185 protein-coding genes, 1 tRNA gene and 7 pseudogenes (1 of these 193 only partly in view) are annotated in these 200,489 nt (G+C 68.9%); 121 read left to right on the top strand and 72 right to left on the bottom strand.

Annotation, left to right across the window (positions count from 1 at the left end):
* The 5 genes and pseudogenes from PGN37_RS08395 to PGN37_RS08375 all read left to right on the top strand — a co-directional run.
* Positions 1-1,089: alpha/beta hydrolase (locus PGN37_RS08395; protein WP_335330554.1), on the top strand; the 1,089-nt coding region annotated here is incomplete at its 5' end.
* Between the two features lie 45 nt (positions 1,090-1,134).
* Positions 1,135-2,482: pseudogene (locus PGN37_RS08390) on the top strand (glutamine synthetase family protein).
* A 31-nt stretch (positions 2,483-2,513) separates the two neighbouring features.
* Positions 2,514-5,486: a bifunctional [glutamine synthetase] adenylyltransferase/[glutamine synthetase]-adenylyl-L-tyrosine phosphorylase gene (locus PGN37_RS08385; protein WP_335330553.1), complete on the top strand. Its 2,973-nt coding sequence runs from the start codon at positions 2,514-2,516 to the stop codon at positions 5,484-5,486.
* A 70-nt stretch (positions 5,487-5,556) separates the two neighbouring features.
* Positions 5,557-6,186: a PaaI family thioesterase gene (locus PGN37_RS08380; protein ID WP_335330552.1), complete on the top strand. Its 630-nt coding sequence runs from the start codon at positions 5,557-5,559 to the stop codon at positions 6,184-6,186.
* 7 nt (positions 6,187-6,193) lie between these two features.
* Positions 6,194-7,054, top strand: a complete 861-nt coding sequence (locus tag PGN37_RS08375) for a TIGR03619 family F420-dependent LLM class oxidoreductase (protein ID WP_335330551.1) — start codon at positions 6,194-6,196, stop codon at positions 7,052-7,054.
* Here the strand turns inward: PGN37_RS08375 and PGN37_RS08370 are convergent.
* From PGN37_RS08370 to PGN37_RS08355, 4 genes are all read right to left on the bottom strand, one after another.
* Positions 7,043-9,595 (bottom strand): Ig-like domain-containing protein, encoded by a 2,553-nt coding sequence (locus PGN37_RS08370; RefSeq protein ID WP_335330550.1) that lies wholly within the window; start codon positions 9,593-9,595, stop codon positions 7,043-7,045. The two genes, PGN37_RS08375 and PGN37_RS08370, sit on opposite strands and share 12 nt — an antisense overlap.
* A 161-nt stretch (positions 9,596-9,756) precedes the next feature.
* A complete protein-coding gene (locus PGN37_RS08365; RefSeq protein WP_335330549.1) occupies positions 9,757-10,206 on the bottom strand; it encodes a DoxX family protein in 450 nt (149 codons plus the stop codon).
* A 9-nt stretch (positions 10,207-10,215) separates the two neighbouring features.
* Positions 10,216-12,369, bottom strand: coding sequence for an MDR family MFS transporter (locus tag PGN37_RS08360; RefSeq protein ID WP_335330578.1), 2,154 nt, complete (start codon positions 12,367-12,369; stop codon positions 10,216-10,218).
* Between the two features lie 95 nt (positions 12,370-12,464).
* Entirely contained in the window at positions 12,465-13,448 is a 984-nt protein-coding gene (locus PGN37_RS08355) for an NAD-dependent epimerase/dehydratase family protein (RefSeq protein ID WP_335330548.1), read from the bottom strand.
* A gap of 66 nt (positions 13,449-13,514) precedes the next feature.
* Here PGN37_RS08355 and PGN37_RS08350 point away from each other — a divergent pair, with 66 nt between their 5' ends.
* The gene (locus PGN37_RS08350; protein WP_335330547.1) at positions 13,515-14,366 is read left to right on the top strand and encodes a carbon-nitrogen hydrolase family protein; all 852 of its coding nucleotides are present in this window, start codon (positions 13,515-13,517) and stop codon (positions 14,364-14,366) included.
* A 78-nt stretch (positions 14,367-14,444) separates the two neighbouring features.
* Here PGN37_RS08350 and glnA read toward each other — a convergent pair whose 3' ends face one another.
* Entirely contained in the window at positions 14,445-15,881 is a 1,437-nt protein-coding gene (glnA, locus tag PGN37_RS08345; RefSeq protein WP_335330546.1) for a type I glutamate--ammonia ligase, read from the bottom strand.
* Between the two features lie 136 nt (positions 15,882-16,017).
* On the opposite strand from glnA, the gene PGN37_RS08340 reads away from it, so the two are divergent.
* A complete protein-coding gene (locus tag PGN37_RS08340; RefSeq protein WP_335330545.1) occupies positions 16,018-16,482 on the top strand; it encodes an RDD family protein in 465 nt (154 codons plus the stop codon).
* Here the strand turns inward: PGN37_RS08340 and PGN37_RS08335 are convergent.
* The 6 genes and pseudogenes from PGN37_RS08335 to sucB all read right to left on the bottom strand — a co-directional run bounded on the left by PGN37_RS08335 (position 16,479) and on the right by sucB (position 23,569).
* Entirely contained in the window at positions 16,479-18,335 is a 1,857-nt protein-coding gene (locus tag PGN37_RS08335) for an amidohydrolase (protein ID WP_335330544.1), read from the bottom strand. The two genes, PGN37_RS08340 and PGN37_RS08335, sit on opposite strands and share 4 nt — an antisense overlap.
* An 82-nt stretch (positions 18,336-18,417) precedes the next feature.
* Complete coding sequence (locus PGN37_RS08330; RefSeq protein ID WP_335330543.1) at positions 18,418-19,173, bottom strand: DUF4191 domain-containing protein; 756 nt, start codon at positions 19,171-19,173, stop codon at positions 18,418-18,420.
* A 14-nt stretch (positions 19,174-19,187) separates the two neighbouring features.
* On the bottom strand, positions 19,188-20,132 hold the full coding sequence (gene lipA / locus PGN37_RS08325) for a lipoyl synthase (protein ID WP_335330542.1): 945 nt from the start codon (positions 20,130-20,132) through the stop codon (positions 19,188-19,190).
* Positions 20,129-20,817 (bottom strand): annotated as a pseudogene (lipB, locus tag PGN37_RS08320) (lipoyl(octanoyl) transferase LipB). The gene lipA and the pseudogene lipB overlap by 4 nt, the downstream one beginning before the upstream one ends.
* Before the next feature lie 10 nt (positions 20,818-20,827).
* Positions 20,828-21,745: a TIGR01777 family oxidoreductase gene (locus PGN37_RS08315; RefSeq protein ID WP_335330541.1), complete on the bottom strand. Its 918-nt coding sequence runs from the start codon at positions 21,743-21,745 to the stop codon at positions 20,828-20,830.
* Between the two features lie 6 nt (positions 21,746-21,751).
* Positions 21,752-23,569, bottom strand: a complete 1,818-nt coding sequence (sucB, locus tag PGN37_RS08310) for a 2-oxoglutarate dehydrogenase, E2 component, dihydrolipoamide succinyltransferase (RefSeq protein ID WP_335330540.1) — start codon at positions 23,567-23,569, stop codon at positions 21,752-21,754.
* A 166-nt stretch (positions 23,570-23,735) separates the two neighbouring features.
* On the opposite strand from sucB, the gene PGN37_RS08305 reads away from it, so the two are divergent.
* Together PGN37_RS08305 and PGN37_RS08300 are read left to right on the top strand one after the other, a co-directional pair.
* Positions 23,736-24,086, top strand: a complete 351-nt coding sequence (locus tag PGN37_RS08305; RefSeq protein WP_335330539.1) for an oxidoreductase — start codon at positions 23,736-23,738, stop codon at positions 24,084-24,086.
* A 4-nt stretch (positions 24,087-24,090) separates the two neighbouring features.
* A complete protein-coding gene (locus tag PGN37_RS08300) occupies positions 24,091-25,431 on the top strand; it encodes an SDR family oxidoreductase (RefSeq protein ID WP_335330538.1) in 1,341 nt (446 codons plus the stop codon).
* 40 nt (positions 25,432-25,471) lie between these two features.
* On the opposite strand, the gene PGN37_RS08295 is transcribed toward PGN37_RS08300, so the two are convergent.
* Positions 25,472-26,992 (bottom strand): leucyl aminopeptidase, encoded by a 1,521-nt coding sequence (locus PGN37_RS08295; RefSeq protein ID WP_335330537.1) that lies wholly within the window; start codon positions 26,990-26,992, stop codon positions 25,472-25,474.
* A 28-nt stretch (positions 26,993-27,020) separates the two neighbouring features.
* Here PGN37_RS08295 and gcvT point away from each other — a divergent pair, with 28 nt between their 5' ends.
* Positions 27,021-28,130, top strand: a complete 1,110-nt coding sequence (gcvT, locus tag PGN37_RS08290; RefSeq protein WP_335330536.1) for a glycine cleavage system aminomethyltransferase GcvT — start codon at positions 27,021-27,023, stop codon at positions 28,128-28,130.
* Between the two features lie 32 nt (positions 28,131-28,162).
* Entirely contained in the window at positions 28,163-29,266 is a 1,104-nt protein-coding gene (locus PGN37_RS08285; RefSeq protein WP_335330535.1) for a branched-chain amino acid aminotransferase, read from the top strand.
* On the opposite strand, the gene PGN37_RS08280 is transcribed toward PGN37_RS08285, so the two are convergent.
* Genes PGN37_RS08280 through PGN37_RS08270 form a run of 3 tightly spaced genes read right to left on the bottom strand, consistent with a single transcriptional unit; the run spans position 29,263 to position 31,729 of the window.
* Positions 29,263-29,994: an adenosylcobinamide-GDP ribazoletransferase gene (locus PGN37_RS08280; RefSeq protein WP_335330534.1), complete on the bottom strand. Its 732-nt coding sequence runs from the start codon at positions 29,992-29,994 to the stop codon at positions 29,263-29,265. The two genes, PGN37_RS08285 and PGN37_RS08280, sit on opposite strands and share 4 nt — an antisense overlap.
* 2 nt (positions 29,995-29,996) lie before the next feature.
* Positions 29,997-31,040: a nicotinate-nucleotide--dimethylbenzimidazole phosphoribosyltransferase gene (gene cobT / locus PGN37_RS08275; protein WP_335330533.1), complete on the bottom strand. Its 1,044-nt coding sequence runs from the start codon at positions 31,038-31,040 to the stop codon at positions 29,997-29,999.
* An 8-nt stretch (positions 31,041-31,048) separates the two neighbouring features.
* Complete coding sequence (locus PGN37_RS08270; RefSeq protein ID WP_335330532.1) at positions 31,049-31,729, bottom strand: DUF3043 domain-containing protein; 681 nt, start codon at positions 31,727-31,729, stop codon at positions 31,049-31,051.
* Between the two features lie 79 nt (positions 31,730-31,808).
* Between PGN37_RS08270 and PGN37_RS08265 the strand changes: the two genes are divergently transcribed.
* Positions 31,809-32,882 carry a glycerate kinase family protein gene (locus PGN37_RS08265; protein WP_335330531.1) on the top strand — a complete coding sequence of 358 codons (1,074 nt, stop codon included), beginning with the start codon at positions 31,809-31,811 and terminating at the stop codon, positions 32,880-32,882.
* A 109-nt stretch (positions 32,883-32,991) separates the two neighbouring features.
* Positions 32,992-33,369 carry a HesB/IscA family protein gene (locus tag PGN37_RS08260; RefSeq protein ID WP_335330530.1) on the top strand — a complete coding sequence of 126 codons (378 nt, stop codon included), beginning with the start codon at positions 32,992-32,994 and terminating at the stop codon, positions 33,367-33,369.
* A gap of 1 nt (position 33,370) precedes the next feature.
* Here the strand turns inward: PGN37_RS08260 and PGN37_RS08255 are convergent, their stop codons facing one another.
* Positions 33,371-34,039, bottom strand: a complete 669-nt coding sequence (locus PGN37_RS08255; protein WP_335330529.1) for an Rv0361 family membrane protein — start codon at positions 34,037-34,039, stop codon at positions 33,371-33,373.
* A 178-nt stretch (positions 34,040-34,217) separates the two neighbouring features.
* Here PGN37_RS08255 and PGN37_RS08250 point away from each other — a divergent pair, with 178 nt between their 5' ends.
* Entirely contained in the window at positions 34,218-35,192 is a 975-nt protein-coding gene (locus PGN37_RS08250) for a carbohydrate kinase family protein (RefSeq protein ID WP_335330528.1), read from the top strand.
* Here the strand turns inward: PGN37_RS08250 and asnB are convergent.
* Positions 35,189-37,120, bottom strand: coding sequence for an asparagine synthase (glutamine-hydrolyzing) (gene asnB / locus PGN37_RS08245; protein ID WP_335330527.1), 1,932 nt, complete (start codon positions 37,118-37,120; stop codon positions 35,189-35,191). The genes PGN37_RS08250 and asnB overlap by 4 nt on opposite strands.
* 170 nt (positions 37,121-37,290) lie before the next feature.
* Between asnB and ctaC the strand changes: the two genes are divergently transcribed.
* The 4 genes from ctaC (at position 37,291) to PGN37_RS08225 (ending at position 40,418) form a co-directional block, all read left to right on the top strand.
* Positions 37,291-38,316, top strand: coding sequence for an aa3-type cytochrome oxidase subunit II (gene ctaC, locus PGN37_RS08240; protein WP_335330526.1), 1,026 nt, complete (start codon positions 37,291-37,293; stop codon positions 38,314-38,316).
* Between the two features lie 8 nt (positions 38,317-38,324).
* Entirely contained in the window at positions 38,325-38,744 is a 420-nt protein-coding gene (locus PGN37_RS08235) for a cytochrome c oxidase subunit 4 (RefSeq protein ID WP_335330525.1), read from the top strand.
* A gap of 178 nt (positions 38,745-38,922) precedes the next feature.
* Positions 38,923-39,786 (top strand): MmpS family transport accessory protein, encoded by an 864-nt coding sequence (locus PGN37_RS08230; RefSeq protein WP_335330524.1) that lies wholly within the window; start codon positions 38,923-38,925, stop codon positions 39,784-39,786.
* Positions 39,787-39,791: 5 nt separating this feature from the next.
* Positions 39,792-40,418, top strand: a complete 627-nt coding sequence (locus PGN37_RS08225) for a DUF2561 family protein (protein WP_335330523.1) — start codon at positions 39,792-39,794, stop codon at positions 40,416-40,418.
* Between the two features lie 76 nt (positions 40,419-40,494).
* Here the strand turns inward: PGN37_RS08225 and qcrB are convergent, their stop codons facing one another.
* From qcrB to ctaE, 4 genes are read right to left on the bottom strand one after another with little or no spacing between them, the layout of a single operon-like run.
* Positions 40,495-42,204, bottom strand: a complete 1,710-nt coding sequence (gene qcrB, locus PGN37_RS08220) for a cytochrome bc1 complex cytochrome b subunit (RefSeq protein WP_335330522.1) — start codon at positions 42,202-42,204, stop codon at positions 40,495-40,497.
* Complete coding sequence (qcrA, locus tag PGN37_RS08215; RefSeq protein WP_335330521.1) at positions 42,201-43,421, bottom strand: cytochrome bc1 complex Rieske iron-sulfur subunit; 1,221 nt, start codon at positions 43,419-43,421, stop codon at positions 42,201-42,203. The genes qcrB and qcrA overlap by 4 nt, the downstream gene beginning before the upstream one ends.
* Positions 43,418-44,230 carry a cytochrome bc1 complex diheme cytochrome c subunit gene (qcrC, locus tag PGN37_RS08210; RefSeq protein ID WP_442932883.1) on the bottom strand — a complete coding sequence of 271 codons (813 nt, stop codon included), beginning with the start codon at positions 44,228-44,230 and terminating at the stop codon, positions 43,418-43,420. The genes qcrA and qcrC overlap by 4 nt, the downstream gene beginning before the upstream one ends.
* A gap of 47 nt (positions 44,231-44,277) precedes the next feature.
* Positions 44,278-44,889 carry an aa3-type cytochrome oxidase subunit III gene (gene ctaE / locus PGN37_RS08205; RefSeq protein WP_335330519.1) on the bottom strand — a complete coding sequence of 204 codons (612 nt, stop codon included), beginning with the start codon at positions 44,887-44,889 and terminating at the stop codon, positions 44,278-44,280.
* Positions 44,890-44,957: 68 nt separating this feature from the next.
* On the opposite strand from ctaE, the gene trpD reads away from it, so the two are divergent.
* Positions 44,958-46,040, top strand: a complete 1,083-nt coding sequence (gene trpD, locus PGN37_RS08200; protein ID WP_335330518.1) for an anthranilate phosphoribosyltransferase — start codon at positions 44,958-44,960, stop codon at positions 46,038-46,040.
* Here trpD and PGN37_RS08195 read toward each other — a convergent pair.
* Positions 45,978-47,816 (bottom strand): annotated as a pseudogene (locus PGN37_RS08195) (DEDD exonuclease domain-containing protein); the annotation flags it as partial. The gene trpD and the pseudogene PGN37_RS08195 overlap by 63 nt on opposite strands.
* 152 nt (positions 47,817-47,968) lie before the next feature.
* Here PGN37_RS08195 and PGN37_RS08190 point away from each other — a divergent pair.
* The 4 genes and pseudogenes from PGN37_RS08190 to PGN37_RS08175 all read left to right on the top strand — a co-directional run bounded on the left by PGN37_RS08190 (position 47,969) and on the right by PGN37_RS08175 (position 51,465).
* A complete protein-coding gene (locus tag PGN37_RS08190) occupies positions 47,969-48,238 on the top strand; it encodes a hypothetical protein (RefSeq protein ID WP_335330517.1) in 270 nt (89 codons plus the stop codon).
* A gap of 151 nt (positions 48,239-48,389) precedes the next feature.
* Positions 48,390-49,533, top strand: a pseudogene (gene ripC / locus PGN37_RS08185) (peptidoglycan hydrolase RipC).
* Entirely contained in the window at positions 49,502-50,323 is an 822-nt protein-coding gene (locus PGN37_RS08180; protein ID WP_335330516.1) for a peptidase, read from the top strand. The pseudogene ripC and the gene PGN37_RS08180 overlap by 32 nt, the downstream one beginning before the upstream one ends.
* Positions 50,320-51,465, top strand: coding sequence for a glycosyltransferase family 4 protein (locus PGN37_RS08175; RefSeq protein WP_335330515.1), 1,146 nt, complete (start codon positions 50,320-50,322; stop codon positions 51,463-51,465). Before PGN37_RS08180 ends, PGN37_RS08175 begins: the two co-directional genes overlap by 4 nt.
* Here PGN37_RS08175 and PGN37_RS08170 read toward each other — a convergent pair.
* Entirely contained in the window at positions 51,462-53,252 is a 1,791-nt protein-coding gene (locus tag PGN37_RS08170; RefSeq protein WP_335330577.1) for an AMP-dependent synthetase/ligase, read from the bottom strand. The genes PGN37_RS08175 and PGN37_RS08170 overlap by 4 nt on opposite strands.
* Before the next feature lie 95 nt (positions 53,253-53,347).
* On the opposite strand from PGN37_RS08170, the gene PGN37_RS08165 reads away from it, so the two are divergent.
* The 5 genes from PGN37_RS08165 (at position 53,348) to PGN37_RS08145 (ending at position 56,730) form a co-directional block, all read left to right on the top strand.
* A complete protein-coding gene (locus PGN37_RS08165) occupies positions 53,348-53,737 on the top strand; it encodes a polyketide cyclase / dehydrase and lipid transport (RefSeq protein ID WP_335330514.1) in 390 nt (129 codons plus the stop codon).
* A 99-nt stretch (positions 53,738-53,836) separates the two neighbouring features.
* The gene (locus PGN37_RS08160) at positions 53,837-54,274 is read left to right on the top strand and encodes an SRPBCC family protein (RefSeq protein WP_335330513.1); all 438 of its coding nucleotides are present in this window, start codon (positions 53,837-53,839) and stop codon (positions 54,272-54,274) included.
* A complete protein-coding gene (locus PGN37_RS08155) occupies positions 54,267-55,544 on the top strand; it encodes an ArsA family ATPase (protein WP_335330576.1) in 1,278 nt (425 codons plus the stop codon). Before PGN37_RS08160 ends, PGN37_RS08155 begins: the two co-directional genes overlap by 8 nt.
* Positions 55,541-55,930 carry a hypothetical protein gene (locus PGN37_RS08150; RefSeq protein ID WP_335330512.1) on the top strand — a complete coding sequence of 130 codons (390 nt, stop codon included), beginning with the start codon at positions 55,541-55,543 and terminating at the stop codon, positions 55,928-55,930. The genes PGN37_RS08155 and PGN37_RS08150 overlap by 4 nt, the downstream gene beginning before the upstream one ends.
* A gap of 77 nt (positions 55,931-56,007) precedes the next feature.
* Entirely contained in the window at positions 56,008-56,730 is a 723-nt protein-coding gene (locus PGN37_RS08145; RefSeq protein WP_335330511.1) for a lysophospholipid acyltransferase family protein, read from the top strand.
* A gap of 52 nt (positions 56,731-56,782) precedes the next feature.
* Here the strand turns inward: PGN37_RS08145 and PGN37_RS08140 are convergent, their stop codons facing one another.
* Complete coding sequence (locus tag PGN37_RS08140; protein WP_335330575.1) at positions 56,783-58,051, bottom strand: glycosyltransferase 87 family protein; 1,269 nt, start codon at positions 58,049-58,051, stop codon at positions 56,783-56,785.
* 96 nt (positions 58,052-58,147) lie between these two features.
* Here PGN37_RS08140 and PGN37_RS08135 point away from each other — a divergent pair, with 96 nt between their 5' ends.
* Genes PGN37_RS08135 through PGN37_RS08125 form a run of 3 tightly spaced genes read left to right on the top strand, consistent with a single transcriptional unit; the run spans position 58,148 to position 60,917 of the window.
* Positions 58,148-59,020, top strand: a complete 873-nt coding sequence (locus PGN37_RS08135; RefSeq protein ID WP_335330510.1) for a hypothetical protein — start codon at positions 58,148-58,150, stop codon at positions 59,018-59,020.
* On the top strand, positions 59,020-59,508 hold the full coding sequence (locus PGN37_RS08130; protein ID WP_335330574.1) for a polyadenylate-specific 3'-exoribonuclease AS: 489 nt from the start codon (positions 59,020-59,022) through the stop codon (positions 59,506-59,508). Before PGN37_RS08135 ends, PGN37_RS08130 begins: the two co-directional genes overlap by 1 nt.
* A 20-nt stretch (positions 59,509-59,528) precedes the next feature.
* Positions 59,529-60,917 carry a class II 3-deoxy-7-phosphoheptulonate synthase gene (locus tag PGN37_RS08125; protein ID WP_335330509.1) on the top strand — a complete coding sequence of 463 codons (1,389 nt, stop codon included), beginning with the start codon at positions 59,529-59,531 and terminating at the stop codon, positions 60,915-60,917.
* Here the strand turns inward: PGN37_RS08125 and PGN37_RS08120 are convergent.
* Positions 60,914-62,119, bottom strand: a complete 1,206-nt coding sequence (locus tag PGN37_RS08120) for a protein kinase domain-containing protein (RefSeq protein ID WP_335330508.1) — start codon at positions 62,117-62,119, stop codon at positions 60,914-60,916. The genes PGN37_RS08125 and PGN37_RS08120 overlap by 4 nt on opposite strands.
* An 85-nt stretch (positions 62,120-62,204) precedes the next feature.
* Between PGN37_RS08120 and PGN37_RS08115 the strand changes: the two genes are divergently transcribed.
* Complete coding sequence (locus PGN37_RS08115; protein WP_335330507.1) at positions 62,205-62,609, top strand: Rv2175c family DNA-binding protein; 405 nt, start codon at positions 62,205-62,207, stop codon at positions 62,607-62,609.
* On the opposite strand, the gene PGN37_RS08110 is transcribed toward PGN37_RS08115, so the two are convergent.
* The 4 genes from PGN37_RS08110 to PGN37_RS08095 form a co-directional block, all read right to left on the bottom strand.
* The gene (locus PGN37_RS08110) at positions 62,530-64,086 is read right to left on the bottom strand and encodes an alpha-(1->6)-mannopyranosyltransferase A (RefSeq protein WP_335330506.1); all 1,557 of its coding nucleotides are present in this window, start codon (positions 64,084-64,086) and stop codon (positions 62,530-62,532) included. The two genes, PGN37_RS08115 and PGN37_RS08110, sit on opposite strands and share 80 nt — an antisense overlap.
* Before the next feature lie 2 nt (positions 64,087-64,088).
* Positions 64,089-65,183 carry a bifunctional (2E,6E)-farnesyl/geranyl diphosphate synthase gene (gene idsA2 / locus PGN37_RS08105; protein WP_335330505.1) on the bottom strand — a complete coding sequence of 365 codons (1,095 nt, stop codon included), beginning with the start codon at positions 65,181-65,183 and terminating at the stop codon, positions 64,089-64,091.
* 80 nt (positions 65,184-65,263) lie between these two features.
* On the bottom strand, positions 65,264-65,914 hold the full coding sequence (locus tag PGN37_RS08100; protein WP_335330504.1) for an LppM family (lipo)protein: 651 nt from the start codon (positions 65,912-65,914) through the stop codon (positions 65,264-65,266).
* 75 nt (positions 65,915-65,989) lie between these two features.
* A complete protein-coding gene (locus tag PGN37_RS08095; RefSeq protein ID WP_335330503.1) occupies positions 65,990-66,580 on the bottom strand; it encodes a GNAT family N-acetyltransferase in 591 nt (196 codons plus the stop codon).
* Positions 66,581-66,809: 229 nt separating this feature from the next.
* Between PGN37_RS08095 and PGN37_RS08090 the strand changes: the two genes are divergently transcribed.
* The 21 genes from PGN37_RS08090 (at position 66,810) to PGN37_RS07990 (ending at position 88,727) form a co-directional block, all read left to right on the top strand.
* Positions 66,810-67,217, top strand: coding sequence for a DUF3040 domain-containing protein (locus tag PGN37_RS08090; RefSeq protein WP_335330502.1), 408 nt, complete (start codon positions 66,810-66,812; stop codon positions 67,215-67,217).
* A 294-nt stretch (positions 67,218-67,511) separates the two neighbouring features.
* Positions 67,512-67,946 (top strand): division/cell wall cluster transcriptional repressor MraZ, encoded by a 435-nt coding sequence (locus tag PGN37_RS08085; protein ID WP_335330501.1) that lies wholly within the window; start codon positions 67,512-67,514, stop codon positions 67,944-67,946.
* Positions 67,947-68,076: 130 nt separating this feature from the next.
* A complete protein-coding gene (gene rsmH, locus PGN37_RS08080) occupies positions 68,077-69,021 on the top strand; it encodes a 16S rRNA (cytosine(1402)-N(4))-methyltransferase RsmH (protein WP_335330500.1) in 945 nt (314 codons plus the stop codon).
* A gap of 5 nt (positions 69,022-69,026) precedes the next feature.
* Positions 69,027-70,046, top strand: a complete 1,020-nt coding sequence (locus PGN37_RS08075) for a hypothetical protein (protein ID WP_335330499.1) — start codon at positions 69,027-69,029, stop codon at positions 70,044-70,046.
* Positions 70,043-72,001 carry a peptidoglycan D,D-transpeptidase FtsI family protein gene (locus PGN37_RS08070; protein ID WP_335330498.1) on the top strand — a complete coding sequence of 653 codons (1,959 nt, stop codon included), beginning with the start codon at positions 70,043-70,045 and terminating at the stop codon, positions 71,999-72,001. The genes PGN37_RS08075 and PGN37_RS08070 overlap by 4 nt, the downstream gene beginning before the upstream one ends.
* 52 nt (positions 72,002-72,053) lie before the next feature.
* The gene (locus tag PGN37_RS08065; RefSeq protein ID WP_335330573.1) at positions 72,054-73,589 is read left to right on the top strand and encodes a UDP-N-acetylmuramoyl-L-alanyl-D-glutamate--2,6-diaminopimelate ligase; all 1,536 of its coding nucleotides are present in this window, start codon (positions 72,054-72,056) and stop codon (positions 73,587-73,589) included.
* Complete coding sequence (locus PGN37_RS08060; RefSeq protein ID WP_335330497.1) at positions 73,586-75,070, top strand: UDP-N-acetylmuramoyl-tripeptide--D-alanyl-D-alanine ligase; 1,485 nt, start codon at positions 73,586-73,588, stop codon at positions 75,068-75,070. The genes PGN37_RS08065 and PGN37_RS08060 overlap by 4 nt, the downstream gene beginning before the upstream one ends.
* Entirely contained in the window at positions 75,067-76,146 is a 1,080-nt protein-coding gene (mraY, locus tag PGN37_RS08055; protein WP_335330496.1) for a phospho-N-acetylmuramoyl-pentapeptide-transferase, read from the top strand. Before PGN37_RS08060 ends, mraY begins: the two co-directional genes overlap by 4 nt.
* Positions 76,139-77,590: a UDP-N-acetylmuramoyl-L-alanine--D-glutamate ligase gene (murD, locus tag PGN37_RS08050; RefSeq protein ID WP_335330495.1), complete on the top strand. Its 1,452-nt coding sequence runs from the start codon at positions 76,139-76,141 to the stop codon at positions 77,588-77,590. The genes mraY and murD overlap by 8 nt, the downstream gene beginning before the upstream one ends.
* Positions 77,591-77,600: 10 nt before the next feature.
* Complete coding sequence (gene ftsW / locus PGN37_RS08045) at positions 77,601-79,148, top strand: putative lipid II flippase FtsW (RefSeq protein WP_335330494.1); 1,548 nt, start codon at positions 77,601-77,603, stop codon at positions 79,146-79,148.
* Positions 79,145-80,266, top strand: a complete 1,122-nt coding sequence (gene murG, locus PGN37_RS08040; RefSeq protein ID WP_335330493.1) for an undecaprenyldiphospho-muramoylpentapeptide beta-N-acetylglucosaminyltransferase — start codon at positions 79,145-79,147, stop codon at positions 80,264-80,266. Before ftsW ends, murG begins: the two co-directional genes overlap by 4 nt.
* Positions 80,263-81,681, top strand: a complete 1,419-nt coding sequence (gene murC / locus PGN37_RS08035) for a UDP-N-acetylmuramate--L-alanine ligase (protein WP_335330492.1) — start codon at positions 80,263-80,265, stop codon at positions 81,679-81,681. The genes murG and murC overlap by 4 nt, the downstream gene beginning before the upstream one ends.
* The gene (locus PGN37_RS08030) at positions 81,678-82,604 is read left to right on the top strand and encodes a cell division protein FtsQ/DivIB (RefSeq protein ID WP_335330491.1); all 927 of its coding nucleotides are present in this window, start codon (positions 81,678-81,680) and stop codon (positions 82,602-82,604) included. The genes murC and PGN37_RS08030 overlap by 4 nt, the downstream gene beginning before the upstream one ends.
* A gap of 3 nt (positions 82,605-82,607) precedes the next feature.
* Entirely contained in the window at positions 82,608-83,420 is an 813-nt protein-coding gene (locus PGN37_RS08025) for an alpha/beta fold hydrolase (RefSeq protein WP_335330490.1), read from the top strand.
* Between the two features lie 192 nt (positions 83,421-83,612).
* Positions 83,613-84,779 (top strand): cell division protein FtsZ, encoded by a 1,167-nt coding sequence (gene ftsZ / locus PGN37_RS08020; RefSeq protein WP_335330489.1) that lies wholly within the window; start codon positions 83,613-83,615, stop codon positions 84,777-84,779.
* Between the two features lie 17 nt (positions 84,780-84,796).
* Positions 84,797-85,510 (top strand): peptidoglycan editing factor PgeF, encoded by a 714-nt coding sequence (gene pgeF / locus PGN37_RS08015; protein WP_335330488.1) that lies wholly within the window; start codon positions 84,797-84,799, stop codon positions 85,508-85,510.
* Positions 85,507-86,322, top strand: coding sequence for a YggS family pyridoxal phosphate-dependent enzyme (locus PGN37_RS08010; RefSeq protein ID WP_335330487.1), 816 nt, complete (start codon positions 85,507-85,509; stop codon positions 86,320-86,322). Before pgeF ends, PGN37_RS08010 begins: the two co-directional genes overlap by 4 nt.
* Positions 86,319-86,987 (top strand): cell division protein SepF, encoded by a 669-nt coding sequence (locus PGN37_RS08005; RefSeq protein WP_335330486.1) that lies wholly within the window; start codon positions 86,319-86,321, stop codon positions 86,985-86,987. The genes PGN37_RS08010 and PGN37_RS08005 overlap by 4 nt, the downstream gene beginning before the upstream one ends.
* Before the next feature lie 69 nt (positions 86,988-87,056).
* Positions 87,057-87,347, top strand: coding sequence for a YggT family protein (locus PGN37_RS08000; RefSeq protein ID WP_335330485.1), 291 nt, complete (start codon positions 87,057-87,059; stop codon positions 87,345-87,347).
* A gap of 214 nt (positions 87,348-87,561) precedes the next feature.
* Positions 87,562-88,380 carry a DivIVA-like cell division protein Wag31 gene (gene wag31, locus PGN37_RS07995; RefSeq protein WP_335330484.1) on the top strand — a complete coding sequence of 273 codons (819 nt, stop codon included), beginning with the start codon at positions 87,562-87,564 and terminating at the stop codon, positions 88,378-88,380.
* An 11-nt stretch (positions 88,381-88,391) separates the two neighbouring features.
* Complete coding sequence (locus PGN37_RS07990; RefSeq protein ID WP_335330483.1) at positions 88,392-88,727, top strand: DUF308 domain-containing protein; 336 nt, start codon at positions 88,392-88,394, stop codon at positions 88,725-88,727.
* A 6-nt stretch (positions 88,728-88,733) separates the two neighbouring features.
* On the opposite strand, the gene PGN37_RS07985 is transcribed toward PGN37_RS07990, so the two are convergent.
* Positions 88,734-89,414 (bottom strand): phosphoribosyltransferase, encoded by a 681-nt coding sequence (locus PGN37_RS07985; protein WP_335330482.1) that lies wholly within the window; start codon positions 89,412-89,414, stop codon positions 88,734-88,736.
* A 109-nt stretch (positions 89,415-89,523) separates the two neighbouring features.
* Here PGN37_RS07985 and PGN37_RS07980 point away from each other — a divergent pair, with 109 nt between their 5' ends.
* The gene (locus PGN37_RS07980; protein ID WP_335330481.1) at positions 89,524-90,897 is read left to right on the top strand and encodes a TIGR01777 family oxidoreductase; all 1,374 of its coding nucleotides are present in this window, start codon (positions 89,524-89,526) and stop codon (positions 90,895-90,897) included.
* Here PGN37_RS07980 and PGN37_RS07975 read toward each other — a convergent pair.
* The 3 genes from PGN37_RS07975 to PGN37_RS07965 are packed head-to-tail and all read right to left on the bottom strand — an operon-like array spanning position 90,867 to position 93,853.
* Entirely contained in the window at positions 90,867-91,598 is a 732-nt protein-coding gene (locus PGN37_RS07975) for a type 1 glutamine amidotransferase (RefSeq protein ID WP_335330480.1), read from the bottom strand. The genes PGN37_RS07980 and PGN37_RS07975 overlap by 31 nt on opposite strands.
* Positions 91,599-91,623: 25 nt before the next feature.
* Entirely contained in the window at positions 91,624-92,292 is a 669-nt protein-coding gene (locus tag PGN37_RS07970; protein WP_335330479.1) for a response regulator, read from the bottom strand.
* Positions 92,285-93,853, bottom strand: a complete 1,569-nt coding sequence (locus PGN37_RS07965) for a sensor histidine kinase (protein ID WP_335330572.1) — start codon at positions 93,851-93,853, stop codon at positions 92,285-92,287. The genes PGN37_RS07970 and PGN37_RS07965 overlap by 8 nt, the downstream gene beginning before the upstream one ends.
* A gap of 149 nt (positions 93,854-94,002) precedes the next feature.
* Between PGN37_RS07965 and PGN37_RS07960 the strand changes: the two genes are divergently transcribed.
* The 4 genes from PGN37_RS07960 to PGN37_RS07945 are packed head-to-tail and all read left to right on the top strand — an operon-like array spanning position 94,003 to position 97,450.
* Complete coding sequence (locus PGN37_RS07960; protein ID WP_335330478.1) at positions 94,003-94,992, top strand: Bug family tripartite tricarboxylate transporter substrate binding protein; 990 nt, start codon at positions 94,003-94,005, stop codon at positions 94,990-94,992.
* Positions 94,989-95,516 (top strand): tripartite tricarboxylate transporter TctB family protein, encoded by a 528-nt coding sequence (locus PGN37_RS07955; protein ID WP_335330477.1) that lies wholly within the window; start codon positions 94,989-94,991, stop codon positions 95,514-95,516. The genes PGN37_RS07960 and PGN37_RS07955 overlap by 4 nt, the downstream gene beginning before the upstream one ends.
* The gene (locus PGN37_RS07950) at positions 95,517-97,058 is read left to right on the top strand and encodes a tripartite tricarboxylate transporter permease (RefSeq protein WP_335330476.1); all 1,542 of its coding nucleotides are present in this window, start codon (positions 95,517-95,519) and stop codon (positions 97,056-97,058) included. It begins immediately after the preceding gene.
* Positions 97,055-97,450, top strand: coding sequence for a universal stress protein (locus PGN37_RS07945; protein WP_335330475.1), 396 nt, complete (start codon positions 97,055-97,057; stop codon positions 97,448-97,450). Before PGN37_RS07950 ends, PGN37_RS07945 begins: the two co-directional genes overlap by 4 nt.
* 4 nt (positions 97,451-97,454) lie before the next feature.
* On the opposite strand, the gene PGN37_RS07940 is transcribed toward PGN37_RS07945, so the two are convergent.
* The 4 genes from PGN37_RS07940 to PGN37_RS07925 all read right to left on the bottom strand — a co-directional run bounded on the left by PGN37_RS07940 (position 97,455) and on the right by PGN37_RS07925 (position 102,288).
* Positions 97,455-99,038, bottom strand: a complete 1,584-nt coding sequence (locus tag PGN37_RS07940; RefSeq protein ID WP_335330474.1) for an HNH endonuclease signature motif containing protein — start codon at positions 99,036-99,038, stop codon at positions 97,455-97,457.
* A 125-nt stretch (positions 99,039-99,163) separates the two neighbouring features.
* Positions 99,164-99,469, bottom strand: a complete 306-nt coding sequence (gene nirD / locus PGN37_RS07935; protein ID WP_335330473.1) for a nitrite reductase small subunit NirD — start codon at positions 99,467-99,469, stop codon at positions 99,164-99,166.
* A complete protein-coding gene (gene nirB / locus PGN37_RS07930; protein ID WP_335330472.1) occupies positions 99,466-101,931 on the bottom strand; it encodes a nitrite reductase large subunit NirB in 2,466 nt (821 codons plus the stop codon). The genes nirD and nirB overlap by 4 nt, the downstream gene beginning before the upstream one ends.
* Positions 101,932-101,934: 3 nt before the next feature.
* On the bottom strand, positions 101,935-102,288 hold the full coding sequence (locus PGN37_RS07925; protein WP_335330471.1) for a molybdopterin oxidoreductase: 354 nt from the start codon (positions 102,286-102,288) through the stop codon (positions 101,935-101,937).
* A gap of 172 nt (positions 102,289-102,460) precedes the next feature.
* Between PGN37_RS07925 and PGN37_RS07920 the strand changes: the two genes are divergently transcribed.
* Genes PGN37_RS07920 through PGN37_RS07910 form a run of 3 tightly spaced genes read left to right on the top strand, consistent with a single transcriptional unit; the run spans position 102,461 to position 108,231 of the window.
* Positions 102,461-103,891, top strand: a complete 1,431-nt coding sequence (locus tag PGN37_RS07920; protein WP_335330470.1) for a nitrate/nitrite transporter — start codon at positions 102,461-102,463, stop codon at positions 103,889-103,891.
* Position 103,892: 1 nt separating this feature from the next.
* A complete protein-coding gene (locus tag PGN37_RS07915; protein WP_335330469.1) occupies positions 103,893-107,834 on the top strand; it encodes a bifunctional nitrate reductase/sulfite reductase flavoprotein subunit alpha in 3,942 nt (1,313 codons plus the stop codon).
* Between the two features lie 31 nt (positions 107,835-107,865).
* Positions 107,866-108,231 carry a (2Fe-2S) ferredoxin domain-containing protein gene (locus PGN37_RS07910; RefSeq protein ID WP_335330468.1) on the top strand — a complete coding sequence of 122 codons (366 nt, stop codon included), beginning with the start codon at positions 107,866-107,868 and terminating at the stop codon, positions 108,229-108,231.
* A gap of 88 nt (positions 108,232-108,319) precedes the next feature.
* On the opposite strand, the gene PGN37_RS07905 is transcribed toward PGN37_RS07910, so the two are convergent.
* From PGN37_RS07905 to PGN37_RS07895, 3 genes are all read right to left on the bottom strand, one after another.
* The gene (locus PGN37_RS07905) at positions 108,320-109,546 is read right to left on the bottom strand and encodes a type II toxin-antitoxin system HipA family toxin (protein ID WP_335330467.1); all 1,227 of its coding nucleotides are present in this window, start codon (positions 109,544-109,546) and stop codon (positions 108,320-108,322) included.
* Complete coding sequence (locus tag PGN37_RS07900) at positions 109,543-109,794, bottom strand: helix-turn-helix domain-containing protein (RefSeq protein WP_335330466.1); 252 nt, start codon at positions 109,792-109,794, stop codon at positions 109,543-109,545. Before PGN37_RS07900 ends, PGN37_RS07905 begins: the two co-directional genes overlap by 4 nt.
* Before the next feature lie 215 nt (positions 109,795-110,009).
* A tRNA-Leu gene (locus tag PGN37_RS07895) sits at positions 110,010-110,095 on the bottom strand.
* A 74-nt stretch (positions 110,096-110,169) separates the two neighbouring features.
* On the opposite strand from PGN37_RS07895, the gene PGN37_RS07890 reads away from it, so the two are divergent.
* Together PGN37_RS07890 and PGN37_RS07885 are read left to right on the top strand one after the other, a co-directional pair.
* Positions 110,170-111,504 (top strand): M20/M25/M40 family metallo-hydrolase, encoded by a 1,335-nt coding sequence (locus PGN37_RS07890; RefSeq protein ID WP_335330465.1) that lies wholly within the window; start codon positions 110,170-110,172, stop codon positions 111,502-111,504.
* Between the two features lie 22 nt (positions 111,505-111,526).
* Positions 111,527-112,066, top strand: a complete 540-nt coding sequence (locus PGN37_RS07885) for a YbhB/YbcL family Raf kinase inhibitor-like protein (RefSeq protein WP_335330464.1) — start codon at positions 111,527-111,529, stop codon at positions 112,064-112,066.
* Here the strand turns inward: PGN37_RS07885 and PGN37_RS07880 are convergent.
* From PGN37_RS07880 to PGN37_RS07870, 3 genes are read right to left on the bottom strand one after another with little or no spacing between them, the layout of a single operon-like run.
* The gene (locus PGN37_RS07880; protein WP_335330463.1) at positions 112,063-113,136 is read right to left on the bottom strand and encodes a quinone-dependent dihydroorotate dehydrogenase; all 1,074 of its coding nucleotides are present in this window, start codon (positions 113,134-113,136) and stop codon (positions 112,063-112,065) included. The two genes, PGN37_RS07885 and PGN37_RS07880, sit on opposite strands and share 4 nt — an antisense overlap.
* On the bottom strand, positions 113,136-113,399 hold the full coding sequence (locus tag PGN37_RS07875; protein WP_335330462.1) for a DUF5703 family protein: 264 nt from the start codon (positions 113,397-113,399) through the stop codon (positions 113,136-113,138). The genes PGN37_RS07880 and PGN37_RS07875 overlap by 1 nt, the downstream gene beginning before the upstream one ends.
* Before the next feature lie 28 nt (positions 113,400-113,427).
* The gene (locus PGN37_RS07870) at positions 113,428-114,420 is read right to left on the bottom strand and encodes a hypothetical protein (RefSeq protein ID WP_335330461.1); all 993 of its coding nucleotides are present in this window, start codon (positions 114,418-114,420) and stop codon (positions 113,428-113,430) included.
* 180 nt (positions 114,421-114,600) lie between these two features.
* On the opposite strand from PGN37_RS07870, the gene PGN37_RS07865 reads away from it, so the two are divergent.
* From PGN37_RS07865 to PGN37_RS07825, 9 genes are all read left to right on the top strand, one after another.
* Complete coding sequence (locus tag PGN37_RS07865) at positions 114,601-114,912, top strand: hypothetical protein (RefSeq protein WP_335330460.1); 312 nt, start codon at positions 114,601-114,603, stop codon at positions 114,910-114,912.
* Between the two features lie 44 nt (positions 114,913-114,956).
* Positions 114,957-115,787 carry an undecaprenyl-diphosphate phosphatase gene (locus PGN37_RS07860; protein WP_335330571.1) on the top strand — a complete coding sequence of 277 codons (831 nt, stop codon included), beginning with the start codon at positions 114,957-114,959 and terminating at the stop codon, positions 115,785-115,787.
* The gene (locus PGN37_RS07855) at positions 115,784-116,494 is read left to right on the top strand and encodes a histidine phosphatase family protein (RefSeq protein WP_335330459.1); all 711 of its coding nucleotides are present in this window, start codon (positions 115,784-115,786) and stop codon (positions 116,492-116,494) included. Before PGN37_RS07860 ends, PGN37_RS07855 begins: the two co-directional genes overlap by 4 nt.
* Before the next feature lie 27 nt (positions 116,495-116,521).
* On the top strand, positions 116,522-117,109 hold the full coding sequence (locus PGN37_RS07850; RefSeq protein WP_335330458.1) for a DUF3090 domain-containing protein: 588 nt from the start codon (positions 116,522-116,524) through the stop codon (positions 117,107-117,109).
* Positions 117,093-117,920, top strand: coding sequence for an SCO1664 family protein (locus tag PGN37_RS07845; protein WP_335330457.1), 828 nt, complete (start codon positions 117,093-117,095; stop codon positions 117,918-117,920). The genes PGN37_RS07850 and PGN37_RS07845 overlap by 17 nt, the downstream gene beginning before the upstream one ends.
* A gap of 17 nt (positions 117,921-117,937) precedes the next feature.
* Positions 117,938-118,705, top strand: a complete 768-nt coding sequence (locus tag PGN37_RS07840; RefSeq protein WP_335330456.1) for a 3'(2'),5'-bisphosphate nucleotidase CysQ — start codon at positions 117,938-117,940, stop codon at positions 118,703-118,705.
* Positions 118,706-118,779: 74 nt separating this feature from the next.
* On the top strand, positions 118,780-120,018 hold the full coding sequence (gene mshC, locus PGN37_RS07835; RefSeq protein ID WP_335330455.1) for a cysteine--1-D-myo-inosityl 2-amino-2-deoxy-alpha-D-glucopyranoside ligase: 1,239 nt from the start codon (positions 118,780-118,782) through the stop codon (positions 120,016-120,018).
* Between the two features lie 23 nt (positions 120,019-120,041).
* Entirely contained in the window at positions 120,042-120,908 is an 867-nt protein-coding gene (locus PGN37_RS07830) for an SDR family oxidoreductase (RefSeq protein ID WP_335330454.1), read from the top strand.
* The gene (locus PGN37_RS07825; RefSeq protein ID WP_335330453.1) at positions 120,905-121,888 is read left to right on the top strand and encodes a patatin-like phospholipase family protein; all 984 of its coding nucleotides are present in this window, start codon (positions 120,905-120,907) and stop codon (positions 121,886-121,888) included. The genes PGN37_RS07830 and PGN37_RS07825 overlap by 4 nt, the downstream gene beginning before the upstream one ends.
* A 3-nt stretch (positions 121,889-121,891) precedes the next feature.
* On the opposite strand, the gene PGN37_RS07820 is transcribed toward PGN37_RS07825, so the two are convergent.
* Positions 121,892-122,770: a PAC2 family protein gene (locus tag PGN37_RS07820; RefSeq protein WP_046363272.1), complete on the bottom strand. Its 879-nt coding sequence runs from the start codon at positions 122,768-122,770 to the stop codon at positions 121,892-121,894.
* 247 nt (positions 122,771-123,017) lie between these two features.
* Between PGN37_RS07820 and metH the strand changes: the two genes are divergently transcribed.
* Both metH and PGN37_RS07810 read left to right on the top strand, forming a co-directional pair.
* Positions 123,018-126,779 carry a methionine synthase gene (gene metH, locus PGN37_RS07815; protein ID WP_335330452.1) on the top strand — a complete coding sequence of 1,254 codons (3,762 nt, stop codon included), beginning with the start codon at positions 123,018-123,020 and terminating at the stop codon, positions 126,777-126,779.
* Between the two features lie 4 nt (positions 126,780-126,783).
* On the top strand, positions 126,784-127,359 hold the full coding sequence (locus PGN37_RS07810; RefSeq protein ID WP_335330451.1) for a pyridoxamine 5'-phosphate oxidase family protein: 576 nt from the start codon (positions 126,784-126,786) through the stop codon (positions 127,357-127,359).
* Here the strand turns inward: PGN37_RS07810 and PGN37_RS27275 are convergent.
* A pseudogene (locus tag PGN37_RS27275) lies at positions 127,358-127,516 on the bottom strand (cupin domain-containing protein); the annotation flags it as partial. The gene PGN37_RS07810 and the pseudogene PGN37_RS27275 overlap by 2 nt on opposite strands.
* Positions 127,517-127,692: 176 nt before the next feature.
* Between PGN37_RS27275 and PGN37_RS07805 the strand changes: the two are divergent.
* Positions 127,693-128,370, top strand: a complete 678-nt coding sequence (locus PGN37_RS07805; protein ID WP_335330450.1) for an HAD family hydrolase — start codon at positions 127,693-127,695, stop codon at positions 128,368-128,370.
* 88 nt (positions 128,371-128,458) lie between these two features.
* Positions 128,459-129,931: a sugar porter family MFS transporter gene (locus tag PGN37_RS07800; RefSeq protein WP_335330449.1), complete on the top strand. Its 1,473-nt coding sequence runs from the start codon at positions 128,459-128,461 to the stop codon at positions 129,929-129,931.
* Here PGN37_RS07800 and PGN37_RS07795 read toward each other — a convergent pair.
* The 3 genes from PGN37_RS07795 to PGN37_RS07785 are packed head-to-tail and all read right to left on the bottom strand — an operon-like array spanning position 129,928 to position 131,705.
* Positions 129,928-130,368, bottom strand: a complete 441-nt coding sequence (locus PGN37_RS07795) for a hypothetical protein (RefSeq protein WP_335330448.1) — start codon at positions 130,366-130,368, stop codon at positions 129,928-129,930. The two genes, PGN37_RS07800 and PGN37_RS07795, sit on opposite strands and share 4 nt — an antisense overlap.
* A 21-nt stretch (positions 130,369-130,389) precedes the next feature.
* Positions 130,390-131,421 (bottom strand): hypothetical protein, encoded by a 1,032-nt coding sequence (locus tag PGN37_RS07790; RefSeq protein ID WP_335330447.1) that lies wholly within the window; start codon positions 131,419-131,421, stop codon positions 130,390-130,392.
* 2 nt (positions 131,422-131,423) lie between these two features.
* Positions 131,424-131,705 carry a hypothetical protein gene (locus PGN37_RS07785; RefSeq protein ID WP_335330446.1) on the bottom strand — a complete coding sequence of 94 codons (282 nt, stop codon included), beginning with the start codon at positions 131,703-131,705 and terminating at the stop codon, positions 131,424-131,426.
* A gap of 54 nt (positions 131,706-131,759) precedes the next feature.
* On the opposite strand from PGN37_RS07785, the gene PGN37_RS07780 reads away from it, so the two are divergent.
* From PGN37_RS07780 to PGN37_RS07755, 6 genes are all read left to right on the top strand, one after another.
* Complete coding sequence (locus tag PGN37_RS07780; RefSeq protein WP_335330445.1) at positions 131,760-132,041, top strand: phosphoribosyl-ATP diphosphatase; 282 nt, start codon at positions 131,760-131,762, stop codon at positions 132,039-132,041.
* Positions 132,041-132,886 carry an ATP phosphoribosyltransferase gene (hisG, locus tag PGN37_RS07775; protein ID WP_335330444.1) on the top strand — a complete coding sequence of 282 codons (846 nt, stop codon included), beginning with the start codon at positions 132,041-132,043 and terminating at the stop codon, positions 132,884-132,886. The genes PGN37_RS07780 and hisG overlap by 1 nt, the downstream gene beginning before the upstream one ends.
* Positions 132,887-132,924: 38 nt before the next feature.
* The gene (locus PGN37_RS07770; RefSeq protein ID WP_335330443.1) at positions 132,925-133,413 is read left to right on the top strand and encodes a DUF4126 family protein; all 489 of its coding nucleotides are present in this window, start codon (positions 132,925-132,927) and stop codon (positions 133,411-133,413) included.
* A complete protein-coding gene (locus PGN37_RS07765; RefSeq protein ID WP_335330442.1) occupies positions 133,410-134,789 on the top strand; it encodes an FAD-containing oxidoreductase in 1,380 nt (459 codons plus the stop codon). Before PGN37_RS07770 ends, PGN37_RS07765 begins: the two co-directional genes overlap by 4 nt.
* 66 nt (positions 134,790-134,855) lie before the next feature.
* Positions 134,856-135,554 carry a TetR/AcrR family transcriptional regulator gene (locus tag PGN37_RS07760; RefSeq protein WP_335330441.1) on the top strand — a complete coding sequence of 233 codons (699 nt, stop codon included), beginning with the start codon at positions 134,856-134,858 and terminating at the stop codon, positions 135,552-135,554.
* A complete protein-coding gene (locus PGN37_RS07755) occupies positions 135,551-136,489 on the top strand; it encodes a R2-like ligand-binding oxidase (RefSeq protein ID WP_335330440.1) in 939 nt (312 codons plus the stop codon). The genes PGN37_RS07760 and PGN37_RS07755 overlap by 4 nt, the downstream gene beginning before the upstream one ends.
* Before the next feature lie 9 nt (positions 136,490-136,498).
* On the opposite strand, the gene PGN37_RS07750 is transcribed toward PGN37_RS07755, so the two are convergent.
* The 3 genes from PGN37_RS07750 to PGN37_RS07740 are packed head-to-tail and all read right to left on the bottom strand — an operon-like array spanning position 136,499 to position 138,638.
* Positions 136,499-136,924, bottom strand: a complete 426-nt coding sequence (locus tag PGN37_RS07750) for a pyridoxamine 5'-phosphate oxidase family protein (RefSeq protein ID WP_335330439.1) — start codon at positions 136,922-136,924, stop codon at positions 136,499-136,501.
* A 44-nt stretch (positions 136,925-136,968) separates the two neighbouring features.
* A complete protein-coding gene (locus tag PGN37_RS07745) occupies positions 136,969-137,763 on the bottom strand; it encodes a thioesterase family protein (protein ID WP_335330438.1) in 795 nt (264 codons plus the stop codon).
* On the bottom strand, positions 137,760-138,638 hold the full coding sequence (locus PGN37_RS07740) for a RecB family exonuclease (RefSeq protein ID WP_335330437.1): 879 nt from the start codon (positions 138,636-138,638) through the stop codon (positions 137,760-137,762). Before PGN37_RS07740 ends, PGN37_RS07745 begins: the two co-directional genes overlap by 4 nt.
* Positions 138,639-138,722: 84 nt before the next feature.
* On the opposite strand from PGN37_RS07740, the gene PGN37_RS07735 reads away from it, so the two are divergent.
* On the top strand, positions 138,723-139,553 hold the full coding sequence (locus PGN37_RS07735) for a tRNA (adenine-N1)-methyltransferase (RefSeq protein WP_335330436.1): 831 nt from the start codon (positions 138,723-138,725) through the stop codon (positions 139,551-139,553).
* A 4-nt stretch (positions 139,554-139,557) separates the two neighbouring features.
* Here the strand turns inward: PGN37_RS07735 and PGN37_RS07730 are convergent, their stop codons facing one another.
* From PGN37_RS07730 to PGN37_RS07720, 3 genes are read right to left on the bottom strand one after another with little or no spacing between them, the layout of a single operon-like run.
* On the bottom strand, positions 139,558-139,854 hold the full coding sequence (locus PGN37_RS07730; RefSeq protein ID WP_335330570.1) for a DUF503 domain-containing protein: 297 nt from the start codon (positions 139,852-139,854) through the stop codon (positions 139,558-139,560).
* Between the two features lie 2 nt (positions 139,855-139,856).
* Complete coding sequence (locus tag PGN37_RS07725; protein ID WP_335330435.1) at positions 139,857-140,438, bottom strand: hypothetical protein; 582 nt, start codon at positions 140,436-140,438, stop codon at positions 139,857-139,859.
* Between the two features lie 30 nt (positions 140,439-140,468).
* Positions 140,469-140,957 carry a hypothetical protein gene (locus PGN37_RS07720; protein WP_335330434.1) on the bottom strand — a complete coding sequence of 163 codons (489 nt, stop codon included), beginning with the start codon at positions 140,955-140,957 and terminating at the stop codon, positions 140,469-140,471.
* A gap of 147 nt (positions 140,958-141,104) precedes the next feature.
* On the opposite strand from PGN37_RS07720, the gene arc reads away from it, so the two are divergent.
* Positions 141,105-142,925: a proteasome ATPase gene (gene arc, locus PGN37_RS07715; protein ID WP_335330433.1), complete on the top strand. Its 1,821-nt coding sequence runs from the start codon at positions 141,105-141,107 to the stop codon at positions 142,923-142,925.
* Here the strand turns inward: arc and PGN37_RS07710 are convergent.
* From PGN37_RS07710 to PGN37_RS07700, 3 genes are read right to left on the bottom strand one after another with little or no spacing between them, the layout of a single operon-like run.
* Positions 142,922-143,530: a hypothetical protein gene (locus tag PGN37_RS07710; protein WP_335330432.1), complete on the bottom strand. Its 609-nt coding sequence runs from the start codon at positions 143,528-143,530 to the stop codon at positions 142,922-142,924. The genes arc and PGN37_RS07710 overlap by 4 nt on opposite strands.
* Positions 143,527-144,693, bottom strand: a complete 1,167-nt coding sequence (locus PGN37_RS07705; protein ID WP_335330431.1) for a hypothetical protein — start codon at positions 144,691-144,693, stop codon at positions 143,527-143,529. The genes PGN37_RS07710 and PGN37_RS07705 overlap by 4 nt, the downstream gene beginning before the upstream one ends.
* The gene (locus PGN37_RS07700; RefSeq protein WP_335330430.1) at positions 144,690-145,868 is read right to left on the bottom strand and encodes a hypothetical protein; all 1,179 of its coding nucleotides are present in this window, start codon (positions 145,866-145,868) and stop codon (positions 144,690-144,692) included. The genes PGN37_RS07705 and PGN37_RS07700 overlap by 4 nt, the downstream gene beginning before the upstream one ends.
* Before the next feature lie 83 nt (positions 145,869-145,951).
* Here PGN37_RS07700 and dop point away from each other — a divergent pair, with 83 nt between their 5' ends.
* From dop to PGN37_RS07660, 8 genes and pseudogenes are all read left to right on the top strand, one after another.
* Positions 145,952-147,460 (top strand): depupylase/deamidase Dop, encoded by a 1,509-nt coding sequence (gene dop / locus PGN37_RS07695; protein WP_335330429.1) that lies wholly within the window; start codon positions 145,952-145,954, stop codon positions 147,458-147,460.
* A gap of 105 nt (positions 147,461-147,565) precedes the next feature.
* Positions 147,566-147,760 carry a ubiquitin-like protein Pup gene (locus tag PGN37_RS07690; RefSeq protein ID WP_046365221.1) on the top strand — a complete coding sequence of 65 codons (195 nt, stop codon included), beginning with the start codon at positions 147,566-147,568 and terminating at the stop codon, positions 147,758-147,760.
* Positions 147,757-148,674, top strand: a complete 918-nt coding sequence (prcB, locus tag PGN37_RS07685; protein WP_335330428.1) for a proteasome subunit beta — start codon at positions 147,757-147,759, stop codon at positions 148,672-148,674. Before PGN37_RS07690 ends, prcB begins: the two co-directional genes overlap by 4 nt.
* Positions 148,671-149,417, top strand: a complete 747-nt coding sequence (prcA, locus tag PGN37_RS07680; RefSeq protein ID WP_335330427.1) for a proteasome subunit alpha — start codon at positions 148,671-148,673, stop codon at positions 149,415-149,417. The genes prcB and prcA overlap by 4 nt, the downstream gene beginning before the upstream one ends.
* Positions 149,418-149,559: 142 nt before the next feature.
* Complete coding sequence (locus PGN37_RS07675) at positions 149,560-151,050, top strand: aldehyde dehydrogenase family protein (protein ID WP_335330569.1); 1,491 nt, start codon at positions 149,560-149,562, stop codon at positions 151,048-151,050.
* A gap of 30 nt (positions 151,051-151,080) precedes the next feature.
* Positions 151,081-152,616: an APC family permease gene (locus PGN37_RS07670; protein ID WP_335330426.1), complete on the top strand. Its 1,536-nt coding sequence runs from the start codon at positions 151,081-151,083 to the stop codon at positions 152,614-152,616.
* A pseudogene (locus PGN37_RS07665) lies at positions 152,609-154,134 on the top strand (GMC family oxidoreductase). The gene PGN37_RS07670 and the pseudogene PGN37_RS07665 overlap by 8 nt, the downstream one beginning before the upstream one ends.
* Complete coding sequence (locus PGN37_RS07660) at positions 154,109-155,968, top strand: putative nucleotidyltransferase substrate binding domain-containing protein (RefSeq protein WP_335330425.1); 1,860 nt, start codon at positions 154,109-154,111, stop codon at positions 155,966-155,968. Before PGN37_RS07665 ends, PGN37_RS07660 begins: the two are co-directional and overlap by 26 nt.
* Before the next feature lie 4 nt (positions 155,969-155,972).
* Here PGN37_RS07660 and PGN37_RS07655 read toward each other — a convergent pair whose 3' ends face one another.
* The 3 genes from PGN37_RS07655 to PGN37_RS07645 are packed head-to-tail and all read right to left on the bottom strand — an operon-like array spanning position 155,973 to position 158,959.
* Positions 155,973-157,055 carry a spore photoproduct lyase family protein gene (locus PGN37_RS07655; RefSeq protein ID WP_335330424.1) on the bottom strand — a complete coding sequence of 361 codons (1,083 nt, stop codon included), beginning with the start codon at positions 157,053-157,055 and terminating at the stop codon, positions 155,973-155,975.
* A gap of 45 nt (positions 157,056-157,100) precedes the next feature.
* The gene (locus PGN37_RS07650) at positions 157,101-158,687 is read right to left on the bottom strand and encodes an alpha/beta hydrolase (RefSeq protein ID WP_335330423.1); all 1,587 of its coding nucleotides are present in this window, start codon (positions 158,685-158,687) and stop codon (positions 157,101-157,103) included.
* Positions 158,684-158,959, bottom strand: coding sequence for a DUF7162 family protein (locus PGN37_RS07645; protein ID WP_335330422.1), 276 nt, complete (start codon positions 158,957-158,959; stop codon positions 158,684-158,686). Before PGN37_RS07645 ends, PGN37_RS07650 begins: the two co-directional genes overlap by 4 nt.
* Positions 158,960-159,061: 102 nt before the next feature.
* On the opposite strand from PGN37_RS07645, the gene pafA reads away from it, so the two are divergent.
* Positions 159,062-160,420, top strand: a complete 1,359-nt coding sequence (gene pafA, locus PGN37_RS07640; RefSeq protein ID WP_143820094.1) for a Pup--protein ligase — start codon at positions 159,062-159,064, stop codon at positions 160,418-160,420.
* Here the strand turns inward: pafA and PGN37_RS07635 are convergent.
* Positions 160,413-161,000: a class I SAM-dependent DNA methyltransferase gene (locus PGN37_RS07635; RefSeq protein WP_335330421.1), complete on the bottom strand. Its 588-nt coding sequence runs from the start codon at positions 160,998-161,000 to the stop codon at positions 160,413-160,415. The genes pafA and PGN37_RS07635 overlap by 8 nt on opposite strands.
* 71 nt (positions 161,001-161,071) lie before the next feature.
* On the opposite strand from PGN37_RS07635, the gene PGN37_RS07630 reads away from it, so the two are divergent.
* The 6 genes from PGN37_RS07630 (at position 161,072) to PGN37_RS07605 (ending at position 167,946) form a co-directional block, all read left to right on the top strand.
* Positions 161,072-162,073, top strand: coding sequence for a helix-turn-helix transcriptional regulator (locus PGN37_RS07630; protein ID WP_335330420.1), 1,002 nt, complete (start codon positions 161,072-161,074; stop codon positions 162,071-162,073).
* The gene (locus tag PGN37_RS07625) at positions 162,070-163,044 is read left to right on the top strand and encodes a helix-turn-helix transcriptional regulator (protein ID WP_335330419.1); all 975 of its coding nucleotides are present in this window, start codon (positions 162,070-162,072) and stop codon (positions 163,042-163,044) included. The genes PGN37_RS07630 and PGN37_RS07625 overlap by 4 nt, the downstream gene beginning before the upstream one ends.
* Before the next feature lie 30 nt (positions 163,045-163,074).
* Positions 163,075-163,323, top strand: a complete 249-nt coding sequence (gene tatA, locus PGN37_RS07620; protein WP_335330418.1) for a Sec-independent protein translocase subunit TatA — start codon at positions 163,075-163,077, stop codon at positions 163,321-163,323.
* 75 nt (positions 163,324-163,398) lie between these two features.
* Positions 163,399-164,346: a twin-arginine translocase subunit TatC gene (gene tatC, locus PGN37_RS07615; protein ID WP_335330417.1), complete on the top strand. Its 948-nt coding sequence runs from the start codon at positions 163,399-163,401 to the stop codon at positions 164,344-164,346.
* A complete protein-coding gene (locus tag PGN37_RS07610) occupies positions 164,336-167,107 on the top strand; it encodes a DEAD/DEAH box helicase (protein WP_335330416.1) in 2,772 nt (923 codons plus the stop codon). The genes tatC and PGN37_RS07610 overlap by 11 nt, the downstream gene beginning before the upstream one ends.
* Before the next feature lie 47 nt (positions 167,108-167,154).
* Positions 167,155-167,946 (top strand): DUF4333 domain-containing protein, encoded by a 792-nt coding sequence (locus PGN37_RS07605; protein ID WP_335330415.1) that lies wholly within the window; start codon positions 167,155-167,157, stop codon positions 167,944-167,946.
* A gap of 4 nt (positions 167,947-167,950) precedes the next feature.
* Here PGN37_RS07605 and PGN37_RS07600 read toward each other — a convergent pair whose 3' ends face one another.
* Positions 167,951-168,904 carry a 5'-3' exonuclease gene (locus tag PGN37_RS07600; RefSeq protein ID WP_335330414.1) on the bottom strand — a complete coding sequence of 318 codons (954 nt, stop codon included), beginning with the start codon at positions 168,902-168,904 and terminating at the stop codon, positions 167,951-167,953.
* 66 nt (positions 168,905-168,970) lie between these two features.
* On the opposite strand from PGN37_RS07600, the gene PGN37_RS07595 reads away from it, so the two are divergent.
* Positions 168,971-170,104 (top strand): M24 family metallopeptidase, encoded by a 1,134-nt coding sequence (locus tag PGN37_RS07595; protein WP_335330413.1) that lies wholly within the window; start codon positions 168,971-168,973, stop codon positions 170,102-170,104.
* On the opposite strand, the gene PGN37_RS07590 is transcribed toward PGN37_RS07595, so the two are convergent.
* Positions 170,101-170,514 (bottom strand): F420-dependent biliverdin reductase, encoded by a 414-nt coding sequence (locus PGN37_RS07590; protein WP_335330412.1) that lies wholly within the window; start codon positions 170,512-170,514, stop codon positions 170,101-170,103. The genes PGN37_RS07595 and PGN37_RS07590 overlap by 4 nt on opposite strands.
* 35 nt (positions 170,515-170,549) lie before the next feature.
* Between PGN37_RS07590 and PGN37_RS07585 the strand changes: the two genes are divergently transcribed.
* Together PGN37_RS07585 and cbiE are read left to right on the top strand one after the other, a co-directional pair.
* On the top strand, positions 170,550-171,311 hold the full coding sequence (locus PGN37_RS07585) for an SDR family NAD(P)-dependent oxidoreductase (RefSeq protein WP_335330411.1): 762 nt from the start codon (positions 170,550-170,552) through the stop codon (positions 171,309-171,311).
* A gap of 29 nt (positions 171,312-171,340) precedes the next feature.
* A complete protein-coding gene (cbiE, locus tag PGN37_RS07580) occupies positions 171,341-172,528 on the top strand; it encodes a precorrin-6y C5,15-methyltransferase (decarboxylating) subunit CbiE (protein WP_335330568.1) in 1,188 nt (395 codons plus the stop codon).
* On the opposite strand, the gene PGN37_RS07575 is transcribed toward cbiE, so the two are convergent.
* Genes PGN37_RS07575 through PGN37_RS07555 form a run of 5 tightly spaced genes read right to left on the bottom strand, consistent with a single transcriptional unit; the run spans position 172,491 to position 177,791 of the window.
* Positions 172,491-173,570: a phosphotransferase family protein gene (locus PGN37_RS07575; RefSeq protein ID WP_335330410.1), complete on the bottom strand. Its 1,080-nt coding sequence runs from the start codon at positions 173,568-173,570 to the stop codon at positions 172,491-172,493. The two genes, cbiE and PGN37_RS07575, sit on opposite strands and share 38 nt — an antisense overlap.
* 14 nt (positions 173,571-173,584) lie before the next feature.
* Positions 173,585-175,087, bottom strand: a complete 1,503-nt coding sequence (locus PGN37_RS07570; RefSeq protein ID WP_335330409.1) for a precorrin-2 C(20)-methyltransferase — start codon at positions 175,085-175,087, stop codon at positions 173,585-173,587.
* Entirely contained in the window at positions 175,084-175,710 is a 627-nt protein-coding gene (locus PGN37_RS07565) for a precorrin-8X methylmutase (protein WP_335330408.1), read from the bottom strand. The genes PGN37_RS07570 and PGN37_RS07565 overlap by 4 nt, the downstream gene beginning before the upstream one ends.
* A gap of 9 nt (positions 175,711-175,719) precedes the next feature.
* Positions 175,720-176,841, bottom strand: coding sequence for a precorrin-3B synthase (cobG, locus tag PGN37_RS07560; protein ID WP_335330407.1), 1,122 nt, complete (start codon positions 176,839-176,841; stop codon positions 175,720-175,722).
* 35 nt (positions 176,842-176,876) lie between these two features.
* Entirely contained in the window at positions 176,877-177,791 is a 915-nt protein-coding gene (locus tag PGN37_RS07555; protein ID WP_335330406.1) for a TauD/TfdA dioxygenase family protein, read from the bottom strand.
* A gap of 242 nt (positions 177,792-178,033) precedes the next feature.
* On the opposite strand from PGN37_RS07555, the gene PGN37_RS07550 reads away from it, so the two are divergent.
* The 4 genes from PGN37_RS07550 to PGN37_RS07535 are packed head-to-tail and all read left to right on the top strand — an operon-like array spanning position 178,034 to position 181,573.
* Entirely contained in the window at positions 178,034-178,636 is a 603-nt protein-coding gene (locus tag PGN37_RS07550; RefSeq protein ID WP_335330567.1) for an ABC transporter permease, read from the top strand.
* The gene (locus PGN37_RS07545; protein WP_335330405.1) at positions 178,633-179,820 is read left to right on the top strand and encodes an ABC transporter ATP-binding protein; all 1,188 of its coding nucleotides are present in this window, start codon (positions 178,633-178,635) and stop codon (positions 179,818-179,820) included. Before PGN37_RS07550 ends, PGN37_RS07545 begins: the two co-directional genes overlap by 4 nt.
* Entirely contained in the window at positions 179,817-180,599 is a 783-nt protein-coding gene (locus tag PGN37_RS07540) for an ABC transporter permease (protein ID WP_335330404.1), read from the top strand. The genes PGN37_RS07545 and PGN37_RS07540 overlap by 4 nt, the downstream gene beginning before the upstream one ends.
* Entirely contained in the window at positions 180,596-181,573 is a 978-nt protein-coding gene (locus tag PGN37_RS07535; RefSeq protein WP_335330403.1) for a glycine betaine ABC transporter substrate-binding protein, read from the top strand. Before PGN37_RS07540 ends, PGN37_RS07535 begins: the two co-directional genes overlap by 4 nt.
* 258 nt (positions 181,574-181,831) lie before the next feature.
* Here the strand turns inward: PGN37_RS07535 and PGN37_RS07530 are convergent, their stop codons facing one another.
* Both PGN37_RS07530 and PGN37_RS07525 read right to left on the bottom strand, forming a co-directional pair.
* On the bottom strand, positions 181,832-182,239 hold the full coding sequence (locus tag PGN37_RS07530; RefSeq protein ID WP_335330402.1) for a VOC family protein: 408 nt from the start codon (positions 182,237-182,239) through the stop codon (positions 181,832-181,834).
* Positions 182,236-183,069, bottom strand: a complete 834-nt coding sequence (locus tag PGN37_RS07525; protein WP_335330401.1) for an AraC family transcriptional regulator — start codon at positions 183,067-183,069, stop codon at positions 182,236-182,238. Before PGN37_RS07525 ends, PGN37_RS07530 begins: the two co-directional genes overlap by 4 nt.
* A 31-nt stretch (positions 183,070-183,100) precedes the next feature.
* Between PGN37_RS07525 and cobN the strand changes: the two genes are divergently transcribed.
* Genes cobN through PGN37_RS07490 form a run of 7 tightly spaced genes read left to right on the top strand, consistent with a single transcriptional unit; the run spans position 183,101 to position 192,132 of the window.
* Positions 183,101-186,679, top strand: a complete 3,579-nt coding sequence (cobN, locus tag PGN37_RS07520) for a cobaltochelatase subunit CobN (protein WP_335330400.1) — start codon at positions 183,101-183,103, stop codon at positions 186,677-186,679.
* Positions 186,680-186,697: 18 nt separating this feature from the next.
* On the top strand, positions 186,698-187,078 hold the full coding sequence (locus PGN37_RS07515; protein ID WP_335330399.1) for a PPOX class F420-dependent oxidoreductase: 381 nt from the start codon (positions 186,698-186,700) through the stop codon (positions 187,076-187,078).
* Positions 187,079-187,081: 3 nt separating this feature from the next.
* Positions 187,082-187,477, top strand: coding sequence for a PPOX class F420-dependent oxidoreductase (locus PGN37_RS07510; RefSeq protein ID WP_335330398.1), 396 nt, complete (start codon positions 187,082-187,084; stop codon positions 187,475-187,477).
* Between the two features lie 33 nt (positions 187,478-187,510).
* Positions 187,511-188,050 carry an FxsA family protein gene (locus PGN37_RS07505; RefSeq protein WP_335330397.1) on the top strand — a complete coding sequence of 180 codons (540 nt, stop codon included), beginning with the start codon at positions 187,511-187,513 and terminating at the stop codon, positions 188,048-188,050.
* A gap of 44 nt (positions 188,051-188,094) precedes the next feature.
* Positions 188,095-189,633, top strand: coding sequence for an amidohydrolase (locus PGN37_RS07500; protein WP_335330396.1), 1,539 nt, complete (start codon positions 188,095-188,097; stop codon positions 189,631-189,633).
* Positions 189,626-191,350 carry an apolipoprotein N-acyltransferase gene (gene lnt, locus PGN37_RS07495; RefSeq protein WP_442932878.1) on the top strand — a complete coding sequence of 575 codons (1,725 nt, stop codon included), beginning with the start codon at positions 189,626-189,628 and terminating at the stop codon, positions 191,348-191,350. The genes PGN37_RS07500 and lnt overlap by 8 nt, the downstream gene beginning before the upstream one ends.
* Positions 191,347-192,132, top strand: coding sequence for a polyprenol monophosphomannose synthase (locus PGN37_RS07490; protein ID WP_335330395.1), 786 nt, complete (start codon positions 191,347-191,349; stop codon positions 192,130-192,132). The genes lnt and PGN37_RS07490 overlap by 4 nt, the downstream gene beginning before the upstream one ends.
* A gap of 25 nt (positions 192,133-192,157) precedes the next feature.
* On the opposite strand, the gene rbpA is transcribed toward PGN37_RS07490, so the two are convergent.
* Entirely contained in the window at positions 192,158-192,493 is a 336-nt protein-coding gene (gene rbpA, locus PGN37_RS07485; protein WP_043409883.1) for an RNA polymerase-binding protein RbpA, read from the bottom strand.
* Between the two features lie 177 nt (positions 192,494-192,670).
* Between rbpA and PGN37_RS07480 the strand changes: the two genes are divergently transcribed.
* The 6 genes from PGN37_RS07480 (at position 192,671) to PGN37_RS07455 (ending at position 197,360) form a co-directional block, all read left to right on the top strand.
* Positions 192,671-192,976: a hypothetical protein gene (locus PGN37_RS07480; protein WP_335330565.1), complete on the top strand. Its 306-nt coding sequence runs from the start codon at positions 192,671-192,673 to the stop codon at positions 192,974-192,976.
* A 145-nt stretch (positions 192,977-193,121) separates the two neighbouring features.
* On the top strand, positions 193,122-193,856 hold the full coding sequence (locus PGN37_RS07475) for an ABC transporter permease (RefSeq protein WP_335330564.1): 735 nt from the start codon (positions 193,122-193,124) through the stop codon (positions 193,854-193,856).
* Positions 193,853-194,605, top strand: a complete 753-nt coding sequence (locus PGN37_RS07470; RefSeq protein ID WP_335330394.1) for an ABC transporter ATP-binding protein — start codon at positions 193,853-193,855, stop codon at positions 194,603-194,605. Before PGN37_RS07475 ends, PGN37_RS07470 begins: the two co-directional genes overlap by 4 nt.
* Before the next feature lie 20 nt (positions 194,606-194,625).
* On the top strand, positions 194,626-195,645 hold the full coding sequence (locus tag PGN37_RS07465) for an ABC transporter substrate-binding protein (RefSeq protein WP_335330563.1): 1,020 nt from the start codon (positions 194,626-194,628) through the stop codon (positions 195,643-195,645).
* Between the two features lie 6 nt (positions 195,646-195,651).
* Positions 195,652-196,746, top strand: coding sequence for an LLM class flavin-dependent oxidoreductase (locus tag PGN37_RS07460; RefSeq protein WP_335330393.1), 1,095 nt, complete (start codon positions 195,652-195,654; stop codon positions 196,744-196,746).
* A 38-nt stretch (positions 196,747-196,784) separates the two neighbouring features.
* Positions 196,785-197,360 (top strand): hypothetical protein, encoded by a 576-nt coding sequence (locus tag PGN37_RS07455; protein ID WP_335330392.1) that lies wholly within the window; start codon positions 196,785-196,787, stop codon positions 197,358-197,360.
* A 3-nt stretch (positions 197,361-197,363) separates the two neighbouring features.
* Here the strand turns inward: PGN37_RS07455 and PGN37_RS07450 are convergent, their stop codons facing one another.
* Positions 197,364-198,044, bottom strand: coding sequence for a hypothetical protein (locus tag PGN37_RS07450; RefSeq protein WP_335330391.1), 681 nt, complete (start codon positions 198,042-198,044; stop codon positions 197,364-197,366).
* 73 nt (positions 198,045-198,117) lie between these two features.
* Between PGN37_RS07450 and PGN37_RS07445 the strand changes: the two are divergent.
* Both PGN37_RS07445 and PGN37_RS07440 read left to right on the top strand, forming a co-directional pair.
* Positions 198,118-199,636, top strand: a pseudogene (locus tag PGN37_RS07445) (carboxylesterase/lipase family protein).
* An 18-nt stretch (positions 199,637-199,654) separates the two neighbouring features.
* Positions 199,655-200,489, top strand: the 5' portion of a protein-coding gene (locus PGN37_RS07440; RefSeq protein WP_442932877.1) for a primary-amine oxidase. The gene runs 1,181 nt beyond the window's last position; 835 of the gene's 2,016 nt are visible here — the first part of the coding sequence; it begins with the start codon at positions 199,655-199,657; the stop codon falls past the right edge of the window.

Genomic DNA, 200,489 nt, shown 5'->3' with positions numbered 1-200,489 from the left:
TGCCGCACCGACGCCCAGTTCGACGCCTACCGTGCCCAGCCGATGACCGACTACAGCCCCGGCGGGGTCGCCCAGATCGAAGGCGTACTACGCGATTTCGCCGGCCAGTGCCTGTCGGCCATGGGCGCCGACTACCTGGCCAACATCGGTACCGCCGCCGCGGTCCGCGACATGGACGCCGTCCGCGAAGCTCTCGGCGACGCGCAGATCAACTACCTCGGCTTCTCCTACGGCACCGAACTCGGCGCCCTCTACGCCAGCCGCTACCCCGACCGGGTGCGCGCCATGGTGCTCGACGGCGCGGTGGACCCGAGCCTCGATCCGATCACCGAGAGCGTCAACCAGATGGCCGGCTTCCAACGCGCCTTCGACCGCTACGCCGCCGACTGCATGACCGACGCCGACTGCCCGCTGGGCACCGATCCGGCGCAGGCCGTGGCCCGCTACCACCAGCTGATCGATCCGCTGGCCGCACGGCCGGCAGCCACATCGGATCCGCGCGGGCTGAGCTATCAGGACGCGTTCACCGGCACCGTCTCCGGCCTGTACTCGCCCCGCTACTGGCCCTACATCACCAGCGGCCTGCTCGGCCTCGAGCGCGGCACCGACCCCGTCGACCTGCTCTTGCTCGCCGACGACTACCAGCAGCGGGACCGCAGCGGGCACTACAGCAACAGGCAGGACGCGTTCACGGCGATCCGATGCCTGGACTCCGTGTATCCCACCGACCCGGCCGCCTGGGCCGACGCGGACCGGCGCATCCGCGCCGCCGCCCCGTTCTCGTCCTATGGACAGTTCACCGGGTTCGCGCCGCGCAACACGTGTGCGCTGTGGCCGGTGCCGCCCACGCCGGTCGCCGGCCCGGCCACCTCGCCCGGGCCGGGCAAGGTCGTCGTCGTGTCCACCACGGGTGACCCCGCCACCCCGTATCAGGCCGGGGTCGACCTCGCCCGGCAGATGGGCGCCGCCCTGGTCACCTTCGAGGGCAGCCAGCACACCGTCGTCTTCAACGGCGACCAGTGCGTCGACACGACCGTCGTCGACTTCCTGACGGGGTTGAAGCCACCGGCCGCCGGTTTGCGGTGCTAGCCGCGTCGTAACACGGAATTAACAGGCGGAAATTAGGCTTCGGTCATGGATCGGCAGAAGGAATTCGTGCTGCGCACGCTGGAAGAACGCGATATCCGCTTCGTCCGGCTGTGGTTCACCGACGTGCTCGGATACCTGAAGTCGGTTCGCGATCGCGCCCGCGGAGGTTGGAAGGGCGCCTTCGAGGAGGGCATCGGCTTCGACGGCTCGTCGATCGAAGGCTTCGCCCGCGTCTCCGAGGCCGACATGGTCCGCGCGGCCCGACCCCCTCCACGTTCCAGGTCCTGCCGTGGACCTCCAGCGCCGGAGAACACCACTCGGCGCGCATGTTCTGCGACATCACGATGCCCGACGGATCACCGTCCTGGGCGGACTCCCGGCACGTGCTGCGCCGCCAGCTGTCCAAGGCAAGCGATCTCGGGTTCTCCTGCTACGTGCACCCCGAGATCGAGTTCTTCCTCCTCAAGCCCGGCCCCGACGACGGCACGCCGCCGATTCCCGCGGACAACGGCGGCTACTTCGACCAGGCCGTGCACGACTCGGCGCCGAACTTCCGCCGGCACGCGATCGACGCCCTCGAGCAGATGGGCATCTCAGTCGAGTTCAGCCACCACGAGGGCGCACCCGGCCAGCAGGAGATCGACCTGCGCTACGCCGACGCGCTGTCGATGGCCGACAACGTCATGACGTTCCGCTACGTCGTCAAAGAGGTCGCCCTCGGGGACGGCGTGCGGGCCTCGTTCATGCCCAAGCCGTTCGCCGAACACCCGGGCTCGGCCATGCACACCCACATGAGCCTGTTCGAAGGTGACAACAACGCTTTCCACAGCCCCGACGATCCGCTGCAGCTCTCCGAGGTCGGAAAGTCGTTCATCGCAGGCATTCTCGAGCATGCGCAGGAGATCAGCGCCGTCACCAACCAGTGGGTGAACTCCTACAAGCGGCTGGTGCACGGCGGCGAGGCGCCGACGGCGGCGTCGTGGGGTGCGGCGAACCGCTCGGCACTGGTGCGGGTGCCGATGTACACCCCCGCACAAGGCGTCGTCGCGCCGCGTCGAGGGTGCGCAGCCCCGATTCGGCCTGCAACCCCTACCTGGCGTTCGCCGTGCTGCTGGCCGCCGGCCTGCGCGGCATCGAGAAGAACTACGTGCTGGGCCCGCAGGCCGAGGACAACGTCTGGAGCCTGACGCCCGAGGAACGCCGGGCGATGGGATACAAGGAGCTGCCCGGCAGCCTCGGTGTCGCGCTGACGGAGATGGAGAACTCCGAACTGGTCGCCGAGGCGCTGGGGGAGCACGTGTTCGACTTCTTCCTGCGTAACAAGCGCGCCGAGTGGGAGAACTACCGCAGCACCGTCACGCCGTTCGAGCTGAAGAACTACCTGTCGCTCTAACTGCGAACGGGCCGGACTAGATTCACCGGTTATGGCCAAACCCGCGACGCAGCGTCCCAAGCTGCCCGGAGTCGGCCGTCTCGGGCTCGTCGAGAAGACCGCCCAAGCAGATCTGGATCGGCTCGGCTGGAACACCGACGCCCACGTCGAGCTGCTCTGGTCGCTCTCCCGCGCCCCCGACGCCGACAGCGCGCTGCGCACGGTGATCCGGCTCTGCGAGGCGCTCGGCCAAGACTGGGCCGAACTCGATGCCGCACTCCTGACCGACAAGGCTCTGCGGGGCCGGTTGTTCGCCGTGCTCGGTTCCTCACTGGCCCTGGGCGACCATCTGGTGGCCAACCCGCAGTCCTGGCGCCTGTTGAAGGGGCGGGTGCGCCTGCCGGCCGTTCGCGAGCTGGCGCGAATGTTCGAAGATGTGGCCGAAAAGGTCAGCGGCGCAACGGCTGCCGCGCCCGCGCTGCGCACCCTCTACCGAGACCGGCTGCTCGTCCTGGCTGCCCTCGACGTGGCACCGACCGTGGAGAACGAACCGGTGCTGCCGTTCACCGTCGTCGCCGAACACCTGTCGGACCTCGCCGACGCGGCGCTGCAGGCGGCGCTGACCGTCACGACCCGCTCGGTGTGCGAGAACGATCCGCCCGCGCTCGCGGTGATCGCGATGGGCAAGTGCGGCGCACAGGAATTGAACTACGTCAGCGACGTCGACGTCATCTTCGTCACCGACGACGGCTCGCACAGCCGGTTGGCGCTGGCCACCCGCATCGCCGGAGAGATGATGCGATTGGCATCGGACGCCTTCTTCGAAGTCGACGCGGCGCTGCGTCCCGAAGGTAAACAGGGTCCGCTGGTGCGCACCCTGGATTCCCATGTCGCCTACTACGAGCGGTGGGCCAAGACCTGGGAGTTCCAGGCGCTGCTCAAAGCGCGGCCCGCCGCAGGGGATGCCGAGCTCGGCCGCCGCTACGTCGAGGCCCTGATGCCGATGGTGTGGACCGCCAGCGAGCGTGAGGACTTCGTGCCCGACGTGCAGGCCATGCGTCGACGCGTCGTGGAGCTGGTCCCCGCGGGCGTGCGCTCGCGCGAACTGAAGCTCGGCACCGGCGGTCTGCGCGACGTCGAATTCGCCGTGCAGCTCCTGCAATTGGTGCACGGACGGCATGACGAGTCGCTGCACGTGGCGTCCACGGTGAACGCGTTGGCCGCCCTCGGCGACGGCGGTTACATCGGCAGGGACGACGCAGCCAACATGACGGCGTCCTACGAGTTCCTCCGCCTCCTCGAACACCGTCTGCAGCTGCAACGCCTCAAGCGCACCCATCTGCTGCCCGAGGACGACGACGACGAGGCGATGCGGTGGCTGGCGCGTGCGGCACACGTCCGCCCTGACGGGCGCCATGACGCGCTCGGGGTGCTGCGGGAGGAACTGAAGCGGCAGAGCCACCGGGTGTCTCGGCTGCACGCGAAACTCTTCTACCAGCCACTGCTGGAATCTGTCGGCGAGACAGCGCTCGGAATCTCTGAGGTCATGAGCACCGAGTCGGCCGAAAGGCAGCTCGCCGCACTGGGTTACGAGGGTCCGCAGAGTGCGCTGACGCACCTGGCGGCCTTGACCAGCAGCGGTGGCCGGCGGGGCCGGGTGCAGCAGGTGCTGCTGCCGACCCTGCTGGACTGGCTCTCCGACACCCCCGACCCCGACGCCGGCCTGCTCAACTACCGCCGACTCAGCGACCAGCTGGCCGACCAGCGGTGGTATCTGGCGACGCTGCGCGACGAGGGCGCGGTGGCCAAGCGCTTGATGCATGTCCTCGGCACGTCGGCGTACGTGCCGGAGCTGCTCATGCGTGCACCCGAGGTGATCCAGCTCTACGCCGACGGGCCCGACGGGCCGAAGCTGTGCGACGTCGACACCGACGGTGTGGCCCGCTCCCTGGTCGCCTCGGCCGCGCGGCACAGCGACCCGATCCGCGCGATCGCCGCCGCGCGCTCCCTGCGTCGTCGTGAACTGGCCCGCATCGCGTCGGCCGATCTGCTCGGCATGCTCGACGTCACCGAGGTGTGCGCGCAGCTGACGTCGATGTGGGTGGCGGTGCTGCAGGCCGCCCTCGACGCGGTGATCCGGGCGAACACCCCTGCGCAGGGGGCGCCGGCGCGCATCGCGGTGATCGGCATGGGCCGCCTCGGCGGGCGGGAACTCGGCTACGGCTCGGACGCCGACGTCATGTTCGTGTGCGAACCGCACGCCGGTGTCGAGGAATCGGTCGCGGTGAAGTGGTCGGTGACGGTCGCAGAACAGGTCCGCGCCCGGCTCGGCACCCCGGGAGCCGACCCGCCGCTGGAGGTCGATGCCAACCTGCGTCCCGAGGGCCGGCAGGGGCCGCTGGTGCGCACGCTCGCGTCCTACGAGGCCTACTACTCGCAGTGGGCGCAGGCGTGGGAGATCCAGGCACTGCTGCGGGCGCACCGTGTGGCCGGCGACCTCGAGCTGGGGGAGCGCTTCCTGCTGATGATCGACAAGACCCGGTATCCCGCGGGTGGGGTGTCGATCGAGGCGGTGCAGGAGATCCGCCGCATCAAGGCACGCGTGGACGCCGAGCGGCTGCCCCGCGGCGCGGACCCGAACACCAACACCAAGCTCGGCCGCGGCGGGCTCGCCGACATCGAGTGGACGGTGCAGCTGCTGCAGCTGCGGTTCGCACACAAGATCCCCGCGCTGCACACGACCTCGACGCTGGACACGCTGAACGCGATCGGCGCCGCCGAGCTGATCGCCGAAGGCGACATCGAACTGCTGCGCGATGCGTGGCTGACCGCGACCCGGGCCCGCAACGCATTGGTGCTGGTCCGCGGTAAGCCGACCGATCAGCTGCCGGGGCCGGGCAAGCTCTTGAACGCCGTCGCGGTGGCGGCCGGCTGGCCCGAAGGCGACGGCGGTGAGTTCCTCGACAACTACCTGCGTGTCACCCGGCGCGCGAAAGCCGTGGTGCGCAAAGTGTTCGGGGGTTAGCGCAGCGACGCTTGCCATTCCCGTGCAGCCCGGCCGCTGGACAGCCGTCCAGCAGTGCTAAGAAACATAGATGGACTTCACGTTCGACACGATCAGCGCGGAGGAATACGAAGAGCACCGGCGGCGGTTCGACCCGCTCACCGATGCGCTACGCGCTCTCATCGACGTGGGCATCCACACCGACGTCGACGACTCCACGGTCCTGCTCGCCCTCGAACACCTCGAACAGGCTCACGGCCTGCTCGAGCAACGGCTGCGCACCCGGCGAGCGACGCTGCGCCACGCCGACACCGGACGTGCCGTCGTCTGGGGTAATCCCGCCGTCGGGCTCCGCAACGCCATCGCCCCGCCCATGGAGGTCCACCGCGAAGGCGACGGCAGCTATTGGAGCGAGTTCACGCTGGGGCCCGTCTACGAAGGGCCGCCGGGGTGGGTGCACGGCGGCGTCTGCGCGCTTCTGCTCGACCACCTCCTCGGAGAGGTCGCCAGCCAGGGCCTGAACCTGCCGAAGTACACCGGCACGATCAGCCTCCGGTACCTGCGCGGCACCCCGCTGGGGCCGTTGCGGGCCGAAGGGTTCGTCGAACGCATCGAGGGCGCGAAGACCTTCGCCCGCGGCTACCTCAAAGACGCCGACGGGGCGACCGTCGAGGCCGAGGGCGTGTTCATCCTGCCCGCGTGGGCCCGAGACGCCGGCTGATCCCCGCGTGAAAACCTACGTGTCGATCGCCTTCCAGGACACCCGCGAGGCCATCGAGGTCGCCCGCGCCGCAGACGAACTCGGCTACGACGGCATCGGCATTCCCGATCATGTCGTCAACCTCGAGACCCTGCAGACGCCCTATCCCTACACCGAGGACGGCAGCCGCCGCTGGCAGCCCTTCACCGACTGGCCGGACCCCTGGGTGATGATCGGCGCCATCGCGTTGCAGACCGCCCGCCTGCGCTTCGTCACCACCGTCTACCTGCCCGCGATGCGGGACCCGTACTCGGCGGCCAAAGCGATCGGCACCGCGGCCGTGCTGGCCGACGGCCGACTCGAGCTGGGCATCGGAGTGGGTTGGTGCCGTGAGGAATTCGAGCTGCTCGGCCAGCAGTTCGAACGGCGCGGCAGACGCACCGACGAAATGCTCGCGCTGATGAAGGCGCTCTGGGCACCTGGCTGGACCGAGCACTCCGGTGAGTTCTACACCGCGCCGCGCATGGAGATGGAACCCACGCCGCCGCCGATTCCGATCTACGTCGGCGGACTGTCCGACATCGCGCTGCGCCGGGCAGCCCGTCACGACGGCTGGATCGGCGATCTGATCACCACCGACCACGCCCTCGAACGGATAGCCACCCTGCGCCGCATACGGGCCGAAAGTGGCTCGGACATGGCCGGTTTCGAGGTCATCACCCCGCTCAGTGACGCCTACCTGCCCGAGCACTACGCGCGGGCCGAGGCGGGCGGCGTCACCGGCATCATCACGATGCCGTGGATGTTCTACAGCGGTCCGGACGCCACGCTCGAGCAGAAGATCGACGGTATGCGCCGCTTCCGCGCGGACATGGGGCTACAGGACTGACACCGTCGTCGTCGGAACGATCGTGACCCGCACCGTGATGTCCGACGTGCCCCCGTGCCCGTCGTTGACAGTGACGACGAACGCGTCCCGCTTGTCCGACAACGGCGCTTTCGGTGCACCGGCCGCCGCGCGTGCCGCGTCAGTTGGCACATATGTGAATCCGCCGGCGCTGGTGACGACCACGCTTCCCTTGTCGGTCACGGTGGTGCCCCCGTAGGTCAGCAGATCGCCGTCGGCATCCTTGGCGGTGACCTGCCCGCTCACCAGTCCCGTCGCCGCGTCGGTGTCGGCGGTGTAGGACAGCTGCGACGGCGCCCTGTTGGCGGACGGCTTGATCGAGACCGTCACCGGGACCGCCAACGTGCCTCCGAATCCGTCAGATGCCGTGACGACGAACGTGTCCACCTTGTCCTGCTCGGTGGCGTTGTCCGCACCGGCCTGGTGGCGCGCCGCATCATTGGGGGTGTAGGTGAACGTGCCGTCGGCATTGACGACGACGCTGCCCTTGGACGTCAGCCCGGTTCCGCTGTAGGACAACGGATCCTGATCTGGGTCGGTCGCTGTCACGGTCCCGGTGACCTTGCCGGAGAACACATTCGGAGTGCCCGCGGTGAACGTACCGTCGACGGGAGCCTGATTGTCCCCGCCCAGCGGGGCGATCCCGACCCGAACGGTCAGTGTGGTGGTGCCGCCGTGGCCGTCGTCGATGGTGACCCGGAAGCTGTCGATCTTGGCGCCCCTCGGCGCGAACGGCCGACTCGCAGCAGCGCGTGCGGCGTCGGAGGGGGTGTAGACGAACGTGCCGTCTTCGGCGATCGAGACCGTGCCCTTGCGGGTCTTGGACACCGCCTTGTAGGTCAACGGGTCCCCGTCGGCGTCCACGGCGGTGACCGCGCCGGTGACCACACCGGTGTTCGGGTTGGTGAAGACGTCCTTGACCGACGCCGATGTCGGCGCCACGTTGGCGGGCTTGACCGTCACGGTCACAAGGGTTTTGGTGATGCCGCCGTGCTCATCGGTGACCGTGACGACGAAGCTGTCCTGCTTGTCGAGCTGTGAGGCGTTGTCTGCGGAAGCCGCGTGGCGGGCCGCCGCCGACGGTGTGTAGGTGAAGCGGCCGCGCTCGTCGATCACCACGGTGCCGCCCTTGTTGGTGTCGCCGACCTCGTAGGTCAGCGGGTCACCGTTGGGGTCTTTCGCGATGACCACGCCGGTCACTTTGTCGCTGAACGGCGATGTCCTGGTGCGCACCTTGACGTCGGGGTCGACGTTGTCGGGTTTGATCGGCACCGCGAGCGTCACCATGGTCACGCCGCCGTAGCCATCGGTCACCGTCACGTCGAACGTGTCGGTCTTGTCCGCCTCGGTCGCGTCGGCAGCTGCAGCGGCATGCCGTGCCGCGGCGGTCGGCAGGTACGAGATGTGGCCGACCTCGTCGATGGTGAGGGTGCCTCCCTTGGCCGTCGGCGACAGCGAGTACGTGTAGGCGTCCCCGTCGAAGTCGCGCACCCGGACCGATACCCGGACCTCGCCGTCGCCGAACGGCGACAGGCGCGGCCTCGACACCGAGACGACGGGGGCGGCGTTCGCCGGCGCGACGTCGACGGTGATCGGCACGGTGGTGACCTCGCCGGCCCCGTCGGTGACCGTGAGCACCAAGCTGTCGGACTTGAGTGCGGGGTCCGCGCCCACCGCGGCGGCAGCGTGGCGGGCCTGCTTGGTGGGGTTGTAGGTGAACGACACCGTGTCGCCGCTGACCGAGACGACGACCGTGCCCTTGCCGGGCCCGCTGGCCACCGCCGTCTTGGCGTCGGGCACGACGACCGTCCCGTCGACCTCGCCGGTCTCGTCGGGCGGGTTGACGACCGGCTGCTCCGCGACGATGTCGGACCGCAGGGCGGCCATGGTGACGTGCTCGGTCTGTCCGAGTTGACGCCGCGCGGCCGCGGCGAGCAGCCACATCGCCGGCGACGCCACCGGCGCCACGGGGGCGTCCTTCGGTGTCAGGACCGAGGACAGCAGGTCGCTGAGTCGGACTCGGGTGGTCGCGGTGGCCCGCTCTGCGGTGTCGGGTGCCGGGGCGACGACGTCGACGGGTACGACGTGCACCTCCGCCGCCGGGGCGACGACCTTCGCCGGCGCAGACGCCACCGCTGGCGCGGACTCGGACGCGTCGTCGGCGTCGGGCGTGCGTACGCGTGTGCGCTCGACCTTCGGGATCTTGACGGGTGCGTCCTCGCGGACGGTGCGCAGCGGACGGTGCCGAGACGGCTTGTCGGCTGTTTCTGTGTCGCTCTTGGTGTCGCCCTCGGTGTCGTCTTTCCCGGCCCTCTGGGCTTTACGACTGTTCCGAGTGGGCTTGTCTGCGCTCGTGCTGCCGGTGCCAGATGCCGCCGTGGAGTCGGTGCTCGCGCTCACCGACGGCGTGCTGTCACTCGATTCGTCGGCCCAGGCAACGCCCGGGGTTGCGCCGATGCCGATACCGATTCCGAGCGCGAACGCCAGCGCGCCGATCCTGCCGATGTACCTCGAAGACCCCACAGTGAATTCCCCCCGACAATTGCCAACGTGGTCAATATCGGGTCATCCTAAGGACCTCAGCAACGAAATAACCTAGCGTTCAGCGAATCTTTTCTGCGTGTCTGCAAACCCGGACGCCACTAGCGTTCGCTAGCAGCACCTGGCCGGGAGCAAAGCCGACGTCAGCGCCGCGCGGCCAGTGTGCCCCGTCGTCGCCCGTCGATCGACCAGGCGCCGGCGCCGGTCGTTGCCAACAACAGGAACGCGAAGCACAGAACCACTGCCAGCTCGCCGCCGTTGCCGCCCATCTGGGGATCGAACGGCCAGAAGCTCGCCGGCGCGCCGCTGAAGATCGCCCAGTGCTGCCAGAAGTAGGCCACCGCCATCTCGCCCGAGGCGATGAACGCGGCGATCCGGGTGAGGAAGCCGACGGTGATCAGCGCGCCGAGGACGATCTCGAGGATTCCGGCGAACCAGAACGGCCACGTGCCGGCGGGAACGGCCGTGCCCAGCGGCCAGCCGAACACCTTCATGGTGCCGTGCAGCAGCAGAACCACGCCGATCACGATGCGGAAGATGCTCAGGACGGAGGAGGAGTACGCCGACAGGCGGGCGTCGAGTCGTTGCGTCATACGAGCAGACTAACGGTGCGGACCGCGGTCCGGATAGCGGACCGGGGGATGGCCCTGCATCGAGGCGTGCGAACGGAACGGGCGGGTGGGCGGCTCGACCACCGGCGGCGCCGCCAACGCACGCATCCGCGTGGTCTGCACGTCCGAGACCGGTGGCCGTGGAGGTGAGCCCAATTTGATCGGGCGTGTTTCCGTCCGCGGGGACTGACGCTCGAGCAGCACGCTGCGGGCGAGGCGGTCCAGCGCCCCCTGGACCTGCAGGCGATCAGGACGGCCCTCGAACTCGGGCGACTGGGCCAACATGTCGGTGATCCACGACGCGATCACGTCGCGCGCGTGGTTCACCTCCGCCGCGCCCGCCGCGGTCAGCGAATACGCATCCCCCACGTGGGTCGCGAAACCCTCGGTGACCAGGCGATTGAAGGTCGGCTCGAGGATCTGCGGAGGCACCCGCCGCTCCTCGGCGATGTCCTCCAGGTGCGCCGCGCCCGTGGCGGCGGCGTACCGGTACACCTGCATGGTCGCCCACAGCCGCGGCACGTCCAGGCGGCTGCGCGCGGCCCGGGCTACCGCATCGAGATCCACGCCGTTGCTGCGCTGCAGCAACCGGCCGACCGCCACCTCGAGCAGCTTCTCCGGCGTCGCCGTCGTCGGCATACCGAAGCCCTCGCCCATGTCGGTGCTGCCGGCCGCCGCGGCGTCGCGCAGCGGCACCTGCTTGAGGAACAACGCCAGCACCAGGCCCACCACAGCGAACGGCGCCGCGAACAAGAACACGCGGCTCAGCGAATCCGCGTACGCGTCGATGATCGGTGCTGCGATCTCCTGCGGTAGCCGATGCAACGCCTGCGGAGAGGTCGCTGCCTCCGGGGGCGCCCCGCTACTCGCCATCGCCGCGGGCAGCCGGTCGTCGAGGAAGTTGGCGAACAACGATCCGAAGATCGCCGCGCCGAACGAGCTGCCGATCGTGCGGAAGAACGTGACCCCGGATGTGGCGACGCCGAGGTCGGTGAAGTCGACCGTGTTCTGCACCACCAACACCAGCACCTGCATGCTCAACCCGATGCCCGCGCCCAGCACGAGGAGATACAGCGACTCCACGAGCGTCGACGTGTCGGCGTCCATGCGGGACAGCAGCACGAAGCCCAGCGCCATGATCGCCGTGCCCGCGATCGGGAAGATCTTGTAGCGGCCCGTGCGGCCCACGATCACGCCGCTGCTCAGCGACGTGACCAGCAGGCCCAGCACCATCGGCAGCGTCCGCAGCCCCGACTCCGTCGCCGATACCCCGTCGACGAACTGCATGAACGTCGGCAGGAACGTCAGCGCGCCCAGCATCGCGAATCCCACCACGAACGACAGCACGCAGCACACCGTGAACACCGAATTGCCGAACAGCCGGATCGGCAGTATCGGCTCTGTCGCGCGGCGTTCGACGAAGACGAACGCGACCAGAACCGCCACCGACACCACGAACAACCCGATGATGGTCACCGACCCCCACGGGTAGGTGGTGCCGCCCCAGCTGGTCGCCAGCGTCAGCCCGGCGGCCCCGAGGCCGACCAGCACGATGCCGGCATAGTCGAGCACCGGCCGCGCGGTGCGCGCGAGTTCGGGAATCGCGACCGCCGCGATGCCCAGCACGACCACCGCCACCGGAACGTTGATCCAGAACGCCCAGCGCCAGCTCAGGTGGTCGGTGAACAGCCCACCGAGCAGCGGGCCGATGACCGTCGTGACACCGAAGACCGCACCCAGGGCGCCCTGATAGCGGCCGCGTTCGCGCAGCGGGATGACTTCGCCGATGACGGCGACCGCGGTCACCGTGATCGCACCGCCGCCCAGACCCTGCAGCGCCCGCGAGGCGACGAGCATGCCCATCGACTGTGCCAACCCGCACAGCACCGATCCGACGAGGAACAGCAGCACCGCGACCTGGAAGATCCTCTTGCGTCCGAAGATGTCGCCGAGTTTGCCGACCACCGCGGTGACGATCGTCGAGGCCAGCAGATAGCTGGTGACGACCCAGGCCTGGTGGCCGGCGCCGCCGAGATCGGCGACGACGGTCGGGAGAGCGGTGGCGACGATCGTCTGGTCGAGCGCGGCCAGCAACATGCCGAGGACGACCGCGGTGAACACGAGATTGCGTGCGCGAACGTCCATCTGCTCGGGAGGACTCGCGTTCTCGACTACAGCTGCCACCGCACGTTTCTACCCGCAGCGGCTTCGGTCGACACCAGATCGGGCTGTGAGGATGATCAGTGCAGCGTGCTGGCGAGCGCGTCGAGCGTTTCCTCGGAGGTGTGGCGAGGCCTCCAGCCCAGCGCGGATTTCGCTTTCTCGGTGTCCATCACGACCGAGGTTCGCCCCGCGTGCAGCCACTCCAGCGCTGACGGCACGAACGGCAGTGCAGAGAGCACCTCCGAAGTGACGACCGCCGCCGCCCGGGGCACCTTGATCGGCAACGCCCCGAAAGCGTCGCCGACCTGCGACATCGACACCACGCCGTCGCCGGCGATGTTGTAGGCGCCGGGTGGGGCGGTCTGGGTGGTGACAGCCAGTGCGATCGCGGATGCGACGTCGTCGTGATGGACGAGCTGCAACGGCGTGCCGGGATCGGGGAACGGTCGCAGCACCGGCAGGGCCGCCGAGATGCGTCGCACCGGCCCGGGCAGCTTGTTCCACGGCATCGCGTCGGCCAGGGCGGGCGCCTTCGGTCCGGCGACGATGCACGGCCGCAGCACGTAGACCTCGAGATCAGAGCCCGCTGTGATCTCCGCCAGCGCATCTTCGCAGGCGGCCTTCTGCTCGGAGTAGTAGTGCTCGGCGGACCCGCGCGGCGCGACGTCCTCGGTGATCGGCACCGGGTTGTCGGAGTGATAGCCGTACGCGGCGACCGAGGACGTGTAGACCAGCCGGCGGGGACGGGCGGCGGCGACGGTCGCCTCGAACACGTTGCGGGTGCCGGCCAGATTCACCCGTGCACTCTCGGTGCGGGTGCCCATGATGATGAAGGCGAGGTGGACGACGACGTCCACGTCGGCGACGAGTGCGTCGACCGCGTCGCGGTCGAGGATGTCACCCTGCCGATAGGTCGTCTTCGTCCAGTGCTCGGCCTCGGGATCGAACGGACGACGGGCCATGCCGACGATGGCCTCGACGTCGGGGTCGTCCTCCAGCGCGGCAATCGCCGCCTTGCCGATCTCCCCGGTGGGTCCCGTCACGCCGACGCGCACAGTCATGCCGGGCAGATTGCCGCTGCATCAGGGTTCGAAACCGTATCGGCAGTCATGACGACAATGGATGCCATGTCCCGAGAACTGTCGCTGGCCCTGGTCCAGCACGACGCCGCGAAGACCGTCGACGACTTCGGCCGTGACCTGCGCCTGCTGACGCGCCAGTATCCGGCCACGTCGCTGTTCGTGTTTCCCGAGCAGCATCTGCTCGGTGACTGGGATCCATGGGACCCGGCCAGCACGGAAAGCCACGCCGAACCGCTCGACGGACCGCTGTGCCGCGCGGTCGGCGAGCTCGCCGGCGAGCTCGGTGTGTGGGTGGTCCCCGGAAGCATCCTGGAGCGGTCCGACGACGGCCGCATCCACAACACGATGGTGGTGTTCGCGCCGACCGGCGAGCTGGTGGCGGCCTATCGCAAAGCCTTCCCATGGCGCCCTGTCGAAACCACCGAGCCGGGCCGCGAATTCGTCACCGTGCCGATTGAGCAGTGCACCATCGGGCTGACGGTCTGCTACGACGCGTGGTTTCCCGAAGTGTCGCGCCAACTGGCCTGGATGGGGGCCGAACTACTGCTCAACGTCGTGCTGACCCCGACTGCGGACCGCGCGCAGGAGGTGGTGCTGGTGCAGGCCAACGCGATCGTGAACCAGGTGTTCGTCGGGAGTGTGAACGCGGCGTCCCCGCGCGGGCAGGGGCGCAGCCTGCTGGTCGACCCCCAGGGGCGCATCCTCGCCGCGGCGGTGGGCGCCGAGCCGACCGTGCTCGCCGCGACCATCGACCTCGACGAGGTGGCGCGGACGCGGCAGTTCGGTACGGCAGGGGTGACGCGGCGGCCGTGGTCGCCGTTCACCGAGACCGACCAGCCGATCGAGCTGCCGGTCTACGACGGCAGGATCGACCCGACGACGTGGACGCCGAGATGAGAAACGCCCGCCCGGTGGGTACCGGGCGGGCGTCCTCGTGGAGTCTGCCGACTTAGACGTCGCGTCGGCGGAGCCGACTTACACGTCGTAGTACAGCGAGAACTCGTACGGATGAGGACGGATCTGGATCGGCATGATCTCGTTCTCACGCTTGAACGAGATCCACGTCTCGATCAGGTCCTCGGTGAACACGCCGCCCTCGGTGAGGTACTCGTGGTCCTCCTCGAGCTTGTCGATCACCGCCGCCAGCGACGTGGGCGCCTGCGGGATGTTGGCGGCCTCCTCTGGCGGAAGCTCGTAGAGGTCCTTGTCGACCGGCGACAGCGGCTCGATCTTCTTCTTGATGCCGTCGATACCGGCCATCAGCATCGCCGCGAACGCCAGGTACGGGTTGCCCGAGCTGTCCGGGCAACGGAACTCGAGGCGCTTGGCCTTCGGGTTGTTGCCGGTGATCGGGATACGCACGCACGCCGAGCGGTTGCGCTGGCTGTACACCAGGTTGATCGGCGCCTCGTAGCCCGGCACCAGACGCTTGTAGGAGTTCACCGTCGGGTTGGTGAACGCCAGCAGCGACGGCGCGTGGTGCAGGATGCCGCCGATGTAGTGGCGCGCCATGTCCGACAGCCCGGCGTAGCCCGACTCGTCGTGGAACAGCGGCTTGCCGTCCTTCCACAGCGACTGGTGGGCGTGCATGCCGGAACCGTTGTCACCGAACAGCGGCTTGGGCATGAACGTCACGGTCTTGCCGTTGGCCCACGCGGTGTTCTTGATGATGTATTTGAACAGCAGCACGTCATCGGCCGCGTGCAGCAGCGTGTTGAACTTGTAGTTGATCTCGGCCTGGCCGGCGGTGCCGACCTCGTGGTGACCGCGCTCGAGGGTGAACCCGGCGTTGATCAGGTTGGTCGACATCTCGTCGCGCAGGTCCACGTAGTGGTCGTACGGTGCGACGGGGAAGTAGCCGCCCTTGGGACGGACCTTGTAGCCGCGGTTGGGGGAGCCGTCGGCCTCGAACGGCTCGCCGCTGTTCCACCAGCCCGATTCCGAATCCACCTCGTAGAAGGTGCCGTTCATCTTCGAGTCGAAGCTGACCGAGTCGAAGATGTAGAACTCTGCCTCGGCGCCGAAGTAGCAGGTGTCGGCGATGCCGGTGCTGGCCAGGTAGTTCTCCGCCTTGCGGGCGACGTTGCGCGGATCGCGCGAGTAGGCCTCACGGGTGAACGGATCGTGGACGAAGAAGTTGAGGTTCAGCGTCTTGGCGGCGCGGAACGGGTCGATGCGTGCGGTGGCGGGGTCGGGCAGCAGCATCATGTCCGACTCGTGGATGGACTGGAAGCCGCGCACCGACGAGCCGTCGAACGCGAGACCGTCCTCGAACACGCTCTCGTCGAACGCCGAGGCCGGGATCGAGAAGTGCTGGACGACGCCGGGCAGATCGCAGAACCGAATGTCGACGTACTCGACGTTCTCGTCCTTGATCAGCTTGAAGATGTCGTCTGAGGTCGTTTCTGCCACTGAGTGCTCTCCTTCACTTGGGTAACCCGCTGGTGACGCTATGGACGCGATGTTGCACGGTCGTCAACCGCATGTTGCGTGGACGTTACGCATGCGGCCCGGACTGCCTGTGCCGGGGCGACACTATCCTGGCGGTATGGCACGCACGTCCGGTTCCGGTCTCGGCTCGTGGCTGTCCGGACCGGGTACGCCCGAGCCCGGCACCTACCCCGGCGAGCGGCTGGGCCTGCCCAAAAGCGGACCCGGATCGATCGCCCGCTTCGGCCGCCGCATCGCCGCACTGTTGGTGGACTGGTTGATGGCCCTGGGCCTGGCAGCGCTCGTCGCATCGCTGGACCTGATAAGTCTTCCGATCCAGACCACGCAGTTGATCGTGTGGTTCGTGCTCGGCGTGGCCTCGGTGCGGTTCTTCGGGTTCTCGCCCGGCCAGCTGGCGCTCGGACTGAAGGTGGTGCCGGTCGACGCCCGGCTGCACGTCGGCACGGGACGCGCGCTCAGCCGTGGCGTCCTGATCGCCCTGGTGATCCCGGCGTTGTTCACCGACTCCGACCTACGTGGCCTGCACGATCTGGCGACCAAGACCGCGGTGGTGAAGCGCTAAGCCTGGTGGACGATCGTGCCGTTCATCATCGTCGTCGTCACGGTCGCGGCGTGGATGTCATGGGGATCGATTTCGAAGATGTTGCGATCCAACACGATCAGATCCGCGAGCTTGCCCGTCTCCACTGAACCCACCTTGTCCTCGAGCCGGATCTGGTACGCCGCGCCGAGCGTGTTCGCGTGCACCGCCTCCGCGACCGTGAGTTTCTCCTCGGCAGGGGCGAGCACCGGGGCGCTCGCATCGCCGATCAGCTGCCGGGTGACGCCGATCTGGATGGAATCCAGCGGCTTGTAGGTGGAGAAGTATCCGGCTGCCGGCCAATCGGTGCCCAGCGAGATGCGGCCACCCGACTGCAGCACGGCCTGCGGCCGATAGAGCAGATCCTTGCGGGGCGCGCCGTAGCGGGCGCCCATGTTCTCGATCGTGTCGGGGTCTGCCGACATCCAGTTCGCCGAGAACTGCGCGGTCACCCCGAGCTGCGCGAAACGCGGAGCGTCGCTGTCCTCGACGTAGACCAGGTGAGCGACGGTGTGCCGACGGTCGCGCGGCGGGTTGGCCGCGATCGCACGCTCGATGGCGTCGAGACCGACGCGCGCCGTGCGCTCACCGCAGGCATGGATGTGGACGTCGAACCCGGCCGCGTCGACGTCGCCGACCAGTTTTTGCCACTGCTGTTCGGTGAAGGGCGATGCGCCGGTCGAGTCCGGCTTGTCGGCGTACGGCTCGATCAACCAGGCGGTGTATCCACCCTGAGTGCCGTCACCGATGATCTTCACGACACCCACGGTCACCAGGTCACTGGACACCTCGTCACGAACCGCGGTGAACCGTTCGACCGTGCCGTCGATCGGTAGAGCCCGCACCGAGTACGAGGCGACCACCCGGAACGGCAGCTGGCCGCTTTGCTCGATGTCGGTGTACAGCCGCAGGATCGCGGCCTGGTCGTCGCCTATCGGCGGGACCCCCGCGTCGAAGACCGAGGTGATGCCCGCCGCCGACGCCTTCGGCAACCAGCCCCTCACCAGGGTCCCCATCGTCTCCGGGGAGATCGGCTCCACGGCGTTGACGAGGCCGAGGACGGCGTTGACCTCGAGCACGTATCCGGTGGGCTCGCCGTTCACGTCGCGGGCGTAATAACTGAACCCGGGGACCGGATCCGGGGTGTCACGACTCACGCCGGCCAGCTCGAGAGCCTTGCTGTTTGCCCACAGGCTGTGCCCGTCGATCGCGAAGAAGAAGCCGGGACGATCGGGCAGCACCCGGTCCAGGTCGGCGCGGGTGGGTCCCTCAGATCCGAACATGTCCACCCGCCACCCGAATCCACGGACGGCCCCCTCGGGGTTGGCTTTGGCGTACGCGGCGATCGCGTCGAGGGCATCCTGGCGCGTCGGCACCTGCAGGTCGACGCCCGAGGTCAGGAAGGCCCCGAGGAACGGATGGGTGTGCCCTTCGACGAATCCGGGCATCAGCAGCTTGCCGCCCAGATCGATGACCGTGGTGTCCGGCCCGGCGAGCGCTTTCGCGCCCGCGCTGTCCCCGACGTAGCTGATGGTCGTGCCGGTGACCGCGACCGCCTCGGCCCACGGTCGGGCGGACGCGCCGGTGTACACGCGGCCGGTGTGGAACACGGTGTCGGGCGCGCGCTCGGCGCCCGCGGTCGTGCTGGCCGGCGCCACCGGTGCCTGGGAGCTCGTCCCGCACGCGGTCGCCACCACGCCCGTCGTCACAGCGGCCGTCGTCACCGCGGCAGCGCGTAGAACGGAGCGGCGTGTCAGCTGGACCCTCGGTAGGGACCCCGAGCCGTCCCGGCCGAAAGCCGCGAAATGCGGCGCCCACTCACACGCAGTGCACATGGCCCGTCCCCCCTTGGGCTCGACGGCCCGCAGCAAATGATGTCTGGCCGGAAGGGGTGTGGCAAGTGTGGCGCGCGGGACGTCAGCGCCGGCGCACGGTGCGCTGCACGCCGCGCATCTTGGCCTGCGCCGGAAGCGGCCCCTTCGGCATCGCGGCCGGGCCGATCTTGGAGCCCAGAGCCGCCAGCTTCGACTCCAGCGAGTCCATCTGCTTGACCGTGATGTTGGCCGGCAACCGGGTCAGATGACGCTCGAGCTTCGACAGCGGCACCTCACCCTCGCCGTTGCCGATGATCACGTCGTAGATCGGGACGTCACCCACGAGACGGGCCGTGCGCTTCTTCTCCTGCGCCAGCAGCGGCTTGAGCCGGTTCGGCGATCCCTCGGCCACGAAGATCACGCCGGGCCTGCCGATCACCCGGTGGACGGCGTCGAAATGGCCTGTCGCCGCGACCCCGGGGGTGACCCGCCACTTTCCGCGCAGATTGTCCAACGCCCACGCCGCGGCGCCGGTCTGCCCTTCGGCCTTGCGGTACACCGACTTCTGCGCGCGACGGCCGAAGATGATGAAGGCGACCAGCGCGCCCAGCACGATGCCCAGCGGGATGAGCATGAACATCGTGAAACCGCCGCCCGCAAACAGGCCGGCGGCCACGGACGCCGCCACGATCAGGACGAACGCACCGATCATGTACGGCAGTAGCCGCTTGTCCTCTTTGCGCTGGATCTGGAACGCCTGCCACAGCTGGCCCCGCCGCTGCTTGGACGCGGCCTTGCGGGCGGCCTTCGCCTCGGCCTTCGCCGCTTTGACCTCTGCCGAGTTACGCGATTTCGCCATACGGGCAAGGATATCTATGACGAGGGCGTCGGTTGCGCGGACCGCGACGCGATTGTCTGCGCGTACAGCTTTCCGGCCCGGTACGACGAGCGCACCAGGGGTCCGGCCAGCACCCCGGGGAAGCCGAGCTCGGTCGCGAACTGCTGATGCTCCACGAACTCGTCGGGATGCACCCACCGCTCCACCGGATGGTGGCGAGCCGACGGCCGCAGGTACTGCGTGATCGTGACGATGTCACAGCCCGCGTCGTACAGGTCGCGCAGCGCGGCGCGCACCTCCTCCGGCGTCTCACCCATGCCGAGGATCAGGTTGCTCTTGGTCACCAGGCCGTCCGCGCGGGCCATCGTCAGCACCGACAGACTGCGCTCGTAGCGGAACGCCGGCCGGATCCGCTTGAAGATCCGCGGCACCGTCTCGACGTTGTGCGCCAACACTTCTGGACGCGTCTCGAACACCTGCGCCAGCTGATCGGGGTCGGCGTTGAAGTCGGGGATGAGCAGTTCGACGCCGGTGTTCGGGTTGAGCGCCTTGATCTGGCGGACCGTCTCGGCGTAGAGCCACGCGCCGCCGTCGGGCAGATCGTCGCGCGCCACCCCCGTCACCGTCGAGTAGCGCAGCCCCATCGCCTGCACGCTCTCGGCCACGCGGCGCGGCTCGTCGCGATCCGGCTCGGCGGGCTTGCCGGTGTCGATCTGGCAGAAGTCGCAGCGACGGGTGCACTGCTCGCCGCCGATCAGGAACGTCGCCTCGCGGTCTTCCCAGCATTCGAAGATGTTGGGGCAGCCCGCTTCTTCGCACACCGTGTGCAGACCTTCGCGACGGACCAGCGATTTCAGCTCCGTGTACTCCGGGCCCATCTTTGCGCGGGTCTTGATCCATGGCGGTTTGCGCTCGATCGGCGTCTGCGCGTTGCGCACCTCGAGCCGGAGCAGCTTGCGGTTACCGGGATCGACACTCACTGCATCGATGCTACTGCGTGCCCGGCCACGGGGAGACGACCGTCGAGCACGTCACACACGGCGTCGGCCACGGGGGAGAGGACGTCGTCGACGGTGACGCGACGGCCGAGTTCGGCGGTCAGCGACGTGACACCGGCGTCGGAGATCCCGCACGGCACGATCGAGGCGTACGCGCCCAGGTCGCAGTCGCAGTTCAGCGCGAAACCGTGCTGGGTCACCCCGCGCGCCACCCGGATGCCGATCGCCGCGATCTTGCGTTCCGGACGGTGTCCGTCGGCGGCGAGCCACACGCCGGAGCGGCTGTCGACGCGACCGGCCGACAGTCCGAACCCGGCGCACACGGTGATCAACGCCTCCTCGAGGCGGCGCACGAAATTCACGACGTCCATCGGCTCGGCGAGCCCGACGATCGGATACCCGACGAGCTGACCGGGCCCGTGCCAGGTGATCTTGCCGCCACGGTCGGTTTGTCGATGACGGGCGTGCCGTCGGCCGGGCGTTCCTCGGGCAGCGTGCGGCGGCCCGCCGTGTAGACCGAGGGATGCTGCAGCAGAAGCAGCTCGTCCGGGCTCCCGGCCACGCGCTCCGCCACGATCTCGCGCTGCAGGTCCCACGCCGCCTGGTAGTCCACCGTGCCCAGCCGGCGCACCACGACTCCCGCGCTGCTCGACCGGATCGACGCCATGGCACCGACGTTACTCACGGCTGCCAGCGGTGGCGAACCTCAACGCTTCACCGATCGTGTTGTGGTGGAACCGGAAGCCGGCGTCCTCGAGTGCGGCCGGGATCGCACGCTGGCCGCCCAACACACCCTCGTCGGCGAACTCGCCGAGGACAGTGCGTAACGCGAACCCGGGCACCACGAACGGCGTCGGCCGATTCACGGTGCGGCCCAGCGCGGTGGTGAACTCCGCGTTGGTGACTGGGGCTGGCCCCGTGAAGTTCACCGGCCCCGCCAGCTCGTCGTGGCTGATCGCGAACAGCAGAGCGCGGATCTGGTCCTCCAGGCTGATCCACGACATGTACTGGCGTCCGTTGCCCAGCCGTGCACCCAGGCCGAGTGAGAACAACGGGCGGATGCGGCCGAGCATGCCACCCGAGGGCGACATCACCAGGCCCGTCCGGGGCAGGACGACGCGCACTCCCTCCCGGGCCGCGACCATCGTCGCCGCCTCCCAGTCCACGGTGAGTCGAGCCAGGAACGTCCGACCGGGAGCGGCGGTCTCGTCGACGGGCCGAGAGCCGGTGTCGCCGTAGTAGCCGACCGCGCTGGCGTTGACCAGCACCGGCACCCCGGCCTCCACGACGGCGCGGGAGAGCACCTCGGTGGGGCCGATGCGGCTGTCGCGCAGGCTCTGCTTGAACGCGCCCGACCACCGCTTCTCACCGACGTTGACACCGCACATGTTCACCACGGCAGACACGCCGTCCAGGGCGTTCGCGTCGAACTCCCCGGTGTCGGGGTTCCAGTACACCTCGTCGGCGTTCGACGGCGCGCGTCGCACGATGCGGATCACCCGGTGATCTGCCGAGCGCAGCGCATACACCAGCGCCGTCCCGATCACACCGGATGAACCCGCAATCGCGATGACCGAATCCGGGAGCAGAGACACCGTCGTCTACAACCCCAGGTCGGCCTCGAAAGCACCTTCTTCGAGACGCCGTTTGATCGTGGTGACGAATCGGCCGGCGTCGGCGCCGTCGATGAGGCGGTGATCGTAGGTCAGCGGCAGGTAGCTCACCGAGCGCACACCGATCGACTCGTTGCCGAACTCGTCGACGATCACGCGCGGCCGCTTGACGATCGCGCCCGTGCCCAGCATCGCCGCCTGCGGCGGCACCAGGATCGGGGTGTCGAACAGCGCGCCCTGGCTGCCGATGTTGGTGATCGTGAACGTGCCACCGGAGAGCTCGTCGGGCTTGAGATCGCCCGAGCGGGCCCGCGCGGCGATGTCGGCGATGGCCCGTGCCAGCCCACCCAGCGACAGGTCCCCGGCGTTCTTGATCACCGGCGAGAGCAGGCCCTGATCGGTGTCCACCGCGAAGCCGAGATGCTCGGCGTCGTAGTAGGTGATCTCCTTGGAGTCCTCGTTGTAGCTCGCGTTGACGTTCGGGTGCAGCTTGAGTGCGTCGATGACCGCCCGCGCGATGAACGGCAGGTAGGTCAGGTTGACGCCCTCGCGCTCGCTGAAGCCGGCCTTCGCCTTGGCCCGCAGCGACACGATCTTCGTCATGTCGACTTCGTGCACCTGGGTGAGCTGCGCGGTGGTCTGCAGCGACTCCCGAGTCTTCTTCGCGGTGATCTGCCGGATCCGGTTGGCCTTTTGCTTGGTGCCGCGCAGATGTGCCAGCGCGCCCTCGGGTGCCGGTGCCGGCGCGGACGTCTTGCCCGGGGCCTCGGCTGCCGGGGCCGGCTTCGACTCCTCGGCCGGCTTCTTGGCTGCCTCCGCCGCCGCCAGCACGTCCTGCTTACGGATGCGGCCGCCGACGCCGGTGCCCTTCACCGACGACAGGTCGACGCTGTGCTCGTTGGCCAGCTTGCGCACCAGCGGGGTCACGTAGGGACCCGAATCACCGGACGACGAGTCTGCTGCCGGCTCGGGCTCCTTCTTGGGTTCGGGTTTGGATTCCTTCTTCGGCTCCGGCTTGGGTTCGGGCTTGGATTCCTGCTTCGGCTCTTTCTTGGGCTCCGGTTCGGGCTCGGGCTCCGGCTCCGGTTCGGGCTCGGGCTCCGGTTCGGGCTCCGGCTCGGGCTCGGGCTCCGGCTCGGGCTCAGGCTCGGGTTCGCTGTCGGCCTCGCTGGCGTCGCCGATCTTGGCGAGCTCTCCGCCGACCTCGACGGTGTCGTCTTCCTCAGCCGTGATGGACAGCAGCGTGCCGGCGACCGGAGACGGGATCTCGGTGTCGACCTTGTCGGTGGAGACCTCGACGAGCGGCTCGTCGACCTCCACGCTGTCGCCGACCTCTTTGAGCCAGCGCGTCACGGTGCCCTCGGTCACCGACTCGCCGAGCTCCGGCATCAGCACGGGTGTGGACTTGCCCGATCCGCCCGACGACTTCTTGGGCTCGGGCTTGTCCTCAGGCTCGTCGGCGGGCTCCTCGGCCGGCGCCTCGGCCTCGGGCTCGTCGGCCTCGGGCTCCTCGGCCGGCTCCTCGTCGGAGCTGTCGCTGTCGTCACTACCGCTGTCGTCGGACTCGTCCGCGTCGCCGATCACGGCCAGCTCGCCGCCGACCTCGACGGTGTCGTCCTCCTGGGCGACGATCTTCTTCAACACCCCGGACGCGGGGGACGGGATCTCGGTGTCGACCTTGTCCGTCGACACCTCCAACAGCGGCTCGTCCTCCTCGACCGTGTCACCCTCCTGCTTCAGCCAGCGGGTGACAGTCCCTTCGGTAACGCTCTCTCCGAGTGCGGGCATCTGGACGGAGATGGCCATAGTGTCGTGGCTCCCTTGCACGGTCGTTCGTGGTCGATTTCACGGTCTCGAGGTGTCGTTCCCCATCCTGTCACGTCCGATGCGACGTTTCGCCGCAGACGCGTGCACCGACCGCTCTGGCACTATCGAAAGCGAGGGGTGCGGCCGTGGGAAGGAGCGACCCCAGGTGGGATTGTTCGACGCGCTGAAGAGCCGACGTCGTGGTGCTCGTGCCGGCACCGACCCGGCAGCCGATCTGCGCTACCTGCAGCAATGGGTCGCCGAGCACACCGGCGTCGAGGCGTTCATAGAACCCAAGACAACCGTGACCGACGTGACCGTGGTGCTGGTGGCCGCCGACGGTGAATGGACCCGACGCCGCGCAGGCGGCTACGCGGGCGCGCGCAAGCTGTCCGACCGGTTGAAGATCCCCGTCTACGACGTGCAGAAGGTCGGCTACCCGCAGCGCATGCGCGACTACGACGAGCGTCGCCGCATCGAGCGCAAACGCGCCGCCCGCGAGGAGTTGGACCGCTAGTAGCGTGCGGCTCGTGAACACCGACGAGCCGACCATCGTGGCGGTCCACGCCCACCCCGACTCGCCCCGCCTCTGGGATGGCATGGCAGCGCTGCTGGACGGTGCGCGCGTCCTGCACACCGACACGGCCGGCCTGGCCGCTGCCCTCGCCGCGCAGCGTCCCGTCCACGTCGTCGCGCACGGGCGCGCAGTGGCCGCGGTCTGGGACGCCCTGGCACGACCCGGTGCCGCGGTGGCGTCGGTGACGGTCTCGGAGCGGGGTCGGCGACGGTTCGAACGGCGCCCCACGGGGCCAGCGCGTCGCGTCGACGTCCCCGTCCAACTGATCGCTCCCGCCGGGGGCGCCGACGATCTCACCGCGACGGTGCCGCGCCTGTGGCGGCGTGAGGTCGCCACCGGGCAGCCCGCCCCGGACACCCACCCCGAGCTGTTCGCCCGCGCGGTGCGCCAGTTAGTCGAACACCTCGACGGCGCCCCCGCGGCCCGGGAGTTGAGGCGCGCCGAGGTGCGGCGGTCGCGGCGGCCGTTCGACGACACGCTGGTCTCCGTCACCGGCGCAGGCAGCGGCATCGGCCGCGAGACCGCGCTGGCATTCGCCCGCGACGGTGCCGAGCTGATCATCAGCGACGTGGATGCCGACGGACTGGCCGAAACCGCCCGCCGGCTCACCGAGGCCGGCGCGACCGCGCACCACTACCTCGTCGACGTGGCGGACGCAGCAGCCGTCGAAGCGTTCGCCGACGAGGTCTGCGGCGAGCACGGAGTGCCCGACATCGTGATCAACAACGCCGGCGTCGGGCATGCCGGCTACTTCCTCGACACCCCCGCCGAGGAGTTCGATCGCGTGCTCGACATCAACTTCGGCGGCGTCGTCAACGGCTGTCGCTCCTTCGGACGGCGGCTCGTCGAACGGGGCACCGGCGGACACATCGTCAACATCGCCTCGATGGCGTCCTACACCCCGGTCAACATGATGAACGCCTACTGCACGTCCAAGGCCGCGGTATTCATGTTCTCCGATTGCCTTCGCGCAGAGCTGGATTCAGCCGGCATCGGGGTCACCACCATCTGCCCGGGAGTGATCGGCACCAACATCGTCGACACCACCCGCTTCTCGCTGCCCGACTCACGTCGCGGAGAGACCGAGGCGCTGCGGGCGCGCGCCCGGCGCGGCTTCTCGCTGCGCCGCTACGGGCCCGACAAGGTGGCCCGCGCGATCGTCGCCGCCGTCCGCAAGAACAAGGCCGTCGAGCCGGTCACGCTCGAAGCTCGCGCGGTGTACGCGATCGCCCACGCCGCACCGCCGGCCATGCGCAGCGCCGCCCGCGGCGGCAACTTCGTCTGAGGCTCGCTGCTCAGCCGTTGAGAGCTCAGCCGTTGACCGCTCAGCCGTTTACTGCGATGTCCTCGAGGACCGCGAACATCGTCCGCGTCGGCACACCGGTACCGCCCTTGGGCGTGTAACCCCACGGCCCGCCCGAGTTGTAGGCCGGCACGGCGACGTCGATGTGCGCCCAGGCCACGCCGTCGGCGACGAACTCCCGCAGATACGTGCCGGCCACCAGCATTCCGGCGTTGCGCGACGCGCTCACGTTCGCCAGATCCGCCACCGTCGACTTGAGGTCGTCCTTCAACTCCTCGGGAAGTGGCATCGCCCAACCGTTCTCGCCCACCGACTGAGAGATCTCGGCAACCCGGTCGCGGAACTCGTCGCTACCCATCACCCCGGGCGTGCGTGCACCGAGCGCGACCATCTGCGCCCCGGTCAGCGTCGACGTCTCGATCAGGTAGTCGGGCTCGTCCTCGCAGGCGCGCACGATCGCGTCGGCCAGGATCAGCCGGCCCTCGGCGTCGGTGTTGAGCACCTCGACCGTGATGCCGCCGTACTGGGTCAACACGTCGCCGGGCCGCTGCGCGGTGCCCGACGGCATGTTCTCGGCCATCGGCACCGTCGCGATCACGTCGATCGGCAGGCGCAGGCGGGCAGCCAGCACCACGGTCGCGATCACCGCGGCCGCGCCACCCATGTCGGAGGTCATGTGATGCATATTGGCTGCCGGCTTGATCGAGATACCGCCGGTGTCGAACGTGATGCCCTTGCCGACCAGGGCCACAGTCTTGGCCTTGCGGCCCTTACCGCCGCGATGCGCCAGGCGCACCAGCCGCGGCAGCCGGGATGAGCCCTTGCCCACGCCGATGATGCCGCCGTACCCGCCCTTGGTCAGCGCCTTGTCGTCGAGCACCTCCACCTCGAGACCGGCATCCTCGCCCAAAGCCCTTGCGCGCTTGGCGAATTCGTCAGGGAAAAGGTGGCTCGGGGGAGTGTTGACGAAATCGCGGGCCGTGTTGACGGCCGTCGCGATGGCCTCGCCGCGTGCGGCAGCCTCCTTGGTGGCCGACTTGGTGTCCGCGGCCAGCGCCGTGATCGTGCGCAGGCCGGCGTCTTTCGGCGCGGTCTTGTCGCTGCGGAACTCTGAGAAGCGGTAGGAACCCAGGATCAGACCTTCGACGGCGGCTTCGGTGTCCAGCACCGACAGCGTGGTCAGCACCGACTCCACGCCGGTGAGCGAGCGCGCGGCCGCACCGGCGGCTCGCCGGATCGTCTCGGCCGGGTACTCGTCGCGGCTCTTGCCCAGTCCGACGGCGAGCACACTGCCCACGGGCAACGACGCCACCGGAATGCGGGTCACCTGTTCTGCTCCGCCCTTGGCGCCGAGTGCGGCCAGGCCGGCCTCGATCTCGGCGACTGCGCCGGAGTCCAGGTGCTGGGTGGCGACGAGCTTGGCCACCGGCTCATCCCCGACGCTCACGACCGGCACTATCAGCACCGACGAGGTGACCTTGCGCTTGGGCAGCGCGCTGGCGACGGTGACGGCGGGGGACTGGTAACCGACTGGGGTGCTCACGGGCATTCACCCTAGCCACTGCCTACTAATGTGGTTCGGCGTGAGTGACACACCGTTGACCGGCCCCCTCGAAGACCGGCACCGCGAGCTCGGAGCCACCTTCGCCGAATTCGGGGGCTGGCTCATGCCGGTGTCCTACACAGGCACCGTCGCCGAGCACACCGCCACCCGCACGACGGTCGGCCTGTTCGACGTCAGCCACCTCGGCAAGGCGCTGGTCACCGGCCCGGGCGCGGCCTCCTACGTCAACGCCGCCTTCACCAACGACCTCGGCCGCATCGGCCCGGGCAAGGCGCAGTACACGCTGTGCTGCACCGACGACGGCGGGGTGATCGACGATCTGATCGCCTACTACGTCTCCGACGAAGAGATCTTCCTCGTGCCCAATGCCGCCAACACCGCCGACGTCGTCGCCGCGCTGATCGAGCGCGCACCGGCCGGGGTGACGGTCACCGACGAGCACCGGTCGCGCGCCGTGCTCGCCGTGCAGGGGCCCCGCTCGGGCGACGTGGTCGGCGGCCTCGGGCTGCCGACCGACATGGACTACATGGGGTACGCCGACGCGGTGTTCGACGGCGTCGACGTTCGGGTGTGCCGCACCGGCTACACCGGTGAGCACGGCTACGAGCTGCTGCCGACATGGGATCAGGCCGGGGTGGTCTTCGACGCGCTGGTCGAGAAGGTGCGGGCCGCGGGCGGTGAGCTCGCCGGGCTCGGTGCTCGCGACACGCTACGCACCGAGATGGGTTATCCGCTGCACGGCCACGAACTCTCGCGCGACATCTCGCCGCTGCAGGCGCGCTGCGGGTGGGCGGTCGGCTGGAAGAAAGACGCCTTCTGGGGGCGTGATGCCTTGCTCGCAGAAAAGGACGCGGGGCCGCGGCGCACGCTGCGCGGCCTGCGCGCCGTCGGCCGCGGCGTGCTGCGCGGCGAGCTGACCGTGCTCGACGGCGACACCCCCGTCGGCGTCACCACGTCCGGAACGTTCTCTCCCACACTCAAAGTCGGCATCGCGCTGGCGCTGATCGACACCGCCGCCGGCGTCGCCGACGGCGCCCGGGTGACGGTGGACGTGCGGGGCCGCGCGGTCGAGTGTGAGGTGGTCAAACCCCCGTTCGTGGACACCCGCACGCGATAAATCTCTTTCCAGGCGGTTATACAATCGCCTGCATGACTGAAGGCCTCTCGTTCACCGTCGATCGCACCGCGAATCCGGCGAGTGACGAGGTACGGGCCCAGGTGCTCGCCAACCCCGGCTTCGGGAAGTACTTCACCGATCACATGGTGTCGGTCGACTACACGGCCGACCGCGGTTGGCACGACGCCCGGGTGCTGCCCTACGGGCCCATCGCGATCGACCCCTCGGCGGTCGTCCTGCACTACGCGCAGGAGATCTTCGAAGGGCTCAAGGCCTACCGCTGGAACGACGGCTCCATCGTCTCGTTCCGGCCGGAAGCCAACGCGGCACGGCTGCAGACCTCGGCGCGCCGGCTCGCGATCCCCGAGCTGCCCAGCGAGGTGTTCCTCGAGTCGCTGCGTCAGCTCATCGCGGTGGACGGGCAGTGGGTCCCGCCGGCCGGGGGTGAGGAGTCGCTCTACCTGCGGCCGTTCGTCATCGCGACCGAACCGGGTCTGGGCGTGCGCCCCGCCGACCAGTATCGCTACCTGGTCATCGGTTCACCGGCCGGCGCGTACTTCCCGCGAGGCATCAAGCCCGTCAGCGTGTGGCTGTCCCACGAGTACGTGCGTGCCTCGCCGGGTGGCACCGGCGCGGCGAAGTTCGGCGGCAACTACGCGGCATCGCTGCTCGCGCAGGCCGAGGCCGCCGATCACGGGTGCGACCAGGTGGTGTGGCTCGACGCGATCGAGCGCCGTTACGTCGAGGAGATGGGCGGGATGAACCTGTTCTTCGTCTTCGGCAGCGGGGGCACCGCGCGGCTGGTCACCCCCGAGCTGTCGGGTTCGCTGCTGCCCGGTATCACGCGGGACTCGTTGCTGCAGTTGGCCACTGACGCCGGCTTCGCGGTCGAGGAGCGCAAGATCGATGTCGACGAGTGGCAGAAGAAGGCCGCCGCCGGCGAGATCACCGAGGTGTTCGCCTGCGGTACCGCCGCCGTCATCACCCCGGTCTCCCACGTCAAGCACAGCGACGGCGAATTCACGATCGCCGACGGGGAACCCGGTGAGATCACGATGGCGCTGCGCGACACGCTCACCGGTATCCAGCGCGGCACCTTCGCCGACACCCACGGCTGGATGACGCGACTGGGCTAGCGGATCGCCAGCCCTACCGCGGCGATCGTGGTGGTCACCTCGACGGCGGCGCCCAGCACGTCGCCGGTGATCCCGCCGAAGCGGCGCACGCAGTGCGCCACCAGCCCCGTCGCGGCGGCCACCGCAAGGATCACCACGAGCGGACCCTGCCAGAGGGTGCCGCAGACCGGCGCGGCGGCCGCTGCGGTGCACGCCACCCAGCCCCAGCCCAGCCAGGCCGGCTGCGTCCCCGCGACCGCGCCGCCCAGCATGCTGCCCGGTGCCGCGGGCACGCCGCGCCGGCACGCCAGCACCGCCGCGACGCGTCCCGCCGCGACCGCGATCACCACGGCTGCCCAGCCTGCCTGCGCGAATGCGAGCGCCTGGATCAGGATCGTCGTCGCCACGGCGGCCACCCCGAACGGGCCTGCCGTGCCTTCCCGCATCACGGCGAGCGCGCGGTCAGGCGGGCCGTAGCAGCCCAGCGCGTCGGTGGTGTCGGCGAGGCCGTCGATGTGCAGGCCGCGGGTCGCCAGCAGCAGTGTCGCCACCACCAGAGCACCCGCCAGGGGACTGCCCGCGCCGAACGCCCAGAATCCCGCCGCCAGCACCGCCGCGGCCACCCCGCCCAACGCCGCGCCGGCGACGGGCAGCGCGGTGATGACCCCCCTGCCGACGAGGCCCGTGCGCGCCGCCGGGACCGGCAGGATCGTCGCGAACGCGAAAGCGCCTGCCAGTGAACGGATCACGGTCAGCCCTCGGAGATCCCGGCCTCTTCGAACGTGGCCATCGATGCGAGCGTCGCGACTGCGGCACGCAGCACCGGCAACGCCACCAGAGCGCCCGAGCCCTCGCCGAGGCGCATCCCGAGATCGATGATCGGGGTCAGCCCCAACTCCGTGAGTGCCATACCGTGCGCCGGCTCGGTGGAGCGGTGCCCGGCCTGCCACCACAGCTTGGCGCCGGGCGCCAGCCGCTCGGCCGCCAGGGCCGCCGCGGTCACCACGACACCGTCGAGCAGCACCGGGGTGCGCCGGAGCGCGGCCTGGGCGCAGAAACCCGTCATCGCCGCGAGATCGGCGCCGCCGCAGATGCGCAGCAGCGCAATCGGATCCGCGGACAGCCGTTTGGTGCGGTAGAGCGCGTCGCGGATCGCGGCGGTCTTGCGCGCCCAGCCGGCGTCGTCGACCCCGGTGCCCCGGCCGACCACGGCGACCGGTTCGGCCCCGGTCAGGGCGGCCACCAATGTGGTGGCCGGCGTCGTGTTGCCGATGCCCATGTCGCCTGCGATCAGCAGGTCCGCGCCGGCGTCGACCTCCTCGTCGGCGATGCGACGGCCGGCCTCGATGGCAGCGACGACCTCGTCGGGGCTCAGTGCGTCCTCCACGGCGATGTTGCCGCTCGAGCGGCGCACTTTGTGCGCGCCGACAGCGGGTGACAACGGCTCGTCGGTGTCGACTGCGATGTCGACGACGCGCACGCCCGCGTCGGCGAGGGCGGCGAGTACGTTGACCGCGGCGCCACCCGCGGCGAAGTTCGCCATCATCGCCGCGGTGACCTCGGCCGGATAGGCGGACACCCCCGCCGCGGTGACGCCGTGGTCACCGGCGAACACCACCACCCGGGCCCGCTCGAATTGCTGTGGTGGGCAACTGCTTTGGCACGAGGCGACCCAGACGGAGAGGTCCTCGAGGCGGCCCAGTGCCCCAGTGGGTTTGGTCAATTGCGCCTGCCGGGCCCGCGCGGCGGCAGCCGCGTCGGGATCCGGGGCCGCGATCTCAGGGAAGTAGGACACCGACGGCGTCAGTCGATTTTCGTACCGCGCTCGACCTGCGGGCGCGGCGCGCGCATCCGTCGGAGTTGCGACGCGCGGCTGGCGGCGTAGAAGCCGAGCTTCCATCCGGATTCGGTGTTGCCGGGGAACTTCTGGTCCACCAGCCGGTTCGCCCGGCGGCCCAGGAAGAAGCCGTCGACGACCATGATCAGGACCAGCACCAGCATCGCCGGGGAGATCAGCTGCTGCACCTGCACCGACGGCACCGCCAGCATGACCAGGATGAGTCCCAGCGCCGACGGCATGAAAAGACCGAGGATGTTGCGCCGGGAGTCGACCAGATCGCGCACGTAGCGGCGCACCGGGCCTTTGTCGCGGGGCAGCAGGTAGGCGTCGTCGCCGGCCATCATCTTCTCGCGGCGCTCCGACATGGAGGCGCGGCGCTCGAGCTTCTCGGCTTTGCGCTCCTCGCGTGAGAGCTTCGGGCCGCGCAGCTTCTTGCGGCGCCGGCGAGCCTCGGCGCTGGTCATCGGAGCCGGCGCGACCGGCCCCCGGCGACGGCTCGCGTCGTTGCGTTTCGGTGTGGGCTTGCCTTTGGGCGCCGTCGTCACGCGCCCACTCGGCGCGGCCTGGGCGACTGTGTCGTCGGCGGAGGTCGAACCCGGCCGATCATCCCCGGAGTCGTCGTTCTTACGGCCCAGCAGTTTCACACGTGCCAGGTTACTTCGCGCGGGTCCGAACGACGCAGCCCGCCGTGCAGCACCCTCGGCCGCGACTTAATCTGCCGGGATGAACCGGACGATGACCCGGACCGTCCTGATCGCGCCGGACTCCTTCGGCGACAGCCTGACCGCTGTCGCCGCGGCCCGCGCCATCGCGACCGGATGGGGCAGCGCACGGCCAGACGATCAGCTCATCCAAGCGCCGCAGTCCGACGGCGGGCCCGGCTTCGTCGATGTGCTGGCCAGCCGGCTGGGTGAGCGCCGCACCGCGCGGGTCAGCGGACCACTGGACGTCGACGTCGACGCCGACTGGGTGTTCGACCCGGGCCCGCCGGCCACCGCCTACATCGAATGCGCGCAGGCGTGTGGACTGGCGCTGCTCGGCGGCGCACCCACGGTCCGCACCGCCGTCGACGCCCACACCCGCGGGGTCGGAGCATTGGTCGCCGCCGCGCTGGACGCGGGGGCGCGCCGGATCGTCGTCGGGCTCGGCGGCAGCGGCAGCACCGACGGCGGACGCGGCATGATCGAGGCGCTCGGCGGGCTGACCGCCGCGCGAGACCTGCTGGCCGGGATCGACCTCATCGCCGCCAGTGACGTCGAACACCCGCTGCTCGGAACCCGCGGCGCCGCCGCGGTGTTCGGGCCCCAGAAAGGCGCCGATCCGGCCACGGTCGACGCACTCGAGGAGCGGCTGACGGCGTGGGCACAGCAGCTCGACGAGACCGCCGGCCGAGCGGTCCGCGACGAGCCGGGAGCGGGTGCGGCCGGCGGCCTGGGCGCGGCACTGCTCGCGCTCGGGGCGCGGCGCGAATCCGGGGCGGCGATCATCGCCGAGCACACCGGCCTGGCCGCCGATCTCGACGCCGCGGACCTCGTCATCACCGGTGAGGGTCGCTTCGACGACCAATCGCTGCACGGCAAGGTGGTCAGCGCGCTGGCCGCGGGAGCGGGTCGACGGGGCGTGCCGGTGCTCGTCATCGCAGGTCAGGTCACACTGTCGGAGGAGGAGCGCAGCGCCGCGGGCATCGCGGCAGCCCACTCGATCGCCGAGCACGCCGGCTCGGTGCGCCGAGCCATCGACGAGGCGGCCGAGCAGCTCACCAACCTCGCCGCCGCGGTCGCCGCCGCATGGACATAGGTGGGGAATAGGGTTGGACCGCGGGAATACCGTTCGAACGAGGTACCGTTGAGCACGTGGGGTCACGGCGTTGTTGGCCTCACCCACGAACATCCACACAGGAGTATTCATGACTGTTCAGGACGAGTCGGCAGTGCAGGCAGGACAGGCCACCGACGCCCAACACGGCGTGATCCTGACGGAGGCCGCGGCGAGCAAGGCGAAAGCGCTGCTCGACCAGGAGGGGCGCGACGACCTGGCGCTGCGGATCGCGGTGCAGCCGGGCGGCTGCGCGGGCCTGCGCTACAACCTGTTCTTCGACGACCGCGCCCTCGACGGTGACCTCACCGTCGAGTTCGGCGGGGTCAACCTCACCGTGGACCGGATGAGCGCCCCCTACGTGCAGGGTGCCAGCATCGACTTCGTCGACACGATCGAGAAGCAGGGGTTCACCATCGACAACCCCAACGCCACCGGCTCGTGCGCCTGCGGCGACTCCTTCAACTGAGCTAGTACTGGCCTGCCGTGCGCGGCAGGTAGGAGCACACCAGCACGTCGTTGTCGACCGAGACCAGCTGAGCGATCGCCTGCTCGTCGGCATCGGCGGGCCGGGTGCTCGACGAGCGACTCTCCGGTGTCACCTTCATCGTGAACAGCACCTGGGCCTGCGTCGGCGACGACAGCACCATTTTGTCGATCGACGTCACCTGGGCGCTGCTGTACTGCTTGCGGAACGCGTCGCTGGACAGGCTCGCCAACGCGAGATCCGAGCGGCGTTCCTTCACTGCGTCGAACAACCCGCACAGGCTGTGGCGCGCCACCGTCTCCGCATCGCCGCCCGACAGTGCGTCGAGATAGTTCTGGATCGCTGCGCGCGCCGACGACTCGGTCAGTGCGCCGCCGGGGGAGCTGTCACCGTCACCGCGGGTGAGAGCCACCGCGGTCACGACGCCGGCCACCGCGAGCACCGCGACGACAGCCGCCACGATCGCCACCCAGCGCCGCTTGCGCGGAGGGTAGGGCACCGGCGGCGGCAGCGCGCCCGGATAGGCGGCGGCGAAGCCCGAATCGGGGTAGGGCTGGGGCTGAGCCTGGGGGTGCGGCTGGCCGTAACCTCCGGGGTAGTCCTGCGGTCCTGCTGGTCCGGCTCCGTAGTGGGGCGGGTAGGGACCAGTCATACATGAGCTCCCGGGCAGGTCGGTGGATTGCGTCGGTGGATTGTGTTGCCTCTACAGTGGCCCAGTAGGGGCACTCATAGGCAGGTTAGCGCACGTGCGCAGGCTGCTCCGGTCGGCGAAGACTCCGCCGACGAGACCCAGCTAGGGTGTCTGACGACTTCACGAAGGGTGTAGCTGCGTGACCATTGCCGTGACCGGATCGATCGCCACCGATCATCTGATGCGCTTTCCCGGCCGCTTCTCCGAGCAATTGCTGGCCGATCATCTGCAGAAGGTGTCGCTGAGCTTCCTCGTCGACGATCTGGTGATGCACCGGGGCGGCGTCGCCGGGAACATGGCCTTCGCGATGGGCGTGCTGGGTGGCCGGCCGACGCTGATCGGCGCGGTCGGCGCCGACTTCGACGACTACCGCGAGTGGCTGACCGGGGCGGGCGTCAACTGCGATGCCGTGCTGGTGTCGGAATCCGCGTACACCGCGCGTTTCGTCTGCACCACCGACGAGGACATGGCGCAGATCGCCTCGTTCTATCCCGGCGCCATGTCGGAGTCCCGCAACATCAAGCTCGCTGACGTCGTATCCCGCACCGGCACACCGGATCTGGTGATCATCGGGGCCAACGATCCCGAGGCGATGTTCCTCTACACCGAGGAGTGTCGATCCCTCGGGCTGGCGTTCGCGGCCGATCCGAGCCAGCAGCTGGCGCGCCTGTCCGGCGACGAGATCCGCCGGCTGATCGACGGCGCGACCTATTTGTTCACCAACGACTACGAATGGGATCTGCTGCTGCAGAAGTCCGGCTGGTCGGAGGCCGAGGTGATGCAGCAGATCGAGCTGCGGGTCACCACGCTGGGCGAGAAGGGTGTCGACCTGGTCGGCCGGGACGGCACGTTCGTGCACGTCGACGTCGTGCCGGAGCGCCGCCGCGAGGACCCGACGGGCATCGGCGACGCGTTCCGCGCGGGATTCCTCACCGGCCGCGATGCGGGGTTGTCCCTGGAGCGGGCCGCGCAGCTGGCCTCGCTCGTCGCGACGCTGGTACTCGAGGCGCCCGGCCCGCAGGAGTGGACGTGGGACCGCGAGGACGCGATCGCGCGGCTGACCGATGCCTTCGGCGACGACGCGGGCCGCGAGATCGCCCAGGCGCTCGCCTAGAGCTGGACGGGGTAGGTCGGCTCGCTGATCGTCGGCGTCACGCTGTTCTCGATGAAGATCGCGTGCCACAGCAGGAAGATCAGCACCGTCCACAGCCGGCGGCTGTGATCGGCCCCGCCCGTGCGGTGCTCGTCGAGCATCGCCCGCACCGCCGCCAGGTCGATCAGCTCGCCAGCGCCAGAGGCCGCGATCATCTGGTACGCCCAGTCCAGCAGCTCGCCGGCCCGCAGCCAGTGCCGGATGGGCACCGGGAAGCCCAGCTTCGGGCGGTGCAGCACGTGCGCGGGGATGACCGGCTCCAGCGCCCTGCGCAGCGCGTACTTCGTCGTCGACCGGGTGATCTTCTGCTCGTACGGCAACCGGGACGCGACCGCGAACACCTCCGGGTCCAGGAACGGCACCCGCAGCTCCAGTGAGTTCGCCATCGTCATCTTGTCGGCCTTGACCAGGATGTCGCCCCGCAGCCAGGTGAACAGGTCGATGTGCTGCATCCGCGCGACCGGATCCCAGCCAGCCGACTGCGCGTACACCGGGGCTGTCACGTCGGTGTGCGTCCACTCGGGGCGGAACCGGGCCAGCACTGCCCGCAGCTGCGCGTCGGAGAAGCTGCGCGCATTGCCGTAATAGCGCTCTTCGAGAGTCAGCGACCCGCGGTGCAGCAGACTCTTGCCCCGCATGCCCTCGGGCAGCGGGCCGGCCATCCGACCCACCGACTTGCGCAGGCCGCTCGGCAGGTAGTCGAACGGCTTCAGCGACAACGGTTCCCGATAGATCGTGTAACCGCCGAACAGTTCGTCGGCGCCCTCACCCGAGAGCACCACCTTGACGTGCTTGCGCGCTTCGCGGGCGATGAAGAACAACGGCACCAGGGCGGGGTCGGCAACCGGCTCGTCGAGGTACCAGACGATCTCGGGCAGCGCGTCGACGAACTCGGCCTGGCTCACCACCTTCGTCACGTGCCGGGCGCCGATCGCCTCGGCCGAGGCGACCGCGACATCGACCTCGGAGAAGCCGGCACGCTCGAAGCCCGTGGTGAACGTGATCAGCCGCGGGTTGTGCCGCATCGCCAGCGCCGCGATGGCCGTGGAATCGATGCCACCCGACAGGAACGCCCCGACCGTGACGTCGGCACGCATGTGCTTGGCCACGGAGTCCTCCAGCACCGCGGTGATCTCGTCGTAGCGGGCCTGCTCGGCGCCGGCGGCAAAAGGTACCGGCGCGAACCGCGGGGTGAAGTAGCGCGTCACCTCGGGCGCGGCGCCCGGCCGCACCCGCGCGTAGCTGCCCGACTCGAGCCGGCGGATGCCAAGCTGCAGCGTCTCGGGCTCCGGCACGTACTGAAGCACGGTGTAGTGCTGCACGGCCCGCTCGTCGATGCTCAGATCGATGTCCAGGTCTCCGGCGATGTCGAGCAGGCACTTCTTCTCACTGCCGACGGCGGTGCCGCCCGGCCCGGTGGCCATGTAGAGCGGCTTGATGCCGAACGGATCGCGGGCGCAGAACAGCTCCTCGGTGACGGTGTCCCACAGCGCGAACGCGAACATGCCGCGCAACCGGTTCAGCGCCTCGGCACCCCAGTAGTGGAAGGCAGCGACGATGGCCTCGCCGTCGCCGTCGGTGTGGAAGACCGCGCCGTGCTCGGCGCGCAACGCCTCCCGCAGTTCGAGGTAGTTGTAGATCTCGCCGTTGAACACCAGCGCATAGCGCTGCGGCGCCTCCGGCGGCCCCCAGCGCAACGGCTGGTGGCTGTGGGCGATGTCGATGATCGAGAGACGGTTGAACCCCAGCACCACGCGGTCGTCGTTCCAGGTTCCCGGCTCGTCGGGGCCGCGATGGCGCATCAGGTGGCTGGCGCCGGAGACAGCCTCGACGAGGTGGGGAGAGACCTCATGGGCAGGATCGGTCACCAAAGCCAGCAGTCCGCACACGGCGTCAGTATGTCTGATCTCCCGCGCGCTCTCGGACCGGCGTGTGTGGGCACTTCCTGACATTGGCCCGGTCGCATGGAACTGCTCGGGAAGCGTGGTCTACGCTGCGTAGTATTCAATGCAGCCGTCTGACCGTCCGGCGGTCGATCGACTTGGTAGGAGGCGCCAACGTGCCCGCTCGCGGCCTGAAGTTGGTGGCATTGTCCCTGCTCCTGGGGGGGACGACGGTCCTGCTCAGTGGGTGCAGCTGGTCTGATGCTCTCGCCCTGGGATGGCCCAAGGGCATCACCCCGGAAGCTCACCTGAACCGGGAACTGTGGATCGGTTCCATGATCGCCGCGCTCGTCGTCGGCGCGATCGTCTACGTGATGCTGTTCTGGACCGTCGCGTTCCACCGCAAGAAGAAGGGCGAGCAGGAACTGCCCCGCCAGTTCGGCTACAACATGCCCCTCGAACTGGCGCTGACGGTCACCCCGTTCCTCATCATCTCGGTGCTCTTCTACTTCACCGTCGTCGTGCAGGAGAAGATGCTGCACAAAGACCCCAATCCCGAGGTCGTCGTCGACGTCACCGCGTTCCAGTGGAACTGGAAATTCGGCTACCAGAAGATCGATTTCGGGGACGGCACCTTCACCTATGACGGCGTCGACAACGCCCGCAAAGAGGCGATGACGTCCAAGCCGGAGGGCACCTACGAAAACGGTGAGGAGCGCGTCGGCGCGATCCGCGGCCTCAACCCGGAGGACCGCACCTACCTGAACTTCGACAAGGTCGAGACACTGGGCTCCTCGGAGGAGATCCCGGTGCTGGTGGTGCCGGCCGGCAAGCGCATCGAGTTCCAGATCGCCTCGGCCGACGTGATCCACGGCTTCTGGGTGCCGGAGTTCCTGTTCAAGCGCGACGTGCTGCCGGACCCCAAGGCGAACAACTCCGACAACATCTTCCAGGTCAGCGAGATCACCCAGACGGGTGCCTTCGTGGGCCGCTGCACCGAGATGTGCGGCACCTACCACTCGATGATGAACTTCGAGTTGCGCGTCGTGGAGCCCAACGACTTCAAGGCCTACATGGATCAGCGCATCGCCGGCAAGACCAACGCCGAGGCGCTGCAGGCGATCAACCAGTCGCCGGTCGCGACCACCACCAAGCCGTTCGACACGCGCCGCGGTGAGCAGGCGCCCCAGGCGAGCAGGTAGGACAGCACATGCATATCGAAGCCCGGTTGTTCGAGTTCCTCACGGCGTTCTTCGCGCTGGCGACCGTCGTGTACGCGGTGCTCACCGCCCTGTTCGCCACCGGCGGCGTGGAGTGGGCCGGTACCACGGCACTGGCCCTGACCACGGGCCTGACGCTGATCACGGGCACCTTCTTCCGCTTCGTCGCCCGGCGGCTCGACACCCGCCCCGAGGACTACGAGGACGCCGAAATCGCCGACGGCGCCGGCGAACTGGGCTTCTACAGCCCGCACAGCTGGTGGCCGGTCATGATCGCGCTGTCGGCCTCGGTGACCGCCGTCGGCATGGCTCTGTGGCTGCCGTGGCTCATCGTCGCAGGCGTCTGCTTCGTGCTCACCACGGTGTCCGGGCTGGTCTTCGAGTACCACACCGGGCCTGAGAAGCACTGACCGCCGGCGTCTGTCGGCGGAGCAGTCCTGGGCAAGGTCACAATCCGGCATGAGTTGGCGGCGACGGTCTTCCTGCCCCTCGCCGCGGCGTCGGTCTTGGGTAACGTTGCCGGCGCACCGCGAGTCGCCGTAGGCGTTGACCGGCGTCCGAGAAGCTGGCTGAGAAGGATTGACGCACATGAGCGGGCCTAGAGGCGACGAGCCGGGCGACCGGTCTCCAGCCGACGAACCGACGCAGGAGGTCTCGGGTCTCACCCCGGACAGTGACGGGGGTGCTCCGGGCACCGACGCCACCGACCACTACTCGCGGGCGTACTCTGCGCCGGAGTCCGAACAATTCGTCCCGCCGGCGTACGTTCCCGCGGAATCGTCGCCCTATGACTACGACAGCTACGACGCGTCGGCGGAGGCCGGGGAGACCCCCGATCCGCCCAGGTGGCCCTGGGTCGTCGGCGTCGTCGCGATCATCGCCGCCATCGCGCTGGTGGTGTCGGTGTCGGTCCTGGTGACGCGCACCGACACGGACAACCTCGCGACGCCGGAGACCACCACCAGCGCCCCGCCGCCCGTGCAGGACGAGATCACCACCACGACGCCGCCACCCCCGCCGCCGCCTCCGCCGACCACCGAGGAACCGCCGCCTCCGCCGCCGGAGACCGTGACGGTCACCGAACCGCCGCCGCCACCTCCCAGTACCGAGGCGCCGCCTCCGCCGCCCCCGCCGACCACGACGGAGGCGCCGCCCCCGCCGCCCACGACGACGCGGTCAGGCCCACGCCAGGTCACCTACTCCGTGACGGGCACCAAGGCGCCGGGCGACATCATCACCGTGACCTACACCGATGCCTCCGGCCGCAGCCGCACCCAACGCAACGTCTACATCCCGTGGTCGCTGACCGTCACCCCGATCTCACAGTCCGAGGTGGGCTCTGTGCAAGCGTCCAGCCTGTTCCTGGTCAGCCGGTTGAACTGCTCGATCACCACCAGCGACGGCACGGTGTTGTCCTCGAACACCAACAACACCGCCCAGACCAATTGCTAGCCGGTATGACGACACCCACTGGCTCGTACACCCCGGACCGCACGGACCGCATCCTGCTGGGCGGCTGCGCGGCCGCATGGCTCGCCGCGTTGGGAGCCGGCGTCGCCGCGACGGTGGCGCTGGTCGATCTCGCCAGTGGCCGCACCGCACCGACGGGTGACTCAGGGACACCCTGGTTTCTCTACGTCGTGATCGGCGTGTCCGCCGCGGTGATCCTCGCCGCTGTCCCGCTGCTGCTGCGGGCCCGCCGCGACGCGCGCGGCGACCAGGAAGCCCACGAGCCTCACGGGTCGAAGGCGCGTCCGACAGCCCCGGCCGGCGGGCAGGGGAGTGCACCGCCGCGGGCCACCGAGGCTCCGACGGAGAAGATCCGCGCCGTCGCCCCGGCCGCCCTCGCCCCCAGCACAGCTTCCTCGCCGCTTGCCGAACAGCTCACGCTGCGCTGCGCTGCCTCGATCGGCTGCGCGATGGGCGTCGCCTACGTGCTGATCGGGACCGCGACCTACCTGATGGCCGTGGACAGCGACGTGGCGTCCTGGGTGTTCTACGGCGCCGCCGGCGTCGTCACGGCCGCGATGATCGGTCTCCCGGTGTACTTCCTGCGCGAGCTGCGCAGCCACAGCGACGCCTGACCCCCTGCACAAAACAATCCGCCCCGGCCGGAGCCGGGGCGGATTGTCGTCGCTGTTTGATGTTGTTGCGCTCTGATCAGTGATGACCGTTGTCGGCCGACCCGTTGGAGTGGCCGTTCGACGATCCGTGGCCGTTCGATCCGTGGCCGTTCGAGCCGTGACCGTTCGACCCGTTGTGTCCGACGCGCTCGCGCAGAGCCGTGAGCGCCCGATGTTCGGCCGCGTGGGTTGCCTCGGCGAGCGCTTCGCGCTCGGACGCGGGATCTGCGCTGATGAAGCTGCCCGAGCCGGGAGCACCGGCCGAACCGAGCTTGTTCATCCGCTTCGGCAGTGCCGCGCCCTGGTACTCGAGCGGGATGGCGTGGCCGTGCTCGTCGACCGGACCCAGCGGCTGGTGCAGCTCGATGTAGGCACCGTGCGGCAGCCGCTTGATGATGCCCGTCTCGATACCGTGCTCGAGCACCGCGCGGTCGCTGCGCTGCAAGGCCACCGCCCAGCGGTAGGCGATGTAGTACACGATCGCCGGCAGCACCACCATGCCGATGCGGCCGATCCACGTCGTCGCGTTCAGCGAGATGTGGAACTTCAGCGCGATGATGTCGTTCATGCAGGCAAAGGTCAGCACGATGTACAGCGCGATCGCCGCCGAACCGATCGCTGTACGCGTCGGTGCGTCACGCGGGCGCTGCAACAGGTTGTGGTGGGCGTCGTCGCCGGAGAACTTCTTCTCCAGGAACGGGTAGGCGATCAGCAGCATGAACACCAGGCCCATGCCGACCGCCACCCACACACCCTGCGGGATGGTGTGGCCGAAGGGGTAGAACTCCCAGGCCGGCCAGAGACGGATGAGCCCGTCGGTCCACATCATGTAGAAGTCGGGCTGGCTGCCCGCCGAGACCTGGGACGGCTTGTACGGTCCCAGCACCCAGATCGGGTTGATCTGCAGCAGACCACCCATCAGGCCGAGGATGCCGACGGTGACGGCGAAGAACGCGCCGGACTTCACCGCGAACACCGGCATGACGCGCACGCCGACGACGTTGGTCTCGGTGCGCCCGGGGCCGGGGAACTGGGTGTGCTTCTGGAACCAGACCAGCGCGAGGTGCACACCGATCAGGGCCAGGATGATGCCCGGGATCAGCAGGATGTGCAACGCGTAGAGGCGGGGGATCAGGATCTCACCCGGGAAGTCACCGCCGAACAGCGCCCAGTGCATCCAGGTACCGACAACGGGGATGCCCATCGTGATACCGGACAGTGCGGCGCGGATGCCGGTACCCGAGAGCAGGTCGTCGGGCAGCGAGTAACCGAAGAAGCCCTCGAACATCGCCAGGATCAGCAGCAGCGAGCCGATCACCCAGTTGGCTTCACGCGGCCGGCGGAACGCGCCGGTGAAGAAGATGCGTGCCAGGTGGACCATGATCGAGGCGGCGAAGAGCAGCGCCGCCCAGTGGTGTACCTGCCGGACGAACAGGCCGCCGCGGATCTCGAAGCTGATGTCGAGCGCGGTCTCGTAGGCCCGGGACATCCCGACGCCGCGCAGCGGCTGGTACACGCCGTCGTAGGTGACGTGTGCCATGGACGGATCGAAGAACAGCGTGAGCCACACACCGGTGAGCAGCAGCACGATGAAGCTGTACATCGCGATCTCACCGAGCAGGAACGACCAGTGGGTCGGGAACACTTTGTTGAGCTGGCGGCGCACCGCAGCCGACGGGTGGTATCGCGAGTCGATCGCTTCGCCCTGCTTGGCGGCGATCTCGGCCATGTTGGGTCGTGGGCTCATGACTTGCGCTCCCAGAATGCCGGTCCGACGGGTTCGATGAAATCACCGTTAGCTACAAGGTAGCCCTCTTGATCGATGGTGATCGGAAGCTGCGCCAACGCGCGGGCCGCCGGCCCGAAAATGGGCCGTGCGAAGTGCAGCGCGTCGAACTGCGACTGATGGCACGGGCACAGAATCCGGTAGGTCTGCTGCTCGTACAGCGATGACGGGCAACCCAGGTGCGAGCACACCTTGGTGTAGGCGAACAGCTCGCCGAAGTTGAAGCTCTCCTGGCCCTGCCGCTTGACCACACGCGACATGTCGCCGGGCCGGATACGGATGAGCATGACCGGGTTGCGCACGCCCATCGCGATCTCGAACAGGTGATGCTCGGACTCGACGGTGGTGCCGTCGCCGTCGGATTCGCGCCACGGGAACACGGTCTCCATGCCGCCGGCGTCGATGTCCTCCGGGCGCATCTTGACGAACGGCGACTCACCTGGCTGACCGGTCGCGCGCGCCAGGTAGATGGTCTCGCCGGTGTAGCGGGGCGTCCACCCCGACGTCCACAGGACGGCCTTCATGCCCTCGGCCGTCGGCACGACGGGCTTCCACGGGTTCTTGATCAAACCACCGATGAAGGCCACGGCGGTGCCGAGCCCGAACGCACCGAATCCGATGCCGAGGGAGAGCCCGATCAGCTTGCGCCGCTTGAGCGTCGAGCCGTCCAGCGCGTCCCCGAGGTTCGCGGCGACGGTGCGGCGGTGCAGTTCGGGGGAGGCGCCGTCGTGGCGCTCCTGAATCGAGATCTCCTCGGGGATGAACTTCTTCTGGAAGAGCACCGCGCCGACGCCGATCGAGAGGACCGACAGGCCGAACGTCAGGCCGTACAACGGCGTCGTCAGCGCGTACAGCCACTCGCCCTCGGAACCGAACGGCTTGTACTCCCACGGCCAGAACAAGAAGATCAGCAGCAGCGCAAGACCCGAGAACCCGGCGAACAGAAGCCAGTACGCGACGGTGCGCTCGGCGCGCTTCTCGGCCTTGGTGCCGGGGACAGGCCAGCGCGGCTCCTTGTAGACGATCTCGACGCCGTCGAGCTTGCCGCCGAGTGCGAGCAGCTCCTCCTGGGACATCTCGGCGAGCTGCGCGTCGGTGGGCTGACCCGCTTCGCCCTGCTGGCCGGGCGAATCGGTGCCCTTGCCGATGTTCTCGTGGGTGCCGGTGGCGTCGCTCATGCCCGTGCTCCGATCCAGAGGGCGGCCGCGATGATGGCCACCATGCCGATGATCCACGCGACCATGCCCTCGGAGGTGGGCCCGAAGCCACCCAGCCCGAGACCACCGGGCGTCGGCGTCTCGGCCGCTTCCTTCACGTAGGCGACGATGTCGCGCTTCTCTTCAGGGGACAGCTGACGGTCCGAGAACTTCGGCATGTTCTGCGGGCCGGTCAGCATCGCGGTGTAGACCTGTGCCGGCACCGCGGCGGCCTCACCCAGATCGGGCGCGTACTTGCCCGATGACAGGGCGCCGCCCTTGCCGGTGAAGTTGTGGCAGGAGGCGCAGTTCAACCGGAACAGGTCGCCACCGCGGGCGACGTCGTTGCCGATCAGCGACTGCGAGGCGATCGCGCCGTTCTCGTCGCGCGGGACGACGGGGCCGCCGCCGTTGGCCTGAACGTAGGCGCCCAGCGCGTCGATCTGCGCCTCGTCGAAGGCGGGGTCCTTGCGCATGGCCTGAGCCTCGCCGCGCATCGCGGGCATACGGCCGGTGGACACCTGGAAGTACACGGCGGCCTCGCCGACACCGATGAGGCTCGGGCCGCGGTCGGCCACGCCCTGCAGGTTCGCGCCGTGGCAGGACACGCACGACGTCTCGTAGAGCTGTTGGCCGGTGCGCAGCATCGCCGAGGCCGACTCGTCGGCGACAGCCACCTGCGGCGTCGGCGTGAACGTGGCCGCCAGGCCGCCGGCCACTGCCAGTCCGATCAGCAGCAACAGTGCCGCCGAGACGCGCCGGCGCAACCGGCGCTTGGACTTGCTTGTCATCGAACCCCTTCTTTTCTGCGGGCTGCCCGGCGTGGTCGTCGAATCCGTCATCGGACGAAGTAGATGACGGCGAACAGGGCGATCCAGACGATGTCGACGAAGTGCCAGTAGTACGAGACCACGATCGCGGCGGTGGCCTGCGCCGGAGTGAACTTGCTCATCCGGGTGCGCAGCAGCAGGAGGATGAAGGCCACCAGACCGCCGATGACGTGCAGGCCGTGGAAGCCGGTGGCCAGGTAGAAGACGGTGCCGTAGGCGCTGCCGGGGATGGTCGTGCCCTCGTGCACCAGGTGGTAGTACTCGTAGCCCTGGCCGGCGACGAAGAAGGCGCCCATCGCGAACGTCAGCAGGTACCAGCGGCGGAGGCCGAACACGTCGCCGCGCTCGGCGGCGAAGACGCCCATCTGGCAGGTGAACGACGAGGCGATCAGCACCAGCGTCACCGGCACGGCGAGGTAGAGGTTCAGCTCGGTCGGGTGCGGCGGCCAGTCACCGCCGGCCTGGGCGCGGGCCGTGAAGTACATCGCAAACAGGCCAGCAAAGAACATCAACTCGCTGGAAAGCCACACGATGGTGCCAACACTGACCATGTTCGGACGGTTCAGCGAATGCACACGCGACGTGATGGCGGTTCCCGAAGTACCTACAGCGCTCGTCACAGGTGCAAGTATGACGCTTTGTAGTTGTCTAACTCCACCCGGGTCGAGCAATTCGTCATAATCGCGTCGTGACTCCTGCTCCCGCTCAGCATGACTCGTCTGTGGCCGCTCCGACGTGGTCGGTGATCCTCGGTCGGCTGACCACCGATCAGTCGCTTCTGCCGGGGCAGGCGGCCTGGGCGATGGACGAGATCATGACCGGCGCCGCCACGCCGGCGCAGATCGCCGCCTTCGGCGTGTCGATGAAGATGAAGCGACCCACCTCCGCCGAGGTGGGCGAGCTCGCCGACATCATGCTCAAGCACGCCCACCGCGTGCCGACGGAGACGATCGGCACCGACACCGTCGACGTCGTCGGCACCGGCGGAGACGGCGCGAACACCGTCAACCTGTCGACGATGGCCTCGATTGTGGTGGCCGCCGCCGGAGTCAAGGTGGTCAAGCACGGCAATCGCGCGGCGACATCGCTGTCCGGCGGCGCGGACACGCTCGAGGCCCTCGGGGTGCGGATCGACCTGGGACCCGACGAGGTCGCGCGCTGCGTCGCCGAGGTGGGTATCGGGTTCGCGTTCGCTCCGCAGTTCCACCCGTCCTACCGGCATGCCGGGGTCGCCCGACGCGAGATCGGCGTCCCGACGGTGTTCAACCTGCTGGGACCGCTGACCAACCCGGCCGCGCCGCGCGCCGGGTTGATCGGCTGTGCGTGGGCGGAGCTGGCCGAGGTGATGGCCGAGGTGTTCGCCACCCGCGGCTCCAGCGTGCTGGTGGTGCACGGCGACGACGGTCTCGACGAGCTGACCACGACCACGACGAGCACCATCTGGCGGGTGCAGGCGGGCACCGTGGACCGGCTGCGGTTCGACCCGGCTGCGTTCGGGTTCGCGCGGGCGCACATCTCCGAGCTGGTCGGCGGGGACGCCGAGACCAACGCCGCCGAGGCCCGCGCGGTGCTGGGCGGGGCGAGCGGGCCGGTACGCGACGCCGTGCTGCTCAACGCTGCCGGTGCGCTGGTGTCCCACGCCGGCCTATCCAGCGACGCCAAGTGGGTCCCGGCGTGGGAGTCCGGGCTCGCCCGCGCCAAGGAGGCGATCGACTCCGGGGCGGCCGAACAGCTGCTCGCGCGTTGGGCTCGGTTCACCCAGGAGATCTGAGGCATCGAAAAGCCCGGGGAACTGCGCGGGGAACTGTTCGGCCAGCTGCTCGGCGGCGACCCGGGCCGAGCGTGCCGAGGCCGCCCAGCCGGCCCAGCGTCCGGCGGCGGCGATCGGCGAGCAGTAGCCGGCCTCGGATTCGGAGCTGGATTCGGAGCCGGTACGCACGATCCGCACACCAGGGTGGGCCAGCCAGCGCGCGACGAGCGCGATCTCCTCGACCAGCGCGCCCCCGTGCGGGGCCGCACTGGGCAGCACGGTCTGGGCGGCCGCGCAGAGGGCCTCGACCACCGGCATCGGCGGCACTCCGCGAGGTGCCACGCCGGCGGCAGCCAGCTGCCCGTGCCGGATCACGGCCAGATGCCACCCACGCTCACCGTCGGGTCGTGCCGCGATCAGTTCGCCGATCACCGACAGCGCGCGCAGCCGCTGGCCGCGCCAGAGCACGTCGATGGCCGCTGACGCCCGGTCTCGCATCCGGGCCGCGGTCTCGTAGCGGTGCCTCTGCGCGAGGTCGTCGATGTGGGCCAGCATGTGGCCGAACGCCTCGCCGCTGTGGCCCCCGATCAGCGCGTGGGCTGCGTCGACCGCGGCGGCGTAATCCCCGGCGCTCGCGCCGCGCCCGGCGGGGCAGGGGGAGACCTCGACGTCGGGACACGCGGGCCCGTGTGTGGCGCTGCGGGCGAGCCGCTTGGTGCAGGTCCGGATGCCGGTGAACCGGGCGATCAGTGCGGCGGCGTCGAGGGCGTCGGCGCGGGCACGGAAAGGACCGATCGCGGTGTCCGTGCGGGGGCTGCGTACCGCGGAGAAGCGGGGGAACGCCTCGTCGGTCAGCGCCACCCACCACCAGCGGTGTGGGAACTTCGAGCGGCGGTTGTACGGGGGTGCGTGGGCGGCCAGCAGACGCAGTTCGCGCACGCCGGCTTCGAGATCGTGGGCGCATTCGACGTGGTCGACGCCGGTGGCCAACGACGCCATCTCCTTCATCCGCGTGCGCGGGTCCGCCCCGGTGAAGTACTGATTGACCCGGCGCCGCAGGTCCTTGGCGGTGCCGACGTAGAGCACCTCGTTCGACGGTCCGCGGAACAGGTACACCCCGGGGGCGTGCGGCACCGACGTGGCCAGGCGGCGGTTGCGGCGCTGGGCCGGGGTCACGTCGGGCAGGTAGGACCGCAGCTCGGTGTAGGTCTGGATGCCCTGGTTGCCGACCCGCTCCATCAGGCCGTGCAGCACGTCGACCGTGGCCCGGGCATCGGCGAGCGCGCGGTGGTTGGGTGTGGTGCCGGCTCCGAACAGCTGCGCGAGTGCCGAGAGGCGAACGCTGGGCGCCTCGTCACGGGTCAGGACCCGACGTGCCAGCCGCACCGTGCACAGCACCGGCGGTCTCGGCCACGGGATGTGGTTGCGTTCGGCGGCGGCGCGCAGGAACCCGACGTCGAAGCCGGCGTTGTGGGCGACCAGCACCGCGCCGCGCGCGAACTCCAGGAACGCAGGCAGCACCGCCTCGATGCGCGGCGCGTCGTAGACCATCGCGGTGGTGATGCCGGTCAGCGCGACGATCTGCGGCGGGATGGCCCGGCCCGGGTCGACCAGGGTGGCGAACTCGCCGAGGATCTCGCCACCGCGGACCTTGACCGCGCCGATCTCGGTGATCTGGTCGTGGTGGTCGCCGCTGGACCGCCCCCCTGTGGTCTCGAGGTCGACGACGACGAAGGTGGTCTCGCGCAGCGTCAGGTCGGCCGCCGGATCGACGTCGGCGAAGCTGAGCTGACCCATGCGCTGACCGTAGGACGGCGGGCCGACATGTCGCCGACAGCCACGCGGGAGCCGGTCGCTCTCACTTGTCGGTCGCTCTCACTTGTCGGACGCTCTCACTTGTCGGACGCTGTCGATACCGTGCCCCTGACTGCGACGGAGAGGACAAGGCCATGGGTTACGACCAGCCACGACAGGATGAGGACACCGGCGATTCCGGCGCCGATACTGGCGCCGATTCCACAACGCTGACCATCGATTGCGACGACTGCGCGGTGCGGGGACCGGGGTGCCAAGACTGCGTCGTCAGTGTGTTGCTCGGAATTCCCGAAACTTTGCTGGTGGATGAGCAGCGTGCCCTGGAAGTCCTCGCCGATGTGGGCCTGGCGCCGCGATTGAGGCTCGTTCCGCTGCACCGGCACGGCACACCGGGAGTTGCCTGACGCCGCTTCGCGTCACCGGCGTCCCATCCTTCACAGGAGTAACTGTTAAATTTGCGTCTCCTGTTGGACAAGGCCGATGCCGTTTCGTAACCTGTCTGAGACCTAAGAGAGTTCAAGACGGCTCGTACGCCAGTTGAAGGACGCATAAATCTTGACGCTCGACCGCGCGCATCGGAGCACCAGCCGTTTCTGGCGACCCGCAATCAGTGCCCTGGCCTCGGTGGCGGTCGTGGGCGCCCTCGCTGTGGGTATCGGCCACGCCGACCCGGCGAGTGACGCGCTGACCAAACTCAACGAGTTGTCGCGCCAGGCCGAGCAGACGACGGAGGCCATGCACTCCGCGCAGCTCGATCTGAACAAGAAGCTGGAGATCCAGCAGGCCGCAGAAGTCAAGCACGCCAACGACGTTGCGGCTGTGGACTCGGCCAAGGCGCAGCTGGCCGACTTCCAGCGCAAGGTCGACGATCTGGCCGCCGCCCAGTACATGGGAGGGCGGCCCTCTGGTTTCCAGGCGATGCTCACCGCGTCCTCGCCGCAGGGCCTCATCGACCAGCTCTCGATCCAGCGCGTGATGGCTCACGAGATGTCGGCGCAGATGTCGCGCTACCTCGAGGTGGGCAAGCAGGCCCAGGACGCCGAGAAGGCATCCGCGGTGTCCGCCTCTGAGGCCAAGACCGCCGCCGAACAGGCCGCCGCCGTGCGCGCCGACCTGCAGTCCAAGCAGAGCCAGCTGCAGGTCCAGATCGCCGTCGTCAAGTCTCAGTACGACGTGCTGACCCCGCCTCAGCGCGAGGCGCTCGCCGCCATGCCCCCGGCCCCGCCCGTCCCGCCCGCTGCGGCGCCACCTGCCCCGCCCGCCCCCGGTCAGGACCCGGCGGTGCTCGCCGCTCCGCCCGCGCCGCCGTTGCCAGGAGTGATCCCGCCCGGCGATGTCGCCCCCGCCCGGATCCCCCGAAGCGACCACCGTGATCCAGGCTGCCCTGAGCCGGATCGGCTCGCCGTACTCCTGGGGCGCTGCCGGTCCGAGCGCCTTCGACTGCTCGGGTCTGGTGATGTGGTCCTTCCAGCAGGCGGGCATCTCGCTGCCACACTCCAGCCAGGCGCTGGCGGCAGGCGGCCAGCCCGTGTCGCGCGACCAGATGCAGCCCGGTGATCTCGTCACCTACTACTCCGATGCCTCACACGTCGGCATCTACATCGGTGACGGCATGATGGTGCATGCGTCCACCTACGGCACGCCGGTGCGAGTCGCTCCGGTGGACAATGCGCCGATCTACAACGTCCGCCGCTACTGATCGGGCCCGCTCGCGGCACCGTCTCGCGGCGCTGCTGGGTGCTGAAGCTCTCTGCGCCGTCCTGGTGATCGGCGGCGCCTATCCCACGGCGCCCACACCGCCCGCTCTGGCGGCTCCGTCGGCATCGGTGGCCTCGGGTGAGCCGACAGCGGATTCGCCCGAGTTGCGCACCCTCACCACCCCGGACGGTCGCAGGGCCCAGCTGATCGACCTCGGCGGCGGCGCGGCGCCGCTGCTCGACCGGATCGCTGCCGAGCTTCCTGCGGCCGAAGGGGCCGTCACCGCGTTCTGGGGTCCACAGTGGCCGAAGGACATCCCGATCGTCGTGGCCGGCTCGCCGGAGCAGTTCGCCGCTCTCGCCGGCGCGGGCCCGGACACCGCCGCCACCACCACCGCCGAACGCATCACGTTCTCCCCGGCGGCCACCGCCATGGATGCCGGCGATCTGCGAATCGTGCTGCGCCATGAGCTCTTTCACTACGCTGCGCGCTCCGGCACGGCCGCTGACGCGCCGGTGTGGCTCACCGAGGGGGTCGCTGACTACGTCGGCCGACCGGCGCCGAGCGGCCGCATCGACGCGCCGACGCGGCTACCCACCGACGCGGAGCTGAGCACCCCGGGCCCCGGCCGGTCGCAGGCCTACGACCGGGCCTGGTCGTTCGCCACGTTCGTCGCGCAGACCTACGGACCGCACCGACTGCGCGAGCTCTACGTCGCGGCGTGCGGCCCCGGCCATCCGGACGCCGCCACCGCGGTGCGCACGGTGCTCGGGATCGACCTGCCCTCATGAGCCGGGTCCTGCTCGTCACCAACGACTATCCGCCGCGTCGCGGAGGCATCCAGTCCTACCTGGAGGCGCTCGTCGACCATCTCGTCGGATCGCCCGGCTCCTCGGTGGAGGCCCTGACGGTGTACGCCCCGACGTGGAAGGGTGCCGAGGATTACGACGCGGTGGCCGCCGCGTCGGGATATCAGGTGGTGCGCCATCCGACGACGCTGATGCTGCCCGAGCCCAGCGTCGCGTGGCGCATGCGCCGCCTCATCTCCGAGCACGACATCGACACCGTCTGGTTCGGCGCGGCCGCACCGCTCGCGCTGCTGGCACCGCTGGCGCGCGCCGCCGGTGCGCGCCGCGTCATCGCCAGCACCCACGGGCACGAGGTCGGCTGGTCGATGCTTCCGTTGGCGCGAACAGCCTTGCGGCGCATAGGGAACGACACCGACGTGGTGACCTACATCAGCGCCTACACCCGGCGCAGGTTCGCCTCGGCGTTCGGTCGCGACGCCGCGCTCGAGCACGTGCCGCCCGGTGTCGACATCGACCGGTTCGCTCCCAACGAGGTGGCTCGCGCCGAACTGCGCGCCCGCTACCACCTCGGTGATCGGCCGGTGGTGGTGTGTGTCTCGCGGCTGGTGCCGCGCAAGGGTCAGGACATGCTGATCCGTGCCCTGCCGTCGATCAGGGACCGGGTGGCCGGCGCCGCGCTGGTGGTCGTCGGCGGCGGGCCGTACCGCACGTCGCTGCAACGGTTGGCCCACGGCTTCGGAGTGGCCGAACACGTGGTGTTCACCGGTGGGGTGCCATCAGAGGAACTGCCCGACCACCATGCGATGGCCGACGTGTTCGCGATGCCGTGCCGCACCCGCGGCGCCGGGCTGGACGTCGAGGGCCTGGGCATCGTGTACCTGGAGGCGTCGGCGACCGGCGTGCCGGTGGTGGCAGGCCGCTCGGGTGGCGCGCCGGAGACGGTGGTCGACGGCGAGACCGGGTTGGTCGTCGACGGCTGGGACGTCGGCGCGATCGCGGCGGCGGTCGGTGATCTGCTCGCCGACCGGACCCGTGCGGCGGCAATGGGTGCAGCCGGACGCACGTGGGCCGTCGAGAACTGGCAGTGGCAGATGCAGGCGGCGCGGCTGGCCCGGTTGCTCTAGTAGAGCGCTTCGATTTCCGCGGCGAACTTCTCGGCGACGACCTTGCGCTTTACCTTCAGCGTCGGGGTGAGCTCACCCGTCTCGACGGTGAAGTCCACCGGCAGGATGCGGAACTTGCGGATCGCCTCGGCCTTGGACACCGCCTGGTTGGCCTTCTTCACCGCAGCGTCGATCTCCGCAGTCAGGTCGGGATCGTCGGCCAGCTCGCCCACCGATGCGCCGGCCGGCTTGCCGTGACTCTGCTTCCACCCTTCGAACGCTTCGGGATCGATCGCGATCAGGGCCGCGATGAACGGCTTCGCATCGCCGACGGCCATCGCCTGGCTGATCAGGGGGTGCGCGCGCAGCTGATCCTCGAGCACCGCGGGCGCGACGTTCTTGCCGCCCGCGGTGACGATGATCTCCTTCTTGCGGCCCACGATCGAGAGGAACCCGTCACTGTCGACGCTGCCGAGATCTCCGGTGTGGAACCACCCGTCGACGATCGCCTCGGCCGTCGCAGTCTCGTTGCGCCAGTATCCGTCGAACACCACACCGCCGCGCACGAGCAGCTCGCCGTCGTCGGCGATCGCCATGCTGTTGCCGGGCAACAACTTTCCGACGGTGCCGACCTTGAGCTGGCCGATCCTGTTGGCGGTGATCGCCGCGCTGGTCTCGGTGAGGCCGTAGCCCTCGTAGATGGTCAGGCCGATCCCGCGGTAGAAGTGGCCGAGCCGCGCGCCCAGCGGTGCGCCACCGGAGATCGATGCGGTGCAGTCCCCGCCCATGGCCGCCCGCAGTTTGCCGTAGACCAGACGATCGAACAATGCGTGCTTGGCGCGCAGCAGCAGGCCTGCACCACCGGTGTCCTGCGCCGTGCTCCACTCGATCGCGGTCTCGGCGGCGCGGGTGAAGATGGCCCCCTTGCCGCTCTCGCGGGCATTGAGTTCGGCTGTGTTGTACACCTTTTCGAACACGCGGGGGACCGACACGATGACCGTTGGTTTGAACAGGCCGAACATCGGCACCAGATTCTTGATGTCGCTGGTGTAGCCGACGGTGACGCCGTTGGCGAAGGCGGTCATCGACAGGGCCCGGGCGAGCACGTGTGCCAGCGGCAGGAACACGAGCAGCCGACCGCCCTTGCGCAGCAGGCTTGGGAAGCACGTGGTGGCGCCGCGGCTCTCGAAGAGCAGGTTGGCGTGGGTGAGCTGGCATCCCTTGGGCCGACCGGTGGTCCCCGAGGTGTAGATCAGCGTGGCGGGATCGCTGGAGACGATGGCGTCGCGGCGGCGATCGACCTCCGCGGCATCGGTGGCCGCGCCCGCGTCGCCCAACTGATCGAGAGCGGACGGCGCGGCGTCGATGGTGAAGACCTTGCGGAGGTCGGGAAGGCCGTCCTGCAGCTCTTTGACCGTCTGGGCGTGCGCGTCGGTCTCCACGAAGGCCAGCACCGCGCCGGAATCCTGGAGGACCCACTGCACCTGGTCCGCCGACGACGTCTCGTAGATGGGCACTGTCACCGCGCCGATCGACAGGATCGCGTAGTCGAGGATCACCCACTCGTAGCGGGTGGCCGACAGCACCGCCACCCGATCCCCGGGCTGTACGCCTTCGGCGATCAAACCCCGTGCCGCAGAACGGATCTGCTCCGCCGCCCGTCGGCACGTCACATCCGTCCACCGGCCGTCGACCAGTCGCTGGAAGATCACGTGGTCGGGGTCGGTGGTTTCGTGCTCGTAGACCACAGCCGCCACGTTGTCGTGTTCGCCGACCGTGAACGATGCCGGTTCGGTGTACTCCCGCACGATGAATGCCCTCTCGCTTGACATGCCGCTATGCCGTGTACAGAGTAGTCGGCCCGACTGGGGCGGCACCGGAGCGTGTGTGAAGGTGGACAGTCATGAACAGCATCCAGATCGCGGACGAGACGTTCGTCGCCGCGGATCCCGCGGCGGTGGGTGCCGCTGTCGCCGACCCGGCGAGCTGGTCCCGCTGGTTTCCGGATCTGCGGCTCACCGTGGTCGAGGACCGCGGCGAGCTGGGCCAGCGCTGGACGGTGACGGGCGCCCTGACGGGTTCCATGGAAATCTGGTTGGAGAAGGTGCTCGACGGGGTGGTGCTGCACTACTTCATGCACGCCGAGCCGTCGGGCGCTGCGGCCCACGAGTTGGCGAAGATGAACCTCGCGAAGATGAATCATCAGCGGCGCGTGGCAGGCAAGGCGATGGCGTTCGAAGTGAAACAGACGCTCGAGGCGGGCCGCCCTGTCGGCGTGTCGCGGTTGGCCTGAGCGATACCGGCTATACCAGGCGCCGGGAGGGTAGATTCGCCGCCAACGGCGGGGGATGTGCAGCTCGGCTCAGCACCGGAAGGACTGGAGAAGGCTTCAGTGGCGGACAAGACGGCTCAGACGATCTACATCGACGCCGACCCCTCGACGGTCATGGACGTCATCGCCGACATCGGTTCCTATCCCGACTGGGTGGCCGAGTACAAAGAGGCTGAGGTCCTCGAGGCCGATGACGAGGGTTATCCGCTGGTGGCCCGGTTGGTGCTCGACGCCGCGGTGCTCAAGGACGCGATGGTGCTGGCTTACACGTGGCCGGCCGATCATGCGTCGGTGACGTGGTCGCTGGTGTCGAGCACGCTGCTCAAGTCGCTCGAAGGTGCATACCGGTTGGCGCCGAAGGGATCCGGGACCGACGTCACCTATGAACTGTCCGTCGATCTGATGATCCCGATGATCGGTCTGCTCAAGCGCAAGGCCGAACGCAGGCTGACCGACACCGCGTTGAAAGATCTGAAGAAACGAGTCGAGGCTGACTGAGGGCACGGACGCCACCCCGCCGTCCGGGACGACGCGGATCAGCCTGTTCGTCGGCAAGGGTGGCGTGGGGAAGTCGACGCTCGCGACGGCGACAGCTGTGCGCGCGGCGCGCTCCGGGCTGCGCGTGCTCATCGTGTCGACCGATCAGGCGCATTCCACCGGTGACGTGCTCGGGGTGACGATCACGCCGACGGGCGAGCGTGCTCCGACCCGTGTGCTGGCTGAGCTCGACACCGCGGCCGGCGGCGGAGGGTCGCTGGACGCGCTGGCATTGGACACGCTGGCGCTGCTGGCGGCGCACTGGCGTGAGACGGCGGTGCTCCTCGCCGGGCGTTTCCCCGAATCGGACATCAGTGACCTTGCGCCAGAGGAACTTTCGGCTCTGCCGGGGGTGCAGGAGGTGCTCGGGCTGCACGAGGTCGCCGAGATGGCCGACTCGGGGAGCTGGGATCTGGTCGTCGTCGACTGCGCCTCGACCGCCGATGCGATGCGCATGCTCACCCTGCCCGCCACGTTCGGGCTGTACTTGGAGCGGGCGTGGCCCCGACATCGCCGTCTTTCCACGTTCGACGATCCCCGGTCGGTGGCCGTGGTGGAGCTGCTCGAGCGCATCGGGGGCGGCACCGACAGGCTCGGCACCATGTTGACCGACTCGGCGCGCGTCAGTGCTCACCTCGTGATGACTCCGGAGCGGGTGGTGGCCGCGGAGGCGGCACGCACGCTGGGTTCGCTGGCGCTGATGGGGGTGCAGGTCGCCGAGCTGATCGTCAATCAGGTTCTGGTGCAGGATGATTCGTTCGAGTATCGCAATCTTCCCGAGCATCCCGCCTTCGACTGGTACGCCGAACGGATCGGGGAGCAGCGGGCGGTGCTCGACGACCTGGACCGGGTGATCGGCGACGTCGCGCTGGTGCTGGTGCCGCACCTGGCCGGGGAACCGATCGGACCCAAGGCGCTCGGCGAGTTGCTCGACAATGCCCGCAGGCGCGACGGCTCGCCTCCGCCGGGCCCGTTGCGTCCGATCGTCGACCGGGAGTCCGGCAGCGGTGTGGAGGCGGTGTACCGGCTGCGGGTGGATCTGCCTCAGGTCGACTCGTCGTCGTTGTCGTTGGGTAGGGTCGATGAAGACCTGATCATCGGTGTCGGCGGGATGCGCCGCCGCGTGCGGCTGGCCTCGGTGCTCAGACGATGCATCGTCGTCGACGCCCAACTCCGCGGCACCGAGCTGACGGTGCGTTTCCGACCCAATCCGGAGGTGTGGCCAGCATGAGCGGCACTCACCCTGATCCGGGCCCGGAATTGAGGGCACTCGCCCAGACGATCCTCGACCGGCTGGAGCCCGCGATCCGACTGGCCGCCGCGCGGGCGGCCAGCGCCCCCGACAACCCCGGCCGCTGCCAGCAGGTGTGGTGCCCGGTCTGTGCGCTCGCGGCGCTGGTGTCCGGGGAGCAGCACCCCCTGCTCTCGGTGGTCGCCGAACACAGTGTCTCGCTGCTGACCATGGTCCGCGCGATCGTCAACGATCAGACCGGTCACGCTGCGGGGACAGCGGCGCCTGCCGCCGCGCCCGAGTCCGCGCCGCCGCCGGACGGCGTTCCGCAGGGCCCCCCGCCGCCCGGCCGGTATCAGCACATCCCGGTCACGGTCGAGGAGTAGGCCTGCGCTGTGGTCGCCGGCACATGGCGTGGGTAAAGTTGGCGCAGAGCGTCGCGGTCGGGTGAACTGGAGGGTCCATGTGGTACTGGCTGTTCAAGTTCGTCTTCATGGGGCCGTTGCTGACCATGCTGGGCCGGCCCAAAGTCGAAGGCTTGGAGCATGTTCCGGCCAACGGCGCGGTGATCCTCGCCAGTAACCATCTGGCAGTCGCGGACAGTTTCTATCTGCCGCTGGTGGTGAACCGGCGTATCACGTTCCTGGCCAAGGCCGAGTACTTCACCGGGACCGGGCTCAAGGGCTGGTTCACCCGCTGGTTCTACACCGTGGCCGGGCAGGTGCCGATCGACCGCACCGACGCCGACAGTGCGCAGAGCGCGCTGACCACCGCCCAGCGCATCGTGAGCCAGGGCAAACTCCTGGGCATGTATCCGGAGGGCACGCGCTCGCCGGACGGCAGGCTCTACAAGGGCAAGACGGGTCTGGCCCGCCTCGCGCTCGAGACCCAGGTCCCCGTGATCCCGGTCGCGATGATCGGCACCGACGTCGTCAATCCGCCCGGCAGCAAGATGTGGCGCTTCGGCCGGGTGACGGTCCGGTTCGGCGCCCCGATGGACTTCTCCCGCTTCGAGGGCCTTGCCGGTAATCGCTTCATCGAGCGTGCCGTCATCGATGAGGTCATGTACGAGCTCATGCAGTTGTCCGGCCAGGAGTACGTCGACCTCTACGCGGCCGACATCAAAGAGGGAAAAGGTGAGGCGGCCAAGCCGCCGACCCGCTTCCCGGAGGCCGCCGCCGGCTAGATCGGTGTCTCACCACACCCAGTGAGAAGCCGTGGCTGCGATCGGCGTCAGATCACAGCCCGGAATGCGCTTCCGCGGCCAGTGGGCTGGTGGCCGCCCGGCTGCGCGGCGGCCCGGCCGTGACGGTCCCGGCGACGACGATCGTCGCCAGCGCCCACCACAGATAGGACGAACCGGCGAGCTGGCGCCACAGCGACGCGGTGGTCTCGCGATGCTCGGGCAGCAGCGTGATCGGTGTCCACACCATCAACGCCAACCCCACCACGAACACCGCCGCCAGGCCGACGTGCCGCAACCGGGCTGCGAGCACGGCCGTCGTCACCATCACCGGCAGCGTCCACACCCAGTGGTGCGACCACGACACCGGCGACACCACCAGGCCGAACATCGCCACGCACATCAACGCAAGCACCGGCTGCCCGGCGCGCAATGCCCGTCGCACCGCCCACACCGTCAGCGCCAGCACCGCGAAGCACAGCACCGTCCACACCACGAAGCGCACGTCTTCGCCGAGCCCGAGCCGGGCCAGCGCGCCCGCAATGTTCTGGTTGGTGTTCAGCGTCGCGGTGCCGATCCGGTCGGTGTTGCGCACGGTCTCGGTCCAGTACTCCCACGAGTCACGCCACGCGAACGCGAAGCCCAGCAGCGTCGCCCCCGCGGTCGAGGCCACGGTCACGAGCAGCGCTCGGGTGTCCCGGCGCAGCAGGAAGTACAGCAGGAACACCGCGGGGGTGAGCTTCAGCGCGATCGCCAGGCCCAGTAGCAACCCTCGGGGCCACGGTGTGCGACGCGGCACGCAATCGGCGATCACCAGCGTCATCAGCACGACGTTGATCTGGCCGAAGTCGAAGTTGGCGCGGATGGGCTCCAGGTAGACCACCGCGGGCGCGACGATCGCGGCGGCGAGAAAGCAACGCCGCAGCCACGCCGGCTGACTGGTGATCTGCGTAGTCGGCCACACGTCGAAGCGGGTCAGCACGATCACCGTCGACACCAGCAGCAGGATCAGCGTGGTCACGGTGATCGCGACGCTGGCCGCCTCCAGGCTCAGCATCGCGAACGGCGAGAACACGACCGCGGCCAGCGGCGGATAGGTGAAGGGCAGGTCGATGCCGCCGCGGGTGTGGAACATCGCCCCGTCGGCGTAGAGGGGCGCACCGTCGAGCCAGGCCCGTCCGCCCATGCGGTAGACGTCGATGTCGATCCGGTAGGGGACGTGGCCCAGCAGCCGCCACCCAACCCCGACCAGCGCGATCGCCGCCAGCAGGCAGAACAGCCGCCAGGCCAGCGCCGGCACCCAACCCGCCCGCAACGTCCTCATGTCGCCGACCAGACTATCGGTGCCCACCGCCGCACCGGCGCGACCCCGGGCCGCGACACGCGCAGGTCGACGGGACTTTTGGCGTACGTTCTCCACGTGCATCCGACGCTGGACTTCGACTTCGGGCTACCCGACGGCATTCCGTACTCGCGGTTGCCGCTGGTGTGTTGCCTGGTCGCGTTCATCCTGACGTTCTTCGTGACCCGCACGATCGTGCGGTACATCCGTAGCCACGCCGACAGCGATGCGCCCCGCAAATGGTGGCAGCCGCGCAACATCTCCGGCGGCGGCGGTCTGCACATCCACCACGTGGTGATCGGTGTGATCCTGGTCATGGTCTCCGGCGTCGCAATGGTCACGCTGGCGGTCGACGGGGGAGTACCCGAGTTCACGGCCGCCTCGATCGTCTTCGGGATCGGCGCGGCACTGGTGCTCGACGAGTTCGCGCTGATCCTGCACCTGTCGGACGTCTACTGGTCCGAAGACGGCCGGGCGTCGGTCGACGCGGTGTTCGTCGCCGTCGCGGTGGCGGGCCTGCTGATTCTCGGTTTCAATCCGTTGTCGTTCTTCGACGTGACGATCTGGCGCGACGATCAGACCGTCGCCGCGCGCGCGATCGTGATCGGCTCGGCGGTGGTCACGTTGCTGCTCGCGGTGATCGTGCTGATGAAGGGGAAGGTGTGGACGGGCTTGGTCGGCATGTTCATCACCCCGCTGCTGCTGGTCGGCGCGCTCCGGCTGTCCCGCCCGCACGCGCCGTGGGCGCGGTGGCGCTACACGAACCGGCCACGCAAGATGCACCGCGCGCTCGAGCGGGAACGCTGGCTGCGCCGGCCGGTCATCCAGGCCAAGCTGTGGCTGCAGGATGCGATCTCGGGCATGCCGAAGTTCCCCGACGACGCCAAGGTCGATCAGGAACTCGACCGCGAGATCCACGCCGCACCGGCGCCCAGCAGGGACGTCGCGTGATGCGGTACTTCTACGACACCGAGTTCATCGACAACGGGCGCACGATCGAGCTGATCTCGATCGGCGTCGCCGCCGAGGACGGTCGCGAGTACTACGCGATCTCCACCGAGTTCGACCCCGAGCGCGCCGGCCGGTGGGTGCGCAAGAACGTGCTGCCCAAGCTCCCGTCCCCGGCGTCGAAGCTGTGGCGGTCCCGGCGTCAGATCCGCTCGGAGCTGGAGGACTTCTTCGGCGTCGACGGTGACGAACCGATCGAGCTGTGGGCCTGGGTGGGCGCCTACGACCACGTGGTGCTGTGTCAGCTGTGGGGTCCGATGACGGATCTGCCGCCGGCGATGCCGCGGTTCACCCGCGAGTTGCGTCAGTACTGGGAGGACGCCGGCAGCCCGCGGATGCCGCCGCGGCCGCGCGACGCCCACGACGCACTGGTCGACGCGAAGCACAACCTGGTCCGGTACCGGCTGATCACCGACGAAAAGCGGTTTTGACCCGCCGTTACCATGGGTGGGTGAACTGGACCGTCGACGTACCCATCGACCAGCTGCCTGCGCTGCCTCCGCTGCCCGAGGATCTGCGTGCGCGCCTGGACGCGGCCCTGGCCCGCGAGGCGCTGCAGCAGCCGAGCTGGGACGCCGGGCAGGCCGCCGCGATGCGCAAAGTGCTGGAGAGTGTGCCCCCGGTGACCGTGCCGTCGGAGGTCGAGAAGCTCAAGGCCCAGCTGGCCGACGTGGCGCGCGGCAAGGCGTTCCTGCTGCAGGGCGGCGACTGCGCCGAGACGTTCGTCGACAACACCGAGCCGCACATCCGGGCCAACATCCGCACGCTGCTGCAGATGGCGGTGGTGCTGACCTACGGCGCGAGCATGCCGGTGGTCAAGGTGGCCCGTATCGCCGGCCAGTACGCCAAGCCGCGCTCGTCGGACACCGACGCGCTGGGTCTGCGGTCCTACCGCGGTGACATGGTCAACGGGTTCGCCCCCGATGCCGCGGTCCGCGAACATGATCCGTCGCGGCTGGTGCGGGCGTACGCCAATGCGAGCGCCGCGATGAATCTGGTGCGGGCGCTGACCTCGTCGGGGATGGCCTCCTTGCACCACGTTCACGAGTGGAATCGCGAGTTCGTCCGCACGTCGCCCGCCGGCGCGCGCTACGAGGCGCTGGCCGGTGAGATCGACCGCGGGTTGCGGTTCATGAGTGCCTGCCGGGTGGACGACCGCAACCTCGACACCGCCGAGATCTTCGCCAGCCACGAGGCGCTGGTGCTCGACTACGAGCGCGCGATGCTGCGGATGGACATCGAGTCGGCGACCGGCCCGAAGCTCTACGACCTGTCCGCGCACTACGTGTGGATCGGTGAGCGCACGCGGGCCCTCGACGGCGCCCACATCGCGTTCGCCGAGGTGATCGCGAACCCGATCGGTATCAAGATCGGGCCTTCGACGTCGCCCGAGCTGGCCGTCGAATACGTCGAGCGGCTGGATCCGAACAACGAGCCGGGCCGGTTGACCCTGGTCAGCCGCATGGGCAACCACAAGGTCCGCGACACGCTGCCGGCGATCATCGAGAAGGTGGAGGCGTCGGGGCATCAGGTGATCTGGCAGTGCGACCCGATGCACGGCAACACCCACGAGTCCTCGACCGGATACAAGACCCGCCACTTCGATCGCATCGTCGACGAGGTGCAGGGCTTCTTCGAGGTGCACCACGCGCTGGGCACGCACCCAGGCGGCATCCACGTCGAGATCACCGGAGAGAACGTCACCGAGTGTCTCGGTGGTGCGCAGGACATTTCGGACACTGACTTGGCGGGCCGCTACGAGACGGCGTGCGATCCGCGACTGAACACGCAGCAGTCTCTGGAGCTGGCGTTCTTGGTCGCGGAGATGCTGCGGGACTAGAGCAGGTTGGGCAGGTTGGTGCCGAGCGTCCAGGCGCCGGCGCCGGCCAGCCCCGCCAGCGTGAGCACCGCGATCACCCAGAACAGCAGCACTCGCCGGGCCCGTTGGCGGGCCCAGTAGAACTCCTCGAGGTCGATCCCGGCGAATCGCCCTGTCAGCGGCCGGTATTCGTCGTCGTCCGGTTCCTGTTCCACAGGCTCGACTGCGGGCGCCTCGTCGCGCTCCATGACCCGGGTGTGCCGTGGGCTCGCGAGGTTCGTCGTCGGCGCGTCGTCGACGGATGCCGACTGGTGCATCGCGGAGTTGCGCGGCGCAGGGACCGTGAACCGGGGTAGTCCCAGTTGTGTCGCGATGACGTCGAGTTCCTCGCCCATCTCGGCGGCGTCGGCGAATCGGCCCGCCGGGTCACGTGTCGTGGCGCACGCCACGAGCTCGTCGAATTGCCGTGGCACACCGGCGATTCGGCTGCTCGGCGGTGGGACGTCGTGGTCCAGTCGCTGGTAGGCCACCGCGAGCGGATTGTCCCCGGTGAACGGTGTGCTGCCGGTGAGCAATTCGTAGACGAGCACACCGGCGGCGTACACGTCGCCGCGGGCGTCGGTGTCGCCGGCGGACACCTGTTCGGGCGCGAGATACGCAGCGGTGCCCAGGATCACGCTCGTCGAGGTGATCTTGGCTTCGGCCAGCGCCCGCACGAGGCCGAAGTCGGCGATCTTGACCTCGCCGTCGTCGCTGATGAGCACGTTCTCCGGTTTGACGTCGCGATGCACGAGTCCGGCGCGGTGGGCCGCAGCCAGGCCGGACAGCACAGGGCGCAGCACCGCGGCCACCGCATGTGGCGGCATCGGGCCACGCTCGCGCAGCAGTTCGCGCAGCGTGCCGCCGTCGACGAGTTCCATCGCCAGGTACGGGGGTTCGCCACCCCGGGCGCCGCCGCCCTGGTCGTACACCGCGACCAGGCCGGGGTCCTTCAGCCGCGCCACCGCGCGGGCTTCACGCTGAAACCGGGTGAGGAAGTGTTCGTCGCCGGCGTAGCGGCTGTCCATCACCTTCAACGCGACCGGGCGGTCCAACCGCAGGTCGACTCCGCGATACACCGCGGACATGCCGCCGGTGGCGATCAGCGCGCCGACTCGGTAGCGCCCGTCCAGCACTGCGCCGGTCAGCCCGCCGGTCGGCTGGAAGGTTTCCATCGGACTCATGGTACGAGCCGCGACGCCGCCGACCCGCCAAGCGGGCATCGCCAGGTGCCCCGAACACAGGGACAGTGGGCCTAGACTCTGTGCGATGAGCAGCATTCCGACTGCCGAGGATGTGTTGTCACCCGACGAGGACGTCTACGACCTGCCCACGGTCGCGCGCCTGTTGAAGGTTCCGGTGAGCAAGGTGCACCAGCATCTGCGGGAGGGTCACCTGGTGGCCGTGCGCCGCGGGCGCGACGTGGTGGTCCCGACGGCCTTCTTCGACGACAAGGGTCACGTGGTCAAGCCGTTGCCGGGGTTGCTCTCGGTGCTGCACGACGGCGGCTACCACGCCACCGAGATCGTGCGGTGGCTGTTCACCCCGGACCCGTCACTGACGATCCGGCGTGACGGCGAGACCGAGGGGCTGGCTAATGCGCGCCCGGTGGACGCGCTGCATTCGCATCAGGCTCGAGAGGTGGTTCGCCGGGCGCAGGCGATGGCGTACTGAGCCCTGCCGGTGCGCGGTGCAGCCAGTACCACGCGCCCACCGCGCAGGCCGTCGCGAGCGCGACATGGAACCACGAGTACATGCCGTGGGCCCCGTCGGGCCGCCAGATCACCGTGATCCACGTCGAGAAGCCTGCGATCAGCGCGATCGCCCGCGGCGACTGGGCCAGTGCCGCCATCACCGCGAGCGGCCAGGTGTAGTACCAGGGCAGCGCCGCTGGGACGAACAGCACCACGATCACCATCAGCGTGGCGATACCCATCAGGTTGTCGCGGTCGGTGCGGCGGTAGCGCCACCACAGCACGGGTGCCGAGATGGCGATGATCCCGATCCCGATGATGCGCAAGATGTCCAGCACGGCATAGAAATTGACGGGGATCACGAGACCGACGACAGCGTTGGCGAAGTTCGCGATGGCCGTGGGGATGGTCAGCCAGTTGATGATCTTCACCGAGCCCGCGAGCGCGGTCAGCCAGCCCAGGCCCACGCCGGCGGCCAGCGAGAGCACGGCGAACACGGCCGCGAACACCACCACGGCTGAGGCGGTGGCGACCAGGAAGGCCTTGACGGCCGAGAAACCGCGCCGCTGCTGCAGGGCACGCGCCCACACCCACACCATGAACGGAAGGGCCAGGCCCGCGGTGGCTTTCACCGCGACGGCGACCCCGATGAGCGTCACACCGGCCACGCACCGACCGCCGAAGCACAGCGCGATCCCGGCCATCATCAGGCCGACCATGAGCATCTCGTTGTGCACGCCGCCCATCAATTGGATGATCACCAGCGGGTTGAGCACGCAGATCCACAGTGCGGCTGCCGTGTTGGCGCCGACGTGGCGGGCCACCCGCGGGACCGCCCAGATGAGGAGGGCGAGGCCGGGCAGCATGCACAGCCGCAGCAGCATCGTGCCGGCGACGACGTCGTTGCCCACGAGCAGTGTGACGAACTTGGCGACGAGGATGAAGGCGGGCCCGTACGGTGCCGTCGTCGTGGTCCAGATCGGACTGACGTTGTCCAGCAACGAGTTCGGATTGTCGATCGGACCGACGAGGTAGGGGTCGAACCCGTCGCGCAGCAGCGCGCCCTGCGCGAGGTAGGAGTAGGTGTCGCGGCTGAACAGCGGCACGCTCAGCAGCAGCGGAGCCAACCAGAAGCCGGTGGTGACCACCATTGTGTAGTGCGTTGCGGTCCGGGCGATCACGTCCCGGCCGAGCCACAGCCAGGCCAGGAGCATGAGCGCGACGCCGCTCCACAGCAGCAGTGACGAGAACACCAGGCCGTGGCCGAATCGCAACCAGGACAGGTGCATCGACTCGAGGACGGGGTCGTGCAGCCGGGTGCTGCCGGCGCCGAGACCGCCGGCGGTGACCAGCAGCGCCCCGAGTGCGCCGATCCAGGCGGGCTTGGCTGCCGGCGACGCCGCGAAGTGGCGGAACCGCTGCAGCGGAGGTGCGGGGGAGAGCGTGGGTGTCGTCATGCCTACGCGGTGCGGTTCGCGGCCAATCTGGCGAGCCCGATCAACCCCGCGCGCGCGTGCGCGTCGATGGGTGCGGAGTCGAGAATGCCGATGGCCGTTGCGGTCATGGTCTCGATGCGATTCTCGACGGCGGCCAGCGCGCCGACGGATTCGATCAGGGCGCGCAGTTCGGTGACCGCGTCGTCGGACAGATCGGTGCCGATGGAGGTGCGCAACAGTTTGGCGGCGACCGGGTCCCGCTCCTCGGCCAGCGCGATGGCCTCGGCCAGCAGCACCGTGCGCTTGCCGGAGCGCAGGTCGTCTCCGGACGGTTTCCCGGTGACCGCCGGATCGCCGAACACGCCGAGCACGTCGTCGCGCAGCTGGAACGCGATCCCGAGACCGGTGCCCACCTCGTGGAAGGCGTCCTGGATCTCGGGGCGGTCCGCGGCGGCCGCGGCGCCGAACTGCAGCGGACGCGAGATGGTGTAGGAGGCCGTCTTGTAGGTGTTGACGGTCAATGCCGCGGCCACTGTGTCGGCGCCGCTGGCCTCGTTGACGATGTCGAGGTACTGCCCGCCGAGCACCTCGGTCCTGATCGCGGCCCACACCCGCTGGACCCGGGCTCGTGCGTCGGCCTCGATGGGCGCCGTGGTGACGATGTCGTCGGCCCACACCAGGGACAGGTCGCCGAGCAGGATCGCTGCCGACAGCCCGAACTGCTCGGGGGAGCCGTGCCAGCGTTGGTCGCGGTGCCGGTCGGAGAAGATCCGGTGCACGGTGGGCAGTCCGCGTCGGGTCGCCGACGCGTCGATCACGTCGTCGTGTACCAGTGCGCACGCGTGCAGGAGTTCCAGCGCGGAGAACAGGCGCAGCACGCCGGCGTCGGGTTCGGTGCCGGCGACGGCGCGCCACCCCCAGTACGCGAACGCCGGGCGCAGCCGCTTGCCGCCGCGCAGCACGAATTCTTCGAGGGCCTCGGTCAGGACCGCGTAGTCGGCGCCGATGTAGGCCGCGTCGCGACGCCGCTCCTGCAGGTAGCCGCGAAGCTGTTCGGTGACGGCCGCGGCCAGCTCGACGGCCGACGGTGCCGCAGTGTCGTTGGCATCAGCATGCACGCTCAGCGGGCGCCCCTTTCTCGCGATCGTCTCGAGTGCTCAGCGTAGAGCCTGCGACCGGTCGATGGTCGCCGCGGCGTCTAGCGGGGCTGTTCCTCGGGTTGCCCGGGTCGTGGCGAGCGGTCCCGGCTGTTGTAGGCGAGTGCGCCGATGATTCCGGCGACGATCACCGAGGCGACGCCGAGCCAGATCGCGGCGCCGGTGAACGAGCGCGCGCTGGGATCGGTGTAGCGGGCCTGGGCGTTCATCGTGCTGACGACGCCGGGCCGCAGTTTCCACTCGACGACTTCGGAGGACACCTGGTCGCCGTTGGTGGAGGTGACCTCGCCGGGGAAGGACACCGACAGCGACACGTCGGCTTCCGGGTCGCTGAGCGAGGTCAGGTCCGCGCGGCCTTCGAGGATGACGAGGTCGCCGGCGCGGCGAAGCGAGATGTCGACGCCGGCGGCGTCGCGGTTCATGCCGGCCAGCTGGGGGAGTTCGGCGAACGTCAGGTCGGAGAAGACGGCCTGGGAGCCCACGTAGTCGTCGCGGTCGTAGTCCGACACCGCGACCTTCTGCGCGAACGGCAGGTTGTTGAGCAGTTGCGGACCTCTGTCGCTGTCGTCGCGCGGTTTGGCCGCGGCGACGATCTGACCGGACACCCGGTCGTCGGGGGAGACCGTCAGCGATGTGCGCACCCGGACGCACCCGATCAGCGAGGGTGCCAGCACCAGCAGCACGAGAACCATCGAGAGGACACGCCTGGAGGTCCGGTGGCGGTTACGCACCCGGTCATCGTGCCAGACGGCCGCCGGGATCAGGGCTCAGAGCGGCAGAGCGCGACCGAGGATCGCGAACGCCCTCGGATCTCCCGAGAAGTGGTAGCCACGGATGACGTCGCCGAAGCCGAGCCGGCGGTAGAGCCGCCAGGCCCGGTTCGCCTCGCCGTTGATCTCGGGCGTCGACAGCAGCACGTGGTCCTCGTGGCGTTGTTCCAGCAGTCGGCGGATCAGCGCCTCGCCGAGCCCACGACCCTGGGCCTTCGGCAGGATGTGCAGCTCGGTCAGCTCGAAATAGCTGGTCATCAGCGTCGCGATGCGTGCGGAGTCGGCTCCGCTGCGGCGCAGCCCGGCGACGACCTGCTGTTGCCACCACTGGTCGGGCGCGCCGCAGTAGCCATAGGCCACGCCGAGCATGGGGGCATCTGCCAGACCTGTCTCGCCGCCGGAGTCGTCGCTCGTCTGGACCGCGGCCACCGCCTTCCACCCGTGTCGACGGGTGTGCTCGACCCACATCGAGGCCCGCTGCTCCTCGGTGCCGCGGGGATAGTGCATGGCGTCGACGTAGATGGACAGGGCGTCGCCGAGACGGCGTTGCATATCGGCGGGCGACAGCTCGATCAGATGCGTCGCCAAGTATCTGCCTTTCCCTGCGTGGACCCGGTGGCCGCCACCATTATCGGACGGATCGCAGCGAACCATGACGCGCGTCGTCCGTCGACAGTCCCTCGTCATAGAATCAGGGACCGAAGTAGGTGGTACGGCTCAGATTCTGCTCGTATCATTGACGTTGCGTGCCCGTCCACACGGGCACACCCTGATGTTTGAACGACTGAGACGCCCCCACGGCAAGAGGGAGGGACGAATGCCACTCTCCGATCATGAGCAGCGCATGCTCGATCAGATCGAGAGCGCGCTCTATGCCGAGGACCCCAAGTTCGCATCGAGCGTTCGTGGCGGGACCTTGAGGGCGCCGTCGACGCGGCGCCGCCTGCAGGGCGCCGCACTGTTCGTGGTCGGTCTCGCGATGCTGGTGTCGGGTGTGGCGTTCAAGGCGACGATGATCGGCAGTTTCCCGATCCTGTCGGTGATCGGGTTCATCGTGATGTTCGGCGGTGTCGTGTTCGCGATCACCGGACCACGGGTCGGCGCCGCGGGCGAGCGTCCGGCTGCCGAGGGTGGCCCGGTGAATCGGCAGAAACGGGCCAAGGGTGGTGGCGGCTCGTTCACCAGCCGGATGGAAGACCGCTTCCGCCGCCGTTTCGACGAGTAGCACTCCGCGCATGTAAGGGGCAGCCCGCCAGGGCTGCCCCTCTTTTTTGCCCCACCACCCCCCACTGCGCCCCTTCGCGTCTTTTTCGAGGACACTGAGCTGCGCTTTCGCGTGCCGGCGGGGCGTTCGCCCTGTCGGCCGAATCTCCCGTGAATTCGTCCCGACCTGGTACGAGTGGGGACGCGCGCGACATGTCGGCCGCGGTTCGGCGCAAAGTGGGGGATTGTGGGGTAAAGTGGCGGACAACGGAGCGACCGGGGTTCCGCCAGGGCGAGATCTGAGCGAGGTGGCGAGATGTTCTTCGGCACCTACACGCCCAAGCTCGATGACAAGGGGCGACTGACGTTGCCCGCCAAGTTCCGCGACGCACTGGCAGGAGGGTTGATGGTCACCAAGAGTCAAGATCACAGCCTGGCTGTCTATCCGCGGGCGGAGTTCGAGGAGATGGTCACCGAGATCTCCGGCCGGGCCAAGCGGGGCAATCCGCAGGCACGCGCGTACCTGCGCAACCTGGCCGCCAGCACCGACGAGCAGTATCCGGACGCCCAGGGCCGGATCACGCTCTCCACCGATCACCGCCGCTACGCGAACCTCAGCAAGGAGTGCGTGGTCATCGGCTCGATCGACTTCCTCGAGATCTGGGACGCCCAGGCATGGCAGGACTACCAGGAACTTCACGAAGAGAACTTCTCCGCGGCCAGCGATGAAGCACTCGGCGACATCATTTGACCTGGCCCCGCAGGCCCTTGCGGCGCGGCCTCTGCCCGAACCGGCCCTGACGTACTTCCCCGACGTCAGGTCCGTGCTCTCGGACAGGGACCTCGCCGCAGGGGCCGCCCCGATCGCTGAGGGTGCCGCGATGACCGACGAGCCGCACGTTCCGGTTCTGCTCGACCGCTGCGTCGAGCTCCTCGCGCCGGCGTTGACCCGGCGCGGCGCCGACGGCGCCGGTGCGACGCTCGTCGACGCCACCCTCGGCGCCGGAGGGCACACCGAACGATTCCTGACGGACTTCCCCGCGCTGCATGTGATCGGACTGGATCGCGACCCCCAGGCGCTGCGCATCGCCGGCGAGCGGCTCGCCCCGTTCGGTGACCGGTTCACCGCGGTGCGCACCCGCTACGACGGGTTCGAGCTGACGCAGGTCGATGCATTCCTGTTCGACCTCGGGGTGTCCTCGATGCAGCTCGATCAGCCCGAGCGCGGGTTCTCCTACTCGACCGACGCGCCGCTGGACATGCGGATGGATTCCGAGGCGCCGCTGACGGCCGCCGACATCCTCAACACCTACGAGGAGAAGCAGATCGCGCGGATTCTGCGTGAGTACGGCGAGGAGAAGTTCGCGGGGCGCATCGCCGCTCACATCGTGCGCCGCCGCGCCGTCACCCCGTTCACGACGACCGGTGAACTGGTCGAGCTGCTCTACCAGGCAATCCCGGCACCGGCCCGCCGCACCGGCGGGCACCCCGGCAAGCGAACGTTCCAGGCGCTGCGCATCGCGGTCAACGCGGAGCTCGACGCGCTGCGGTTGGCCATCCCGAAAGCGTTGCGCGCGCTACGGTCCGGCGGACGCATCGCGGTGATGGCCTATCAGTCCCTGGAGGACCGCATCGTCAAGGGTGAGTTCGCCGCGGCGACGGCGTCACGGACACCCGCCGGTCTGCCGGTCGAATTGCCCGGCCACGGACCAGAATTCGTCGCGCTGACCCGCGGCGCGGAACGCGCGAGTGCGCAGGAGATCGATCGCAATCCCAGAAGCGCTCCGGTTCGGCTGCGCGCGTTGGAAAAAGTTGGGGGGCAGTAACACTCATGAAGACCCAGAGAACAGCCAAGGCGGGCCCGAAAACGAGCAAGGCCGACGAGGCCCGTACGTCCTCCCGCGGCGCGGGCACGGCCAAGAAGGCCGGACGCCGCCCGGTCCGCGATGCCGGGCGCGCGCCCGTCGACGCGTCTCCGCGCGCACGTGCCGGGGAGCGGGAGCCGCGGCGACGCGCCGACCGGAGCAGGCCCGCACCGAGCACCACGCCGATCAAGCGGCTGACCGACACTCCGGCGCGTCCGAAGACCGCGAGCCAGGCCAAGGCTCGCGCGAAGGCGCGGAAGGCCAAGGCGCCCAAGGTCGTCCGGCCACCGCTGAAGCAACGGATCCTGGTCCGTCTCGACTCGATCGATCTGAACCCGCGCCGCCTCGTCGCCCGGGTTCCGTTCGTCGTCCTTGTCATCGGCTGCCTGGGATTGGGTCTGGGTGTCACGCTGTGGCTCTCGACCGACGCCGCCGAGCGGTCCTATCAGTTGGGCCATGCGCGCCAGGTCAATCAGGCTCTGCTGCAACAGAAGGAAGCCCTGGAACGCGATGTGCTGCAGGCGCAGGCCGCGCCCGCGCTGGCCGAGGCCGCCCGCAATCTGGGGATGATCCCGTCGCGCGATACCGCCCATCTGGTGCAGGACGCCTCGGGCAACTGGGTCGTCGTCGGCACTCCCAAGCCTGCCGAGGGTGTGCCGCCGCCCCCGCTGAACGCGCCGCTGCCCGAACCCGCTCCGCCCGCGCCGCCTGCCCCGCGCGTCGTAACGCCATCTGAGGTCCCGGTCCGGCTACCGTCGCAGATCATGCCCCTCACTGCGCCGCTACCCGGCCAGGCGCCGCTGCTCCCGGGTCAGGTACCGCCGCTTCCCGCTGCTGCGCCCGGCGCCCCCCAGTCGTCGGAGGTGCCTCATGCGGTCTCCGGTGCGCTGCCCGGGCCGATCCCGGCGCCGGCCGATCCTGCCGTCCCCGCACAGCCCGCCGCGCCCGTCGACCTCACCGCACCGGTGCCGGGCCCGCCGGCATGAGTCGCAAGGCGCAGCCCGCGCGCCGAACGACGCGCGCGGCCGGTGCCGAACGCTCGGCGCGGTCGCGCCGGGTGCGCCAGCCCAGCCAGACTGCCAGCGGGCTGCGTAGCGCGTCCTTCGTCTTCCGGCACCGCACCGGCAACGCGGTGATCTTCCTGCTGCTCGTGCTCGCCGCCGCCCAGCTGTTCACGCTGCAGGTGCCCAAGGCCGACGGGTTGCGCGCCGAGGCCGCGGGCCAGCTCAAGGTCACCGACATCGACGCCGCGCTGCGCGGCTCGATCGTGGACCGCAACAGCGACAAACTGGCTTTCACCATCGAGGCCCGCGCGCTGACGTTCCAGCCGCAGCGGGTGCGCAAGCAGCTGCAGGAGGCCTACGACAAGGCCGCCGAGAACGCCAAAGCCGCGGCCGAGGACGGCGCCACCGACGGTGGGGTGGCCGTGCCGCAACCCGACGCGCGTCTGCGGCAGATCGCCGATGGCGTCGCGAAGCGGTTGGGCAACAAACCCGACAGCGCCACGGTGCTCAAGAAGCTGCGCAGCAACGAGACGTTCGTGTACCTGGCCCGCGCGGTCGATCCCGCGATCGCCGACGCGATCACCACCGACTTCCCCGAGGTCGGTGCCGAGCGGCAGGACCTGCGGCAGTATCCGGGCGGGTCGCTGGCGGCCAACGTCGTCGGCGGCATCGACTGGGACGGCCACGGCCTGCTCGGCCTGGAGGACTCGATGGACTCCGTGCTCGCCGGCACCGACGGCTCGGTCACCTACGACCGCGGTTCCGACGGCGTCATGATCCCGGGCAGCCTGCGCAACCGCCACGACGCGGTGAACGGGTCGACGGTGATGCTCACCCTCGACGACGACATCCAGTTCTACGTCCAGCAGCAGGTCCAGATGGCCAAGGAGGCCTCTGGGGCCAAGAACGTCTCCGCCGTCGTACTCGACGCCAAAACCGGTGAGGTGCTGGCGATGTCGAACGACAACACGTTCAACCCCTCTCAGGACATCAGCAAGCAGTCCACCCGGGAACTGGGCAATCTGTCGGTCTCCTCGCCGTTCGAGCCGGGGTCGGTCAACAAGATCATCACCGCCGCGTCGGTCATCGAGAACCATCTGTCCACTCCGGACGAGGTCCTGCAGGTTCCCGGTTCGATCGACATGGGCGGCGTCACGGTCCGCGACGCGTGGAACCACGGGGTGATGCCGTACACCACCACCGGCGTGTTCGGGAAGTCGTCGAACGTCGGCACGCTCATGCTGGCGCAGCGGGTCGGTCCGCAGAAATACGCCGAGATGCTGCGCAAGTTCGGGCTCGGTCAGCGCACCGGCGTCGGCCTGCCGGGTGAGAGTGCGGGTCTGGTTCCGCCCATCGATCAGTGGTCGGGCAGCACGTTCTCCAATCTTCCGATCGGACAGGGTCTTTCGATGACCCTGTTGCAGATGTCGGGCATCTACCAGACCATCGCCAACGACGGTGTGCGGATTCCGCCGCGGATCCTGAAGGCGACGATCGCCGCGGACGGCACCCGCACCGACGAACCCCAGCCCGAGGGTGTCCGGGTGGTGTCCCCGGAGACGGCGCGCACGGTCCGCAACATGTTCCGCGCGGTGGTGCAGCGCGACCCGATGGGCATCCAGCAGGGCACCGGTCCCGCGGCGGCGGTCGAGGGCTACCAGATCGCGGGCAAGACGGGCACCGCGCAGCAGATCAACCCGGCCTGCGGCTGCTACTACGACGACGTCTACTGGATCACGTTCGCGGGCATGGCCCCCGCCGACGACCCCCGCTACGTGGTGGGCGTGATGATGGATGCGCCGCACCGCGCGGCTGACGGCTCGCCCGGTTCTTCCGCCGCGCCGCTGTTCCACAACATCGCGTCGTGGCTGCTGCAGCGGGAGAACGTGCCGCTGTCCAAGGATCCCGGTGCGCCCCTGACCCTTCAGGCGGGGTGACGCTCGCGGGCGGGCACGGGCCGGATACGGGGCTGGGTACTGTGGCATGGCCATGAATCTGCGCCCCAACCATCCCGCTGGCCTTCCGCTCGGGGAAGTGGCCCGTCTCATCTCCGCGGTGCACGCCGAGGTGGAGCCGCTCCCGCAGGTGCGCCTGACGGGTGTGACGCTGCGGGGCCAGGACGCGCAGCAGGGTGACCTGTTCGCGGCGTTGCCGGGCGCGCGGTCCCACGGGGCTCGGTATGCCGCCGACGCGGTGTCGCGCGGTGCGGTGGCGGTGCTGACCGATCACGACGGGCTCGCGGAGCTGTCTGCCGCCGGCGGTGTCGGGGTGCCGGTGTTGCTGCACGCCGAACCGCGCACCGTGCTGGGTACCGCGGCGGCCGCCGTCTATGGGCATCCGTCGGCGCGTCTGCGGGTCATCGGCGTCACCGGTACCTCGGGCAAGACCACCACCACCTATCTCATCGAGGCCGGGCTGCGTGCGGCCGAGCGGGTGGCCGGGCTGATCGGCACCGTCGGCGTGCGCATCGACGGTCGCGACGAGGCCGGGGGCTTGACCACCCCCGAGGCACCCGACCTGCAGGCGCTGTTCGCGGTCATGCTCGAGCGCGGCGTGGACACCGTGGTGATGGAGGTGTCCAGCCACGCGTTGACGCTGGGCCGGGTGGACGGCACGGAGTTCGCCGTCGGCGGTTTCACCAACCTGTCGCGCGACCACCTCGATTTCCATCCCACGATGGAGGACTACTTCGAGGCGAAGGCAAGGCTTTTCGATCCTGCCTCGCCGACGCACGCCGCCGAGTCGGTGATCTGCGTCGACGACGAGTGGGGCCGCGCGATGGCGCGCCGCGCCGACACCGCGGTCACGGTCGCCGTCGAGGGCACCGCCGATTGGGCGGTCGAGCAGATCCGCTCCGAGGGTGACGGCATCCAGGATTTCGTCGTCGTCGACCCCGCCGGGGTGCACCACGGGATCGAGATCGGCCTGCCCGGCCGCTACAACGTCGCCAATGCCGCGCTGGCGCTCGCGCTGCTCGACGCGGTGGGGGTGTCGCCGGAGCAGGCGGTGCCCGGTCTGCGCGCGGCGACGGTGCCGGGGCGGCTGGAGAAGGTCGACCGCGGACAACCGTTCCTGGCGGTCGTCGACTACGCCCACAAACCGGGCGCTCTCACAGCGGTGCTGAAGACGCTGCGCAGCCAGTGCACCGGCCGGCTCGCCGTCGTGTTCGGTGCGGGCGGCAACCGGGACGCGGGCAAGCGGGGCCCGATGGGGCAGGTCGCCGCCGAGCTGGCCGACCTGGTGGTGGTCACCGACGACAATCCCCGCGACGAGGAGCCCGCAGACATCCGGGCCGCGATCGTGTCCGCGGCGCGGGGTGCCCGTGCTGAGGTCGTGGAGATCGGCGAGCGTCGCGCCGCGATCGACCATGCGGTCGCGTGGGCTCGGGAGGGCGATGTGGTGCTGATCGCCGGCAAGGGTCACGAGAGCGGCCAGACCAGCCGGGGTGTCACCCGGCCGTTCGACGATCGTGTCGAGCTCGGCGCGGCGCTCGACGCGCTGACCGCGGGGACGGAGAGCCGATGATCGAGCTGTCGCTGGCCCAGATCGCCGACATCGTGGGGGGCCGGCTCGCCGATGTCACCGCCGAGGAGGCGGCCGCCCTGCGTGTCACCGGGACCGTCGAGTTCGACTCGCGCGCGATCGGTCCGGGCAGCCTGTTCCTCGCGCTGCCGGGTGCGCGCTCGGACGGTCACGATTTCGCCGCGGCGGCCGTCGACTCCGGCGCGGTGGGTGTGCTCGCCGCCCGGCCGGTCGGCGTGCCTGCGGTCGTGGTGGATCCGGTCGCCGCCGAGGACGGTGCGGCCAGTGTGCTCGAACACGACTCCGACGGCTCGGGTGCGGCGGTGCTGGCCGCGCTGGCGAAACTGGCCGCCGCGGTGGCCGCCGAACTGGCGGCGGGCGGCCTGACGATCATCGGGATCACCGGGTCCTCGGGCAAGACCTCCACCAAGGATCTGATCGCCGCGGTCCTCGCGCCGCTGGGCGAGGTGATCGCGCCGCCGGGATCGTTCAACAACGAGCTGGGACATCCGTGGACGGTGCTGCGGGCGACGCCCGACACCGACTTCCTCGTGCTGGAGATGTCGGCGCGGCATCGCGGCAACATCGCCGCACTCGCCCGGATCGCCCGGCCGTCGATCGCTGTGGTGTTGAACGTCGGCACCGCCCACCTCGGCGAGTTCGGTTCGCGGGAAGCCATTGCCGAGACGAAATCCGAACTGCCGCAATCAGTTCCAGCGTCCGGCGTGGTGATCCTCAACGCCGACGATTCTGTGGTGGCGAAGATGTCCGAGGTGACCGAGGCGCGCGTCGTGCGCGTCGGCCGGTCGGGCTCGGCCACCTCCGGGATGGACGTGTGGGCCGACGACGTGAGCCTCGACGCGTTGGCGCGTCCGCAGTTCACGCTGCACACCGCCGACGGGGAGATCGAGGTCTCGCTGTCGGTGCACGGTGATCATCAGGTGTCCAACGCGCTGTGCGCGGCCGCAGTGGCGCGCGAGTGCGGCGCCTCACTGGCGCAGATCGCCGACGCCCTGGCCGGGGCCGGGCCGGTGTCGCGGCAACGGATGGCCGTCACCACCCGCAGCGACGGCGTGACGATCGTCAACGACGCCTACAACGCCAACCCCGACTCCATGAGCGCCGGCCTGAAGGCACTGGCGTGGATGGGTCGCGAGGGCCGCACCTGGGCGGTGCTCGGCGAGATGGGCGAACTCGGCGAGGACTCGATTACCGAGCACGACCGCATCGGTCGGCTCGCCGTGCGCTTAGATGTCTCTCGACTCGTCGTCGTCGGAACCGGGAGGCCTATGAGCGCCATGCTGAACGGTGCCGTGATGGAGGGCTCCTGGGGATCCGAGGCCACACCGGTCGCCGACGCCGATGCCGCGCTGGATCTGTTGCGCGCGGAGCTGCAGCCCGGTGACGTGGTGCTGGTGAAGGCGTCCAACGCCGCCGGGCTGGGTGCCGTCGCCGACGCTCTGATCGCCGAGGGCGGCGCATGAGGCAGATCCTGATCGCGGTCGGGATCGCCCTGGCGGTGTCGATCCTGCTCACCCCGGTGCTGATCCGGCTGTTCACCCGGCAGGGTTTCGGCCACGAGATCCGTGAGGACGGCCCACCCAGCCACGCCAAGAAGCGGGGCACCCCGTCGATGGGTGGCGTGGCGATCGTCGCCGGCATCTGGGCCAGCTACTTCGGCACGCACCTGGTCGGAGTGGTGATCGACGGCAAGGGCCCGTCGGCCTCAGGTCTGCTCGTGCTGGGCCTGGCCACCGCGCTCGGCGTCGTCGGGTTCACCGACGACCTGATCAAGCTGCGCCGCGCCCGCAACCTCGGGCTGAACAAGACCGCCAAGACGGTCGGCATCCTCGTCGCTGCCGTGCTGTTCGGCGTGCTGGCGCTGCAGTTCCGCAACGCCGACGGGCTCACCCCTGGCAGCGCGGAGCTGTCCTACGTACGCGAGATCGCGACCGTCACGCTGGCGCCGGCGATCTTCGTGCTGTTCTGCGTGGTGGTGGTCAGCGCCTGGTCCAACGCGGTGAACTTCACCGACGGCCTGGACGGGCTCGCCGCCGGCGCGATGGCGATGGTGTGCGCCGCGTATGTGCTGATCACGTTCTGGCAGTTCCGCAACGCGTGCGCCACCAGCCCCGGTCTGGGCTGCTACAACGTGCGCGATCCGCTGGATCTCGCGATCATCGCCGCGGCCACCGCGGGCGCCTGCATCGGCTTCCTGTGGTGGAACGCCGCGCCGGCCAAGATCTTCATGGGTGACACAGGGTCGCTCGCGTTGGGCGGCGTCATCGCTGGCCTGTCGGTGACCAGCCGCACCGAGATGCTCGCCGTGGTGCTGGGTGCGCTGTTCGTCGCCGAGGTCACCTCGGTCGTGGTGCAGATCATGGCGTTCCGCACCACCGGCCGCCGGGTGTTCCGGATGGCGCCGTTCCATCACCATTTCGAGTTGGTGGGCTGGGCGGAGACCACGGTGATCATCCGGTTCTGGCTGCTGACCGCGATCGCGTGCGGGCTCGGGGTGGCGCTGTTCTACAGCGAGTGGCTGACGACCGTCGGTGCGTGATGTGACCGACGTGATCGCACCCGGCGCCGCGGTTCTGGTCGTCGGCGCCGGGATCACCGGTCGGGCGGTGCTGGCGGCGCTGACCCCCTTGGGCGCGCGGGCCACCCTCACCGACGACAGCCCGTCGGCACTGACGGCCTACGCCCAGCAGGGCGGCGCGGTGATCGACCCGGCCGGCGCCGCCGCGACGATCGCCGGATTCGATCTCGTCGTGGTCAGCCCGGGAATCCCTCCCGACGCCGCGGTGCCCACCGCCGCCGCGGCGGCCGGTGTGCCGGTGTGGGGGGATGTGGAGCTGGCCTGGCGGCTGGACCGGGCCGGGCACTACGGGCCGCCGAAGACGTGGCTTGTGGTGACCGGGACCAACGGTAAGACCACGACGACGTCGATGCTGCACGCGATGCTGTGCGCAGACGGCCGGCGCTCGGCGCTGTGCGGCAACATCGGCGAGCCGGTGCTGGCCGTGCTGGATCAGCCGGTCGACGTGCTGGCCGTGGAGCTTTCCAGCTTCCAGCTGCACTGGGCGCCGTCGGTGCGACCGGACGCCGGTGCGGTGCTCAACGTGGCCGAGGATCACCTGGACTGGCACGGCTCGCTGGATGCCTACGCCCACGACAAGGCCCGTGCGCTGACCGGACCGATCGCCGTCGGCGGCGTGGACGATGCGATCGCGGCGTCGCTGCTGGCCGAGTGCGCCGCGGCGACCCGGGTCGGATTCCGGCTCGGCGAGCCGGCGGCGGGTGAGCTGGGCGTGCGTGGCGATCAGCTGGTCGACAACGCCTTCGCCGACGGTCTGGCGCTGGTCGAGACCGCGCGGATTCCGGTCGCCGGTCCCGTGGGTGTGCTCAACGCGCTGGGGGCCGCGGCGCTGGCACGCGCGGTCGGGGTGCCCGCCGCCGCGGTGGCGCAGGCAATCGACACGTTCGCGGTCGGCCGGCATCGCGCCGAGGTGGTCGCGGCGGCCGACGGGGTCACCTACGTCGACGATTCGAAGGCGACCAATCCGCACGCCGCCCGCGCCTCGATCAGTGCCTTCCCTCGCGTGGTGTGGGTGGCCGGCGGGCTGCTCAAAGGTGCCTCGGTCGACGATCTGCTGGTGGCGGTCGCGAATCGCCTGGTCGGAGTGGTTCTGCTGGGCCGCGACCGCGCGGTGGTGGCGCAGGCGCTGGCACGACACGCACCGGATGTCCCCGTTGTCGAGGTGCTGACGGGGGAGGATTCTGGGGTGGTTGAGAAAGCTGTGACAGGTGTGACTCACGCTCGGGCGGGGGACGGTCCGGTGGCCGACGCCGTCATGGCCGCCGTCGTCGACGCCGCACGCGGTCTCGCCGGACCCGGCGACACGGTGCTGCTGGCGCCGGCAGGCGCCTCCTTCGACCAGTTCCGCAGCTACGGCCACCGGGGCGACACGTTCGCCGCGGCCGTGCGCGCCGCGATCCGGTAGCGGGTCACCCATGAGCGCGATCCTCGCCCGGCTGCGCCACCGGCGCGCCAACCCCGCGGCCGATGACGCGGGGACCTCCCTGCCGGCGCTGACCTCGTCGTCGTCCAAGGCGACCCCGCACGACTCAAGCGGCGTCGCGCCGGCGCCGCGCACCCGCGTCGGGGCCTGGCTGGACCGGCCGATGACGTCCTTTCACCTGATCATCGCCGTCACCGCCCTGCTCATCACGATGGGCCTGACCATGGTGCTGTCGGCCTCGGGCGTCTACTCCTACGACATGGACGGCTCGCCGTGGGCGGTCTTCGGCAAGCAGGTGCTGTGGACGGCGATCGGTCTGCTCGCGTTCTACATCGCGATGCGGATGCCGGTGGCGTTGATGCGGCGCTTCGCGTTCAGCAGCTTCGCGTTCACCATCGTGCTGCTGGTGCTGGTCCTCATCCCCGGGATCGGCAAGGAGGCCAACGGTTCGCGCGGCTGGTTCGTGATCGCGGGCTTCTCCATGCAGCCGTCGGAGCTGGCCAAGATCGCGATGGCCGTGTGGGGCGCGCACCTGCTGGCAGCCCGCCGCATGGAGCAGGCCTCTCTCAAGGAGATGCTGGTGCCGCTGGTGCCCGCCGCGGTGATCGCGCTGGCGCTGGTGGTGGCTCAGCCCGACCTCGGTCAGACGGTGTCGATGGGCGTGATCCTGCTCGGCCTGCTCTGGTACGCCGGCCTTCCGCTGCGGGTGTTCCTCACCTCGCTGGGCGCAGTGGTCGTCTCGGGCGCGATCCTCGCCGTGTCGGCCGGCTACCGGTCGGCGCGTGTGCAGGCGTGGCTGAACCCGGGCGCCGACGCACAGGGCATGGGCTATCAGTCCCGGCAGGCTCGCTTCGCGCTGGCCAACGGCGGCGTCTTCGGTGACGGCCTGGGCCAGGGCACCGCGAAGTGGAACTACCTGCCCAACGCCCACAACGACTTCATCTTCGCGATCATCGGCGAGGAACTCGGCTTCATCGGGGCCGCCGGCCTGCTGTGCCTGTTCGGGCTCTTCGCCTACACCGGTATGCGCATCGCCCGGCGCTCAGCCGATCCGTTCCTGCGGCTGCTCACCGCGACGGCCACGCTGTGGGTGCTCTCGCAGGTGTTCATCAATGTCGGCTACGTCGTCGGGCTGCTCCCCGTCACCGGACTGCAGCTGCCGCTGATCTCCGCCGGCGGCACGTCGACGGCCACCACGTTGTTGATGATCGGCATCATGGCCAACGCCGCCCGACACGAACCGCAGGCGGTCGCCGCGCTGAGGGCCGGCCGCGACGACCGGGTCAACCGGCTGCTGCGACTTCCGCTGCCCGCCCCGTACTCGCCGACCCGCGCCGAGGCGGTGCGTGACCGGCTCAAGACCCGTTCGACCCGCGCCGGCAACAAGGCCGCCAAGCCCAGCCCGACGCCCGCGAAAACCGCGCGGTCGCGAACGGCGAAGCGCCCGGTGCGCTCGGCCACCCCGCCCGTCGGTTATGGTGCTGGCCAGCGAAATCAGGGCCGGCGGGCCCGCACACTGGAAGGTCAACGTCACGGGTGAGCGGTATCTCGGTCGTTCTCGCTGGCGGGGGCACGGCCGGTCACGTCGAGCCGGCGATGGCCGTCGCCGATGCGCTCGCCGCCCTCGACGCGACGGTGCGGATCACCGCATTGGGCACGGCCCGTGGCCTCGAGACTCGGCTGGTTCCCGCGCGCGGTTATCGCCTCGAGCTGATCACCCCGGTGCCGCTGCCCCGTAAACCCTCGGCAGACCTGGCACGGCTGCCGCTGCGGGTGCGTCAGGCGGTGCGCCAGACCCGGGCGATCTTCGACGATGTCGCGGCCGACGTCGTCATCGGCTTCGGCGGGTACGTCGCGGTGCCCGCCTATCTCGCGGCCCGCAACATGCGCCCGGGCCGGCGCGTTCCGGTCGTCGTCCACGAGGCCAACGCCAGCGCCGGCTGGGCGAACCGGGTCGGGGTTCGGTCGGCGGCCCGCATCCTCGCCGCGGTGCCCGACCCGGGACTGGGCCCCGTCGAGGTCGTCGGCGTGCCTGTCCGTGATGCCATCACCTCGCTGGACCGCGCCGCGCTACGCGCCGAGGCGCGTGCGTTCTTCGGCTTTTCCGACGACGACACGGTCCTGCTGGTCTTCGGCGGCTCGCAGGGCGCCCAGTCGTTGAACCGCGCGGTCGCCGGGGCCGCGGAAGCCCTTGCCCGGCAAGGCATTGCGGTGCTGCACGCGCACGGCCCGAAGAACACGCTGGATCTGCGCTCTCCGGCGCCCGGCGACCCGCCGTACGTCGCGGTCCCGTACCTGGACCGCATGGATCTCGCCTATGCCGCCGCCGATCTGGCGATCTGCCGCTCCGGGGCGATGACCGTCGCCGAAGTGAGCGCGGTCGGCCTGCCCGCGGTGTACGTGCCGCTGCCGATCGGCAACGGAGAGCAGCGGCTCAACGCGCTACCGGTGGTGACCGCGGGGGGCGGGCTGCTGGTCGAGGATCGTGAGCTCACCCCCGACCTCGTCGCGACGACGGTGGCCGGTCTGCTGACCGATCGGGCCCGGTTGTCGGCGATGACGTCGGCGGCGAAGCTGGCCGGTCATCCGGACGCGGCACGACGCGTGGCCGAGGTGGCTCTCGAGGTGGCCCGGGCACGCAGCGGGCGGCGGCCATGAGCTCCGAGCAGCTACCCCCGGAGTTGGCGCGGGTGCACATGGTCGGCATCGGCGGGGCCGGAATGTCCGGTATCGCAAGGATTCTGATCGATCGCGGAGGTCTGGTGTCCGGATCGGACGCCAAGGAGTCGCGTGCGGTGGTGGCGCTGCGGGCGCGTGGGGCGCAGGTACGCATCGGTCACGACGCGTCGGCGCTGGACATGCTGCCCGGCGGTCCGTCGGCGGTGGTGACCACGCACGCCGCGATCCCGAAGACCAACCCGGAGCTGGTCGAGGCGCGCCGGCGTGGCATTCCGATCATCCTGCGGCCCGCCGTGCTGGCCGAGCTGATGGTCGGGGACACCACGCTGATGGTGACCGGCACGGCCGGTAAGACCACGACGACCTCGATGCTGATCGTGGCGTTGCAGCACTGCGGATTCGACCCGTCGTTCGCCGTCGGCGGGGACCTCGGCGAGCCCGGCACCAACGCCCACCACGGCAGCGGCGCGTTCTTCGTCGCCGAGGCCGACGAGAGCGACGGCTCGCTGGTGCAGTACCGGCCCGACATCGCGGTGGTCACCAACATCGAGGCCGACCATCTCGACTTCTTCGGTTCCGAAGAGGCCTATGTCGCGGTGTTCGACGCCTTCGCCGAGCGGCTGCGCCCCGGCGGGGCGGTGGTGGTCTGTACCGACGATCCCGGTGCGGCAGCGTTCGCCGAACGGACTGCGGCGCTGGGCATTCGGGTGCTGCGCTACGGCACAGGGCCTGCGGCCGGTGACGGCCTGGCCGGCGCGCTGGTGGACTGGCGGCAACGCGGTACGGGCGCGATCGCGACGGTGTCGCTGGCGGGGGAGGGCGAGCCGCGCACCATGCGGTTGGCCGTGCCGGGCCGGCACATGGCGCTCAACGCGCTGGCCGCACTGCTCGCCGCCACCCAGGTGGGTGCCCCGGTGGAGGGCGTCCTCGAGGCACTGGCCGAATTCGAAGGCGTGCGTAGGCGTTTCGAGTTGGTGGGCACGGCAGCCGGGGTGCGTGTCTTCGACGACTACGCCCACCATCCGACCAAGGTCACAGCCGCGCTCACCGCGGTGCGCGCGCTCGTGGACGAGGTGGGGGGCCGTTCGGTGGTGGTGTTCCAGCCCCACTTGTATTCGCGCACAGCCACATTCGCCCGCGAATTCGGCGAGGCACTGAGCCTGGCCGACGAGGTGTTCGTGCTCGACGTGTATGCGGCCAGGGAGCAACCCCTGGCCGGTGTCAGCGGCGCGACGATCGCCGAACACGTCACCGTGCCGGTGCGGTATCTGCCCGATTTCTCCACCGTCGCATCGACGGTGGCGGCGGCCGCCCAGCCCGGCGACGTGGTGGTGACCATGGGCGCGGGCGATGTGACGTTGCTGGGTAACGAGATCCTGGCCGCGCTGCGATGAGCGAGCCGCCTGACCGCGACGCCGACGTGCCCGACGCGACGGCCGCACCGGAACCGACCGACACACCCGAAGCCGCAGACACACCCGACACCCCGGAGGCCGCCGACGTCGAGGGGCCGCGCCGCCGCGCCCGGCGCGAGCGGGAGGAGCGGCGCGCCGCGCAGGCACGGGCCACCGCCATCGAGGAGGCCCGCCGCGAGGCCAAACGGCGCACGCTCGGGGCACCGCCGGCCGATTCGGCGACGTTGGGGCGGGGCACGGTGCGCGGCCTCAAGCTGCTGTTGTGGACCGCGGTCGTCGCCGTCGTCGTGGTCGGCATCGGCCTGCTGCTGTATTTCACGCCGATCATGTCGGCACGCACCATCGTCGTCGTCGGGTTGGGCGCGGTGACGCAGGACGAGGTGGTCGCGGTGGCAGGGGTGCCGCCCGGCACGCCGCTGCTGCAGGTCGACACCGATGCGGTGGCCGAGAAGGTCGCGGAGATCCGCAGGGTCGCCAGCGCCCGGGTCCAGCGGGAGTATCCGTCGACGCTGCGGATCACCGTGGTCGAGCGGGTGCCGGTCGTCGTCCGCGACTATCCCGACGGTGTGCACTTGTTCGACAAGGACGGCGTGGACTTCGCGACCGGCCCGCCGCCGCCGGGCATCCCGTATCTGGACGTCGAGAACCCCGGACCCGACGATCCGGCCACCAAGGCCGCGCTCGAGGTCGTGACCTCGCTGCGGCCGGAGGTCGCCTCGCAGGTGGGCCGGGTGTCGGCGCCGTCGGTCGCGGCCATCACGTTGACGTTGATCGACGGGCGCACCGTCGTGTGGGGGACCACCGATCGCACCGAGGAGAAGGCGCTCAAGCTCGGCGCGCTGCTCACCCAGCCCGGGAAGACCTACGACGTGTCGTCGCCGGACCTGCCGACCGTCAAGTGACGCATGGCGACGATCGATGTCCAGGGCTGCCGACTGCACTACGACAGCTATGGGGCCGGTGCGCCGATCGTGCTGGTGCACGGCACCGGCACCGACACGTCGACGTGGGAGCCGGTGATCGACCTGCTGGCCGACCGGCATCGCGTCGTGACGTACGACCGGCGTGGTTATGGTCGCTCCTTGCATCGTCCGGTGCGCGACCTCCGCGTTCACCGCGATGATCTCCAGGCCGTCCTCGCCCGGGTCTGTGACGAGCCGGCCCACGTGGTCGGTTGGAGCGCCGGGGGGTGCGTGGCGATGGCATTGGCGGCACAGACCCCGATCCGGAGCACGCACATGCGGTCTCTGTGCGTCGTCGAACCGCCGTTCCACAGCGTCAGGCTCATGGACCGTTCGGTGTTCTCGATGACCGTGCGGCTGAAGATGAAGCAACTCGCAGGCGACCGGGTGGGCGCGGGCGAGGTGTTCTTCCGGTCCGTCTACGTGCGGCGCTCGGGCGGGAACGCCTATGACGAGATCGAGGAGCGTGCCCGTGAGCGGATGCGCGCCAACGTCGAACCGGTGCTGGGTGAGTTCGTCCCGTCGTGGTTCGGCGTGTCGGCTGATTTCGTCTCCACGAAAGCTGTGGCGACGTCCGCTGTTCCGATGACCTGGGTGCGTGGCGATCAGAGCCCGCGGTGGCTCGAGCGGACGTACGAACGCTTCGCGCGGCGCCGGCCCGATCTGCGGTCGGTGGTGGTCGCCGGCGCGGGTCATCTCCTCCACGTCGAGAACCCGACGGGTTTCGTGGCGGCGGTCAGCTCTCCGCCCCGCTAGCAGTGCCGACACACCGCGCAATATTTGTCGCGTCGCTTCGGCGCGCCTGCAGGGCACTTGTGCATTGCGGCCCTACCGTTCTGCATGTACGGAACAACTTGACATAACTCTAAGCCTCTAGTTGAGATTGAGGGTTTGTCGCAGCGGTTATCCGTGTCAGGACAGGCAACCAGGGCAGGAAAGGGCGATGCGATGACCCCCCCGCATAACTACCTCGCTGTGATCAAGGTGGTCGGCATCGGCGGTGGCGGCGTCAACGCCGTCAACCGGATGATCGAGCAGGGTCTCAAAGGCGTCGAGTTCATTGCGATCAACACCGACGCGCAGGCGTTGTTGATGAGCGATGCCGACGTCAAACTCGACGTGGGGCGCGATTCGACCCGCGGCCTCGGCGCGGGCGCCGACCCCGAGGTGGGCCGCAAGGCCGCCGAGGACGCCAAGGACGACATCGAGGAGCTGTTGCGCGGCGCCGACATGGTGTTCGTCACCGCCGGCGAGGGCGGCGGCACCGGCACTGGCGGTGCGCCTGTGGTGGCGTCGATCGCCCGCAAGCTGGGCGCGCTGACCGTCGGCGTGGTGACGCGCCCGTTCTCGTTCGAGGGCAAGCGGCGCAGCAACCAGGCCGCCGATGGCATCCAGGCGTTGCGAGAGAGCTGCGACACCCTCATCGTGATCCCCAACGACCGCCTGCTCCAGATGGGTGACGCCGCGGTCTCCCTGATGGACGCCTTCCGTAGTGCCGACGAGGTGCTGCTCAACGGTGTTCAGGGCATCACCGACCTGATCACCACCCCCGGCCTGATCAACGTCGACTTCGCCGACGTCAAGGGCGTCATGAGCTCCGCGGGCACCGCGTTGATGGGCATCGGTTCGGCCCGCGGCGACGGTCGTGCGCTCAAGGCCGCCGAGATCGCGATCAACTCGCCGCTGCTCGAGGCGTCGATGGAAGGTGCTCAGGGCGTGCTGCTCTCGGTCGCCGGCGGTAGTGACCTGGGTCTGTTCGAGATCAACGAGGCCGCCTCGCTGGTGCAGGAGGCTGCCCATCCTGACGCCAACATCATCTTCGGCACCGTCATCGACGACTCGCTGGGCGACGAGGTGCGCGTGACCGTGATCGCTGCCGGCTTCGACGCCGCGGGTCCGGGTCGTAAGCCCGTGACCGGTGAAGCGACGGCCGCGGCCGCTGCGCAGCCGATCGCACCGGGCAAGGCGGGCCGTGTCGGTTCGTCGCTGTTCGAGTCGGCCGATCCGGCAAGTGTGCCCGCCGCCCACACCAACGGCGCCACGGTGCGCATCGGCGGCGGTGATGACGGCATCTCCGACGACGATGTCGACGTGCCGCCGTTCATGCGCCACTGACCCGCCGCACTTCGCACGTGATGTTCCGGGTGCGCCGTGTCACCACGACCCGCGCCGGTGGGGTGTCGAAAGCTCCCTTCGCGACCTTCAACCTCGGTGACCACGTCGGCGACGATCCGGCGGCGGTCGCGGCCAACCGGCGTCGGCTCGCCACGGCCACCGGTCTCGGAACCGATGGCGTGGTGTGGATGAACCAGACCCACAGCACCCGGGTCGCGGTGGTGGATCACGGCGGCGAGACCGTCGACGACGCCGACGGATTGGTGACGACGACGCCGTCGCTCGGTCTTGCGGTGGTGACCGCCGACTGTGTGCCGGTGCTGCTGGCCGACGCCCGGCACGGCGTGATCGGCGCAGTGCATGCCGGCCGGGTTGGCGCCGCCGGCGGGATCGTGCCGCGCGCGGTGGAGGTCATGGTCGACGCCGGCGCGCGGGTCGAGGACATCTCGGTGCTGCTGGGCCCCGCGGTCAGCGGACCCAACTACGAGGTCCCCGCCGAGATGGCCGACGACGTGGAGCGTGCGCTGCCGGGCAGCCGTACCCGCACCCGACGCGGCACGCCCGGGCTGGATCTGCGCGCCGGGATCGCGCGGCAGCTGCACGGCCTCGGTGTCACCGCGATCGACGTGGACCCGCGGTGCACCTATGCCGACCCGAACCTGTTCAGCCATCGCCGCGGCGCGCCGACCGGCCGGTTGGCGTCGCTGATCTGGCTGGAGCCGGCGCCATGACTGCGGATCGCGAGCAGGAGCTGCACGACAACCTCACGCAGCTGCGTGACCGGCTCGCCCGCGCGGCCGAGGCGGCGGGCCGTGAACCCGACGAGATCGAACTGCTCCCGGTCACCAAGTTCTTCCCGGCCTCCGACATCGCCACGCTGTATCGCCTGGGCTGCCGGTCCTTCGGTGAATCACGCGATCAGGAGGCCACCCGCAAGATCGACGAGCTGTCCGAGCTTGCGGGAGACGTCCGCTGGCACATGATCGGCCGCATCCAGCGCAACAAGGCCCGCTCGATCGGCACCTGGGCCTATGCGGCGCATTCCGTCGACAGCCCCAAAGTGGTTGCGGCGCTGGCTCGCTCGGCAGAAGAGGCGCTGCAGAGTGAGGCCCGCAGCGCGCCGCTACGGGTGTTCGTGCAGGTCAGCCTCGACGGAGACGAGAGCCGGGGCGGCGTCGACGTCGACGCGGCGCAGCGGCTCGACGCGCTGTGCGCCGCCGTCGACGAGGCGCCGGCGCTGACACTGGTCGGCCTGATGGCGATCCCGCCGGTCGGCGCGGATGCCGACGCGGCGTTCACGCGGCTCGCGCAGGAACGCGAGCGGGTGCAGCAGTGGTGCGGACGCCCGCTCGAGCTGTCAGCGGGCATGTCCGGTGACCTCGAAGCGGCGGTGCGACACGGATCGACGTGTGTGCGTGTCGGTACCGCGCTCTTGGGCGCCCGACCGCTAACGTCACCACCAGAAGTCACACTAGTCACACCTTCATCACAGACAACACTTTCCGGGCATCGGTCATCACCGCACGAGGGGTCCTCACAATGAGCACACTGCACAAGGTCAAGGCCTACTTCGGTATGGCCCCCATGGACGATTACGAGGACGACTACTACGAGGACGACGAGCGCGGTCCCGCCCGCAGCTACCGCCGCCCCCGTGAGGACCGCTTCGAGGACGAGGGTTACTCGCGCGGCTACGACGACCTGCCCGAGGGTCGGCGCCGCGAGTACGACGAGCCCGCTGCCTACCGGGTTGGTATGCCTGGCGGCGTGCCCGGCGGCTTCGATGACGGCCGGTTCGACCCCCGGATGCGTTCGCCGCGTGAATTCGACCGCACCCCACCGCGTTTCGGCGCGATGCGGGGATCGACTCGAGGTGCGCTGGCCATGGATCCCCGTGGCATGGCCGAATTGTTCGAAGCGGGCAGCCCGCTGGCGAAGATCACCACCCTGCGGCCCAAGGACTACAGCGAGGCGCGCACCATCGGTGAGCGCTTCCGCGACGGCACCCCGGTGATCATGGATCTGGTCTCGATGGACAACGCCGACGCCAAGCGGCTGGTCGACTTCGCCGCGGGCCTGGCCTTCGCGCTGCGCGGCTCGTTCGACAAGGTGGCCACGAAGGTGTTCCTGCTGTCGCCGGCCGACGTGGACGTCACCGCCGAGCAGCGTCGCCGGATCGCCGAGGCCGGTTTCTACGCTTACCAGTAGGCTGGTGGAACCGGTGCGGTCTCGCGCCGGTTTCCCCGTCACATCTGCTGGGAGTGAGGTCACCTTCCGTTGGGGCTCTTCTTCGAGATCCTGGGATTCGCGCTGTTCGTCTTCTGGCTGCTGCTGATCGCGAGGGTCGTGGTCGAGTTCATCCGCTCGTTCAGCCGGGACTGGCACCCGCGCGGCGCGACTGTGGTGGTCCTCGAGGTGATCATGACGTTGACGGACCCGCCGGTGAAGCTGTTGCGGCGCATCATCCCGCAACTGACCATCGGGGCGGTGCGCTTCGACCTGTCCATCATGGTGCTGCTGCTTGCGGCGTTCATCGGCATGCAGCTGGCCTTCGGCGCGGCGGTCTGACACCGGTCCAGAGCAGGGCGTTTGTGGACTCCGGCCCTGGAGCGGGCAGGATGGCGGTGCGGTGGCACCCGGTCGTCCAGGTGGAGATTCGATGTATTTATCGCCCTCGACTGCAACCGCAGGGTCTGGTGTGACAGGATGGACGCCAGTTACCTTCAAGCCAGGCTTTACACTGTGAGATCGTTTTGACGATCCAGACTCAAGGGGGCAGACGATGCCGCTCACTCCTGCCGACGTGCACAACGTTGCCTTCAGCAAGCCACCCATCGGCAAGCGCGGCTACAACGAGGACGAGGTCGATGCGTTCCTCGACCTCGTCGAGAACGAGCTGTCCCGCCTGATCGAAGAGAACACCGACCTGCGCCAACGGGTCGCCGAGCTCGATTCCGAGCTCGCCTCGGCGCACTCCGGTGGCTCAGCCGCCGCCGCTCAGCCGACCCAGACCCTGCCGGTGTACGAGCCGGAGCCCGAGCCCGAGCCGGCACCGCAGCCCGCGTACGAAGCACCCGCGGCGCAGCAGTCCGCGCCTGCCCCCGAGGACCAGCACCTGCGGGCAGCGAAGATCCTCAGCCTGGCCCAGGACACCGCGGATCGCCTGACCAACGGCGCCAAGTCCGAGTCCGAGAAGATGCTCTCCGATGCCCGCGCGCAGGCCGACTCGATGGTGGCCGAGGCGCGGCAGACCGCCGAGACCACGATCACCGAGGCGCGCCAGCGGGCCGACGCGATGCTCGCCGATGCGCAGAGCCGCTCGGAGGCGCAGCTGCGGCAGGCCCAGGAGAAGGCCGACGCATTGCAAGCCGATGCCGAGCGCAAGCACTCCGAGATCATGGGCACGATCAACCAGCAGCGCACCGTGCTCGAGGGCCGGTTGGAGCAGCTCCGCACGTTCGAACGTGAATACCGCACCCGTCTGAAGACCTACCTCGAATCGCAGCTCGAGGAGCTCGGTCAGCGCGGTTCGGCCGCTCCGGTGGACTCCGGCGCCAACAGCGACGGCGGATTCAACCAGTTCAATCGAGGTAACAACTAGCCTCGCAGTCCATGCTCATCGTTGCGCTCGTCCTCGCCGTCATCGGCCTCGCGGCCCTCGTGCTGGCCGTCGTCACCAGCAATGCACTGATCGCTTGGGTCTGCATCGCGGCCAGCCTGATCGGCGTGATCCTGCTCATCGTCGATGCGCTGCGCGATCGTGCGAAGGGGTCGGCCGACGAGGCGGCCGGTGAGGACGACGCCGGTGACGCCGCCGACGAGCCCGTCGAGGACTACCCGGACGAGGCGCCTGTCGCGTCCGAGGACCCCGTCGCCGAGGACGACTATCCCGACGAAGAACACGTCCCTGCCGCCGAGCGGTCCGACGAGGGTCCGACCAGGCCCTGAATTGCGTTAATCCGCAACCTTTTTCGTCGTAGAGGTGGACGGGGAGGTGGCCAGAGCCTCGCGGACTTCGTCGTCGGTCAACTGGTGGAAGTCGGCGTAGCCATGTCCCACCGCGCGGAAGTCGGCAGGCACGATCGAGCACACCACGTCATCGGCCACTGACGCCAGAGCGCGGCACACCGAACGTGGTCCCACGGGGACGCCCACGATCACGCGAGCAGCACCGAGTCCGCGCACGGAGCGGACCGCGGCCGTCATGCTGGCTCCGGTGGCGAGGCCGTCGTCGACCACGATCACGGTGCGGCCGGCGATGTCGAGCGGTGCACGGTCACCCCGGTAGGCGCGTTCGCGCCGGTGCAGTTCGGCGGTCTCGCGCGTCGTGGCGTCGCGTACGTCGGCGTCGCTCAATCCGAGGCTGTCGATCACGTCGTCGTTCAGCACGACGGCGCCGCCGGTGGCGACTGCCCCCATGGCGAGCTCCGGCCACCGCGGTGTGCCGAGCTTGCGTACCAGGCAGACGTCGAACGGCACCCGCAGCGTTGCCGCGACTTCCCGGCCGACAGGCACCCCGCCCCGTGCCAGTCCGAGCACCGTGGTGTCCGGCCGGTCGCGGTAACGGACGAGGTCCCGCGCGAGCACCTCGCCGGCCTCGCGGCGGTCACGGAAGGGGCGCTCGGCACTGGTCATGTCACACCTCGGTGCGTGAAGTATGGCTTCTGGGTACCCCGTCCCGCGGCGAAGTGGGGCAATCCGGCCCCTACGTGGTGACGAATGACTGATCGACGACGGGAGAGTCATGGGCATCGACTACGACAGCGTGGTGGAGCACCCGCTGCGGGACGTGTGGAAGTGGCACACACGACCGGGTGCGATGCGGCGGCTCGTGCCGCCGTGGCAGCCGATGACCGTGATCACCGAAGCGCAGTCTCTGGCCGACGGCGTGGCGATTCTGGGCCTGCCGGGCGGGCTGCGCTGGGTGGCCCGCCATCAACCCGATGCCTACGTCGACGGGCACCGATTCCTCGACGAACTCTCGTCCGACGGTGTGACGTCGTGGCCGCCGCGCCTGGCCGGGCCGTGGCGGCACACCCACACTTTCGACGAGCACGGGTCCGGCACCCGGATCAACGATCACGTCGAGGCGGCGGTGCCCGCAGCGCTGCTACGTCCGACGTTCGCCTACCGGCACCGGCAGCTCATCGGTGATCTCGCGGCTCACCAGCGCGCTGAGATGGCTGGTGCCCGGCCGCTAGTCGTCGCGGTCACCGGTGCTTCGGGTCTCGTGGGCGCTGCGCTGTGCGCGTTCCTCACCACCGGCGGGCACCGCGTCATCCGGCTCGTGCGGCGGGCAGGAGGGAACGACACAGCGAACGCCGACGAGCGGCACTGGGATCCGGCGGCCCCTGCTGCGGATCTCCTGCGCGGTGTGGACGCCGTCGTCCATCTTGCCGGCGAGTCGATCGCCGGCCGCTTCACCGATGCTCATCGAAAAGCCATCCGCGACAGTCGAATCGAGCCCACCCGCCGGCTCGCTGAAGCAGCCGCCGCGACGGAGGACGGCCCCTCGACCTTCGTCTCTGCATCGGCCATCGGCTACTACGGCTATGACCGTGGCGATGTCACGCTGACCGAGGACGGTTCACGTGGCGACGGGTTCCTCGCCGACGTGGTGACCGACTGGGAGGCTGCGACCGCGCCCGCCACCGACGGTGGGCTGCGCGTCGTCCTGGTGCGCACCGGGATCGTGCAGGCCGCTGCGGGCGGCACGCTGAAGCTGCTGCGCCCGCTGTTCGCGGCGGGTCTGGGCGGGCGGGTCGGCGACGGCAAGCAGTGGCTGTCGTGGATCGGGTTGGACGACCTGGTCGACGTCTACCATCGTGCGCTCTACGACACGGAACTCCAGGGTCCCGTCAACGCGGTGGCCCCGGAGCCTGTGCGCAACACGGAGTACACCAAAGAGCTTGCGCGCGTGCTGCATCGGCCTGCGCTGCTTCCGGTGCCGAGTCTCGGCCCCCGTGTGCTGCTCGGCGCGCAGGGTGCCCGTGAACTCGCCGAGGCCAGCCAGCGCGTGCTACCGACCAAGCTGTTGGCGGCCGGGCATCCATTCCGCCACACCCACGTCGCCGAGGCGCTGGCCCATCAGCTGGGGCGGGACGTACCCACCACGTGAGTGACGAACCCGGACACCAGCGTCCGGATTCGCTCCGCGACGTCACCGGCGAGATCGGCTGTGCGGGTGAGTAACTGGTCGTGATCGAGGCCGGCCGCCGCGACGTCGCCGTCGCGATCGTCGGCAAGCCACGCGCTCAGCAGGTCGGTGTCGATCTCCGGGTGGAATTGCAGGCCCAGTGCGCGGCCCAGGAGAAAGGCCTGCGAGGCGTTCGGGGTTCTGGCGAGTTCCGTGGCGCCTGGGGGCAGCGTCCACCGGTCGAAATGCCACTGGAACCACGGCCCGCCGGGCACGATGTCGGGGCGTTCGCTGAGTACGTCGTACCAGCCGATCTCCGGCCGTGGTGAGCGCGCCACCGAGCCTCCGAAGGTCTGGGCGAGCAGTTGTCCGCCGAAGCAGACACCCAGCAGCGCGACCCCGGCGTCGGCGGCCTCGCGCAGCAGCGCCATCTCGGCGCCGACCCAGGTGTCCCGCAGGGCGGGGTCGTACACCGGCCATCGCGCCCCCAGGGGGGCGATGACGTCGTATCGGGTCGGGTCGGGGAACGTCACCTCGACCGCGGGGGAGTCCACCCGGTCGGGCGGCACGACCTCGAAGTGGTCGACGTCGAATCCGTGATCGGCAAAAGCCTCACCGAGCAGTGCCTCGGTGGCCATGTGTTCGTTGCGCAGGAACAGGACCTTGGGTGCCACGCCCGTCATTATCTGCTGCGCTGGGTCCGGGGGCTCACCGGGCCAGTCGATACCGCCGTTCGGGCCGGCCCACGCCGTACTGCAGACGCAGTTCCACCGTGCCGGCGCTCAGGTAGTGCTCCAGGTAGCGGCGCGCGCTGACTCGCGAAATGCCGACCAGGTCAGCACATTCGGCTGCGGAGACCTCGCCCGCGTCGCGCACCGCGGCGAGCACCAGCTCGCCGGTCTCGGCGCCGAGACCTTTGGGCAGCACCTTCGCGGCCGCGGGCACCGCCGGGCCGCCGAACAGCGAATCGATCAACGACTGGTCGACGCCGCCCGCCTTTTCCAGTGCGTCGGCGCGCGCGGCGTAGGCCACCAGCTTGGTCTGCAGCTGGTCGAATTCGAAGGGCTTGATCAGATAGTCGGCGGCGCCGCCATCCAACGCACCGCTGACAGTGTCGAGTTCACGTGCCGCGGTGATCATGATGACCCCCACTCTGTCGCCGTCCGCGCGTAACCGCTGAAGCACCTCGAGTCCGGTCATGTCGGGCAGGTAGACGTCGAGCAGGATCAGGTCGGGGTGGAGTTCTTGCGCGGCGCTCAACGCCTCGCCGCCGGTGCGGGCCACGCCGACGACGCGGAAGCCGTCGACCCGGTCCACGAAGCGGCGGTGGATCTCGGCGACCATGAAATCGTCGTCGACGACCAGCACGTCACGCATCGGTGCGCACCGCCTGCAGGCGCACGGTGAACTCGGCGCCGCCGTCGGGCACGTCAGTCACTCCGACGCTTCCGCCGTGCGCGGCGGTGACCAAACGTACCAAGGCCAAACCGATCCCGCGTCCGCCGGGCACATCCGGCTTGGACGTGACCCCGCGGGCGAAGATCGTCTCCCGAAGGTGTTCGGGCACGCCGGGTCCGGTGTCGCGCACGATGATCTCCAGTCCGTCGCTGTCGTCGATCTCCACCGTCACAACGGGTTCCGGTGCTCCCACCGATACGTCGACGGCATTGTCGATCAGGTTGCCCAACAGGGTGATCACGTCGGTGGCCAAGGCGGGGTCCAGCGGTGCCAGATGAGAATCCGCCGCCAGCGAGAGGGCGACCCCGCTCTCGGCCGCCAGCGATGTCTTGGCGATCAACAGCGCGGCCACCGCGGGGTCGGAAATGCGTTGTGTGACCGCATCGCTGATCTCTGCCCGACGCCGTGTCAGCGTGCCGACCAGGTCGCGCACGGCGTCGTACTCGCCGAGCTGGACCAGCCCGGAGATCGTGTGCAGTTGGTTGGCGAACTCGTGCGTCTGCGCCCGCAGGGTGTCGGTGACACTCTTGTGGGAGGACAGCTGGCCCTGCAGCGCAGCGAGTTCCGTGCTGTCGCGCATCGTGGTGACGGTACCGATCCGCTCGCCGCCGCTGGTGGCGGCACGGCGGCTCAGCGCCAACACCCGGGTCCTGGTCGCGATCACGGTGTCCTGTGTGTCGTTCTCGGCGGATCGGGCTGAGGCGCCCGGGATCAGCAGCGCCACCACCGCGGGGTCGATCCCCACCTCGTCGACCCGCTTGCCGACTGCATCGGCACCCACCCCGAGCAGCTCCTGGGCGCTGTCGTTGAGCACGGTGATCTCGCCGTCGTTGTTGACTGCGATCACGCCCTCTCGAATGCTGTGCAGCAATGCTTCTCGGTGGTCGGCGAGGCTGGCGATCTCCGTCACCTCCAGACCGCGGGTGTGCCGCTTGATCCGGCGGGACAGTAGATAAGACGCGACGAGGCCGAGGGCGGCTCCGAGGCCGAGGTAGATCAACAGCCGCTCGCCCGCGCCGGAGAGCAGCGCCCACACCGACGGATATCCCTCGCTGACCGAGGCGATGGCGAGGACGTCACCGTCGGGGGAGAGTATCGGCACCTGGCCGACCAGGCTGTGCGTGCCGGCGATGTCCGCGTCGCCGTACCAGGCCCTGCCTTCGTCGGCACGGCTCGGTCCGAGGTCCACCCGAGCCCCGATCCGCGACGGATCCGAGGACACCCACACGGTGCCGTCCGGGGCGAGGATCTCGGCCAGGCTGGCCCCTGACAGCGCGACCGCCCGGTCGACCTCCGGGGCCAGGATGCGACCGGCGAAGGGATCGGCGGGCGCGCGTTCGATGCGTTCCCGCACGATGGGCGTCGAGGCCATGTTCTCGGCCACTGCGATCATCCGTGTCCCGCGCGCCTCCCGGAACTCACTGGTCGACTGGGCCACCGAGACCGCCCCGACAGCGATCAGCACGACCGCGACCACCATCAGCTGGAACGCCAGGAACTGGGCGGCCAGGCTGCGGGCGAGCGGGATGTTCTTAATGACCAGAATTTCCTTTGCGTTCTTATGCGTGACCTGAGTCACTGTCGGGGTCCAGTATTGCTGAGCATCACAATCGACTGACGGAGGACGACATGTTCGCATCGGGCCGGCGTACGCCGGTCGCCGGCATCGTCCTCGCCATGATCGCCGCACTGCTGCTCTCAGCGTGCGGTGTGACTCGCGGCGAGGACACCGGGCTGCACCGGTTACGCATGATGGTGCCGAACAGCCCTGGCGGCGGGTACGACCTGACCGCGCGCACCGCGGTCAAGGTGATGGAGGACGACAAGATCACCGGCCGCGTCGAGGTCTTCAACGTGATCGGCGCGGGCGGCACCGTCGCGATGGCCCGGCTGATCAACGAAAAGGGCAACGGCGACCTGATGATGATGATGGGCCTCGGCGTGGTGGGCGCGACGTTCACCAACGGCTCGAAGGCCCGTGCCTCCAACGCGACCGCGCTGGCCAAGATGGTGGAGGAGCAGGAGGGCATCCTGGTTCCGGCGTCCTCGCCGTTCAAGACCGTCGCCGATTTCGTCGCGGCGTGGAAGGCCGACCCGGCCAAGGTCACCGTCGGCGGCGGCTCTAACCCGGGCGGTCCCGACCACCTGTTCCCGATGGAGACCGCCAAGGCGGCGGGTGTTGATCCGACGAAGGTCAACTACGTGTCCTACGACGGTGGTGGTGATCTGCTGACGGCGTTGCTGGGCAACAAGATCGCCGCGGGCACCTCGGGTCTCGGCGAGTACGTCGACCAGATCGAATCCGGCCAGGTGCGGGTGCTCGCCGTGTCGGGTGACGAGCGGGTCGAGGGCGTCGACGCGCCGACGCTCAAGGAGGCGGGTATCGACCTGACCTTCACCAACTGGCGCGGAGTGCTTGCGCCGCCGGGGATTTCCGACGAGGACCGGGACGCGATGATCAAGGTGCTCGAAGAGATGCACGCCACCGACGCCTGGAAAGAGGCGCTGGTGAAGAACGGATGGACCGACGCCTTCATGACGGGGCAACCGTTCGAGGACTTCCTCGAGGAGCAGGACCGACGGGTGGAGACGACGTTGACGGATCTGGGGCTGGTATGAGCGACATCGAGCGGACTGAGCAGCCCACGGACGCGCCGGCCCGGCCGGACTACGCGCAGTACGTCGTCTGCGCAGTGATGGTGGTCGTCGGTGCATTCCTCGTCTTCAACGGCGTGACGATGCCCGGCGGCTACGCCAAGGTCGATCCCGTTGGGCCGCGGCTGTTCCCGATCGCCATCGGTATCGGCCTGCTGGTGATGGCGGTCGTGTTGGCCGTCGCGATTCCCCGCGGGTCCCGCGGTGAGGCCGATGCGGGCGAGGACATCGACCCGGACATGCCCAGCGACTGGCGCACGGTCGGCCTGCTCGTGGGGATGTTCATCCTGCTGATCGTGCTCGTGCAGCCGCTCGGGTGGGCGATCGCCGGGGGACTGTTCTTCGCCGGGTGCGCCACCGTGCTCGGCAGCAAGCATTACGTGCGCAACATCGCGATCGGTGCCGTGCTATCGGTCGCCAGCTTCTACGCGTTCTACTCCGGGCTCGGAATCCCGCTGCCCGCAGGCGTTCTGGATGGGATTCTGTAAATGGGAAACTTCGACTGGCTCCTTCAGGGCTTCGCCGAGGCCGCCACCCCGATGAACCTGCTGTACGCCGTGATCGGCGTGCTGCTGGGCACCGCGGTCGGCGTGCTGCCGGGCATCGGGCCCGCCATGACGGTGGCGCTGTTGCTGCCGATCACCTACAACGTCAGCCCCAGTGCGGCGTTCATCATGTTCGCCGGCATCTTCTACGGAGGCATGTACGGCGGCTCCACCACCTCGATCCTGTTGAACACCCCGGGCGAGTCGTCGTCGGTGATCACCGCGATCGAGGGCAACAAGATGGCGAAAGCGGGGCGGGCGGCGCAAGCCCTTGCCACAGCAGCGATCGGATCGTTCGTCGCGGGGTCGATCGGTACCGCGCTGCTGGCCGCGTTCGCACCGGCGATCTCGCGCTTCGCCGTCACGCTCGGCGCGCCGTCGTACCTCGCGATCATGCTGTTCGCGCTCGTCGCCGTCACCGCGGTGCTCGGATCGTCGAAGATGCGCGGGTTGATCTCGCTGCTGCTGGGCCTGGCGATCGGCATCGTGGGCATCGACTCGCTGACCGGACAGCCGCGCGCCACGTTCGGCATCCCGCTGCTCGCCGACGGCATCGACATCGTCGTGATCGCGGTCGCGGTGTTCGCCCTCGGTGAGGCGCTGTGGGTGGCCGCGCATCTGCGCCGCCGCCCGGCCGATGTCATCCCGGTGGGACGTCCGTGGATGAGCAAGCAGGACTGGGGCCGCTCGTGGAAGCCGTGGCTGCGCGGCACCGCGTTCGGGTTCCCGTTCGGTGCACTGCCCGCCGGTGGTGCCGAGCTGCCGACGTTCCTGAGCTACATCACCGAGAAGAAGCTGTCGAAGCATCCCGAGGAATTCGGCAAGGGCGCCATCGAAGGCGTCGCCGGGCCGGAGGCGGCCAACAACGCCTCGGCTGCAGGCACATTGGTGCCGATGCTGTCTCTCGGTCTGCCCACCAACGCTACCGCCGCGGTCATGCTGACGGCGTTCGTGTCCTACGGCATCCAGCCGGGACCGACGCTGTTCGAGAAGGAACCGCTGCTGATCTGGACGCTGATCGCCAGCCTGTTCATCGGCAACTTTCTGCTGCTGGTCCTGAATCTGCCGTTGGCGCCGCTGTGGGCCAAGCTGCTGCGCACCCCGCGGCCCTACCTGTATGCGGGCATCCTGTTCTTCGCCACGCTCGGCGCGTTCGCGGTCAACCTGCAGCCGTTGGATCTGGTTCTGCTGCTGGTCTTCGGGCTGATGGGTCTGATGATGCGGCGCTTCGGACTTCCCGTGCTACCGCTGATCATCGGGGTGATCCTCGGCCCGCGCATCGAACGGCAACTGCGGCAGAGCCTGCAGCTCGGCGGCGGCGACTGGGGCAACCTGTTCACCGAGCCGGTCGCGATCGTCACCTACATCCTGATGGCCTTGCTGCTGTTGGCACCGCTGGTGCTGCGGTTGATGAACCGCAGTGAGGAGTCGCTGCTGGTGGTCGAGGACGACAAGGATCAGAAGGAAAAGGCGGGCCAGCTGTGACGATCGTCGTGGGGTACACCGCAGACCAGTTCGGCCAGGCCGCGCTCGAGCACGGCATCTCGGAGGCGAAGCTGCGCAACACCGATCTGTTCGTGATCAATGCGACATCCGGTGAGTCGTATGTGGATTCGCGCTTCGCCGGCGAAGCGGAAGTGCACGATGTCGAGGCCCGGCTGCAGGAGTGCGGAGTCGCCTACCAGCTGACCCAGCCCGTCGGTGTCGACGCCGCCGACGAGCTGCTGACCGCGATGGACCGCGACGACGCGCAACTGCTCGTCGTGGGCATCCGGCACCGCAGCCCGGTCGGCAAGCTCCTGCTGGGCAGCGTCGCGCAGAAGTTGATCCTGGAGTGCCCCAAGCCGGTGTTGGCGGTCAAGCCTCCCGAGGCGTGATTCGTTAGAACGCTGGGATCGACTCGCGCAGATAGTGCTCCGCCCAGGGCGCGTTGCGTTTTCGCTCGGCGTCGACGCGTTGTCGGCGCGCGTGCATGCGGGTGATCCGCCGCTTCGACATGGCGAGGCCGGCCCTCTGTTTCGGGGGCGGGGTGCCGCGCGCGAGGACCGGTGCGGTGGGTTCGGACAGTTCGGGGAACAGCAATCGGCTGCCCGGGTAGCTCGTCGAGGTTTGGCCGTCGGGGTCGGTGAACACGATCGTCCCGTCGGGGTGCTGCACGGTCGACCAGCCTGGCCAGAAGGTTTTCAGCAGGTGATGGTGACGGCAGTATCCCGCCAGGTTCGACGCGCACGTCGGTCCCCAGGGATACGGGATCGTGTGATCAAGGTCGTCGATCGGCCGGGTGCAGCCGGGGTGACGGCAGGTCAGGTCTCGTCCTCGCACGAAGTCGGCCAACGCTTGCGAGGGTCGGTAGCGCGGTTCCGCTGCGGCCTGGCCCGGATGGATCAGCGTCATGCTCCTGGCGTGCGTTGCGAGTTGAGCGACGACGGCCCCGGGCAGCACCGGACCGCCGATGACGATGCCGGGCGATGCCGAACTGAACTCGCCGGGGCTTGCGCTCAGCTCGGTGGCGAGCTGTGCGATGGTGTACTCGCGCAACGGTTGTGACAGAAGCGGCGGCCGGTCGCCCGTCAGGGCCCGCCGCTGTGTCGTGAGATCGCCCGTTGGTGGCTCGGCTGTTTCGGCCGCGGGCTCGGGGTCTGCCCGCACCCCGGTGCCCGCGTCGCCGACAGCGTCCTCACGGGCGATGACATGGATGACGACCCCGCCGACGGGAGGTCTGGCGGCCGCGTCGCAATCAGATTCCTCGCACATGCACGGCAACCGGTCCCAGCCGAAGCCCATCGCCCCCAGCGCTGCTGCTCGGCGCTGATCCAGCGTTCGTGGATCCCGCTCGCACACTGTGCGGGCCAGCAGGTCGGCTCGCCGGTCGAACGCCGCACCGTCGGTGGCGTTGACGGTCGCGTCCACATGGGCGACTCCCGTGGCGCCGTCGGTGTGCACGGTAACTCCCGTCGTGCGCACCACATCCTCGGCCCGGCGCACCGCATACGGGTCGTGGCGCAGCACGAGGGCGTCGATGTCGGCGTCGGTCTGACTCAGCGACTTCGCGCCCCAATCGCGCAGCTGCGCAGCCAGTTCGGCGTCGATCGCCCGCAGCGCGGCAGGGTCCTGCACCAGCGCGGTCCGTTGGCAGATGGTGCGCACCAGCAGGTAGGTGATCAACCCCTCGGCGAAGACCGCAGCGACTTCGGGGAGCCGATCCCGCAGGACGACTGCGTTGGTCAGCAGGGCGTTGACCATTCCGCTGGTCAGCGCCTGCGCCGCACCGATCTGTGCACACACCGAGGACCAGTTGTCGCAACGCCACTGCTCCCGTTCGGCCGATCCCGATGCTGCGTGGGCCTGCTCGAGCAGATCGGCCATCGCCGACAGTCGCGCGGCGCAGGCCGCGTTCTCGACCCGCGCATACGCTCGCACCCGCTGACCAGGGGTGGTGGAGCCGCTGACGAATCGGTCGAACATACTGTCGAATCTATTGGCGCACCCTGCACTCCGCCACCGCGTCAGCTGCCACCTGTGGATGACGCCGATCCTGTGGACAAGTCAGTCTCGCAGCGTGATTCGTGTCGGACCCCTGTGGTAGCGCGCTACAGCGTGACCCGGATCGCGCCGTCGGTCACCTGCGCCGGATAGCTGCGGACCGCGAGATCGGCACCGGAGGTCTCCGTACCCGTGGACAAATCGAACGCGTACCCGTGCAGCGGGCACACCACGACGCAGTCGTCGGTCAGCCCGTCGGCGAGCGGACCACCCTTGTGCGGACACACCGCGTCGAGCGCGCGCACGGAATCGTCGCGCAGCCGGAAGACTGCCAGCTGGCGTCCCTCGACCGCGAACGTGCGTCCCTCACCGACGGGTATCTCGTCGACCCTGCCGACCTCGTGAGCGCTCACCTCACCGGCACCTGGGGGAGCGGCAGCAGCGGCAGCGAGGTGCGGAACTGCCCGTTGGTCTGCGGCTCTCGACCGTCGAGCCACGGATCCCGGTACGCGGCAACCGACTTCTGCATCCGCTCGTCCAACCCTGCGGCCGATCCCTCGGCGTCCTCGACCACCACCGCACGAATGTGCTCGATTCCCAGCCGCGGCACCCACTTGTAGGTGCGTTCCAGCCAGTTCGCGCTCTCCCGGTAGTACTGCAGGAACCGGCCCGTCAGCGTCATCACCTCGTCGGCGGAGTCCACCCTCGCCAGCAGGTCGCCCTTGCGGATGTGCGCCCCGGCCGCGCCACCGACGTAGATCTCCCAGCGGCCGCCGTCGACCGCGACGACACCGAGGTCCTTGCACAGCGCCTCCGCGCAGTTGCGTGGGCACCCCGTGACGGCCAGCTTCATCTTCGCCGGGCTGGCCAGCCCCTGGTATCGCTCTTCGATCGCGATACCCAACGCCGTGGAGTCGCCCACCCCGTAGCGGCAGAAGTCGCTACCCACACAGGTTTTCACCGTCCGGAAGCTCTTGCCGTAGGCGTAGCCGGACGGCATGTCCAGATCTGCCCACACCGCGGGAAGGTCCTCTTTGCGGATGCCCAGCAGATCGATCCGCTGACCACCGGTGCACTTGATCATCGGAATGTCGTATTTGTCGGCGACGTCGGCGATCTTGCGCAGCTGGGCCGCGCTGGTCACGCCACCCTTCATCTGCGGCACCACCGAGAACGTGCCGTCCCGCTGGATGTTGGCGTGCACGCGATCGTTGATGAATCGGGCGTCACGTTCGTCGACGAACTCGTCGGCCCACATCATCTCCAGCAGCGACGCGAGCGCCATCTTCGAGCCGGCATCGGGTTTGCCGTCGGGAGCCAGCGCGGCGAACACCGATGAGACCGAATGTAATTGGAGTTCACGGATGTGACGCATCAGCGTCGGCTTGTCGTAGGGGATGGCGGGGACATACCAGGACGCCGACGGGTCCTCGGTGACCGCACCGCCGGCCGCCCACTCCACCACCTGGCAGACCAGCTCCTTGCAGGAACCACACCCCTTACCCGCCTTGGTCTTCGCCATCACGCCCGCCACCGACGTCGTACCGTCCTGCACACATGCCGCCAGCGCGCCCTTGGACACGCCGTTGCAGTTGCACACCTGGGCGTCGTCGGCCAGTTCGGCGATGCCGACGCCGACCTCGGGGGTGCCGATGTCGAACATCAGCGCCACCCGCTCGTCGGGCAGCGGCAGCCCGCTGTCGAACGCCTGGGTCAGGAACGACACCTTGGACACATCGCCGACCAGCGTGGCGCCCACCAGTTTTCCGTCCCGGATCACCACGGTCTTGTACACACCGTGCTTGGGTTCGCTGTACTGCACGAACTCGTCGTCGGGATGCTCGGGCGCCTTGACACCCATCGCGGCGACGTCGACCCCCGCAACCTTGAGCTTCGTCGCCACGCGTGAGCCGTGGTAAGCGGCGGTGACGTCCGCACCGGTGAGGTGATCGGCCAGCACCCGCGCCTGCTCCCACAGGGGCGCGACCAGACCGTAGACCTGGCCGCGATGCTGGGCGCACTCACCGACGACGTAGACGTCGTCGTCGTCGACAGAACGCATGTGGTCGTCGGTGACGATCGCACGTTCCACCGTGAGGCCGGCCCGTTGTGCCAGGCCGACATTCGGCCGGATACCGGCCGCGATCACCAACATGTCGCAGTCCAACTGCGAGCCGTCGGCGAAGCGGATGCCCGTCAGCCGGCCGTCGGTCACCAGGACCTCGCTGGTGCGCTTGTCGGTGTGCACCCCGATGCCCAGCGATTCGACCGACGCGCGCAGGATCGCCCCGGCGGGGTCGTCGAGTTGCGCGTTCATCAGTGTCGGGCCGGCATGCACGACATCCACTGCGAGGCCGCGGTTCTGCAGGCCGCGCGCGGCTTCCAGACCCAGCAGCCCGCCCCCGACGACGACGGCCTTGGTGCGGTGCGCCGCTTCGGCGATCATCGTCGCGGTGTCATCGAGCGTGCGGAAGCCGAACACGCCGTCGGCCAGCGTCTTGTTGTCGGCCCACAGACCGGCCATCGGCGGGAAGAACGAGCGACTCCCGGTCGCGAGAATGAGTTTGTCGTAGTGCAGGGTGGTGCCGTCGTCGGCGTGCACGAGGTGGGCGAACGTGTCCAGCCGGACCACGCGCACCCCGGCGCGCAGCTCGATGTCGTTGTCGGCGTACCAGTCCAGCGCGTTGAGGTAGATGTCGGTCGGATCGTCGGCACCGGCCAGCACGTTCGACAGCAGGATGCGGTTGTAGTTGCCGTACGGCTCGTCGCCGAAGACGGTTATCTGGAGCTGCTCACCGCCGCCGCGGGCGAGGATCTCCTCGAGCGCGCGGATGCCGGCCATCCCGTTGCCGACGACGACGAGGCGCTGCGCCACCGTCTACACCTCGACCAGACCGAGATCGACGATGACGGTTCCCGCCACCCCGTCGGGCGCAGCCACGTACAGCTCCAGCACGGTGTCGGCGAGCAGGTCCTCGACCACCCGCAGCGCAACATGGGTGGCGCCCTTGGCGGCGATCGGGAAGTGCCGCATCGGCGCGCCGTCCCGATAGAGCACGACGCTGATCATCTCGTCGGTCGAATTGCCGCCGCGGAAGTACACGGGCTGCGCGATGGCGCCCGCGGGCACCACGTACCGCAACGAGGCGTCTACGGGCAGGGGCGCGTCATAGCCGCCTCCGGCGAAGGCGAAAGCGCCTTGCAGGAATTGCGGACTGCTTCCGTCGGACATGGAAGTGAAGCTAAGAGCCCCGTGTTTCCGTACGGTTTCGGCGATGCTGCGCCCGTGGATACCCCCGCTCACATCGCCACCGCCTCACGGTGAGCCGGCAGGCGATGTGAGGGTGAGTTTTCATCTGTGTCATCGAGGTGCAACGGGTCGGGAATGACCTGGGCTTTCACTGATGGCCATGGCAACCACGACAGCGGGCAAGCGCGACATCGAGCACTGGGATCCCGAAGACACCGAGGCCTGGGAGGCCGGCGGCAAGGACGTCGCGCGCCGCAATCTGATCTGGTCGGTGATCGCCGAACACGTCGGCTTCTCCGTGTGGTCGATCTGGTCGGTGATGGTGCTGTTCATGCCGCAGAACGTCTACGGCATCGACGCGGCAGGCAAGTTCTACCTCGTCGCGGTGCCGACGCTGGTGGGTGCGTTCATGCGCATCCCCTACACGATCGCCCCGGCCCGGTTCGGCGGACGGAACTGGACGATCGTCAGCGCGCTGCTGCTGCTCATCCCGACCCTGCTGACGCTGTACTTCATGAAGAATCCGGCGTCCTACACCACCTATCTGGTGGTCGCCGCCTTCGCAGGGCTCGGCGGCGGGAACTTCGCCTCCTCGATGACCAACATCAACGCGTTCTACCCGCAGCGGCTCAAAGGCTGGGCGCTCGGGCTCAACGCCGGCGGCGGCAACATCGGCGTGCCGGTCATCCAGCTCATCGGCCTCCTGGTGATCGCGACCGCGGGAAACACGCGGCCCGAGATCGTCTGTGCGGTCTACCTGGTGGCGATCAGCGCTGCCGCGCTGGGTGCGGCGTTGAAGATGGACAATCTGCGCAACCAGAAGTCGAATCTCGGCGCACTGGTGGAGGCCCTGCGCTTCAAGCACTCCTGGGTGATGAGCTTCCTCTACATCGGTACCTTCGGCTCGTTCATCGGCTTCTCGTTCGCCTTCGGCCAGGTGCTGCAGATCAACTACCTCGCCGGCGGCGACAGCCCCGCTCAGGCGTCACTGCACGCCGCCCAGATCGCCTTCCTGGGACCGCTTCTCGGCTCGATCGCCCGTCCGTTCGGGGGCAAGCTCGCCGACCGTATCGGCGGCGGCAAGATCACGCTCTACACCTTCGTGGCGATGATGTTCGCCGCCGGCATCCTGATCGTCGCCGGGACTCTGGACGACGCGCAGGCCGGCGCCGCCACCGGCGGCCAGATGACGGGCTATCTCGCCGGATTCATCCTGCTGTTCGTCCTGTCGGGCATCGGCAACGGTTCGACCTACAAGATGATCCCGTCGATCTTCGAGGCCAAGGCGCAGGGTCGTGACGATCTGGACCGCGAGCAGAAGGCCGCGTGGTCACGGGCGATGTCGGGCGCGCTGATCGGATTCGCCGGTGCCGTCGGCGCATTGGGTGGCGTGTTCATCAACATCGTGCTGCGGGCGTCCTATGTCGGCGACGCGAAGTCGGCGACGAACGCGTTCTGGGTGTTCGGCCTGTTCTACGTGGTCTGCGCCATCGTGACCTGGGTCGTGTTCCTGCGTCTCGGCAACAACCGCGACCGCACCGGCGAGCACCTCGGACGTCCGGCCACACCGGTCGTCGCCGGATAACATGCCGCGCACCGCCTGTTCGTATTGCGGTGTCGGGTGCGGGATCTCGATACAGACCCGCCCCGACGCCGCGACCGGCGCACCCGTCATCGCGACGGTGTCCGGGGACACCCTGCACCCGACGAACGCCGGTCGGTTGTGCACCAAGGGGGCGACGCATGCGGAGATGATGGCCGCCACCGAGGGCCGCCTGACGACGGCGTTGATGCGGCCCGCGCGCGGAGCCGACCCGGTCGCGCTCGACGTCGACGACGCGCTCGCCGAAGCGGGCCGGCGGCTGCGCGCGATCGTCGACGAGCACGGCCCCGATGCGGTGGCGATCTACGTCTCGGGGCAGATGTCGATCGAATCGCAATACCTGGCAACGAAACTCGCCAAGGGTTACCTGCGTACAGTGCACCTGGAATCCAACTCACGCTTGTGCATGGCCAGTGCCGGAGTCGGCTACAAACAGTCGCTGGGTGCCGACGGGCCGCCGGGGTCATATCACGACTTCGATTGCACCGACCTGTTCTTCGTGATCGGGTCCAACATGGCCGACTGCCACCCGATTCTGTTCCTGCGGATGGCCGATCGCCTCAAGGCCGGTGCGAAACTCATCGTCGTCGACCCTCGGCGGACCACCACCGCGGACAAGGCCGACCTGTACCTGCAGATCCGGCCGGGCACGGATCTCGCCCTGCTCAACGGGATTCTGCATCTGCTCGTCGTCGATGGGGCGATCGACGAGCAGTTCATCGCCGAGCACACCGAGGGCTGGGAGGCGATGCCCGCCTTCCTCGCCGACTATCCACCGGATCGCGTCGCCGAGATCACCGGGCTCTCCGAGGCGGACATCCGCACCGCGGCGACGATGATCGCCGATGCGGGGGAGTGGATGACGTGCTGGACGATGGGTCTGAACCAGAGCACCCACGGCACCGCCAACACCACCGCGATCTGCAACCTGCATCTGGCCACCGGCGCGATCTGCCGTTCCGGCAGCGGGCCGATGTCGCTAACCGGGCAGCCCAACGCCATGGGCGGGCGCGAGATGGGCTACATGGGTCCGGGTCTGCCGGGGCAGCGTGCCGTGCTCTCCGCGCGGGATCGCGCGTTCGTCGAGGAGCAGTGGGGCCTGGAGCCGGAGACCATCCGGACCGACGTCGGGCCGGGCACCGTCGAGATGTTCCGCAGGATGGCCGACGGGCAGATCAAGGCCGTCTGGATCATCTGCACCAATCCCGTTGCGAGCGTGGCGAACCGATCGACGGTGCTGGCGGGACTGGAGGCTGCCGAGCTGGTGATCGCGCAGGACGCGTACGCCGAGACGGCCACCACCCGCCACGCCGACATCGTGCTGCCCGCCACCATGTGGGCCGAAGCGGACGCGGTGATGGTCAACTCGGACCGCACGATGACACTGCTGGCGCAGGCGATTCCGCCGCTGGGGGAGGCGCGCCCGGACTGGGAGCTCATCTGCGGGGTCGCCCGCCACCTCGGCTTCGGTGACGATTTCGACTACAAGTCCAGCGAAGAGATCTTCGACGAGATCCGGCGGTTCTCCAACCCGGACACCGGATATGACCTCCGTGGCATCACCTACGAGCGGCTACGCGACGCCCCGGTGCAGTGGCCATGCCCACCGGAGGACAGCGCCGGCGGATCGCCGGACCGCAACCCGGTCCGTTACCTCAATGACGGTGTCTCGCAGACCCTGTTCGTCGACACCGACGGTCACCGCCCACGTCTGGCGTTCCCCACGCCGTCGCGGCGTGCCGTGTTCCATCCGCGGCCGCACGTCGACGCCGCGGAACGTCCCGATGACGACTATCCCGTCGTCTTGAACACCGGTCGCCTGCAACATCAGTGGCACACGATGACCAAAACCGGCAGGGTCGCCAAACTCGCCAAGCTCAACCCCAAGCCGTTCATCGAGATCCACCCCGACGACGCCGAGGTCGCGCAGATCGCGAACGGGAGCGCGGTCGAGGTTGTCTCCCGGCGGGGCCGTGCGGTGCTGCCCGCGGTCGTGACCGATCGCGTCAGGCCGGGGAACACGTGGGTGCCGTTCCACTGGAACGACGAGCACGGTGAGGATCTGACCGTGAACGCGCTGACCAACGACGCGGTCGACCCCGCGTCGCTGCAGCCGGAATTCAAAATCTGTGCGGTGCGGCTGGCGCCTCTGCCGGCGCCCGATATGGCCGAACACGAGAAGTTCTATGTCCAAGGATTTCTCGCCGGCATCGAGCAGGGCCGACCGGGCGTCCCGGTGCTGCCCGCCGACGCTCCGCTGAGCATGCAGACTCGACTGTTCGTCGAGGGCATGCTGGCGGGCCGCTACTCCCGCGCCCCCGAGACAACCGGAGCGCCGGTGCCCGACGGGCCGTTGGTGCTGTGGGCGTCGCAGACCGGTAATGCCGAGGAGTTCGCGGAACAGGTCAGTCGACGGTTGGGCGGCGCGCGGCTGGCGGCGATGGACGACATCGAGGTTGCGGAGCTCGCCGACGCGGGTGAGGTGGTCATCGTCACCAGTACGTTCGGCGACGGCGGTCCACCGGACAACGGAGCCGCCTTCTGGGAACGGTTGGCCGGCGCGGACGCGCCCGCACTCGATGGGCTGCGCTATTCGGTTCTCGGTCTCGGTGATCGCTCCTACGGCAACTTCTGTGGTCACGCCAAATCTCTGGATGCGCGGCTGACAGCGCTGGGCGCCGCCAGGATGCTCGATCGTGCCGACTGCGAGGTTCACGACGCGGCGCCGATGACCCGGTGGGCGGATGCGGTCGTCGAGACGTTGACCGGTGAGGCGCCCACCGGCGTTGTCGCAGCACCCGATCCGGTCGTCTTCACGCGCGCGAATCCGGTCGATGCGCCGCTGTGCCGCAACCTGGCGCTCACACCGTCCGATGCGGCAAAAGAGGTGCGGCAGTTCGGGTTCGACATCAGCGCCCACGACGTCTCCTACGCTGCAGGGGACTCGCTGGGTGTGTACGTGCGGAATTCTGCCGGCACCGTCGAGACGTGGCTGCGGGCAACAGGATTCAGCGGCGACGAAGACACGGTGGTCGACGGCGAGTCGATGCCGTTGAGAGAGGCGCTGACTGCTCACTACGACGTGAGCAAGGTGACTGCCGACCTGGTCTCGTTCGTCGCCGAGCATGCCCGGGACGCGGCATCGTTGCGGCGGCTGCGCAGTGATCGACGCGCGTGGGATCGATGGCTGGGCGGTCGCAACGCACTCGATCTGGTGACGGACTTCGGGGTGCGCGCCGATCTCGAGTTGTGGCAGGAGGTGCTGGTGCGGTTGACCCCGCGGCAGTATTCGATCTCCTCCAGTCCGCTGGTCAGTCCGCACGAGGTGCAGTTGACCGTGTCGGTGGTGCGCTATCGCAACCCTGCTGGGGAGTTGCGCGGCGGGGTCGGGTCGACGTACCTGGCCGAACTGCTCGAGGGCACACCGGTGCCGGTGTTCCTGCAACGATCTCCCCATTTCCGGCCGCCGGCGGACCCGACCACACCGATGATCATGGTCGGCCCGGGTACAGGCGTCGCGCCGTTCCGCGCGTTCCTCCAGGACCGCCGAGCCCGCGGCCACACTGGGCCGAACTGGCTGTTCTTCGGTGATCAGCACCGGGCGCAGAACTTTTACTACCGAGAAGACCTGCAGGACATGGTTTCTGACGGATTTCTCAACCGGCTCGATCTGGCGTTCTCCCGTGATCAGGCTCAGAGGATCTATGTGCAGCACAAGATGCTGGACTACGGCGCCGACGTGTGGCGATGGTTGGAGGACGGCGCGCACGTCTACGTGTGCGGGGATGCGACGCGCATGGCCAAGGACGTCGACGACGCACTCACCGCGATCATCCGTGCTCACGGCGGGATGAACGACGAAGCCGCGCGAGCGTACAAGCGGGAGCTGGTCGCCGACAAGCGCTACGTGCGCGACGTGTACTGAGTGGGGTCAGCCGGCTGGCAGGATCGCGAGCGTGGCGCTCGACCGATCCAAACCCACCGTGACACTGTGCCGTGGGTGCTGCTGCGGTACGTCGAAGAAGCACCCGGACAACGACCACGAGGCACAAGTCAGCTCGCTGCGGGCTCTGCTGCACGACGTCGCCGACCTCAGGCTGTCCGATTGCCTCGGACCGTGTGAGCGTTCGAACGTCCTGGTGGTCACACCGTCGGTGGACGGGCATCGGCGCGGCGGGCGCTCGACCTGGCTCGGATACGTCTTCGACGAGACTGCGGGATCGGCCATCGCGGAGTGGCTTCGCGACGGCGGGCCAGGCGTGACCGAATTCCCGCGGAGCCTCCGGCGGTACCGCTTCACCAGGCCGAGAAAGCGACGCTGAAATCTGTCGGTGGTCGCACGTAGCTCGAATCATGGTTGGGTGGGGGCGGCGGTGCGCCATCCAACGCCCGGAGGTGTGGGCTGTCAGCTCACCTCAAACTGTCGAGCCGGGTGTTCAGCATTTTCGCGAGGCGATCTGTTTGCCGGTCGTCAAAACCTATCTCGCCACATCTACCCGGCCATGCAGTTGCGACGTCGACCATGGCATCGATCATGTTTTTCGTCGCCCGCTCGCGTATTCCAAGTCGTTCGCCCGCCTCGATGAAGTTGGCGCGCGTAAGGCGGTTCGCTCGTCCGTACAGGTTGAGCGCCATAGGGTCGTTCCACCCGGCGTACGGCTGCGTGCAGAGCAGGTCATAGGCGGGAGTCGGCTGCCACAATCCGTCCGGGTTGAAGATCGACATGTTCTTGCCGTGCAGGTCCCCGTTCCCGATCAGCCAGCTGAAGACAACAACTTTCAGCAACTCGATCAGCGCTACCGCTCGCGACCCGCCTCCGCGCCCGCAGGCATCGGCGAGTTTTGTCAACGCGGTCTCCGTCTTGATGCGGTACTTCGACGCCGGATACAGGTTGGCGACTTGGCACGCATCTTCTTGCGGAATTCGTCTAGTCCCAACGCGGTCAAATCGATTCACCAGTAAGGCGCTGCGCCCCTGCGCATCGTGTAGCAACGTCGTCTGAGCGGCTCGCAGTCCGCATGCCGATGCCATCCGCATGAAGAAGTGCTCGTTTTCGACGAGGAGCGGGAAGCCGGTGGGGTTCAGCTTGAGTATTGCGGGGCCTGCGCGAGTGTGAGCCGGAGTCGACATCATGCCAGCACTGACTTTGGGTTGCACTCCTGTCAAACCGACAGGGTCGGCCTCGATAGAACCCGTCAGCTTCACAAAGACTGCATGAAAGTCGTTGTCTCGCTCCGGTTCGAATAGCGGCAGCGGCAGGAGGGGAGCTGCGCCGGCGGGGAACACTCGAATGTTGCCGATGGTGTCGGCGCCGATCGCGAGCAGCAGCGTCAGATGGTCATCCGCCGATGTCTTTGTTGACGAGGTGACGACGCCAAGCCGAACACCCTCCGGCAAGAGTCCGGCGAAAAACGGTGGAACGGCCCCTCCTGCGGTTACTACCGGATACTCGCCAGACCGCAGTAGTGACCAGGAAACCGATTGATCTCGTACACCCCCTTTACCAGGTTCATCCGCTACATAATCGAAGCTGACGGCATCTCCATGTTCGCGGGTCAGGTGGGCGGCTAGTACCTCGCCGATGTACACGTCGGCTTCGGTGACCTCGCGAAGGTCGAGGCCGATCCGGTCGGTCATTCGGGCGCCGAGCTCACATCGAGGCGCAGGCCAAGGACGTTGGCGATCTCCAGGACCGAACCGATCTTGGTTGCACCGGTGCCCGCTTCCAAGGTTTGGACGCTGTAGCGCGATACCCCGGCTAGGTCGGCCAGCGTCTCTTGAGTGAGCTGCAGCGCTAATCTTCGCTCAACGAAGGCTCGGCTTATGCCTGCTAATTCAGGCGTAAGGTCCTCGCGTTGCGGATTTGTCCGTCGTGGGCGTGCCATGACCCTCCTTATGCCTGATAAATCATGCATAACACAGAATCGCCCTTTAGGGTGGCGTCGTCAAGCTGTTATGCCTGATTTTTCACACATAAGCCGCCTCCGCAGCTGAAGGAGGGCTGCGAGGTCGGAGTAAAAGAAGAACAGATGTCAGCGAGCATCGAAAATCCGCTCCAGCCGAGGCCGGAGGGGATTTTGTGGATACCGCCAATAAAGTGTGTCCGAGGGGGGACTTGAACCCCCACGCCCGTTAATAGGGCACTAGCACCTCAAGCTAGCGCGTCTGCCATTCCGCCACTCGGACCGTTCGAAGGCAGCTTAGGTTAACGGATCGGTGGGCTCGGACCCAAACCGGGAGCGGGTGGTAGGAAAGGGGGCGTGAGCGGTCCCCTGACACCTAGCGACGAGGTCGTCGACCTCGTCAGTTCCCTGATCCGCTTCGACACCTCGAACACCGGTGAACTCGCCACCACCAAGGGAGAGGCCGACTGCGCCCGCTGGGTCGCCGCCCAGCTCGAAGAGGTGGGCTACACCTGCGAGTACGTGGAGGCCGGCGCGCCTGGCCGGGCCAATGTGTTCGCCCGCCTCGAAGGCGCGGATCGCTCACGCGGCGCCCTGATGCTGCACGGGCACCTCGACGTCGTGCCCGCCGAGGCGTCCGACTGGAGCGTGCACCCCTTTTCCGGCGCCGTCGAGGACGGATACGTCTGGGGCCGCGGGGCGGTCGACATGAAGGACATGGTCGGCATGATCATCGCGGTCGCCCGGCACTTCAAGCGCGCTGGCATCACCCCGCCCCGCGACCTGGTGTTCGCGTTCGTCTCCGACGAGGAGGCCGGCGGCAACTACGGCTGCAAATGGCTGGTGGAGAATCGCCCCGACCTGTTCGACGGCGTCACCGAGGCCGTCGGGGAGGTCGGCGGTTTCTCGCTGACCGTGCCTCGCCGCGACGGCGGTGACCGGCGCCTCTACCTCGTCGAAACCGCCGAGAAGGCGATGATGTGGATGCGGCTGACCGCCCGCGGCCGCGCCGGGCACGGGTCGATGGTGCACGACGACAACGCCGTCACCGCTGTCGCCGAAGCCGTCGCCAAACTCGGCCGCCACCAGTTCCCGATCGTGCTGACCGAATCGGTGGAGCAGTTCCTCGCCGCGGTCAGTGAGGAGACCGGCTACACCTTCGACGCCACCTCGCCCGACATCGAGGGCGCGGTCGCCAAGCTCGGCGGCATCGCCCGCATCGTCGGCGCCACACTGCGCGACACCGCGAACCCGACGATGCTCAAGGCCGGTTACAAGGCCAATGTCATCCCCGCCACTGCCGAGGCCATGGTCGACTGCCGCGTTTTGCCCGGCCGGCTCGCCGCGTTCGAGAAGGAGATCGACGAGATCATCGGCCCCGACGTCAAGCGCGAATGGGTCACCGAACTTCCCTCGTACGAAACACCTTTCGACGGTGAGCTGTTGGAGGCGATGAACGCTGCCATCCTGGCTGCCGATCCAGAGGCGCGAACCGTGCCCTACATGCTCTCCGGCGGCACTGACGCCAAACACTTCGCCCGCTTGGGTATTCGCTGCTTCGGGTTCGCGCCGCTGCGCCTACCGCCCGAGTTGGACTTCGCCGCGTTGTTCCACGGCGTCGACGAACGGGTACCCGTGGACGCGTTGACCTTCGGCGCGCAGGTGCTCGAACACTTCCTCCTGAACAGCTGACACTCGAAAGGACTCATCCGCCATGGCTTTTGACTACGATCCCTACTCCTTCCTCCCTGATCTGCCCGGCTTCACGCTCACCTCGCAGTCCTTCGAGGACGGCGACACCTGGGGAAACGATCAGGTAAGCGGGATCATGGGCGCCGGCGGTGACGATGTGTCGCCCCAGCTGAGCTGGTCAGGCTTCCCGGAGGAGACCCGCAGCTTCGCGGTCACGGTCTACGACCCCGACGCCCCGACCGGCTCGGGGTTCTGGCACTGGGCGGTGTTCAACCTGCCCGCCACGGTCACCGACCTGCCCGCCGGTGTCGGCGACGGCAGCAGCCAGGGCTTCCCCGGGGATGCGGTCACGCTGTCCAACGACGCCGGACTCAAGCGGTTCGTCGGGGCAGCCCCGCCGCCCGGACACGGACCGCACCGCTACATCGTCGCCGTGCACGCTGTCGACGTCGAAAAGCTCGACGTGCCCGCCGATGCCACGCCGGCCTACCTGGGCTTCAATCTGTTCAGCCACGCGATCGCCCGCGCGCTCATCACAGGGACCTACGAGAACAAGGGCTAAGCCCCCGCACCTCGTGACGCCGAGCCCACGGCCTCGCTGAGGCTGCTGAAACCGTTGCGGCGCAAGTGTTCTGCGATCCCGCGGTTGATCGATGCAGCCCACGAGCCGCCGCCGTAGATGAAGCCGGTGTAGCCCTGCAGCAAGGAGGCGCCGGCGGTGATGCGCTCCCACGCGTCGTCGGCGGTCTCGATCCCGCCGACGCTGATCAGCACCGAGGAATCTCCGACCCGCCGGTACAGCCGTCGCAGCACCTCCAGGGAGCGGCGCGCCACCGGCGGTCCGGAGACGCCTCCGGCGCCGAGTTCCGCCACCCCGGGCGTGCGCAGGCCGTCGCGCGAGATCGTGGTGTTCGTTGCGACGATCCCGGCCAGTCCGCAGGCGACGGCGAGGTCGGCGACGGCGTCGACGTCGTCGTCGGCCAGGTCGGGTGCGATTTTGACGAGCACCGGCGTCGACGTCGCTGCGACGACCGCGTTCAGGATCGGGCGCAGCGACTCGACCGACTGGAGGTCGCGCAGCCCGGGAGTGTTCGGCGAGCTGACGTTGACCACCAGGTAGGCGCACAGCGGCCCGAGCAGACGGGCGCAGTCCGCGTAGTCGTCCACCGCGTCCTCGGGCGCTGTCGTCTTGTTCTTGCCGATGTTCACCCCGATGGGTACGTCGGGGTTGGCCCGCGCCAGCGTGCGCACCAGTGCCGACGCGCCGTGGTTGTTGAAGCCCATGCGGTTGAGCAGCGCGCGGTCTTCCGGCAACCGGAACAGTCGAGGGGCCGGATTGCCGGGCTGCGGTCGCGGTGTCACGGTGCCGACCTCGGCGTGCCCGAAACCCAGCGCTCCCCATGTCTGTGCGCCCAGGCCGTCCTTGTCGAACCCTGCGGCCAACCCGAGCGGGGCGGGGAACTGCACCCCGAACACCGTGCTGGCGACTATGGGATCGTGGTCAGAGTATTTGCGCGCCAACGCATGTCGTGAAAAAGCGGGGGTGGTGGCGCCGCGCAGGGCGGCGAAGGCGACGTGGTGGATCCGTTCGGGCGGAATCAGGAACATCGCGCGCCGCAGCGCTGCGTACATCACAGTGCCGGCAGATCGGGACCCTGCGTGGCGTCGCCACGCTTCTTACGGCGCAACAGCACCCGCCGGCTGCCGTCGGTGTAGAGCCGCACGCGGGTCAGCTCCCATCCGCGGTACTCCGCCTCGATCGACAGGCGCACCGACGCGCTCACCCGGGTCACGTCGGGAGGCAGACGCAACGGAATCCACTCGTACTCGCCCGGATCGTCGGCGACGGCCTGACGCCACGCCGCAGGCATGCGTCCCCGCGAACCAGTGCTCATCGCTGCCCTCGGCTCTTCGCGCAAGCGCTCATCGTGACGCCCCCGGGATCACTTGCACACCACCACGATCACCGGACACCACGTACAGGGTGTCCGACGCATCGTCGAAAGCCAGCGTGTTCGGTTGCTGCACGGTTCGATATCGCACCTTCTCGACAGGGATCCCGGTCGCCAGATCGTATCCAACGACCGTGTTGGTCGCCGTCTGGGCAACCCAGGCGAGTCCGGTTTTCTTCCCGCCTGACGCGGTCAACCCGTAGGGCGCATCCGGTACCGGATAGCGCTGGCGCAGCATCAGCGGATCGACCCCGTAGACCAGGAGTTCGCCGCCGCGGGTGTCGGCCACCAGGACCCGACCGTTGGGGTCGGCGACCATCGTGGTGGCGCCGTCGCCGGCGCGCAGTGCCAGATCGGCGCTCGTGCCTTCGGGGTTCAAGCTGGTCACCGACGTCTGCCCGCGGTCGAGGACCACCGCGGTGTCGCCCTGGGTCACGATGTCGTCCACCCGGGCGAAGATCTTCAGCGACGCGGCGACCTCGTTGTCCAATGACAGGGTGTAGACGGTGCCGCCGGCGTCACCGAGCACCATCCGGCCGTCGCCGCGCCGCGCGATCGCGGTGAACTCCGCGTCCTCATGCCCAGCGATCGGCACCCGGGAAACCGCCCGTGTCCTGATGTCGACCAGCGAGTAGCCCCCGCGCAGGGCCACCGCCACGCGCCCCGGCCCGTCGGCGGACATCGCCGTGGCGCCACCGGGAAGTGGAATCGGGGTCGGCACACCATCTGCGCCGACGACCGTCACCACGGCGCGATCCGGTGCGTCCGCGCTGAGCACGACCAGCGCGCGAGTGGCTGGATCGACGAGCGCCGCGAACGCGCCGGCAGGGGCCGGCAGCACTCTGCCTGCAGGTGCCGCGGTCACCGGCGGCGACTCGGCGGCGCGGGCCGGTGAGATGGTCGGCGGAGGGGCATCCGCCTTGTGCGAGGAACACCCCGCGACCAGCAGGATTGCCAGCGTCACCACACCGCGCCTAAACGGCAGGCGAACTCTGTTTGAACGGCGCTGCAATGGGTAGCTCTCCGTCGTGCGTTCAGATCTTGATCGAACAGCCAGTGTAGGCGCCGGGAAAACCGCGGCCGGAAAGGCCTTTCGGCCCTATCCGGACGGTGCGAGCGGCCGGGCGAGCGTATGGTACAGACCATGACGCTGGCCATGGACCGCGACGCGAGCCTTCACGGCTTCGTGCTCGAGGACATCATCACCGGTGTACATGCGAGCGGCTACGGCCAGGTGGGGGACGGACGCACCTTCTCGTTCCACCTCGAGCGCCTCTGGCTCGTCGTCGAGGTGTACCGGCCGCGCCTGCGCGGCCCGGTCCCGTCGAACGAGGACATCGTCGCCATGGCGACCCGCAAGCTCACCGACATCGACCTGACGGATGAGCGGAGCATGGCCGCGGCGGTGCGCGACGCCGTAGCCGGAGCGCGTCCGGTGGCACGGAACGGACGCTGACGCCGCGCCACGGTACGGTCTTCGACGTGACTGACGTCCCCGCCATGTCGTGGCCTCAGGTCGTGGTTCTCTCCGTTCTCCAAGGCCTCACCGAGTTCCTGCCGGTGTCGTCGTCGGGGCATCTCGCGATCGCCTCGCGCATCTTCTTCGATTACGACGCCGGTGCGTCGTTCACCGCGGTCAGCCAGCTGGGCACCGAGGCGGCCGTGCTCCTGTATTTCGCGAAAGACATCGGGCGGATCATCAAGGCCTGGTTCAACGGCCTCTTCGTTTCCGCCCATCGCAATGCCGACTACTGGCTCGGCTGGTGGGTGATTATTGGCACCCTGCCGATCGGCATCATCGGCCTGCTGTTCAAGGACCAGATCCGCACCGGCGCGCGCAACCTGTGGCTGGTGGCGACCGCACTGATCGTGTTCTCCGCCGTGATCGCCGCGGCCGAGTACTACGGCAGGCAGACCCGCCGGGTGGAACAGCTCACGTGGCGCGACAGCGTCATCGTCGGCTTCGCCCAGTGCCTGGCGCTCGTACCGGGGGTGTCCCGCTCGGGAGCCACGATCAGCGCCGGGTTGTTCCTCGGGATGGATCGTGAGCTCGCGGCCCGCTTCGGCTTTCTGCTCGCGATCCCCGCGGTGTTCGCCTCGGGGCTGTTCTCGCTGCCCGACGCGTTCGCTCCGGTGAGCGAGGGAATGAGCGCTACCGGCCCGCAGTTGCTGGTCTCGGTGCTGATCGCCTTCGTGGTCGGTTTCGCGGCGGTGGCCTGGTTCCTCCGATTCCTCGTGCGCCACAGCATGTATTGGTTCGTCGGCTACCGGGTCGCGCTCGGCACGGTGGTGCTGATCCTCCTCGGCACCGGAGTGGTTGCGGCGACATGACCGTTCTCCTGCTGCGGCACGGACGCTCGACGTCGAACACCGCCCACACGTTGGCCGGCCGCTCCGAGGGGGTGGACCTCGACGACCGCGGTCGCGAGCAGGCCCAGGCGCTCGTCGAGCGGCTCGGCTCGTTGCCGATCCGGGCCATCGTGCGCTCGCCGCTACTGCGCTGCGAACGCACCGTCGAGCCGCTGGCCGCCGCGCTGGGCCTCGAACCGGTCGTCGACGAGCGGATCGTCGAGGTCGACTACGGGTCGTGGACCGGCCGCACGATCGGCGAGCTGGTGAAAGAACCGCTGTGGGCGGTCGTGCAACAGCAGCCCAGTGCCGCGGTTTTTCCCGACGGTGAGGGCCTCGCGACCGTGCAGGCACGCTCGGTGGCCGCTGTCCGCGAACACGATCGCCGACTGGCCGAGCAGCACGGGGCCGACGTCCTGTGGATCGCCTGCACCCACGGCGACGTCATCAAGTCGGTGCTCGCCGACGCGCTCGGCACGCACCTCGACAGCTTTCAGCGCATCAACGCCGACCCTGCGTCGGTCAGCGTCATCCGCTACACACCGATGCGGCCGTTCGTGATCCACGTCAACCACACCGGGTCGGCGCTGAACTCCGCGCTCACGGCCCCGCCGGCACCGGAGAAAACCGACGGGGAGGCAGCCGAGGTCCCCAGTGGTGACGCTGTGGTCGGCGGTTCAACCGGATGAGCTGCGCACGGTATTTTGGACTTAACCATGTCCCGTGAAATCCACGTCTTCCGCACACCCGACCGTTTCGTGGCCGGGACCGTCGGTGAGCCCGGGAACCGGACGTTCTACCTGCAGGCCGTGCACGACACCCGCGTGATCTCGGTGATGTTGGAGAAGCAGCAGGTGGCCGTGTTGGCTGAACGGATCGCGGCGCTGCTGCTGGAGATCAATCGCCGCTTCGGGACACCGATTCCGCCGGACACCGGGGAGGTCGACGATCTGAGCCCGCTCGTGACGCCGGTCGACGCCGAATTCCGGGTGGGGACGATGGGACTGGGCTGGGACTCGGAAGCGCAGACCGTCGTCGTGGAGTTACTCGCCGTCTCCGACACCGAATTCGACGCATCGGTCGTCCTCGACGACGCGGAGGACGGGCCCGATGCGGTGCGGGTCTTCCTGACCCCCGAATCCGCGCGTCAGTTCGCGACCCGGTCCAATCGGGTCATCTCGGCGGGGCGACCTCCCTGCCCCCTGTGCGACGAACCACTGGACCCCGAGGGCCACATCTGCGTCCGCACCAACGGCTACCGGCGCGGCGAGCTCGCCGGGTCCGACGATGACGACGACGCCTGAGGTCCTCGACCGCGGTGAACTGAGTGTCCTCGGACGCATCCGCTCCGCGAGCAACGCGACCTTCCTTTGCGAGGCGACGCTGGCCGACCAGGTCGTCCACTGCGTCTACAAGCCCGTGCGCGGTGAGGCGCCGCTGTGGGACTTCCCCGACGGCACCCTGGCCGGCCGTGAGGCGTCGTCGTATCTGATCTCCGAGGCGTTGGGCTGGAACCTGGTGCCGCACACCATCGTTCGTGACGGTCCGGCAGGCCCGGGCATGGTGCAGCGGTGGGTGGACCAGCCCGGAGACGCTGTTGCGGGCAACGACGAGACCGACGAGACCGCCGAGCCGGCCGGTCCCGATCTGATCGACCTCGTGCCCGCGGGCAAGGTGCCGCCCGGCTTCCTGCCGATCCTGCAGGCCTACGACTACGCCGGCGACGAGGTGACACTGGTGCACGCCGACGACGACCGGCTGCGCCGGCTCGCGGTGTTCGACGTGCTGATCAACAACGCCGACCGCAAGGGCGGCCACGTGCTCAGCGGCGTCGACGGCCGCGTCTACGGAGTCGACCACGGCGTCACGCTGCACACCGAGGACAAGTTGCGCACCGTGCTGTGGGGGTGGGCGGGCAAGCCGGTCGATGATCAGATGCTGACCGACATCGAGGCGCTCGGCGATGCCCTGCGGGCCGACCTCGGAGCGGAGCTGTGCTGCCACATCACCCCGCGGGAGGTCGCTGCGCTGCGCGCCAGAGTGGTTGCGTTGCTTCGTAATCCGGTGATGCCGACACCTGACCGGCGCCGTCCGATCCCGTGGCCGGCGTTCTGACGTGGTCTACTGATCCGGTGGAGCAGACCGACGCAGCGCTGGCCGCGACCGTGGCCGCCGAGGCCGGTGAGCTGCTGCTGTCGATGCGCACGCAGTTCGGGTTCTACGACCCCTACGAACTCGGCGACGCCGGCGACATGCAGGCCAACACGCTCATCCTCGACCGGTTGCGCCGCGCCCGCCCCGGCGACGCGGTGCTCTCCGAAGAGGCCGCCGACGACGTCTCCCGCGTCCACGCCGACCGGGTGTGGATCGTCGACCCCGTCGACGGCACCCACGAGTACTCGATGCCCGGCCGGGCGGACTGGGCCGTCCACATCGCGCTCTGGCAACGCACACACGAGGGCGGGGGAGCGATCACCGATGCCGCGGTCGCCCTCCCCGCCCGCGGCGAGGTGTACCGGACCGACACCGTCGCGCCGCCGCCACCCCGCGCCGACGGCCCCATCCGCATCACCGCCAGCTCCAGCCGGCCCCCGGCAGTGTTGTGGCGCATGCGCGACGAACTCGACATCGCGCTGGTGCGCATCGGCTCGGCGGGCGCCAAGGCGATGGCCGTGGTGCGCGGCGACGTCGACGCCTACATCCACGCCGGCGGGCAGTGGGAATGGGACTCCGCCGCACCCGCCGGCGTGCTGTGGGCCGCGGGCCTGCACGCCACCCGGCTCGACGGCTCCCCGCTCGTCTACAACCGCCGCGATCCGTACCTGCCCGACCTGCTGATGTGCCGTCCCGAAGTGGCCGAACCGCTGCTGAACGTCATTCACTCAGTCCCTCGACGGTGACCCCCGACGGCCGCGGCGCGGGAATGAATCGGCCCGCGGCGTTGTCGCACACCCTGATGTCTAGAGTCGATGCCATGCAATCGTGGTCGGCGCCGAGTGTTCCGGTGCTCGCAGGTCGGGGTCCGCAGCTGCGGCTCTACGACAGCGCCGACCGTCAGGTGCGTCCGGTCAGCGCGGGTGCCACGGCGACCATGTACGTCTGCGGGATCACCCCCTACGACGCCACCCATCTGGGTCATGCCGCCACCTATCTGACATTCGATCTGGTGCACCGCGTATGGCTCGACAGCGGGCACGACGTGCACTACGTGCAGAACATCACCGACGTGGACGACCCGCTGTTCGAGCGCGCCGAGCGTGACGGCATCGGGTGGCGCGAGCTCGCCGACCGCGAAATCGACCTGTTCCGTGAAGACATGGCCGCGATGCGCGTGGTGCCGCCCCGCGAGTACGTCGCCGCCACCGACGCGATCAACGAGGTCGTCGAGGTCACCGAGAAACTCCTGGCTTCCGGCGCGGCCTACATCGTCGACGACGCGCAGTACCCCGACGTCTACTTCCGGGCCGATGCGACCGTCCAGTTCGGCTACGAGTCAGGCTACGACCGCGACACGATGCTGACGCTGTTCGCCGAACGCGGCGGCGACCCAGACCGATCCGGTAAGGCCGACCCGCTCGACGCCCTGCTGTGGCGGGCGGAGCGCCCCGGGGAACCCAGTTGGCCATCGCCGTTCGGGCCGGGGCGGCCGGGCTGGCATGTCGAGTGCGCGGCGATCGCGCTGACCCGGATCGGCACCGGACTCGACATCCAGGGCGGCGGAAGCGATTTGATCTTTCCCCATCACGAGTTCTCCGCCGCTCACGCCGAATGTGTCACGGGGGAGCGGAGATTCGCCCGCCACTACGTGCACGCCGGCATGATCGGCTGGGACGGCCACAAGATGAGCAAGAGCCGCGGCAACCTGGTGCTGGTGTCCCGGCTGCGCCGCGACGGCGTCGACCCCGCCGCGATCAGGCTCGGCCTGTTCGCCGGTCACTACCGGGACGACCGGTACTGGAGCCCCGCGGTCCTGGAAGAGGCGCAGCAGCGTCTGCACCGGTGGCGCAGCGCGACCGCACTGGCCGAGGCGCCGGACGCCGCAGATGTCGTCGCCCGGGTCCGCCAGTACCTCGCCGACGATCTCGACACCCCCAAAGCCATTGCTGCGCTGGATGGTTGGACCACTGATGCGCTGACCTACGGCGGCCATGACGGCACCGCCGGGCAGACGGTCGCGACCGCGGTCGACGCCCTGCTGGGGATCGCGCTCTGACCCTCGTGGGATAGGTTGCCGCCATGGCATCGGTGGCAGGGAAGACGGCGTTCATCACAGGCGGAGCCCGGGGTATCGGCGCTGAGGTCGCGCGCCGACTGCACGCCCGAGGCGCGAACCTCGTACTGACCGACCTCGACGACGGTCCGCTGGCGGCGTTGGCCGGCGAACTGGGCGGCACGCGCGTGCACACCGTGATCGCCGACGTCCGGAGCCTGCCGGCGATGGAGTCCGCAGCCGCCGAGGCGATCGAGACGTTCGGCGCCATCGACATCGTGGTGGCCAACGCCGGCATCTCATCCTACGGCTCGGTGCTGCAGGTCGATCCGGAGGCGTTCCGCACGCTGATGGACGTCAACGTGACCGGTGTGTTCCACACGGTGCGCGCGACACTGCCCGCGGTGATCGACCGCCGCGGCTACGTGCTGATCGTGTCGTCGCTCGCCGCCTACGCGGCCGCGCCCGGTCTGGCGCCTTACAACGCGTCCAAGGCCGCCGTGGAGCACTTCGCCAACGCGCTGCGGCTCGAGGTGGCCTACCGGGGCGTCGACGTCGGCTCGGCCCACATGTCGTGGATCGACACCCCGATGGTGCAGGACGCCAAGAAGGACCTGTCGACGTTTCAGGAGATGGTGAGCAAGCTGCCCTATCCGCTGAGCACGACGACCTCGGTCGAGGCGTGCGGGAAGGCGTTCGTCGCCGGCATCGAGAGGCGCAAACGCCGGGTCAACTGCCCCGGCTGGGTCGGGGCGATCCGGCTGTTCAAGCCGCTGCTGTCCACGCCGCTGGGCGAAGCGCCGGTCCGCGGATTCGTGCCCGACCTGTTACCGCGGATGGATGCCCAGGTCGCGGCGCTCAGCCGCTCCCGAGCAGGAGAGAACGGATCGTGAGTCGAGCCGATCTGGTCCTGTCCGGCGGCGGGGTGAAGGGGATCGCGCTCGCCGGGGCCGTCGCGGCGCTGGTCGACGCCGGCTACACACCGGAGCGGGTCTCGGGCACCTCGGCCGGTGCGCTGGTGGGCGCCGCGGCTGCCCAGCGCGGCGATCTGAACCCGGCGATGCTGAGCGACCTCGCGATGAGCATCGACTACCGGCGGTTCCTGGACCCGGGCCCGATCGAACGCATTCCCGTTCTCGGACCGGTGACCGGCCTGGTCAGCGGCGACGGGATCTACCGCGGGCAGGCGCTGCACCGATGGGTGGAGGAACAGCTTGCCCGGTTCGGCGTCAGGACGTTCGCCGACCTGGCGCTCGACGATCCGTCACTGCCACCTGACCAGCGTTACCGACTGGTGGTGACGGTCGCCGATGTCACGCGCGGCCTGCTGGTGCGCCTGCCGTGGGACTACCGGCGCGTCTACGGCCTCGACCCCGACCAGCAGTCGGTGGCCGACGCGGTGCGCGCCTCGACGGCCATCCCGTTCTTCTACCGGCCCGCGACCCTGACCGGTGCCGACGGGACAACGTCGACGCTCGTCGACGGCGGGCTGCTGTCCAACTTCCCGATCGACTCCCTCGACCGCACCGACGGGGAGCAGCCCCGCTGGCCGACGTTCGGCGTGACGCTGCTGCCCACCCTTCCCGCCGAGAACGAGCAGGTGATCCCTGCGCTGCGGCCGCTGCACCTGTTCGGCGGACCGACTCTGCTCGAACAGGTGGTCACGACGATCCTGGTCGGGCGCGATCAGGCCTACCTGGATCAGCCGTGGGTCAGCGCGCGATCAATCCGCATCGACACCAGCGACGTCGGGGTCTTGGATTTCAGCCTGTCGCAGCCGCAGAAGACGGCGCTCTACGACGACGGTGTGCGGGCCGGTGAGGCTTTCCTCAGGACGTGGAACTGGCAGGAGTACCTGACGCGCTTCCGATAGCGCTCAGCGCCCTCGCCTGCGCAGGTAGCGCTCGAACTCGGCCGCCAGCGCGTCGCCGTCGATCTTGCCCAGCGCCTCGTTCATGTCCACCTCGGCGTCGCCGCGCTCCTCGAGGGACTGCACGTACTCGGCGATCTCGTCGTCCTCGGCGGTCATCTCGCTGACCGCCTGCTCCCACTCCTCGGCCTGGGCCGGCAGGTCGGCCAGCGGCACCTCGATGTCGAGGACGTCCTCGACGCGACGCAGCAGCGCCACCGTCGCCTTCGGGTTGGGGGGCTGCGACACGTAGTGCGGCACCGCCGCCCAGAACGTCACCGCGGGGATGCCAGCCTGGACGCAGGCGTCCTGGAACACTCCTGCAATGCCGGTCGGCCCCTCGTAGCGGGTCTCCTCCAGGCCGAACGTCTTCGCCGAATCCGAGGAGTATGCCGCCCCCGACACCGGCACGGGTCGGGTGTGGGGAGTGTCGGCGAGCAGCGCGCCCAGGATCACGACCGTCTGAACGTTGAGCTTGTCGGCGATCGCCAGCAGTTCGGCGCAGAACGTGCGCCAGCGCATGTTCGGCTCCACGCCGTGCATCAGCACGATGTCGCGATCGGCCCCCGGCGGTCGGCAGTGCGAAATCCGCATCGACGGCCACACCAGCTCGCGGGTCACCCCGTCGACCTGCCGGATCACCGGCCGGTTGACCTGGTAGTCGTAATAGGACTCGTCGTCGATCTCGACGATCGTGTCCGCCTCCCAGATCGCGTCGAGATGCTCCACAGCATCACTGGCCGCGTCACCCGCGTCGTTCCAGCCTTCGAAGGCCGCGACGACGATCGTGTCGCGCAGGTCAGGCAGGTCAGGTCGCTTGGGACCGCCGAAATCCGGGTGGGTCACCAATTCAGCCTAAGCCCTCCGGGGGCTAGATGACGGGCATCGACCCGCCCCCGGTGCGGCATCGGGGGCCTCCGACGAAATAGGCTCGCCAGCACACGGGTTGATCCCCAGCAGGCGACCCCCGACAGGCGTCCTGAAGTCGGTTGTGCAACGACGTAGACTCGTCCAGGTCGAGAGGCGTTGCAACGGGTCCGGTCGTTTCCGCCGGTATCCGCCACGCTCGGCAGAGTCAAGGACGCCTTCCGTCATGGAAGGAGTGCACGTGACTGCTGCGACAGCAACCGAGTTCACGCCGAACGTCCGCCCGGACTGCACTGAAGAACTGCGGGCCGCGCTGCGCCAACGCATCCTGGTGATCGACGGTGCGATGGGCACGGCGATCCAGCGGGACCGCCCCGACGAGGAGGGCTACCGCGGCGACCGGTTCACCGAATGGCCGACCGCGCTGCAGGGCAACAACGACCTCCTGACGTTGACTCAGCCGCAGATCATCGAGGGCATCCACCGGGAGTACCTGGAGGCGGGCGCCGACATCCTCGAGACCAACACGTTCAACGCGAACGGGGTCTCACTCGCCGACTACGACATGGCCGATTTCAGCTACGAGCTGAACTACGAAGGCGCTGCGCTGGCCCGCAAGGCGGCTGATGAATTCAGCACCCCCGACAAGCCGCGCTACGTCGCCGGCGCGATCGGACCGACGACGCGGACCGCGTCGATCTCCCCGGACGTCAACGACCCGGGGGCCCGCAACGTCTCCTACGACCAGCTGGTGGCCGCCTACCTCGAAGCCGCCAACGGCCTGGTCGACGGCGGCAGCGATCTGCTGATCATCGAGACGATCTTCGACTCGCTGAACGCCAAGGCGGCGGTGTTCGCCGTGGAGACCCTGTTCGACCAGCGAGGCCGCCGCTGGCCGCTGATCATCTCCGGAACCATCACCGACGCCTCCGGCCGGACCCTGTCCGGTCAGGTCACCGAGGCGTTCTGGAATGCGATCCGGCACGCCCGCCCGCTCGCCGTGGGGTTGAACTGCGCGCTGGGCGCACCCGAGATGAGGCCTTACATCGCCGAGGTCGCGCGCATCGCCGACACGTTCGTCTCCTGCTACCCCAACGCCGGTCTGCCCAACGCGTTCGGCGAGTACGACGAATCACCCGAACGGCAGGCCTCCTACATCGCCGAGTTCGCGGAAGCGGGCCTGGTGAACCTCGTCGGGGGATGCTGCGGCACCGCGCCGCCGCACATCGCCGAGATCGCCAAGGTGGTCGACGGCAAGGCGCCGCGGACGCTGCCCGAGATCCCCGTCGCGACCCGGTTGTCGGGCCTGGAGCCGCTGAACATCACCGCCGACTCTCTGTTCGTCAACATCGGTGAGCGCACCAACATCACCGGCTCTGCCCGGTTCCGCAACCTGATCAAGGCCGAGGACTACGACAGCGCACTGTCGGTGGCGTTGCAGCAGGTCGAGGTCGGTGCGCAGGTCATCGATATCAACATGGACGAAGGCATGATCGACGGCGTCGCCGCGATGGATCGCTTCACCAAGCTCATCGCGGCCGAACCCGACATCAGCCGCGTGCCGGTGATGATCGACTCCTCGAAGTGGGACGTCATCGAGGCGGGCCTGAAGAACGTCCAGGGCAAGCCGATCGTGAACTCGATCTCGCTCAAGGAGGGCGAGGAGAAGTTCGTCCGCGAAGCCCAGCTCTGCCGAAAGTACGGCGCTGCCGTGGTCGTGATGGCCTTCGACGAGCAGGGTCAGGCAGACAACCTGGAGCGCCGCAAGGAGATCTGCGGGCGGGCCTACCGAATCCTGACCGAGGAGGTGGGCTTCCCGGCCGAGGACATCATCTTCGACCCGAACTGCTTCGCGCTCGCCACCGGCATCGAGGAGCACGCGACCTACGGCATCGACTTCATCGAGGCGTGCGCCTGGATCAAGGAGAACCTGCCGGGCGTGCACATCTCCGGTGGTATCTCGAACGTGTCGTTCTCGTTCCGCGGCAACAACCCGGTGCGCGAGGCGATCCACGCGGTGTTCCTGTTCCATGCCATCAAGGCCGGCCTGGACATGGGCATCGTCAATGCCGGCGCGCTGGTGCCCTACGACTCGATCGACCCCGAGCTGCGGGACCGCATCGAGGACGTCGTGTTGAACCGGCGTGAGGACGCCGCGGAGCGGCTGCTGGAGATCGCCGAGCGGTTCAACAAGACCGACAAGACCGAAGAGGTCGGCGCCGCCGAATGGCGCTCCCTGCCGGTGCGCGAGCGCATCACCCACGCGCTGGTCAAGGGAATCGACGCGCACGTCGACGACGACACCGAGGAGCTGCGGGCCGAGATCGCTGAGGCCGGTGGCCGGCCGATCGAGGTCATCGAGGGTCCGTTGATGGACGGCATGAACGTCGTCGGAGACCTGTTCGGCTCCGGCAAGATGTTCCTGCCCCAGGTGGTGAAGTCCGCGCGCGTGATGAAAAAGGCCGTCGCGTACCTGCTTCCGTTCATCGAGGCGGAGAAGGCAGAGTCCGCGACCAAGACCAAAGACACCAACGGCACGATCATCATGGCGACGGTCAAGGGCGACGTCCACGACATCGGCAAGAACATCGTCGGAGTTGTGCTGCAGTGCAACAACTACGAGGTCATCGACCTCGGTGTGATGGTGCCTGCGGCCAAGATCTTGGAGGCCGCGAAGGAACACGACGCCGACATCATCGGGTTGTCGGGGCTGATCACGCCGTCGTTGGACGAGATGGTCAACTTCGCGGTCGAGATGGAGCGGGAAGGCCTGGAGATCCCACTGCTGATCGGCGGGGCCACCACGTCGCGGGCGCACACGGCCGTCAAGGTCGCGCCGCGTCGGTCCGGTCCCGTGGTGTGGGTGAAGGACGCGTCGCGCTCCGTGCCGGTGGCGGCCGCGCTGCTCGACGAGCGGCAGCGGCCGGCCCTGCTCGAGGCCACCGCCAAGGACTACGCCTCACTGCGCGAGCGCCACGCCCAGAAGAACGAGCGGCCGATGCTGACGCTGGAGAAGGCGCGCGCCAACCGGACGCCGATCGACTGGGACGGCTACACCCCGCCGGTGCCTGTTCAAGGAACGGGAGTACGCGAGTTCCTCGACTACGACCTGTCGGAACTGCGCGAGTACATCGACTGGCAGCCGTTCTTCAACGCGTGGGAGATGAAGGGCCGGTTCCCCGACATCCTGAACAACCCGGCCTCGGGTGAGGCGGCCCGCAAGCTGTACGAGGACGCCCAGGAGATGCTCGACGTCGCGATCAAGGAGAAGTGGCTGACGGCCAACGGGGTCATCGGCTTCTTCCCCGCGAACGCCGTCGGTGACGACGTCGAGGTCTACACCGACGACAGCCGCACCGAGGTGTTGACCACGCTGCGTAACCTGCGCCAGCAGGGCGAGCACCGCGACGGTGTCCCGAACCGGAGCCTCGGCGATTTCATCGCGCCGAAGGACACCGGGTTGGCCGATCACGTCGGCGCGTTCGCGGTGACGGCCGGGCTGGGCAGCGGCGACAAGATCGCCGAGTTCAAGAAAGCCAACGACGACTACAGCGCGATCCTGCTGGAGTCGCTGGCCGACCGGCTGGCCGAGGCGTTCGCCGAGCGCATGCATCAGCGGGTGCGCCAGGAGTTCTGGGGCTACCAGCCCGACGAACAGCTCGCCAACGAGGAGTTGATCGGGGAGAAGTACGTCGGAATCCGTCCTGCACCAGGCTATCCCGCGTGCCCGGAGCACACGGAGAAGGTGACGCTGTTCGATCTGCTCGACGTGACCAAGCGGACGGGGATCGAGCTGACCGAGTCGATGGCGATGTGGCCCGGGGCGGCGGTCAGCGGTTGGTACTTCTCGCATCCGCAGTCGCAGTACTTCGTGATCGGGAGACTGGCCCAGGACCAGGTCGCCGACTACGCCCGGCGCAAGGGGTGGACGCTGGCCGAGGCCGAGCGGTGGCTCGCACCGAATCTGGGCTACAACCCGGAGGACTGACGAGGTGGCGAAAGAGTTCGCGCGACTCGACGAGTCGCTGCGGGAGTTCATCGCCGCCCAGGCGATGTTCTTCGTGGCGACAGCGCCGTCGTCGGGAGGTCGGATCAACCTGTCGCCCAAGGGGTATCGGGACACCTTCGCGATCCTCGACGATCACACGGTCGCCTACCTCGACCTGTTCGGCAGCGGCGCGGAGACCATCGCCCATCTGCGCGACAACGGCCGGATCACCGTCATGTTCTGCTCGTTCACCCGCCAGTCGCGCATCCTGCGGCTCTACGGCACGGGCCGGGTCGTCCGCCCGGATGACGCCGAGTTCGCCCGCGTCACCGCGTGTTTCGACGGGAAGCATCCGGGACTTCGGGCGGCCATCGTCATCGACGTCGAACGCATCGCCGACGCGTGCGGGTTCGCGGTGCCGTACTACGACCTCGTCGACGAGCGGCCGGTGCTCGACGATTACCACGCGACGGTCAGCGCGGAGAAGTTCGCGCGGCGCATCGCCGGGGACAACGGGCGCAGCATCGACGGACTCCCGGCGCTGGAACCCGACCACCCGCTGCCGGATCAACCGTCGTAGACGGGCTACCGGGGTGGCGGTGCGGGGGTGCGCCCGTGTCGCCGGGGCCCCACTCGATCACCGCGGTCATCGCCTCGGCGCGCTGCGGGATGTGTGGCGGCGTGACCGATTGCACGACGGTCATCGCTGTCATGAGTCTCTGGATCTGGTCGGACATACGGGCCTCTTTTCTCGCGCTCGCCGGGTGGTCGACTCGACTCTGGTCGCGTCGACGGCGGGAGGGACCCTGGAAAACCCGTAGTCTGCGTGCGCTGCCGTCGCGGCGGTGTGATCGTCGCCTCGGTGCGGGTCGCAGATTGGCTCGCGGCAGCGCGCCCGTGACACAATCGTCGGGTGGAAGCGGTGCTGTGGGACATGGACGGCACGCTCGTCGACTCCGAAAAGCTCTGGGACGTCTCACTGTCTGCCCTCTACGAATCGTTTGGCGGGCAGATGACTCGTGAGACCCGCACCGCGCTGGTCGGGGCCTCGGCGGAGGAGACGATGGTCACGGTGTACGCCGAGCTGGGTCTCGATCCCGACCCGCAGGCGATGGCCGAGTCGATCCGCTGGTTGCACAGCTACACCGGGGAGCTGTTCGACCGAGGCTTGCCGTGGTGCGACGGCGCCCGGGAGATGCTCGATTCGCTTGTCGCAGCCGACGTTCCGATGGCGCTGGTGACCAACACCCAGCGTGCGTTGACCGAGCGAGCGCTCAACAGCATTGGTAGACACTACTTTTCGGTGACTGTCTGTGCCGACGAGGTCGCCAGCGGTAAACCGGAACCCGACCCGTACCTGCGCGCAGCCGAGTTGCTGCAGTTGCGGCCCGCCGAATGCTTGGCGGTGGAGGATTCGGTCACCGGTGCCGCGGCCGCGGAGAAGGCCGGCTGCGCAGTGTTGGTGGTTCCCAACGACGTCCCCGTCCCTGGGGGGCTCCGGCGCAGGCACGCCGATTCGCTGACCGGGCTCGGTGCCGCCGACCTGCGACGCATCTTCTCCGAGATCGATCGCGAGCTACGCAGCGCATAAACCCCCGCACTTGTGGGAATGCACCCGACCGCCAGTCACGAGTGATTGAATGTGACAGGTATCACGCAATGGCGCGGAAGGGTGTCTGATGGCCGGTCACGGTGGTCCAGTCGGGGATGGCCCCGAGATCTTCGCCCAGGATGAGGACTTCTCCTCGGGCAAAACTGCGATCCGCATCGCGTCGGTCGCTGCGCTCGGCGGGTTGCTCTTCGGCTACGACAGCGCGGTGATCAACGGAGCGGTCGACTCCATCCAGGAAGACTTCGGTATCGGCAACGCCGAGCTGGGTTTCGCGGTGGCCTCGGCGCTGCTCGGCGCCGCCGCCGGCGCGATGACGGCAGGCCGTATCGCCGACAAGATCGGCCGCATCGCGGTGATGAAGATCGCCGCGGTCCTGTTCCTCATCAGCGCCTTCGGCACCGGTTTCGCGCACGAGGTGTGGACGGTGGTGCTGTTCCGGATCGTCGGCGGCGTCGGCGTGGGTGTCGCCTCGGTGATCGCGCCGGCCTACATCGCCGAGACCTCCCCGCCCGGTATCCGCGGGCGGCTCGGCTCGCTGCAGCAGCTGGCCATCGTGTCGGGCATCTTCGCCTCGTTCGCGATCAACTATCTGCTGCAGTGGCTCGCCGGTGGTCCCAACGAGCCGCTGTGGCTGGGCCTCGACGCCTGGCGGTGGATGTTCCTGGCGATGGCCGTGCCTGCGGTGGTATACGGTCTGCTCGCGTTCACCATCCCCGAGTCACCGCGCTACCTCGTTGCCTCGCACAAGATCCCGGAGGCGCGACGGGTGCTGACGCGGTTGCTGGGGCAGAAGAACCTCGAGATCACGATCAGCCGCATCCAGGAGACCCTGGAACGCGAGGACAAGCCGTCCTGGCGCGACATGAAGAAGCCGACCGGCGGGATCTACGGCATCGTCTGGGTGGGCCTGGGGCTGTCGATCTTCCAGCAGTTCGTCGGCATCAACGTGATCTTCTACTACAGCAACGTGCTGTGGCAGGCCGTCGGCTTCAGCGCTGACGACTCCGCGATCTTCACCGTGATCACCTCGGTGATCAACGTGCTGACCACGCTGATCGCGATCGCGCTGATCGACAAGATCGGCCGCAAGCCGCTGCTGCTGATCGGATCGACGGGCATGGCGGTCACGCTGGTCACGATGGCGGTGATCTTCGGTCAGGCGACGCTCAACCCGGACGGGACGCCCAGCCTGCCCGGCGCATCCGGGACGATCGCGCTGATCGCGGCCAACCTCTTCGTGGTCGCGTTCGGTATGTCGTGGGGGCCGGTGGTGTGGGTGCTGCTCGGCGAGATGTTCCCCAACCGCATCCGCGCCGCAGCGCTCGGCCTGGCGGCCGCAGGACAGTGGGCGGCGAACTGGTTGATCACCGTCACCTTCCCCGGATTGCGGGAGCACCTCGGCCTGGCCTACGGCTTCTACGGCCTGTGCGCGGTGCTGTCGGGTCTGTTCGTCTGGCGTTGGGTGATGGAGACCAAGGGCGTGTCGCTGGAGGACATGCACGGCGAGATCCTGCAGCAGGACAAGACCGCCGCCGGCTAGGGCTGCGGGGCGCCGACGGTCCGTGCGATTTGCAGCGCCGGTTCGGCGAGCGATGTCAGCGAGGTGGCGGGCGACGGAAAGACATCGACCTGGCAGACTCCGGCAAGAGCGGTGACACGGCCCAAGTAGCCGAGCGTGAACACATACTCACCGTCGGCTGATGCCGCCAGCTCGGACGCATCGTCTCCTGGAATCGTCTCGGTTGCAATCATGTCTCGGATGTCGGCGGCTTTCTGCGCTGCATCGCTGACTGTTCCGACGTAGACGGCGACCGAACGGTCCTCTCCTGTGCGGGACGAGCTCCATCTGAAGACGGTTCGCTCCCAGGGAGCTCCCGCCTCGAAGACCGACGGGTTTATGGCCGTCAACGAGGAGACGTTGAGGACCGGTTCGAGGATCTGCTCGATGAGCTTGCCGCGCTCAGAGTGGTCGTTCACGAAAGAGCCTCCTGCGTCCGGTCAGATCGGAGTCGATGTGGGGTAAGCGGTGATGATCTTGCCGTCCGACGCGGATACCAACACGCGGCAGGTGAATGAATAAACTGCGCCGTCTTCCGTGATCCGGAAAATGTTGCGTTGAACCATGAATGTGTCGTTCTTCGAGTTGTAGACGGTTTTTTCGGGATCTGAGAGAGTCGCGCCGATTGAGTAGTCAGCAAGGTAGCGCCAATTGCCTGTACCGGGGAAGCGCTCCGCCGCGACGTTCGACCAGTCCTGGCCGTGCCGGTTGACAATGTGATAAAAGCCGTATTTTTCGTTGCCGCAGTGGAGGACTGAGTCACCACCCGGCATCGCGCTGACCCCGTCGACCAACGGAGCGCGATGAAACGTCCGCACGACCTTGTCGGGGTCGCCGCCACCCAGGGGGCATGCGCCCCAAACGCGCGGACTATACGGCGGCATAGGCACTTTGGGCGGCGCAGGTTCCTTCGTGGGACCTTGCGGAAAGGGAAGTTGGCCGAAGCCTGCCGTGAACGTGTTCAGTTTCGACGCGACCGTCTGATCAATCGCGGCCAGATGCAGAGACCCCGCCCTGATCTCCGCGGCGAAGACCTGGGCCCGCAAGTCGCGAATGAGCCGTTGTGGCTTGGACGCAGTCGTCAATGTATCGCGGACCGACAGGTCCTCCGAGACGTGAAATCCGGCCCACGTGGCGTTGCCGATCGATGTCATCGCCTGCCGCTTTGCTGCCAGCAGGTCATCAGCACCACGATCGGCAACTGCTGCCGCTGTGGTGAGTCGATCGGCTAAGCCCGCGACCTGCACGCGATCGCGATCGGTGCGTAGCGACGCGGCGTCGGCGGCCGATCCAATCCATTCGGTTCCGCCGGGTCGGACAATCGCTGAGTTCACCGCTGTGAAGCCGTCCTGCCAGTTCCGCGCGGTCGATCTCCAGGCCGAGGCGGCGGCGCTGAGATGGTCGACATCCCAGGACTCGATATCGGTTCGTGTCAGTACGGGGAGTCGTGTGGGCAAGGCGTCGCCGGGCATCACTACAGACTTGCTTCGATCTGTCCGCCGGAGTCGATGTCGGATCGGGAGTACATTTTCGCCGCCTCTGCCGCGGCCCTTGCAGTCGACTTGATCCGTTCAGCGAGGTTACCGGCGAGGCGCTCGGTCGCGTCGTGAAGTTGCGCCACCGCCGTTGACGTCGCCTGCTTCGGCAACATCGGCGGAGTCGGGCAGCGGTGCACACCGACGTCCTTGGCGTGCTCGCCGCACAGAGCCGCGAATGCGCGCAATCCATCCGGATCGCAGCTCACGGTTGCCGCCACTAAAAGATTGTCGCACTGCTCGCGACCGGCCGATCGCGGCTTTTGCTGCCCGACGTGACAGAATCGGCCAACGTGAAGACCTTCGACGCCCTGTTCGCCGAGCTCAGCGAGCGGGCCCGCACGCGGCCCGCAGGCAGCGGCACCGTCGCCGCGCTGGACGCCGGCGTGCACGGCATCGCCAAGAAGATCCTCGAGGAAGCCGGCGAGGTGTGGCTGGCCGCCGAGCACGAGAGCGACGACGCGCTGGCCGAGGAGATCAGCCAGCTCCTCTACTGGACGCAGGTTCTGATGCTCTCGCGCAGCCTCACCCTCGACGACGTCTACGGGAAGCTCTGATGCTCAGAGTCGCCGTCCCCAACAAGGGCGCGCTGAGCGAGTCGGCGTCGGAGATCCTCTCCGAAGCCGGCTACCGCCGCCGCACCGATCCCAAGGACCTCACCGTCGTCGACCCGGCCAACAACGTCGAGTTCTTCTTCCTTCGACCCAAGGACATCGCGATCTACGTAGGTTCCGGGCAGCTCGACCTCGGCATCACCGGCCGCGACCTGGCCGCCGACGCCGACGCCCCGGTGCAGGAGCGCCTGGCGCTCGGTTTCGGCGCCTCCACCTTCCGCTACGCCGCGCCCGCCGGCCGCGACTGGCAGATCTCGGATCTGGCGGGCAAACGCATCGCGACCGCGTACCCGAACCTGGTCCGAAAAGATCTGGCCGACAGGGGGATCGAAGCCACCGTCATCCGCCTCGACGGTGCCGTGGAGATCTCCATCCAGCTCGGAGTGGCCGACATCATCGCCGACATCGTGGGATCGGGGCGCACGCTGGGGCTGCACAACCTGGTGGCCTTCGGCGAATCGCTCTGCGATTCCGAGGCGATCCTGATCGAGCGGGCCGATTCCGCGCCGAATCCGGCGCGCGACCAACTGGCCGCCCGCGTCCAGGGCGTCGTGTTCGGCCAGCAATATCTGATGCTCGACTACGACTGTCCCCGTACGGTTCTCGATCGTGCCACCGAGGTGACGCCCGGCCTCGAATCGCCGACCATCGCGCCGCTGGCCGATCCCGCCTGGGTCGCGGTCCGTGCGCTGGTGCCGCGCCGCGACGTCAACGCGATCATGGACGAACTCGCCGCCATCGGCGCCAAAGCGATCCTGGCATCGGACATCCGGTTCTGTCGCTTCTAGCGTGTTAGCGTCGCGGTGTCCAACGACGGAGGTCGCAGATGACGCAGGTCCTTGTTCTCGTACTCGCGCTGTTGATCGGGGTGATCGCGGGCCTGCGCGCCATGACCGCCCCGGCCGTCGTCGCCTGGGGTGCACTCCTCGGCTGGATCGGCGTCGACGGCAAGTGGTCGGAGTGGGTGGCCCACCCCATCACCGTCGCCGTGCTGACGATCCTGCTGGTCGTCGAACTCATCACCGATCAACTGCCCAAGACGCCTAGCCGAAAAGTGCCGCCGCAGTTCATCGCCCGGCTGATCTCCGGCGGCTTCGCCGGTGCGGTCATCGGCAGCGCGTCCTTCCACACCTTCATCGGGACAGGGGCAGGCATGATCGGCGCCGTCCTCGGCACCCTGGCCGGTGCGGAGCTCCGCAGTCGCGTCGCCGCGTCCCGCGGCGGCAATGATCGCCCCGGCGCCTTCGGCGAGGACGCACTCGCCGTGATCGGCGGTCTCGTGGTGGCGTTCCTCGTCAGTCTGATGGCGGCATGACACAGAAGTTCGACGCGATCATCGTCGGCGCGGGACAGGCCGGTCCGCCGCTGGCCGGCCGGCTCACCGCCGCGGGCCAGAAGGTCGCTGTCATCGAACGCAAACACGTCGGCGGAACCTGCGTCAACACCGGATGCATCCCCACCAAGACGCTCGTCGCCAGCGCACACGCCGCCCACATCGCCCGGCGCAGCGCCGACTTCGGCATCGGGACCGGTGAGGTCACCGTCGACATGGCCGCGGTCAAGGCCCGCAAGGATCGCATCAGCGTCGGCGACCGTGAGGGCCTCGAATCCTGGCTGGACGGTATGGATGGCGCCACGCTGATCCGTGGCCACGCGCGCTTCGAGGATCCGCACACCCTGCGCGTCGGCGACCAGCTGCTCGAGGCGGATCGCATCTTCCTCAACGTCGGTGGTCGCGCGGTCGCACCGGACATGCCCGGACTGGCCGACATCGACTACCTGACCAACGTCGGCATCCTCGAACTCGAGACCGTGCCCGAGCATCTGGTCGTCATCGGCGGCAGCTACATCGCGCTGGAGTTCGCCCAGATGTTCCGGCGCTTCGGCGCCGAGGTCACCGTCGTCGAGAAGGGTCCGCGCCTGACCTCGCGTGAGGACGAGGACGTCTCAACGGCCATCCGGGAGATCCTCGAAGGCGAGGGCGTTCGAGTCGTCACCGGGGCCGACGGCATCTCGTTTGCCAAGCAGGACAACGGATCTGACAGGTTCACCGTCACGCCGCGGGCCGGAGCCGATCCGATCGCAGGATCGCACCTGTTGGTGGCGGTCGGGCGGCAGCCCAACACCGATGACCTCGGACTGGAGGCCGCCGGCGTCGAGACCGACAAGCGGGGTTACATCACCGTCGACGACCAGCTACGCACCAGCGTCGACCACATCTGGGCGATGGGGGACTGCAACGGCCGCGGCGCGTTCACCCACACGTCGTACAACGATTTCGAGATCGTCGCCGCGAACCTGCTCGACGACGACCCGCGCCGGGTCAGCGACCGCGTCGCGACCTACGCGCTCTACATCGACCCGCCGCTCGGTCGCGCCGGCATGAGTGTTGACGAGGTGCGCCGTTCGGGACGCAAGGCACTGGTGGGCAAGCGGCCCATGACGCGCGTCGGACGAGCCGTGGAGAAGGGCGAGACGCAGGGCTTCATGAAGGTCGTCGTCGACGCGGAGACCGATCAGATCCTCGGTGCGGCGATCCTCGGCGTCGGCGGCGACGAGGTCATTCAGGACATCCTCGACGTGATGACAGCGAAGCTGCCCTACACCGCGATTTCGCGCACCATGCACATCCACCCGACGGTCAGTGAATTGGTGCCGACGATGTTGCAGGAGCTGACCCCGCTGGACTGAGCCCCCTTGACTGTGGCATGAGTCATAGTAATATGACCAGTGGTCATATCAAGCCTGGGAGGCGCGATGCCCACGGTCACCTGGTCCCGTCTCGGCGGTGAACGCCGGGCCGCGGTGGTGGCCGCGGCCGAGTCCGAGTTCGCCGCGCACGGCTTCTCCGGCGGCAGCCTCAACGTCATCGCCCGGCGCGCGGGGGTCGCGAAAGGCAGCCTCTTCCAGTACTTCGCCGACAAACGCGACCTGTACGCCCACATCACCGACGTCGGTAGCCAGCGCGTGCGGACCTACATGGAAGACCAGATTCGCGACCTCGACCCGACCCGGCCGTTCTTCGACTTCCTCACCGACCTGCTCGACGTATGGGTGGCCTACTTCGCCGAGCATCCCCGGGAGCGGGCACTGCACGCCGCGGCCAGCTTCGAGGTCGACACCGACGCCCGGGTCAGCATCCGGGCGGTCGTCCACCGCCATTACCTGGAGGTGCTACGGCCGCTGGTGTACAGCGCGCGTGAGCGGGGCGACCTACGTCCCGACGCCGACCTCGATGCGCTGTTGTCGCTGCTGCTCATGCTGTTGCCGCACCTCGCACTCGCGCCCTATGTGCGCGGCATGGACCCGCTGCTCGGTCTCGACGAACTGTCGCCGGACCAGCCGGCGCTGGTCGTCCGCCGCTACGTCGCGGTGCTCGCCGCCGCTTTCGGATCCCACGCGCCCGGCGCACCTCAGAGCCCGCAAACCGTCACCACTGGAGGAGAACACTCATGAACAGGACACGATCAGACTCACTGGCCGCGGGCGGCCTCAACTGGGACAGCTTGCCGCTCAAGCTTTTTGCCGGGGGCAACGCAAAGTTCTGGAACCCCGCCGACATCGACTTCTCGCGCGACCGCGCCGACTGGGAGGCCCTGACCGACCTGGAGCGCGAATGGGCCACCCGGCTGTGCGCGCAGTTCATCGCCGGTGAGGAAGCCGTCACCCAGGACATCCAGCCGTTCATGGCGGCGATGCGCGCCGAGGGCCGCCTCGGTGACGAGATGTACCTGACGCAGTTCGCATTCGAGGAGGCCAAGCACACGCAGGTGTTCCGGCTCTGGCTCGATGCCGTCGGGGTCACCGACGACATGCAGGTCTTCCTCGACGACCTGCCGACCTACCGCACGATCTTCTACGAAGAGCTGCCCGCCTCACTCGACGCGTTGGTCTCCGATCCGTCGCCGGCCGCGCAGGTGCGGGCCTCGGCGACCTACAACCATGTCATCGAGGGCATGATGGCGTTGACCGGATACTATGCGTGGCACCGCATTTGCGTCGACCACAACATCCTTCCCGGGATGCAGGAACTGGTCCGCAGGATCGGTGACGACGAACGGCGGCACATGGCCTGGGGTACCTTCACCTGCCGGCGCCACGTCGCGGCCGACGACAGCAACTGGGCGGTGTTCGAGAGCCGGATGAACGAGCTGATCCCGTTGGCGCTCAAGAACACCGACGACGCCTACGATCTGTACGACGAGATCCCGTTCGGCCTGCAGAAGGACGAGTTCCAGGCCTACGCCGCCGACAAGGGGATGCGCCGCTTCGGCACCATCAGCAGCGCGCGGGGGCGCCCGCTGGGTGAGATCGACGTGGACTACTCGCCGCTGCAACTCGAGGACACCTTCGCCGACGAAGACGCCAAGGCTCTGGCGACCTCTGCGTGAGAGGCCCGTCTAGAGATCGTCGGAGAAGTCCGCGGTGATCCAGCGGTCGGGCCGGATCAAGAACAGCACGCTGTGGGTGTCCTCCATGGACGTGGCAAAGGCGCGGCCGCCCTCGTCGCCGAGGTAGCGGATCGCGATGGTCTCCGCGACGTCCCGCGGTGTCGGGTCGACGGTGTCGACCACCGTGCCCTCAACGGTGACGTATTGGTACGGCGGCTCTTCGCGCTGCACCACCAGCGTGACGGCACCGGCTTCGCGGATCAGCCGCGCCTTGCGCGACGAAGCCCCGGTGGTGATGCGGATGATGCCGTCGACGTAGTCGTACCAGATCGGAACGCTGGCTGGAGGCCGGCTATCCGACGTCGCCACCGACAGCACGCCGACGTGCAGATCCGTGAGGAACTGCTGCCGCTCTTCGTCCGAGAAAGCCTTCATGTCGAGGCGCAACAGTGCCGCAGATCACTGTTATTCCCGGGCGGCTACTGGCGCTGCACGAGGAGCGTCTGCGCGCAGGTGCCGATGAACCCGCCGCGATCGAAGATCTCTGCGGTGGTGACCCCGACGCCGTCGGGGCCGATCGACGCCCGCGCGCGCAGCCCGAAGTCATGACCCTCGGGAAGTCGATGCAGGTGTACGACGGTGTCGGTGTTCATGAACGCGAACCGCGCGGGATCGAGGACCGCGCCGGCACCGTTCGCGCAGTCCACCACCATCGCCAAGCGCTGCAGTGCCGTCGTCGGCTCCGAATCGACCAGCGGCACAAGGGGAGTCATCCATGCAGCGAAGGCCTCGTCGGGTGCGGTGCGCTGCCAGCGCCACTCGACCGTCTCCAGGTAGCCCTCTGCGTCGTGCCAGGCGTGGATGGTGTCCACGGGATCGCCCTCGATCATCGGCGGGTACCGGTCCTGCGCCGCGTCCGCCGTCTCTGTGGTCGCGAGCAGCCAGGCGGTGACCCGGGCCACGGTCCGGGAGTTGCCGCCTGCGCGGTCGACCACCATCTCCGCGACCATCAGGGCGATGCGGGCGCCCGGTCGGTCCACCCACGCCCGCACCTTCACCTGCGTAACCGGGATGGCGCCGAGGATGTCGAGCGTGAGGCGTCCGACCCGCATCCCGGTGCCGTCGGCGAGGCGCTCGACCGCGCGGGTGAGCAGGGCAAGCGGTGGCGAGCCGTGCTGAATCTGCGGACCCCAGTTGCTGCGGGTGCCGTCGGTCGAGTCGAACACCTCGAACTCGCCGTCAACGCCCACGGAGCGGAACAGGCAGTCGATCACGCGGCCGTCCCGGGGGCGCGCAGCACCGCGTCGGGATTCCCGTCATCCGGGATCTGCGGCCAGCCCGGGTAGGGGGGCGGGGTGCCGCCGAACGCCGGGCAGAGCGACTGGTAGGCGCACCAGTTGCACAGACGCGACGGGTTAGGGCGGAAATCGCCTGTGGTGCCTGCAGATTGGATCGCGGTCCAGATTGCTATCAGCGTTTTCTCGAACCTCAGCAGTTCGTCGAGTTCGGGGCTGTAGTCGAGCACCTGGCCGTCGGCGAGATAGATCAGGCGCAATCGGGTGGGTTGCACGCCGCGGGAGCGAAGGAGCGCCACCGCGTAGAACTTCATCTGGAACATCGCCTTGAACTCGGCGAGTGCCCGAGCCGCGGGCGGCGCCTTCCCGGTCTTGTAGTCGACGACCCGCACCTCGCCGGTGGGCGCGACGTCGATGCGGTCGATGAAACCGCGCAGGAGCGTGCCGTCGGCCAGCTCGACCTCGACGCGCTGTTCACATGCCTGCGGGTCGAACCGCGTCGGGTCCTCCAACCGGTAGTAGCCCGCCAGCAGGGTCCGCGCCTCCTCGAGCAGGACGGTGCGCATCTCGGGACCGATGTCGGCGGCCAGTGCCGGTTTCTCGGCGAGCAGGCGCTCCCACGCCGGGGACGCCAGGGCCAGTGCCGCCTCCGGGAGCCGCTCGGCGGCGGGCAGCAGATACAACTGCTCCAATGCGGCGTGCACCACCGAACCGCGGACCTGCGCGGCCGAGGACGGCTCGGGCAGACGATCGATCGCGCGGAACCGGTACAGCAGCGGGCACTGCTTGAAATCGCTGGCCCGCGATGGGGACAACGCCGGCCGGCGTCTCTCCCGATCGGGCTGCTCGTCCACGTCACCCACCCTAGAACCGCCCGCCGACAGATCGGGGCAACCCGGCCGTAGTCGGCGACGCCGGTGCTGGCAGGCTGGTCAGCTGTGCGCAGAACCGGTCCGTTCGACGTGGGTGACCGCGTGCAGCTCACCGACGCCAAGGGCAGGCGCTACACGATGGTGCTCAAGCCCGGCGGGGAGTTCCACACCCATCGCGGCATCATCTCGCTCGACCAGGTCATCGGACTACCCGAGGGCAGCGTCGTGCGCTCCACCAACGGCGACCAGTTCCTGGTGTTGCGCCCGCTGCTCGTCGACTACGTCATGTCGATGCCGCGGGGCGCGCAGGTGGTCTACCCGAAGGACGCCGCGCAGATCGTGCACGAGGGCGACATCTTCCCCGGCGCACGGGTGCTCGAGGCAGGTGCGGGGTCGGGTGCGCTGACGTGCTCCCTCCTGCGCGCGGTCGGACCCGAGGGCAGCGTCACGTCCTACGAGTTGCGCGAGGATCACGCCGAGCACGCGCTGCGCAACGTGACGACGTTTTTCGGTGCAGCCCCGGACAATTGGCAGCTGGTCACCGCCGATCTGGTCGACTACGACGGCCCGGAGGTCGACCGGGTGGTGCTGGACATGCTGGCGCCGTGGGAGGTGCTCGGCCGCGTCGGGGAGGTGCTCGTCGCGGGCGGTGTGCTGATGATCTACGTCGCCACCGTCACCCAGCTGTCCAAGACGGTCGAGGCGCTACGCGAGCAGCAGTGCTGGACCGAACCGCGCGCCTGGGAGAGCATGCAGCGCGGCTGGCACGTCGTGGGTCTGGCCGTGCGGCCCGAACACACGATGCGCGGGCACACCGCGTTCCTGATCAGCGCGCGCAAACTCGCACCCGGTGCGATCGCACCGATTCCGTTGCGCAAGAAGCGCCCGACGGTCTAGCGCTTCACTCGTCGTCGCTGCGCCGCAGGCTCCGGCGGACCGAGAGCAACTCGACCTCCGGACGTGCCGCGACCAGACGCTCGGCGGCATCGAGCACGCTCACCACGTGAGCTCGGTCGCCGGCCACGAGCGCGATCCCTACGGCCGCGCGGCGGTGCAGATCCTGGGCGCCGGTCTCGGCGGCCGACACCGAGAAACGGCGGGCCAGCTCGGCGACCAGTGGTCGCACCACCGATCGCTTCTGCTTCAACGAATGCACGTCACCGAGGAGCAGGTCGAACTCCAGCCAGCCGATCCACATGCTCACCGAGGTGGCGAGGGTGGGGGTGGCGGCGGAGGCGGTGTCGAGGGAGGGGGAGCGGCGGGCGCGTCCAGAGCCAGCAGCTGGTCGGCGGTCTGACGCGTCAGCTGCCACGAGCCGGCCTCGGGCGCGAACTGCATCGGGTACACGAACTCAGAACCCGGCGGGTTGGCCAGCGTGATCGTCACGGTCGCGATCACGTCACCGGTACCGTTCTGCGCCCAGCCGAGGTCGCGGGCGTCGAATGTCAGCGGCAGAGCGCCGTTGTCGCGCAGCGCAGCCGCGAAGCGATCCAGGCCGGCGGCCTCGCCCGGGGTGCCGTTTTCGATCAGCGAGATCTTGGCATCGCCGGGGACGGCGGGATCGGACAGCCGGGCCAGGACGTCGGTCAGAGCGGACGGCTGCGGCAGCGGCGGGCCGCCCGGCGCCGGGGGAGCAGGGGCGGGGATGCCTGCCGTCGGCGTGGGCGAGGTCTCGACTGTCGTCGCCGCCGGAGGGGCCGGCGCCGGGGCGCACCCACCCAACGCGAACGCCGCCACAATCGTGGCGGCGCCGCGGTGAAGAGGGTGACGCACCGGCGTCATCGATCGGTAAGGATCACTGTCTGCCCAGGATCAGCCGAGCATCCCGGCGAGGGTGAACAGCGACGACTGCGACAGCTGCCAGCCGGTGGGGCTGGGGCCCTGCACGAAGCTCAGCGGCATGGTCCGGCTCTCGCCGGTCGGCAAGGTGGCGGTGACGTTGGCCGTCGCGACATTGCCGTTGACGTCGACGTCGGCGACGGTCGCCGTCAGCGGCAGGTAGCCCTTCGCCACAGCGCTGTTGTACTTCGCGGAGACGCCGATTCCACCGATGCGGCCCAGGTCCTGCACGTAGGCCTGCTTGCCGGCGAAGGATCCTCCGGAGCCGAGGACGTTGACGGTCTGCTGCAGCGGACCGGCCAGATCCGGCGCCGGCGCGAGCGGCGCATTGACCACGACCGGGTTGGCGGAGGCCACGCCCGCGCCGACTGCAATCGAGGTCACACCCACGGCCGCGGCGCCAGCGAGTGCGGCTGCTGCGGTCCCAGCGGTCACGCTGGTAAAGAGGGATTTGAGGGTCACGACGGTCCTTCCGTTCGGACGAACTGATGTACAGAGGCTAACAGTGTTGCTGGTGTGTCGAATTCCTAGAGCACACACAATGGCTGAATCGCCGGTAGCGTTGAAGTTGTTACCGCACCAACTCCCGGTGTGGGAAAGGAGCTCAATATGAGTGAGACCGAGCATTCCGGAACATCCCCCGAGAGAAGGCTGTCCGCCGAGGACGCTGCCGAGTTGGAGCAGCTCCGTCGGGAAGCCGCAATTCTGCGCGAACAGCTAGACGGTGCGGTGGGCCCGCAGAGCAGCGCCCGGGCGGCGCGCGACGTCCACCAGTTGGAAGCACGGATCGATTCACTGGCCGCCCGCAACGCCAAGCTGATGGACACCCTCAAAGAGGCCCGCCAGCAGTTGCTGGCACTGCGCGAGGAGGTCGACCGGCTCGGTCAGCCGCCCAGCGGCTACGGCGTTCTGCTGGGGGTCCAGGACGATGACACCGTCGACGTCTTCACCTCCGGTCGCAAGATGCGCCTAACGTGCTCCCCGAACATCGACACGAAGGTGCTCAAGAAGGGCCAGACCGTTCGCCTGAACGAGGCGCTGACGGTGGTCGAGGCGGGCCACTACGAATCGGTCGGCGAGATCAGCACGCTGCGCGAGATCCTGTCCGACGGTCACCGCGCTCTCGTCGTCGGTCACGCCGACGAAGAGCGCATCGTGTGGCTGGCCGAGCCGCTCGTCGCCGCCGAGCACCTGCCCGACGTCGAGGACCCGAGCCTCGGCGACGATCAGCCTCGCCGGCTTCGTCCCGGGGATTCGCTGCTGGTCGACACCAAGGCCGGTTACGCCTTCGAACGCATCCCCAAGGCCGAGGTCGAGGACCTGGTGCTCGAAGAGGTGCCGGACGTCAGCTATCACGACATCGGCGGTCTGACGCGCCAGATCGAGCAGATCCGCGACGCCGTCGAGTTGCCGTTCCTGCACAAGGATCTCTACCGCGAGTACTCACTGCGGCCCCCGAAGGGTGTTCTGCTCTACGGTCCTCCCGGCTGCGGTAAGACGCTCATCGCGAAGGCGGTGGCCAACTCGCTGGCCAAGAAGATGGCCGAGGTGCGTGGCGACGACGCCCGGGAGGCGAAGTCGTACTTCCTCAACATCAAGGGTCCCGAGCTGCTCAACAAGTTCGTCGGCGAGACCGAGCGGCACATCCGCCTGATCTTCCAGCGGGCGCGAGAGAAGGCATCCGAGGGGACGCCGGTGATCGTGTTCTTCGACGAGATGGACTCGATCTTCCGCACCCGAGGCACCGGAGTGAGTTCCGATGTGGAGACCACCGTGGTGCCGCAGCTGCTCAGCGAGATCGACGGTGTCGAGGGCCTGGAGAACGTCATCGTGATCGGCGCCTCCAACCGTGAGGACATGATCGATCCGGCGATCCTGCGGCCCGGCCGACTGGACGTCAAGATCAAGATCGAGCGGCCCGACGCCGAGGCGGCGCAGGACATCTTCAGCAAGTACCTCACCGAGCACCTGCCGATCCACGCCGACGATCTCTCCGAGTTCACCGGCGATCGCCGGCTGACCATCAAGGCGATGATCGAGAAGGTCGTCGAGCGGATGTACGCCGAGATCGACGACAACCGGTTCCTGGAGGTCACCTACGCCAACGGTGACAAGGAAGTCATGTACTTCAAGGACTTCAACTCCGGCGCCATGATCCAGAACGTCGTGGACCGGGCGAAGAAGAACGCGATCAAGTCCGTGTTGGAGACCGGTCAGCCGGGTCTGCGCATTCAGCATCTGCTGGACTCGATCGTCGACGAGTTCGCCGAGAACGAGGACCTGCCGAACACCACGAATCCCGATGACTGGGCTCGTATCTCGGGCAAGAAGGGCGAGCGGATCGTCTACATCCGCACGCTGGTCACCGGGAAGTCGTCGAGTGCCAGCCGGGCCATCGACACCGAGAGCAACCTCGGGCAGTACCTCTAGCTCAGCAGCGAGTAACTGTTGGTCAGGCCGTCCTGGAGCACCTGGGCGGCCTGACTGCTCGTGTCGAGACGCAGTTCGGTTTCTAGGGTGCGGGTGCGGTATGCCCAGCCCACGGGGAGCGTCAGCCGAGTGGCCAGGTGCGGCAGGTCGTCGTAGGCCAGCGAGGAGTCGACGATCTGGCTCCATGTCTGCATCACCCATCCCCTGCCGTCGGGGTCGACGAGCTCGAACACCGGTGCGCCCGCGTCGAACACGAACACCGCGTTGCGCGCCACCGTGTTCGGTAGGTACGGGGCGGGGTTCATCGACGACAGCGTGACCGTCGCCTGGCGGTACATGTCCAGCCCGCCGAAGGTGACGATCTCGCGATCCTCGCCCATGTCCTTCTCGATGGCGTCCATCAGCCAGTAGCGCGGCCCGTTCAGCAGGGCCGCCAGCGCGCCGTGCTCGGTGGCCAGCGCCTGGGCATCGAGCCGGCTCCACAGCTCCGGCGGGCAGTCGTTGAGCGGATAGGTGTTGTACACGGTCGCCTGCGGACCCTCGGGACCGGCGCTGACCAGCAGCACCTCGCCGTAGCGCTTGCCCCGCAATCCGGTGTTCGTCACGGGCTCGACTCCTCTCGGTGCATCGCCAGATAGCTGTCGCGGCCGGCCAGGCTGACCGCGACGTCGGAGATCAGGGGTTCGAAGAAGCGCTGGCGGTAGAGCGGGTCGACGCTGGTGCTGACGGTGAAGTACAGCCCGGAGAGCACGGCGACGAACAGCGACATGTGCACGACCGTCTGCGGTATCGGCACGTGCACGCCGAACCACGTTCCGTCACAGGGCGGCACGCCGACCGGGCAACTCTGTTCGCCCGACCACAGCACGATCACGTCCGGGGGGACGGTGACGAAACCCAGCGCGAGGAAGAACACGAACAGGCCGGTGGTGAACAACACCACCTGGATCGCCTGGGCGACCACCATCACGGCGACCACGTTGACCTGTTCGGGCCGCGACAGCGGAGTCGGGGTCCCGGGGGAGAGCCCTGCCAGCGGGGTGTCGGCGAGCAGTGCGGCGGGATCGGACTGCCGGGTCCTGTCCTGACGCAGCGCGCTGACCTCGTCGCGGATCGTGGCCACCATGAACGCCAGAGCCACCGCAGCGAGGAATCCGACCGTCTGCCACAGCCTTTCGCGAGTCATGCGGGCCGACAGCTGCCAGAGTTCGCCGGTGAAGTACACCACGACGGTGAGCATCAGCAGCGGCAGCGCCCGGCTCATCAACGTGCCGAGCGCACCGACCTGCTCGGTCGCGAAACGGAAGGCCCACAGCGCGATCGAGCCCAGGCCGATGTAGGTCAGCCAGATCGTCAGCAACGTCACCGCCAGGAAGACCGGCACCTCCGCCGCTGCTGCGGCCGACCATCCGGAGACCACGACGGGCATCGCCAGGACGAAGATCCCCATCACCGCCAGGGCGGTGGTCCTGCGGCCCATCCGTGCGGCGGTGGTGGAGCGCTGGTGCAGGACCTCCAGCGCGAACGGTGCGGCCGCCAACACGAGTGCGATGCCGGCCAGCCGCACCAGGATTCCGACGTCGGTGTTGTCGCTGGTCCACTCGGCCAGCAGAAGGACGGTCGCTGTCACTGCGCCGACACCGGCCACCGCCGGCGCCGAGCGGGCGATCAGCGCGCGGGAGCGGACCCGGCGCGTCAGCACCAGCGGCAGCCCGCGATGCAGGAACCACTCGTGGATCCGCCGGGTCGCGGCGGCCGGCCGACTCACACTGCCCCGCCGGGAGTCACCGTCGCCGTGCGATAGCGGTCGCGGGCGACGAGCGTCAGCAGCAAATCCTCGATCGACGGGTCGATGAACTGCCGGCGGTACTCCTTGTCGGTGACCGCACGCGCCGCCAAGTACATGAACGTCAGGGCGGTCAGGAACATCGTGAGCTGGATAAGTGCCTCGGGGATCGGCAGTGTCATGCCCAGCAGCTGGCCATCGCCCGGGCTGCCGCCGGTCAGGGCGTCCAGCAACTCGGGGCTGATCAGGATCAACCCGAGGACACCGAACAGCGCACCCGTCACCACGGCCACCGTCAGCACCTGGATGATCTGCGAAAGGGCGAGTACGAAAACGACATTCGTCCGTTCCGGCCGCGACAGCGGTACGCGCCGCGGCCGATCGGGCATGGTCTCGAACGGGGTGCCGACGAGCATCTGCGCGTGCTCGGGCCGCTTGGCCTCCGGCGTCAGAATGGGGCGGACGAGGCCGAGGGTGCTGGACACCAGAAACGCCGCGGCCACGGCGAAGAGGAACAGCAGCGCCAGCCACAACCTGCCCCGGCCCACCGTCGATGCCATCGTCCATACCGGACCGTTGAAGAAGACCAGCACCGTCAACAGCATCACCGGCAGCGCCCGCAGCAGCAGGCTGCCCACCGACGCCAGATTGCGCAGCGTCACGGCGGCGGCCCAGCCGAGCACCGACCCCAGCCCTGTCGCGGTGCCCAGCAGGATCAACCCGATCACGATGCCCTCGGCCACGACGTCGGCGACGATCCGCGCGCTCGGTCCACCGAACACGGCCGCCAGACCCGCCACCACCACCGAGGCCGCCGACACCGCCTCACGCCGCCGACGGTGGGCGATCCGCGAGACCAGGCGGCCCACGCTCACGGCCGCTGGCGCCACCAACACCACGATCACGAGGACGAACCACTCCGTGCGGGTCGGGGTGCCGTCGATGTCGATCGTGTGCTTGCCCGTCACCGCGACGATCACGATCGAGAACGCCATGCTCACGCCGAACGCGGCCAGCGCCGGCGCCGAGCGGGCCCACACCCCGCGCACCAGCGTGCCGGGCCGCAGCACCGCGGGCAGGCCTCGGCGCAGGAACCACGCTTCTGCGGCCGAGCGCAGGTCGGCGTCGTCGGATGGGGTGATCATGATCGTGCTCATTGCACCATGCCGCCCAGCTCATCGACGGTATTCCGGACCGGGCAGCTGCGAGCCGATCATGGCGCACCTCTAGGCTGGTCGCTATGCAACGGATCATCGGAACGGAGGTCGAGTACGGCATCTCCTCGCCGTCCGATCCGACCGCGAATCCGATCTTGACGTCCACCCAGGCGGTCCTGGCCTACGCCGCGGCGGCCGGCCTCCAGCGAGCCAAGCGCACGCGCTGGGATTACGAGGTGGAATCCCCACTGCGTGACGCGCGGGGCTTCGACCTGAGCCGCTCGTCCGGGCCGCCGCCCGTCGTCGACGCCGACGAGGTGGGCGCGGCCAACATGATCCTCACCAACGGCGCCCGGCTCTACGTCGACCATGCCCACCCGGAGTACTCCGCACCGGAGTGCACCGACCCGATGGACGCGGTCATCTGGGACAAGGCCGGGGAGCGCGTCATGGAGGCCGCGGCCCGCCACGTCGCGAGTGTGCCCGGCGCGGCGAAACTGCAGCTCTACAAGAACAACGTGGACGGCAAGGGTGCCTCGTACGGCTCTCACGAGAACTACCTCATGTCGCGGCAGACGCCGTTCTCGTCGGTCATCGCCGGCCTGACCCCGTTCCTGGTGTCCCGTCAGGTGGTCACCGGCAGCGGTCGCGTCGGGGTCGGACCGTCCGGCGACGAGCCGGGCTTCCAGCTGTCCCAGCGTTCGGACTACATCGAGGTCGAGGTCGGCCTCGAGACGACGCTCAAGCGCGGCATCATCAACACCCGCGACGAACCCCACGCCGACGCCGACAAGTACCGGCGCCTGCACGTGATCATCGGTGACGCGAACCTGGCCGAGACGTCGACCTACCTGAAGGTCGGCACCACCTCGCTCGTGCTCGACGTCATCGAGGAGGGTGCGCAGGTCGGCATCGATCTGAGCGACCTCGCGCTCGCCCGTCCGGTGCATGCCGTGCACGTGCTCTCCCGGGATCCGTCCCTGCGGGCGACGGTGGCGTTGGCCGACGGACGCGAGCTGACCGGCCTTGCGCTGCAGCGCATCTACCTCGATCGGGTGGCCAAGCTCGTCGACAGCCGTGACCCCGACCCACGCGCCAACCACGTTCTCGAGACGTGGGCCCACGTGCTGGATCTGCTCGAGCGGGACCCGATGGAGTGCGCCGACCTGCTGGACTGGCCGGCCAAGCTGCGGCTGCTCGAGGGTTTCCGCAATCGGGAGAACTTGAGCTGGAACGCCCCCCGGCTGCATCTGGTGGACCTGCAGTACTCGGATGTGCGGCTGGACAAGGGCCTCTACAACCGGCTGGTGGCCCGCGGCTCGATGCAGCGGCTGGTCACCGAGCAGCAGGTGCTCGACGCCGTGGACAACCCGCCCACCGACACCCGGGCGTACTTCCGCGGAGAGTGCCTGCGCCGCTTCGGCGCCGACATCGCGGCGGCCAGCTGGGATTCGGTGATCTTCGATCTCGGCGGTGACTCGTTGGTGCGCATCCCGACCCTCGAGCCGCTGCGAGGCAGCAAATCCCACGTCGGTGCGTTGCTGGACTCGGTCGACAGCGCGGCCGAGCTCGTCGAGCAACTCACGACCTGATCGGGCTATCCCCGGCAATCCGGCGGCTGACCGGTAGTGTGAAGGAACGGCGGGTAGCGACATCTTCGAATGTCACGCCTGGAGTGAGAGACGCAGGAGGCAGCGATGGCGCAGGAGCAGACCAAGCGCGGCGGCGGAGGCGGCGAGGACGACGACCTCACCGGCAGCACGGCTGCCGGCCAGGAGCGCCGCGAGAAGCTGACCGAGGAAACCGACGATCTGCTCGACGAGATCGACGACGTCCTGGAAGAGAACGCAGAAGACTTCGTGCGTGCGTACGTGCAGAAGGGTGGACAGTGACCTGGCCGCATCGCGATCAGTCCTCTGCCCACCCGTTACCGGGAGCCTTTGACGCCTTGCCCGCAGGCCTGTCGCACGGCGGTGTGAATCCGTCGTCGTTCTCCGATTTCCTGCGTCATCAGGCACCTCATCTGCTCCCGGGCGCCGGCGGATCGGTGCCGACCGCCCTGCCGACCGACGTCGTGCCGCACGGCACCACGATCGTGGCGCTGAAGTTCCCGGGTGGAGTTCTGATGGCCGGGGATCGCCGCGCCACTCAGGGCAACATGATCGCCAGCCGTGACGTGCAGAAGGTGTACATCACCGACGACTACACGGTCACCGGCATCGCGGGCACCGCCGCCATCGCGGTCGAGTTCGCCCGCCTCTACGCCGTCGAGCTCGAGCACTACGAGAAGCTCGAGGGCGTCCCGCTGACGTTCCCGGGCAAAGTGAACCGGCTCGCGACCATGGTGCGCGGCAACCTGGGAGCCGCATTGCAGGGCTTCATCGCGCTGCCGCTGCTCGCCGGTTACGACCTCGACGACCCGAATCCGGAGGCGGCAGGGCGCATCGTGTCGTTCGACGCCGCCGGCGGCCACAACCTCGAAGAAGAGGGCTACCAGTCCGTCGGCTCGGGCTCGATCTTCGCCAAGTCGTCGATGAAGAAGTTGTACGTCCGGGTGCGCGACGCCGACTCGGCGCTGCGGGTGGCCATCGAGGCGCTCTACGACGCCGCCGACGACGATTCGGCCACCGGTGGTCCGGACCTGGTGCGGGGCATCTACCCGACCGCGGTGGTCATCACCGCCGACGGCGCGGTCGAGGTGGCCGAGCAGCAGATCGCGGGGCTGGCCCGCGAGATCATCGACAGTCGTTCGCGGGCAGACACTTTCGGGCCCGACGCCGAGAGCGCCGGAGGTGAGCAGCTGTGAGCTTCCCCTATTTCATCTCACCCGAGCAGGCGATGCGGGAGCGGTCCGAGCTCGCCCGCAAAGGAATCTCCCGCGGCCGCAGCGTGATCGCGCTCGCCTACGCCGACGGTGTGCTGTTCGTCGCCGAGAACCCGTCGCGCTCGCTGCAGAAGGTCAGCGAACTCTACGACCGCGTCGGCTTCGCCGCCGTCGGCCGGTTCAACGAGTTCAACAATCTGCGCAGCGGTGGTATCCGATTCGCCGACACGCAGGGCTACGCCTACTCCCGCCGCGACGTCACCGGGCGCCAGCTGGCCAACGTGTACGCCCAGACGCTGGGCACCATCTTCACCGAGCAGGCCAAGCCCTACGAGGTGGAGCTGTGCGTGGCCGAGGTGGCCCACTACGGCGAGACCAAGCCGCCCGAGCTGTACCGGATCACCTACGACGGGTCGATCGCCGACGAGCCGCACTTCGTGGTGATGGGTGGGACGACCGAGCCGATCTCGACCGCGCTGACCGAGTCGTATTCGGAGAACCTGAGTCTCGGTGAAGCCGTGTCGACCGCGGTGACCGCGTTGGGCGCCGGCGGCAACGGCAGTGAGCCGCGCGTCCTCGGTCCGGGCACCTTGGAGGTCGCGGTGCTCGACGCCAACCGGCCGCGGCGGGCATTCCGCCGCATCACCGGAACCGCGCTCGAGGCGCTGTTGCCGTCGACCACGTCCGCAGCCGAGCAGACTGCGGCCGAGAACACCGAAGGCTGACTCTCCTCTTCTGACGCATCTCCTCACCTGCGTGGGTGACGGTCCCGCCCGTTCCTGACGAACCACCGCGCGCACGGTGCCCCGACTGGGTAGTGTCCCCGCTGGCGACGTCGAGACACCAGGCGAGGAGGCCGACGCGGGCATGGACGGTCAACCTGACCTCTGTATCGGTGGTGCCTGGCGGCACGCCTCCGACGGTGGCACACGAGAGATCGTCAACCCAGCCGACGGCAGCGTCGCCGCCGTGGTCGACGAAGCCACCTCCGATGACGCGCTCGCCGCGGTGGCGGCGGCCCGCGCCACCTTCGACGAAGGAACGTGGAGTGCCACCACGGCATCCGAGCGTTCCGAGTTGCTGCACCGCATCGCCGAACTGCTTCAGCGTGACAAGGAAGACCTCGCGCTGCTGGAAACACGCGACACCGGAAAGACATTGGCGGAGAGTCGTATCGACATCGACGACGTCACGTCGGTGTTCCGCTACTATGCGCGCCTGATCGGCGTCGAAGCCGACACGCTCGTCGACGTCGGAAACCCTGCGGTGATCAGCCGGGTGGTGGCCGAGCCCATCGGCGTGTGTGTGCTCATCGCGCCGTGGAACTATCCGCTGCTGCAGATGTCGTGGAAGGTGGCCCCGGCGCTGGCGGCGGGATGCACGATGGTCGCCAAACCCAGTGAAGTCACGCCGCTGAGCACCATCGCGTTCGTTCATCTGCTCGACGAAGCGGGCGTGCCACCCGGTGTGGTGAACCTGCTGCAGGGCAGCGGCGCGACGTTGGGCGCTGCGCTCACCGACAATCCGGACGTCGACTTCATCTCGTTCACCGGCGGCCTGTCGACCGGGTGCACGATCGCCGCGACGGCCGCCAAGCACGTCACCAAGGTGGCGCTGGAGCTCGGTGGAAAGAACCCCCACATCGTCTTCGCCGACGTCCGTGACAGCGGCGACTGGGATGCCGCCGTCGACCACGTCCTCACCGGGGTGTTCCTGCACTCCGGACAGGTGTGCTCGGCGGGCACCCGGGTCATCCTCGAAGACTCCATCGCCGACGACTTCGTGGCCTCGCTGGCCGAGCGGACAGCCACGATCCGTGTCGGCAACGGGCTCGACCCGGCGAGTGAGACCGGGCCGCTGGTCTCCGAACAGCATCGCGCCAAGGTCGAAAGCTATGTGGCGCTCGGTGTTTCCGAGGGGGCGACGCTGGTGTGCGGTGGTGAGCGGCCCGCCGACCCGGCGTTGGCGGACGGTTACTTCTACCTGCCCACGATCTTTGACCACTGCGACCGGTCGATGCGCATCGTCACCGAGGAGACGTTCGGACCGATCCTCACCGTCGAACGATTCACGACCGAGGACGAGGCGATCGCGCTGGGCAACGACACGCGCTACGGGCTCGCCGCCGGTGTCCGCACCTCGGACTCGGCGCGGGGCGAACGGGTGGTGCGTGCCCTGCGGCACGGCACCGTGTGGCTCAACGACTTCGGTTACTACACCGCCGCCGCGGAGTGGGGCGGCTTCGGTGCGTCGGGTAACGGGCGCGAACTCGGACCCTCCGGGTTGGCTGAATACCAAGAGCTCAAACACATCTGGCACAACACGGCCCCCGCTGCCGCGGGTTGGTTCACACACTGAGGGCAGTCCCGGAGTAGAAGGGCAACACGCATGGTGATCAAAGATCCTCACCACGACAGCGGCATGGAGGATTTCGGCTACAAAGAGTCCCTGGACCGCAGCATCGGCAAGTTCGCCAGCTTCGCGGCCGGGGTCAGCTACATCTCGATCCTCACCGGCACTTTCCAGCTGTTCTACTTCGGATACTCCAGCGCAGGACCCGCGTACCTGTGGTCATGGCCCATCGTGTTCGTCGGGCAGATGGCCGTCGCGCTGTGCTTCATGGAGCTCGCGGCGAAGTACCCGGTCGCCGGGTCGGTCTACAACTGGAGCAAGAAACTGGCCAGCCGGATCGTGGGGTGGACATCGGGCTGGCTGATGCTCACCGCGTCCATCGTGACGATCTCGGCGGTGGCGCTGGCTTATCAGCTCAACCTGCCGAGGCTGTGGAGCGGATTCCAGATCATCGGCGACGGCACCGGCGAATACGATTACGCCGCCAATGCGGTGCTGCTGGGCACGATCCTCATCGCGTTCACCACGCTGGTCAACGCCCTGGGCGTGCGGTTGATGGCGATGATCAACAGCGCCGGCGTGTTCATCGAGCTGATCGCAGCCGTGCTGATCGCTGTGCTGTTGGCCGTCAACATCGAGCGTGGGCCCGATATCTTCTTTTCCACCAACGGATACGGCGCCGGAGAGTCGATGGGTTATCTGGGTGCGTTCCTGGTCGCATCGCTGGCGTCGGGGTATGTGATGTACGGCTTCGACACGGCGTCCTCGCTCGGTGAGGAGACCGTGGAGCCGCGCCGCACCGCACCCAAGGCGATCCTGCGGGCCATCCTGGCCTCGTTCGTGATCGGCGGCGCCATCCTGGTGTTCGCGGTGATGGCCGCGCCGAACCTCGAGGACCCGAAGCTGGGGGAGAGCTCCGGCGGGCTGCAGTACATCGTCGAATCGGTGATGTGGGGACCGCTGGGCAAGATCTTCCTCGTCTGCATCGTGGTGGCGGTGACGGTGTGCACGCTGGCCGTGCACACGGCGGCGATCCGGCTCACGTTCGCGATGGCGCGCGACAACGCGCTGCCTTTCGGTGAGCGGTTGGCCACGGTGCACCCCAAGACCCAGACGCCGATCGTCCCCGCGGTCACGATCGGGGTGATCTCGGTGATCATCCTGGTGATCAACATCGAGCAACCCAAGATCTTCACGGTGCTGACCTCGATCGCGATCATCATGATCTACCTGGCTTACCTGATGGTGACCGGTCCGCTGCTCAAGAAGCGGCTGCAGGGGCAGTGGCCGCCCGCGGATCTCAAAGAGGGTGGCTATTTCACGATGGGCCGCTGGGGTCTGCCGGTCAACATCGTCGCGGTGGTCTGGGGTGTCGGCATGGCGCTGAACCTCGCCTGGCCGCGCGCCGCCGTGTACGGCGAGCCCTGGTACAACACCTGGGGTGCCTTCGTGTACATCGGCGTCATCCTCGGCGCCGGGTTGCTGTGGTATGCCGTCAAGGGCCGCAACCACATCGGCACGCTCGAGTCGCATGCCGCGGCCACCGTCGCGGAGGCCCGCACCGATGGCTGAGACGGGCGTGTTCGACTACGTCATCGCCGGTGGCGGCACGGCGGGCTGTGTGCTCGCCGCCCCGGTTGTCCGAGGACCCCGACGTCACGGTGTGCCTGATCGAAGCAGGCCCGTCGGATGTCGACGATGACAAGATCCTGGTGCTGGCGGACTGGATGCACCTGCTGGACTCCGGGTACGACTGGGACTACCCGGTCGAACCGCAGGAGCGAGGCAACTCGTTCATGCGGCACGCGCGCGGGAAGGTGCTCGGCGGGTGTTCGTCGCACAACTCCTGTATCGCCTTCCATCCGCCGGCAGAGGCGCTCGACGAGTGGGCGGCCATGGGCGCGACGGGCTGGAGTGCCGCCGAGGTGCGCCCGCTGGTCGAGCGGCTCACCAAGACCGTGACGCTGCGTGATGTTCCGCCCGACGATCCCTGCGGCACAGCTGTTCTCGAGGCTGCCGCGTTGGCCGGACTGCCCACGGTGTCGTTCAACCGCGGACAGACCGTGCGCAACGGCGCAGGCTGGTTCCAGATCAACGCCGGTGAAGACGGCATCCGCAATTCCACGTCGCACGCGTTCCTGCACCCCATCCTGGGCACGCGCAAGAACCTGGAGCTCCGGACCGACACGTGGGTGTCGGAGATCCTGTTCGACGACGCCCTGCGTGCCACCGGGGTTCGGTACCAGCGGCCGGATCTGACCGGTTACGACACCGTCGCGGCCCGCCGCGAGGTGATCGTCACCGCCGGCGCGATCGACACCCCGAAGTTGTTGATGCTCTCCGGAATCGGACCCACCGCGCATCTGCGGGAGATCGGCATCGACGTCCGGGTCGACTCGCCGGGCGTGGGCGCCAACCTCGACGACCACGTCGAGGGCCTGGTGTTCTGGGAGGGCCGCCCAGCCGATGGTGACCACCTCGACACAGTGGTGGGAGATCGGGCTGTTCACCACGATCGACGAGGGTGTCAGTCAGCCCGACATGATGATGCATTACGGCAGCGTGCCGTTCGACATGAACACGCTGCGCCGCGGGTATCCCACCACCGACAACGGATTCTGCTTGACGCCCAACGTGACTCAGGGCCACTCACGCGGCACGGTGCGGCTGCGCACTCGCGATTTCCGCGACCGTCCCCGTGTGGACCCCCGCTATTTCACCGATCCGGACGGCTACGACGACAGGATCATGCTCGCGGGTGTGAAGCTGGCCCGTCGGATCGCCGAACAGTCGCCGTTGGCACCCTGGATCGCGCGTGAGCTCGCGCCGGGACCCGAGGCCACCACCGATGACGAGCTCCTCGACTACATCCACCAGTGCCACAACACCGTGTACCACCCGGCCGCGACCGCGCGGATGGGTGCGCTGACGGACCCCATGGCGGTGCTGGATCCGCAGCTGCGGGTCAAGGGCGTGACGGGCCTGCGGGTGGTCGACGCCTCGGCGATGCCGAAACTGCCTGCGGTGAACCCGAACATCACGGTGATGACGATGGCGGAGAAGTGTGCCGATCTCATCCGAGCGGGCTGACCCGGCCGGGCTGGCCGAGTTCCTGGCCGCACACACGCCGTTCCAGGCCGCGACCGACGACGAGCTGACCGCGCTCGCCGAGGGCGCCGCGGTCGAGACGTTCCCGGCCGACGTCGTGGTGGCCGATTACGCATCGCGCGTGCCCGACGCGGTGTGGATGGTCCGTGACGGCCTGGTCACCCTCCGTGGCAGCGGGGACGGCGTGGTGATCGACGACGTCGGCCCGGGCGAGATCTTCGGCTACCTGCCCCTGCTCAGCGGCGCCGGAATGGACTTCCAGGCAAGAACATCCGCGCCGAGCACGCTGATCCGGCTGCCGGGTGCCCTGGTGCAGCAGCAGTTCGCCAAACCGTCCGGCCTGGCTTTCCTCGCCGCCTCGGGGTGGAATCGGGCCGCCGAGCGGGCGACCATCGCGCCGGCCACCGATGCCCGGCCGGTGTCCGAGCTGGTGCACGGCGACGTCCTGCTGGTCCAGCCGGACGAGACCGTGCGTGACGTGGTGGTCAAGATGACCGGTCACCACGTGTCGTATGCCCTGATCCGCCTCCCTCGCGAATCAGGAGACGCGAGTTTGGGCATCTTCACCGACCGTGATCTGCGCACTCGGGTGGTGGCCGCCGGGCGGTCGGTGGACGTGGCCATCGCGTCGGTGATGAGTGCACCGGCCCGTACGGTCACCGCTGATCTGACTGCCGACAGCGTGTTGATGGAGATGCTGGAGTGCGGGCTGCGGCACATGCCGGTGCTGACGCCGCGCGGAGAGGTGCTCGGCGTCCTCGAGGACGCCGATCTGCTGGCGGCCTCGGCGCGACAGAGTTTCTTGCTGCGCCGCTCGATCGCTGCAGCCGATGACGCCGCCCAGTTGCGCGAGGTGGGCCGGCAGGTCACCGGCACGGCTGTCGATCTGTTCCGCAATGGCACGAAGGCGGTCGCGACGAGCGCGATCCTGTCGGTCGTCGTCGACAGCCTGGTGCGCCGTGCTCTGGAAATCGTTGTGACGCAAGCGGGGAGCCCGCCACCGGACGGATTCGCCTGGCTCACGCTCGGCAGCGTCGCGCGCCGTGAAGCGATGCCGTCCTCTGACGTCGACAGTGCGGTGTCATGGCAAGACGGTCTCGGTGAGCGCGCCGACCGGTTCCGGCAGATCGCCGCCGACGTCCACGAGCTGCTCGCGCAAGCCGGCTTGCCGACCGATCGCAACGGGGCCACCGCCGACAAGCCGAAATTTTCACGCTCCCAGTCGGAGTGGCGCACCGCCGCGCAGGGTTGGCTGGCCGAGCCGCTCCAGGGCCGGGGGTTGATGTTCTCCTCGCTGCTGATCGACGGGCGCGTGGTGTGGGGCGATCCTGGACTGCACACCGTGCCGTCGGCGTATCACCGCATCCGCGAGCAGTACCCGGAGGCGTTGCGTCTGCAGCTGCTCGACGCCCTCTCGGGCCGGATGCGGACCCGCTCGCTGCGAGACGTGCTGTCCCGGCGCGGAGGCACGTTCGACCTCAAGAACCACGCGGTGACGCCGATCGTGAACCTCGCGCGGTGGGGCGGCCTGGTCGCCGGGGTCACGTCGGCCTCGACCCCGACCCGGCTCGCCGCCGCCGCGCAGGCCGGCGCGCTGACCGAGCGAGACGCCCGCACGCTGACCGAGGTGTTCACGATGCTGCAGCGCATGCGGATGGCGCATCAGGTCGAGCAGATCACCGCGGGACGCCCGCCCGGAGACATCGTCGCGTCGTCGGAGCTCTCCCCATTGGATCGCAGCCAGCTCGGTGACGGGTTGCGTGAGATCGCCGCCGTGCGACGGCGTGTCGGCACCGTCGGGATGTCCGGGTTGTGAGGGTTCAGGTCCAGTACAGCGCGCGGGCGGTGGGCAGAGTCGCGGCGATCTCACTGTCGAACCACGAATGCAGTTGCGCCATGGTCTCTTTCGGATAGACGTACTTGGCCGCGCCGAACTTGCCGAACTTGCGGGTGCGCACGGACTCGTCCATCTCCAGTTTCGTGCGCGGATACCACGACGTCAGCACCTCCTTGCTGGCGGCGGTGAAGCGGTGGGTGATGCATTCGACGGTCAGATCGAGCTCGGGAAAGCCTGCGGTCGCCTCAGCCACTGACTGCAGCAGCGCGCCGTAGGAGTTCCGCCAGTCGGGGATCGGCATGATCGGAGCGATGGTGAGGCCCACCGGATAGCCCGCCGCGGCGAGCTGGGCCAGCGCCGCCACGCGGCGCGGCAGGCGGGCCGTGCCACCCTCGAAGCGCCCCGCGACCTCTTCGGCGTTGACCGACACCCGCACCCTGGTGCGTCCCCGGTGGGGCAGAGCGAGAAGCGGCGCGACGTCGTCGTACTTCGTCGTGAAGCGCAGGCCCACCGGCGCGGCCCAGTCGTGGGTGCCGACGTGGCTGATCGCGGCCGACAGCGAACCGGTGACGTGCTCGAGCGCCAACGGGTCGGTGTAGCAGGACGCCTCGAAGGTGGTGCCTTCGCCGGCGCGAGCCGAGGCCGACGTGACGGTGCCGCGGCCCACGTGGTCGTCCATCCCGGCCAGGATCTCGGGCAGGTTGGCGTACACCCGCGTGATCGGCGGCCCGCTCAGCGATCCGGCGAGATAGCAGTACTGACAGTGCCCGGGGCAACCCTCGGCGAGGTCCATCCGCCAGTCCGCGCTGGGCGGGATCGGCTGCATCCGGCGTTTCGACGGCGGCGCCACGACCACGGCCAGCGTGCGTTTGGCCGCTGCGTACGTGGTTCGTTCGTCGGCACCGCGCAGCGACGGCAGCCGGTCGCCGGCGAGCACGTCGATCGCCGGCACGCCGGCGGCTTCGCACCGTCGGATGATCTCGGCGCCATGCGGTAGCTCTGCGGCCGAGCGGGTGACCAGGACGCGCTGCGGAGTCCACAGCACTGGGGAGGGGGTGATCGTCATCGCTTGGGTAGCAACAGGATTGATCTTGTCCTGATTCCGGGGGTGTCAGTCGATGCGTGCGTGCTGCCAGGTCTCGGCGTCTCCGGTGATCACCGCCAGGATCGTGCGCCAGGAGTCCGAGGGCCGGTTCAGCATGCCGCTGTGGGCGCCGAACCCGGCCACGAAGCCGCCGTCGTCGTACCGACCGGTGGCCAGCGGGATCACTCCGGCCATCTCGTCGGGGTCGGCGCCGTGCGGGCCGCCCGGAATGCCCTGGACCGCCTCGATGAAGTCTCCGGGCGCGGTCATCGAGAACCGTACGACGTCGGGGTTGCGGTTGTGCCACTCCGACGCGTCGTCGACGCCGACCCCGGCGCCCGCCGCGGCGAGGAACAGCGTGCGATCCGAGGTCATCCCCATCGTCTCGGCGGTGCCGACGATCGAGCCCCCGTAGGAGTGGCCGATGACCGTCACAGGCACGCCCGGGCCGACGGTGCGCTCGACGTCTTCGCTGAACGCGACCAGGCGCGGCGCCAGGTCCAGCGCCTTGTCGGGATCGGCCGCGTCGAGCAGGACCGCCAGTGGATTGTGGACCTGCGGGAACGGGCCACCCAGATACGTGATCATGGCGACCTCACCCTCAGAACCCGCCACGAAGCGACGGGCCGTCGCGACGTTGGCCGCCGAACCCTCCATCGTGGTGTTGACGCCGGGCACCAGGACAGCGACACCACGCGCGGAGGCCAGGTCGCCGTGCAGCTCGATCAGTGACGCGCGGGCCGGATCGAAACCGAGGATCTGGCGCCTGACGCGGCCACCGGCCTGATTCGGATCGTCCACCTCGGCGAGCAATTCCCGATAGAGCGACAGCCGACGCCGCGAGCCGTCGTCGTCGCCCGACTCGGCGAGGATCGCTTCCGCGATGTTGATCCGGTTCGCCGCGACCCGCAGCGCCCAGGGCACGCCGTCGGTGTTACCGACCTGCCGGGGGAACTCGGCCACCAAGCGATCGCGCTGCTGTGTCGTCATCGCCGCGATCTGGGCCGCGATCGCATCCTGCCCCATCCTGGGCCACGCACTCACGACGTCGGTCGGCACAGTCGCGGGCGGACCGGTCGTGTCGTCGGTGCCGAGCGCGCTGGTGATGTCGGCGGCCGCGTCCTCGTCGGCGGTGGCCAATCGCCCGAGAGCAGCGGTGATCTGATCCTGCACCTCTGCGGCGCGCACGGCGAGGATCTGCGCGAGCGTCGCGGCATCCCCGCCGGTCAGCAACACGAGCAGCGGGTCTGCCTCACCGGTCGGGGCCACCGAACCGTCGTCGGCGACGGTGAATCCGTCGCGGCGGGCAGTCGCCACGATGTCCAGCAGATCGGCTCTGGCCGAAGCGATCTGGTGGCCACCGTCGCTTGCGGCCACCGACGCCGCGACCAACGCCCGCGCCCGGGCGGAGGCTGCGGCAGCGAGTTCGCGGGCCCGCTTGCCCGCGGCGTCGGCGGCGTGGCCCGCCCAGTGGTCGCGGCTGGACTCGATCAGTGCGGCGACGTCGTCGGCGGCGTCGTCGACGCGGCGTGCGGTCGCATCCCAGTGCTGCGCAAGTTCGGTGAGTGCCTCCGGCCGCCACGTCCGAGCCTGCGTGACCGTGGGCAGCGTCACCCGCCCAGCCGGTCGCCGCTGTCACGGTCCGCCCGCTCGAACCCCTCGGCTGATCGTCGGGCCGCCAGCGACCATCCCCGCAGTCCCGCGACCATGTCGTCGAATTCGTCGACGAGCGCCGCGGCGTCCGTCACCTCGGCGACCGCCGAGCCGGGCAGCGCGCCCACATCCAGTGCGGGGCACCGCAGCGCCTCGATGTCGTCGGCGATCGCGGCGATGCGGTCGGCGAGCTGCACCAGGCGTTGAACGTCCACTCGGGTGATTTCCCCCATGGCTCATGCTGGCACCCGCACACGTGCGTCCCAGGAGTTATCCACAGGCGTCTTGGGCGTGGGCGCCCACGCGTGCGCCGACCAGCTTGTAGTCTCGATGAGGTGCAGCGACGGATCATGGGCATCGAGACCGAATTCGGCGTGACCTGCACCTTTCACGGGCATCGCCGGCTCAGCCCGGACGAAGTCGCCCGCTACCTGTTCCGGCGGGTGGTGTCGTGGGGCCGCAGCAGCAACGTCTTCCTCCGCAACGGCGCACGCCTGTATCTGGACGTGGGCAGTCACCCCGAATACGCGACGGCCGAGTGTGACAACCTAACGCAGCTGGTCACCCACGACCGGGCCGGGGAGCGCGTCCTCGAGGACCTGCTGATCGACGCCGAACAGCGCCTGGCCGACGAGGGCATCGGCGGCGACATCTACCTGTTCAAGAACAACACCGACTCGGCAGGCAACTCCTACGGGTGCCACGAGAACTACCTGATCGTGCGGGCCGGGGAGTTCTCCCGGATCTCGGATGTGCTGCTGCCGTTCCTCGTGACGCGTCAGCTGATCTGCGGGGCCGGCAAGGTGCTGCAGACCCCCAAGGCGGCGACGTTCTGTCTGTCGCAGCGTGCCGAGCACATCTGGGAGGGCGTCTCGAGCGCCACCACCCGCTCGCGCCCCATCATCAACACCCGCGACGAGCCGCACGCCGACGCCGAGAAGTACCGGCGTCTGCACGTCATCGTCGGTGACTCCAACATGTGCGAAGCCACCACGATGCTCAAGGTGGGCTCGGCGTCGCTGGTGCTGGAGATGATCGAGGCCGGCGTCGCGTTCCGGGACTTCTCACTGGACAACCCCATTCGGGCGATCCGCGAGGTCAGCCACGACCTGACCGGCCGCCGTCCCGTCCGGCTGGCCGGCGGCAGGCAGGCCAGCGCGCTCGACATCCAGCGCGAGTACTACGCGCGCGCCGTGGAATACCTGCAGACCCGCGAACCCAACACCCAGATCGAGCAGGTCGTCGATCTGTGGGGTCGCCAGCTCGACGCCGTGGAGAGCCAGGACTTCGCGAAAGTCGACACCGAGATCGACTGGGTGATCAAACGCAAGCTGTTTCAGCGCTACCAGGATCGCTACGACATGGATCTCTCCGATGCCAAGATCAGCCAGCTCGATCTCGCCTACCACGACATCAAGCGCGGCCGCGGCGTGTTCGACCTGCTGCAGCGCAAGGGCCTGGCCACCCGGATCACCACCGACGAGGAGATCGAGGCTGCGGTCAACACCCCACCGCAGACCACCCGGGCCAAACTGCGTGGCGAATTCATCAGTGCCGCACAGGAAGCCGGCCGCGACTTCACCGTCGACTGGGTGCACCTCAAGCTCAACGATCAGGCGCAGCGCACGGTGCTGTGCAAGGACCCGTTCCGGTCGGTGGACGAAAGGGTCAAGAGGCTCATCGCGTCTATGTGAGCTGGTGCACCGAGACCGCGTAGTCACCGCCGTTGAATGGTGCCCGCTCCCATGTCGCCCACCGGTGCGCCAGCGTCAGACCTGCTGAGGTCGCGATGTCGTCGTAGCGCTGCAGCGTCAATCGGCCCGCGAGGAGCTGGAAACCCGCCACGAGCAGTCCGCCGGGGCTGAGCCGGTCCGCCAGCTGCGCGACGACCGCGGGCTCGGTTCCCTGGTCGAGGAAGATCATCACGTTGCCCGCCGCCACGACCAGGTCGAAGTCCTCGGGCACCGCCGTCGCGGTGTCGACGAGGTCGGCCTGCACCCACCGCAGATCGGCGGCCTTGTCCCGGGCGACCGTCAGCATCGCGGGATCGGCATCGACGCCGACCACCGAGAACCCGCGGGCGGCGAGCTCGATGGCGACGCGCCCGGTGCCGCAGCCGGCGTCGAGGACCCGGGTGCCGCCCGAGTCGCGCAGCAGTGCCTCCACCAGGTCGGCTTCACCGTGGACGCTGCGGCCGGCCGCTTTCAGCCGCTCCCAGCGGGCGTCGTAGTCGGTGCCGCGGGGCCGGTCGGAGGACTGCCAGCGGCTGCTCACCGCCTCATGCTGCCATGGCGCGCCGCGACAGCCGTCCGAGCCCACCGCCGATTCGTCCTAAGCTCTACGCCGTGGGGATTTCGAAAGTCGAACGGTTGATGAACCTCGTCATCGCGCTGCTCTCGACGCGCACGTTCATCACCGCCGACCGGATCCGCGACACCGTGTACGGCTACTCCGACGGATCCAGCGACGAAGCGTTCTCCCGGATGTTCGAGCGCGACAAGAACGAACTGCGCGACCTCGGCATCCCGCTGGAGACCGGCCGCGTGTCGTCGACCGACCCCACCGAGGGCTACCGGATCAACCGCGAGGCCTACGCGCTGCCCGCCGTCGAGCTCACCGCCGACGAGGCCGCCGCCGTCGCGGTGGCCACCCAGCTGTGGGAGTCACCCGAACTGATCACCGCAACCCAGAGCGCCCTGCTGAAACTGCGCGCCGCCGGAGTCGACGTCGATGCGCCCGACGGTGACGTGACGATCACGTCGACCGCGGCGCTGCCTGGGTTGCGCGGCTCGGAGGACGTGTTGGGAATCCTGTTGTCCGCCATCGATTCCGGGCGTGCGGTGCAGTTCCCACACCGGCCTTCACGCAGCGAGCCGTACACGACCCGCACCGTCGAGCCGTGGGGTGTCGTCACCGACCGGGGCCGCTGGTATCTGGTCGGCCACGACCGCGACCGCGACGCCGTGCGGACGTTCCGGCTCTCCCGCATCGGCGCCGACGTGACGCCAATCGGCGAGCCCGGTGCGGTGGTGCGCCCCCCGGACGTCAATCTGCGGGAGATCGTCGCGCGGGTGGTCGGCGACTGGCCCGGCGCTGGGCAGGCCCGCGTCTGGGTCGCCGACGGGCGAGCGACCGCGCTGCGCCGCCAGGCCACCGTGGTCGGCGCGAAGACGCTGGGCGGGCGGCTGGGGCAGGAGATCACCGTGGACGTCGGCATGTTCGACCGGCTCGCCCGCGAGGTCGCCAGCTACGGCGCCGACGCCGTGGTGCTCGAACCGGCGTCCCTGCGCGAGGACGTCATCGCGCGCCTGCAGGCTCAGGCCGGCGTCGAGAAGGTGCAGGCATGACCGCGCTGAGCACCCGGTTGGTCCGGCTGCTGAACATGGTGCCCTACTTCCAGGCCAACCCGAAGATCACCTACGACGAGGCCGCCGCCGACCTCGGGGTGAGTGTCAAACAGCTGCGCGACGACCTCAATCAGCTGTGGATGTGCGGCCTGCCCGGCTACGGGCCCGGCGATCTGATCGACTTCGAGTTCTCCGGAGACACCATCGAGGTGACCTTCACCGCGGGCATCGACCATCCGCTGCGGCTCACCTCGCCCGAGGCCACCGGAATCCTGGTGGCCCTGCGTGCGCTGGTCGACGTGCCGGGCATGGTCGATCCGGAAGCCGCGCGCAGCGCGATCGCCAAGATCGAATCCGCGGCGGGCAGCGCCTCGGCCGACGGCGCCGCGGTCGACGAGCCGGCGCCGGCGGAGAGCGAGGCCGCCGCGGCGGTGCGCACCGCGGTGCGCGGCGACCGGGCCCTGGCGATCGAGTACTACTCGGCCTCCCACGACATGCTCTCGGCCAGGGTCGTGGATCCGATCCGCGTGGTGCTGGTCGCCGACCACAGCTACCTCGAGGCATGGTGCCGCACCGCGGAGGCCGTCAGGCTGTTCCGCTTCGACCGGATCGTCGACGCCCGGGTACTCGACGAACCGTCGATGCCGCCGCCCCCGGCGGTCGAAGCCGGCCCCGACACGTCGCTGTTCGACCCGGACACCGCGGACCCGTCGCTGCCGACCGCGACGCTGCGCGTGGACCGGTCGGCGTCGTGGATGTTCGACTATTACCCGCTGCGGGTGTTGAACGAATATGCCGACGGATCGTGCAACGCCGCGATGACCTACGCCTCCGACGACTGGATGGCCCGGTTCGTGCTCGGTTTCGGGTCGGCGGTCCGTGTTCTCGAGCCGCAACCGCTCGCCGAGCGGGTGCGACAGGCGGCCGTCGCCGCGCTCGACGCCTATCGGGTGGGCCCCGACGGCGGGTAGACTCGGCCGCAACGTCTGGAGGTAACCAAATTGGGTGGTCTACAACCCTGGCACTGGATCATCGTCATCGCCGTGTTCGTGCTGCTCTTCGGTGCCAAGAAGCTGCCGGACGCAGCCCGCTCGCTGGGTAAGTCGATGCGTATCTTCAAGTCCGAGATCAAGGAGATGCAGGCCGACGGCAAGTCGGACCAGCCCACCCAGATCTCCTCGGAGCGTGTGTCGGACGCCGAGCGGCCTGTCGGGCACACCGAGCCGTCGTCGGACAAGCGCCCCGCCTGAATCGCCACCTCGACACGACGCGGGAGATAACCGCGTCGTGATCGGAGTGCCTGTCGACAGGTAGCCCACGTCGTCGTGCAGATCCCCGGACTCTTCAAGAAGCTCGATCCCCGCCGGCGTCGGTCGCGGGTCAACCCCGACGGCACGATGTCGTTGGTCGATCACCTCACCGAGCTGCGTAGCCGTCTGCTCATTTCGGTTCTCGCGGTGCTGCTCACCACCATCCTGGGCTTCATCTGGTACAGCCACGGCGCGTTCGGGCTGCCCAGCCTCGGTGACTGGCTACGCGGCCCCTACTGTTCACTTCCGGCGTCGGCCCGCGCCACGATCGCCCCCGACGGCGAGTGCCGGCTGCTGGCCACGGCGCCGTTCGACCAGTTCATGCTGCGGCTGAAGGTGGGCTTGACCGCGGGTCTGGTGATGGCCTGCCCGGTCTGGCTGTACCAGGTGTGGGCGTTCATCACCCCGGGCCTCTACAGCCGGGAGCGCCGGTTCGCGGTCGCCTTCGTCACGATGGGGGCGGCGCTGTTCATCACCGGCGCCGTACTGGCCTACGTGGTGCTGTCGAAGGCGCTGGGATTCCTGCTGACAGTCGGTAGCGACGTCCAGGTGACGGCCCTGTCCGGCGACCAGTACTTCGGCTTCCTGATCAACCTGCTGCTGGTGTTCGGCATCAGCTTCGAGTTCCCGCTGCTGATCGTCATGCTGAACCTGGTCGGGGTGCTGACCTACGTGCGACTGCAGGCGTGGCGGCGTGGGCTGATCATGGGCCTGTTCGTCTTCGCAGCGTTCGCCACACCCGGCTCCGACCCGTTCTCGATGTTGGCGTTGGCGCTGGCGCTCACCGTGCTGTTGGAGGTGGCGATCCAGATCGCGCGCATCAACGACCGCCGCAAGGCGCGTCGCGCCCTCGACACCGTCAGCGACGACGAGGCCGCCCCGATCGGCGCAGCCGAACCCGTCGACGCGCCGTCACCGGTGCCGGCACCGTCGCGGCTGTCGATCGACGACGATGCAACCTGAGGCGCCGTCTGAGGCGCCCTCGGACTCCGTCGCCGCGTTCACCGAACTCCTCCCGTTTGCGCTGGACGGTTTTCAGCGCCGCGCATGCGACGCCCTCGCCCAAGGCCACGGGGTGCTGGTGTGCGCGCCCACCGGTGCGGGCAAGACGGTCGTCGGCGAGTTCGCCGTGCACCTCGCGCTCGCGGCAGGCCGAAAGTGCTTCTACACCACGCCGATCAAGGCCTTGAGCAACCAGAAACACAACGATCTGGTGCGCCGCTACGGCCCGGAGCGCATCGGCCTGCTGACCGGCGACCAGAACATCAACGGCGACGCCGACGTGGTCGTGATGACCACCGAAGTTCTGCGCAACATGCTCTACGCCGATTCGCCTGCCCTGCAGGGACTTTCGCACGTCGTGATGGACGAGGTGCACTTCCTGGCCGACCGGATGCGTGGTGCGGTGTGGGAGGAGGTGATCCTGCACCTGCCCGACGACGTGCGGCTGGTCAGCCTGTCGGCGACGGTGAGCAACGCCGAGGAGTTCGGCGGCTGGATCCAGACCGTGCGTGGCGACACGACGGTCGTGGTCGACGAGCACCGGCCGGTGCCGCTGTGGCAGCACGTCATGGTCGGCAAGCGCCTGATGGATCTGTTCGACTACCGGGCCTCGGGCAGCAAGGTCGCTCACGGCGACCTGCTGGTCGCCCCGGAGTTGTTGCGCCACATCGCTCATCGCCGCGAAGCCGACCGGCTCGCCGACTGGCAGCCCAGGGGCCGCGGCGGCCGGGGAGGGCAGAGTGGCCGTCCCACGATCTACCGGACGCCCGGCCGCGCCGACGTCATCACCGTGCTCGAGCAGCGTGACCTGCTACCCGCGATCACGTTCATCTTCTCCCGGGCCGGCTGCGATGCCGCCGTCAAGCAGTGCCTGCGCTCGTCACTGCGGCTCACCAGCGGCTCCGAACGGGCGCGAATCGCCGAGATCGTCGACCGCCGCACCGCGGACCTCGACGACTCGGACCTGATCGTGCTCGACTTCCACGAGTGGCGTGAAGGCCTGCTCCGTGGCCTGGCGGCCCACCACGCGGGCATGCTGCCGGTGTTCCGGCACACGGTCGAGGAGCTGTTCACCGCAGGCCTGGTCAAGGCGGTCTTCGCCACGGAGACTTTGGCGCTGGGCATCAACATGCCGGCCCGCACCGTGGTGCTGGAGCGGCTGGTCAAGTTCAACGGGGAGCAGCACATGCCGCTCACCCCGGGCGAGTACACCCAGCTGACAGGCCGGGCGGGCCGGCGCGGCATCGACGTCGAGGGCCACGCGGTGGTGCTGTGGAACCCCGACGTCGACCCGGCAGAGGTGGCCGGGCTGGCGTCGACGCGAACCTTCCCGCTGCGCAGCTCGTTCGCCCCGACCTACAACATGACCATCAACCTGGTGCACCAGATGGGCCCCGAGCAGGCGCATCAGCTGCTCGAGCGGTCGTTCGCGCAGTATCAGGCAGACCGGTCGGTGGTGGGGCTGGTGCGCGGCGTCGAACGGGCGGAGAAGATGCTCGACCAGCTCGCCGCCGAGTTCGGCGGTCGGGAGGCACCGATTCTCGACTACGCCCGGCTACGCGCCCAGATCGGCGAACGGGAACGCGCGCAGTCGCGGGCATCCCGACTGCAGCGCAGGCAGGCCGCCAACGATGCGCTGACCGCGTTGCGTCGCGGCGACATCATCACGATCACCCATGGCCGGCGCGGCGGGTTGGCTGTCGTGCTCGAACCCGCCCGCGACGACGACGATCCCCGCCCGCTGGTCCTGACCGAGACCCGGTGGGCGGGCCGGATCTCCTCGGCCGACTACTCGGGAGCGATCGGGCCGATGGGCCGCATGACGCTGCCCAAACGCGTCGAGCACCGAAACCCCCGCGCTCGCCGCGATCTGGCCTCGGCGCTGACATCTGCTGCGGAAGGGCTGAACGTCCCGTCGGAGCGCCGACGCCGCAGCGGTCCATCCGCCGAGCCTGATGTCGATCCCGAGTTGGTCGCGTTGCGGGATCGGATGCGAGCCCATCGGGCGCATCAGCTGCCCGACCGGGAGGAGAAGGCGCGCCAGGCCGAGCGCTACCTGAAGATGGAGCGCGACAACGAGGCGCTGCGCCGCAAGATCGCGACCGCGACGAACTCGCTGGCACACACCTTCGACCGGATCGTCGTGCTGCTCACCGAGCGCGGCTACGTCACAGGGGACGGGGAGACCCGTTCCGTCACCGCGGACGGTCGCCTGCTGGCCCGCATCTACAGCGAGTCCGATCTTCTGGTCGCCGAGTGTCTGCGCACCGGGGTGTGGGACGACCTCGACGCCGCGGAGCTCGCGGCAGCCCTGTCGTCGGTGCTCTACGAATCGCGGCGCGACGGCCACGGGCCGACCGACGGTTCCGACGTGCCGACGGGCCGGCTGCGGCGCGCGCTGAACCGGACGCGCCGGCTGTGGACCGAGCTGCGGTCCGACGAGGCGCGGCACCGACTCCCGCCGAGCCGTGAACCCGACGACGGTTTCGTCGCCGCCGTGTACCGGTGGGCCAGTACGGGGGATCTCGCTTCGGCGCTGGCCGCCAGTGACCCCGGCACGGGTGTCACGATGCCGGCGGGTGATTTCGTCCGATGGTGCCGGCAGGTGCTCGATCTCGCCGATCAGGTCCGCACCACCGCGCCGTCGCAGGCGCTGCGGGCCACCGCGAAACGCGCCATCAACGACGTTCGGCGCGGCGTCGTCGCCGTTGATGCCGGGTAGTGTGTGGCCAGCTACACCGCCACAGCCGCGCACGACCGAGGAGAGAAATGAGCGGACCGCAGGGATCTGATCCGAACCAGCAGTGGCCGGGTCATCAGCCTGAGTCTGGCGCGGAGCATCAGCCGTCCAGCGAGACGGCCGCCAACCAGGGTTGGCAGCCGACGTCCGGGTCGCAACAGCCGCAGGCGCCGGACCAGCAGTCCTGGCAGCCGCCGGCGTACACGCCGCAGCAGTACCCGCAGTACCAGCAGCCGACGGCGCCGCCCACCTATCCGCCGCAGCAGTACCCGCCGACGGAGCAGTACGGGACCAGTCCCACCGGGTACCCGCCGCCGGGACAGTACGGCCAGCCCGGCGCCTATGGTCAGCAGCCCCAGTACGGGCAGCCCGGCGCCTACGGCCAGCAGCCGGGGCAGCCCGGTCAGTACGGCCAACCAGGCCAACCCGGTCAGTACGGGCAGTACCCGAACTATCAGGCCCCGGGCGGCGAAGAGGGCTCCAAGAAGTCGATGGCCGTCATCGGGACCATCGTCGGCCTGCTTGCCGCAGTCATCGTCGCGGTCGTCCTGGTCCTCGGGTTCTGGAAGCCCGGCTTCTTCGTCACGACCAAGCTCGACGTCAACGCCGCGCAGACCGGCGTACAGCAGATCCTCACCGATCAGACCAACGGATACGGCGCCAAGAACGTCAACAACGTCAAGTGCAACAACGGGGTCAGTCCGACGGTGAAGAAGGGTGACACCTTCAACTGCGAGGTCAGCATCGACGGCACCAAGCGCCAGGTGACGGTGACCTTCCAGGACGACAAGGGCACCTACGAGGTCGGCCGGCCCAAGTAGTTCGTCAGGGCAGCCCGTCGAGAGCCTTCTGCAGGCGCCCGACCGAGGACGACACGCCGTAGCGTTCGGCGAGTTCGGCGACTGTGCGTGGGTGTTCGGCGGCCAGCGGCAGCGTGTCGTCAGCGGTCGAGAACTGCACCGGCGCATCGGTCGCCACGCGTACCACGGGCTCGGCTGAGGCCAGGTAATCGGCCGCCGTGCGGAGCTTGGCCCGTTGGGCTTTGGGCAGCGCGGATTTCGGGTCCTCGATCGCGGCGCGCAGGTGCGCCAGCGAGCCGTACTTCGTGATCAGCGTCGAGGCGGTCTTCTCGCCGATGCCCGCGACACCGGGCAGGCCGTCGGACGGGTCGCCGCGCAGCAGGGCGAGTTCGGCGTAGGCCGGTCCCGCGCGATCGATCGGCACGCCGTAGGTCTCGGCCACTTCGCCGGGTCCGAACTTCGTGGCCTTGGCCAGGCCGCGGCCCAGGTAGAGGACACGCACCGGGGTCGGCTCGTCGCGGACGACCTGCAACAGGTCGCGATCGCCGCTGACGACGACGACGGGGTCGCGGGTCTCCTGACTCGCCAGCGTGCCGAGCACGTCGTCGGCCTCGTGTTCGGGCGCGCCCGCGGTCGCGATGCCGAACGCGTCCAGAATCTCCATGATCATGTCGACCTGCGGGGTCAGCTCGTCGGGCACTTCCTCGACGTCGGGCTCGTCGCCGGGGTTCTCCTCGACCACCCGGTGGGCCTTGTACGACGGCACCCGGTCGACCCGCCATTGCGGGCGCCAGTCGTCGTCGCGGCACACGACCAGACGGCGGGGCTGTTCGCGGGTGATGACGGTGGCGACGGCGTCGAGGAAGCCGCGCAGCGCGTTGACCGGGCGGCCGTCGGGTGCGGTGATCGACGACGGCACACCGAAATACGAGCGGAACCACATGCTCGCGCCGTCGAGGAGCACCAGGGGAGCAGTCACCCCGCCATCCTGCCAGTCCCGTTTCCCCGGCGAACAGACGCGAACTCGCGCACTAACCTGGGCGGTATGAGTGCAGCGTCCCGATTCAGCTCCGACGTGTACGCCCACCGCCTGAGCGCCGCGGCCCGCGCCACCGCGGACGCCGGGCTGGCCGGTCTGGTCATCACCCCCGGCTACGACCTGCGCTATCTGGTGGGCTCACGCGCGCAGACCTTCGAGCGGCTGACGGCACTGGTGCTGTCAGCAGACGGCGCAGCCACGATCGTGGTGCCGCGCATGGAGCTGGCCTCGCTGAAGGAGTCGGCGGTGCCCGACCTCGACGTCACGGTGCGCGACTGGGTCGACGGCGACGACCCCTACGCGCTGGTCGCCGACGCGCTCGGCGGTGGCCCGGTCAGCGTCGCGGTGACCGATGCGATGCCGGCGCTGCATCTTCTGCCGCTGGCCGGTGTGCTCGGCGCGGTGCCCGTGCTCGCCACCGACGTGCTGCGCACATTGCGCATGGTCAAAGATCCCGCCGAGGTCGACGCGCTCAACAAGGCCGGAGCTGCGATCGACCGGGTGCACGCCCGCGTACCGGAGTTCCTGGCGCCGGGCCGCACCGAAGCTGACGTCGCCGCCGATATCGCGGAAGCCATTGTGGCCGAAGGGCATTCAGAAGCCGCGTTCATCATCGTCGGCTCCGGCCCGCACGGCGCCGATCCGCACCACGAGTGCTCGGACCGCGAACTGCAGGCCGGCGACATCGTGGTCGTCGACATCGGCGGACCGTACGAGCCGGGCTACAACTCCGACTCCACGCGCACGTACAGCATCGGCGAGCCCGACCCCGAGGTGGCCCGCCGCTACGCGGTGCTGCAGCGCGCCCAGCAGGCGGCGGTGGCGGCCGTTCGCCCCGGCGTTACCGCCGAACAGGTCGACGCCGCGGCCCGCGACGTGCTGGCCGCCGAGGGGCTTGCCGAGTACTTCGTGCACCGCACCGGGCACGGTATCGGCCTGTCGGTGCACGAGGAGCCCTACATCGTCGCGGGCAACGACCTGCCGCTGCTGGAGGGGATGGCCTTCTCCGTCGAGCCCGGCATCTACTTCCCCGGCCAGTGGGGCGCGCGCATCGAGGACATCGTGATCGTCACCGCCGACGGCGCGATGTCGGTGAATAACCGGCCCCACGACCTCGTCGTGGTGCCGGTGGGCGGCTAGCTGTCGCCGCGGTCGAGCAGGCCCGACGAGCCGAGCACCCGCTCGACGCGGACCTCGATGACCACCCGCTTGGGGTTCGGGCGCGGCGTGCGATAGCGCTGCGCGTAGCGCCGTTCGGCGTCGCGCACCTTGTCGGCCTCGGTGTAGACCGTCGACGAGCCCTCCAGCGAGAGCCAGCGCGCGCCGTCGACCTGGCTGAGCACCGCGACGCCGCGCTGATCGGCGTTGACAGCCTTCTGCGAGCCGCCGGTGGTGATGACGCGGGCGATGTGCGTGGTGGGGTCAAACGTGAACCCGACGGCGACCACGTGCGGAGACTGATCGGCCCGCAGCGTCGTGAGCATCGCCAGATGCCGCTCGGTCAGGAATGCGATCGCGTCTGTGGTCAGTCGCGTGGTTGCCTTGCCCATCGGGGTCCACGCTAGCGCAGGACATAATCGCAGCCATGAAAGACAGCGCCGACACGGCGGAGACCGGGGTGGTCGTGGTGTTCGGCGGCCGCAGCGAGATCGGAGTGGAGGTGGCGCGGCGGTTGGCCCGCGGCACGACGGTCGTGCTGGCGGCGCGCCGCCCCGACGATCTCGAGGCCGAGACGGCGGCGCTGCTCGATGCGGGTGCGCGCGCAGTGCACACGGTGGCCTTCGACGCCGACGACCTCGGCTCCCACCGCGACGTCGTCGCCGGCATCGTGGCGCGCCACGGTGCGATCGGCACCGCCGTGCTGGCGTTCGGCATCCTCGGCAACCAGGCCCGGGCCGAACAGGATGCCGCGCACGCCGCGGCGATCGTGCACACCGACTACGTCGCCCAGGTCAGCCTTCTGACGGTGCTCGCCGAGACGATGCGGGCCGAAGGCCGGGGGACGCTGGTCGCGTTCTCGTCGGTCGCCGGGGTGCGGGCGCGGCGGGCGAACTACGTCTACGGGTCGGCCAAGGCCGGGCTCGACGCGTTCTGCAGCGGGTTGACCGACGCGCTGCACGGCACCCGTGTGCAGCTGCTGCTGGTGCGGCCGGGCTTCGTGATCGGCCGGATGACCGAGGGCATGGCGCCCGCGCCGCTGTCCAGTACTCCGGCGCAGGTCGCTGATGCCACCGTGGCCGCGCTGCGGCGCGGGCGCAGCGTTGTCTGGGTGCCCGGCACGCTCGTCGCGCTCGCGGCGGCGTTCCGCGTCACGCCGCGCGCGGTGTGGCGGAGGTTGCCCAGATGATGAGCGCTCGCGCGAAGAACTCACAGGCCATGATCGTCGTCGTCGGGATCGGCGCCGACGGGATGGCCGGGCTCGCCCCGCCGGCCCGCGCCGAATTGGCAAGAGCCACGGTCATTCACGGCTCGCAACGGCAGCTGGCGTTGCTCGATGACAGCGTGCGCGCCGTACGGCGGCCATGGCCCAGCCCGCTGCTGCCCGCGATCGACACCCTGCTCGACGGCACGGACGGCGACGTCCATGTCATCGCCAGCGGCGATCCGCTGCTGCACGGCATCGGCAGCACCCTGATCCGCGCTCACGGCGCCGACCGGGTCGCGATCCTGCCGCACGTGTCGTCGGTGACGCTGGCGTGCTCCCGTGTCGGGTGGCCGGTGCAGGACACCGAGGTGATCAGCCTGGTCACCGCGGAACCCGTCAGCGCGATCCGCCGCGGCGGCCAGGCCGTGGTGCTGTCGCGGGACCGGACCAGCCCCGTCGAGCTGGCGCGGCTGCTGACCGCAACGGGCCGTGGCGATTCAGAGGTCACGATCCTCGAACAACTCGGCGGCCCGAAGGAGCTGCGGCGCTCCTCGACGGCGAGGGAGTGGGTCGCCCGCCCGCCGGGTGACGTCGACGACCTCAACGTCATCGCGGTGCGGTACCTGCCTGACGAACGGGTGTCCGCGGTGCTGCCCGACGATCTGCTGTCCCACGACGGGCAGCTGACCAAGCAGGCGATGCGGGCGGTCACGCTGGCCGCGCTGGCGCCGCGGCCGGGGGAACTGCTGTGGGACGTCGGCGCGGGATCGGGAAGCGTCGCGATCGAATGGTGTCGCGCCGGATCACATTGTCGGGCCGTGGCATTCGAGCGTGACGACGAACGGCGCCGTCGAATCGTCGACAACGCGCGAACGTTCGGTGTGGCGCTGGACATCCGGGGGAGAGCCCCGGAGGAGTTGGCGCAGGCGCCGACGCCCGCGGCGATCTTCGTCGGCGGCGGCGTCACGGCGCCCGGGTTGCTCGACACGTGCTGGGAGCGACTGCCTGCCGGTGGTCGGCTCGTCGCCAACGTGGTCACCGCCGAGTCGGAAGCCGTTCTCGTGCAATGGTATTCGCGCCACGGCGGGACGCTGGCGAAGTATCAGCACTATCGCGGCGAGCCGGTCGGTGCGTTCACCGGCTGGCGTCCCGCGATGCCGGTCACACAGTGGTCGGTGACGAAGCCTGATACGACCTGATCAACTCGATGGTGCCGAGTTCGCGCACCGCCCGGCAGCCCCGGCTCAGCATGGCCAGGATCATCTCGTCCCCGCGGTCGGTCGAGGTCGAGAACGCGAACCCCAGCGCCGTCAGGAACGGTGCCTGCAGGGCGCCGAGACGGTAATCTTGCCAACACGTCTCGAGCTCGTAGTCGGTGACGCCGTGCCCGCACAGAGCTGCGTGGTAGCGGCGCACCAGGTCGCGTTCGACCGCGGCCCTGGTCTCCGGCAGCAGGCTGGTCGCGGTGAAGTACGCGAGGTCGCGGGCGGGCAGTCCGAGCCCCACGGTCTGCCAGTCCACCACGGTGACCCTTGTGCGGTCGGGGTCGAACAGGAGGTTGTCGAGCCGGTAATCGCCGTGCAGCAGTGAGAAGCGCCCCGGCTCGGCCGACAACCACGGTGTCACCAGGTTCATCGACGTCGTCAGCGTCTCACGGTCGGCATCGCTGATCCGCTCGCCGAGGCGGTCCAGGGTGATGGTGGCCGCCATCGCCGACACCTCGCCCATCCCGGCGGCCGCGGCGTCGTCGCCGGGTTTGGGCATGATGATCGAGGTCAGCTCGTACCAGCGCCGCTGACACCAGCTCGGCCCCTGCAGGCCGGCCAGCGCGTCGACGGCCAGTGCTGCTTCCTCCGGTGTGCACCCGGCGAGCTGGTCGCCCTGTTCGGCGGGTGCCATGTCGGCCAGCACCAGAACAAAATCTGTTCCGTCCGAAGAGATCTCGCTGTACAGACACTCCGGCACCGGCACCTCGACGTCGGCACTGACCGCGGCGTAGAACTCGACCTCCGACTTGTAACCGAGCGCCACCCGCTCACGCACCGCGTCGTCCTGCGCGGGCAGCTTGACCGCGAAAGTCGCGGGCAGGCCCGTCGGTTCGGTGTAGGTAGCTCTCACCCGGTAGGTGGCGCCCGTCTGCCCGGTGCCGATCGGCGTCACCGTGGCGGCGGTGACGGCGGTACCCAGCGTCGAGCCCAACCACGTCGCCGTGATGTCGGCGGGCGTGCGGGGAATGGTCACGGGCGCGCCTTCCGTCAGTGCGAGGGATAGTTCCGTGGGGTGAAGACCCGGTCGGTGCCCGGTTCTGCCGAATACCACTGGGTCTGTGAGGACCCGACGATGAGCAAGCACCGCATGTCGACGTCGGCGGGATCGAGGTCGGCCAGGCGCACCACCCGCACCGACTCGGTGGGCCCGGCGACGTCGCGGCCGATCACGACCGGGGTGCCGGCATCGCGATGCTCCAGCAGCAAGTCGCGCATCGCACCGACCTGCCAGGTGCGCGTCTTCGACGCAGGGTTGTAGATGGCGAGCACCATGTCAGCGCGTGCGGCCGCCTCGAGGCGCGCCGCGATGACGTCCCACGGCTTGAGGCGGTCGGACAGCGAGATCACGGCGTAGTCGTGTCCGAGCGGGGCGCCGACCCGGCTCGCCACCGCCTGCGCGGCCGTCATCGCCGGAATCACCCGCACATCGACGCCGGGCCACTGTTTGGCCTCTTCCAGTACCGCGGTGGCCATCGCGAACACCCCGGGGTCCCCGGAGGAGACCACGGCGACCGCGTGGCCCTGTTCGGCCAGCGAGCAGGCCAGGCGGGCCCGGGCCGGTTCGTCGGTGTTGTCGCTGGGGTGCCGGCGCTGGCCCTCGCGCACCCCGACGCGGTCCAGATACGGTCCGTAGCCGATGAGGTCGGTGGCCGCGGCCAGCTCGCGCCGGCTCTGCGGGGTCATCCAGGCCGTGGCGCCGGGTCCGAGCCCGACGACGGCGACCGATCCGGTGGCCGACCCAGAGTCGGCGCCTGCGGTGTCCGGGGCCGGCATCGGCCCGGGCAGCATGGTCAACGCGAAGTAGGGGACCGACCCGTCCTCGACGTCGGCGGCAGGCAGCACCCGCTGGCGCGCGGTGCTGGCCCGTTCCACGTAGTAGGTGTCCTGGAGCCGGCCGGCAGCCGAAAGCGCTTGCCGCACTGCGGGATAGGAACGGCCGAGCTTCATGATGATGGCCGCGTCGGTGTCGGCGAGGCGACGTTCGAGCTCGGCAGGCGCCATGGTGCCCGGGAGGATGGTCAGCACCTGGTCGCCCTGGACCAGTGGCGTCGACACTGCCGCCGATGCGGCACTGACCGACGTCACTCCCGGGACGATCACCGCGTCGAAGCGTTGCGTGAGCCGGGTGTGCATGTGCATGTAGGAGCTGTAGAACAGCGGATCGCCCTCGGCGAGCAGCGCGACGTCGCGCCCGGCGTCGAGGTGGGCCGCGATGCGCGCGGCAGCCTCGCGGTAGAAATCCTCCATCGCCCCCGCGTAGCCGCCGGGGTGTTCGGAGGTCTCGGTGGTGACCGGGTAGACGAGGTGCTCCTCGATCTGGCCGGCGCGCAGGTAGGGCTCGGCGATGCCGCGAGCGATGCTGCGGCCGTGGCGCGCGCTGTGGTAGGCCACCACGTCGGCGGCGCCGATCACCCGTGCCGCCTTGACCGTCACCAGTTCGGGGTCACCCGGCCCCAGGCCGACTCCCCACAGCGTGCCGCGCCCGCTCATTCGACCGTCGTCGCTATCGCGTTGACTGCGGCGGCGGCCATCGCGCTGCCGCCGCGGCGGCCGGTGACCACGAGATAGGACATGCCTCGCGGATCGTCGATGAGCTCCTGCTTCGACTGCGCGGATCCGACGAAGCCCACCGGGCCGCCCAGCACCGCGGCCGGCGGTGCGACGCCCGCGTCGACGAGCTCGAGGAGCCGGAACAGGGCGGTGGGGGCGTTGCCGATCGCCATCACGGCGCCGGGCAGCCGCTCGGCCCACAGGTCGATCGCCGCCGCTGAACGAGTGGTGGCGTGCTGGGCCGCGAACGCCGGTGCGCGCTCGTCGGCGACCAGCGAGACCACCTCGTTGTCGGCGGGCAGCCGGGAGCGGGTGATGCCGGCGGCGACCATCGACGAGTCGCACAGGATCGGGGCACCAGCGGCGAGCGCCTCGTAGGCCCGGACGACGACGTCGGGGCTGTAGGCGACGTGATCGGGCACGTCGGTCTGACCGCAGGTATGGATCAGCCGAACCACGACCCGGGCGACGTCGGCGGGGAAGGAGGACAGGTCGGACTCGGCACGGATCGTCGCGAACGACTGCCGGTAGATCTCCCCGGCATCGCGGATGTAGTCGAGCACCCGATCACCCTACGGGTGGGGCTGCCGCGGCTGGTAGCCATCTCCGGTGGCGATCAGCACGTCCGCGTCGACGGGGCTGCCGCACGCCCGCTCACAACCCACGAAGTGGCGGTGCCGGGCTAGGTCGCCTTCACGGAGGAGAGCTGCAGCGTCGGCCCGGACGTCGGCGAGCGCGTGGGCGCATCCCGGCCGGCCTGTGCATGCCGACACGGCCAGCCACGGCAAGGCCTCGTCGAACACGAACCCCAGCGGCGCGAGGACCCGCAGCGCCGCGTCGGCCACGCCGTCGTCGAGATCGGCGATCAGTACCGATCGCCACGGCGTGATGACCAGGGGTGCCTGGACCGCGGCGAGGTAGCGGGCCCATTCTGCGTCGAGCACGCCCAGTGGCACGGCGGCGCCGAGTGCGATCCGGCCGTCGTCCTGGGTGATCCAGCCGACCGGCGGGCGGGTGCGCACCGGCCACGTCCCCCCGGCCGTCGCCGACGGCGCCAGGTCGCCCAGGACGGCATCGGGCGTCGCCAATTCCTTGATCCTCCAGGCTTTTCCGCGCACTTCGACGAACCGGCGGGCAATGCTCAGCAGTGTGTCGACCGCCTCGTCGGCGGAGACCCGCACCCCGGTGTCGGTGCCGGACAGCACGACCGCGACGGTCTTCTCGTCGACAGCACACACGGCGGCGTCGGCACCCAGGCCGGCGATGTCACCGCGGCCGTCGTCGAGACCGAACAGGAAACGGCCCGGCAGATCGGCAAGCGTCGGGTCCCGCTGCAACGCGTCGTCGAGCGCGCGCACCTGCGCGCGCACGTCGAGCAGCCCGCCCTGGCGGCCCGACAGCGGGGACGCCACGATGTTGCGGATCTTCTCGCGGTCCGGCGACGGCAGCAGTCCGGCCTCCGCGAGGCGCCGGGCGAGTTCGTCCGCATCGCGGATGCCGCGGATCTGCAGGTTGCCCCGAGAGGTCAGCTCCAGCGCCGGCGCGGCCAGATCGAGCGCCGCGATGGCGATCGCCTCCATCTGCTCGGCGGTGAGCATTCCCGCGGGCAGCCGGATGCGGGCCAGGTCGCCGTCAGCGGCGCGGTGGGTCTGCAGCGCGCCGGGACAGGCGTCGGTGTCCCGGGTTCTGGCCATCTGACCACGGTACGTGGCCGGATACGGCGGCGCGCTCAGCTGGCCAGGCGGACCGGGACGACGATGTCGGAGTAGCCCGAGGCGTCGCCGGTGATCACGCGGCTGCGCTGCCCGTGCACGTCGACCGGGATGTCGCCGGCCAGCGTGACGCGACTCAGTCGCCGGAACTGGTTGTCGTAGTCGGCGACGGCGTAGTGCTGAGTGGCACGGTTGTCCCAGACGGCGAGATCGCCGAGCTCCCAGTTCCAGCGCACCGTGTGCTCGAGTTTGGTGATGCGGGTCTGGAACAGGTCGAACAGCGCCGCGGATTCCGTGCGTCCGAGGCCCACGAACCCTTTGACGAAGTTGCCCAGTAGCAGGACGCGCCTGCCCGTCTCGGGGTGAATCCGCACCACCGGGTGTTCGGTCTCGTAGTAGTCGGAGACGAACTCTTCCCGGTACTGACGTTCGGTGTCCGCCAACGCCTCTCGACGGCCGTCGATGTCGCGGGCGTAGTCATAGGTGTTGGTGTGCACTGCCCACAGGTTCTCGGCCAGGGCGCGCAGCGGCTCGGGCAGCTGGTCGTAGCCGGCCTCGGTCGACGCCCAGGTGGTGGTCCCGCCGTAGGGCGGCAGGGTGACCGCGCGCAGCAGGGACGCCTTGGGGATGCGGTCGACGAACGTGACGTCGGTGTGCCAGCTGTTGGCTTTGTCGTAGCGCGAATCGATGGGCAGCACCGCCCGGCCGCGCGACGTCACGGTCGGGTGCGCGATGGTCGGCGTGCCGAGGGAGCGGGCGAACGCCAGCTGGCCGTCGTCGTCGAGATCGTGCTGGTTCCGGAAGAAGATCACCTTGTGTTCGAGCAGCGCGTCGTTGATCTGCGCTGCGGTGGCAGCGTCCACGCCCCTGGCCAGATCGACGCCTTCGATACGCGCGCCGATCACCGCACCCAGCTTGACCACTCGAACCATCGAGCCACCTCCTCGCAGTCTTCTCGTCGCGACTGTGCTCTGTGACCGCGCTGCTCGCCCAGGGTTTGGTTCACCGAGAACCGAACTCGGGCCGTTTCGCCCGATAAGAGATCGGGTAAGGCAGCACGACGGGCGCACGGTGCGTCAGCAAAGATGCGCGGAATCGGGGGAGCTGTGGGAGTAAAGCGGTGACCTCGAACTCATCGGTGTGGGGGTATGTCTCCACGCACTACGAGCAGCTGATGTTCGACTCGTATCAGCACGTCAGCGCCGTCGTGCAGAGCGTCCTGATCGCGACCGTCATCGGCGTGGCGGTCGGAGTGCTGACCTATCGCAATTCGCTGGCGGCAAATCTCGCGACGACGACGTCGAGCGTGATCCTGACCGTGCCCGCATTCGCTCTGCTGGGCCTGCTGATCCCGCTGTTCGGGCTCGGGGTGATCCCCAGCGTCGCAGCGCTGGTGCTGTATTCGCTGCTGCCGATCGTCCGCAACACGATCGTCGGCCTCAACTCCGTGGACCCGGCGCTGACCGATGCGGCGCGGGGTATCGGCATGAGCCGGCTGGGCACGCTGACGCGCGTGGAACTGCGGCTCGTCTGGCCGGCCATTCTGTCGGCCATGCGGTTGAGCACCCAGATGTCGATGGGTGTGCTCGCGATCGCGGCCTACGTCAAGGGGCCCGGCCTGGGCAACCTGATCTTCGCCGGACTGGCCCGCGTGGGCAGCCCGACCGCGCTGCCGATGGCCCTGACCGCCACGCTGCTGATCGTGATCCTCGCGCTCGCGCTCGACGCCCTGCTCGTCCTGCTCGGGCGACTGACCACATCGAAAGGTGTTCGATGACAACCGATGTCACCGGGGTTCGCATCGAACTCGACCACGTCTCCAAGGTCTATCCCGGCGCGCAACAGCCCGCCGTCGACGACGTCTCGCTCGACATCCCTGCCGGGGAGATCGTCGTGTTCGTCGGCCCGTCGGGGTGCGGCAAGACCACCACGATGCGCATGATCAACCGGCTCAGCGAACCGACGTCCGGCCGCATCCTCATCGGTGACGACGACGCGCTGTCGATCAAACCGACGGAGCTGCGTCGCTCGATCGGCTACGCGATCCAGCAGGCAGGTCTGTTCCCGCACATGACGATTCGGCAGAACGTCGCACTCGTGCCTGGCCTGCTCAAATGGGACCGTCAGCGCATCACCGACCGGGTCGACGAACTGCTCGACCTCGTCGGCCTCGATCCGGGTCAGTACGCCGACCGCTACCCGCGTCAGTTGTCCGGCGGGCAGCAGCAACGAGTCGGCGTCGCCCGCGCACTGGCCGCCGATCCGCCGGTGCTGCTGATGGACGAGCCGTTCGGCGCCGTGGACCCGATCACGCGCAGCACGTTGCAGGACGAATTGCTGCGGCTGCAGGACGAATTGCACAAGACCATCGTGTTCGTCACGCACGACTTCGGGGAGGCGGTCAAGCTCGGCGACCGGATCGCTGTGCTCGGCCAGCAGTCCGCCGTACTGCAGTACGACACCCCGCAGAACATCCTGGCCAGCCCGGCCGACGACACCGTGGCCGGCTTCGTCGGCTCCGGGGCGTCACTACGCCAGCTGGGGCTGCTGCGCGTCAAAGACGTTGCGCTGGAATCGCGTCCGTCGGTGCGCTACGACGACACCGTCGATCAGGTTCGTGCCACCATCGCCGCGAGCGACTACGACTGGGCGGTGGTGCTCGACGGTCGCGAGCGACCGGTCAGCTGGGTACGCGCCAACCGGTTGCGGCATGCCGGTGCGCTCGCCGACGCCGCGGAGCACCTCGACGTGGTCAGCACCCAGGCCACCCTGGAGGACGCGCTCGAAGCGATCCTGGCCGAGCAGCACGCATCGGCCGTCGTTACCGGCCCAGGTGGCCGGTACGAGGGAGTGGTCACCCTCGACACACTGATCGACACCATCACGCGGCTGCGCCGCGATGCCGAAGACGCCGCCGAAGACGCCGAGGACACCGAGACCGCCGAGGCCGGCCCCTCGTGACCACCACCGAGACCGCCCAGAGCGCCCCGGGCGGCGCACCGGCACGCACCGCCGCCGAGCGGCTGCGGTTGTACATCCAGCCCGTGCTGGTGTTGATCGTCGCGGCGGCCGTGGTGTTCTGGGCCTTCGATCGCGATCTGACCGCTACCCAGCGGGAGAACATCAATCCCGCCAGCGTCGCGACGCTGATCTGGCAGCACCTGCTGATCACCGCCGCGGTCACCGCCATCGTCGTGCTGATCGGTGTTCCGCTGGGTGTCCTGGTCACCCGGCCGGGGGCGAAACTGTTGCGGCCGTTGGTCATCGGTGTCGCCAACATCGGTCAGGCGGCCCCCGCGATCGGATTGCTGGTGCTGCTGTTCCTGCTGACCGCACGCACCGGCTTCTGGATCGGTGTGCTGCCGATCGCGCTGTATTCGCTGCTCCCGGTGCTGTCGAGCACGATCCTCGGAATCGATCGGGTCGACCGAGCCCTGATCGACGCCGGTCTCGGGCAGGGCATGTCGCGCGCCGCCCTGCTGGCGCGTGTCGAACTGCCGCTCGCGGTGCCGTTCATCCTCGCCGGGTTGCGGACCTCGCTGGTGCTGGCGGTCGGCACGGCCACGCTGTCGTTCCTCGTCAACGCCGGCGGCCTGGGCATCCTCATCGACACCGGTTACAAGCTGCAGGACAACGTCACGCTGATCCTGGGCAGCGTGCTCGCCGTGTGCCTGGCACTGCTGGTGGACTGGCTGGGCGGGCTCGCCGAGTTCTACGTCGGCCCCAAGGGTCTGCGATGAACGGCCGTCGGCGCCTGGCCGCGCTCGCCGCCGTCGTCATGGTGGTGACGACCGCGTGCGGGCTGGGGTCAGGCAGCGCGGTACCGCTGCAGGTCGGCCCGGGCTCCATCAAGCCCACGCCGGGTCTGGAGGGCGTGCAGATCACCGTCGGCTCTAAGGAGTACACCGAGCAGGTCATCCTCGGCTACATCCTGGAATACACCCTGGCGGCGGCAGGGGCGCAGGTGCGCGACCTGACGGGCATCGTGGGCAGCCGAAGCACCCGCGGCGCACAGCTGTCCGGCCAGGTCGACGTCGCCTACGAGTTCACCGGCAACGCGTGGATCAACTACCTGGGTCACGAGAAGCCGCTGCCCGACACCCGCAAGCAGTACGAGGCGGTGCGCGACGAGGACCTCGCCCGCAACGACATGGTCTGGCTCGAGCCGGGGCCGATGGACGACACGTATGCGCTGGCCGCCAGCACCCGCACCGTGGAGCGCACCGGGGTGCGGACGCTGTCGGACTACGCGGCGCTGGTCAAGCGCGATCCGGCCGCGGCGCGCACCTGCGTCGACACCGAGTTCCGCGCCCGTCAGGACGGATTCCCGGGCATGGCAATGGCTTACGGCTTCGACCCGGCCCGCGCGAACACGCCGATCCTGCAGGTCGGGATCATCTATCAGGCCACAGCCGACGGTACGCAGTGCGACTTCGGTGAGGTGTTCACCACCGACGGCCGCATCGTCGCCCTCGACCTCACCGTGCTGACCGACGACAAGCAGTTCTTCGCCCACTACAACCCGTCGGTGACCATGAAGCGGAGCTTCTTCGAGGCTCACCCGGAGATCGCGGACGTGACGGCACCGGTCACCGCGGCGATCACCAACGAGGTCATCACCGAGCTGAACAAGCAGGTCGACGTGGACGGTCGGGACCCCAGTGTGGTTGCGCGCGACTGGATGGTGTCGCGGGGGTTCGTGACCGCGGGCTGACCTAGAACGTGATCCCCATCACACAGTTCCGACGATAGTTCCGTGCCGCACCTTTCCCCCTGAGAACCCGGTACCGGCGGTACCGTCTCGCCACATGAAGACCTTGTGACCAGCAGGGTCGTGGACAAGGAACCCCGTCGTGGGAAAGGAACATGATGTTCGCACTCATCGCATTCACCGCCGTCGTCGCCGGACTCGTCGTCGTCGCGGGCACGCCCTATCGGCAGACCTGGTACAGCCGCTGGAACCGCTGATCGGTCAGGTCAGCGACGGCCGGTAGGTCCCGAAGCTCCAGATGTTGCCGTGCGGATCGCGGGCGCCGAACTCGTGGGAACCGTAATCCTGATCGGTGAGCGCCTGGATGATCTCCGCACCGGCGGTGACCGCCCGGTCGTGCAGAGCGTCGACCTCGGCCGCGGAGTCGACGACGACGTACAGGGCGACCGGGCCGGGCAGCGAGAAAGTTCCGTTGCACTCGGCGTCGTCGACCATCACCACGCCAGTGCCGATCCTGACCTCGGCGTGCTGCAGCGGCAGTTCGGGGTCAGGCGGAACGATCAGTATCGGGGTCGCGCCGAAGGCCTCCGTCAGCCATTCGATGGCCTTGCGGGGCTGGGGGAACGGAACGATGGGCACGGCTCCGGATACGGGTTCTGGTGTCGTCATGCCCCGAACGGTAGAGGCGGCCGGGCCGCCTGGTCTTGGACGGAATTGACCCCGGCGCGCAGCGCGGCAGGGGTGAGACCCGAGAGCTCGCGGACATCGCGGCACAGGTGCGCCTGATCGAAGTAGCCGCAGTCGACGGCGATCGCGGACAGCTCGGTACCGGCCCGCAGGAGTTCGAGCGCCCGCTCGAAACGCACGATCCGCGCGACCGTCTTCGGCGGCAATCCGATCGCGTCGCGATACCGCGTGATCAGCCTGCGATGACTCCAGCCGAGTTCCTCGGCCAGCGGCCCGATCGCGGTACGGCCGCCGCTGGCTGCGATGCGTCCCAATGACCAGGCCACCCCCGGGTCGATCGCGGGCGCGTCGTCCAGCCGGCGTAGCAGCATCGCGTCGACCAGGGCGAAGCGGTCCTCCCACCGGTGCGCTTCACCAATGCGCTGGACGAGGTCGGTCGCGCCGCGGCCGAGTACGGCCTCGACCGGCACGCAGCGGTTGGCAAGCTCCGACAGCGGCAGGCCGAGGATGCGGCGCGCACCCAACGGGGTGAGGTCGATCTGCAGGCAGTGCGCGGAGCCGCCGTGTCCCACGAGCACCGGCGCATCGGTGAGACCCGCCACGAACGACTGCAGCCTCAGCGGCGCGTCCTGCTGGTGCGCGACCGTCCAGCCGGCGTCGAGATCGATGATGATCGGCACGAACGTGCAGGCCACCTCGCGGAACGTGACCGGATCGACGCCGCGCTCGCAGAACCCCTCGTAGCGCAGCACCACACCGCGCAGCGACGGGTCCGGGGTGCCGACGGCCATGCCCGAGGTCCCCTCAGTCACAGAGATCACCGTAGTCCGGTACGAATGGGGGGTGACGACCGTTCTGCTGCTGTCCACGTCGGACACCGATCTGATCACCGCCCGCGCATGTGGGGCGCGCTATCGGTGGGCCAATCCGTCCCGGCTGGTCGACGGTGAGCTCGAGGAGCTCCTGGCCGCGGCCGATGCCGTCGTGGTCCGCATCCTCGGTGGCTACCGGGCCTGGGAGGACGGTATCGACGCGGTCGTCGCGAGCGGGGTGCCGGCCGTCGTGGTCAGCGGTGAGCAGGCGCCCGACGCCGACCTGATGAATCGCTCGACGACGCCGGCGGGCGTCGCGCTGCAGGCCCACGTCTATCTCGCGCAGGGCGGCGTCGACAACCTCGCGAACCTGCACGCGTTCCTCTCCGACACACTGCTGATGACGGGGTTCGGCTTCGCCGAGCCCACGAGCACCCCGGCCTGGGGTGTCCTGGACCGGCCCGCCGGACGATCCGACGGACCCGTCGTCGCCGTGCTCTTCTATCGGGCTCAGCAGCTGGCGGGAAACACCGCCTACATCGAGGCGCTGTGCGACGCGATCGACGCCGCGGGGGGAGTGCCGCTTCCGGTGTTCTGCGCCTCGCTGCGCACGCCCGAGCCCGAGCTGATCGAGCTGCTCGGCACCGCCGACGCGATGATCACCACGGTGCTCGCGGCCGGTGGCGCGACACCCGCTGCAGTGACAGCCGGTGGGGCCGACGACGCGTGGAACGTGGCTCACCTTGCCGCGCTTGACGTTCCGATCCTGCAGGGCCTGTGCCTGACGTCGTCGCGCGCCCAGTGGGAGGCCAACGACGACGGGATGTCACCGCTCGACGTCGCCACCCAGGTCGCCGTTCCCGAGTTCGACGGCCGGATCATCACGGTTCCGTTCTCGTTCAAGGAGATCGACGACGAGGGGCTCATCACCTACGTCGCCGATCCCGAAAGGTGCGCCCGGGTGGCAGGATTGGCGGTACGCCACGCCCGGCTGCGGTCGGTCCCCGCTGCCGACAAACGGGTCGGCCTCGTCTTCTCCGCCTACCCCACCAAGCACGCCCGCATCGGCAACGCGGTGGGTCTGGACACCCCCGCCAGCGCGATCGCTCTGCTGCGCGCCATGCGCGACGTCGGCTACGACGTCGGCGAGGTCCCCGGCCTCGACGCGGGCGACGGGGACGCGCTCATCCATGCACTCATCGAACGCGGTGGCCAGGATCCGAACTGGCTCACCGAGACTCAGCTCGCCGGCAACCCGATCCGGGTGTCTGCCGAGGACTATCGGGCCTGGTTCGCCACGCTGCCCGGCGAGCTTGCCGACGCGGTGGTCGAGCACTGGGGACCGCCGCCGGGAGAACTGTTCGTCGACCGCACTCACAATCCTGACGGTGACATCGTCATCGCCGCCATGCAATGCGGCAACGTCGTGATCATCGTCCAGCCGCCCCGCGGTTTCGGCGAGAACCCCGTTGCGATCTACCACGACCCCGACCTGCCGCCCAGCCACCACTACCTCGCGGCGTACCGGTGGCTCGATGGCGCGTTCGGCAACAGCTTTCACGCCGACGTCGTGGTGCACCTGGGCAAGCACGGCAACCTGGAGTGGCTGCCGGGCAAGACGTTGGGCATGTCGTCGTCCTGCGGCACCGACGCCGCGCTGGGCGACCTGCCCCTGGTCTACCCGTTCCTGGTCAACGATCCGGGGGAGGGCACCCAGGCCAAACGCCGCGCCCACGCGACGCTGATCGACCATCTGATCCCGCCGATGGCACGCGCCGAAACCTACGGCGACATCGCGCGTCTGGAGCAGCTCCTCGACGAGCACTCCACGATCTCCGCGCTCGACCCGGGCAAGCTCCCCGCGATCCGCCAGCAGATCTGGACGCTGATGCGGGCCGCCAAGATGGATCACGACCTCGGGCTCGAGGACCGGCCCGACGAAGACTCCTTCGACGACATGCTGCTGCACGTCGACGGATGGCTCTGCGAGATCAAGGACGTACAGATCCGCGACGGCCTGCACATCCTCGGGCAACGACCCGTCGACGAGAGCGAACTCGACCTCGTGCTGGCGATCCTGCGAGCCCGCCAGCTGTTCGGCGGAGAGCAGACGGTTCCCGGTCTGCGCCAGGCCCTCGGACTGGCCGAGGACGGCCACGACGACCGGACCGCCGTCGACGAGGCCGAGGCCAGAGCGCGCGAACTCGTTGCGGCGCTGCAGGACAGCGGCTGGAACGCCGATGTCGTCGATTCGCTGACCGACAACTCCGATGTCGCCGCGATCCTGCGGTTCGCAGCCACCGAGGTGGTGCCGAGACTGCGGCAGACAGCCGGCGAGATCGACCAGGTGCTGCGCGCGCTGGACGGCCATTTCATCCCGTCGGGTCCGTCCGGATCACCATTGCGCGGACTGGTCAACGTGCTGCCGACCGGACGCAACTTCTATTCCGTGGACCCCAAGGCCGTGCCGTCCCGGCTGGCCTGGGAAACCGGTGTGGCCATGGCGGATTCGCTGCTCGAGCGGTACCGGACCGATCACGGACGCTGGCCGGAATCGGTCGGGCTATCGGTATGGGGCACCTCCGCCATGCGCACCGCCGGTGACGACATCGCCGAGGTGCTCGCACTGCTCGGAGTACGCCCGATCTGGGACGACGCGTCACGGCGCGTGGTCGACCTCGAAGCCATCCCGCTGGAGGAGCTGGGCCGCCCGCGCATCGACGTTACCGTGCGGATCTCGGGCTTTTTCCGCGACGCCTTCCCGCACGTGGTCGCGATGCTCGACGACGCGGTCCGGTTGGTCGCGTCACTGGAGGAGTCCGACGAGGACAATCTGGTACGCGCGCATGCGCAGGTCGACCTGGCCGAGCACGGCGACGAACGGCGAGCGACGACAAGAATTTTCGGCTCCAAGCCGGGCACATACGGGGCCGGCCTGCTGCAACTGATCGACAGCCGCAACTGGCGCGACGACGCCGACCTGGCCGAGGTCTACACCGCGTGGGGCGGCTTCGCCTACGGCCGTGGGCTCGACGGCGCAGCCGCTACGGACGACATGAACCGCGCTTATCGTCGAATTGCCGTGGCCGCGAAGAACACCGACACCCGTGAGCACGACATCGCCGACTCCGACGACTACTTCCAGTATCACGGCGGCATGGTCGCCACGGTGCGTGCGCTGACCGGTACCGCGCCGGCGGCCTACATCGGGGACAACACGCGCCCCGACTCTGTGCGCACCCGCACGCTGTCGGAAGAGACCACCCGCGTCTTCCGGGCCCGGGTCGTCAATCCGCGCTGGATGACCGCGATGCGCCGGCACGGCTACAAGGGTGCGTTCGAGATGGCCGCCACCGTCGACTACCTGTTCGGCTACGACGCCACGGCGGGAGTGATGGCCGATTGGATGTACGAGCAGCTGTCGGCGAGCTACGTGCTCGACGAGGAGAACCGCAAGTTCATGAACGAGTCCAATCCGTGGGCACTACACGGGATGGCCGAACGTCTCCTGGAGGCGGCAGGGCGCGGCATGTGGTCGGCGCCCGAGCAGGCGACTCTCGACGGACTGCGGCAGGTGCTGCTGGAGACCGAAGGCGATCTCGAGGGCTGATCCCGCTACATTTGTGCCATGCCCGTGACGTTCGCCGAGGTCGCCAAGTCCGAGTACATCCTGCTCACCACATTCACCAAGGACGGCAGGCCCAAGCCGACCGCCATCTGGGCGGCACCCGCGGGAGACAAGCTCATCGCCATCACCCAGGAGAAGTCGTGGAAGGTCAAGCGCATCCGCAATACCTCCCGGGTGACGATCGCGCCGTGTGACCGAGGCGGCAAACCCAAGGGCGAGGCGGTGGAAGCCACCGCGCGGATTCTCGACAAGTCCGCCAATGCTGCGACCTACGACGCTCTCGGCAAGCGCTACGGCCTGCTGGGCAAGGCGTTCAACTTCTTCTCCAAGTTGCGCGGCGGCATGGACAAGAACGTCACCATCGAGTTGGAAGCGAGCTGACCCATGGCCCCCAGATTCGACGATGTCTATCGCGAGAAGTACCTGCTGCTGACCACATTCACCAAGGACGGCAAGCCGAAGCCGACCCCGGTCTGGGGAGTTCCCGAGGGCGACAAACTCCTGATCATCACTGACGACGGGTCGTGGAAGACCAAGCGGATCAACAACACTCCGCGGGTGACGATCCAGAAATGCGGCGTCCTCGGCAAGGTCAAGGGTGAGCCCGTCGAGGGTGTCGCGCGGATGCTGCCCAAATCCGAGACGCGCAGGGTCTTCAACCTCATCATCAAGCGCTACTGGAACCACGCCTGGTACTTCATTCCCCAGGCGCTCCTGCGCGGCGGTATCGACAAGGTGCACGCCGCCATCGAGGTGACCGCACCTCCTGCGGGCAGCTAGGAACCGAACGCACGCCTCGGACGTTGACCGGACATGGCGATGAGGCTCTTCGCGCTCTACGTAGTGGTCGAGATGGCCGTGCTGATTGCGCTGACCGCGACGATCGGTTTCGGTTGGACAATGCTGGCCGTCACGGCCACGTTCCTGCTGGGCCTCGCTCTGGCCGGCTCCCAGCTGCGCCGCCACCTGCGGCGCCTCCAGACCGGGCTCACCGCTGACAACGCCGCCGGGGTGGTCACCGACAGCGCTCTGGTGGCTCTGGGTACCGTCCTCGTCGTGATTCCCGGCATCGCCAGCACCGTCGTCGGCGCGCTTCTTCTCCTTCCTCCGACGCGTGCGATCGCACGTCCCGTCGTCACCGCGATGGCCGCCCGCCGGGCCCCGCTGATCGTCGGCGCCGGCACCGCCTCGGGGTTCGGCGCGCAAAGGTTCGCCTACCGGCCCGCGCGCGGCGACTACACGGGTGGCGACTACATCGACGGCGAAGTCATCGACATCGTGGATGGGCCTGTCGATGCGCCTGTCGATGCGAGCCCCGAGCCCCGGACCGAACCCCGCCGTCTGCCGGAGTGAACGCCACCCGCCTCCTGATCGGTGGGCGCATCCACAGCCCCGCCATGCCTGAGGCCACGGCGATGGCCGTCCGCGACGGTGTGATCGCCTGGCTCGGTAGCGACGGCGTCGGCCGGGAACAGTTCCCCGACGCGGAGATCGTCGACCTCGCCGGCGGGTTCGTCGCACCGGCATTCGTCGACAGCCATGTGCACGTCACGGCCACCGGTCTGAGTCTGACCGGCCTCGACCTGCGGGCGGCGACGTCTCGCCGGCACTGCGTCGATCTGCTCGCCGCCTATGCCCGCGCCCATCCCGACGGGGTCCTGTGGGCGCACGGATGGGACGAATCGGGGTGGCCCGAGTCGACGCCGCCGACCGTCGAGGAGGTGGACGCCGCGGTGGGATCGGACCGCCCGGCCTATCTGGCTCGGGTGGACGTGCATTCCGCGGTGGCTTCCACGGCGCTGCAGCGCGCCGCGGGAGTGTCGGGCCAGGCGCCGCTGACCGCCGACGCACACCACCGCGTGCGCCGGGTGGCCCGCGAACACCTGAGCGCGATTCAGCGCGACGACGCCCGCCGGGCCACCCTCGACCTGGCAGCGTCGCGCGGCATCGTCGCCGTCCACGAATGCGCCGGACCGGACATCGGCGGTCTCGACGACTGGCGGGAGCTGCGCGCGCTGGAGCACGGGGTGGACGTGGTCGGCTACTGGGGCGAGGCGATCGATTCCGCCGACGCCGCCCGGGCTCTGATCGCCGAGACGGGTGCGCAGGGCTTGGCCGGCGACCTGTTCGTCGACGGTGCTCTCGGCTCGCGTACGGCCTGGCTGACCGAGCCGTACGCCGACGCACCGCCAGGGTGTACAGCACCGCACGGCAACGCGTATCTGACTGTCGACGCGATCACCGCACACCTGATGGCCTGCACGGAAGCCGGCATCACGGCCGGCTTCCACGTCATCGGCGACGCCGCTGTCACCGCGGTCGTCCACGCCCTGGGCGCCGTCGTCGACGCGCTCGGCAGCGTGGCCGTCGCCCGCTGCGGGCACCGCCTCGAACACCTGGAGATGGTCACCGACGAGCAGGCCGCGCAGCTCGGCCGCTGGGGTGTGATCGCCAGTATGCAGCCCGTCTTCGACGCGCTCTGGGGCGGTCCGCGCGGCATGTATGCCCAGCGTGTCGGGGCCGCCCGGGCCTCCGCGATGAACAATTTCGCGCTGTTAGCATCCCAAGGCGTGCCCCTCGCTTTCGGCTCCGACGCCCCGGTGACCGAGATGGACCCGTGGTCGGCGGTGCGCGCAGCCACCGCGCATCAGACGCCCGGCAGCGCCGTGTCGGCCCGCGCCGCTTTCGCGGCCGCCACTCGGGGAGCCTGGCGGGCAGGCGGCGCCCGCGACGGTGTGACGGGCACCCTCGTGCCGGGTGCACCTGCCTCCTACGCCGTGTGGGACGCCGACGATTTCGACGTCAGCGCCCCGTCAGACGCGGTACAACGCTGGTCCACCGATCCGCGTTCTCGGGTCCCCGTGTTGCCCCGCCTCGACGACGGTGCGCCACGATGCCGGCAGACGGTGCATCGGGGCGCGATCCTCCATGGCTGAGGCCACCGAACGCGAACCTGAAGCCGAACCCGTCACCACCGATCCGCCGTCACGCCGAGCGCGGATCCGCGGTGTCGTGCTGAATCGGGCCGTGCTGAACCGATTGCCGCAGTTGACCGTTGCGCTACTCGCCGGACTGATGCTGTGCCTGAGTTTTCCGCCATTCGGCTGGTGGCTCGCCGCCATCGCCGCGTTCGCCGGGCTGGCCTGGGTGCTGACCACGCCGTCGGTCACCGTCAAGGGCGGTTTCCGCTACGGGCTGCTGTTCGGCCTGGCGTTCTACATCCCTCTGCTGCCCTGGATCAGCGGGCTGGTGGGGCCGGTCCCGTGGCTGGCGCTCAGTGCGCTGGAGGCGTTGTTCCCGGCGCTGTTCGGCGCCGTCGCGGTCGTGGTTCGCCGGGTGCCCGGCTGGCCGCTGTGGTTCGCCGGCCTGTGGTCTGCGCAGGAGTGGCTGAAGTCGACGGTGCCGTTCGGCGGCTTCCCCTGGGGTGTCGTCGGCTACTCGCAGGCGCAGAGCCCGGCGCTGCCGCTGGCCTATTTCGGAGGCGCCCCGCTGGTGTCCTTCGGTGTCGTCCTGGTCGGTTTCGGTCTCGCGGCGATCACCATCGAGGTGATCAGGTGGTGGCGCAGCGACCACGCCGCGCGCACCGCGAAGCCGCCGGCGGTCGTGGTGTCGGGTCTGTGCGTGGCGGTCGTGCTGCTGACCGCGGCTCTGGCGTGGCCGCACGTCCGCAAGTCCGGCGCCAGCGTCGGCGACGAACCACCGGTCACCGTCGCCGTGGTGCAAGGCAACGTGCCCCGGCTGGGGCTCGAGTTCAACGCCCAGCGGCGTGCCGTGCTCGACAACCACGTCAACGAGACGATGCGCCTCGCCGGCGAGGTACGGGCGGGCCGGGCACCGCAGCCCATGGTGGTGATCTGGCCGGAGAACTCCTCGGACATCGATCCGTTGGCCAACGCCGATGCCGCCAAGGAGATCTCGGCGGCGGCCGCGGCGATCCGGGCCCCGATCCTGGTGGGCGGCGTGCTCGCCGCGCCCGGCTACCGCCGCGACAACCCGGTGTCGACCAACTCGGTGATCGTGTGGAACCCCGACACCGGGCCCGCCGACCGCCACGACAAGCAGATCATCCAGCCGTTCGGTGAGTACCTGCCGTGGCGCAGCTTCTTCAGCAAGCTCTCGTCGTACGCCGACCGGGCAGGTTACTTCGTGCCGGGACACGGCGACGGCGTGGTGCGGGCGGCCGGAATACCGATCGGCGTCACCACCTGCTGGGAAGTGATCTTCGACCGTGCCGCGCGCGAGGCCGTCCGCAGCGGCGCGCAGATGCTCGCCGTCCCCAGCAACAACGCGACCTTCGACGAGGCGATGAGCGAACAGCAGCTCGCGTTCGCCCGGCTGCGCGCGGTCGAACACGATCGCTACGTCGTCGTCTCCGGGACGGTCGGCATCAGTGCGGTGATATCGCCGGCAGGCCGCGAGCTCGCGCGCACCCAGTTCTTCGAGCCTGCGTACCTGGATCAACAGATCCGGCTGCGTACCTCGCTCACCCCGGCGACCCGGTTCGGTCCCTACATCGAGGCAGTGCTGGTGGCCGTCGGCGTTGCAGGACTTCTGGCGGCGATGCTGCACAATAGTTTCTTCGCGGGCCGCGTGGCGGCCCTGAGAACGAAGCGTCGGAGATCGACGACCGAGAACGGCAAAGGAGCCTCATGAGCGTCCCCGGTAGCGCCGGTGGCCAGGAAGCCGGGGCGAAACCCAGCGCACGCACCCTCGTGATCATCCCGACCTACAACGAGCGCGACAACCTGCTCAAGATCGTCGGCCGGGTCACCGAGTCAGCGCCGCAGGTCCACGTGTTGATCGTCGACGACGGCAGCCCCGACGGCACCGGCGCGCTGGCCGACGAGCTCTCGCTGGCCGATCCCGACCGCGTCCACGTCATGCACCGCAGCTCCAAGGACGGCCTCGGCGCCGCGTATCTCGCGGGCTTCGCCTGGGGGCTGAGCAGGCAGTACACCGTGCTGGTGGAGATGGACGCCGACGGTAGTCACGCCCCCGAGCAGCTGTACCGGCTGCTCGACGCGGTCGACGGCGGCGCCGATCTGGCGATCGGGTCGCGCTACGTCGGCGGCGGTGAGGTGCGGAACTGGCCGCGCCGCCGTCTGGTCCTGTCCAAGACCGCCAACGGCTACTCCCGCATCCTGCTGGGCGTCGACATCCACGACATCACCGCCGGATACCGGGCGTACCGTCGCGAGGTTCTCGAGAAGATCGACCTGGGCGCCGTCGATTCCAAGGGCTACGGATTCCAGGTGGATCTGACGTGGCGGTCCATCAACGCCGGGTTCACGGTCGTCGAGGTGCCGATCACGTTCACCGAACGCGAGCACGGGGTGTCGAAGATGGATGGTTCGACGATCCGCGAAGCCATCCTCAAAGTCGCACAGTGGGGCATCCGGGCCCGGCTGGACCGGGCCCGCGGCATCGCCCGCTAATAGGCCTGCTGAACTGGCCCGCTGATCAGCCGCGGCGGCGGGTCTTGATGATCTCGAGGCGCTCCTTCAGCAGCTCCTCGAGCTCTTCGACCGAGCGCCGCTCCAGCAGCATGTCCCAGTGGGTGCGCGGCGGCTTGACCTTCTTGGGCTCGGGCACATCACCTTCGATGAGCGTGCCCTCCATGCCGTTACGGCACAGCCAGGTACCGGGGATCTCGGCGTCGTCGGCGAACGGAACGTCGAATTCCTCGCCGTTGTCGGTGCGGTAGCGCGCGACCTGACGCGGCGCCAAGTCGTGATTGCGGTCCGTCTCGTAGCTCACAGCTCCGAGGCGGCTGCCCCTCAAGACGCGATCAGCCATCGTCAACTCCTCTTCAGCGCAGGTTGTCCGGGGTATTCAACGCGGATCTGTCCAACGGAGTTCCCGACTCGGCCCCTGATGATACCGGGATCCGAGTATCTCCCGGTTTAGAGTCGGCCCGTGACCGCCTCTCCCGACCGGCTGGCTCCCCCTCGCAGATCCCGCACACGCCCCCAGATGTGCCGGTGGTGTGGGCGCGAAGTCGCCGATGCCGGGATGGGCAGACGGCGCCAGTACTGCCGCCAATCGTGCCGGCAGCGGGCCTACGAGCAGCGTGCCCTGGTCAAGGGGTCGGCGGTGGCCGAGGATGCCGTGGTGCTGAGCGCCGAGGAGGCCTCGGTGCTGTCCGACAGGGTCTATCAGGTGCGCTGCGCTGCAGAGGACATGGCGACCGCGCTCGACGAGGGCGCCGAGGCGAGTGAACTCCGTGAGTTGTGCGACGCGGTGATGCAGGCCGCGCGCGCCGCCGACGGGTGGCGCTGACCCCACAGCTCTTTCCGTCACGCGGATTCGAACGCTTCAGGGGAGAACCGGCCGGGCGTAGCGTCGCCTGACCGTGACCAGTCTCGCTGACCTGGGCGTGCCGTCGGCCGCCGCAGCCCCGCGCGTCAGCCTCCGGCGTAGGTGGATGCTCATCCGCCTCGCTTCGCCGTTCCTACTGCTGGCCCTCTGGCAGATCGGCAGCGCAGCAGGGCTCATACCCCAGGACGTGCTGCCCGCACCCTCGCTGATCGCCGAAGCAGGGGTCGAGCTGATCAGAACGGGCCAGCTCGCGGATGCCCTGGCCGTGTCGGGTGTCAGAGTCATCCAGGGCCTGCTGGTGGGGGGCACGGTCGGCATCGCGCTCGGCATCGCTGTCGGTCTGTCGAAGTGGTTCGAAGTCACCATCGACCCGCCGATGCAGATGGTCCGTGCGCTGCCGCACCTCGGCTTGATCCCGCTGTTCATCGTGTGGTTCGGCATCGGGGAGTTGCCCAAGGTGCTTCTCGTCGCGCTCGGCGTGAGTTTTCCGTTGTACCTCAACACCTTCTCGGCCATCCGCCAGGTCGACCCCAAACTGCTCGAGACCGCGCAGGTGCTCGGCTTCTCGTTGTGGCAGAAGCTGCGCACCATCATCGTGCCCAGCGCTGCGCCACAGGTTCTCGTCGGTCTGCGGCAGTCGCTGGCGATCGCTTGGCTGACCCTGATCGTGGCCGAGCAGATCAACGCGGACAAAGGAATCGGATTCCTCATCATGAACGCGCGCGACTTCCTGCGGATCGACATCATCATCTTCGGTCTCATCGTCTACGCACTTCTGGGCATCGGCACCGACGCCGTGGTCCGCGCACTCGAGAACAGGGCAGCGAGGTACCGGACATGACCCTCACCTCCGACGCATCCAGCCGAGTGGTTGCACAGCGCGCCGACAGTGCAGGCGAGCTGCGCGGCGTGAACAAGTGGTACGGCGCCCGCCACGTACTGACCGACCTCTCGGTCCGCGTCGGCCGCGGCGAGATCGTCGCCCTGATCGGCCGCAGCGGATCAGGCAAGTCGACCGTCCTGCGTGTGCTCGCGGGATTGTCGACCGACCACACCGGTGAACGAGTGGTGGCCGGTGCGCCGGCCGTGGCGTTTCAGGAACCGCGGTTGTTCCCGTGGCGCGACGTTCGCAGCAATGTCGCCTACGGCCTGACCCGCGCGCGGTTGTCGAAGGCAGAGGCGCAGACCCGCGCCGAACAGGCGCTGGCCGACGTCGGCTTGGCCGATCGCGCGTCTGCGTGGCCGTCGACGCTTTCCGGCGGGCAGGCGCAGCGGGTTTCGCTCGCCCGCGCTCTGGTCGCCGAGCCGCAACTGCTGCTCCTCGACGAACCGTTCGGGGCGCTGGACGCGCTGACCCGGCTCTCGATGCGTGCCTTACTGCTCGATCTGTGGCGCCGCCACAGCTTTGGCGTTCTCCTGGTGACCCACGATGTCGACGAGGCCGTCGCGTTGGCTGATCGGGTTCTGGTGCTCGAGGACGGAGCGATCGCGCACACCCTCGACATTCCGGACCCGCGGCACGCGCCCGGAGAAGGCCATACCGACCGTTACCGCGCCGAGCTTCTCGACACGCTCGGCGTGCAGTCCTGACCATCGTCGACGAGGGGGCCATCATGTCCAGGGTTGTTGCAGTGATCGTCGCGGTCAGTCTGCTGTTGGCGGGTTGCGTATCGCGCCAAGACGTTTCGGGCGCCCAGAAGCCTCCCGAGCAGGTACCGCTGTCGGATCTGGGAGATCTGACCTTGCAGATCGGCGACCAGAAGGGTGGCACCGAGTCGCTGCTGCGCGCCGCAGGCGCGCTCGACGGTCTGCCCTATCGGATCGCGTTCTCGACGTTCACGTCCGGCCCGCCGCAGATCGAGGCCGCGACAGCGGGCAAGATCGACTTCGCGATCACCGGCAACACCCCGCCGATCTTCGGTGCCGCATCAGGCGCCAAGGTCAAGGTGGTCTCCGCCTACGACGGCGGCGGTACCGGCGATCAGATTCTCGTGCAACGGGATTCGCCGATCACCTCGATCGCAGATCTGCGAGGCAAGAAGATCGCCGTCGGAAAAGGTAGCTCCGCGCACGGCCACATCCTCGCCCAATTGAAGAACGCGGGACTGACCCCGGACGACGTCGCACTGATCTTCCTCCAACCGGCCGACGCGTTGTCGGCGTTCAGTCAGCGCCAGGCCGACGCGTGGGCGATCTGGGATCCGTACACGGCGCAGACTGCTGCGCAGCTGCCGGTGCGCTCCATCGGGCAGGCGAAAGACGTCACCAACGGCTACTGGTTCGGGGTGGCCTCGGACCAGGCGCTGGCTGACCCGAAGCGCAACACCGCGCTGGCCGACATGCTGGTCCGGTTCGAGAAGGCCGCGCGGTGGGCCCAGGAGAACCGCGAGCAGTGGGCCGACAGTTACGCCAAGGCGGTCGGGCTGAGCCCCGAGGTGGCCACGGTCTCACAGTCTCGCAGCCTGCGGTTGCCGACCGAGCTGGACGACGATGTGGTGGCTTCCGAACAGAAGATCGCCGACCTGTTCGCCCAATCGGGCCAAATCGCCTCTCCGGCACCAGATATCAACACGTGGGTGGATCGCCGATTCAACGACGTACTCCGTCCGCTGTTCGTCTCGACCAATTAGGAATCCATGCCCTCCGCGAAGTTCTTCTGGTTTCTGCCCACCAACGGAGACAGCCGCTCCATCGTCGGAGCCTCGCATGCGTCGTCGCACCACACCGTGCCCGCCGGGTACCGGCCGCCCACTCGGCGCTACCTCGCCGAGGTCGCACGGGCGGCCGACCGGCTCGGCTTCGAAGGCGTGCTCACCCCGACCGGAACCTGGTGCGAGGACGCCTGGCTCACCGCATCGGCGCTGCTCGCCGAGACCGAACGTCTGAAGTTCCTCGTGGCGTTCCGTCCCGGTCTGGTGCCGCCCACGCTGGCCGCGCAGCAGACGGCGACCCTTCAGCGGTACTCCGAGGGTCGGGTGCTGCTCAACATCGTCAGCGGCGGAGACGATCGGGAGCAGCGCCGCTTCGGCGACTGGCTCGACCATGACCAGCGTTACGCGCGCACCGGGGAGTTCCTGCACATCGTGACGTCGATCTGGCGCCAGGAGCACCTGGATTTCACGGGCGCCCACTACGAGGTCGCCGACGCGCGGGTGTCCGCACCGCCGGATCCGTTGCCCCAGATCTATTTCGGCGGCTCGTCGGCGGCGGCGCTGCCGATCGCGGCCGAGTACGTCGACGTCTATCTCACGTGGGGCGAACCGCCGAAGGACGCGGCGGCCAAGATCGCGCGGGTGCGGGCGCTGGCCGAAGAACGCGGACGCCAGGTGCGATTCGGCATTCGCCTGCACACGATCAGCCGCGACACCTCGGAGGCGGCGTGGGCGGTCGCTGACGACCTGCTTTCGCAGCTGAGCCCCGAACAGATCGAAAATGCCACCGCGCTGCATGCTCGATCGGAGTCCGAGGGGCAGCGTCGGATGACAGCGTTGCACGGCGGACGCATCGACCAGCTCGAGATCTACCCCAATCTGTGGGCGGGCGTTGGTCTGGTGCGTGGGGGCGCTGGTACAGCGCTGGTCGGCTCACACGAGGAGGTGGCTGATCTGATTCTCGAGTACCACTCCTTGGGTTTCGACGAGTTCATCCTGTCGGGCTACCCGCATCTGGAAGAGGCGTACTGGTTTGCCGAGGGCGTGCTGCCGATCCTGAAACGCAAAGGAGTCGCCTGACCGGTCGGTTGCGGCGAAAATCTGGTATCTCTTGCGGCGTGGACGAATGGTTCGAGCGCAGCCCGTTTGTCGGGTTCGTCCCGTGGATCATCTACTGGGTGGTGGCTGACGGCCCGAGCACCTGGCTGTTCGGTGCGATCAGTGCGGTGCTGGCGACGGTCATCCTGGGTGTCTCGGCCGGCTTCGCCGGGGTGCGCATGCTCGACGTCGTCACCGTCGTGTTCTTCACCGGAGTGACCGTGGTGGGTCTGATCATCGGCGCCGAGGACCGCGACTGGATGGACACCTACGCCACGACGCTGTCGAGCGGGGTACTCGCGGCGATGACCCTCGCTTCGCTGGCGTTCGAGCCGTTCACCGCCCAGTACGCGCCGTCGTCGGCGCCTCGACAGGACTGGGAGCAGGCCGCGTTCCGCCGCACCAACCAGGTGCTGACCCTCATGTGGGCGCTGGTGTTCGCGCTGATCGCCGTACTCGGCTACCTCGCGGCCACCGCACCGGCGACGGTGCACCTCACCAAGGCGGTGATCCCGGTCGTGGTGATCGTAGGGGCGGTGGGCATGACCCAGGCCTATCCAGGCCGAGCCCGTGACAAGGCGCGACCGCAGAACTAGGGATCAGCAGCGGAACGCCGTTCCGACTCCGGCCGGTGGGGTCACCGGCTGGAGGCAGCCGAACGGGAGGACGCCGTCGGCGCTGATCCGCACCGCCGAGCGGTGGGCATAGTTCACGCAGTACAGCCCGGCATCGTCGCTGCGGCAGCGGGTGTCACCGAAGCTCAGGGCATGGCCGCTGGGCAATTCCGGCCCCGACCCGGCGACGAACGGCCCCGGGTCCCCGCGCAGCGCTCCGACGCGTACCTCGACACCCGGGAAGTCCACCCACCCCGGCTTCCACACTCCCTCGGCGTCCGGCGGCGGAGGCGGCGGGTCACTCAGGTCCAGCAGACAGGTCAGGCCGTCCGATGTGGTCATGCACTGGGTGGTGCCCGACGGTGCCCCCGATGGTGCGGTGAAGGCGACGTCGTCACCGAGACGGGTCGTGACTCCGTCGCGGAGCGCGACGTGGAAGGTGGCGGCGTCGGCAGGTACTCCCGCCTCGATGAACGCGATGACCTGGTCGATCGCGGCGCCATCGGCCGGCGCGGCCGCGGCTGGTGTGGTCGACGGCGCGGCAGCGGTGCTGGTGGTGGCCGAGGGCCGGGCCGCGTTCTGCGATTCCGACGCCGGCTGGCCGTCGGTCGATTGCGCGCAACCAGCGACCAGGATCGCCACCGTGAGCACTCCGGCCATGCGCATTCCGCCAGGCTAGCCGCCCGACACGGCACGGTCGGCGCGGCAGGCCGGGCCCGCAGCCGCTACCGTCGGAAGGATGCACGAGCACACCGTGCGGGTCAGAACCGCATCCGGGGTCGTCGAGGGGTTCACCCGCGACGGCGTTCACCGTTGGCGGTCGATCCCGTACGCCAAGCCCCCCGTGGGTCCGCTGCGCTTCCGCGCGCCCGTCCCGGTCCAACCGTGGTCAGGGGTGCGGCACTGTCACGGATTCGGGCCATGTGCACCGCAGCAGCGCATGTACACGCTCCTGCGGCCGGGCAAGTACCAACCGATGAGCGAGGACTGTCTGACGCTCAACGTGGTGGCTCCTGCCGAGCCGCACGCCGGGTCCGACAGCGGGCCGCTCCCGGTGATGGTGTTCATCCACGGCGGCGGGTATCTGCTCGGGAGTTCGGCGACTCCGATCTACGACGGTGCCTCGCTGGCGCGGCGTGGGTGCGTGTACGTGTCGGTGAACTACCGGCTTGGTGCGCTGGGTTGCCTGGAGTTGTCCTCGCTGTCCACGCCTGAGCATCCGATCGACGACAACCTCTTCCTGCGTGATCTGGTGATGGCGTTGCGGTGGGTGAAGGAGAACGCCGCGGCGTTCGGTGGCGATCCGGACAACGTGACGATCTTCGGCGAGAGCGCGGGCGCCCATGCGGTGGCGACGCTGCTCGCCACCCCCGACGCCGGCGGGCTGTTCGCCCGGGCGATCGCGCAGAGCCCCAGCAGCGGCATGACCCGCGGAGCCGAGGTAGCCGAGCAGTACGCCGGGCGGTTCGCCAGGCTCTTGGGAGCCACGGAGTCCGATGCCGCGGAGGTGCTGATGCGCACTCGGCCAGCGGATCTGGTGACGGCGTTGGAAGCGCTGATCATCGAGGGACAGCGAGAGATGCTGGGCGCCTTCGCAATCGGGCCCACGTATGACACCGAGTACCTGCCTGCCAATCCGGCCGAGGCGATGGCCGACGGGACGGCGCACCGCGTCCCGCTGATCGTGGGAACCAACGCCGACGAAGGCAAACTGTTCACACCGTTTCCTGAAGCTGTTGCCGACAACGGAGACGGCCATCGAGCGCCTGTTCTCACAGGCCGAACCCGGTGTGCGCGAACGGATTCTGGCCGCCTATCCGGGCTACCCGAAACCGCAGGCCTGCGTGCGGCTTGGCGGTGATTTCATCTTCGCCTCTGCGATGTGGCAGATCGCCGAGGCGCACAGCCGACACGCGCCGACGTACGTGTACCGCTACGACTATGCGACGCGTGCCCTGCACCTGTCGGGGCTGGGCGCCACGCACGCGATGGAGTTGCTCGCGGTCTTCGACGTCTATCGGTCCCGGTACGGCAAGCTGCTGGCCGCCGGCCTCGACGCACGTGTGGCAGGAAAGGTCAGCGACGACATCCAGAAGCGGTGGCTGGGCTTCGCTTCAGGCGGGATACCGGGCGGTGACTGGCCGCAGTACGACCACGACGAGCGCGCGGTGATGGTGCTCGACAGGCGGCGCCGGGTCGAGCACGATCCGCACTCGGAGCGGCGCGAGGTGTGGAAGACGTTCGAGTTCGCCCAATAGCGTGCTGACCGCTGCGCGGTGTGGTTGCGTGAACGGGTGCCTGATGCGCTCCCGACACCTGCCGACCACCCGCTCGACCCGCTCGACGAGGCCGAATTCCGCACGATCGCGGCGTTATTGCAGCGCGAACACGGCGTGCAGGCGGCCCCGTCGGGGGACCACAGGGGGTGGCGGTTCGCCTCGATCGAGCTGATCGAACCGTCCAAGGCCGAGCTCGCCGACTTCGACGCCGACGGGCGGCGACCCGTTCGCCGCGCGTCGGTGGTGTGCTTCGACCGCAGCGTGAACGCCACCTACAAGAGCGTGGTCTCGCTGACCGACGACCGTGTCGAGTCGTTCGAGCACATCCCCGGCGTGCAGGCCAACTTCACCGTCGACGAATTCGCCGAGTGCGACCGACTCCTGCGCAGCCACCCCGACGTCATCGCTGCTTTGCGAGGCCGTGGCGTCACCGACATCGACCTCGTGTTCTTCGACACCTGGACCTACGGTGACGCGGTGGCCCCGCCGGAGTACCGCGACCGGCGCATCGGCTGGTCGGACAGCTGGGTCAAGGGCGCGCCCGGCGCCAACCCGTATGCGCGGCTGCTCAGCGGTCTGCACTGCGTGATCGACCTCAACGCGATGGAGTTGTTGCGCATCGAGGACGTCGGGCCGTTCTCGCCCTCCGGCGGCGCGACGCCCCCGGAGGTGATGGGGGAGTACGTCCCTCGGCACATCCCGGACCGGATCCTCGGCCGCACCCGCCGGGAACCGTTGAAGCCGCTGCACATCACCCAGCCCGAGGGGCCGTCGTTCTCCGTCGACGGCAATCTGGTGACGTGGCAGAACTGGTCGCTCCGTGTGGGTTTCA

Origin of the sequence: Mycobacterium kyogaense (assembly GCF_036946525.1) — a bacterium.
In the GTDB taxonomy this organism is placed as follows: Bacteria; Actinomycetota; Actinomycetes; order Mycobacteriales; family Mycobacteriaceae; genus Mycobacterium; species Mycobacterium kyogaense_A.
This window is presented reverse-complemented; position numbering and strand designations above follow the sequence as displayed.

Coding starts and splice junctions, on each gene's coding strand:
- PGN37_RS08385 (WP_335330553.1), top strand. CDS start 2,514: ATGGCCAAACCCGCGACGCAGCGTCCCAAGCTGCCCGGAGTCGGCCGT.
- PGN37_RS08380 (WP_335330552.1), top strand. CDS start 5,557: ATGGACTTCACGTTCGACACGATCAGCGCGGAGGAATACGAAGAGCAC.
- PGN37_RS08365 (WP_335330549.1), bottom strand. CDS start 10,206: ATGACGCAACGACTCGACGCCCGCCTGTCGGCGTACTCCTCCTCCGTC.
- PGN37_RS08360 (WP_335330578.1), bottom strand. CDS start 12,369: ATGGACGTTCGCGCACGCAATCTCGTGTTCACCGCGGTCGTCCTCGGC.
- PGN37_RS08355 (WP_335330548.1), bottom strand. CDS start 13,448: ATGACTGTGCGCGTCGGCGTGACGGGACCCACCGGGGAGATCGGCAAG.
- PGN37_RS08350 (WP_335330547.1), top strand. CDS start 13,515: ATGTCCCGAGAACTGTCGCTGGCCCTGGTCCAGCACGACGCCGCGAAG.
- PGN37_RS08340 (WP_335330545.1), top strand. CDS start 16,018: ATGGCACGCACGTCCGGTTCCGGTCTCGGCTCGTGGCTGTCCGGACCG.
- PGN37_RS08335 (WP_335330544.1), bottom strand. CDS start 18,335: ATGTGCACTGCGTGTGAGTGGGCGCCGCATTTCGCGGCTTTCGGCCGG.
- PGN37_RS08330 (WP_335330543.1), bottom strand. CDS start 19,173: ATGGCGAAATCGCGTAACTCGGCAGAGGTCAAAGCGGCGAAGGCCGAG.
- sucB (WP_335330540.1), bottom strand. CDS start 23,569: ATGGCCATCTCCGTCCAGATGCCCGCACTCGGAGAGAGCGTTACCGAA.
- gcvT (WP_335330536.1), top strand. CDS start 27,021: ATGTGGTTCGGCGTGAGTGACACACCGTTGACCGGCCCCCTCGAAGAC.
- PGN37_RS08285 (WP_335330535.1), top strand. CDS start 28,163: ATGACTGAAGGCCTCTCGTTCACCGTCGATCGCACCGCGAATCCGGCG.
- PGN37_RS08265 (WP_335330531.1), top strand. CDS start 31,809: ATGAACCGGACGATGACCCGGACCGTCCTGATCGCGCCGGACTCCTTC.
- PGN37_RS08260 (WP_335330530.1), top strand. CDS start 32,992: ATGACTGTTCAGGACGAGTCGGCAGTGCAGGCAGGACAGGCCACCGAC.
- PGN37_RS08255 (WP_335330529.1), bottom strand. CDS start 34,039: ATGACTGGTCCCTACCCGCCCCACTACGGAGCCGGACCAGCAGGACCG.
- PGN37_RS08235 (WP_335330525.1), top strand. CDS start 38,325: ATGCATATCGAAGCCCGGTTGTTCGAGTTCCTCACGGCGTTCTTCGCG.
- PGN37_RS08230 (WP_335330524.1), top strand. CDS start 38,923: ATGAGCGGGCCTAGAGGCGACGAGCCGGGCGACCGGTCTCCAGCCGAC.
- PGN37_RS08225 (WP_335330523.1), top strand. CDS start 39,792: ATGACGACACCCACTGGCTCGTACACCCCGGACCGCACGGACCGCATC.
- qcrB (WP_335330522.1), bottom strand. CDS start 42,204: ATGAGCCCACGACCCAACATGGCCGAGATCGCCGCCAAGCAGGGCGAA.
- qcrA (WP_335330521.1), bottom strand. CDS start 43,421: ATGAGCGACGCCACCGGCACCCACGAGAACATCGGCAAGGGCACCGAT.
- qcrC (WP_442932883.1), bottom strand. CDS start 44,230: ATGACAAGCAAGTCCAAGCGCCGGTTGCGCCGGCGCGTCTCGGCGGCA.
- PGN37_RS08190 (WP_335330517.1), top strand. CDS start 47,969: ATGGGTTACGACCAGCCACGACAGGATGAGGACACCGGCGATTCCGGC.
- PGN37_RS08180 (WP_335330516.1), top strand. CDS start 49,502: ATGCGCCGATCTACAACGTCCGCCGCTACTGATCGGGCCCGCTCGCGG.
- PGN37_RS08175 (WP_335330515.1), top strand. CDS start 50,320: ATGAGCCGGGTCCTGCTCGTCACCAACGACTATCCGCCGCGTCGCGGA.
- PGN37_RS08165 (WP_335330514.1), top strand. CDS start 53,348: ATGAACAGCATCCAGATCGCGGACGAGACGTTCGTCGCCGCGGATCCC.
- PGN37_RS08150 (WP_335330512.1), top strand. CDS start 55,541: ATGAGCGGCACTCACCCTGATCCGGGCCCGGAATTGAGGGCACTCGCC.
- PGN37_RS08145 (WP_335330511.1), top strand. CDS start 56,008: ATGTGGTACTGGCTGTTCAAGTTCGTCTTCATGGGGCCGTTGCTGACC.
- PGN37_RS08140 (WP_335330575.1), bottom strand. CDS start 58,051: ATGAGGACGTTGCGGGCGGGTTGGGTGCCGGCGCTGGCCTGGCGGCTG.
- PGN37_RS08130 (WP_335330574.1), top strand. CDS start 59,020: ATGCGGTACTTCTACGACACCGAGTTCATCGACAACGGGCGCACGATC.
- PGN37_RS08120 (WP_335330508.1), bottom strand. CDS start 62,119: ATGAGTCCGATGGAAACCTTCCAGCCGACCGGCGGGCTGACCGGCGCA.
- PGN37_RS08115 (WP_335330507.1), top strand. CDS start 62,205: ATGAGCAGCATTCCGACTGCCGAGGATGTGTTGTCACCCGACGAGGAC.
- PGN37_RS08110 (WP_335330506.1), bottom strand. CDS start 64,086: ATGACGACACCCACGCTCTCCCCCGCACCTCCGCTGCAGCGGTTCCGC.
- PGN37_RS08100 (WP_335330504.1), bottom strand. CDS start 65,914: ATGGTTCTCGTGCTGCTGGTGCTGGCACCCTCGCTGATCGGGTGCGTC.
- PGN37_RS08090 (WP_335330502.1), top strand. CDS start 66,810: ATGCCACTCTCCGATCATGAGCAGCGCATGCTCGATCAGATCGAGAGC.
- PGN37_RS08085 (WP_335330501.1), top strand. CDS start 67,512: ATGTTCTTCGGCACCTACACGCCCAAGCTCGATGACAAGGGGCGACTG.
- rsmH (WP_335330500.1), top strand. CDS start 68,077: ATGACCGACGAGCCGCACGTTCCGGTTCTGCTCGACCGCTGCGTCGAG.
- PGN37_RS08075 (WP_335330499.1), top strand. CDS start 69,027: ATGAAGACCCAGAGAACAGCCAAGGCGGGCCCGAAAACGAGCAAGGCC.
- PGN37_RS08070 (WP_335330498.1), top strand. CDS start 70,043: ATGAGTCGCAAGGCGCAGCCCGCGCGCCGAACGACGCGCGCGGCCGGT.
- PGN37_RS08065 (WP_335330573.1), top strand. CDS start 72,054: ATGAATCTGCGCCCCAACCATCCCGCTGGCCTTCCGCTCGGGGAAGTG.
- PGN37_RS08060 (WP_335330497.1), top strand. CDS start 73,586: ATGATCGAGCTGTCGCTGGCCCAGATCGCCGACATCGTGGGGGGCCGG.
- mraY (WP_335330496.1), top strand. CDS start 75,067: ATGAGGCAGATCCTGATCGCGGTCGGGATCGCCCTGGCGGTGTCGATC.
- ftsW (WP_335330494.1), top strand. CDS start 77,601: ATGAGCGCGATCCTCGCCCGGCTGCGCCACCGGCGCGCCAACCCCGCG.
- murC (WP_335330492.1), top strand. CDS start 80,263: ATGAGCTCCGAGCAGCTACCCCCGGAGTTGGCGCGGGTGCACATGGTC.
- PGN37_RS08030 (WP_335330491.1), top strand. CDS start 81,678: ATGAGCGAGCCGCCTGACCGCGACGCCGACGTGCCCGACGCGACGGCC.
- PGN37_RS08025 (WP_335330490.1), top strand. CDS start 82,608: ATGGCGACGATCGATGTCCAGGGCTGCCGACTGCACTACGACAGCTAT.
- ftsZ (WP_335330489.1), top strand. CDS start 83,613: ATGACCCCCCCGCATAACTACCTCGCTGTGATCAAGGTGGTCGGCATC.
- PGN37_RS08010 (WP_335330487.1), top strand. CDS start 85,507: ATGACTGCGGATCGCGAGCAGGAGCTGCACGACAACCTCACGCAGCTG.
- PGN37_RS08005 (WP_335330486.1), top strand. CDS start 86,319: ATGAGCACACTGCACAAGGTCAAGGCCTACTTCGGTATGGCCCCCATG.
- wag31 (WP_335330484.1), top strand. CDS start 87,562: ATGCCGCTCACTCCTGCCGACGTGCACAACGTTGCCTTCAGCAAGCCA.
- PGN37_RS07990 (WP_335330483.1), top strand. CDS start 88,392: ATGCTCATCGTTGCGCTCGTCCTCGCCGTCATCGGCCTCGCGGCCCTC.
- PGN37_RS07985 (WP_335330482.1), bottom strand. CDS start 89,414: ATGACCAGTGCCGAGCGCCCCTTCCGTGACCGCCGCGAGGCCGGCGAG.
- PGN37_RS07980 (WP_335330481.1), top strand. CDS start 89,524: ATGGGCATCGACTACGACAGCGTGGTGGAGCACCCGCTGCGGGACGTG.
- PGN37_RS07975 (WP_335330480.1), bottom strand. CDS start 91,598: ATGACGGGCGTGGCACCCAAGGTCCTGTTCCTGCGCAACGAACACATG.
- PGN37_RS07970 (WP_335330479.1), bottom strand. CDS start 92,292: ATGCGTGACGTGCTGGTCGTCGACGACGATTTCATGGTCGCCGAGATC.
- PGN37_RS07965 (WP_335330572.1), bottom strand. CDS start 93,853: ATGGTGGTCGCGGTCGTGCTGATCGCTGTCGGGGCGGTCTCGGTGGCC.
- PGN37_RS07960 (WP_335330478.1), top strand. CDS start 94,003: ATGTTCGCATCGGGCCGGCGTACGCCGGTCGCCGGCATCGTCCTCGCC.
- PGN37_RS07955 (WP_335330477.1), top strand. CDS start 94,989: ATGAGCGACATCGAGCGGACTGAGCAGCCCACGGACGCGCCGGCCCGG.
- PGN37_RS07950 (WP_335330476.1), top strand. CDS start 95,517: ATGGGAAACTTCGACTGGCTCCTTCAGGGCTTCGCCGAGGCCGCCACC.
- PGN37_RS07940 (WP_335330474.1), bottom strand. CDS start 99,038: ATGTTCGACCGATTCGTCAGCGGCTCCACCACCCCTGGTCAGCGGGTG.
- PGN37_RS07925 (WP_335330471.1), bottom strand. CDS start 102,288: ATGTCCGACGGAAGCAGTCCGCAATTCCTGCAAGGCGCTTTCGCCTTC.
- PGN37_RS07920 (WP_335330470.1), top strand. CDS start 102,461: ATGGCCATGGCAACCACGACAGCGGGCAAGCGCGACATCGAGCACTGG.
- PGN37_RS07915 (WP_335330469.1), top strand. CDS start 103,893: ATGCCGCGCACCGCCTGTTCGTATTGCGGTGTCGGGTGCGGGATCTCG.
- PGN37_RS07905 (WP_335330467.1), bottom strand. CDS start 109,546: ATGACCGACCGGATCGGCCTCGACCTTCGCGAGGTCACCGAAGCCGAC.
- PGN37_RS07900 (WP_335330466.1), bottom strand. CDS start 109,794: ATGGCACGCCCACGACGGACAAATCCGCAACGCGAGGACCTTACGCCT.
- PGN37_RS07885 (WP_335330464.1), top strand. CDS start 111,527: ATGGCTTTTGACTACGATCCCTACTCCTTCCTCCCTGATCTGCCCGGC.
- PGN37_RS07880 (WP_335330463.1), bottom strand. CDS start 113,136: ATGTACGCAGCGCTGCGGCGCGCGATGTTCCTGATTCCGCCCGAACGG.
- PGN37_RS07875 (WP_335330462.1), bottom strand. CDS start 113,399: ATGAGCACTGGTTCGCGGGGACGCATGCCTGCGGCGTGGCGTCAGGCC.
- PGN37_RS07865 (WP_335330460.1), top strand. CDS start 114,601: ATGACGCTGGCCATGGACCGCGACGCGAGCCTTCACGGCTTCGTGCTC.
- PGN37_RS07860 (WP_335330571.1), top strand. CDS start 114,957: ATGTCGTGGCCTCAGGTCGTGGTTCTCTCCGTTCTCCAAGGCCTCACC.
- PGN37_RS07855 (WP_335330459.1), top strand. CDS start 115,784: ATGACCGTTCTCCTGCTGCGGCACGGACGCTCGACGTCGAACACCGCC.
- PGN37_RS07850 (WP_335330458.1), top strand. CDS start 116,522: ATGTCCCGTGAAATCCACGTCTTCCGCACACCCGACCGTTTCGTGGCC.
- PGN37_RS07845 (WP_335330457.1), top strand. CDS start 117,093: ATGACGACGACGCCTGAGGTCCTCGACCGCGGTGAACTGAGTGTCCTC.
- mshC (WP_335330455.1), top strand. CDS start 118,780: ATGCAATCGTGGTCGGCGCCGAGTGTTCCGGTGCTCGCAGGTCGGGGT.
- PGN37_RS07830 (WP_335330454.1), top strand. CDS start 120,042: ATGGCATCGGTGGCAGGGAAGACGGCGTTCATCACAGGCGGAGCCCGG.
- metH (WP_335330452.1), top strand. CDS start 123,018: ATGGAAGGAGTGCACGTGACTGCTGCGACAGCAACCGAGTTCACGCCG.
- PGN37_RS07800 (WP_335330449.1), top strand. CDS start 128,459: ATGGCCGGTCACGGTGGTCCAGTCGGGGATGGCCCCGAGATCTTCGCC.
- PGN37_RS07790 (WP_335330447.1), bottom strand. CDS start 131,421: ATGCCCGGCGACGCCTTGCCCACACGACTCCCCGTACTGACACGAACC.
- hisG (WP_335330444.1), top strand. CDS start 132,041: ATGCTCAGAGTCGCCGTCCCCAACAAGGGCGCGCTGAGCGAGTCGGCG.
- PGN37_RS07770 (WP_335330443.1), top strand. CDS start 132,925: ATGACGCAGGTCCTTGTTCTCGTACTCGCGCTGTTGATCGGGGTGATC.
- PGN37_RS07765 (WP_335330442.1), top strand. CDS start 133,410: ATGACACAGAAGTTCGACGCGATCATCGTCGGCGCGGGACAGGCCGGT.
- PGN37_RS07760 (WP_335330441.1), top strand. CDS start 134,856: ATGCCCACGGTCACCTGGTCCCGTCTCGGCGGTGAACGCCGGGCCGCG.
- PGN37_RS07755 (WP_335330440.1), top strand. CDS start 135,551: ATGAACAGGACACGATCAGACTCACTGGCCGCGGGCGGCCTCAACTGG.
- PGN37_RS07750 (WP_335330439.1), bottom strand. CDS start 136,924: ATGAAGGCTTTCTCGGACGAAGAGCGGCAGCAGTTCCTCACGGATCTG.
- PGN37_RS07730 (WP_335330570.1), bottom strand. CDS start 139,854: ATGTGGATCGGCTGGCTGGAGTTCGACCTGCTCCTCGGTGACGTGCAT.
- PGN37_RS07725 (WP_335330435.1), bottom strand. CDS start 140,438: ATGACGCCGGTGCGTCACCCTCTTCACCGCGGCGCCGCCACGATTGTG.
- arc (WP_335330433.1), top strand. CDS start 141,105: ATGAGTGAGACCGAGCATTCCGGAACATCCCCCGAGAGAAGGCTGTCC.
- PGN37_RS07700 (WP_335330430.1), bottom strand. CDS start 145,868: ATGAGCACGATCATGATCACCCCATCCGACGACGCCGACCTGCGCTCG.
- dop (WP_335330429.1), top strand. CDS start 145,952: ATGCAACGGATCATCGGAACGGAGGTCGAGTACGGCATCTCCTCGCCG.
- PGN37_RS07690 (WP_046365221.1), top strand. CDS start 147,566: ATGGCGCAGGAGCAGACCAAGCGCGGCGGCGGAGGCGGCGAGGACGAC.
- PGN37_RS07675 (WP_335330569.1), top strand. CDS start 149,560: ATGGACGGTCAACCTGACCTCTGTATCGGTGGTGCCTGGCGGCACGCC.
- PGN37_RS07670 (WP_335330426.1), top strand. CDS start 151,081: ATGGTGATCAAAGATCCTCACCACGACAGCGGCATGGAGGATTTCGGC.
- PGN37_RS07655 (WP_335330424.1), bottom strand. CDS start 157,055: ATGACGATCACCCCCTCCCCAGTGCTGTGGACTCCGCAGCGCGTCCTG.
- PGN37_RS07645 (WP_335330422.1), bottom strand. CDS start 158,959: ATGGGGGAAATCACCCGAGTGGACGTTCAACGCCTGGTGCAGCTCGCC.
- PGN37_RS07625 (WP_335330419.1), top strand. CDS start 162,070: ATGACCGCGCTGAGCACCCGGTTGGTCCGGCTGCTGAACATGGTGCCC.
- PGN37_RS07610 (WP_335330416.1), top strand. CDS start 164,336: ATGCAACCTGAGGCGCCGTCTGAGGCGCCCTCGGACTCCGTCGCCGCG.
- PGN37_RS07605 (WP_335330415.1), top strand. CDS start 167,155: ATGAGCGGACCGCAGGGATCTGATCCGAACCAGCAGTGGCCGGGTCAT.
- PGN37_RS07595 (WP_335330413.1), top strand. CDS start 168,971: ATGAGTGCAGCGTCCCGATTCAGCTCCGACGTGTACGCCCACCGCCTG.
- PGN37_RS07590 (WP_335330412.1), bottom strand. CDS start 170,514: ATGGGCAAGGCAACCACGCGACTGACCACAGACGCGATCGCATTCCTG.
- PGN37_RS07585 (WP_335330411.1), top strand. CDS start 170,550: ATGAAAGACAGCGCCGACACGGCGGAGACCGGGGTGGTCGTGGTGTTC.
- cbiE (WP_335330568.1), top strand. CDS start 171,341: ATGATCGTCGTCGTCGGGATCGGCGCCGACGGGATGGCCGGGCTCGCC.
- PGN37_RS07570 (WP_335330409.1), bottom strand. CDS start 175,087: ATGAGCGGGCGCGGCACGCTGTGGGGAGTCGGCCTGGGGCCGGGTGAC.
- cobG (WP_335330407.1), bottom strand. CDS start 176,841: ATGGCCAGAACCCGGGACACCGACGCCTGTCCCGGCGCGCTGCAGACC.
- PGN37_RS07555 (WP_335330406.1), bottom strand. CDS start 177,791: ATGGTTCGAGTGGTCAAGCTGGGTGCGGTGATCGGCGCGCGTATCGAA.
- PGN37_RS07550 (WP_335330567.1), top strand. CDS start 178,034: ATGTTCGACTCGTATCAGCACGTCAGCGCCGTCGTGCAGAGCGTCCTG.
- PGN37_RS07545 (WP_335330405.1), top strand. CDS start 178,633: ATGACAACCGATGTCACCGGGGTTCGCATCGAACTCGACCACGTCTCC.
- PGN37_RS07535 (WP_335330403.1), top strand. CDS start 180,596: ATGAACGGCCGTCGGCGCCTGGCCGCGCTCGCCGCCGTCGTCATGGTG.
- PGN37_RS07530 (WP_335330402.1), bottom strand. CDS start 182,239: ATGACGACACCAGAACCCGTATCCGGAGCCGTGCCCATCGTTCCGTTC.
- PGN37_RS07515 (WP_335330399.1), top strand. CDS start 186,698: ATGCCCGTGACGTTCGCCGAGGTCGCCAAGTCCGAGTACATCCTGCTC.
- PGN37_RS07510 (WP_335330398.1), top strand. CDS start 187,082: ATGGCCCCCAGATTCGACGATGTCTATCGCGAGAAGTACCTGCTGCTG.
- PGN37_RS07505 (WP_335330397.1), top strand. CDS start 187,511: ATGGCGATGAGGCTCTTCGCGCTCTACGTAGTGGTCGAGATGGCCGTG.
- PGN37_RS07500 (WP_335330396.1), top strand. CDS start 188,095: ATGCCTGAGGCCACGGCGATGGCCGTCCGCGACGGTGTGATCGCCTGG.
- lnt (WP_442932878.1), top strand. CDS start 189,626: ATGGCTGAGGCCACCGAACGCGAACCTGAAGCCGAACCCGTCACCACC.
- PGN37_RS07490 (WP_335330395.1), top strand. CDS start 191,347: ATGAGCGTCCCCGGTAGCGCCGGTGGCCAGGAAGCCGGGGCGAAACCC.
- rbpA (WP_043409883.1), bottom strand. CDS start 192,493: ATGGCTGATCGCGTCTTGAGGGGCAGCCGCCTCGGAGCTGTGAGCTAC.
- PGN37_RS07480 (WP_335330565.1), top strand. CDS start 192,671: ATGTGCCGGTGGTGTGGGCGCGAAGTCGCCGATGCCGGGATGGGCAGA.
- PGN37_RS07475 (WP_335330564.1), top strand. CDS start 193,122: ATGCTCATCCGCCTCGCTTCGCCGTTCCTACTGCTGGCCCTCTGGCAG.
- PGN37_RS07470 (WP_335330394.1), top strand. CDS start 193,853: ATGACCCTCACCTCCGACGCATCCAGCCGAGTGGTTGCACAGCGCGCC.
- PGN37_RS07460 (WP_335330393.1), top strand. CDS start 195,652: ATGCCCTCCGCGAAGTTCTTCTGGTTTCTGCCCACCAACGGAGACAGC.
- PGN37_RS07450 (WP_335330391.1), bottom strand. CDS start 198,044: ATGCGCATGGCCGGAGTGCTCACGGTGGCGATCCTGGTCGCTGGTTGC.